Origin of the sequence: Mongoliitalea lutea, from assembly GCF_014652135.1 — a bacterium.
Taxonomy (GTDB): domain Bacteria; phylum Bacteroidota; class Bacteroidia; order Cytophagales; family Cyclobacteriaceae; genus Mongoliitalea; species Mongoliitalea lutea.
Genome location: NZ_BMYF01000003.1, coordinates 1 through 230,686, shown reverse-complemented (window position 1 = coordinate 230,686; position 230,686 = coordinate 1). Strand labels below are relative to the sequence as shown.

Genomic DNA, 230,686 nt, shown 5'->3' with positions numbered 1-230,686 from the left:
ACTTGACCTACAAGATTCAAAGTCCAGGAAAAAATTTGGTATTGAGAAGACCTCCCTTAGGTTTAAAAATAGCTAAGGCCCATGACATGCTACGGGAGTTTACGATCTTGAAAGCACTTGAAAAAGCAGGTTATTCCAAAATCCCCAAGCCACTCGATGCTAGTGAGGATGAACGTATCATAGGAGCACCTTTTTTCATCATGGAAGAAGTAAACGGTCCAATTTTACGAAACCGCTTAGCGTCTGAAATTCAAGATCCCAGTTCCTTTTTTTCCAAGCTTTCCAAAAATGCAATTGACTGCTTAGTAGAATTGCATCAATTGGAATTGAAAAATTCAGGATTGATTCAATTGGGCAAACCGGAGGGCTATGTTTCCAGACAGGTACATGGCTGGGTGGATCGCTATTTTAAATCCGAAACCAATGATTTACCGGAAATGAAGGAAGTTGCAGCATGGTTAGGCAATAATATCCCTACGCGAGAAGAAGTGGCATTCATTCATAATGATTTCAAATACGATAATCTTATCCTCTCCTCCTATGAAAACCCTGCCATCAAAGCAGTGTTGGATTGGGAAATGGCAACTGTGGGCGATCCTTTGATGGACTTGGGAACGAGTTTGGCTTATTGGGCGGAAGATGAGGATGATGCGATTCTCAAGCAATTCAATATCAGTCATGTGGCGGGAAATATGACAAGGCAAGAAGTCGTTTCCTATTACTTTGAAAAGAAAAATCAAGCTCCCATCGACATGGTTTTTTATTATGCCTTTGGCTTGTTCAAAGTCGGGGTAATTGCACAACAGATTTATAAACGCTATACCCTGGGCTTTGCTCAGGATGAGCGATTTGCAGGTTTGATCCATGTAGTCAAAGCTGCTGGGAAAAAAGCATTGAACAGTATTCAAACTCACACCATATGACAATCAAAAATGTATGCATTTTAGGTGCCGGAACATTAGGCACCAGAGTGGCTTTGCAATCAGCACTTTCAGGATATAAGGTTAGCATCTATGATATCAACCCCAAAGCCTCGGAGCAATCCAAAAAAGTGATGGAAAAAATAGTCCATCAACTAGCAAAATCAGCCAATTTAGAGGCTGATGCCGGTTTGAATGCAATTGAGGGAATCATCTTCACCGATATACCTGCCAATGCGGTCATGGATGCAGATATCATCAATGAAAGTGTCTTAGAAGATTATGCTGTCAAAAAAGAAGTTTGGACGCTATTTGGTCAAATCGCACCTGAAAAGACCATTTTTACTACCAATACCTCTTACATGCTTCCATCCATGTTTGCTGACTTCAGCGGCAGACCTGAGAAATTCTGTGCCCTGCATTTCCATGATGTATTTTATTCCAAAGTAGTAGACATCATGCCACATACAGGAACTGACTCTGATTTAATTCCGCTTTTGATGGATTTTGGCAGAAGTTTGGAGCAGGTACCCGTATTTGTGAAAAAAGAAAACCCAGGCTATATCTTCAATAGCATGTTGATGGCCTTTATTGGGGCAGCAGGTAAGTTAATCACCAACCATGTGGGCAGTATTGAAGACATTGACCGTTCGTGGATGGTCAATTTTCACATGCCCATGGGACCATTCGGTATTTTGGACAGCATAGGTTTAGACACTGCTTGGCATGTGACTAGCAGTCAAAAGGATACGGCTTCTCAGAAGTTTGCGGCATTTCTGAAAACCTATGTAGATGCGGGAAAATTAGGAGAAAAAACGGGCGAAGGCTTTTATACCTACCCGAATCCAGCTTACAGATCCAAAGGCTTTATAGAATGATCAAGGCTTAAACCTTCCAACCATGATCCCTGATTGGGATTTGGACCCTTGGAGATATTCGTGAATAGGTTTCTCGGATATCTCCACTTTTTTTGAGGCCGAACTAGCATGTAGCAAGTGCATGCGCCCATTTTTCTCAACAGCGAAGCCCACATGTACCATATCCAAGTTTCCCAAACTCGAGGTAATGGCAATCAAATCTCCATTTTGGAGTTTACTTTCCATCCCTTTGACAGCTGCTTTTGGGATGTAGTGATACTGCCTTCTGGCAATTCCTTGCTCAATAATCCGTATCGCATTTAAATTATAAGGATTGGACAATTGCGGATAATATTGAGGATTTTCGCTCATAAACGTTGGCTTATTTTCATAAGGCACCCCTCCCAAATCCTTGGTAACATCCAGTAAAAAACCTTTTGCCACTGCATCACTGATCCAATCGGAAAAATAATGCAATCGAGAAGGATATCCATCCCGAACCCCATTTCTGTACCGGACAAAGGTCAAGGAATTTTCGAAAGGGCCAATTCCGTGTTTGAGTAAATCCTTACTTCTGTTTAAAGCTATCACCGACTTGACAAAAGTCGTACAATCTAGTCCCATCACATTGATGACCAAAGTCTCATTATCGGTGATTTCCAGTGTTTTTTCAACATAGGGAGTGTTCAAAAATAGCTTTCCGATTTGCACATTTCTTTCGGAAAAGGTGTCTTCCAGCTTTTCATAAGTCAAAATCTCCCGAATTATTCCTTCCAAAGCTTCCCTATTCTCCGGGGTACAGATTGTTTGTGCGAAGGATTTTTGTGTTAAGCAAAGTAAAGAAAGGGCAATTATTTTCAGGTATAGACTATAAACTTTCATAGGAATCAACAACTAAGGAACACCTTTTTGGCATTTGATAAGCAAATTTGCACAGTTTTTTACATTTTTTTAGAAACCTTTATGCTAAAGCCCCGTTTGTATGTATTGAATGCAATGACGGGAGGACTTCCTACTGCTCATAAGGAGAGTAAGGCTTTTCTCTTTAGTTTAGTTGATGATTGTCATTGTTCAAACGGACCCCTTTACTCAAGGGGTTCGCTTTTTTTATACCTTTTTGAAAACCAAGGATGTTCTATTTGGAAGGTAAATATGAATTTTATTGTTTTTATCTGTTGGATAGGTCAATTTTTCAGCGATTCGTTCAAATCCTCCAAATTGTTTGTCGTCCGAATTAAGCACCAATTCGTATGTTCCTTTGCTCGGTACAGGTAACTCAAACCCAAAAATAGATTCAGAGATATTCCAGTTGTGAATAAAAACAAGATTTCCCCGCTCATAAGCAAGAATTTTTTTATCCGCATCTAAGAATAATTGATTTGCAGGTTCGGCAGCGCATATTTGGTACGCATTGACCAAGGCAATCATCGCTTTATCCCAGGCATCCAAATCCCGATAGCGTAAATGTTCAGTATCTACCAGAGACCATTGTCTTCGGGCATATTGATAGCTCCAGTTATTGCCTTCTCGTGGAAAATCCACCCATTCCGGGTGACCAAATTCGTTTCCAATGAAATTCAGATACCCTTCCCCACCTAAGGTGATGGTAATCATTCGGATCATTTTATGCAGGGCAATACCACGGTCTACTACCAAACTTTGCTGTAATTTGGACATGGAAAAGTACATTTCCTTATCCATCAACCAAAAAGCAATGGACTTATCCCCTACCAATGCCTGATCGTGGGATTCGGCGTAAGCAATCGTCTTCTCCCCTTTTGGCCTATTGGTCAACTCATGCCACATTTCAAACATATCCCAATGCTCATCAGGTTTATGCTTCAGAGTTTTGATCCAAAAATCAGGAATTCCCATTCCCAATCTGTAGTCAAAGCCAATACCTCCGTCATCCTGAGGCCTGCACAAACCCGGCATCCCGGAAACCTCCTCTGCGATTGATAAGGCTTGCGCAGAAAAATCATGGATTAATTTGTTGGCCAATTGCAAATAAACTACCGCTTCATCATCCACCCCTTCACCAAAATAAGCCCCGGCATCTCCAAAGCTTACATGCCCATGATGCTCGTAAATCATGGAAGTCACTCCATCCCATCGGAACCCATCAAAGTGAAATTCTTCCAACCAATAGCGAATATTGGAAAGCAAAAATTGCAATACATTGAATTTGCCGTAATTGAAGAGTTTGGAGTCCCATCCTTCGTGATACCCTTTAGAACCTGGATGAAAGTACTGATCAAATGAACCGTCAAACTCATTGAGACCTTCCAATACATTTTTTACAGCATGGGAATGCACAAGATCCATAATGACAGAAATACCCATTTCATGGCACTTGTTAATCAAATACTTCAACTCTTCAGGTGTACCGAAGCGCGAGGTTGGCGCAAAGAAATTGGATACATGGTAACCGAAAGAACCGTAGTATGGATGTTCCATGATGGCCATCATCTGTATGGTATTGTAGCCACCGGCTTTGATTCTTGGCAGAATGGTATCTGCAAACTCCACATAGGTCCCTACTCCTTCTTTCTCTTGGGCCATCCCAATGTGGCACTCATATATGATGGGCTGTTGTAAGTTTTTCTGAGGATCAAATTGATGGTCCGTCCAAGCAAATGATTCCACAGGCATCCAAAGTTGACCCGCAAAATCATGTGATCGTTCATCTTGAATTACCCTACGGATATAAGCAGGAATTCTATCCAATTCATGCCTGGATGAAATCACATGCACTTTTACTTTACCCTGATGCACAAAGGAGGTTTTGTAATCTGCATAAGGTAGAAAAATCTCCCAATCACCTCTATGGTTTTTTTTCATGGGATGGGAATAGCGATTCCAATCATTGAAATCTCCCATAAAAAACAACTGTTTTGCTTCCGGTGCCCACTCTCTATAGATCCATCCATTCCGGATTTTGTCAAAATGAATACCGTAATATTCATGGATTCTTGCAAATTCCAAAATACTCCCAAAATGGCTTTCCAGTTGACTCAGGCTATTTTTAAAACGTATATACCTTGTTTCCAACTCGTTGGCATACGGTTTTAGCCAAGCCTCATCCTGTAAAATTTTTAATGTTTGTTTCTTGCTCACAAAAAGTTACGATTAGTACTCAACCAAGATAAATAAATGCACACAAAAAACCTGCAACTTTAAAAAAATCTTTGAAGTCCAAAACTTTTTTACTGCTACACTACTAGAAATCTAAAGATAATTTAATGGGAAGTATTTAAGCAACAATAAAATACAACATGGTAGATGCTAGTGTATATCCTATAAGTAAGGAAAAAAATATGGGTCCAGATAGGGAGACCTTTTGATAGCCTGGACTTTTTTGGTGTGAGTAATAGTGACTAAGTTTCTTTGAGTATTTCTCGGGGAAGAAAGACAATATTACCGCAGCGTAAATCACCGTCAGTAAAATCAATGAAAATGCTGTTTCCATAACTTGTAATCGACATCGCAAAGATACATAAGGCTCCGATATTACCCTACAATTGTTAAGAAATCTTTACCGAAATTTTACCTGCAATTAACATTGGGTGTGGATGCAAGCTGCTCAGCTTCTCACGCTTTTACTTTTACTGAAGAATCTCTGATAACTAAACGTGTTTTCAGCTCTAATGTGTCTGGAATTTCAAAATTTTTATCTTCTAGCTTCTGAATTAGCATACGTACTGCTACTACCCCCATCTGATATCCATGCTGATCGATAGATGTCAAGCTAGGACTGACGATTTCGGCTAATTTCCAATTACTAAAGCCTACAATTGCTATTTGATCAGGTATGGATATACCCTTGTTTTTCAATGCCTTGATCACTCCTAAGGCGACCAAGTCAGTAATACAAAAAACGGCATCCGGAGGATTAGGTAAGGCCAAAAATTCTTCCATAAATTGCTCTCCCTCCTCTTCTGAAATGGACTCACAATAACGAATGTACTCTTCCTTAAAAGGTATCTGATGATCATTTAAAGCCTTTTTGTATCCCTTCATACGCTCACAGGCATTTAACACGTCCTTTCTACCTGCAATATGCGCAATTCGCTTGCATCCTTGGTCTATTAAATGTTTGGTAGCAGAATACCCCCCCTCAAAATCATCCACGATGACTTTGGGAACGGGCAGTTTTTCGAGGATTTTATCAAACTGAATGACGGGCTTACCTTCATCGATAAATTCTAAAATATGGTCACCATCGTAGGTTTCATTGGAAATTGAAATCAACAAACCATCTACGCTACTTGCCATCATTGTTTTGCAAGCCACGATTTCATCTGCAAGAAAATCATTAGACTGACTTACTAAAATATTATACCCCGATTTTTTGGCTTCATCGATGGAGCCACTAATCACTGTAGAGAAAAAATGGTGGACTAATTCAGGTACAATGAGTCCAATATTTTTGGTGCGGCTTTTTCGAAAATTAACGGCAATGATATTGGGTACATAATTATGTTTGGCGGCATAATCTTTTACCATCTGTATGGTTTCTTGTGCTATATCCGGATGGGCTTTCAATGCCCTTGATGCTGTGGACACAGAAATCCCCAAATCCTTAGCAATATCCTTCAACGTTAATTTTCTTCGCTCACTCATGACGCTACATCTTTAATGCTTGCGTCCAATATACTTGGAATCCATGAAAACGAATACATCAACAAAGAAAAATATGCAGACTAACCTATTGCTCAATTAACATTTCAACTCGGCGGTTCAACTGTCTGCCCTCTTCCGTGCTATTATCTGCTATCGGACGGGTTCCTCCCCATCCAGAAATACGGATTCTTTCAAACTCCACTCCATGCAAGGTCAAATAAGCTCTGATCTTGGAGGCACGTTTGAGAGATAAATCTTTGTTTAACATAGGATCTCCATAATTATCCGTATGTCCCTCAAAACGGATTTTAAGAGCAGGATTTTCTTTCATGAATTCCAACAGATTATCCAATACCTGTATGGATCGCGCATCAGCAAAGTCAGCAGTACCTACATTGAATTGAATATTGTTCAAGACCAAAGAACTCCCAGCCACTGCCTTGCTTAGGTAGAATGTATAATCGCCCAAATCAGCCCAACTAGCAGCTGCTACTTCTCTAGGAATATAACTTGGAGATTGGATCAAAATTCCCTCAAATGCATCTGTAGCCAACAAAGAATCAATTTCATTAACATTTTCCAATGGTAGGCGATCGCCACGCTTACCCAATAAAGTTACCTGATAAGGAATAGCCGTACGCTCTTTTAAATCGAATACCTCTATAGCTTTCCTCTCTTGGGGCTTTTCAATTGGCCCCACAGGTTCATTCATTGATACATTTGCAGGTGCAATTTCTGCTTTGTTCAAGGAAACTAAGGAGTCTTCACGGGTCACAGCAGTTTCTACTACTTCTATTGCCCTAGCCTCTGCAGCCACAGCGGGTGATTGAATTGCTTCTTTTTGAAAAATGGATTCGTCCATTTCTAAGGCAACCAACACAAAATCCCCAAAGCCTTCTGAATTTTGGGTGGTAGAAAAAAGCGCCAGTTGATTGACCGGATCAATCGGCAAATAATATAAGTCAGATCCTTGGGTGCTGGCCTTACTGAGTGCACGAGGAGTAGACCATTCAGTCCAGGTACTGTCCATGCGTTGGGTGACATAAATATCTTTTCCTCTTCCATTGCCGGATTTATTGGAAGAAAAAAACAAATACTCCTGATTTGCTGCTAAATAAGGTCCTTGTTCCTGAGCAAAGGTGTTAATCTCATCACCCAAGTTCATCGGGTTGGTCCATACACCTTCTCGAATTTTACGGATGATGTAAATATCCTCATTGCCATATCCACCTTGCTGTTGGAAAGAAAGGACCATCTTGGTTCCGGTGGCATCGAGCCTCCCACTGAAGTAGTTCCCTTCAGGTCGGAAGTTCTCAATGGATAAACGTCTCACATGATTCCATGAACTGCCAAATCTGGCATATTGATGGATGCCTCTTCCGTAAGTTCCTTCACTGTGATAAACATAGACAGTAATGGCATCTGGAAAGCCTACAATCACATCATTTCCTTCTGTGCTTAAGGCATTGACGCGGGTAGGACGGGTCCATTCTCCCAAAGGATTTTGTGCGGACATCCAAATATCACCATAATCTTTGAAGCCGCCCACGTTATCGGGATGAAAGCCTACTGAGAAGAAAAGTGTGCCATCCGGTGCAAGAACCGGATGCTTTTCATCATAGGGTGAGTTAAGCACCTTTAAGTGCTCCAATTCCTGGGCTATGGCCAGGTTAGAAAATAGGAAAGCAAGGGAAAGGACTCCCCTTGCTTTCGAAATAAGATAAGAATAGCTAATGTTAATCATTTTATTGGTCCAGTACAATCGCAAACACAAGTGGCGCAACGATTGTGGCATCGGATTCAATGATGTATTTTGGTGTTTCAAGACCTAATTTACCCCAAGTGATTTTCTCATTGGGTACAGCTCCGGAATATGAACCATAGGATGTAGTAGAGTCAGAAATCTGACAGAAATACCCCCACAATGGCACATTGTCGCGCTGTAAATCTTGATGCAACATAGGAACTACGCAAATTGGGAAATCTCCTGCAATACCTCCGCCAATTTGGAAGAAACCGACAGTGCTATCATTTGTAGCATTTTCCGTGTACCACTCTGCCAAGAACATCATGTATTCAATACCACTTTTCACTGTGTGAACATTTTTCACATCGCCTGATATCACGTGACCGGCATACATATTACCCAAGGTAGAGTCTTCCCAACCTGGAACGATGATCGGAAGGTTTTTCTTAGCAGCTTCCAACAACCAAGAGTTTTTAGGATCAATCTGGAAAGATTCATCCATTTTTCCTGAAAGAAGAATTTTATAGAAAAACTCATGTGGAAAATAGCGCTCACCTTTTGCATCAGCAGCCATCCACTCTTCCAAGATCACATTTTCAATCCTTCTCATCGCTTCCATTTCTGGAATACAGGTATCAGTCACACGATTCAAATGTCTATCTAACAAATCCTGTTCCTGTTCTGCTGAAAGCTCACGATAATTTGGAATTCTTTCATAATAATTATGCGCAACAAGGTTAAATACATCTTCTTCCAGGTTTGCACCAGTACAAGAAATGATCTGAACCTTATCCTGACGAATCATTTCAGCTAATGAAATCCCCAACTCGGCCGTGGACATGGCTCCTGCAAGCGTCACCATCATTTTTCCTCCATTATCCAAATGGGCTTTGTATCCTTCAGCAGCATCGATTAAGGCTGCTGCATTAAAATGCCTGTAGTTGTGTTTCAGAAACTCCGTTATTTTCATTTCTCAGTTTTTTAATTTGCTTGCAAAAGTACCAAATTATCAGGGACAAAAAAAGCCTCGCTTAAAATGCGAGGCTCTTGAATTCTTTTGATGGAATGTTATTTGGCAGCTGTTTTACTGGCTGCATATTTTTTATTGAGCCCTTCAATCACAACATCTGTGATATCCAAGGCCTTATTAGCATACCACATAGCACCACCACGAGTGTAAGAAAGGATCATTTCAAAGCCATTTTCTTCAGCATACGCACTTAAGTATTCTTGGATTTGATCATATACATCACTGTAAAGCTTGGATTCGTCCGCAGAAAGTTCCTGCATTAGATTATCCCTGAAGGTCATTAAATTACGCTCCTTCTTCATCAAATCTTCTTGTCTAGCTCTTGCCTGATTCTGAGTCATTGATCCGGCAGTTTGCTCGAAATTGGCCACTTCCTGTTCAAAACCTCTCGCTCTAGAACTTAAGTCACTTTCAAATTTTCTTCCTTTTTCTGTGATCTCTTCTGATTTCTCTTTGAAAAACTCATACTTGGCAATCAAACTGTCAGTCAACACATAAGCAACTTTGATGTCAGTCATGGCTGTTTCAGATGGAGTGCCTTCTTCTGAAGCAGGAGTAGAAGATGTTCCTGAACCTTGGTTACAACTTACTAGCGCAACTGCCATAATTGTCAGCAGGCCAAATGCAGATACTAATTTTCTCACGATTTTTTGATTAATTGTCAATAGGACGCAAATATAAACAAAGTAATTGTTTGTCAAAGTTTACAAACTTTCATTCTTGTTAAAATGCGTTAACTCACTTTTTCTTCTTGAACTTCTTCTTCCAATCGATTTGTGTTTTAAATACTATCGCTTGTCCAAATACTGATAGTCCAGCCATAATGATAGACAATGCTAAGGTCCCCAAACCAAACCAATTCCAGAAAGGCTCGCCCGATATTTTCCAACTCAAGGACTCACCCATCAAGCTAAAGCCAAAACCTAAAAGTAAAATACCACCTACGGCATAGCTGAGCCACTTTTTCTTTATTGCTTTCATACCTAGAAATAAATTTCCTGTGCTAACCTATACATATTCGCATGTGCTTCGATAATATGGGAGATTTTTTCTGAGTATCCCCCCCCCATGCAGCACATGACGGGAATTTTATGCTGATATGCAGCCTCCAACACAATTCTGTCGCGGTCCTTGCAACCTTGCATACTCAAACCTAACCTCCCCAATTTATCTGTGGCCAAAACATCCACTCCTGATTGGAAAATTAAGAAATCAGGTTCAAACTTGTCCATTAACGGATAAAAATTTTCCCGTAATAGTTTGAGATAGCTGGCATCATCGATTTTATCCGGCAACCCTATATCCAAATCGGATTGTTCTTTGTGCATAGGGTAATTACCGGCGCCATGCATACTGAATGTGAATATATTGGGATTATTGGCACATATTTCTGCTGTACCATTCCCCTGATGCACATCGAGATCAACCACCAAAACTTTATTGGCCAATTGCTGATCCAATAGGTAGTTTGCAGTAATGGCAATATCATTGAGTAAACAGAACCCCTCTCCTCTATTGGTAAAGGCATGATGGGTTCCACCGGCGATATTCATAGCTACCCCGAATTTCTTGGCGTAAACTGCTGCCTGAACAGAGCCATTCATGATATGGATTTCACGGTCCACTAATTGCCTGCTCAATGGAAAGCCTGTTTTGCGGATTTCTGATTTCGTGAGTTCTAGATTGAATAGCCGATCCACATAGGTTTTATCATGGGTCTTATAAATCCAATCCATGGCCATGTGTTCAGGTATAAAGAAGTTTTCGGAAGAAACGGTACCCTCGTAGAGCAACTGCTCGGGCAAGAGGGTGTATTTTTCCATCGGAAAACGATGTCCATCCGGTAAAGGATGACAATACAAATCTGAATAGGCGATCTTAAGCATACATAAAAAAAGCTTGTTGGTTAACAAGCTTGAAAATTAAAATGTTTGAATGAAGAAGGATTATGGGGTGTCGAAATCCTCTTCCTCTTCTGTTTGGAAAGAATACAAGGTCTCATCTAAGACCAGGGAATCTTCATTGAATTGTTTGACAAATTTATTGACGACTTTTTCATCGATGTATTCTACATTCAAAGCAGCATCTAAACCAATACCATAATCATGACTAGTATCAATATCTACAAACTCCTGTACTTTCACCGTTTCCTCATCTTCTATTTCCATGATGATTTCTGTAATAAACCAGCCAATCTCTTCCTCTTCACTGCTCAACGGTTTCAGATTTCCATTTTCATCCTCTTCGTATTTGATAGCTTTAAAATTAGGGAATTTTTTGGCGGCTTCATGTTCTGCTAACTCATACACTTCTGATGCATGATGCAATCTGAGGGTATACAAGGCCGCATCATAAATTACTTCTTTTCCTTCATGCATTCCTATAAAGTAAAAATTAACAAACTCATCCGTATTCTCTTCAGAATCTGCAAGTTTGAATAATGCATTGTTGTCTTTTAATTCCTGCTTCAATGTAGCAATCACTTTTGGATCAAAACCTTCATTCGGTATTTTCATAACATTTCGTGCTCGGTTGGTGTCTTTATTTGGGTTGGTTAAGGATTTAAAACTATGAAATGCCAAAATAAATTCCGCTTTTCACAATCAATACATTAATATAGCTACAAATTGGAAATAAAAAATGCTTTTACCTAAAAAAAATCTTGAATTTATTGAAAGTTTACTCAAAAGAAAGGAAGGCTTAACCCTTGATTTTAAGTTACATATCAGTAATTCGGAAAAAATAGCCAAAACCTTGGTCGGATTTGCAAATACTCATGGAGGTATGATACTAATAGGAGTCTCTGATTCCGGTAAAATAAAAGGCATTGATGGAGAGGAAGAACAATATATGTTGGAACTAGCAAGCGAAAAATTTTGCTCTCCTCCAATCCCACTCACCTATGAATTATATGAAATCGAAAACTGGGATGGTGAAGTAGAATTGGAGGAAAGCTATGTTTTATTAGTTAAAGTCCCTAAAACGGGAATTCAGCACACACATATAAACAGCGATGGAAAAGCAACTGTTTACAGGCGGGAAGGCGACCAGACAATTCCTATCTAGTAGGACGCTTCTCCCCTAGCGAAACACCCAATAAAGAGTTAATTAAACTCAAAATCAAAGCAAAAGCCAAAGCCCACCAAAACCCATCTACATAAAAGCCTCCAATAATTTCCGATGCTAGCAAAATCAAAATAGCATTGATGGCCAATAAAAATAAACCCAATGTTACAATGGTAATTGGAATGGTCAGCATGATTAAAATTGGTTTGACTGTGATATTTAACAAGGCCAATAAAGCAGTTAAGATAACAGCTGTCAAAAATCCATCTACATGCACCCCTGGCAAAAGAAATGCTGTAATGATTACGGAAACCCCTCCCAAAACAAGTTGAGCTAGGATACCCAAAGCTTCTGATGACTTACTCATATATAAATAGTTTGCAATTTAATACACCAAATTAGGAAACTTGTCACAGAATCGTACCATTTCGGGAAATATATTTATAAAATTAACTGTAAGGCCGTATATTTGTGGTAGATATTCATTTAAAAATTAGTTACAAGTGATTTTAATTGCGTTCTTTCTATTGCATTGGTATTTCTCTTTGTTCTGCCAAAGCTTCTTCTTACATCGTTATGCCGCTCATCAGATGTTTTCAATGAGCAAGTTTTGGGAACGATTCTTCTACATCTTTACATGGATTTGCCAAGGTAGTTCTTATTTGTCTCCTAGAGCCTATGCAGTGCTTCACAGAATGCATCATGCCTACAGTGATACCCCTAAAGATCCTCATAGTCCCCATCATACAGAAAATCTATTTACTATGATGTGGAAGACTAAAAACATCTACAATGATTACTTTACCTTCCGACTAAAACCAGAAGAGCGCTTTTCAAAAGATGTTCCTGATTGGAACAGATTTGATTTATTTGCAGACTCTATGATGGCACGTCTGGGTTGGGGTGTAGTATATGTATTAATATATGTGTTGAGTATTTCTGTTTTTGAATTACCAGGTACGCATGTTTGGATGTATTTATTATTGCCTTTACACTTTTTGATGGGCCCTGTTCACGGTGCTATTGTTAACTGGAGTGGCCATAAATATGGATATGCTAATTTTGATAACAACGATAAATCTAAAAACAGTTTGTTACTAGACGTATTGATGTTAGGTGAGCTTTTCCAAAACAATCACCACAAATTACCGAACAGACCTAATTTTGCAGTGAAATGGTATGAGTTTGATCCCACCTATCCAATGGTGAAATTACTTCATAGTGTGGGTATTATCCGGCTCAAATCTGCTTAAATACTTGAAGCTCTTTTAATAACCTCCTATTGGGGGTTATTTTTTTTGCAAAATAAACTAATAAATATTTTGCGAAACTAAAATAATTTTACTAATTTTATCGGAGCCAATAGAAAGATTTACAACCTACGCTTGCTTTTATGAAACTAAATGGATAAGTTCGGACATTATTAAACTTAAACGCCAATATGAGAGAGTTAACACGCGCTGAAGAGCAAATCATGCAAATCCTGTGGGACCTAGAGAAAGGTTTCGTAAAGGATATCTTAGAAAAAATGTCGGAGCCTAAGCCGGCGTACAACACTGTTTCCACCATCGTAAGGATTTTGGAAAGAAAAGGTTTTGTTAGCCATAAAGCTTACGGTAAGTCACATGAGTACTTCCCTATTGTATCGAAAGATGAATACAGAAGTTTCTCAATCAAAAATTTACTATCAGGTTATTTCGGGGGGTCTTTCTCAAGACTAGCTTCTTTCTTTGCCAAAGACAAAAATTTGGACGTGAAAGACTTAGAGAAAATCTTAAGTGAAGTGAAAGATGAAGTGAAGTAATTCATGGCTATCCTTCTAGACTATATCTGGCAAAGCACGTTCTGCATGCTGTTTTTCTTCGGGGTATATGCTGTATTCCTTAGAAATGAGAAAAGTTTTACGTTTACAAGGATTTACTTATTGGTAACTCCCCTACTCGCATTCACTTTTCCACTGATTCAGATTCCTGTTGAATTTGCCAAGCCAGATATATCGCTAGAACAAACTGCATTCTTCAAGGCCCTTACGATACAAGAGGGCCCTGAAGAAGTTGTTGCAACTTTTGGATTACCCGAGGTAACAGTAAGCAGTACCAAGCTTCCTGTCCTTTGGACATGGTTAGACACCTTGATGATAGTTTACCTAATTGCTATTTCTTTGGGTGTTTTACGGATTTTTTGGAGCTACATACAGCTGAGAATCTTAAAAGAGCGTGGCTGGTACCAAACCCGCTTCAATCTCAAAGACAATTACTTTTTCATACCCACCTTTGGACTCGCTCCTGTCTTTTCCTATTTCAACAAATTATTCTGGGATGATTCCCAACAGCTTTCCAAAGAAGAGGAAGCCCAGATCATTCAACATGAATTGATACATATCAGACAGTATCATTCTTACGACATTCTATATTACCAAGTATTGAGCATTATTTTTTGGTTTAATCCTGTCATTCATTTGATGCGCTCGGCACTGGTAGACGTACATGAATACCTTGCAGATGAAGGGGTATTGAAAGAAACTTCATCGAAAGAAAACTATCCGAAATTAGTCGTGAAAATGGCGTTTAAGGGTATAGATCTTCCTATTGGCAATTATTTCATTAGATCTACCACACTTAAAAGAATTGTCATGATGAAAAAATCAGGAAAGAAAAACTGGCTTAAGACACTTATGGTGTTGCCACTAACTGCCATGCTATTGGGATTAGTGGCGATGAAAACCAAGACCAACTTAAGTTTCCCTACGGAAGTTTGGGTAAGTAAAACAGAGGACATCAGTCAACAATTAACATTGGCTCAAGACTCTATCAATTTCAGTGTAAAGGTGAAAAAAATCACCAATCCCCAGCATTATGAGTTGATCGGACCATTAAGAGGTGATAAGCTAACGGCTCAACTTGGGGAATTACAATATGAGTTTTCCAACATTCAATCCACAGAGGATTATTTGAAAATCAGAGGTTTGATTCAGTCCCTTCGGAACAATTCCCGCATCACCAAAACTTTCAATGGAGTCAGCACTCGCTACCAAGCAGGAGTCAAATCAGCAGAGCCGGTGATTGACTTTAATGAATGGCAAAAAGAGTTCATAGATGCGCTGAATATCCCAGAAAAAGAGCAAAGTTTAGGTCTTTTGGATCGCTTGACCTTGGAATTAATAGTGGATGAGTCAGGAAAAGTTACCGAAGCAATAATTAGAAACAGTATAGGAGCTGGTATAGATCAGCAAGCATTGGACTTATTGAAAGATGAACGCTTCAATCAGTGGAAACCTGGAACTTTAAACGATAAACCTACTGTATCCTTGGCTACTGTAAGCTTCAATTTTCATCCCGAGATTCCAGCTGAAACACGCGCTTCATTGAATTTCTTCAACAATCCTGTTCCACCTAGAAACGTAATTGAAAATGGACCTTTGGACATTTCGAACCCTACTGAAGTATTTGATGTGGTGGAAAACCCTCCGAGTTTTAAAGGAGGTATGGATGCTTGGTTAGCGTATTTGAAAGAAAATCTCCGCTACTCAGAAGCAGCAAAGCGGATGGGTATTGAAGGAAATGTATATATCGCATTTGTAATCGACAGCGAAGGAAAAGTCAGAAACCCTGAATTGCTTCGTGGAGTCATGAGTGAATTGGATAATGAAGCATTGCGCGTAGTTGAAAATTCACCTGATTGGATTCCGGGTACACAAAGAAATCAACAGGTAAATGTGCGTATGAGGGTACCCATTCAATTCAGATTGAATCAGGCATCTAAAGTACAATTGAATGGAGCAGTTAATTCTTCCAGTCAAAATTCTGTTTCCTCTTCTATTGCAGAGATAAGACCAAGTGAAGCCTTCAATACATTCCTGAAAAAGAATTTGAAATATCCTTTGGAGGCTCGAGAGAATGGCATCGCTGGAGTAGTCAATACAGAGTTGGTATTAGATAAAGATGGTTATGTAAAGTCCATTACTATTCGAGAAACCCCAAGTAAGGAATTGTATTCAGAGGTGATGTGGACCTTAGGTCAAAACAGAGAACGTTGGGTGGTAGATGGTAGTCAGGAACAATATACGGTTCAAATGCCTATATCATTCAGCTTGCCTGATATTGATAAAAAGGTAAGTACAGGACATCCCTTTGAGATAAAAATCATGGCTTATGGTGGGAATGAAGCATCTAAGTCAGAACAAGGGATGGCAAGGATTCAACTAAACGGAAATGCGAGTGGTTCACTGAATACGGCTCAAGGGGTTAAATTTCAATCTGCCTCAAGTAATCCACCCGTGTATGTAATAGACGGGACTGTAAAGTCCCAAGATTTTGTCAATAACAAGATTGATCCAAACAAGATTGAATCCATTAGAATCGTGAAAGGTGAAGAAGCAGCAGCCATGAATAACCTCTATGGTTCTGCTAGCAGCAAAGGGATTGTATTTATCGAGACTAAGAAGGATTAACCCCGGAACTTCAAACAAAAAAACTCCCATCTGAATTATCAAATGGGAGTTTTTTTATGTGTTCTTAGTTGTTTGAACTTATTTAAGATTCAATTTTCCTTGAGAAGCTCCAAAGAGGTTGGCCATACGGTATAATACACGTGCGCCCACATTACCGTCCCACTCATCTCCATCAGGGCCTGGAGCAACTTCTACGATGTCAAAACCAATGATTTTTCTACCGGAGCGTACCACCTGTTTCATCAGATACAATACCTGCTCCATCTCAAACCCACCGGCCACAGGAGTTCCTGTATGTGGGCATAGTTTCGGATCTAAGCCGTCTATATCAATGGTTATATAAACGTCTTGAGGCAGCTGATCAAGGATATCATCACAGATGATTTTCCAAGCTTTCCCTTCATACATTTCCTCTTTGATATCTTTATCATAAAATGTATGAATACGATTGTTTTCCTTGGCCATCACAGCTTCTGACTGGCAATAATCACGAATACCTACCTGTACCAAACGGCTGATCTGAGGAAGCTTCAATGCATTGTATGCAATGGATGCATGAGAATATTCAAAATCCTCATAAGCCTTGCGTAAATCCGCATGCGCATCAATTTGAAGAATACCAAAACTATTGTACTCTTCTGAAAGCGCTTTGATCATGCCCAATGGTGTACTGTGATCGCCTCCGACTAAGGCCACCAATTTGCCTTGTGCCCTAAAGTGCTTCACTTGTTCATACACCCACTGATTCATTTCCTCGCAAGCCTGATTGATAAGCGTAGGAATTGCAATAAATCGTTCTTTATCGGCTTCGTTCATCCCACCTTCCAACCAAGAAATATAATTTCTGGCCATTATTCGGTAATTGGATGATTTGGTTGCAATATCTTCAGGAATCGGTAACATATAAATGCCCATTTTCCAAGCATCATGTATATCATCTTGGAATAAATCTACCTGATAGGAGGCGTTTAAGATGGCTTCCGGTCCATCGTCTGTACCGGATGCATAAGATACCGTAACCTCCCAAGGAACGGGGATTAAAATTAAATCTGCGGTAACTTCGTCAAAAGGGAGTCCAAAAATTCCCTCGTGAGCCCCTACTCCATTTGGATCAAAGGACTCGATCAATTGATGTTTTAAAGACATAATGAAATAAATTTGATTATTGGGTTTGTAGATTTCGGAAGTCCGAAATTATCTTAAAATATCCAATATAATAGCAATATCCTGGCTTAAAAAGTTCCATTTATCAATTTCTAAGGATAAAATGACCAAATCTCCAGGACTCATAGATAAAAAGAACTCTCCTGACAAATAACTCACCAAAGCGCTTACACCAGGATTATGGCCTACCAAAAGTAAATGTTCCACATCCTTCTCAACTCTTTGTAGCTCCTCGATCAATTCCATGAGATCGCATTCATACAAATTATCTTTATATGCAACCTTATCCACTGGAATTTCTTTTAAAATGTAGTCGCAAGTTTGTTTGGTTCTTTTAGCAGTGCTACATAAAATTTTGTCAAAATTAAGCTCTCTTTTAGCCAGTCTCTCCGCTAAAAACTGGACTTGATTTTTTCCAAAAGATGTCAGCACACGCTGAAAATCACCTTCATAATTGGAGGGTTCAGATTCGCCATGCCTTAACACATACAAAAATTTCATAACTAAAAAAGATTTTGTCAGGAAGTCAAATATGCAAAAAATACTTGTTAATTCCACTAGATTACTAGCTAAATTTGGAATAGAGTAGAATGCCATCTATTTTTAGGATTTTAAAGTACTTCCAAGGGAGGTAGCAACAACAAATAGAATATGCCAAAAAATTTAGTAATAGTAGAGTCCCCAGCTAAAGCAAAGACAATAGAAGGATATTTGGGTAAGGATTTTAAAGTAGCTTCAAGCTATGGGCACGTACGTGACCTCCCAAAAGGTGATAAGGCAATAGACATTCAAAATAAGTTTAAGCCTACGTATGAAATCACCCCTGATAAACGCGATGTCATCAAGCAGCTTAAAAGTTTGGTTAAGGATTCGGAAACGATCTACCTCGCGAGCGATGATGACCGAGAGGGAGAAGCTATTTCATGGCATCTAAAAGAAGTGTTGAACCTTAAGGAAAATAACACCAAGCGTATTGTTTTTAGAGAAATTACCAAGTCTGCTATTACCAAAGCCATAGAAAACCCTCGGGGTATTGATTATGATTTGGTCAATGCCCAACAGGCCAGAAGGATTTTGGATAGGCTGGTAGGTTTTGAGCTTTCTCCAATTCTATGGAAAAAAATCAAAACAGGTCTATCCGCGGGAAGGGTACAGTCCGTAGCAGTACGCTTGATTGTAGAACGTGAGCGTGAAATTGAAAAGTTTAATTCGAGGTCTTCCTTCAAAATTACTGCACAGTTTGATGTCAGTGGAAAAACCTTACAGGCTGAATTACCTAAGAAATTTGATACTAAAGAGGAAGCTGAAAAATTCCTTAAAGATTGTTTGGGTGCGAGCTTCTCCATCGAAAACCTTGAAACCAAACCTGGAAAGAAATCACCTGCTGCGCCGTTTACTACTTCTACTTTGCAACAAGAAGCAAGTAGGAAGCTTTATTTCTCTGTAGCTCAGACCATGTCTGTTGCACAAAAACTGTACGAATCGGGGAAAATCACCTATATGCGTACGGATAGTGTGAATCTTTCTGATGACGCCCGTGCTGCTGCTAAAAATGAAATCTATAGCGCCTACGGACCGGAATATCATCAGGAAAGAAAATATGCTACAAAATCCGAAGGTGCCCAAGAGGCACACGAGGCTATTCGTCCTACAGATTTTTCCAAGCACGAGACCACTGGTGATCGAAATGAGCAGAGGTTATATGAGTTGATATGGAAAAGAGCCATCGCATCCCAAATGTCCGAGGCTCAATTGGAAAAAACTGTAGCTACCATTGCTATTGATACCAGAGATGAGAAATTGACTGCCAGTGGTGAGGTAATCAAATTTGATGGATTTTTGAAGGTGTATTTGGAAAGTACAGATGATGAGCCAGAAGATGAAGAAAGTACAGAAAAAGGTTTATTGCCACCATTGAACATTGGTCAAGTACTTAACTTAGTAGAATTAAAAGGAAGAGAAACATTTAGCAGACCGGCACCGCGCTACACAGAAGCCTCTTTGGTAAAGAAATTGGAGGAAATGGGAATTGGTCGACCATCTACGTATGCGCCTACGATTTCCACGATTCAAAAGCGTGAATATGTACTGAAAGAATCACGTGAAGGAACCGAGAGACCTTACATTGAGATGAAAGTTGCTGCCGGTAAGTTCACAGAAAACCAGAAAAAGGAAATTACGGGAGCAGATAAAAATAAACTCTTTCCTACCAATATTGCCATGGTAGTGAATGATTTCCTGGTGGAGCATTTCCCAAATGTGATCGATTTTTCTTTTACTGCCAAAGTGGAAAAAGAATTTGATGACATTGCACATGGTGGACAAAACTGGGAAGACATGATCCAAAACTTCTACGGAAAATTCCATACACGTGTAGAAGAAACTGCCAACGTAGCAAGAGCAGATATCAATAGCTCCAGAGAATTAGGCATCGATCCAAAATCAGGTAAACCTATCATTGCACGACTAGGGAAATTTGGCCCCCTCGTTCAGATTGGAGATCAAGAAGACGAAAACAAGCAGTTTGCCAGCATGAAAAAAGGGCAGTTTATCGAAAATATCACCTTGGAAGATGCTTTAGAACTGTTTAAACTACCAAGAGAAGTTGGGGAATTTGAAGGTAAAAACATGGTAGTGGGTGTTGGAAGATTCGGTCCATATGTGCGCCATGACGGGAAATTTGTATCCCTTAAGAAAGAGCAGGACCCGTTGAGCATTACAGAGGCTGAAGCGATAGCATTGATTCAGGAAAAACGGGAAGCTGACGAGAAAAAGCATATAAAAACTTTTGAAGAAAATCCTGAAATCCAAATCCTTAATGGTCGCTGGGGACCCTATATTAAATTCGGTAAAAACAACTTCAAAATCCCTAAAGACAAAGAAGCCGAACAACTAACCTACGCTGAAACCATAGAAATCATCGAAGCCCCACAGGAGAAGAAGAAAGGAAGGTTTACCAAGAAGAAGTAAACGGTATATTGTTTCAAACAAATCTAATACTCCATGATGCTTTTAATTGTATTGTCAGGTTTTTTATTTTCAGCGCTAACACGCCCTATTGGGTCCATTTTCAAACAAGCGTTACCATGGGTTTTTACAGCTTTACCGGTTCTACTCTTTATCTACTTCTGTAGCCAAATTGGAGTGGTAAGTAGTGGGGATTCCTTGACTTGGACCTACAAATGGGTACCAAGTTTGGGTTTAGATTTGGTATTTGAATTGAATGGGCTGTCTTTGCTTTTTGCTTTGTTGATAACTGGTATAGGTAGCTTGGTTTTTTTCTACTCTACTTATTACCTGAAAGGCCACGCGTACATGGACCGATTTTATGGATATTTGTCCATGTTTATGGCTTCCATGCTTGGAGTAGTCCTATCAGATAATTTGCTCGCCTTATTTATTTTTTGGGAATTAACGAGTATAAGTTCATTCTTCCTCATTGGCTTTAACAATGAGGATCCAAAATCCAGAAAATCAGCACTTACCGCACTTTCCATCACAGGTTTGGGAGGCTTGGTTTTATTGGGGGGAATAATCTTATTATCCAGCATTGGGGGCACTTACAGTTTCTCCGAACTCTTAAGCCAGCGAAATTCCATACTTAGCTCATCCTCCTATTGTTGGATATTGGTGTTTGTTTTCATTGGATCTTTTACTAAATCGGCTCAGTTTCCCTTTCATTTCTGGCTTCCAGGTGCTATGAAAGCTCCAACTCCCGTAAGTACATATCTGCATTCAGCTACAATGGTCAAAGCGGGAATTTTCTTATTAGCGAAAATGACTCCTTTATTAGGTGGCACGCCTGCTTGGAATCATACACTGATGATTGTTGGGGGAATCACAATGGTATATGCAGCGATTCACTCCCTTTTTAGAGTGGATTTGAAAGGGATTTTGGCTTACTCCACCATTTCGGCTTTAGGAATCTTGGTCTTTCTAATAGGAGTGGGTACAGAAAAAGCCCTGCTTGCCGTTGGTATCTTTATTTTGACGCATGCCTTATACAAAGCAGCGCTTTTCTTGATCACAGGTATCATCGACTATCAAACAGGCAGTCGGGATGTCAGCCAGCTGAAGGGATTGCAACATGTCATGAAGCCTGTTGCCATAGCAGGATTTATTGCTGCATTATCAAGTGCTGGATTCCCCTTATTTTTGGGCTTTTTGAGCAAGGAAATCATGTATGAGGCTACGTTTAAGTATGCTGAAATAGGTATCCTTTTGACTGCGGCTATCGTATTGACTAAGATATTTTTGTTAGTTGCGGGTTTCTGGGCGGGTATCAGTCCATTTACCGGTGAATTACCCGAAAATTTGAAAGCCACCAAAAAACCTTCTCCTATTTTATGGGTTCCGCCCCTACTCTTGGGTGTTGGTTCAGTTTTATTTGGAGTTTTTCCAGCTCTTATCGAGCAAAGTTTAATTCAACCTGTTTTCGCCAATATTTCTGGTTTGGATACTTCGATTTATTTGGCCTTATGGCATGGATTCAATACTGTTCTTTTATTGAGTATCTTGACATTGATTATCGGAACGGCCATTTACTTCCAATGGAAACCTTCCGAAGGGAAATTTGCACGTACACTCAGATTTGAAAAAATATCCCCTCAAACCTTATTGGAAGGGTTTGCTGTAGGCTTCCATACGTTTGCAGGTGTCTGGACACGAGCAGTTCAAAATGGCTACCTAAGAAACTATGTGCTCAGTATTTTGGCATTCTTGACGGTCATTATGGGATATCGATTCTACGAGGGTGTCAGCATCTATTTAGACTGGAATCAACTATCCGAAATTACGCCTTCCGAAGTGATAGTAGTTACCTTGATGGTGATATCCATTATTTTTGCTATCGTATCCACTTCCCGGACAGCATCTATTGTGGCATTGGGAGTAGTTGGATTTGCCAACTGTTTGTTTTTCCTGTTCTATTCGGCGCCTGATTTGGCCATGACACAGTTTTCCATTGATACGCTGACAGTATTATTATTTATGTTGGTGTTATTCAAGCTTCCTAAAAACAAAATCTTTTCCAGTAAAAGAATACGAATAAGAGATGCTGTACTTTCTGTATTATTTGGTTTGTTAATCGCAATCTTGACTTTAGAAGTCTTTGAAGAGCCCTCCGTAACGGATATCTCTAAATACTATGCAGACAATGCCTATCTCCTAGCTAAGGGCCGAAATGTGGTGAATGTGATCTTAGTGGATTATAGAGGAATGGATACGTTGGTGGAAACCACTGTACTCATCATCGCAGCAATTGGTGTATTCAGCTTAATTAAGTTAAACTTGAACCCTTCTAAAGAGCAATGAAATCACTCATCTTTCGAACGGCATCTATTTATTTACTGCCCTTATTACTGCTTTTTTCCATCTTTATCCTACTTCGGGGACATTATCTTCCCGGAGGTGGCTTTGTCGGTGGATTGATGGCAGGAGTTGCATTTTTGATCCATTCCTTTGCTTTTGGCTTGAAGGAAACGCGGAATATCATCAAAATTAACCCTGGGTTTTTGATGCCTATTGGCTTAACGATATGTGTACTTGCAGCACTTGCTCCTTGGATTGTCAGCTTACCTTTGATGACAGGGCTATGGTTTGAGGAACCGTTTAAGTTTGTGGGCATGGTGGGCTCTGCCTTGTTCTTCGATATTGGGGTATATCTGGTTGTCGTAGGTTCCACCCTTATCATTATGTTTACTATAGCCGATACTGTTTGATATGGAGATACTGTTAGTTTTTATCATTGGATTATTGCACGCAGGCGGTCTGTACATGCTCTTGCGTCGCAGCATGTTTAAAATGATTATTGGCTTGATCTTATTAGGGAATGGTGCCAATTTATTGATCTTCTTAATCGGGCGACTGGTCAAAGGTAAGCCCCCGGTGATTGACGAAGGCTTGAAAGTGTTTGCAGATGCTTATGCCGACCCTTTGCCTCAGGCATTGGTCTTGACAGCGATTGTGATTGGTTTTGGATTGCAGTCCTTTGCCATTATTCTGATCAAGCGTGTATATAATGTGCTGGAAACAGATGATTTGGATGAGTTAAATTCTACTGACGAAGAACTATGAGCAATCCATACATCATCTTACCCATCGTATTTCATATGGCCGCAGCCGTGATCCTGATGTTTTGTTGGTTTCAGCCAAGAGTCCAAAAACTCCTCAGCATACTTTTCTCACTGATTGGACTTGGGATAAGCGTTTGGCTTTTCCGATTGGTTTGGCACGAAGGCTTTCAGGTCACCCAAGCTGGAAACTGGGATGCACCCTTTGGGATCAGTTTTATTGCCGATACGCTAGGAAGCACCCTAGGACTGCTTTCTTCAATATCCTTATTAGCTGTTTCTATCTTTTCTACCGTAAGCATGCGGGAAGAGCGGATCAAATTTGGCTACTTCCCTACCTTACATTTCTTGATTATGGGCTTACAGGGCGCATTCCTGACAGCCGACATATTCAATCTCTATGTGTGGTTTGAAGTGGTCATCATTTCCTCTTTTGTCTTATTGACCCTAGGAGGCAAAAAGACCCAATTGGAAGGTGCCTTGAAATATGTTTCCCTCAACCTGTTGGCTTCTACCTTTTTCCTTATAGGTATTGCTTTGGTATATGGGTTGACAGGTAGTTTGAATTTAGCTGATGTAGCCATCAAAATAGGAGCCGTAGAAAACCGAGGACTGGTCAATATGACGGCTGGATTGTTTTTGGTGGCTTTTGGAATTAAATCGGCCCTATTCCCCATGTATTTCTGGCTTCCTGCCTCCTATCACACGCCTCCTGCGGCCATTTCAGCCATCTTTGCAGGCCTATTGACGAAGGTTGGTGTTTATGCCATGGTCCGTATGTTCACCATGGTTTTTATTGGAGACACTTTTATGAGCATCACCTTATCAGGATTGGCAGCATTGACGATCATTTCAGGAGGATTGGGAGCTATTCGACAACAGCATTTAGGGAAAATCTTTGGCTACTTAATTATCTGTCATATTGGTTTTCTTTTTGCCGGATTAGGGATATTTACGGAATTGGCCTTAGTGGGTACAATCTTCTACCTGATTCATGATATTGTCGTCAAAACCAATCTATTTATAGTGGCAGGCCTGATGAATAAACTCACCGGGAGCCCTTTTATCAAGGAACAGGGCGGTTTGTATGCAAAGTACCCCCTACTCTCATTGCTTTTCGCCATTCCGCTATTTTCATTGGTTGGAATACCCCCGTTATCAGGATTTTGGGCCAAGGTGTATCTGATACAGGCTAGTTTTGAAACAAGAGAATTCCTGCTGGTTGGTTCTATTATCTTTGGAAGCTTTTTGACCTTATGGGTGATTGCCAAGGTATGGTCGGAGAGTTTTTGGAAAGACAAACCAGAAGCATCTTCCTCAGGAAAGCCTTGGAGTACGTTTTCAACAAAGGAAAAATGGGGAATATTGGTACCTATCATGTTCCTTTCCATCGTTTCTCTGTATATTGGTCTTGCAGCGGAAAATATCATTTCCCTGGCAAGCAGAATAGCTGCTGAACTGATGGATCCTTCAGCGTATATCAACAGTATTTTGGGCATGAAATAAGCAAACAATGACAAAATCCCTGTTTTTAAGTAATTTGATGTTGACCCTAATTTGGGTTTTGGCCACAGGTGTGCTAACTGAGGAAAATCTTTTGTTTGGTTTTTTCCTTGGTTTTGGTGTTCTGTGGATTGTCACCACTGGAAAGACTGACCGTAAATACTTCTACATTGTACCGACATTGATTGGTTTTATCGGTACGCTTTTGTGGGAAATCATCAAAGCGAACTTTATGACGGTAAAGGAATCCATCTTCCAAGATCAATTGGAACCTGCTATCATTAAATATCCATTGAAAGCGAAAACAGATGGAGAGATTAGTTTATTAGCAAATATTGTGGCGCTCACACCAGGTACGGTTGTGATCGATATTTCAGATGATAAAAAAGTGATGTTTATCCATGTGATGCATCTGAAAGACAAGGAAAGTTTTATCAAAGAGATTCAAACCAAGTTTGAAAACAAGCTATTAAAAATCATCCGATGAGTCTAAGCGAGTTTTACTATATGATCATTATCCCCATGCTGGGAATTTCGGTAATACTGGTATTTATCCGATTTATCAAAGGTCCTAGTTTGGCAGATCGGGTGATTGCCTTGGATATGCTGATTTTGATTTCAATCGGCATCATTGCCGTGTACAGTGTGGTATTCAATCAAAGTACCTTTTTGGATATTGCCATGCTGTTTTCGCTCATTGCATTTTTGAGTACTGCTGCATACGCTTATTACATCGAACAAAGACAACGGAAATGAAAGAATACATTATCATGATATTGAGCTTTTTGGGCGCCCTGTTTATCCTATCATCCTCTATTGGGATTTTAAGAAAACCTGACGTGTACCTCCGGATCAATATTACCGGCAAAGCATCCACGCTTGGGATAGGTTTATTACTGCTTTCTTCTGGTTTATTTTTCAATGAAGTATCGGTAGGAACACGAATTACAGCAACCATTATTTTTGTCTTTTTGACAATATCGATTGGCGGACATATGCTGGCAAGAGCCGCATATTTTACCAAAACACCCACTTGGGAAAAAACAAAACTCGATGAATTGGCCGGACACTATGATTATGAGACCCATGAATTGAGAAGCGAAATTCCACGCAAAGCACCAGAATTAAACAATGAAACAAAGAATTAAATACATTATCATATCTGTCCTAATTTTCAGTAGCTTATCCTCCTGTGACGAAACACCCCAAGAAGGCACTTTGAAACCTACCTATTCATTTTTAGTTGGCTCGTACACAGATGGTATTGAGCATGGGATAGGGGTTTTATCCTTTAATTTTGAAGAAGGAGTTTTGGGGATGAATCCTTTGAAAGTTGGGGTAGAGAATCCTTCTTTTGTCATCGCCAACCGAGCGCAGGATCTTGTATTTGCAGTAGAAGAAACGAACGAAGGAAAAATTAAATCATATGCTTTTGACAGAGCTACCAATACCCTCACATTGATAGACGAACAGCCAACTTTTGGTGCACATCCCTGTTACATTGCCCTGAGTCCGGATGAACATATAGTAGTTGTAGGGAACTATTCAGGCGGTAATTTTTCAGTATATAAAGTGGATGAAGGCAAATTAACCCATGTGCAAACAGTGCAGCATGAGGGCAGTAGCATCAATTCCGCCAGGCAAAATCAAAGCCATGTGCATAGTGTGGTTTTCCATCCTGAGGGAAAGTATTTATTAGTAGGTGATTTGGGCACTGATAAGGTATTTGTGTATAACTACAGACCGGATTATGCGGTACCTTTCCAACCATTCAGTCAACCTCATTTTGAAGTAGAGGCTGGTGTAGGACCAAGACATCTCATCGTACATCCTAGTGGAAGATTTGTTTACCTCGTCCATGAATTGAGTGCAGAAATAGGTGTGTATAAGTTTCAAAATGGTCGATTGAGTCATATAGATTCTTATCCTCTCACAGCATCTACCTATGTTGGAGCAATTAGTGCCGCAGAAGTTCGTATTTCTCCTGAAAATAACTTCTTGTATGTTTCCAATCGAGGAGATGCCAATGAACTCAGCTCATTCCAAATACAGGAAGATGGAACTTTAGCGCTTGTTGAGCGTATTTCAACCGGAGGAATTACTCCCAGAAATTTTACGCTTACCAAAGATGGGAATTACCTCTTGGTAGCACACCAAGACTCAGGGGATATACAGGTCTTTGAACGCAATAATAAGACTGGAAAATTGACCAAAACTACTATGGAAATTAAAGTAAATAGCCCTGTTTATTTATTTTCACTTGATGGATAATCAGAATATTTTTTTAATTTTTGAAGTGATGAAAATATATTTTAAAATTTTTTCAAAGTGTTTTGTACGATTTCCAAAAAATTATTTTAAAAAAGCTTTGAACCTGAGAAAGTATGCGTACCTTTGAAATATAATTAAATATAATTACAATTTATCATGAACACAGGAAAAGTTAAATTTTTTAACGAGTCTAAAGGATTCGGTTTTATCGTTGACAACGAATCATCTAAAGAGTATTTCGTTCACGTTACAGGTCTGATTGACGAAATCAGAGAAGATGATGATGTTACTTTCGACCTTAAAGAAGGAAGAAAAGGCCTAAATGCAGTGAATGTAAAAGTAGTTTAATCTACCTCTATATACAACATTGACATCTAGTAAAAAGCCCCATATATGGGGCTTTTTTTATGGCATCTCTCCCCAACTCTTATCTTTTTTGTAAGTAATGAAGCCATTTTCAACCACCAATGGAGAATCTATATTATTGGTAAATAATTGACCGGTACCCAATCCTTGATGCATTAAATCTTGATAAGTCGAAGTAAATTGAGCAATAGCATTTAAACCAACATTGCTCTCCAAGGCTGAAGTCATCCACCAGGCAATATCCTTTGCTTCCGCCAACGCTATCCACTCTTGTGTATCCCGCAAACCACCCAACAGGCTTGGTTTCAAAATAATGTATTGTGGCCGAATGCTTTCCAACAATTGTTTTCTGTTTTCAAAACCATAAATACCAATCAATTCCTCATCCAAGGCAATCGGTAAAGGGGTGACTTTGCAGAGTTCTGACATTTCTTTCCATTGATTGACTGCTATAGGTTGCTCAATCGAATGTAAATCAAATTTGGCCAACCGTTCTAATTTATTTAATGCCTCGTATGGATGAAAAGCTCCATTGGCATCAACCCGAAGCGTGATTGATTTTGCTGAAAATCGGGATCGGATATACTCCAGTAGCCTACATTCTTGTTCAAAATCAATTGCACCAATCTTCATTTTGATACATGAAAAGCCTTTAGCCAATTTTTCATTGATCTGATCCAACATAAACTCCTTATCCCCCATCCAAATCAAACCATTGATGGCTATTGCTTGCTCCTTATGAAAGAAGTCCGTATCAAAAATCATGCGCTGACCTCCATTAATCAAGTCTAAAATCGCCGTTTCAAAGGCAAACCGTATACTCGGAAACTCATTGGAAATGACTTCTGCACACCAGTGAAAAATTTGTTTGCTTGTTACTTTCGATCTTAAATCATATTCAAAAACCAGTTTTTTGCAATACTTTTGAAGTTGTTGTTCAAAATCAGGCCTATCATCGATGCTTAATTTGACCAAAGGAGCGACTTCACCCCAGCCGACTGATGAGTTTTCAGAAGTATTTGCTTGAATAAAGTAGGTCGTTTTTTCTTTCAATACTCCTCGGGAAGTACCTGCATCAAAGTTAAACTTTAGCTGATGAGGAACGTATGAAAATCGAATTGCATGAATTGAAGACATTCGTTTTATATTTGCGTTCTAAAATTAACTGAGGACCTATCCCCTATGTTTCAACAAGCTGAATCCATCAAGTTATCCGATTACGAGTACATTTTACCAAATGAGCGCATTGCTAAATTTCCTTTGGAAAAACGGGACCATTCCAAGCTTTTACATTTCAAAGATGGTAAAATAGCACACCAGGTATTTTATGAATTGCCTTCCTTGATACCAGCTGGCAGCATGATGGTATTCAACAACACCAAAGTTATACCTGCCCGAATGATTTTTCAACGGACTTCTGGAGCAAAGGTAGAATTGTTTTTGCTCAAACCACTTGGGCCAAGTACAAATATCAACGAAGTGATGCAAACACGGCATTCTGTTATTTGGGAGTGTATGATTGGTAATTTAAAAAAATGGAAAGATGGAGAAGTGCTTAAAGGTGAAATCCAACTTGGAAATGAAACTTTGGTTATTTCTGCCTTTCTTTTAGACAGGGAATCAAAGACTGTTCAATTTGAATGGGACTCAACGCATGCCTTTGTGGATATTGTAGAAGCTACAGGAGAAGTGCCCTTACCACCATATTTGAATAGAAAAGCTACAGCTGAAGATAAACCACGATATCAAACAGTGTATTCTAAAAAAGAAGGTGCTGTTGCTGCCCCTACCGCTGGCTTACATTTTACGGATGAGGTGTTAGCTACTTTGAAAGCCAATGGAGTAAAAGAAGAGTTTCTAACCTTGCATGTGTCAGCCGGAACATTTCAGCCGATCAAAGTCTCTAATGTGACAGAACATGAAATGCATAGCGAGCAAGTGGTTGTAGATATAGAAACCATCCGAGCCTTGACAAATCACCAAGAAGCCTTGATTGCTGTTGGAACTACCTCTATGCGATCACTGGAATCTCTTTACTGGTACGGGATGATGCTTATTCAGAATCCAACTGCAAGTTTTGCCATACCCAAATTATATCCTTATGAATATACTGGACCAAAAATTGCACGGAATGAAGCATTTGCAGCAATCCAAGCCTACATGGAAAATCAGGATATAGAGGAAATAACAGGAACTACGGAAATATTTATTTTTCCAGGCTATGAGTTTCGGGTATGTGATGGATTGGTGACCAATTTTCATCAGCCATCTTCTACCCTGATACTATTGGTAGCAGCGTTTACGAATCAGCAATGGAGAAAAATTTACGAAGAAGCGCTAGCTAAGGGTTACAGATTCCTTAGCTATGGAGACAGCAGCTTACTTTGGAGACACGATTTAATCTAGGTTAGACGAACCTAATTTTTGAATACAGTTCAATAAACTTTGATAGTATGTTCGACCTACGGGAACTGTATCTTTAGAAACAACCAGTTCTCGTGGGTTGATACAAGTAATCTCATCCAAGCGAACAACATAACTTTTGTGAATTCTTATAAACTCATCTGCTGGCAATACGGCCTCTAATTCCTTTAGGATGTTTCTTAGAGAGTATACTTCCTGACGTGTAACTAAAGTAGTATAGTTACCATCTCCCTTCATCCACAGAATATCCTTGAATTTGACTTTAACCAAATTCCCCTTATGTCTTACAAAGATTGCGTCCTTTACTAGGATATTGCTTTCTTCAGTTTCATAATCATTATAAACTGTTCCGTTCCCATTCAAACTATACTCTTTCATCTCCGTTACGTTAATTATTACAAGTTTTGAACAGACTGTCTAAGAAAAATGTTTGTTTTTATGAATAAAAATGTAAGGCGCTAAAATAAAATAGTATTTTTGATATACACTATTACTAATTCTTATTTAAAAATGAAAAAGTTATACCCAATAGTATTGCTGCTTTTTTTGTTATCTGCATGTGAAAATGAAGACACTAAGGACTTGAATCAAGGAACGCTTATTATCTCAGGAATTTCACTAGAAGAATATCAGTCAAATGCATCTTTGAATTCCAGAATTGAATCTCAAAGTAACTGGCCACATATATATGCATCAGAAGTGGTATTAATGATTAATTCAACAACAACAAATGAAAATTATGAACTACGGTTTAATCCAAATGATCTAAGCACTGGTTCTTCTTTATCTTTACCTTATGGTGATTATTCTTATGAGCTGTCATCTACTGGTGAAGATGTTGAAACATTTCTTCCGATTTCTGCAAAAGGTACATTTAGATTAAATCAACCAAATCTTAATTTATCATTACAAGCCACAACCACTTATGGTTTGATTACGGTAAATAAAAGTAATGTTAAAAACACTCCAATTTTGGTTTTAGGTCAAAGTTACGAGATGACTTTAATTGGAGATTTTTATTATAGCTATGTTCAAGAAGGAAAAGAGCCTGTATTAGAAGTGATTGAAAATATTTTTGGAAATACGATTCGAAGAAATCTCGTTATTTTGGCATATAGACATTACAATTTTATCATAAAGGTATCTGATGGACAAGGAAAAGTTGTTGATATTTTGGTTGAAGATTTTGAATTAATAGAAGAAGAATTATTAGTGAACATAGGTGGCGTGCCTACTTCAATAAACCTTAGCCCCACTACTACACTTCAAGCCCCTTTGTTGGAAAGTTCTGGATTAGCATATTTTGGTGGTGAATTATGGAGTCACAACGATTCAGGTAATACTAATGAAATTTTTCAATTTTCTAGAACAAATGGAGCTATCTTAAAAACAGTTACAATTTCCAACGCAACCAATGTTGATTGGGAAGATTTTGCTGAAAATGAAACCCATTTATTTATAGGTGATTTTGGAAATAATAATGGCAATAGAACAGATTTAACTATTTACAGAGTAAAAAAATCTGATGTTTTAACAAATACTTCTGTAACTGCGGAAAAAATTTCCTTTAAATACGAAGATCAAACAGTTTTTTCAACCGCCCCTAATAACAATAATTTTGACTGTGAAGCATTTTTTTTTGCCAATGATTCTTTATACTTATTTAGCAAAAATTGGACGGATAATCAAACAAGATGGTACAGTCTTCCCTCCAAACCTGGAGATTATGTGGCCAAACTAAAAGGCAGTTTTAATGTGCAGGGATTAATTACTGCCGCAGATATAAATACAAGGACAGGTGATATTATTTTGCTAGGCTATACCAATCAAGGCTTTGCTACACAGTCCTTTGTCTGGTTACTTTCAGGGTATCCTGATTTTGATATATTTGAGGGAAAAAGAAATAGGATTTCTATAGGTTCGCCGTTGGTTCTCAGTCAAACAGAAGGCGTTTATTTGTTTGAAGACAACACAGGGTGGATAAGCTCAGAGAGGATCGTTGGAGGAACCATTGTTTTACCACCGCGCTTGATTCCATTCAATTTTAGAAACTTGTTTTAGAAGTAATTTTTTTAAACTGAATTTCAATTCATTATACATTATAGCCATTATTTTTATAAAAAATATCTCTTGGGAGAGTTTGAGGCTTTGTTTATTCCAACATTTATGAATTATATTTGCACTGTCCTAAAGAAAATAAATATTCTTTAGAGAAAGAGAGTTGGGTGAGTGGCTTAAACCAGCAGTTTGCTAAACTGTCGTACGGGTAATGCCGTACCGGGGGTTCGAATCCCCCACTCTCTGCCAATAAACCTAATTTACTTGACTCAGTAAATTAGGTTTTTTTTATACAAAAATTAATTTTCATTAAAACCTTTGGTTGAAAAATCGACCTAATCTGCTAAATTTTAATTGATTTTTTTCAGAACCACTTTAACAAGTGGATATTAAAAGTGATTTATTTTATTTGGTTTAATAATTTTAAATTGTCTCAAAAAAAAATTATCAAAAAGTAAAATTGAGAATCTTAATTTGATATCTTTAAAACAATACAAATAATTTAGACTTATGAACAAACCGAATGAAAAGAAAGGCTCTGAAACATCTTCAAAAATAGAGCATATGGAAGTAAAAATAGAAGATTCCTTGGAGACTAATTCTAAACCAAATATTTTTAGAAGGATTTCACGTAGTGTAAGTAAACCTAAAAAATAAAATTTGTGGTTTTATACCAACGTAATTATTGTCTAAAAAATACTTCAATAGGCGATAAAGTTTCTTTCGACATCTATTCTTTCAATAAAGTAGTATCTGGTGATCAACACCTATTATTTCTTTATAATTTATTCAAAGAACCTACTAGCTTTGATGAAGCGCACCATCGTTATGGTATACCTTATTCTGTACTTGAAGACCTTAGAGACTGTTTCTTTTTAATCGAATATGTTAAAGTAAAAACACTTTCTGAAGGTATTTTAGAATTTTCAAATAACCCAATTGGAAACAATATTAATTTATTTGATTTAAATAGAATTTCAACTTACTCACCGGATCAATTTGCAATCGTTGGTATTCCTGTTGATATCAATGGCGAATTTGGTGGTGCGCGAAGTGGTCCTTCTTTAATTCGTGATGAACTCAATATCCTAAACGATTCAATTAATCAAACAAATTTTTGTGATTTTGATGTCAGAAAAATCTATGATGGAAATTCTCTCCAAGTTTTTGATTTAGGTGATATTGTTTGGTTGCCAGGTGAAGGTATTTTGGCAGTGAAACATCGAGCGGAAATAGTTTTTGATAAATTATTTTCTAATCAATTCCGTACAATTATGTTTGGAGGAGATCACTCAATGAGTATTTTTCCTATAGAATCACTTGCTAAAAGAGAGCAATTCCACATTATTCAGTTTGATGCACACCACGATTTGGTTGGATATAATAATGAAGCAACGATCGTTTCACATGCTAATTGGCTTTGTAAAGTAATTGATTTAAGTTCCATTAAAACTATTACACAAGTAGGATTGAGAACAATTGACATCAACGACTATACTCAAATAATCGATCACCCTAAATGGTACTTACATTCATCTTTTGACATTTATAATTACCCACAGCTCAATTATTTTGATCACATTCCAAAAGACAGTAAAGTATATGTAACTTTCGATGTAGATTGTTTTGACTATGGTATAATTGAACATGATACCAGCATACCTGAAATCGGAGGCATTTCTTATTACAGCGCACTAAAATTATTGAATACGATTTTTGAAAAATTTGATGTTTTAGGATTAGATATAGTAGAACTTTCACCTAATACAGTTTCAAAGGGAAAAGGGCAAAAAATGGTCTCTAAGCTTGTATTAAACTATCTATTTTCAAAATGTCCTTCTATTAGTTTTTGAGACTTTTTATCTATCACAATTGCTAATAAATAATCCCCAAGGACTTTCGCCCCCAGGGATGGTCGTTAAACAATGATTGTTTCAATTAAATTGTAAATGCTTCGTACGGCCGTTATTATCACTAACTTGAATAATAAGATTTTCTAATTTCAGTTGACGCAAGTGATAAACTTTAGAGAATCCTGCAGCTATATTGACAGTCTCCGAATGTACTTTTCTTCCAGATTCATCCCAAATTTGAATTTGAGTTCCTGGTTCTTCTAAACCAATAACGGTTAGCTTAAATGAATCTTCATTTAATGGTTTGACATAAGCCATTAAAGGCAATTCAATAACAGTCGATTCTGTAATAGTTACAGTGTGAATACTCTGATTACTGGGATCTTCTTTGCTGATGACAGCAACTTGATATTCTCCGCAGGGTAAGGCTGTCATATCAAAGGGCACAAGTATATTTTCTTGAACATGAAAATTACGTTGAAATAGACGTTTACCATTGGCATCCAATATGTGAACTTTTACTTTACCAGCTCCTTCTCTCAAAGTAACCTGTACTTTTTTCTCTTTTGCTTGAACATTAGTCAAGTTAGAGATGCTTTCTTCTGAGTTGTTTGCGAAGCTGCTTGTACCTAGTACTGCGGCTAATGCGAATGTTAAAATCGTTTTCATTTGTGGTTTTGTTTAAGTTGGTATGATTGGATTATGGCCAATTCTGTACCTGAAAAAATTACCGGCATCGAAGGCGGTGCTCACTACTCTAAAAAATTATCACCTAAATATCTCCTGCGATTTACAAATAACCATGACAGTTCCTAAAAACTGTCAGCTATTGGGAAAAATCCTGTGCGACTTGTTCACTTTTGTAACAGATTTTAACATTAATCCCAAAAGTCTAAATTTTCGAAGGTTGCATCTGTCACAAGAATTTATGAAAATTTAATTTCAAAAATTTTTCACTTAGATTTTCCCCACACCAAGTCACAAAAAAACCTGTACGAAAGTGTACAGGTTTTGTCCGAAAAATAACTATGAGAAACTGTTGCATGAACAGTTTGGCACAAGCATTAAAAACTTAATGCCACCCACAAGTCAGTCTCCGAGGGAGCAAATAAAATCGCCTTCCCAAACGAAAGGCGAGTATTATATAGCAATATTTAATGCTTCTCCTATTTCAAATCTACAGTAGCTCCTACTGCTTCAAGTGCTGACTTCAATTGGTTGGCTTCTTCTTTACTAGCTTTTCCTAAAACTACTGCTGGCAATTTTTCTATTAACGTAATAGCTTGCTTTTCTGAGATAGCTAATTAAGTCTGTAATACTTGAATAACCTTCATTTTTTCACCACCAACCGAAAACAAAATCACGTCAAATTCAAGGGTTTCTGCTTCATCACCTCCATCGTCGCCACCGCCCTCAGCCGCTCTTTTCAAATCTACAGTAGCTCCTACTGCTTCAAGTGCTGACTTCAATTGGTTGGCTTCTTCTTTACTAGCTTTTCCTAAAACTACTGTAGGCAATTCTTCAATTAAGGTAGTGGCTTCCTTTTCTGAAATGGCTAATCCAGTTTGTAATACTTGAGTTACCTTCAATTTTTCACCACCTACTGAGGATAAAATCACATCGAATTCTGTGTTGACTGATTTCTGAAAAGAAACTTCCAAGCCATTTTTGGAACTGGAATTAATTTTCATGTCGAAAAATCCGCCGCTAAGATAGTTTCCGTTCCCATCCATGATGGAAAAACCTAATAAAATATCTGTCAAAGACTCAATAGGAAGTGATGGACTTGTGAAATTGCCTACTTTACCTTTTCCAGGATTAGCACTGGCAATTAAAGGGCTTGAACTAGACAGGGCGCCATCTGCGTTTTCCTCAAGTGCAATTATTTCAACTATTTGTGCGTTTGGAAATGCTTCTCTATCAATTAAAAATCTAAAACTTACTTCGCTTCGATTGGGGTTGCCTTTACGAATTACTTGGAGCTTAACACTCTCTTCACTTGTAACACGAAGGTTTTGTTGATCACGGACAAAAACAGCTTCAAAAACTTGTATTTCCCCTTCAAGTCCAACCAAGCCATCATCAAAATTATCGATTTGGCACGCAAAAGATCCCAGGAGTATAAAAAAGATTAAAGTAAATTTTCTCATAACGTTTTTTGTTTTTGAAGAAACAAAATAAAATTTGGTTCCTCATAAACAATTCACGAAATAGGCAAAATACTTCATGAAACCTACTGTTGAGTTCATGAATACCTTTCACAAAAAAAGGATTGTTTAATGTATTACCTTAAGCCTTATGTAATGCCGTGTAGTCTCACAAGTAATTCATCTAGCTTACCAGTAGCTTCTGCTTCAAACTCTTTACCCGCTCTCCAATACTCATATTGCTTATATCTAAATCTTCCGAAGTTGCTTTGAGGAAATCCAAAACTGCTCCCGCATGGTCTGTGGATGTTCCTTCCTTGATGGTTACATAGCGCATAGTGGTCCATAAAACAGTTTTAAGTTCCTTCTTGGTATCGTCTGTCATGTAATACTCTAAGACCACGGTATTGTGATTATACCAAAGCAAGCGGCTCATGATGCGTACCCATTCCCCCACTCTTGCAGGGCGCACGTAAGAAATATTATGATTATACACCACCCAGGCCGCCTTGTATTTGGTAATCAAATCTATCATTTCAAGGCCGTACAACTTCGGAACCTGATCTTCTCTAGCATTAAAGAAATAGTCGAAATACTTGGCATTATTCAAATGCTGCAAGGGATCACAATCCTGAAAGCGGATGACCACCCTGCTTTCTGTTTCTTTCGGATAGTGTTTTTCTGGGTTGTATTCAAACATGGTGTGAATTTTACGTGAAAATGGCTAATTTCATCGCCAAAGATACACTTTATGATGGATATCAACTGCGATTTAGGAGAAGGACTGCCCCATGATGCTGCGCTTATGCCTTTTTTACATTCCTGCAACATTGCTTGCGGAGGCCATGCCGGAGACGAAAAAAGCATTCAAGAAACCATTCTACTCGCAGCTCAACATGGAGTGAAAATTGGAGCCCACCCCTCCTACCCGGACCGGCTCAATTTTGGAAGAAACGTGATAGACATTCCTTTGGAGGAGTTGAAAACAAGCCTACGCGAACAAATAGCATTCGTTGCTACTTGTGCCGAAGCCTGCCAAGTTCCTATGCATCATATCAAAGCCCATGGAGCTTTATACAATGAGTCTGCAAAAAATCATGAATTAGCCAATTTATTGATAGGCTTGGTTCAAGAGCATTATCCTGGCATTACACTTTATGTTCCTCCCCATAGCCTAATAGCCTCCTTAGCCCAAAAAGCGGGCATTCCTATAATGCTTGAAGTCTTTGGTGATCGACATTACGAGTCAGATTACAGTTTGGTGGCACGGACCCATCCACAGGCATTAATTATTGATGCCCAAGAAGCAAAAGACCATATTGAGCGATTGATGCAGGGTAAATTAAAAACTATTCATGGGGAAATCTTAAACTTAAAAGGCGACACACTGTGTATTCATGGAGACAATCCCGCTGCATTATCCATTCTTCAATTGATACAAACATATGCCTCCAATCATTGAGTTTTTATGGATTCACCCCAAACTCCTGGAAATAAGATGGGAGGAACGGATTGACACAGCCATCCTTCATGCACAACTTGCGCTTTATCATTCCCTACAAAAGAAAGCTGGTGTTGAAAGCCTCCGAATAGGGTATCATACACTAAATGTGCTATTTACTCACGAGCAATCAGGTATACAGCGAATAACATGGGAGGAAGAATTGACAAAAGACCCTGTCGAACATGCTATAACTTCAAGCAATCAATGGGAAATACCCGTGTGCTATGAATTAGGTAAGGACTTAGAAATGTTGGCTCGAATGAAGGATTTAACCACCGAACAATTAATTGAACTTCATTCAAGTCGAAGCTATTTACTCCATTTCTATGGATTTCTGCCGGGATTCATGTATTTGGGGGGATTGGATACCACGTTGCATACAAATCGGAAAATAACTCCTGACCCACAGATAGCCGCTGGTTCGGTGGGTATTGGTGGTGCCCAAACAGGCATTTATACGCTCCCATCTCCAGGAGGATGGCACATCATCGGTAAAACTCCGTTGATGCTTTTCAACCCAGAGCAAGAGCCTCCTGTAAGACCGCAAATCGGAGACAGCATTGTTTTCCGCGCTATCTCTTTATCAGCATACCAAGCATTGGAACAAGCCATCAGTCAAGGAAATTATGAATGGAACCATGAATAAATCAGTAGGTTTTCTCGAACTCATCCAAGGTGGTCTGCAATGCAGTATTCAGGATACAGGACGTACGCAGCATGCCCATTGGGGAGTTCCGTATGCTGGAGCTATGGATACTTTTTCATTTAACTTAGCGAATCACTTATTGATTAATCCATCACATGCTGCATGTTTAGAGATAGGTCCAGCGGCTGTAGTATTTCAATTTCATACGCCAACTATCTGTGTGCTTACAGGTGCAAAAGGTCTCTTTCTTGTGGATGGAGTAGAGATTCAAAGAAACAAACCATTCCAAGTTGAAGCAGGTAGCCTCCTGCGCATAGTATCCATTGAACAAGGAAATTGGCTTTATTTGGGTGTGAAAGAAGGTTTTCAAAGCCCTGTAATATTGGGCAGCAGGAGCTGGTCCAAAGGGATTACCGAAGCATGGATACTGAAAAAGGGAATGAAGCTCCCCTATTTTTCCCAAAGCCACCAAGCCAATCAGGCTACCCATTCCCGAATCAAAGAATACCTTTCCGAAACCGCTGAATCAATGATATACGCCTATAAGGGTTCCGATTGGAACTTATTATCAGAAATATTAAAAACAACTATCCAAAACCAAGAATTTGAACTTGGTTTAAGGCAAGATCGGATGGGTTATGAAATCTTGAGCTTACCTTCCAATTCCTTACCTCAGTTATTAACGGCTCCTGTTTTTCCAGGAACTGTTCAGTTGACACCTTCGGGAAAAATGATTGCGTTAATGCGAGAGGCACAAGTGACAGGTGGTTATCCAAGAATCTTACAATTGAATGAACAATCTATTAATCAACTGAGTCAATTAAGAGCTCGAACCATCATTCGATTTCAGCTATTAGATTTTTAACAAAGCTATTATTCCCCTTTCCAAGAAAAAGAAACGCTTTTTTTACAAAGCACTTTATTTGAAATGGGGGATTTCCTATATTGAGCCATTACTTCATTAAAACCAATAACCATGGACGCAACGCTTCAAAAGCAAATTTTAGATCAAGGTATGGACCTTGCAAAAGTGGAAGAACAACTGAAAAACTTTAAAGAAGGCTTCCCTTTTTTACCCATAGTAGATGCTGCAACTGTCGGCAACGGAGTTTTACAAGTTTCTGAAGAAAACTTGGTAGCGCTACAGGAAAGCTACGCTTCCAAGATCAGTTCCCGAGTGATTGTAAAGTTTGTTCCTGCAAGTGGAGCTGCTTCCCGTATGTTCAAGGATCTTTATTCTTTTTTAGATGGAGATGGAGATATCAGCAAAAGTGCTTTTGTCCAGAAATTTATCAATCAAATCGATGGATTTGCTTTTAAATCCGATTTAGATGCAGCGCTGAAAAATCAAGGTTCATCCTTGGCAAGTGCACTCGCTGCCAAAGAATACCAGCGAATCATTGGTGCTTTGCTCAATGAAGATGGATTAGGGTATGGTCAATTACCAAAAGGACTGCTCAAATTCCACCATTATGAAGATAGAGATTGTACCCCTACTTATGAGCATTTTGTAGAGGGAGTGATGTATGCCAAAGGTGCAGGGAATACTGTTCGAATTCATTTTACTGTATCACCCGAGCACGAGGAAAAATTCAAAGCGGAGGTTGCTTCTATCAAATCAGGTTTAGAGGCTCAATATGGAGTTGAATTTCATGTAAGCTATTCTCAACAGAAAAAGTCCACCGACACCATTGCAGTAACTATGGACAATGAACCATTTGTAGAAGAAGATGGCAGCATTCTTTTCAGACCAGCAGGTCATGGTGCCTTATTGGAAAACCTCAATGAAATCGATGCAGATGTGATTTTTATCAAAAACGTAGACAATGTGGTGCCGGACCGATTGAAATCCACTACTGCTGACTATAAAGTAGCGATTGGAGGTATTTTATTAGATGTGCAGGAAGCTGTCTTCAAAGCATTAGAAGGTTTGGATGCGGGCGTTTCCACAGAAGCGGTTACCGAAGCAGAGCGTGTTTTAGAAGAGGTCTTGGGCGGTAAATTGCCTGCGCACTATAGTGAACTATCGGATGAAGGCCAAGCATTGTACTTGCATCAAAAGCTGAATAGACCTATCCGTGTGTGCGGTATGGTGAAAAATACGGGCGAACCAGGCGGAGGTCCATTTTGGGTCCAGGAAGACGATGGATCACTTTCCTTGCAGATTGCTGAGACAGCACAGATTGACTTAGACAATCCTGAACACAAAGCAATCTTCCAATCATCCACCCATTTCAACCCGGTAGATTTGGTCTGTGCTACGAAAAACTACAAAGGAGAAAAATTTGATCTCCTTCAGTTCCGAGATATGCGTACTGGATTTATCACTGAAAAATCCAAAAGTGGCCGTGACCTAAAAGCCTTGGAATTACCAGGCTTATGGAACGGTGCCATGGCAGGTTGGAACACTTTATTCGTAGAAGTTCCGCTAATTACCTTCAATCCAGTAAAGACTGTCAATGATTTATTGAGAGCTGAGCATCAAGGGATAGTGTAGGCTATGTTGAAGTATTTATTGATATTGGATATTTGGGATATTGGTTGATATTGGATATTAGAAGATATTGAAATAAAGTAGAAATATGGTGGAAATAAATTGAAATAATATTCGGGACAAGTAAAAACCTATAAGGATTGCTAAAAAGGATATTGGTTGATATTGGATATTAGTAGATATGGAAATAAAGTAGAAATAAGGTGGAAATAAATTGAAATAACATTCGGACCGCTTACAAAATAGAGAAATAAGGGGCGTCAGCCCTGTAATCTTCGTAGCATAAAGTATTGTTAGTTTAATCTGAGGGGCGTCAGCCCTGAGGTCTTTAGATTACTTGGATTGAAATATTATTGTGAATACGTATTAAACTGTCAGGGTTTTCGAGAAAATGGATTCAAATAAAGTCCTAATAATCAAACTAAAAACTGACAGGTTTACTATGATCTGAAAAACGAACTATTTACATGAAGAAAAAGAAACTGGTGGTTTTAACGGGGGCTGGGATATCGGCAGAGAGCGGTATCAGCACTTTCAGGGATTCGGGTGGCCTGTGGGAAGGCTATGACGTCATGGAAGTCGCCTCCCCTGAAGGATGGCGGAAAAATCAAGCACTTGTTCTTGACTTCTACAATCAGCGAAGAAAACAAGCGGCCAGCTGTGAACCCAATGATGCCCACAAAGAATTAGTCCATTTGGAAGAATTTTTCGATGTTCACATCATCACCCAAAACGTGGACAACCTTCATGAAAAAGCTGGTTCCTCCAAGGTCTTGCACTTACATGGTGAACTATTTAAATCCCAAAGTACTATTGACCCTTCCCTAGTTTACGAAATGGATGGTTGGGAAATCAAAACAGGTGATATCTGTGAAAAAGGCAGTCAACTTCGACCATTCATCGTTTGGTTTGGGGAAATGGTGCCAATGATTGAACCAGCTGCTGAGTTGGTGGAAGAAGCCGATATCTTCGCGGTTATTGGTACCTCCTTGGCTGTATATCCAGCTGCCGGTTTGATAGAATATACAAAAACCAATATCCCCAAATACTTGATTGACCCGAACCTTCCCTCTACAAGAAGCTATCTTCATCTTCGAAAAATCCCTGAAAAAGCCAGTATAGGTACCAAAATCATGTCAGAAGAAATCATCCGATTGTATGCATAAACGAGTTGCCGTAATTGGAGCGGGCCCTTCCGGGATAAGCGCCATCAAAAACCTTAAAGACCAAGGAATTGACATTTTAGCTTTTGACCGAAATTCAGATGTAGGTGGAAATTGGATCTATTCTGAAAATGAAAGCCACTCCTCCGTCTTTGAAACTACCCATATCATCAGTTCTAAAACGTTATCTCAATACGAGGATTTTACCTTTGACGATTTTGACCCGAATACCTCTGATTATCCCTCTCATGATGAATTGAGACGCTATTTTCAGGCTTATGCGAGGCATTTTGATTTGTATCCGCATATTCAATTTGAGACCTTGGTCCTGAATTGTGCTCGCTTGGAAAATGGTCATTGGCTCCTTACTCTTGAAAAAGAAGGCAAAGAGTACCAAGAAGAATTTACCCATTTAGTAGTCTGCAACGGACATCACTGGAATCCACGATGGCCTTCTTATCCGGGAAAGTTTACAGGAGAATTCTTACATTCACACTCCTTCAAAAAAGCTGCTCCTTTTGCTGATAAACGAGTTTTGGTCATTGGTGGAGGTAACTCTGCTTGTGATGTAGCGGTGGAAACCAGTCGTGTCAGTGCATTTACTGCCATCAGCTGGAGAAGAGGCTATAGAATTATACCCAAATTTTTCTTCGGCAAACCATCCGACATTATCGGCCAAAACAGCAATTGGATACCTACTCCTATTCGAACCTTCTTCTTCGATGTCTTATTGAAAACTTTGGTAGGTGATAATAAACTGTATGGCTTACGTCCTGTAGAAACCAAATTTGGTGAGACTCATCCTACTATCAACGATGAACTCTTGTACAAAATACGCCATGGAAAGGTGCATCCCCGTTTAGATATTCAGCGTTTGGATGGGAAAAAGGTAATTTTCGAAGATGGTCGGGAGGAATCATACGATACCATCATTGCCTGCACAGGTTATTACCTTTCACACCCATTTTTTGACCGAAGTTTAATTGACTATAGTTCAGGACCTGTTCCGCTATACCTCAAAATGCTCCATCCAACCATTGATAATCTGTATTTCGTTGGCATGTTTCAACCCTTAGGTTGTATTTGGCCGGGAGCGGAACTTCAAGCAAAAATCATGGCGAGAGAAGTTGCTGGTTTATGGAAAAGACCTTCCAACACCGCTGAATTATGCCAAAAAGAAGTAGAAAACCCGCACTACAAGCAAATAAACACACCTAGGCATACCATCACGGTAGATGCACACAGATTCAAAAAAAAATTGTTAGCACACTTGCCTTCCAATTATGTGCAAAAGAAACCCCTTGAATCAACTGTTCCAAGGGGTAACTAAATCTTGCTAACCTAAGATGCTTATTTACAAAACTTCTCGATTGCAGTCGTTGCTTCAGGGAAGTTAAGCTTAGCTGCCAAGGCAAGGTCATCACAACCAGCTTTTTTCTTGTCTGTGGCTAACTTTAACATACCGCGATAAAAGAATGCCTCAGCAAAATCTTTATCCATTTTGATAGCTGTGGAGTAATCTTTATAAGCCTCATCGGTATTTCCCAATTGATGCAAAGCCCTTCCTTTCATAAAATAGGCCATAGCAGGTGCACCTGGGGTTTCTACTGCATAGTCTGCATACAATAAAGCATTGGTATGGTTTTTTTGCTTTTGGTACAAATTGGACAAACTCAACATCACTTGTGTATTACGCTTATCCAAATTCAATGCATCAAGGAAATCTTTTTCCGCTTGCTCAAAACTCCCTAACTCCTCATAAGCTCTACCACGATTGTAAAGTGCTTTAACATTCTTTGGTTTAGTCTCCAAGAAAGATGAATAAGCCACAATCGCTGCTTCATAATCACCTCTCTTAAACAAAACATCCCCTTTTTCTGATTGACTGTCTGATGAACATGCTGAAAATACCAACAAGATTCCCAGGACCAGCCAATGAGTACTCCAAATTCTTTTCATTTCCTTACTATTAAACGGCTACATTATTTTCTCTCAATGCATCGTTTAAAGAGGTTTTTAAATCAGTTGATGCTTTACGCTGCCCAATAATCAAAGCACATGGAACCTGAAACTCTCCCGCAGGGAATTTTTTGGTCAATGAACCTGGAATGACTACCGATCGCTCGGGAACATATCCCTTGTATTCTACAGGCTCAGCACCTGTTACATCAATTATTTTTGAACTAGCGGTTAAGGTAACACCTGCACCGATCACAGCTTCCTTGCCAATTCTCACCCCTTCAACGATGATGGCTCTTGAACCAATAAAGGCCCCATCTTCCACTATAACGGGAGCCGCTTGCACAGGTTCCAAAACTCCTCCAATTCCAACTCCCCCGCTTAAGTGAACATTTTTACCAATTTGTGCACAAGACCCAACGGTAGCCCAAGTATCAACCATCGTGCCACTGTCCACAAATGCCCCGATATTTACATAAGAAGGCATCATGACCACACCAGAGGCCAAATATGCCCCATATCGTGCCACTGCATGAGGTACTACACGTACACCTTGCTTGGCATAATTGGTTTTAAGTGCCATTTTATCATGAAACTCAAAAGGTCCCACTTCAATGGTATGCATTTTTTGAATAGGGAAATAAAGTATGACAGCTTTCTTCACCCAGTCATTGACCTTCCAGCTTCCATCCTCTAAGGGTTCCGCGCATCTCAACTTCCCGGCATCCAAATCACTAATGACCGTTTTGATGGCGATTTCAACATCTTTTTCTTTTAATAACTCCCTGTTTTCCCAGGCCTTTTCAATTATGTTTTGTAAATCCATATTTTTGTGGGTAACCAAATTTTATTTCCTTGATCCAAATAGCCATCGCTTCAGTACTGAAACCTGTAAAAGATGCTCGTGCATATTACAAGATGGCGCTTTCGCTGCGTGAAAAAAGCAAATACTGTATAAACATCATAGGCTTTTCTTCAAAAAATGAAACTTCACAGGAAAATATAAAGTTCAGCCCCCTCCTAAATTCACCCATAAATTTATGGAAACGATTGCGAGCCAGCTTTAGGCTTTTATCCATCTTGACAAAGCAGCCTGCACAGATACTGACGGTTACCACTTGGGAATTGCTTCCAGCAGCTATCATAGGAAAATTTTGGCTTAACTATAGACTCATCTATGATGTACAGGAAAACTACGCTAAAAACATTCGATGGAACTTACCTGAGGCTTCTAAATTCAAAAAATATATCCAGCAATTACTGATTCGAAGTATCGAAAACTTGTCCAAACCTTGGATTGATCAATACATACTTGCGGAGTATTGTTATCGGGCAGAACTCCCCCATTTCCAACCTGTGACGCTACTCCCCAACACCTTTCCAGGAAAAGAAGTAAACAAAAGTAATATCCGGATTCCAAGAGATAAACCCATTCGATTTCTTATCACAGGCACATTGACTCCCGTATATGGCACGATAGAGGGAATCTATTGGTTCAAATCACTAATTGAATACCATTCAAATGTTGAGCTGATTATTTTTGGCCATTGTCCTTTGAAATCTTTTGAACATCAGTTAATAGAAAAAACCTATAACAAAAAGAAAATACACTTGACCCTCAGTCAAGAACCAATCTCTTACGCAGAGATATTGGAACAATATGAGCAAGCCGATTTAGTTATGCTCCCCTATCATTTGATTCCAAGTATTGCCCCCAAATTTCCAAGTAAGATTTATGAATGTATGGCACTTAAAAAGCCTATGTTATTACCTGAAAACGATGCCTGGAAACAGCTTATTGAACCTCATCAAGCTGGTCTATGCATAGATTTTCAGAAATTTGAAAACATACCTAACACCATTGAAGCCATCTTATCTACTGAATTTTACACGACCCCCCATATTCCGGAAGCACTTTGGAGTAGTTCGGAACCTGAATTTTATCAGATGATTGAGGGATTAGAGCCACTGAAAAAGGGTTAAAAAGCTAATTTTAGCCCAATTCCCGAAGATGTAAATCCTGCCAATAGCCGCACATCTGTTGGTTTATGTCCAGTTGGCATACTTGTATTGAAAATATTAACAGCTAAGTCAGCATTTTTAGAAAAACCTAAATCTAATAATACACTTCCCGCAATCAATCCAGCACCTACGCCCAAATAAGGAGCGCTCTCACTAAATGGCACACCTCCCAACAATCCACCAATTCCCCAACCTATCACAAAATAACCAGGATAAGACAGTATATTAGACCAAGTCCTGTTAGCTCGAGCTCTTTTCATATACTGACTTGCCTCCTCATTGACTCTCATAATTTCCCTTGCTTGCTGAAAGCTGATAAAACTGCCATTCAAAAAGAAATTACCTTGACCAAAACTCATTCTATCAGACGAAAATTGGGCTTTGGTTTCGGCATTAAATGCCAAGAACAACATGATAAGGAAAAGGATTTTTTTCATAGGATTTTTATTTGTCTTGAAAATACAAGGGTATTCCCAAATAGCCTACACTCATCTTATATTTTATTTTACAGGATGATCTTATTAACGCAATAGTATCAATCAAAGTCTAAATCCACAGCCTTTTTTGACTTATCCACCTTGTCCACATGTCTGTGGATTTTTATCCACTTTTTGGCCATTTTGGAAACCGGTTTTCTAAAAGTGGAAACTTCAAAAAAATTGCACCTGGACGTCATATTTGTATAAATTTTACTCTAATAATTGCTGTATATCAATTGATTAAGTTTTATTTTAGGTTATCAAAAACCATATTTTAGACATTCCTAAAAACAAAACCACAGGTTATTTTAACTTATCCACAGCTGTTTTAGACCACTCTTCTATATTTTTTAGATTAATCTAAATCCTTATATTTGAAAAAAAATACGCATGACCCTTACCTATTCTGAAGAGAAATACCTGAAGGCAATCTTTGAAGTATCGGAAGCTGGCAACCGAAGTGTGGCCACTAACGACATTGCCGCTGCTACCAAAACCAAGCCCGCCTCTGTTACTGACATGCTCCGAAAGCTCTCTGACAAACAGATGATCGAGTACAGAAAATATTACGGAGTCAGTCTGACTGAAGAAGGAAAAAAAGCTGCCTTGATGACCATCCGCAAGCAGCGTTTGTGGGAAGTTTTCTTGGTAGAAAAATTACGCTTTTCATGGGATGAAGTATTGGAAGTTGCCAACGAGCTAGAACATATCCAATCCCCTCTCATGGTAAGGCGATTGGATGAATATTTAGGTTTTCCAAAATTTGATCCACACGGTGACCCTATCCCAGATGAATTTGGTGATGTCAAAGTAAGGCCACGCTTAGCAATTGCTGAAATGGATGTAGATAGTACAGGTCAGGTCGTAGCAGTAAAAGATAACAGTCCTGCCTTTTTACGTTACCTGGACAAAATCGGGGTGTATATCGGGGCGCGTATTAAAATCCTCGAAAAAGTGGAGTTTGATGGTTCAGTCGAAATTTTGGTCGACAACAAAAAGACCATTTTCATGTCCAAAGACATGGCGGTTAATATAATGATTATGACCTAAAAGAAACTACATTTAAAAAAAACAGCCACCCCTACTTGGGGCGGCTGTTTGGCTTAGGCTTCGTTTGTATTTTACGCTCGCTTGATTTGTAAATTCAAACTGGAATATTCTTTCTGTTCAATAAATGGCTGGGCTCTCAATCGCTGACCCGTAGCTGCATAAATTGCATTGGCAATAGCTCCACCTGTTGGAGGAAGTGCAGGCTCCCCTAATCCTGTTGGTTCGAATGGTGTTTGAAGGTAATGCACATTTACTTCAGGAACTTCCTTCATTCGAATCAATCGATAACTGTCAAAGTTTCGCTGCTTAGGCATGCCATTTTCAAAGGTTAGATTACCAAACATGGCGTGACCCATCCCATCCACAATTCCACCTCTCACCTGATGGTCAGCACCGGTTGGATGGACGACAACCCCGCAATCCGTCACTGCCGTAATTCGTTTCAATACTGGCTGATCATTTTCCATCTCAATGTCTGCCACCTGCGCAACATAGGAACGATGGGAGAAATAAACGCTAAACCCTTGTTTCACATTCGCATTCTTACCCCAATTAGCTCTTTCAGCTGCACCCTCTACTACACCAATCATCCGATCAACATCGTAACCCAATTGACCGACAGGTTCGTTTTTAGCTTTTTTCAACAACTCCAATCGGAATGCCACGGGATCTTTTTTCGCCGCAAGAGCTACTTCATCTAGGAAGGACTGCTCCGCATAGGCCAAGAAATTGGTGATCGGTGCTCTCCATGCATTGGTCGTTACTGTGGAACGATGATTGACATTTTCTATTAACACATTCGGAACTGCTCCGGAAGGGAAGTTATTTTCACGGGTAGTATTACCGGCATTCATCCCGGCACCACGCAATTTATAACCAATCATATTACCTGCTTCATCCAATGCCGCAGAAAATCTGTAACGCACCGCAGGTCTATAACCACCACCAGTGTTGTCATCTTCCCTACTCCAGGTTACTTTCACAGGCTTGTCCAAAATTTTGGAAAGTTCTGCTGCTTCTACTACAAAATCAGCCATTAATCTACGACCAAATCCTCCTCCAAGTCGGGTAATATCCACCGTTATATTTTCAACAGGAATACCCAACAGTCTAGCTGTTTCCATACGGGCCCTATCAGGCGTCTGCGTTGGTCCAATTAATTCCGCTGAATCCTCCTTCACATGTGCGAAGAAGTTTTGCGGCTCCATCGGAGCATGTGGTAAAAATGGACATTGGTATTCAGCAGTGATTACCTGAGCAGCATTTTTAAAAGCTGCATCCACATCTCCATCCTGACGCATGATCTGGGCAGTTTTCGCATCTAGCATTTCGGCAAACAATCGATCATGATCAAAAGTGCTTTCCACTGCTCCATCAGGTTCGTACTCGATCTTCAGCATGCGTTTAGCTTTCATCAAAGGCCAAGTAGTACTGCCGACAACCGCCACATTATTTTTAAACACCACCACATCCAACACTCCTTTGACAGAGCGTGCAGCAGCATCATCCACTGATTTGATCTTCATTCCAAAAGGAGCCCGTTGGATCATGGCATTGACCATCCCATCTTTGTAGACATCCAAGCCGTACAAGGGCTGTCCGGTAAACATCTCTTTATTTTTGACATTTTTTACCGGCGTGCCTATCAATTTAAAATCTTTTGGATCTTTCAAGGGTACCTCCTCGGGAATTTCCAAGGCAGCCGCATCCATCACCAATTCCCCGTAGCTGATTTTTTTCTTGCTATTTTTGTGGTAAATCATACTTTCCTCTGCATACAATTCCTCTTGAGGAACTTCTAATTTAGCAGCAGCAGCAGATAATAGTAAATATTTTGCTGAAGCACCTGCTTTTCTCAATCGTTCCCAAGAATGAGGCATCGCTCCCGAGCCCCCTGTCAGCTGTCTTTCGAAACGCTGATTATCTAAAGGAGCTTGGAGTACGCGCACCTTTTTCCAATCTGCGTCCAATTCATCCGCCACAATCATTGGGAAAGAGGTGATGATATTTTGTCCCAATTCAGGGTTTGGGGAGTAAATCACAATATCCCCATCAGGAGAAATGGATAAAAAGCTATTAAAGTTATGCGCCTTAGCAAGTACTTCTTCTGTGCTTAATACCTGAACCTTTGGCGTGTCACAGCTGGACCAACCAAATCCTATCAATAATCCCCCTGTTGCAGTAGCAGCAATCTTGAGGAAATCTCTTCTGTTTGTTTTGATTGTAGTAGCCATACTTATTTGGTTTTAGCAGCCATTGCAACTGCTTCTCTGATTTTATGATAAGTACCACATCTGCAAATATTCCGGTTCATCGCATTTTCGATTTCATCGGTTGTTGGCTTTGGGTTTTTCTTCAAAAATGCAGCCGCTGTCATAATTTGACCTGCTTGACAATAGCCACACTGTGCCACATCTACCTCATCCCAAGCTTTTTGTACCGGATGATTTCCATCTTTGGACAAACCTTCAATAGTCGTCACCTCGTCAGACCCAACACTCGATACAGGCATGGTGCAAGAAAACATTGCCTCTCCATTGACATGTACAGTACATGCACCGCATTGAGCGATTCCACAGGAATACTTGGTTCCTACCAAACCTAAATGATCTCTCAGCACCCACAGTAATGGGGTATCTTCATCCACCTCTACTTGATGTGATTGACCGTTAATTTTCAGATTGAAGTTAGCCATAGCTTATTTTGTTGTTTAGTCACGTTTAATGTAACGAAATTTAAAGACTTTCTTCCCTGATTTCATGGTGAATCTTAGAAATTTTGATGAAGATCATTCTTTTTCATATAAAAGGCACTTGAATTAAAGTCAATTTCTCTTGAAAGTGGAAGGTTTTTAATTCAACAGCAAATGGACTATATTTAAAATCGAAATCAAACCATATAACCTGGATGAAAAAAATAAAAGCTGCCATTGTTGGCACAGGATTCATTGGTCCTGCGCATTTAGAAGCCTTGAGAAGATTACCGAATATTGAAGTCAAAGCGCTTTGTGAAGTTACCACAGAATTAGCCAAGGAAAAAGCCGACCTGTTGGGTATTCCGTTTGCCTACACCTTTGAAGAAATGCTTCAAGATGAAGAAATCGATGTAGTGCATATCTGTACGCCAAACTTTCTTCACTTCCCTCAATCCAAAGCAGTTTTGATGGCTGGCAAACACGTGGTATGTGAAAAACCATTGTCGACTAGCATTGCCGAAGCCGAGGAATTGGTAGCATTAGCCAAAGAAAAAGGATTGGTCAACGCGGTGCACTTCAACTTGCGCTACTATCCTATGGTGCGCCAAATGAAAACCATGAGAGAAAATGGAGACTTAGGAGATATTTACTCTATCATGGGATCCTATTTACAGGATTGGCTCTTTTTACAAACAGATTACAATTGGAGATTGGAGCCTGATAAATCAGGAGACTCAAGGGCCATTGCGGATATAGGCTCTCACTTATTGGATTTGACAGAGTATGTTACAGGTTTGAAAATCACTGAAGTAATGGCTGATTTCTCAACTGTTCATAAAACCCGATTAAAGCCTCTGAAGGCCATAGAGACATATTCCGGAAAAATGCTTTCCGCTGAAGATTACGAGGAAGTTCCGATCAATACCGAAGATCATGCCAGCGTCTTGTTGAGATTCAGTAATGGCAATAAGGGTTCTGTAACTGTCTCCCAAGTAAATGCCGGAAGGAAAAACCGTTTGAATATTGAGATTGCAGGTTCCAAATCCAATTTTGAATGGTGTTCAGAAAAACCGAATGAATTATGGATCGGCAAGCGGGAAACAGCCAATCATCATCTAATGAAGGATCCTTCTCTATTTACCAGGGAAGCAGCAGAATTGATTTCATTTCCAGGTGGGCATAATGAAGGTTTTCCTGATACTTCCAAGCAGCTATTCAAAGAGGTATATGCCGCTATTCGTGAAGGAAAGCAGCCGGAAAATCCGAGTTACCCAACTTTTGCTGACGGACATCGAGAGTTGTTGATCTGTGAGCGCATTATTGAAAGTCATCGCAAACAAGCTTGGGTGAAAATAGACTAATAAGCACGTTCACTCACATGTAATAAAACTATTGAGGTAATTATTCCCTTGTAGGAAGATTTGAATTTTGTTCAAGGATCTTTTCAGGGATATTCCTCAATAGTTTTTTTATTTTTGCAAAAATCCTACGTCTTGACAACGCCCCTAGTTTTTCCGGAATTACCAATCCAACAAGTCCTACCTGAAGTTTTGACCAAACTTCAAGCAAGCAATACCTTAATTGTCCATGCACCGCCTGGGGCTGGAAAAAGTACACTTTTACCTTTAGCGATTCTTGAAGCCAATTTGGTCAATGGAGCAAAAATTTTGATGCTGGAACCCCGCAGATTAGCAGCCAAAAGCATTGCAGAGCGCATGGCTTCTCTGCTGGGTGAAAAGGTAGGACAGCAAGTAGGTTACAGAATTCGATTCGATAGCAAAGTTGGTCCAGAAACCAAGTTAGAAGTATTGACAGAGGGCATTTTGACCCGGATGCTTCAGCAGGACAATGCCTTGGATGGCGTTGGAATAGTGATTTTTGATGAGTTTCATGAGCGAAATATTCACGCAGACCTTGCCATGGCCCTTTGTCGGGAAAGTCAGCAAATATTACGGCCTGATCTGAAGATTTTGGTCATGTCGGCTACCTTGAATATGCCTCAACTGGAAAAGCTACTTCAATGCGATACGGTAGTTTCTGAAGGAAAGCATTATCCCGTAGAGGAAATTTATGTGGGCAATACGGATTTATTCACTGTTGTAGAAGGTGTAGTTGATACAGTAGTCAGAGCTTCCAAAGAGCAGCAAGGGGATATTTTAGCTTTTCTTCCGGGAGAAGGAGAAATCAAAAAGGCGATCGAACTACTCAACAAAAGAATTCCAGATTTTGCCATCCATGGATTGTACGGCAAACTTTCACCCACAGCCCAACAACAGGCCATTCGTCCGCATCCCTCGGACAAGCGAAAAGTGGTACTGGCTACTTCTATTGCAGAAACGAGTTTGACCATTGAAGGTATTCGAGTTGTTGTTGATTCAGGTTTTACCAAAAAGTCAGTATTCAATCCACGTTCCGGACTTAGCCGCTTGGAAACGGTTGCTATCAGCAAAGATTCCGCTACCCAACGAAAAGGTCGCGCAGGAAGATTGGGTCCTGGAGTTTGCTACCGCTTATGGTCCAAAGCTGCCCATCAGTTTATGGAGGAATTTAAAAAGCCAGAAATTGAAGAAGCCGATCTATGCAACTTAGTTTTGGAGCTGATTGGATGGGGCGTAGATGACATCTTCTCATTGGCTTGGTTAAGTAAGCCTCCTCAGGGTTCAGTAAATCAAGCAATTGAAACATTGCATCAGATCAATGCACTGGAGCATCATAAGCTTACCGAACATGGTAAACGCTTGCTTAAAATCCCAGCGCATCCACGGATTTCCCACATGATGCTGATGGCAGAAGAATTGGATTTATTACCTTTAGCTTGTGATGTTGCAGCTGTTTTGGAAGAGCGTGATCCACTACCACAAGAAAAAAATGTGGATATCAATTTGCGCATAGAAGCCTTGAGAAGAGCACGGAAAGAGCAACTTCATCAAAAAGGACTGGCCAAGCTAGAAAAGGTAGCGAATCATTATCGGAAAATTTTTGGTATTGAACCAAGCAATGCTCCTGTAGATCCTTACCAAACTGGCTTCCTTTTAGCCAATGCTTTCCCTGAGCGTATCGCTTCTGCAAGACCAGGCAACAATGCCCAATTCCAATTGGCCAATGGCAAACTTGCCCAAATGAGTCATCAGGATGATTTGGCACATGAATCTTGGTTGGCTATTTCCCACATCGATGAGCGAGAGGGATTGGGGAAAATCTTCCTAGCTTCTCCCCTCTTACCAACAGATCTTAAGCCTCTGATCAAAACCCGCAGAGTTGTCAAATTTGATAAAGATAAAAGTTCATTTATTGCTGAAAATCAATTGAGTATCGGAAGTATTATCCTGCGGGCTACTCCAATCTCAGATCTCCAAGAAGAAGAAAATATCAGTGCTTTAAAAAGCTTCATCATTCAACATGGTTCACAACTTTTCTCACTTTCCAAGGAGGTAGAAAATCTTTTGAATAGAGTTCAATCTCTTAGGATCTGGAAAACATCATTGGAGTTGCCAGACTATTCCATTCAAGCATTATTTGAACGTGAGTTAACTTGGCTCGAACCATACCTATACGGAATCAAGCGAATGGAAGATTTCACCAAGCTTGACCTTTATTCAATTTTAAAACATGCTTTAAGTTTTGAACAACAACAAGCTTTGGATTTATTGGCACCCTCTCATTTCCAGGTACCTAGTGGTAGTCAAATTCCTATCCAATATCAAGCAGATGGTATGACACCCATTTTGGAAGTTCGCCTTCAGGAATTGTTTGGTATGCTTGAAACACCCAAAATCTGTGAAAACACCATTCCATTAACCATCCACCTATTATCTCCAGGATTTAAGTTGGTTCAAATCACGAGCGATTTACGCAGCTTTTGGGCAGATGCTTATTTTGAGGTCAAGAAAGAACTGAAACGAAGATACCCCAAACACTCATGGCCTGAGAATCCACTAAATGCTCAAGCTGTCAGAGGTGTCGTTAAAAAAAAGTAGATTAAGCTTGAAATTCCTCGTCTAAATACGCCAGTAAATTCAAGAAACAAGCTAAGGTGAAAGGTGTCACTTGAATTTCATCCAACTTACGCAAATATTCATCTTTGACGATATCGTAGCGTTCAGGATTGTAAATTTTGGCTAAAACGATTCCTCGTGCGGATCTATACGTGAAGTTTTGAGTAACAATTGGGCTATCTAAGTCTTCATTGAAATACTTTTCCAAGGCCTCTCCTTCCATATAACGATCCAACCAGCGGAAGCCTTCTTTCACCAAGAATTTTTCCACGGTCTCAATATGTTTGGGAATTTCTTGTTCATCATGAATGACAAATCTGCGCGGAAAAGATTCATCAATTCCATCCATAGTTTCTACCAGGGTGACACTCTTTTCTCTGTAATCCCCCAACGATGGCAGGAATTTGTGCACAATGTATTCAACCTTTTCTATTCGAATGCCCAAGTTGTATTCCAAATAGGTGACGTTTTTTTGTTGAGTAAGGTGAAAAAACACAATCTGTTTCCCATAGACATTGTCTTTTGCATAATGCAAGATAGATTTGTCTAAGGTGAAACCGAAATCCTCTAAAAAATTTCGATGCAACTGCATTACTTCTACTTTTTCCATATATAGTTATAAACTCCAAATCGGAGCATCTTGTTTTATGAGTTTAACAATTCTTTAATCTCGACCAACATTTGCTCTGCTTCTCCTTTTACTGCATGAAATTCATCGGAATTTTGATCTACATTATTCAAAAAGTGATTCCAATGTTTCTCAGCTTTCTTCAATACCCGAGGGGTTATTTCAAATTCTATGGTATCCAAGTATTCTTTGGCCAATGAGGAAGACTTAAAATTACCGAAGAGAAATACCCTGTATAAATCAACAAAACTATCAGAAAGGTCAAACCCTTCCAGCAGTTGTACAAGATAACCATTTTTTAATTTAAATGAAGGATGATGAATCAACTCAAAAACAAATTTGAGCGCATCTGCATTATTTTCCATCTTCGACAAAGTGCGGGCTGCCAAGAAACTGGTGTCCATATCCTCCCCTTTCATCAAGTCAATCAATTTCTGCATGAGTTCTTCCCCTCCTATTTTAGCTAACTTATCCGAATAGAGGAAAGCTTCAGACTCACTTTTGTCACACATTTTCTCCAATAATTGATCGATTTCCATTTTCATGCACGAGGATTTGTTAATTTCGAACAAAAATAAGACCATTCTTGGGCGGAAGAAAGAACAATGCAGCATTTAAAACTGGAAAATCATGAACTCAATCCATTTTTGGAGAATATCAAGAATCTCAATCTTCCTTTCGAGCACGTTCCCCAGCAACATAAAGTCCTTGTTTACACACCCCAACAAGAAAAAATTGCAGTCTTGCGTTACAGCATCTATCAGGAATTGATCGGTTCAGATTTTTTTCAAAGTAAAGAGTTTTTTAACCATGTTATCTTGGGTGTTCGTGCCGGGTTGGCGGGTTTACTCTGCTATGACAATGGAGCCTTGGTAGATCATAAAGTATTTAGAGCCTATATGGTCCGAAAAAAGCAGGGAAAAAGCCAAATCAATTACCTAAAAACCAAAGGAAAATCTCGAGCAGGTTCACGTGTAAGACTTGGTGAAACTAAGATATTTTTCCAAGAAATTGCTGAACGGTTAACACAGTATAATACACACATGCGGATGGACCATGTGTTTCTTTCCTGTGCCACCACCTTGATTCCTTTTTTATTCAAGGATAATACAGTTCTCCAACAAGCAAAATCCCGCCAAGCCATCAGCAAAATTCCTTTTCATATCTCCCAACCCACACATGAAAATCTGTTGAAGGCCCAGCATCAGTTAACTTTCAATCAAGTTCTAATCAAAGAAAATCAATTTATTGATAGTCAGCAATTAAAAAAAATCATTGCAAAATCAGATGGTTTTTCGGGACTGGACGAGGATTGGTAATAAAATTGGAACAGTTATTGAACGAACTATTTCAAATGAAATCCGATTGAAAAAGATAATGACTTTGCTTCTTCTGATGTTGGGATGGAGCGCTCTTAGTTACGGACAGCGATATGGGTCAGCTGTTGGTCTGCGTCTAGGCAGCAATGATTTTAGCCGAACTGTGGGTATTTCTGCCACTCAACGAGTATTGAGGCACACTACCCTTGAAGGAATTATTCAATCCGATTTTTCAAGAAATACCACTTCTCATCTTTTACTAAGAAATCATAAACCACTTATTTCGAAGCGATTTAACTATTACTATGGCGCGGGTTTTTCCTTTGGTTATGAAGAAAGTTTTGTCAAAAATCGTGTTACCCGTGAAATCACGCATACCTATGCCAACCCTACCACTGGTGTGGATTTGGTTGTCGGAGTCGAAGCTACGGTTTTAGGAACTGTTGTATCATTAGACTATAAGCCAAACTTCAATATGGCAGGAAGAGAAGAGTTTGCCCGTGGGCAAGTGGGTGTTTCTGCACGTTGGGTATTGGTTACGGGAAAAGAGCAGGATAAGAAATGGAGGAAAAAGCAACGAGCCAAAAGAAAAGCAGCCCGGGAACCTATTGGCGATCGTATCAGGGGTGTCTTTCAGCGGAATTGATGATTTATTTTCGAATTTTTTGATTGCGTATCCTTTAAACCACCTTTTTCCCCTTTTGCGTAAATTTTAGCTGCTTGGTTTTTATTTTTTGGTATCTTAAAACAAACAATCAAGCATTATGAAAAAAATTACCTCTTACATTGGGTTATTAGTTTTGCTGCTCCTTTCAGCTAACCTAGTTGCCCAAGAAAAAAGTATTCTCCAACAATTGGAGGAAGTTGCCATCATTGACCAAAAGGTCATGATGCCTATGCGGGACGGTGTTCGTTTGGCCACAGATATTTATCGTCCCAAAACCGATCAACCGGTTCCCATCATCTTTTCCCGTACCCCTTACCAATTCAATTCCTACAGAGATGGAGAATTGGTCACCCGAACCCTTCAAACAGCCTTAGATTATGTGAATCGAGGGTATGCTTATGTTGTACAAAATGAGCGTGGGAGATTCTTTTCAGAAGGTGAGTGGCAGATCTTGGGTGCTCCACTGACGGATGGATATGATGCGTATGAGTGGATGTCTTCCCAATCCTGGAGCAATGGAAAAATCGGTGCAATCGGCTGTTCTTCCACCGCTGAGTGGCAAATGGCTGTAGCGAGTTTGGACCATCCTGCAAATACTGCTTTGGTAGCCCAAGGGTATGGTGCCGGTGTAGGCCGTATTGGCAATTATTATGAGCAAGGAAACTGGTACAGAGGTGGTGCAGGACAGATGTTATTTACTGCATGGCTTTATGGTGTACAACATGATCCCATGGCGCCTAAACTTCCGGCAGGTATTTCCCAAGAGGATTTGCAAAGGATTCAGCGCTTCTATGATATGGGGCCTCGTTATCCGCGGGTAGATTGGAGTCAAGGATTAAGCCATTTGCCGGTACAGGACATTATTAAAAATGTCAATGGACCAAAAGGCATTTACGAAGAAATGATTACCAGAAAACCCAACGACCCCAAATGGTATGAAGGTGGCTTATTCCATGATGATATGGAGTTTGAAAAGCCTGCATTCTGGTTTGTGTCTTGGTATGATGTCGCAACCTCCCCCAACTTGGCCATGTACAACCATATTCAAGCGAATGCCAAAACGGAAGTTGGTAAAAATAATCAGTTCCTAATCATCGGTCCTACCCTACATTGTGCCTTTTTGAGAGCTACTGAAAACACGATCGTCGGCGAGCGGAGCATGGGAGATGCACGATTACCTGATCCGGAAATCACCTATGCTTGGTTTGACTATTGGTTGAAAGGAGAAGACAATGGTATTCTTGAAAAAATGCCGAAAGTCACCTATTTCACGATGGGTAAAAATGTATGGCAGACTTCCGATACCTGGCCTCCAAAAGAAGCGCAGATGACCACCTATTTCTTAGACAGTAAAGGAAAAGCTAATAGCCGCCTAGGTGATGGTGTCCTCACAACCAAAAGACCTGGCCGAGATAATCCGGATACGTTCCAATATGATCCATTAGACCCGGTAACTTCTTATGGTGGAAATGTTTGCTGTACCGGAAATGCCGTACAAGGAGGTTCCTTTGATCAGCAGGAAATGGAATTGAGAGAAGACATTTTGGTCTATACCTCCGAACCATTGGCCGAAGGTGTGGAAGTCAGTGGGTTTATTGAAGCGAGCCTATATCTTTCTTCGGATGTAAAAGATACTGATTTGACCATTAAAATCATTGATGTATATCCTGACGGAAGAGCCTATAACCTGGATGAAACCATTCAGCGAGTAAGATATCGTGAAGGATATGAAAAGGAAGTCTTTATGGAATCTGGAAAAGTATATGAAGTCAACATGACTCCTATGTCCACTTCCAACTATTTCAAAAAAGGTCACCGCATCCGTATCGAGGTTTCCTCTTCCAACTTCCCAAGATTCGATCGTAACATGAATACAGGAGGTAATAATTACGATGAGGCTGAAGGTATAGTGGCAACCAACAAAATTCACCATTCTACTAGATATCCGAGTAGCATAAAACTACCTATCATTAAAAAATAAAAGCGATCCCTTCATAGATTGGCTAATTAACGTATTTAGATGTACATGTCTAGTTAAATAGAAAAATTGGAGGAGGAAAAGGTTAATATAGGATTTAGAATTTCAAATTCTAATTGAATCAAGCATTTCCTCCTCACATTTTTTTTTAATTTCTAGTAGCTTGTTTCCACATGTAGGTGAATTCCCCCAAAATCATAGCTGTAGCACCCCAGACGGTTTCTTGCGCAAGCTCGAAATAAGGTGCTTTGATAAGGCCGGCGGAGCTTCTGACTGTTCCAATCTTTCGATTGCCTTTGTCAAGCAACTGATGAAAAGAGCACTCAATAATCCGTTCTACTTCTAAGGGATCTGGATTAAACTCAGGAAGGCTTTCTGTAATCCCAATGTAGGGATAAACCATAAAATTACTCGGGGGAATATATACTTCGGACAAGCTACCTAACAAATGTACTTTTGAACTGTCAATTCCAATTTCTTCTTCCGTTTCTCTGAGGGCAGTGGTTGCCAAATTGCCGTCTGCCTCTTCAAATTTCCCCCCAGGAAAAGCAATTTGACCAGAGTGAACTCCTTCATAGGAAGGCCTTTTGATAAAAGGAAGATAGGTACCATTTGGATGTGGGTAAAAAAGCATTAACACAGCTCCTTTGCGGTGATCTTCACGAATAGATGCCCGGTATTGCTCCTCATTCATCCTGCTCTGAGGTGCCATGGTCACCTGCCCTTCCCTGCCGGGTAAAGGCATAGCCATCATTCGCTCCAATACTTTTACTAATTCTTTAAATTCCATAATCTCAGATGCATATAGCTATAAGAAGAAACCCGATTAAACTTCCATAGTTCAATCTCTAGAGAATTAAAAATACTACAAATCAATTCCCTGTAACTTCTTTTTCAGATACGCATCTTTGACGTATTGGTTGGTATGAAAGGGATTGGTAAACACTTTATAGCTATTGTTCTCAGGTTCAATCATCCAAATCACCGGACTGACACCCTCCTCATCTTCAAACCATCCAGCTACCATCAAAATATCAGGGCTTATCCAGGCGGCTTCTTCAAAACCACCCGATGGGCCGATAAACAAAAGTCGTTTGCGCATACCATTGGACTTAAAAAAAATCACTTCCGAATCGGGATTTAAACCTGGTTTACCTTCTGTTGGGATAGTTACCTTGTAGCTGTAAATATCCACAATGCCATCACCTTCTGGATGAGGAATCAAATACGGATGAAACGGATTTCCCGGTGTAATAAAATTTTCTTCTGGCCACTCCAAATCTTCAAAGGTTTCCTCCCTATCCAACACAAACTGATTGGTTTTGAAATTGGAAAATTGATTGTTCCAAAACCGCTCCCAAGGAGCCATCAACTGAATGCCTGTATCCAACAACTGCTGCAATTCTTCATCATCAAAAATCTCCCCCTCCACAATTTCTTCGGTTTGACTCGAGTCATTGCTGCATCCCATAAACACGGCCAACAAAAGAAAAATAGGTATAACGCTGAATTTCAAATAAAAACGCATAGGCATTGACTTTCTGAACCACTAATCAAGCTAAAATTTGAGCAAAAAACAAAAAAGGTCGGAACAATGTGCCGACCTTTTTCTATCTCTCAAACCTATTAAACCTATTGTAGATATTCAGTGATTGAATAACATGGTCGAAAGGTATAAAATCTTTTTTTTCTGCGCAAGCAATCGATTGCGAAAATTTTATTCGGCTAAAATTGCGCCTCCTCTGTACTGCCTTTCAAGGCCACAGTAGAAGCTGTTCCAGCTGTAACCACTTCTTGCACAGCATCAAAGTAACCTGTTCCTACAAATGCCTGATGCTTGATGGCTTTGAAACCTGCTGACCGCAAGGCAAACTCTCTTTCTTGCAACTCAGAATATCCTGCCATTCCTCTCTCTTTGTAGGCTTTGGATAGCTCAAACATGGACGTGTTCAAGGCATGGAAACCAGCTAACGTGATGAATTGGAACTTATAACCCATCTCTGCCAAACTCTCTCTAAATGTCAACATTTCAGACTTAGATAAGTGTGCTGCCCAGTTGAAAGAAGGCGAACAGTTATAAGCCAACATTTTTCCTGGATACTTCGCATGAATCGCTTGGGCAAATTCTCTGGCATATCCCAAATCAGGATTGGAAGTTTCCATCCAAATCAGGTCACAGTAAGGTGCATAAGAAAGTCCTCTGTCGATACCTTGCTCGATTCCATGATTCACTTCATAAAAACCTTCCGAAGTACGCTTGCCAGAGATAAACTTATGATCTCGCTCGTCAATATCTGAAGTAATCAAGGTGGCCGCATCTGCATCAGTACGGGCTATCAATACCGTGGGAACACCCATTACATCGGTAGCTAAACGTGCTGCAATCAATTTATTAATTGCTTCCTGTGTTGGCACCAAAACCTTACCACCTAAGTGTCCACATTTTTTGGCAGAAGAAAGTTGATCCTCAAAGTGAACACCAGAAGCACCAGCCTCAATCATCATTTTCATCAATTCAAAGGCATTCAGGTTTCCCCCAAAACCCGCCTCAGCATCTGCAACAATAGGTACCAAGTAATGTAAATCTTCCTTGTCCGTCAAGCTTTGGATCTGATCTGCTCTTAATAAAGCATTGTTGATTCGCTTAACTACTGCCGGTACAGAGTCTGCTGGATATAAACTCTGGTCAGGATACATTTGGCCTGCTAAGTTAGCATCAGCAGCTACCTGCCAACCTGAGAGATAGATGGCTTCTAATCCGGCCTGAACTTCCTGTACAGCCTGATTCCCCGTCAAAGCACCCAGACCTGCAATAAATGGCTGCGTGGTCAACTTATTCCATAACCTTTCAGCACCCATCCGTGCAATGGAATACTCTAACTGATAATTGCCCGCTAGGTTAACCACATCCATTCCTGAATATGTCCGTGTAATACCAGCCCAGCGTGGGTTCTCTGCCCAATCTTTTTCAAGGGCAATTGCGCGTTCGATTTTGTTCGTTTTCATTTGTTTTATGGTTGTATTGTTTGGTTGTTTGTTTAGACTTTTAGATGCGAGGAGCGAGAGATGAGATGCGAGCGATGAGACTCATTCCTCATTCTTCATTCTTCACTGCTCACTGTTCACCCAATACCGGGGGTTGAAACCCACGGCTATTGATTAGCTTAATCTGAAGAAATTCAATTACTCATCATCCTAAATTCCACTTCCGTTCGTGGGTTAAAACCCACAGATAATGTTTCATTTTCATTCTTCATCCTTCATTCCTCACTGTCAACTGCTCACTCCAGCAACTGATACGCCGGTAGTGTTAGGAAGTCGATGAAGGTCTTGCCAAGTACTAGCTTATCCATCAGCATGGCTGCTTTTTGGAGATTCTCGGAACTCGCCCTTGGTTCGCCTAGAAGCTCTTTGATCTTCTCTATCTCATGATGCTTCAATTCTTGGTAAAGCTCATCGGTGATGCGTTGTCCGTTGCTCATTTTTGCACGGTGACGGATCCATTGCCACAATTGGGCTCGGCTGATTTCGGCAGTGGCTGCATCTTCCATCAAGTTGTACAAAGCAGCTGCCCCTACGCCATTCAGCCAACTTTCGATGTAAAGAATTCCTACATTGATATTGGTGCGCACACCTTCTTCAGTGATGCTGCTTTCGGGAATCCGTACATCCAACAAGTCTTTATTTTCCAAGCCAGATTCCATCAGAGGCTTGTTTTTTTGATTGCATTGTCCCGGATCGAAGGCCCGGGTAAACACATCCTTAGCAATATCAACCAAGAACGGATGTGCTACCCAGGTACCGTCGTAACCCAAACCTGCTTCTCTTTCCTTATCTATCTTTACTTTTTCTCTTGCAATGGTATTGATGGACTCATCTTTGGCGGGAATGAATGCAGACATTCCACCGATGGCATGCGCACCTCGCTTATGGCAGATTTCTACCAACCGGGTAGCATAGGCCTTCATAAAAGGGACTCCCATGGTAATCTGACTTCTATCCGGTAGGACAAAATCTTCGTGATTTCTGAATTTTTTGATCACACTGAAAATGTAATCCCATCTTCCTGCATTCAATGCGACAATATGATCTTTCAATTCGAAAAGAATTTGATCCATCTCCAATGCTCCGAAAATTGTTTCAATCAATACCGTGCTTTTGATAGTCTTCTGAGGAATACCCAAATAATCCTGAGCAGCAATAAATACTTCATTCCACAAGCGAGCTTCCAAATGACTTTCCAGCTTAGGAAGGTAGAAGTATGGACCTGAACCACGTTCAAGCAATTCGGCAGCGTTATGGAAAAAGAACAAGCCAAAATCCACCAAGGATGCACTCAATGGCTCACCATTGATCTGCAAATGCTTTTCTTCCAAATGCCAACCTCTTGGCCTTACTTTCAAGACCGCATGTGCTTCATTCAAGCGATAGGTTTTTCCATTATCCGCTGTGAAATCAATTTGATTTCTCACAGCATCATACAGATTCGCCTGTCCCTCGATCATATTGGTCCAAGTGGGTGAGGAGGCATCTTCAAAATCAGCCATAAATACTTTGGAACCTGAGTTCAAAGCATTGATCACCATCTTTCGATCCACTGGCCCAGTAATTTCCACTCTTCGATCTTCGAGATCGGCTGGCACACCGGCTATCTTCCAATCTCCATCTGTAGAAGGAATTTCCTCCAGAATCTGATTCAGCTCTCCCCTGTCCAAACGCTCTTGGATACGCTGTCTTTTGACCAAAATAGAGTAGCGTTTTTCCCGAAACTTCAATTCTAAATAGGCTAAAAACTCCAAGGCTTCCGGCGAAAGGATGTGCTCGCAACTAGCAGGTATTTCTCCCAATACGGCTAGCTTTAAATTGTCGGTTACTGCAATGGTCATGTTGTTCTTGGTTAAAATGTTTCGATGATGTAAACCTACAAAAACGAATTTAAATATAAAAGCGAATTTTCGCTTTTTTTATATTTTATTTTTTTCATTAATTTTCGTCAAAAGAAAAAACACGCTAAATCAGCAAATTTTTCAAGAATTCGAACTATATTCATTCATTGATAGGAAAACCCTCTAACACATCAGCCATTTAAACCCATGAAAGAAGAAAATATACGCATCATATTTGGTCTAAAGCTCAAACAGTTACGCAAGGAAAAGAACATGTCCCTTCAAGATCTATCTGACAAAAGCGGGATTTCTATTTCTTACTTAAATGAGATTGAAAAGTCTAAAAAATACCCTAAAGCAGACAAAGTATTCAAACTAGCAGCTGCCCTACAAGTGGAGTATGATTACCTTGTTTCCCTACAATTGGAAGACAAAATGAAGCCCATTTCGGATCTTTTGCATTCCAATATCTTGTCGGAATTACCCTTGGATATCTTTGGAATTGATCCAAGTTCTTTGATAGAATTACTCTCTGATACCCCCACCAAACTAAATGCTTTTATCATTACAATGATGGACATCAGCAGAGCCTATGATGTAAGTTTAGAAGAGTTTTTCCTCTCCTCCTTACGGGCGTATCAGGAAATGCATGATAATTATTTCCCGGATATTGAACAGCAAGTCAAGGCTTGTAAAAACCAGTTCAATTTACCCCTTCACCCGAATACCCAACAGCTGACGGAGATATTGGAAAAAGAATTCGGCTATGAAGTGGTTTTCTATGATTTTGAAAAAGAAGTGGGTTTGGCTAAAACAAGGAGCTTATTACTTCCTGGCAAAACTCCTAAGTTCCTATTGAATCCCAACCTGACTGAAAACCAGCAGATATTCGCTTTAGGAAGGGAATTAGGATATGCCTATCTCAATCTTAAAAACCGCCCATACTCCTCCTCTTGGATTACAGTCAATTCCTTTGAGGAAGTCTTACAACACTTCCAAGCCAGTTATTTTAGTTGCGCCATTCTCTTGGATGAAAAAGAGTTTACCAAAGACCTGGAAAAATTCTTTAGCCATCCAGAATTGGACCATGAACTGCTCTTGAGTTTGATTGAAAAATACAATGTGACCCCAGAAACACTGGTTTATAGAATCACGAATCTCCTTCCGAAACACTTTGGGTTGAAAGAACTCTTTTTCCTTCGCATCAGCAAAAACCTGCCCATTGGAAATTTCTCCTTGGATAAAGAGTTACACCTATCCGGAATACACCACCCCCATGCTTCCAAACAGAAAGAAGATTATTGCAGAAGATGGGTTTCTGCTACGATATTCGATGATTTTGCGAAAAGCCGCGCGCCAAGAATTGGGAAGGCGCAATATTCCTTCTATCCGGATGGTCAGTCCTATTTCGTATTTGCCTTAGCTTATCAATCAGGACTCAAGCGTCAGGAACAAATAAGCATTTCCTTCGGGCTAAAGGTCAACAGTACGTTTAAGCGGAAGGCCAAGTTCCACAATGATCCCAACATCCAACTCAAACATGTGGGAACTACCTGTCAGACCTGTCCGGTAGAAAATTGTGAAGTGCGTGTATCACCTCCAATCAAATTGCAAAAAATGCAATCCAAATTGGAAAAAGAACGAAAGCTCGCCCGCGTAAAAGAACAATTCCAATGAACAGAGATCAGATCAAACTTGCAGCAGAGCGAATTGCCGAGTGCTACCATACCTACATTACCACCTTTAATGAACTGACGGCACTTGCACCCCAGTTCTTTGTAGATAAGGATTGGTTGAGCATGCAGCAAAACCACAAGCGAAGATTACGACTCTATAAAGACCAAGTGGAAGCGACCAAACTCTTATTGCAAGGTTTTGTCAAGGATGTTGCGCTGGAAAAGGAATTTTGGAGGGAAACAAAATCCTACTATTCTTGGATCATCACTGAACGCAAGGACAAAGAACTAGCTGAAACATTTTTCAATTCGGTTATCCGAAAAATTTACCCCATGCAAGGCATCGAAAAAGACCTCATGTTTGTATTTGAGGGCTATGACACCTGTGATTTTCATTCCAGCGAAAAGCTCTTTTATACCTATCCACCCGAATGGGGACTTCAAAAAATCATCCGAAGCATCATTCAGGATTTTGACTTTGGCGTGCGCTACATGGATAAAGAAGGTGACATTCAATTGTTGGTCCGAGCGGTACGAGAGGTGATTCTCACTCGCTATCAGGCAAGCAAAGATACCATCACCCAGGTTTGGAAAAACGTCTTTTATCGCAATAAAGCAGCTTACTTGATCGGAAGGACCAAAGTTGGCGGCAAGTGGATGCCTTTTATCATCCCATTTTTGAATGGTCCCAAAGGTATCTATGTGGACACCTTGATTTTTGATCCTCTGACCATGTCTTCGCTTTTTGGATTTACACGCTCCTACTTTATGGTAGAGGCCCCCATTCCATCGCAGTTAGTCGCATTCTTAAATTCCGTTATTTCCCAAAAGAAAATTCACGAACTCTACAATTCCATTGGATTCAATAAACACGGAAAAACGGAATTTTACCGAGACTTCCTGATCCATTTGGAGCATAGTAAGGATATGTTGGTGGAAGCAGAGGGCATCAAAGGGATGGTAATGGAAGTATTCACATTACCTTCCTACAACATTGTATTTAAGATGGTCAAAGACTATTTTGAGCCACCCAAAACCATGACCCGGCAGGAAGTGCGTGAAAAATACAAGCTGGTCAGTGTACATGACCGGGTGGGGCGAATGGCCGATACACATGAATTTGAATACTTTCACTTCCCACTCAACCGGGTAGACCCAACCCTGCTCAAAACCCTGCGGGCAACCGTTAACTCTTTGCTCACTATTACAGATACAGAAATCATTATCAAGCATTTGTACACCGAACGAAGAATGATTCCTTTAAATATTTACCTAGAGAACTGTACCTACGAAGAAGCGAAAGTGGCTGTGGAAGAATATGGGTATTCGATCTTGCAATTAGCACAGGCCAATATTTTTCCGGGAGATATGATGACCAAAAACTTTGGGGTGACTCGTCAAAAACGCGTGGTATTTTATGATTATGATGAAATCGAATTCTTGACGGATATGAATTTCCGATGGAAACCAAAGCCTGAAACTTATGAGCAAATCTATGCTTCTGCACCATGGTACGATATAGCTCCAAACGATGTATTTCCCGAGGACTTCAAGCGCTTTATGATCGGTAGAGAAGATGTAAAACAGCATTTTTGGGAATACCATAAAAATATGTTCAATCCAGACTATTGGAAAAGCATTCAGGAAAAAATTAAAAAAGGGGAACTGCTACACGCATTCCCCTATCCAAAAGAAATTCGATTCAGGCCTGATGAAGAAGCTTAGAGCATATTAGATTATACAAACTTATTCCAGCATTTTTCTCGCTTCTTCTTCCGGGAGTTCTTCTACTTCACGGAGTTTGCGTTGGATGACACGGGTGCGGGTGCCGACGAGATTATCGAGATCGGAATGGGCATCGGAAATTTTCTTTTGAGCTTTGGTAATCAACTCACTAAACTTCCCAAATTCAAGTTTCACAGCACCCAAAACCTTCCAAACTTCTGCACTTCGCTGTTGGATGGCGAGGGTACGGAAGCCCATTTGTAAAGAATTCAATAAAGCGGCTAAGGTGGTCGGACCGGTCAGAATGATTTTATATTCCCGCTGCAAGGATTGGGTAAGCGCTGGTTCGCGGATAATTTCGGCATACAAACTCTCCATAGGCAAAAACAGCATAGCAAAGTCCGTGGTATGCGGGGGATGAATGTACTTGGATGAAATATCCTGAGCGGCTTTTCGGATAGCATTGAAAAGTTCAGCGCGGGCGATATCCACGGCATTTTTATCACCGATATCATAGGCATCTAGCAGCCTGTAGTAGGTTTCTTGAGGAAACTTGGCATCGATGGGAAGAAAAACCGAAGAGCTTTCATCAGAGCCGGGCATTTTTACCGCAAACTCAACTCTTTCTGCAGAACCTGGTTTTACGGCTACATTCAAGGCATACTGTTCGGGGGAAAGGATATTTTCCAGGATACTCTGTAACTGGTATTCTCCCATCACACCCCTACTTTTCACATTACTCAACACCCGCTTCAAGTCCCCTACTCCTGTGGCAAGCTGCTGCATTTCTCCCAAGCCCTTTTGCACCACCAGCAATTGCTTGGTTACCAATTCAAATGATTGGCCTAATCTGGTTTCTAAGGTTTTTTGGAGCTTTTCATCCACCGTCTCCCGCATTTTTTCCAACTGCTGCTCGGTACTGCTCAATAGCTTTTCCTGCTTCAGAATAAGTTCCTGGAATTTTTCCCGCTGCAATTCATTGAAATCACGAACATTTTCACGGAAAAGCTTCCCAAATTCCGCAATGGCCTCCTGTTGTTCCTTGCTTTGGGCGCGTAATTGCTCAAAAACCAAGGAAAACTGCTGCAAAACCCCTTGCTGTATCTCCGTTCTATTGCTTTGTACCTGCTGGGTAAGTGATTGATTCAAGTCCCGCATACGTGCTTCCAAGGCCTTTTGATCGGTATTTTTCCGCCATAACAAGAAGAATAAGCCACCATTCATCAAGAGAAGGAGAAGAACTAAAATTAGGGTCAGGTGCTCAAGGGACATAACTGAGATATTTTGGACTGTTAAAGTAGTCCATATCTGCTTGTATACCTAGAAATGCTAAATAATCTATGACAGTCTCTGTCGGGATTTCTTCCATAGGCACATGTCCTGCCTTGGGATAGACCTTGAGCGTTGACTGTGGGAGTTTGGCATGCAGGGCTTCTCCTGCTCTTAGGGGTATCCAAGAATCCAAGGCTCCCCACATAATCAAGACAGGCATGGTGATGTTGTCCCATTCAATTTCATACGGCTTTCTGGTCGTCAGGCGCTGTAAGGTTGCCTCCCGATTTCCTTCCCGAAGCATCATATCGTAATAGCGGTTGACCAGTTCATCCGTGATTTTGCTTTCGTCTCCAAAGACTTGCTTCAAATTCATCCGAAACAAAAACTTTGGGGTAAATCGGGTAATCATCTTCCCGAAAAGAGGATGCTGGACCAAAGAGAATATGGAAAATCGAGAATTCCGCTCGTTTTTAACAGCCGGTGCAGTAGTTTCGGTAGTTACTGGCCTAGGATTGCTTGGAGCACCGGCAGCATCCACCAAGTTTAAGGTCAAGACTCGATCCGGTTGCTCAGAAGCCATTTTGAGGGCAACGGCTCCTCCCATAGAGTTTCCTGCGATGTGAAACTCATCTATGCCCAATTGGTCCGCGATTCCAAAAACCAAGGAAGCATAATCGCTGATACCATAGCGCTGCAATTCATCCGGTCCAGTCAAGCCATGTCCGGGTAAATCCATTGAAATGGTCATGAAATAAGTATTGAGCTCCTGTTCCCAATCAGCCCAAGTATGTAAGGAAGCAAAACTCCCATGGATAAGGAAAATAGGTTCTCCCTCCCCTTTAACCCGTACATGTACATTGATTCCATCTACCTTTAAGAAGTAGGAACTCTCATCGGAATATTTTTCCAACAATTGGGAAAGCGGCTTATCTTTAGAATAAAACACCATCAAAATGGCTACGAAAAGCAACAAAAGCACCACCAGCAAATAAGCTATTCCTTTTAAAATCCGTTTGAAACTCATAGTCTATGTTTTCAGTGAAGTGTTCGAATAACGAATTTGAAGAAAAAACTTTGGTATACAAGTGATTTTATCCATACTTTGCCTATACAATAGCTGTAATCAAGCGATATGATGAACTTAATGCTTTTGTTGTGGTCTATGTGGACCATTCAGGACACCGGCACCCCCACCTTTAATCTGGAACAAGCCAACCGATTGGCCCAGCTTCCTTTGCATTGTCTTCAGACAGAATACCCCAATAAGCTGAATCAAACCTTAGGCGACGCATCTTATCTCAAAGGCCCAAAAGCGCTTCTTCCGGCTTTTTATGGTTGTTTTGACTGGCATTCAAGTGTTCATGGGCATTGGATGTTGATTGCCTTGTTGAAACAATTTCCTGAATTGGATGATGCGGATGTGATCCGTCAGAAACTGGAAGAAAATATCTCAGCGGCTAATATTCTGGAAGAAGTTGCCTATTTCCATATGCCGCAAAACGGAAGTTTTGAGCGGACCTACGGTTGGGCATGGGTGTTGAAATTAGCAGAAGAATTACATACTTGGGATGATCCTTGGGCCAAGCAATTGGAACAAAACCTGCAGCCCCTGACAGATTTGATGGTGGAAAAATATTTGGAGTTTCTACCCAAATTGATCTACCCTATCCGTGTGGGAGAGCATACGAATATTGCCTTTGGGCTGAGTTTTGCGTATGATTATGCCCAAACTGTTCAAAATCAAGCCTTAGCTAGATTAATTGAACAGCGGTCAAAGGATTGGTTTTTTGAGGACATGAATTGTCCCTTAGCTTGGGAACCCAGTGGTTTTGACTTTTTGTCCCCTTGCTTTCAGGAATTGGATATCATGCGAAAGGTTATGCCGCCCTCCGAATTTATTGATTGGGCTTACAGTTTTCTACCGGAAATCTTTACGGCGGATTTTTATTGGGAACCTGGTAAAGTTTCTGACAGAGCGGATGGAAAGTTGGTGCATTTGGATGGAGTGAATTTCAGTCGGGCTTGGGTGATGTATGGTTTGGCCAGAAATTTCCCGGATATCTTTCCTCACTTGATTGACTTGGGCGATGTGCATATGAATTTCTCCTTGCCGTCCATCGTAGATGATAATTACGAGGGTACGCATTGGTTGGGTAGTTTTGCGATCTATGCCTTGATACAACGTCCCCTATGAAGCTTGGTAAGCGCCCCTTAGGTCCCGGCCCCATCATTGCCGCTGCCTTTATCGGTCCTGGCACTGTCACCATCTGTACCTTAGCTGGGGTTGAATTTGGGTATGATTTACTATGGGCGCTAGGTTTGTCCATCATCACTACCTCGGTCTTACAGGAAATGGCCTCTAGAATCGGGTTAATCAGTCAGCAGGGTTTGTTAGAAAACCTCAAACAGCATCTGACCCTACCGATGGCTAAAGTTTTTTCCATAGGTTTGGTTATACTAGCTGTGGTATTGGGAAATGCCGCCTATGAAGCAGGAAATATTACCGGAGGCACCTTGGGACTTTCGTTATTGCTTCCCCTGCCCGTATACACCCTGGGCAAACTTACACTCAATGCTGCCCAACTGTTAATCGGGGTATTGGCATTTGGATTTTTATTATCTGGTAATATGTCCTTGATTACCAAATCTCTAACTGCCTTGGTGGTGGGTATGAGTATAGCTTTTCTAGTAGCTGCTGTGATGGTATTTCCTTCTTGGACTGAGTTTGGGAGAGGTTTTGTGCCCACAGTCAACGGAGGAAATATTTTGGTCATCGTAGCCTTAATCGGCACTACCGTAGTTCCTTACAACTTGTTTTTACATGCCTCCTTGGTGGCCCAAAAATGGCGTAATTCGGAAGATTTGGGGATTCTAAGAAAAGATACACTCATTGCCATCGTCATTGGTGGGACGGTATCCATGGCCATCGTGATTACCGGAGCAAGTCAGCAAGGTGGAGCGGTAAGCTCGGCGGTGGATATGGCCCTGGGTTTGGAGCCTTTATTGGGGAAATATGCGACCTATTTTATTGCATTCGGCCTTTTTGCCGCAGGTCTAACCTCAGCCATGACTGCGCCTATGGCAGCTGCATTAGTGGTTTGTGGAAGTTTTGGTTGGGATAATTCCATCAAAAGTATGCCCATGCGGATCAGTATGGGGTTTATCGTGTTTTTGGGGCTGTTATTTGCTTCATTGGGTATCAAGCCCGTGCAACTGATTACCCTCGCCCAAGTTGCTAATGGCATCCTCCTCCCATTGGTTGCGGCCTACCTCATCTGGATAGTCAATCAATCAGAAATCATGGGAAAGTTTCAAAATACAAAGATTCAAAATGTAATAGCAGTGACAGTTTGGATAATAACCCTGCTACTAAGTGCTGTTAGTGTTTTTAGAGTTTATTCCAGTATCTAAATTGCTTTTTTCATCAATTAAAATTTACTTATTGACAAGTTCTACCACAAGTTTAAAATCCTCAGGATTCTCAAGCTTAAGTTTTTCTTTTTTGATCAGTTCATGCACTTCTTTTTCCTTCGAACCTGCATAAGCTTTTAATCCTCGTTTGGTGGTTTTTATCTCTGAAATGTTCATACCTTGAATATCAAAATAATTGATTTCATGCCTAAATTCATCATATTGAGGACCTGAATAGCTATCACGCTGCGTGGAAGGTCTTATAAAAGTTTTCCGGTGTACTGCAACGATACGCTTGCCATCTCCTTTCCATAAAAGTTCTGAAATCTCTTGTTTAGCACCAATCCGTTCACGAGAAAACAAACGCTTCTGACCTTGACCTGTTTCTACACTTACCCAATTATTTACCGGAAAAGGATCTGAATCTACACCATCAGTCTGAATAAATAAATCTCCTCTATTCAAGTTGATATTAAAGGGGATATTCTCATAAATTTTTCCATTAGTTAGGGTAATTGTACCCAACTGTGCTTTTTCAAAAAGTAGTGGAGTACATTTAACCCCTACAGAAATAGCATTCAACCTGAAGCTTCTAGAGGCATCAAGCGTATATTCCTGAATGGGTGTTTGTGCCTTGGTTACTCTTACAAAACTTATTAAAACCAGACATACAGTTACTAAATTTCTCCAATTCATTTTTTAAAATAGTGTTTAGTTTGATCAATTCAATAATAGCATTAAAATCGGAAAGAATTATCAATTATAAAACCAAGCCGATGAAGTTCTCCCATAAAATATCCAGTCATCATAAAGGATTGCTTACTTTTGCAGGATGAAAGAAAGTATACTCTCCTTGTGCCCCTCCCATTGGACAGACTATGAATTGATCGATACAGGAGGATTTGAAAAACTGGAAAGATTTGGAAAGTTTATCTTAAGTAGACCTGAACCTCAGGCTATTTGGGATAAAAGTATGCCCGAATCCGAATGGCGATCCATAGCACATGCACATTTTGCTAAAGAAAAAAATAATCCCGAAAAAGGCCAATGGCAAGAGTTCAAGCGCATTCCACACAATTGGCAGGTAGCTTATAAAAATCCTCATGGTCTGGATTTAACACTCAATCTAGCCATGACTTCTTTCAAACATATCGGACTTTTTCCCGAACAGGCAGTCAATTGGGATTACATTAGCGAAACACTAAAAACCTTCCCGATTGCTAAGCCAAAGGTCTTGAATCTTTTTGCCTACACTGGAGCGGCTAGTGTTGCTGCTCGTGCTTGTGGTGCCGATGTCACCCATTTGGATTCTGTGAAGCAAGTGGTGACTTGGTCCAAACACAATATGGAAAGTTCCAAACTCGATGGCATCCGCTGGATTGTAGACGATGCCATGAAATTCATCAAACGGGAGCAAAGAAGAGGAAATACGTATCATGGAATCATCTTGGATCCTCCTGCTTACGGTAGAGGGCCCGATGGTGAAAAATGGATTTTGGAAGAACAAATCAATGAAATGCTCAAAGTATGCTCGGAGATTTTAGATCCTGAACATCATTTTCTTATCCTCAACATGTATTCCTTGAGTTTTAGCTCCATGATTGCAGCCAACTTAATCCGTTCCAATTTCCCAAAAGTGGACAATGCTGAACATGGTGAGCTTTATTTGGTTGATAAATTTGAAAAGAAACTACCACTAGGCATCTTTTTTAGATTCAGAAGTTAAGCATGAACAATAGACAGCTATTTCTCAATCATTTGGCACAAACCACTGATTTTCCCTTGATGATAGAAATCGAGCGTGCGGAAGGAATTTACATGTATGGGCCAGATGGCAAACGATATATTGATTTAATATCCGGAATTGGAGTGAGTAACGTAGGCCATAGACATCCGCAGGTTTTGAATGCTATTCAAGAGCAATTGGATAAGTACTTGCACCTGATGGTCTATGGGGAATATGTACAAAGCCCACAAGTGCAATTAGCTCAAGCACTCTGTCAAACACTTCCTGACACCTTGAATAATGTCTATTTGGTCAATTCAGGTTCAGAGGCAGTTGAAGGTGCTCTAAAACTAGCCAAACGCTACACCAATCGACGAGAAATCATCTCCTGTATCAATGCCTATCATGGATCGAGTCATGGTTCCTTATCCGTAGGAGGGAATGAGGTATTTAAGCGTGCCTATCGTCCCCTACTCCCTGGTATCAGTAATATTCTGTATGGAAGCTATTATCAGTTGGATCAGATAACTGAGCAAACGGCAGCTGTAATTATTGAAACGATTCAAGGAGAAGCAGGTATCCGAGTTGCCTGTAAGCAGTATTTTCAAGCCTTAAGAAAGCGCTGCGATGAAACAGGCACCTTACTGATCTTGGATGAAATACAAGCAGGATTTGGTCGTACAGGTAAATTTTGGGCATTTGAACACTTTGAAATTGTGCCAGATATACTTGTTTGTGCCAAAGGTATGGGCGGCGGTATGCCTATTGGAGCTTTTATCGCTAATCAAGTGGTGATGGCTTCCTTTAAAAGCAACCCATTGTTGGGACATATCACTACTTTTGGAGGGCATCCAGTTTCTTCAGCAGCTTCATTGGCCACCCTAAAAGTTATTCAGAAATCCAATTTATTGGAACAGGTAGAAACTAAAGCAAACCTTTTTAAAGAGCTTTTAGTACACCCTAAAATCATAGCTATCCGAAATAAAGGCTTAATGATGGCTATAGAATTTGAGTCCTTCGAGGTATTGAAACCCATCATTGATCGAGCAATCGGGATGGGGGTGATTACTGATTGGTTTCTATTCTGCGATGATAGCATGCGGATAGCCCCACCTTTGGTCATAACCGAAGAAGAAATCCGTGAAGCTTGCGCAATTATCTTGCAGGCAATCGGATAAGCGGCTTTTATATTCAGGAGGAAAGACTTAAATTTCCTTCTTTAAAGCCCAAACTTACCCATGAAAAAATTACTCTACGTATTCTTCAGCCTACTAGTAGTCTTATTAGTAGGCTTTTTGTTACTTAAAAACGCCCATTCTCCACAGTATTCGGGACAAATAACCTTGGATGGCCTGAATGAGGAAGTTACCGTGTATTTTGATTCACATGGTATCCCCCATATTTACGGGCAAAATGCCGAAGACACCTATCAAGCACTCGGGTATCTGCATGCTCAAGATAGAATTTTCCAGATGGATATGATGCGAAGAGTGGGTACAGGTACCTTAGCTGAATTTTTAGGAGAAGATGTCTTAGATATCGATAAATTCTTCAGAACCCTTGGTATCCCACAGCATGCCGTCTGGAGTACAGAAGTATGGAATCAAGAAGGCCCTTCTGAGTGGAAATCAGCCACAGAAGCATATATTAAAGGAGTGAATCAATTTATTCAGGAAGGTAAATTACCCATAGAATATACCTTGCTAGGATCCAAACCTCGTGAGTTCACGATCAATGACATGCATGGAGTGGCAGGCTATATGGCTTTTTCTTTTGCCATGGCTGTCAGGACTGATCCTTTGGTGACCAAAATTGTCAGAAACTTAGGTGCTGATTACACCAAGTCGCTTTCCATTCATACATTACCGGAGCATTATGTTATTCCTAATCACTATCCTGAAAGGGATGTAGAAACAGGAACCATTGTCCGAAGCAAGCAAACCATCGCTTTCTTGGATAAACTACCCGTCCCTATGTTGGAAGGTTCCAATGCATGGGTGATTGCGCCGGAGCGGACAGCATCTGGAGAAGTCTTATTCTGCAACGATACCCATATTGGTTTTGCACAGCCATCTGTATGGTTTGAAGCGCATTTGGAGTATCCTGGCTTTAGCTTTTATGGAAATCATTTAGCAGGCCTTCCATTTGGCTTGGTAGGTCATAGCAGACATCATAGCATAGGCTTGACCATGTTTGAAAATGATGATCAGGATTTCTTTGAGGAGCAATTAAACCCAGAAAATTCCCTTGAAACTAAGTATGGAGATGGTTTTGTGCCCATGACTATTAGAGAAGAACTCATTCCGGTCAAAGGAAAGGACCCCGTAGTGATTACCATTCGTGAGTCTATTCATGGTCCGATTATGAATGAAGTGGTTCCTGAAATCTCCCGCTTGACCGCCAATCCAGTGGCTTCTTGGTGGGTGTATATATTGGAGCCTTCCAAGGCTATGGAAGCATTGTGGAAATTGAATCACGCACAAACCATTGAGGATGTGGAAGCGGCTGCTCCTTTGATTCATGCGCCCGGTCTGAACATCATGTATGGAGATAAGGAAGGAAATATAGCTTGGTGGGCAGTAGCTCGCTTGCCTATACGTCCGGCACATGTGAATTCCAAGGTGTTTTTGGACGGTAGCAATCCGGATGATGAACCTCAGGGTTGGATGCCTTTTTCGGAAAACCCCATGAGCATCAATCCTCCCTCTGGATTTGTGGCTTCAGCTAATAATCAGCCAGATACTTTAAGCAATGGAACATTTTTCCCTGGCTATTACTACCCAGGAGATCGGTGGAACAGAATTGCCAAAACCGTAACCGCACGTAACGATTGGACAGCTGAAAGTATTCAAAAACTGCAATTAGAAGCCATCAATGAAAACCATCCGTTGAATGCGCAGTCTATGATTGCCGCAGTTGGAAAAGAAGCTTTTGGACCTTATACAGATGCGTTGAAAGCACTTGAACGCTGGTCAGGTAATCATGATTTGGATATCATTGCCCCTACCGTCTATTATAAATGGCTGTATCATACACTGCATGGCATGATGGCAGATGAATTGGGAGAAGATGATTTCAGTACTTTCTTGACCACCTTTCTCTATATCCGCAGTGTGCCAACCTTGATTCGCTCAGAAGATTCCAAGTGGTGGGATAATATCGAAACAGATGTGGTAGAAACCAAAAAGGACATCGTTGCAGCTGCTTTGGAAAAAACGCTACAGGAATTAGCTGAACAATTAGGTAAAAAAGATTCGGAGTGGTTGTGGAAAAAAGTGGTACAGGTAGAACATCCCCATCCCCTGGGCTCCAAAAAACCATTGGATAAAATCTTTAACGTTAAAACTGTTCCCGTAACCGCAAATGAAGAGTCTGTGAATAAATTACCATTCAAGTTGAATGGAGATGGTATTTACAAAGTTAATTCTGGCCCTGCAATGCGGATCATTTTGGATTTTGCAGATGTAGATGCAGCTATCTCTGTGCTTCCTACAGGTCAAAGTGGAAATATTTTCAGTAAATACTATAAGGATCAAGCACACATGTTTGCCACTGGTAACTATCGCCCTATGTTGATGAATGCGAAGGAAATTGAAGAAAAAGCTGTTTCTAACTTAGTATTTAAAAGAAGCTAGGGTATTTCTTACCAAGCTTTACAATATTCTAGTGTAAATTTGAACAAATGTCTTTTAATTTTTTTTGATTCTCAGCAAGGGAATTTAAGATATTTCCTTTGGAATTAGGGAGTAGAGTTTAATCTAAACTCTACTTTCTTTTTTTGAAAACTTTGGATATTAATTCATGGTAAATTTCAAAACTGATAAGTATAATTTGTCTTAGGTTTTCCATACATTTAACTGTAAAAATAGGCATTAGAAATAAAATCTAGAGTCTTATTTACCTTGCCTATCACTATTGGACAAAAATCTATGGGTCATAATGGTTATGTTATAATCTCGTCATTTTCTAACAATACTTTCCACCACAATGATGATTGCAGAACTGACAAACATAATCAAGCTGTAAATAGCTATGGGAATGGTCATTTCTGAATTTTTCAATAAGGTCGCTGCTATCATAATCCCTAAGGTACCATTCTGAATACCCGACTCAATGGCAATAGTCATCCGTTGCCGTTTGGGAAGGAAAAAGAGTGTACCAAGGAAAAAACCCAAAACCAAGGTAGCGATGTTAAGGCTGAGAGAGACTGGTCCAGCCACGATAAAGAATTCAACAATAGACGCTCTTTCTTTTAAAATAGCTGCAATCAACACTAAAGAAAAAATTACAGCCGATGCAATTCTTACAGGTTTATCTGCTTTGACGGATAACATAGGGAATCTTCTTTTCAATAGCATACCAATGATCACAGGCACAACCGTTACTCCCATAATTTGAATAATTGTTTGCAAAACAGGAAGCGTAACGCTTCCCTCCTCTCCAAAATAGCTGATAGAAAAATTAACTATCAGAGGAATGGTCACAATCGTAATGAAAGAAGTAACAGCCGTCAAACTGATAGACAAGGCCACGTCCCCTCTGGACAAATGCGTTATTAGATTAGAGGTAGCACCACCCGGACAGGCAGCTAAAATCATAAAACCTACAGCAAAAGCTCCACTTAAACCAAACACTTGAATGAGGGCAAATGCGATTAAAGGCAAGAGAATTAACTGATTGAGCAAACCTAAACCAATAGCTTTAGGATATACCAAAATATTTTTAAAATCCTTGGTAGTCAGTGATAGCCCCATCCCAAGCATGATAAATGCCAAAGCCAAGGGTAAGAATACAGCAGTTAATATACTGTCTTGCATAGGTTGTAGCGTTTTTTTGGGTTTATAAATGATTTCAAATCAAAAATTTCTTCAAAACAATTCTCAAATAAACAAATTCTTCCGAAATTCTAAGAAATTTTAACAAAATACCCAACAAGAACTTAAAAATGAGCGTTTTAAATCTCAAATTGAAAAGGAAATGAAAAGGCTGTTGCTATTTTGTGCTGCTTGTTTGTTTTGGGGTTGTATGGAGCGTGAAGAGCTGGTACCATCCGGTAGTCAACTCCTCAGAAATACCGATTTATCCAATTCATTGGATAATGTGAGTCCATGGAATTCAGTGATGGCTACTCCATTTAATGTTGGAGTATCTGATGAAGTCTTTTTTTCAGGTAACCGATCCTTATTCCTTGAAGGAACCACAGAAGAAGCTACAGGTTCTGTTGCCTGGGTCCAACATTACACAGGCCCCATGCCATTTGCCAATAGAAGACTGAGACTTCGAGTGATGATGAAAGGGGAAAATATTGAGCTGAACGGCATCAACTCTAATGTATGGGTGACCGTAAGAGCTTGGCCCGCAGAAGGTGCTAGCGGTACTTTTGGAAGATCTGTTTCCAGTCAAAGAACCAATTTCATTTCAGGAACCTTTGACTGGACTCCATTTGAACTGACATTACCAAACTTCCCAAATGATTCGAATCGAATCAGTGTTTTCTTGGTCATGGGTCCAAGAACAACTGGAAAAATTTACTTTGATGAAATCACTCTAACAGTAGAATAAAATCACCTAATGCCCTTTTCAGGATACTTTCCTTGGATGGTGCGACCAAATGTCATCATCTCTTCAATCTGTGCATTCATATCTCCATTTGGATAAATAACTGGACCTATACCGGCTACTTTATTTTTGTAATCTAAAAATCCAATGACCACAGGGACATCTGCTCCAAGAGCTACATGGTAAAAACCTGTTTTCCATCTTGGAGCATAACTCCTTGTTCCCTCAGGTGTTACCATAATAACCAACTCATCTGCTTCTTTGAGCATATTGGTCATGGCTTCTGTGTAGGTCTGCTTCCTACCTCCGGGGATTCTTTTACGGTCAATAGCAATACCCCCAAGCCCTTTAATCATCCAACCTAAGGGTCCTACCATCACCTCTTTTTTGATAGTGAACCTCACAGGAATATCCATCAGGTAAAAGGCAGCCCTTGCATACAATAAATCCCAATTACTAGTGTGCGGAATAGCAATTAAAACTGCTTTTTTAAGTCCTTCAGGCCATCCAACTTTAAGTTTCCAGCCTGTAATCCAAAAGACAAATCTGGATAATGATTTCATCATAGCTTATTTCGTTTGAGCTAATGCTAATATACTTTCGTTTTGTTCAATAAAGGTAATCGTCGCATCATATCCTGCTTGAAAAATCTCGGGAGCCTTCTTGTAATCAAATACCCCATACCGGGCCAATCCTTTAGGCTCAATAAAATAATCACATTTATTCTTCCTACTGTAGACATTGTAGTTCATTGACATGATTACTGTTCGTTCAATCAGATTTTTGATATTCTTGATATTATGCTCATCTGGGAGGTGATTACTATTGACACCTATAATTATATCACAGACACCATCCAAGGGTTCTACTGGTAAGTTATTCAAAACTCCTCCATCCACATAGTAATGTTTATTAATCTGAATAGGATCAAACATTCCGGGAATACATGATGAAGCCATAATGGGCGGTATCAATTCACCTTCAGAGAAATAAGCAACCTTAGATCGCTTAATATCAGTTGCAGCAACAGTCAAGGGGATTTTTAATGCCTCAAAAGAATTCTCAGGTAAGTATTTCTGATACAGTTCTTGGGCAGTTTCCATTTTTAACAAACCTGTAAGAGATATTGCAGGCCGAATAAACTTGAAATAATTAGTCTTGATGATGATTTCTAAAATCTCATCCGGAGAATAGCCCGAACAATACAAGGAACCGGCAATTGCTCCGGCAGAACTACCGCTAAACCTATTTGGAAATATATTGTAATAATTGAGCGCCTTCAACACTCCCAAATGGGCAATCCCACGGATTCCCCCACCCGAAAGGACGATTCCAATTTTCTTATTAGATTTCATTTAAGCTAAATGTTTGATCCAAACGAACCCCCTTTTCTGTTCGCTTAACTGTACAGCATTCGTATATTGAATCATGTTCAAAAAAAATAATATATTCATTATCAGCAGCTTCTTCCAAAAATCTCTTTTTTTCTTCTAAAGTAATCAGCGGACGCGTATCGTATCCCATGACATAAGGTAAAGGAATATGACCAACCGATGGTAGCAAATCAGCTGCAAACACAATGGTTTTTCCTTTGTAAGCGATCTTGGGAAGCATTTGCTTATCGGTATGGCCATCAGCTGTAAAAAACGAAAAATTGTCAGTTAGCTGCGGTTTTTCCAAATCAACAAATTGTAATTGCCCACTTTCCTGAATGGGAATAATATTTCCCTTCAAAAAAGAGGCCTTTTCTCGACCATTGGGCACTGTAGCCCATTGCCAATGATCTTCATTGGACCAATACTGAGCATTTGGAAATACCATTTCTACTTGCGCTGGATTCCCATTTTTGTACTGTACCCCTCCCCCACAATGATCAAAATGCAGATGGGTAAGAAAATTATCTGTGATATCAGAAGGTTGATAGCCTGCTTGTTTCAAGGATTTCTCCAAGGAATCATCCCCATGCAAGTAATAATGAGAAAAGAACTTGGCGTCTTGTTTGGTTCCTATCCCATTATCAATCAAAATCAATCGATCACCGTCTTCGATTAGGAGACAGCGCATAGCCCAAGTACAGAGATTGTTTGCATCAGATGGATTGGTTTTGGACCAAAGCACTTTAGGCACTACACCAAACATGGCACCTCCATCCAGTTTAAAAAATCCAGTATTGATTACATGTAATTTCATTGATGTATGGAAAGTAAAAACCCTGTCAATATACGCTTAACAGGGTTTGGGTTGTAATCTATTCTTCAAAAACCCCCATGGAGCAGAATTTATCAATTCGCTGATCAATTCGTTTTTCAGGCTTAATTTTATCTAACTCCTTTAAGGCTTCTAAAATGGTTTGCTTGATAGTGCTCGCCATTTTTTTCATATCCTTGTGTGCTCCTCCCAATGGCTCTTCAATAATTCCATCGATGAGCCCATTTTTCTGCATGTCTATAGCGGTCAATTTCAACGCTTCAGCTGCCTGCTCTTTATAATCCCAAGATCTCCACAAAATAGAAGAACAGGACTCCGGAGAAATCACAGAATACCAAGTATTCTCCAACATATATACTTTATCTCCAATAGCAATACCCAAAGCTCCTCCTGATGCACCTTCACCTATAATGATACAAATTACAGGAACTTTCAGCATAAACATTTCTTTCAAATTGCGGGCAATGGCTTCACCTTGTCCTCTTTCTTCTGCTTCCAATCCAGGGAATGCACCAGGAGTATCAATAAGGGTTACTATAGGTTTACCGAATTTTTCTGCCATTTTCATTAAGCGAAGGGCTTTCCTATAGCCTTCGGGATTGGCCATACCAAAATTACGTTCTTGACGCTGCTTGGTATTTCGACCCTTTTGTTGACCAATAAACATGACTGTTCGGCCATCAATATCGCCTAAGCCTCCTATCATTGCTTTATCATCTTTAACCGTGCGGTCCCCATGCAACTCTATAAAATCATTGGTGATTTCATAAATATAATCCAATGCATAGGGTCTATCAGCATGGCGCGATAGCTGTACTCGCTGCCATCTGGTCAAATTTTGGAAAGTTTCTTTTTTCAATGCATGTATTTTTTCCTCCAAAGACTGTATTTCATTGCTTAAATCAATGTTTTTACCTTTTGCTAAATCCTTCATTTCTTGAAGTTTAAGCTCCAGATCAGCGATGGGTTTTTCGAATTCTAGCAACATATCCTGTTTATTTGAATAGGACAAAGATAAACATATTCTCTTGAACTAAAATTCCGACAGCCATTTCCACTCAAATACTTGTTCCACGAATCATGAAAAAAGTATGCAATCAATTGAATGTCTTTTGTATATTACCAAGCGATTAAATTTGTGATGGATTGTAGAAAGTATTTTGCGGCGGTTGTATGTGTGCTTGTGATTGGATTGAGTGCGCCAAGTGTATCAGTTGCCCAACTATCAACAGTGGGTAGGGAGTTTTGGCTCGGTTTTATGGAAAACAATCGTGTGCAAGGTACCACCCCATTCAATTCTGCTCCTGATGTAGGTATTATTATTATTACAGCAGAAGAAAATACCACAGGAGTCATTCAATACCAAGCTAATACGATAACCTTTTCTTTAAATGCTGGTCAACAATTTATCCACAGAATTGAAGATTTTGATATTATTCACCGAACATCGGGTATAATTGAAAGCAAATGGGTCTACATTACAACTTCTGGTAATGTATCTGTTCATGCATTTAACGAGCGTATTCGATCAGCAGATGGGACAGTCATATTACCACTAACGGCATTGGGAAAAGACTACCTGGTTACTTCTCATTATGAATTCATGAATTTACCTTTAAACTATAACCCAAACATTAATGATGAAAGTATTTTATTGGTTTTAGCTACCGAGAATAATACACGTGTTGAAATCACCCCATCTGTATTCACGTTGAATGGAAATGCACCTAATGTCCCATTCACAATCACGCTTAACAGAGGCCAAACCTATCAATTAAAAGCAATTAATGACTTAACAGGTTCGAGGGTAAGAGTTGTTGGCGATACTGCCAATGATTGTAAAAATATCGCAGTTTTTGGAGGCAATAAATGGACTTCCGTAGGACAATGTGGCGCTGCCAATGACCACCTTTTTCAGCAAATATATCCTACAAATACTTGGGGTACTGACTATATACACATCCCCTTAGGAGGAAGGACATCTGGCGAATTGGTGAAGGTACTCGCATCTGAAGATGGAACAGATGTAAGTGTCAATGGAACTGTCATTTCCACACTAAACATGGGACAATTTCAGACCCTTGAATTTTCTCCTACAGAAGTAGCATCCATTGTTACTTCCAAGCCAAGTGCGGTAACTGTTTTTGCAAAAAGTCAGGAATGTAATGATCCTGCACAATTGAATTTTGGTAACGGAGATCCATTCATGATTACCTATAGCCCAAATAATCAGCGACTAACAAATTTAACTTTTAATGCACTTCAACTTCCTTCCATCGACCAACACTTCATTACGGTCATAGTACCTACTCAAAGTATTGGAGCTACACGTTATGATGGTGGTCCAGTAGTCGCCAATTTATTTCAACCTGTACCGGGAACTGAATTTTCATACATGCGCTTACAAATTTCTCAGGGAGTCCATAGACTTGAAAATCCGGATGGCTTTATTGCCTATGTTTACGGATTTGGATTTATTGAATCCTATGGATACTCTGCCGGAGCGCGTTTGGAAAACTTAAACTTTGAAGTTGAACCACTCTATGATTTTGAGGTTGCAGGTGATCGGGTAGCTTGTTTAAATAATGAAGCATTATGGGAAATTTTCCCTGAAAACGAGTTATTCACATACTTTATATGGGACTTTGGAGATGGAAGTACTCAGAAAGAAGGTAAAACCATTAACCATACATACACAGAGGAAGGGCTTTTTGAAATTACCGTAATTGCCGCTTTAAGCCCTGATAGTTGCGATGAGCAACAGACGATTACCTTCGAGGTCAGAGTGGAATCAACTACAGGTACATTAGAAGGAACACAAAGTGTGTGTCCTGAGGTAGAAGAGCTCACCTATCGTTTCAATGGAACTACTGACCTTTTGAAAACCGAGTTTGTCGTAGAGGGCGGTACAATTACAGATTTAGATGAAAGTGCGGGAACCGTAACCATCCAATGGGGAGAAGCTAATCCGGCTGCAAAAATTATCGCCACTCCTTACAACTTACAAGGCTGTCCGGGAGATGAAGTAGAATTACTTGTAGTAATTAACCAAGTGATCGAATCATCTATACCGCAGGGCGATACCCAAATATGTTTCGATTTAAACCGAACAGACACTTACACCATTCAAAACCCAAGTCCTAATCGGATATTTACCTGGTTTATTACAGGTGGTGAATTTGTGGGTGGAAATGAAGGGAGTTCAGTAGAGGTGTTATGGACTACGGCTGGTGCATTCGGTGAAATTTGGTATACAGAAGTCAGCACTATCGACGAATTATGTGAAGGTGAATCCCCTAAATTGAATGTTTCTATCAATCCGTTATTGGAAGCTCAAGTCCAGACAATAAGAATGGTTAGTTGCTTTGGAGGAACTGATGGATTCATTGAGGTATCCACCTCGGGAGGCACTGCTCCATACACCTTTCAATGGTCTCACGATCCATCACTAAATCAACCTAGGGGAGAGGGGCTGATTGCAGGCTTTTATCAGGTAAGAATTCTTGATAATGTAGGCTGTGATATCGAAATATTGGATATAGAAATCACCGAACCTGACCTATTAGAAATCATAAGTTTAAATACTGAGCCCACCTCCTGTTTTGGTAAAGATGATGGAGTTGCGAATATCAGTATTCAAGGAGGAACCTTGCCCTATTCGATTGATTTTCCAAGTGCGCAATTTCAAGGTTCAGATTTGATCCTGACAGGCTTGGAGGGGCGTAGTTATTCCCTGGAAGTAAGTGATGCCAATGGATGTACTATCCCTGTAATTTTTGAGGTAACATCCCCGCTACCATTAGAGGTAGACGTACGTATTCTAAGGCCTGCATGCCCCGGCGAATCCAATGGACAATTAATTGCAGAGCCGACCGGTGAATTCAGGCCTTTCATTTTTACTTGGGATTTTGATAACTCAGGAGATGTAATTCTTTCAGATATTCCAAGAGGCACCTATACCGTATCCGTTCGCAATCAATCAGGATGTGTAAGTGTAGGTGAAGCGGATATGATTGAGGCAAGTCCACTTGTGCGTATGCCAACAGGTTTTAAATTGGAGGAGGGCGAATTCAAAGCAGTTTCCAATTGTACGCTCAACTTTGACCTAAAAATCATCAACCGATGGGGACAGCTCGTTTATATGGGTAATGAGGGATGGAATGGATTGATTGATGGAGAACCTGCTCCCTTGGGAAGTTATTCTTATGTTTTTGCATATCAGTACTCTTTTGAAGGAAGTATCGTAAAGGAAGAAATCCGGGGAGTAGTCACCTTGATACGTTAGTCAAAACCATAGTTTTAAAGGCTTTAATTATTGTGTGAAATGGGAAAGTTGTAGCTTTGTATCTGTATAAATTATTGAATCCGTGTCTGCCAACATTTTACTTCTTACTCCTCCCTTTACCCAGCTTAATACACCCTATCCTGCCACTGCTTACATCAAAGGTTTCCTTAATACCCTTGACGTTTCTGCATATCAAGCAGATTTGGGTATTGAAGTGATATTAAAAATTTTTTCAAGAAAAGGGCTTGAGGAATTGTTTGCCTCGGTTACGGAGGAAATCATAAAAAAAGCACCAGCCAATGCTCAGCGGATTTATTATCTTCAAGAGGAATATATACTTTGTATAGACCCTGTCATCAAATTCTTACAGTTTGAGAATCCTACACTTTCTTATACCATTTGCGAAGGGGACTTTTTACCCCAGGCTTCCCGATTTGAGCAACTTGATGATTTGGAGTGGGCCTTCGGAACCATGGGCGTTCAGGATAAGGCTAGGCATCTTGCTACCTTGTATTTAGAAGATATTGGTGATTTTATTCAAGAATTAGTAGATCCATTTTTTGGATTTAGCCGCTATGCCGAACGATTGGGAAGATCTGCTGTTGACTTTGACCCTATTGAAGAAGCACTACAGGGTACGCCAACCTACATTGATCACATACTTACAGAAAGCTTACATGAATTGCTTGTAAGTGTACAACCCAAACTTGTGTGTATGTCAGTACCTTTTCCAGGCAATCTTTACGGGGCCTTCAGAATTGGTAAATACATCAAAGAAAACTTCCCAAGTATTCAAGTAGCAATGGGTGGTGGTTATCCCAATACTGAATTAAGAAGTTTGCAGGAACCACGTGTATTTAAGTACATGGACTTTATCACTTTGGATGATGGGGAGCGTCCTTTACAAAACCTGCTGGAATACTTGGATGGCAAGAGAAGCATCGAGCAATTGAAGCGTACTTATGTTTTTATGGATGGAAAGGTGATCTACAAAAACAAAGCACTGGAGCGCGATATACCTTTTAGCAATACAGGAACTCCGGACTATTCAGATTTACCCCTTAAAAAATACCTCAGCGTCATAGAAATCGCCAACCCTATGCACCGCTTGTGGTCGGATGGACGATGGAATAAACTGACGATGGCCCATGGCTGCTATTGGAAGAAATGTACGTTTTGTGATATCACCCTAGATTACATCAAAAATTACGAGCCTATTTCCGCTGCCATCATCTGTGACCGCATGGAAGAGTTGATTGCACAAACAGGAGAAACAGGTTTCCATTTTGTGGATGAAGCAGCACCACCTGCACTCATGCGCGAATTGGCTATTGAAATCCTCAAAAGAAAGCTTAAAGTCTCTTGGTGGACCAATATTCGATTTGAAGAACGATTTACCTATGACTTATGCAGGTTATTAAAAGCATCTGGATGCATTGCCGTTTCCGGAGGTTTAGAAGTAGCATCTGATCGCTTACTGGAACTCATGAAAAAAGGGGTAACTGTATCCCAAGTTGCCCGAGTAGCCAATAACTTTACTGCATCAGGCATTATGGTTCATGCTTACTTGATGTATGGGTTTCCAACACAGACCATTCAAGAAACCATCGATAGCTTGGAAATGGTGCGTCAGTTGTTCCAAGAAGAAGTCTTACAATCTGGCTTTTGGCATTTGTTTGCCATGACATCGCATGCACCAATTGGATTAGAGCCTGAAAAATACAAAATCATCCGAACAGGTCCAGAAAAAGGCCTCTTTGCAGATAATGATTTAAGCCACGAGGACCCTTTTGGTGCTGATCATGAACAATTTAGCCATGGGCTGAAAAAAGCTCTATTCAATTACATGCATGGTATCTGCATGGATTATCCATTACAGGAATGGTTTGATTTTAGAGTTCCCCGCACAACTGTTCCAAACAATTTTATCCATAACGCCATTCATCATGCACTGCCACAAGCGTTGAAACCTAATCACAAAGGAGTATGGCTTGGTGGAAGAGTTAGTCTCAAAAAGACAAGCTTCAATAAAAAGGGGAAAAAGGTAGAGCGTTTTTATTTGGAAGCAGAGCAAAAGTCACAAACGCTCCAAATTAAAATTGGAACGAAAGAATCTAAATGGGTCGCTACTATTCTTAACAACCATCTTGCCCATTCCAATACAGAAGAAATGACATTTCAGGAGTTTTCCCAACAATTCGAAGCGGCTGGATTGGGTCCAATTGAAGTATTTGTACAAAGCCCGGTATTTCAAGACCTGTCGGAAGCTGGTTTACTTTGGGTATAAATGAAAAACCCTGTCCAAAAGACAGGGTTTTCACTCACTTTAACCACTAACAACCATAAAACAAATTCATTATTTCTTCTGCATTTATAGTAAATGGAAGCAAACAATGCATTGTAGTAGTCCGTACGGGAATCGAACCCGTGTTTTATCCGTGAAAGGGATACGTCCTAACCCCTAGACGAACGGACCATTTATTTTTTCAAGGGGCAAAAAAAGACACTGATAAACAGTGCCTTTTGTAGTAGTCCGTACGGGAATCGAACCCGTGTTTTATCCGTGAAAGGGATACGTCCTAACCCCTAGACGAACGGACCATTTTGTTTGAGAAATACCCCCTTTTGAAATGGTGATGCAAATATAGGAAGTCCATTTTATATTCCAATAGGCTGCCAAAAAATATTTGGAAACAAACCTTCAAATTACTGAAAATTAGGACAAAAAATTATTTATAGGGTTTCATTCCCAACTTTATTAACTTCGCCGCCTGTAAGCTTTAGACCCAAATGAAAAAGAAACGAGTTGCAATTAATGGTTGTGGTAGGATCGGTAGGTTGACATTTAAACTCTTATTGGATTGTGATGATTTGGAGCTGGTGGCAGTAAATGATCTGACTAATCCAGAGACCTTAGCACATTTACTTCAATACGATTCCATTCATGGGAGGTACCCTCACCCTGTTCTAGTGGAAGATGGCTTCCTCCATGTCAAAGGCAGGAAAATAAAAATCTTCGCTGAAGCAAACCCTGCTAATATCCCATGGCATGAATTGGCTGTTGATGTAGTCTTAGAATCCACAGGCAGATTTACCCAAAGCACGGATGCTGCCAAACACCTCCAAGCCGGAGCAAAAAAAGTAATCATCACCGCCCCCGCCAAAGGAGATATCCCAACAGTGGTCCTTGGGGTCAATGACCATATCTTGACAGGCAATGAATTAATCATTTCAAATGCCTCCTGTACGACCAATTGCTTAGCTCCAATGGTCAAGGTCTTGGATGAGCATTTTGGCATAGCACATGGCTTTGTATCCACTGTGCACTCATACACCAATGACCAAAACCTGCATGATGCTCCTCACCGGGACTTGAGAAGGGCAAGAGCAGCGGCATATTCCATCATTCCCACCACAACCAATGCAGCTATTGCAACTGAATTGGTATATCCTACTGTAAAAGGGAAAATAGAAGCATCGGCCATGCGTGTTCCTGTTCCGGATGGTTCATTGACAGATATGATTGTGAGCTTGGAAAAAACCACCACTGCCGAGGAAATCAATAAGGTATTTAAAATAGCTTCAGAAACTAATCTGAAGGGAATACTATCCTACTGTAATGACCCTATTGTATCTATAGACATCATTGGAGACCCTCACTCCTGTATATTTGATGCAGGTCTTACTTCCGTCAAAGGGAATCTTTGTAAAATCGTGGGATGGTATGACAATGAAGCCGGGTATTCCAACCGCTTGGTAGATTTGGTTCGAAAAATTTAAGCTTCTACTAATGGTTTAATGTAGGCAATTGCTTGGTCAACTTGCTGTCTAAATAAAATCAAATGATCACGAAATTCGGGGGAAAAGCCATTTTCCTCCAAAATAGCCTTTCCTTCATACACAATTCTTGTAAGCTCATGCATTTCGAATAGGGATAGAGAAGGTTTCACTTTATGCCTGATTTCTTGGATAGCAGCCATATCATGTTCCCGAGCCCCTAAAATGTATCTTTCTTTGAACTCATTCAAAGAGTTATAAAGTGCAGTTACCAACTCATTTTTGAATTCGATATCTCCCTCTGCAAGAACGTCGATTATATTTAAATTAATAGGCATATTCTCAATTATGGTAATTTTTGACTGCTTTGACCAGCGAGATAACCAGTACTCCACGCAGCTTGAAAGTTAAATCCTCCAGTTATCCCATCAATATTCAATACCTCACCAGCAAAAAACAAACCATTTATCAACTTACTTTCCAGGTTCTCTGGATTTACTAAGCTAAGATCAATACCACCTGCTGTCACAAATTCTTCTTTGAAGGTCGTCTTTCCTTGAATAGGTACAACATAGCAAAAAAGATTTTGAACAAGCTTATTGAAGAGTTTTTTTGATAAATTTTCCCAAATCTGCTCCTCAGTAATACCTGATTCTGCTACAAAAAAAGCCCAAAGCCGTTGAGGAACACCAAAAAGAGAATTCGTGCAGATTTTCTTCTTCGGGTGCTTCGCTTTAAAAGCTCCCAAATTTAAGATCAAATCTGACTCTGTCCAATCAAACCCCCAACGAATATGTGCATTGGCAGTGTACTGCATTTCTGCTAGCCATTCAGCTCCAAAAGCAGAAAGCTTGAGCACTGCCGGACCACTGATACCCCAATGCGTAATCAGCACTGGACCACGATATAGGAGTTTGGTACCTTCCAGTTTCACAGAAGCATCCCGCATGGATATCCCCATCAAGGATTTCAGGGGTGATTGAGGGGTATTGAATGTAAATAGTGAGGGTATAGGATCCACGATGGTATGTCCAAGCTTTTGAATGAATTCATAACCAGAAGATTTTGGACTGCCTCCTGCGCATATGATCAGTCGATCAAAAACGAATTTATTCTTGACCGTTTGCACTTCAAAAGTTTCACCGTGTTTTACTATTCCTTGCACATGCTCATTCAACTTCACTGAGATGTTTTTTTGAGTAGCTTCATTGACTAAGGCATCAATGATACTTTGGGAGCTATTGGTCACGGGAAACATTCGGCCATCTTCCTCTGTCTTGAGCGCTACTCCCCTACTTTCAAACCAATCAACCGTATCTGGCATAGCAAAATGACGAAATACTTTTTTCAAAAAATTAGCCCCTCTTGGGTAAGACTTGACCAATTTGGAAATCTCAGGAGCTTGATGGGTGACATTGCACCTGCCTCCTCCTGATATTTTGACTTTTGACAAAACTTTAGAGGTTTTCTCCAGAATTGTCACCTCTGTATGGATAGATGCTGCATGAATTGCAGAAAAATAACCTGCCGCACCTGCACCAATGATTCCAATTCTTAATTTTTGCATACCCTATTTACCTGCTGTTAAGGCCTCTAAAACTCCTACTCTCACAGATTATTTGATAAAATGAATTCAAAATTACAATCAAAACTGTGAATCAACCATCAAATGATGGGAATTTTTGCAGAAAACATGCGGTTTAAAAAACAGATTAGTGCTATGTTTGATTGTTAGTTCATAACACATGAAAGAATACTGGAAGTCAATGAATATACTAAACCCAAAAACACATCTTAAAATAAGTTTTGCATTCATTTTTATAAGCTGTTACCTGTTCGGAAACTTGGAAGCACAGGTACGCCCCAATCTTGGCAACACCTCCCGACTCATGAACAGTGCCTTAACAGAAATGGAAAAGGGTGATTATCAAAAAGCCAATACATTTTTTAGACAGATCATCGAAAGCAATCAGCCTATTCCTCCTGAAATGCCCTATTTCTTTGCGGAGACCTTATTTCAATTGGAACAGTACGATAATAGTCAAAACTTCCTCTCAAGATATCTTCAAATAAATGGATTCAGGGGAGAAAATTACCAAAAAGCTAAAGACCTAGAAGAGCGGTTAAAAGAACCACTAAAAGCCATACAAGCTTGTGATTTGTGCGATAGAAGAGGTTATCGCTATGCTTTGTGTACCACCTGTGAAGGAGAGAAAAAAATCTCTCAACCCTGTAATTACTGTAAAGGACGTGGGGCAGTTGGCTGTAACCGATGTTTTGGAAAAGGTTTGGTAACCCGAAGAAATATATTCAACATCGTAGAATACCATGAATGTGGTCAGTGCAGCGGTCAGGGAAAACATACCTGTCCACAATGTGAAGGAAGTTTAGAAGAAGTCAGTGATTGCCGCAGTTGTAATGGTTTGGGGAGAATGGTAGAAGAAAATATCTGTAACCACCAAGCTGCACCCAAGCATATGTCGCTTGTATTCCAAAAATTGCAATCTTTGCATGCGAATACAAACGAGTAACCCAACCCATGAAGAAACTTTCCTTTCCGCATCCTTTGATAATCATGCTGAGCTTTGTTTTTATTGCTTCAGCACTTACTTACCTTGTGCCTGCTGGTACATTTGAACGGGTGTTGGATGAAAGCACAGGCCGTGAGCTTGTTGTCCCCGGAAGTTACACTGCACAAGGCTCCCAACCTGTCAGCATTGGAAAAACGTTTTTATCCATACCTGAGGGAATCATTGAAGGGGCTGAAGTAGTGGTATTAATCCTCATCATTGGAGGTGCTTTTTACGTAGTGGATCAAACAGGTGCTTTTCAGTCGGGATTGGAAGTTTTAGTGCATCGATTTAAAAATGCTAAATCCTCTCTCCTCATTATCGTTGGAATGCTGTTTGCCACAGCAGGCGCTTTGAACGGTTTGCAAGAGGAAATCATCGCCATGGTTCCTGTATTGATGATTTTGGTCGGGAAAATCGGATATACTCGAATAGCAGGCGTTGCCATAAGTCTGGGATGTGCGCTTATAGGTGGCTCTTTTGGTCCTACCAATCCATTTTCAGTAATTATTGCCCAGAAAGTTGCCAATGTAGATGTGTTTTCAGATGGACTATACCGAATGGTATTTTTTATCATTGCATTGACAATATGGATTGCTTATGTCATTAACTATGGCAAAGACAAACAAGCCATTGAGACCACTCAATCTGGAAATAAGCAGGAGTTGTCATGGAATCATAGCCTTATTCTTGTGCTTGTGGCACTTACGTTTACTGTCATGATTTACGGTTTGACTAACTGGGATTGGGATTACAATGAAATGTCAGCTATCTTTTTTGTATTGGGCATGAGTGCCGGTATTATTGGTAAGCTGGGTGTCAATGGAACAGCCAAAGCCTACTCCGCTGGTTTTGCCGAATTGGTATTTGCTGGGGTGATTGTAGGCTTGGCACGAAGCATCTACCTTGTGCTTCAAGAGGGTCAAATCATCGATACCTTGATTTTGGGGCTTTTCAATCCTTTAGAAAATCTACCAACAGCCTTATCTGCATTTGGAATGCTGATAGCGCAGGCAATCCTCCATATCCCCGTACCAAGCACTTCAGGACAGGCTGTATTGACCGTGCCTTTATTGAGTCCATTGGCCGATTTGATTGGAATGTCCAGACAAGTAGTGGTATTAGCCTATCAATATGGGGCAGGGATGATGGATTTGATCACACCAAGCAATGGCGGATTGATGGCTATTCTTACCGCTGCTGGGATCTCCTACAAAGACTGGATAAAATTTGCATGGAGACCCTTTTTAATTATTTTCGGAATTGCCTCTATATCAGTAGTATTAGCAGTATTTTTATTGTAAATTAGGGGACCACTAACCATCTTTTACAATGAAAAAAGTAGCTATCCTCTCCATTGATGGAGGAGGTATTAGAGGTATTTTACCTGGTACCATCCTCAGCAAAATCGAACAAAAAATTCAAGAACGCACACAAAACTCCCAGGCACGGCTCCTTGACTATATTGATTTTGTAGCTGGTACAAGCACAGGAGGAATCTTAGGGTGCGGTATGCTAATTCCAGACAGGAATAATCCACACCGACCCTTGTACTCCATGTATGAAGTTGTCCAATTGTATTTAGAAAATGGGGAAGAAATATTCAAAAAACCCTTAGGGCACAGGTTAAGGACTTTATTTGGATTCAAAGAGGAAAAATATCCAAATACTCAACTAATTCAAACACTTAAAACATATTTTGGAGATACTTATCTCAGTGAATTATTGAAACCTTGCCTATTTACCGCTTATGATATCGAAGCTAGGAAAGCTAGCTTTTTCAAATATGGAAAAGCCTGTGACCATGAATCCTTTGACTTCTTGGTTCGGGATGTGGCACAAGCGACTGCGGCCGCTCCAACTTATTTTGAAGCTGCCCAGATTTTATCCAGAAAAGGAGTAGCACATGCCTTGATAGATGGTGGAGTATTTGCCAATAACCCTGCGATGTGTGCATATGCAGAAGCCAGAAAATGTGATTTTGGTGATATTCATAGACCAAGCTCCAAAGATATGCTGATGCTTTCTGTAGGCACTGGAAGCGTTAAGGAATCCATACCATTTGAGCGGGCCAAGCGCTTTGGTTTGGTACAATGGATAAGACCATTGATAGATATCATGATGTCCGGCAATTCAGAAACAGTTTCCCACCAATTAGAGTGGTTATTTGATGCAGGAAACAATCCAGAAGGTTATATTCGCATCGAACCAAGCTTACACAAGGCTAAACCGGATATGGATGATGCCTGCAAAGAAAATATGAAAGCTTTGGAAGAAGCCGGAGAGTTTTATGTAACAGAAAATGCTGATTTTATCGATACAATCGTGCGCAAATTAATAGATAACAAAACCCCCTCATGAGAATAAACGACCACAATCCACTACCAACTTACAGTGCTAATCCTGACCGCTATGACCATATGCACTACCGCAGATGCGGGAATAGCGGCATTCAGCTCCCGCTTCTTTCCTTGGGTCTATGGCATAACTTTGGTCATAATGGAAACTTTACTGAAATGCGTCAGATTATTCGGACCGCTTTTGATTCAGGAATTAACCACTTTGACTTAGCCAATAATTATGGTCCACCCTTTGGATCGGCTGAGGAAAACTTTGGACGGATTTTGACAACTGATTTGAAAGCATACAGAGATGAATTGATCGTTTCCTCAAAAGCTGGTTGGGACATGTGGCCGGGACCTTATGGGAATCTAGGGTCCAAAAAATATCTTATCGCGTCTTTGGACCAGAGCCTCAAGCGCATGGAGCTGGACTATGTAGATATATTTTATCATCATCGTCCTGACCCTGATACACCCATGGAAGAAACGATGGAAGCATTGGCACTGATGGTCAAGCAAGGAAAAGCGCTCTATGTGGGTATTTCCCAGTACAGTGCAGAACAGACCGTTCAAGCCTACGAAATCTTACAATCGATGGGAGTTCGACTATTAATCCATCAACCACGATACAGCATGTTTGACCGATGGGTTGAAAATGGGTTATTGGATGTACTCCGTGAAAAAGGAATTGGAGGCATTGCATTTTCTCCCTTGGAGCAAGGTATTCTGACAGATAAATACCTTAATGGCATACCCGATGACAGTAGAATAGCCACTGATGGCAGGTATCTGACCCAAAACAATTTGACACCGGAGATTTTGAATAAAGTTCAAAACCTAAATGTAATCGCTCAGCAACGAGACCAAAAAATGGCCCAGATGGCTTTAGCTTGGATTCTAAGGAAACCAGAAATTACATCTGTTCTCATAGGCGTTAGTAATCCAAAACAGCTCCAAGAAAATATCGCTACCTTAGAAAATCTGCACTTTAGCGAAGAAGAAATTCAGGCAATTGAATCCATCTTAGCATAGTCAAAACAAAAATCAACCAAACATCCCAAGGAATTTGGAAGTGGTCATTGATTCTAGTAGCTTATTGCATCATTAAGGAAGAAATAATCTATGAAACTATCGAGAAGACAATGGCTTAAAAGTGCAGGCATCATTAGTGGAACCACACTCTTGACAGGTGCGCAGGCCAGTAGCTTATTGACAACGGAAGAAGTCAAGAAATTCAATCCTAGAAAATTAAGTCTTCCCATCCGTCTTGGCAGTAATGAGAACCCTTATGGTCCATCCGAAAAGATGAGAAAAGCCATGATAGATGGTTTTGAGTTAGGTTGTCGCTATCCTTGGTCCTACAATACTGCACTACGGGAAAAAATCGCTCAAAAAGAAGGAGTCCCAGCTGACCATATAGTTCTAGTAGCAGGGTCTACCGAAGGATTAAAAATCACTGGAATTACTTACGCTGGACCCGGGGATGAAATTATTTCAGGCTTGCCAACTTTTTTATCCTTGATGAACTATGCTGAAGTCTGGGGTGCCTCCATTAATTGGGTTCCTTTAAATAAAGAGTTCGATTACGATTTGGAGGAAATAGAAAAAAGGATTTCCTCCAAAACAAAGTTAGTCTTTCTTTGCAACCCAAATAATCCTACTGGTAAACTCCTACCCGCTCAGCAAGTATTGGATTTTTGTGAATCTGTCAGCAATAAAACCATGCTCTTCAGCGATGAGGCTTATTGTGATTACATAGAAGACCCCAATTATCCTTCCATGGTAGAATTGGTAAAAAAAGGTAAAAATGTAATTGTATCCAAAACACTTTCCAAAGTTTATGGTCTGGCAGGAATCCGCTTGGGCTATCTGGTAGCAAGACCGGATATTGCAGAAAAGCTTTCAGAGCGCGTAGTTGCCAATACAAATATTATGGCGATTGAGGCAGGAAAGGCAGCCTTAGATGATCAGGAATTTTATCAATTTAGCCTCAAAAAAAACCTTGAATGCCGTAAGCTAATTGAAAACACATTAGATCAACTGGGATTGGAATATTTACCCTCACAAGCAAATTTTGTATTCTTTCATGCGAAAAGGGATGTATCCAAGCTTGCAGATGAATTTATGAAAAAAGGAATTATTATCGGACGCCCATTCCCTCCTCTCAACGATTGGTGCAGGATAAGTACAGGCACTGTAGAAGAGGTTCAACTGTTTAATCAAGCAGCCTTGGAAATCTTGGGGTAAATCTTTGTTTCAGGATTTTCGTAGGATTAGGGAAAATTTGTTGCAACTAATTACTGTCTATGCCTTTTTATGTAAGAAAAGGACTGAATTTTGGTCCTTTACGAGTAAATTTCTCTAAATCAGGAATTGGATTATCTGCGGGTGTTACCGGCGCGAGAATCGGTGTAAACTCACAGGGTCGTGCCTATGTTCATGGGGGAAGACATGGCTTGTATTACCGAAAAAGTTTGGGCAATGTTACTGGCGGTAAAGGCGGGAATTCTTCTTACCGGGCAACTGTTGAGCGGCAATCAGCTATCGAACTATTTCAAGATACAGGATTAACCTTTCCTCTAGTAGGCGTTCAAAAAGATGAGCTTAACCTTCCAGCTTTAAACAGAGAAGTGAGTAAAATTCCTTTAGCTATTGCAGGCTTTATTGTACTGTGGTTTTTATTTAATCCTTCAATTTTGCCTGGCATAGGATTGCTTGTAGCAGCTGCTTTGGTCTATTATTGGTATCAGCAACAGGAACAGCAAAAATTAATCTGCAAAGCATTCGAAGTACTCAAGGATTTACCTGTAAGAGAACAGACAGCTGAACAATGGCAACAACAAACTGAAAGAATTAAAGAAGCGAACCAAGCATCATTGGCTTTACATACCGCTTTTTGCTGGCTGGAAAACCAACTTTCCGAAGGTCAATTAAAGAAAATTCAAAAAGAACGCTCATTTCTGCCTATTCAAGAAAAACAAATAGAAGCCATCACCATATACCTCTACCAAACTATCGTGGATGAATCATTGGCAGACCATCAATTATCTGATACAGAAGAACGCTTACTTTGGGAAATAGAAACTACGTGGAAATTGCCACTCGACAAGATTCAAGAAGAAAAAAATCTAATCGTTCAGTTTAAAGAATTGAGAACTATTCAGGAAGAAGAGTTACGACCAATAACTTTCAGCAGAGAAATGGTCCGTGCTGAGGAAGGCTATTTTGAAGGTCATGGCAAATTTTTAACAAAACGGATTTTGAATTCATGGCAGGAAAATCGTCAGCGTATCAAAGAAGTAGGCTATGTGGTAGACCTTGAGGGAATTTTAAGAATCAGTAACCGACAAATTGAAATCCAAGATAGACACCAAACAAGGAGCTATCCTATTAAACAACTAATGGATATCACACTTTCATTAGAAGATGGAGTGCTCGAACTCACATTTCAAAATCGAAAAAATCCAGTTATTCTAACGAGTGATGAACTAATGAAAATTTCAGGAATACTTGGTAAATTAACGCTCGTCTGACACTTCTGACTCACTTGATTCTCCTGGAAAGAAAGGAAAAACAGATGGGGAGATAAAACTATTAGAGCGCTTAAGGTTATTTTCTTTAAGATAAAATCTTCTGAATTCATCATCCACTACCTTTACCCCTTCTTCTGTATCCTGATTGAAACGAAGCTTCCTCTTAGTTACCAAATTAAACAAAGGCAAACCTAATCTTGACAAGGGGATAATACGTTCTTCAAACTGAGGGTTTTGTTGATTGAGGAGAAGATTAATCCCAAATGGAGTAAAAATCACAAAAAGCAAGCGCACCTGTCCCCTAACGACTAACTGACTTTGAGAGTCATATTGTGTAAATAACAATGGATGCTCAAAGTTAAGTATTTTTATATCAAAAAAAACACTTTTTGAATATAAAAAAACGTATCACAAAAAAAAGAGTCCCGAAGGACTCTTGTTCATTTAATAAAATTATTTTGTTAGTTTCTCAGCTTCCAATTTGGCTTTTTGGGCCAGCTTTTCAACTTCATCGGATGCTTCACTTACTTTTTTGGTCAAACCATCAAAGTACCCATTCAATTTGCCAGTAACTTCGTCAAAATATTCTCCACTTTTCTTGCTGATTTTTTTTCTTGTTACCTCTCCTTTTTCAGGAGCTATTAAAATACCGATTTGAACACCTACAACTGCACCAACTAGTGCACCTAAAATAAATTTGGTAGAACTCATAACAATTATGGTTTTTTGGTTAGAAATGATTTTTGTTAGGACTAATTTCCTACTCTCTTTACATCAAGAGTCATACCATTATACGAAAATCTTACATCAAAGTTTATTTAATCATACTTCTAAGCGTAATTGTTCGGACGGGATTGATAGGATCATTGGTAAAAAGTGTGATATGTTTATGGTCTATACCTTGTCTACCCTTAGGGTCAAATGTAATATTAATTTCAGCTTTTCCGCCGGGAAAAATTTCTTTCTCTTCCAAAATCACATTGACACAATCACAATTGGTACTGACCTTACGGATCAATAGTGGTTCTTGCCCTAAATTGCTCAAAACCAATGAGCGCTGAACTGTACGAGAGGAACTGATCTCTTTAAAATCAATATCGGGCTCTGATATTAAAAGCCTTGGAACTATCTTTTCCATACTTTTGGGAATAGGCTCAAAAAATTCAAAAACTGTTCCCATGAGGTTTAAATCAATGGATGTATTAGACTCTTCAACCAGAATTTTTACATTTTCTGAAAAAAAACCTAAATCACCTAGCTTTTCTGCATTTACAGTAACCGCTAATAAAGCTCTGGCGGAGGGTGCCACCTTGGTTGGCTCCAGATTAAATTGGACATAAGCAGGCCATGGCTGTTCCATTAGATCCTTAAAGGAAACAGAGTCTTTACCAAAGTTGTACACATCGTAAAATTTAACTTTAGGTTCATTAGTGAATAATTGCCCAACGTTAATCGAAGGCAACCTAAATCCTAGACCACCCTTCTTATACGGAAAGTTTCTCCCGGCATCGTCGATAACCGGAAAATTAATCCCCTCCAAAACCAAGGTATCTCCATAAATATCCAAGTTTGTACGTACCAAAATTAACTTCGAAAAGTCTCCCCCTCGATAATCTGATTCATAGCTTACTTTAAGACTGAGTAATCCATCAGTCACTAAGGTATCACGACTGTAATCAACCAGCGTACAGCCACAATCCGTAATAACGTCCGTGATAAACAAGGAATCAGCATGAGGGTTTGTGGCCAAAAACTCCACAGTTGTAACGCCATTTTCAGCCAAAACAGGGCCTAGATAGATTGACTTTTGTTGCCAATTCAATAGTTTTCGTTCAAGTTCCTGAGCATCAGCAAGATTGTAAGAAACTAAGAATATGAGAAAGAAGATGGAGTGTTTTAAAGCATGATTCATATGCGCAAATAACGTTAAAAATCGAGCGAATTGTACCTGCATTTCCTTAATTTGCAGCAAAATTTAATGAAATGGCAAGAGTTTTAACAGGCATACAAAGTTCAGGCAGGCCACACATGGGCAATATTTTGGGGGCAATCGTTCCCGCAATTAAGCTTACCAAGGATACTTCCAATGAGTCTTTTATTTTTATAGCAGACTTTCACTCACTGACATCTATCAAAGATGGCGCATTGAGAAAAGAAAATACCTTGGCAGTAGCTGCTGCATGGCTTGCTTTTGGATTGGATATTGAGAAAACCGTATTCTACAGACAATCCATGATTCCTGAGGTGGCTGAACTCACTTGGTATCTTAGCTGCTTTACACCTTTCCCCATGCTAGCCAATGCACATAGCTTCAAAGATAAATCTGATCGTCTCGCTGATGTGAACGCTGGATTATTTACCTATCCAGTTTTAATGGCTGCTGATATCTTACTGTACAGTGCAAATATTGTCCCAGTAGGCAAAGATCAATTACAGCATTTGGAAATGGCCCGTGATATCGCAAGTTCTTTCAATCACCGTATGGAGGAGGAAATACTGACACTGCCCGAGGCTAGAATTTCCGAGGAAGTAATGATTATCCCAGGGACCGATGGGCAGAAAATGAGTAAGTCTTACAATAATTATATTGACATCTTTCTTACGGAAAAGGAACTGAAAAAAAATATCAACAGTATTGTTACAGACTCTACTCCATTAGAAGAACCAAAAGAACCGGATACCTGTAATGTGTTCAAGCTATACAGTCTGATTGCTGATGCGGACCAAACACAAGCTTTGAGAGAGAAATACTTGGCCGGTAACTTCGGTTATGGTCATGCCAAAAAGGAGTTTTTGGATCTTATCCTCACGAAATACCAAGATGAAAGAAAAGCCTTTGATTACTATATGAGCAATCCTCAAGAATTGGAGGCAAAACTAGCTGCAGGGGAAGAAAAAGCCCGTCAAGAAGCTCAAATCATCCTAACGAAAGTCCGTCAGAAGTTAGGATTTAGATAAAATAAAAACCTTGATTGACACAGCAACTATATTCAATCAAGGCTTTAAAATATTGAAACAACTCACAGATTATCTGCGAGTTGTTTTTTTTAGAATCCTATATATTCATAAGAAGCTTGGATACCCAAAGGAATTCCCAACGCCCAATATAATAAGAGGAATAAAGTCCAAGCAACCAATAATACCAAAGAATACGGAATCATAATGGACACCAATGTTCCTATACCTGTAGACTTCACATACTTTTGACAGAATACTACAATCAACGGAAAGTACGGAAGCAAAGGCGTGATGATATTGGATACTGAATCCCCCACTCTATAAGCAGCTTGTGTCAAATCCGGTGAAATACCCAATTGCATCAACATAGGAACAAAAATCGGACTGATCAATGCCCATTTAGCCGATGCAGAGCCTACCAGCAAATTCACAAAAGCAGTCAGTAACAAGATCCCCACAATCGTCACCTGCCCCGGTAACTGCAAGGATTGTAGAAACTCAGCACCTTTCAATGCCGTCAAAGAACCAATTTTAGACTGAGTAAATGCATCAATAAACAAAGCACAGAAAAAGGCCATAACAATGTAATAAGACATGCTTCCCATGGACTTGCTCATGGACATCACCATATCTTTCATAGAAGCGTAAGTCTTGGATGCAAAACCATACACCATCCCGGGAATCCAAAAAAGCACAAAAATGAGCGGTACGATACTTTTCATCAACGGTGCATCCCCTGCCGTGATCTCACCTACAGGATTTCTCATGGCTGAGGTTTCGGGAATCACCCAAATGACCAATAATACCACCCCAGCAAACAAAGTCCCAAAAGCCTTCCAAAAAGCCTTTTTCTCGGCTGCTGTGATGGCATCCATTTTTGGTACATCTTCCAAGTTTTCATCCACGGGCACATTTTTTTGTAACCTTGGTTCGATAATTTTATCTGTAATAAACCATACCACTGCAATCACTACTATGGAAGATAAAGAAGTGAAATAGTAGTTGTTTAAGGGGTTTAGGACAATATCTGGATCAGTGATCTGGGCAGCGGATTGAGTAAATGATTGAATCAACGGATCAATACTTGATGGAATAAAATTGGCTGAAAAACCACCTGAAACCCCTGCAAAAGCCGCTGCAATGCCTGCCAAAGGATGTCTCCCTGCTGCATAAAAAATCACCCCGCCCAAGGGAATTACCAATACATATCCTGCATCGGCAGCCGTATGACTGACTATACCAACCAAAACCAAGATTGGAGTTAACAACATTTGAGGAGTCACACCCAAGACATATTTCAATCCAGCATTTATAAATCCACTGTGTTCGGCAACCCCTACGCCTAGCATTGCTAACAAAACCACTCCGAGAGGAGCAAAATTGATAAACACTGATGTCATATTGGCAAAGAAAGCTGCCATACGATCCGCTTGAAGCATATTTTGAATCCTCAAAGCTTCCCCTGTACGAGGATCAAATGCATTAAAATCAATAGGAGCTAATAGTGCAGAAATTATCCAAGTGAGAATCATCAAACCCAAAAACAAGATCGCAGGATCGGGTAATTTATTTCCTGCTTTTTCGATGATGTCAAGAAATCGGTCTAAAAAACTCTTCTTTCCAGTTGTAGAATTTGTCATAAGTAATTCGAGTGTTTTGCCAAAAATAAGAAGCTTGTCGCATTATCAAAGAATTATCAAAAGACTATCGGTTGATTTTTGCTTAAACCATAAAAAAAGGAATGCCTAATAGACACTCCTTACATTAAAAATAATAATCTAAGTTGATAATCAATACAACACCCTAAAGCGAATCGTACCAGGAATATTTTTCATCGCCTCAATGACTTCAGGAGAATATACTTTATTGATGTCTGTAATCACATAACCTATAGACTCATTAGTCTTCAGATATTGTCCTACAATGTTGATTTCATGATGTGCCAAACATTGGTTGATTTTTGCCAAGATACCTGGTTCATTTTGGTGAATGTGGATTAATCGGTGGGCATCTTTCAAGAATGGCAATTGGATATTCGGGAAATTGACAGAATTGTAAGTATTACCCGTATTGATATACTCCATGATTTTACCAGGAACAAAACGGGCGATATTTACCTGTGCCTCTAAAGTTGACCCTCCAATATGAGGGGTAAGAATGGCATTCCGCATGCCAATCAACTCGGAAGCAAAAGGCTCATCGTTGTTTTTGGGTTCCTCAGGGAACACATCTACTGCTGTACCTGCGATATGCCCTGACTCCAAAGCATCTTTTAAGGCTTTGATATCGACTACATGGCCCCTACTCAGATTGACAAGATAACTTCCCTTTTTCATCATGCCTATTTTCTCTGCATCAATGATGTTTTTGTTATCCTTACGGCCATCTACATGAAGAGATACCACATCTACCGTTTGAAGCAATTCTTCTAAGGAATCCAACTTAGTGGCATTTCCTAAAGCAAGTTTTTCAATAACGTCATAGTAATACACATCCATACCCATGTTTTCTGCTAACACAGATAGCTGTGCACCAATATTTCCATACCCGATAATCCCTAATTTCTTACCACGGATTTCAAAGCTTCCGGTAGCGGATTTGTCCCAAATCCCCTTGTGCATCCCCAAGCTTTTGTCATGGAAATTACGCATTAAGAAGATGATTTCAGCTATAGCCATTTCTACCACAGAGCGGGTATTGCTAAAGGGTGCGTTAAAGACCGCAATCCCCTTCTTGGTACAGGTATCCAAGTCAATCTGATTGGTTCCAATACAAAAAGCCCCAATAGAAATCAACCTATTCGCATTTTCCAAAACTTTTTTAGTCACATTTGTTTTGGAGCGGATTCCCAAAATGCTGACATCTTTAATTTTTTCAGCCAACTCATCCTCGGACAAAGCAGAAGAAATAACTTCTACATTGTAACCTTCTTCTTGCATCAATCCGACACCTACAGGGTGTACATTCTCTAGTAAAAGCACATTGATGCGGCTTTTTGGGTAGGAAAACTTCTTATTCATTTTGTTGATGTATAAAATTTCATCTAAACTCGGTGCTATATGGTCTGCTTTGGAGGTCACTTTTGGACGGGCTACATTTTCGGTAAAGGCATAAAATTTATTGGCCAATCCCGACTCTTTGATTTCATAGTCTGTGTATCCATCCCCAATTACGTAAATATCTCCATCTAAATGAAGACTTTTAATCACTTCTGGCTTTCCTCCATTTTTTGATAACACACTATCTCTGTCAAAATCAATGATTTTTCCAGTTTCATCATAAATAAACTCATTGGCGAATACATTCTCCTGTGGAATACCGTATTCTCCTACAATAGGGGTGATAAAATCCTTAAAACCATTGGAAATAATAATGATATCTTCTGCATGCTCCTGCAAAAATTCTTTATTGCGATGAAAAGACTTGGAAACTTTTTGCTTCAAGGAAGTAATCAGTTCCTCGATTTGAGATTTATCAGCTTGCAAAATATCCAATCTACGCTCTAAACTTTCCCTAAAATTCAAGGAACCCTCCATACCAAGATCGGTAATATCTTTGATCGCTTTCAGTTTCTGTTCTTTCTCAGGATCTTTGGCCAAAGAAATCTCCCCTAGCACATCCAAAGCTTCAACTTGGGTAAAGGTACTATCGAAGTCAATGATAAATTTCTTATTTCTGGGCATTGGAGTAAGTAAATTTTGTAGAATCAATGTTCAAAATTAGGATTTTATTAAAAAAATCACGGTTTTATTAGAAAAAATACTTTTGGACTTTTATCACAAAGGACAAGAAATCGATTGCAGAGAATTTAAAGCCACTTTTTCTATGCACATCAGAAGTGAATAAAAATCTTATCCAACAAAAATGCCACTGAAATCATAAACTCAGTGGCAATTGAACCTTTATTTTGCTTGAATTAAATATCTTCCATAAAACACAACGCAGCCGCACCAAGCGTACCAGCATTATTTTCTAAAGTAGCTTTGGTCAGGACCAAATCTTGTACATAATAAGGTGTAAGGTATTGACGAACTGTTTTTTCCAAAGATGGCATCATAAATTCCAAACCTGCGGAAATTCCTCCACCGAAATACACATGCGTCACATCTAACAAGCGGATAGCAGATACTATAGCTTCCCCTAAGATTCTCCCAACCTCCTCGAAAACCATTAAGGAAACCTCATTACCACTTTTTGCAGTATCTACTAATAAGTGTGTTCCTAATTCTTTATCAGCAAGTTCTCCCACCAAACGGGGATAGCCTTTTATAAAACGGTCCAAAATCCTAAGAATTCCACCTCTCCCGATCAATTTCTCCAATCCTTCATTTCCTCTGGATAGCATATGACCCATTTCCATGGCATTTCCTCGGCTGCCTTTGAATACTTCTCCATTCAATATAAGGGCACTTCCGATACCTGTCCCCATAGTAATAAACATGAAGTTTTCCGGAGGATTATTTTTACCATAGCGGTACTCACCAATGGCAGCTGCGGCAGCGTCATTTTCTAGAAAAAAAGAGATGTTGGGATATTTCTCCTTCAAGGCTCCTTTCAAGTTAAAACCGTTCAAGGAAGGAATTGCGGGTATTTCTAAGGTTGTGGTCCTGTCCTTGGAAATCAATCCAGGCAGGCCAATACCCACTTTAGATACCTCGGGATACTTGGCTAAGATATCAGCCATGCCATCAACAAATTTGGCATTGAAACCTTTGGGGTCATCTCGGTATGGGGCTGTTTCAACTTTATCAAAAGAAAGAATCTCTCCCGATTTATTGACCAAACCGATTTTTAGATGCGTGCCTCCTACATCTACACCTAAAAAATACTGCTCATTGTTACTCATACTTGTTCATTCAATAGGTTTTAGACTCTAAATTAGCAAAGACTTTTGCTTACTTCCTAAAATCTTTCTCAAAGTCTTGAAAGATTTCAAAAACAACCGGGCATACTAATGTGTTACGCAACGTCAAATTCAGGATGCCATGCATATTTTTTCGATTAGTATGCGGATATTCTCTGCACGCCTTTGGACGCTCCTCATACACCAAGCAAGTATTGTCCGAATTTAGAAAAGGACAAGGTGCACTTTTCAACACAAAATCTCCATCCGCATCTCTAAATAGGTACTCATCTGTAAACTCTGAAGGTTTCATGCGAAACACTTTCGCCAATCGTTCAATGTCCGTTTGAAGGAAAATTGGACTGGTAGTTTTACAGCAGTTGGCACATGTAAGGCAATCCATGTATTGGAATTTTTCCTCATGTGCTTTAGCAAAATGCTGATCCAACTCTTTACTCTTCACCCGTTTCAATTTGGGAAGCATTTTTTTATGCTGCGCAAATGATGATTTACTCAACTTCCCGAAATCCTCTAAAAACTCCCCCATGGAAAACAACTAAAACACCCCTGTAAATGATAATATTTAGATATTTATTTGGACTTACGCATTTTTTATAGTAAGTTCAACTTCAATTTTGGCTATCGGCAGAAATTTATAGAGGCTTATTCGATAATTTCAATTCCATTATCCAAAATATTGATTCTTTGAGCTTTATATAATTGACCTATCGACTGTTTAAAGTGCTTTTTACTCATTCCCAATAACTCTTTGATAGACTCAGGGGATGATTTATCATGAAGGGGCAAAAACTTCCGGACTTTTAAGGTTTCCAGAATTTTTTCAGCCCCTTCCTCGTATTTTGCCCTACCGATAGGTAGTAACTGTAAGTCAATTTTACCATCCTCTCTCCTCTTTTTGACAAACGCTTTTTTACGATCTCCGATCTGTACTTCTTCAAAAACCTCATTTTTATAAATCAATCCTTCAAAATCTCCATCGATCAAAGCTTTGTATCCTAAGTCTGTTTCTTCAAAAATCAAGATATTTACCTCCTGACCTGTTTCGAATCCTTGGGTGTCCCGAAGTAAAAAGTCCTCATATTTTGATACACCAATCAAACGCTCAGTTTTGTTATCCCTACAGAGCATCACCAAATATTTTTCACCAACTTCCATAGATTTGCCCATTTCCGCTTTAGGTACAAACAAATCCTTTGGAAGCCCCCAATCTAGAAATGCTCCAAACTTCGTCACTTCCTTTACCTCCAACACTTCAAATTCATCCAACAACATCTTCGGGCGGTTAGTGACCGCCACTGGTCTATCTTCACTATCCGTGTAAACAAAAACCTCTAATTCTTCTCCTACTTTCTCTTCTCCGGACAAATATGATTTTGGAAGCAACACTTCTCCTCCATCTTGAAGAGCCAAATAAGCTCCGTGTGGTGAAAATCGATTAATAAGTAATGAACTAACTTTTCCTAATTCGCGCATAATGGTAACAAGAATCCCTCACCGGGAGTTGATTGAAAAAGATAGGACAAGCCTACCTCGTAACTTTTTGTGTAAATATCTGTCAAAGGTACACAAAATCTAATTTGATAAATTGCAAATCCTTTTCAATCGACCTAGATTTGAACACTCATTCAAAAGCCTAGTTATTGGTACATGGCTTAGTTTTGAACTTACTATATAAGAATTAAACCCAAAAATTCATGAAAAACATCGCAGTTATAGGTTCTGGAACCATGGGAAACGGTATCGCCCATGTATTTGCTCAGTATGGATATGAAGTTGCTTTGATTGATATCAATCAGCAGTCCTTGGAAAAAGCATTGGCGACCATTGGCAAAAACATGGATAGACAAGTGTCCAAAGGAACCTTATCCGAGGATGATAAAAATGCAGCTATTAGCAGAATCAAGTCCTTTACTAACCTTGCAGAAGGTGTAGCAAATGCCGATTTGGTTGTGGAAGCTGCCACAGAAAACATCAGCATCAAATTGGAGCTTTTCCGTCAATTGGACGAATTATGTAAGCCTGAGACAATTCTATCCACCAATACTTCTTCGATTTCCATTACCAAAATCGGAGCAGTCACCAAGCGTCCGGACAAAGTAATCGGTATGCACTTTATGAATCCAGTACCTGTGATGAAATTAGTAGAAGTCATCCGTGGTTATGCAACCTCTGATGAAGTGACCAGCTTGACTATGGAACTTTCTAGAAAATTGGAAAAAGTACCAGTCGAAGTGAATGACTATCCAGGATTTGTGGCTAACCGTATCTTGATGCCAATGATCAATGAAGCTATTTATACATTGTATGAAGGCGTGGCAGGCATTGAAGAAATTGACACGGTGATGAAGCTTGGCATGGCTCATCCAATGGGGCCATTACAATTAGCAGACTTTATCGGATTAGATGTATGTCTTTCCATTCTAAGAGTCTTGCACGATGGCTTTGGCAATCCTAAATACGCACCATGTCCACTACTGGTAAACATGGTAGAGGCAGGTTACAAAGGCGCAAAAACAGGCGAAGGCTTCTACAAATACACTCCAGGAAGCAAAGAACTTGTTGTTTCTCCTAGATTTAAGTAATACAAACCACCATTTTCAGGCTATCCAAACAGTAGGAGCATTACTTTTTGGGTAGCCTTCTTTATCCAATCTATTATGCACATAGCAGTATCCGGCAACATCGGAAGCGGTAAAACTACCCTATCAATCAAATTGGCCAAACATTATGGTTGGCATGCGGAATTAGAGGCCGTGGAAAACAATCCATATTTGGCAGATTTTTATGAAGATATGAAGCGATGGTCTTTCCATTTGCAAGTTTTTTTTCTGAATAGCCGGTTCAACCAAATCCAACGCATCCGTGAGAGCGGAATGTCCGTGATTCAAGACCGTACGATTTATGAAGATGCCTACATTTTTGCAGCTAATCTTGCCAAATCAAACTTGATTTCAGAAAGGGATTATGACAATTACCTTGCATTATTCCATTCTATGATCAACTATGTCAAAGCGCCTGATTTGTTGATTTACCTGAAAGCGGATATCCCAAAACTTGTTGGACAAATTGAAAAACGTGGACGCCACTATGAAAACGCTATTAGAATTGATTATTTGAAAAATCTAAACTCCCACTATGAAGATTGGATCGGAGATTACGATAAAGGGAAGCTACTGATTGTAGACGTCAATGACATGGATTTTGTAGCTCATCCGGAGGATTTCGCCACAATTGTACAGAAAGTGGACCGTGAGATTTACGGACTCTTTTCCTGATGTTTGGATTTAAATTAATACCAATTCTAAATTTCAAGACATAGGAACTAAAGCACAGTAAATTAGTTATGTTTGTATAAATGACTATTACTATGAAAGGAAAAGAAATCGTAACGCTACAGCGTTCACTTTTGCACGATACAGAGGATTTACTGAACAAGCAAATTGAGATGGAAGGGAGATCTTCCGCTTATTATTTATCCATGGCTTCTTGGTGCCACATGATGGGGTATGAAAATGCTGCGAAGTATTTGTACACCCATGCCGATGAGGAGAGAATGCACATGATGAAAATATTCCATTACATCAATGAAGCAGGTGGGCATGCCTTGCAGCCGGAAATCACAGGTATCAGAAATAACTTCAATTCTTTGAGAGAAATCTTTGAATTGATATTGGAACACGAAATTAAAGTCACAAAGTCAATCAATTCGATCGTAGATCATGCATTTTCTGCAAAAGACTTCGCAACATTCAGTTTTATGCAGTGGTATGTAACCGAGCAAAGGGAGGAAGAAACGATGGCAAGAAGAGCTGTTGAGCTCTTCGACATCATCGGTGAAGAAGGTATTGGTCTTTGGACCATCGATCAAGAAATTGGTAAGTTACACCAAGCAGCACATGGGTCTCAAAATTGAGACCCATTATTTTTTTATAGTTTCCTCACCCAAATATTCCGAAAGCTCACCAAATCTCCGTGGTCTTGTAGTTTTATCGGTAAGGCCTCAGGATGCGCTTTGTAATTTGGAATGCCAATATATTCGGTTGGCCCCTTAAGTTCCACATTATTTTGTACCAACACCCCATTATGAATTACCGTCACACGTGCAGGAGATACGAGCATACCATCTGTATTGAAACGTGGAGCGGTAAAGAAAATATCGTAGGTATTCCATTCTTGAGGAGTTCTCATCGCATTGACCAAAGGTGGGTATTGCTTATACACACTGGCTGCCTGACCATTGGAATACGTTTGGCTTTCGTAAGAGTCTAAAATCTGAATCTCATAGGTTGACATCAAGAAAACTCCCGAATTGCCTCTCCCCTGTCCTTCTCCTTTGATCACATCCGGAGCCGACCATTCTAAGTGTAGCTGCACATCTCCAAAAGATTCCTTAGTCTGAATATCACCCGTTCTAGGAACTACTGTGAAGGTTCCGTTTTCAACTTTCCAAGCTGCGGGTGCCCCATCTCTGACAGATTCAAATCTATCCAAAGAAGTACCATCAAAAAGGATAGTAGCATCAGATGGAGGTAAATGATTCTCTTTGCCAGGGGTAACTTTTCTAGGAACTGGCTCCCAAAATTCTGTTGCTTCTGGCGGTAACTTGATGGCTTGTTGCTGTGCAACTACCTGTTGAATACATGCGAATGAAAGCAGAAGGCTTCCAAAAAGGAATAGGTTTTTCATAGGATTACTTTATTTGATTTTCAAAATAATGCATATCCTACACATTCAAAAGCCATTGGTGGATTTTTGGTTGAAAGTGGAAGGAAAAGCGATTACTTTCCACAAAATTACTGTATATGAAAAAGCTTTTACTGTTGATCTTAGGGCTAAATATTGGTTTAAATACCTTGTATGCTCAAAATTCCTATTTCTTCCCAAATGAATCCTTCAACCCCAGCATAACTTCTCCAAAAGACTTTTTGGGTTATGAAATCGGTGAATGGCATACACGGTATGATCGTTTGGTCAGTTATTTTGAGCATTTGGCACAATCCTCACCCATGGCAACCATTCAGACGGTTGGCTACACCAATCAACTTCGCCCATTGGTTGTATTAACCATCAGTAATCCGGCCAATATTCAAAATCTGGAAAACATCCGAAAAGAACATATCAAGCTTATTGATCCCTCCATACCGTTGCCAGATGTGAACTCCATGCCTGCGATTATCAATCTAGCGTATTCGGTGCATGGAAACGAGCCATCAGGTGGGGAAGCCGCAATCCTGACTGCTTATTGGCTCTTGGCCTCTAATAATCCTCTAGCAGAGGAAATCAGAAATAATTCGGTGGTTATGATAGACCCTGCTATCAATCCCGATGGACGGGACAGACACAGCAATTGGGCCAATATGCACAAGGGCACTCCTCCTGTTGCGAATTCCTTGGATAGAGAACATAATGAAATTTGGCCATCTGGTCGAGTGAATCATTACTGGTTTGATTTAAATAGAGATTGGTTGCCTTTGGCTCAAGTAGAGTTGCAGCACAAACTCAAATGGTATCATCAGTGGTATCCCAATGTGGTGGGAGATTTTCATGAAATGGGTACCAACAGTACCTATTTTTTCGAACCAACCAAACCTTTTAGCAGTGAAAACCCGGTTGTTCCCCGCAAAAACTATGAAGATATCAACAGCAAATTTGCTGGATATTTTGCCAAATCCTTGGATGAAATAGGTTCTTTATATTGGACCAAAGAGGTATTTGACAACAGTTATCCAGGCTATGGTAGCACCTACCCCGATATCCAAGGTGGGCTAGGAATTGTATTTGAACAAGGAAGTTCCCGAGGCCATGTCCAGGAATCCCAACGGGGGGACATCACCTTCGCATTTACGATTAGAAATCAGTTGAAAATATCTCTTGCCACGATGGAAGCAGGTGTAAAAGAGCGTGTATATATGCACCGATATTTACGAGAGTTTTTTGAGACTGCTGTAACTGAAGGAGGAAAAGACAAATTCAAAGCTTATGTTTTTGGAGATCTTTATGATGATTCCCGAAATGAATTATTCCTCAAATTATTAATGGACCATCAAATTAAGGTCTATGAAAACACCCGAGATGTCACAGTGAACGGTAAGACTTTTACTAAAGAAAAATCATGGGTGGTACCAACCAACCAAGCACAATACCGCATGGTCAGAACCATGTTTGAGAAGGTTACAAGCTTTCCCGACTCTGTATTTTATGACGCTTCGGCTTGGACTATGGCTTTAGCCTATGGCATCCCTTACGAGGGGCAAGTTACTGCGACCACAGGACAGCAACTAACTTCAATTCCTGAGAGAAAAATAGACTTTCCCATCAATGATTCATATGTGGCGTATCTGGTTGATTGGTCCGATTATTTTGCTCCCAAATTTCTCCATCAATTGCAGGGCAAAGGCGTACATGTGGAAGTAGCAGCTTTACCCTTCACTGCAGCTACCCAAGCAGGTAACCGACTATTCCCTGCTGGAAGTTTAATGATACCGACTGCTTTCCAAAGTATGAGTCCAGAACAACTTCGGGAAACGCTAGTAAATGCTGCAAATCAAAGTGGACAAAAAGTATTTGCCACCAAGACAGGATTGAGTCAATCGGGGATCGATTTGGGAAGCAATAATGTATCAGCCGTACGAGTACCAAAAGTCTTGATGTTAGTTGGACAAGGAACTTCCCAATATGAAGCTGGGGAAATATGGCATTTGCTCGACACCAAAGTAGGTATGCCAATCACCAAGATGGACGTCAGTTTGTTTTCACGGGTCAATCTTTATGATTTTAATACGCTCATTCTACCTTCCGGAAGTTACACTATGTTAAACACTGCCCAATTAAATCATTTGAAAGATTGGTTAACTAGAGGTGGCACTATCCTTTCACTTCGTCAAAGCAGTTTGTGGTTACAAAGCAGTGATATTACGAAAGAAGAGTTTGTCCAAGGTGAAAGTAAGCAAGCAGAATTTATACCATTCGCATCCAGAAGAGATGCTGCCGGCGCTCAAAATATTGGAGGAAATATTTATATGGCAAACTTAGACCTCACGCATCCATTAGCCTTTGGCTACAGGTCTGAACAGCTTCCTGTGTATAGAAATTCTACGATATTTATGAAGCCTTCCAAAAACCCTAGTAATACACCTGTTAGGTATACCAATAATCCATTATTGGGTGGCTATGTCTCTGCGCAAAACTTAGAGAAAGTGAAGCAAAGTGGATCAGTAATCGTGAGCAACGTGGGTCAAGGTAGGGTCATTCATTTTATTGATAACCCAAATTTCAGAGGGACTTGGTTTGGGACAAACAAGTTGTTTCTGAATGCCATTTTCTTTGGAGACAAATTCTAATAAATAAGCTGTCCAATTCCTTTTTGGACAGCTTATTTTAACCTGCTAATTCTAAGTGCTGCATAAGCGAATCTTTGACGGTATCAATCACTAAGTGATAAAAAACCTCAGGATTATTATCCACCTGGACAGCTTCCAAAGCACGATAATAACTCATTCTGGCATTCAAATCTCCTTTCAAATTTGCGATAGTATAACCATGCTTTAAGAGAATCAAATTCATAACCAGGCGGCTTGTACGGCCATTGCCATCGATAAAAGGATGAATAGTAACTAATCGCTCATGCATCTCTGCCGCCAACAATACAGGATGTAACTGTTTCTTTTGAAGGTGATAGTGTCTGAAATAATCCTCCATCAATTTATCCAATAAATAAGGCTGTGGTGGAACATGAGTGCTTCCTGAAATCCGTACAGGTACTTTTCGATAAATACCCGCATGAGACTTATCAATACCTTTTAAGATTAAGTAATGGATCTGGGCCAATACTCTAGGACTAAAATCCATTTCATCATAAACCAGACTTTCGATATACCCTATTGCGTCTAAGTGATTGATTGCTTCAAGATGCTCTCGCATAGATTTCCCTCCAACTGTAACTCCCTCATTAATGACCAAATGTGTCTCTTGCAGCGTCAGGGTATTTCCTTCTATCCTATTGCTTTCGAAAGTATAGGCTGTGTGAAAATATTCTTTCATCTTCGCCAATTGTGTCTGATTCAAAGGTCGATTGGATGTCCATCTATTTTTAAGCTCGTCTAGATCCTGAAGCTTATCCTGAATTTCTTGACTCAAAGAATCCAACACCAATACTTGGTTTGATTTTAAATATTCTACACGTGATTCTGCCAAAGTCAATACTTCCAAGGCATTATCTTCATCTTCAACTAACTTATAGATTTTCTCTGTCAGCCATTTTTTTTTCATCTCTTCTAATGGAATTTGTAATGCAGCTGACAGCATTGGTAAGTTTTCTTTTGATGGGAACCTAACCCCTTTTTCAAATTTAGAAATCAAAGCCGCATCAATGCCAGACTTTGCGGCAACTTCTCTTACAACCATACCCAAAGATTGTCTTCTAAAAGCTATAAAGGTGCTAAAATTCTCCATTTGTTGACAAATTTATTGTTGACAAAAATAGTCATTATTTTTTGTTTTTTTTATCCTTTTTTCCAATTAATTTTCACACATGAACAAAAGAGACTTCCTTAAATCCTTAGCAATTACCAGTGCCGCTGGAATTACTTCAATTGAAACCCTAGCCAATAGATTGGGGCAATTCCATGATTTTCCAGCTGATAAACTAGCTACCAATGAAGATTATTGGTCAATCATCCGCTCTGGCTATAAGTTGAAGGGAGACTATATCAATTTGGAAAACGGTTATTACTGCTTTCTACCGGAGCAAACGCTCAATAGGTACCTCGAAAAAATAAAGGAAATCAACTACCAAGGCTCATGGTATTTTAGAACTGTTCAGTGGGAAAATAAGGACAAAACGGCAGCCCGATTAGCTCAAGTATTTGGAGGAAGTCCTGATGAATTGGCGATTACAAGAAACACTACCGAATCACTTGACATCATCATTTCCGGCTATCCATGGCAAAAAGGTGATGAAGCTATTTATGCCCATCAGGATTATGGAAGCATTAAAAACATGTTTGAACTGGCAGCTAGAAGGCATGGAATTATCAATAAAATCATCGATATTCCGCTTCATCCTGAGAATGATGAAGAAATCGTCAAAGCATATGAAGTAGCTATCACTCCTCAAACCAAGTTAATCATGCTCAGCCACATGATTAACATCACAGGCCAGATTTTACCTGTTAAGAAAATCGCTCAAATGGCTCACTCTTACGGAGTGGAAGTGATGGTGGATGGAGCGCATTGCATTGCTCACTTTGACTTCAAAATTGACGAACTTGACTGTGATTATTATGCCTGTAGCCTTCATAAATGGCTATCTGTTCCATTAGGAGCTGGGCTTTTGTATGCTAAGAAAGAGCACATAAGTAAAATTTGGCCTCTATTAGCACCCTATGAATTAGACCATTCCAACATCAAAAACCTTAACCATACGGGAACACATCCAGTAGCTACTGACTTGGCGATTAATGATGCTTTGGATTATTTTGAAGCTATCGGGGCCAAAAGGAAAGAAGAACGCTTACGTTATTTACAGCGCTATTGGTCTGATCAAGTTCGCGGACTTCCAAGAATTCTGCTCAATACTCCCATTGATCCAGACCGCTCTTGTGGAATTGCCAATGTTGGTATAGAAGGCATTGAACCAAACCAAATGGCAAAATCCTTATTAGAAGAGTATAAGATTTATACCGTAGGAATAAATTATGCAGGGGTGTATGGTTGCAGGATCACACCGAATATTTACACCAGTACAGCTGAGCTCGATTCTTTTGTAAAGGCATTAAAGGAAATGAGTCAAAATTAAATTTTTGGAAATTTTTACATAGTTATCTTGCATATTATTTGGATAGTTTCAACATTTGTGTGCGTTTATCACATGAAGAACCTAACCAACATAGCAGTTACCCTCTCAAAAGCAGAAAATTCTGTTGCTGTTATGACTTTTTTTACTCCTTTGAGGAGATTTAGGTCTTTGTTCAGGGCAAGGTCCCTCTAAAACTTTATGGTATCCCATGTGGAATACCGCCAATAGCTCCAACGTTACATTAGTATAAACTATCACCAAGCCAACAAATTTGGCATAATCATCCATTGCAATTCATGGAAGAAATAAACTTCATTATCAGACCAGCTACGGAAAAAGACTGCATTCATGCGCTCACCATTACGCAAGAAATGGAAGAGTCTGCGAAAGCCCGTGGTACTGGTATTGCTAAACGTTCCCCAGAATACATTGAAACCAAAATGAAAGAGGGGAAAGCTGTAATAGCTTTGACAAAATCTGGAAAATGGGCTGGATTTTGTTATATTGAGGCTTGGGGGCATGGAAAGTTTGTCGCCAACTCTGGCCTTATCGTTGCACCTGAGTTTCGGAAATACGGACTGGCGAGAGAAATCAAAGGAGAAATATTCAAATTAAGCCGTACCAAATATCCTGATTCCAAAATCTTTGGTCTAACTACAGGTCCAGCTGTTATGAAAATCAATTCAGACCTTGGATACATTCCTGTTTCCTACGGAGATTTAACTGATGATGAAGATTTTTGGAAAGGTTGCAATAGCTGCGTAAACGTTGAGATCTTAAAAAGTAAAAGCAAGCAAAACTGTTTATGTACAGCTATGCTTTATGATCCTGCCAGAAAATCTAAAACCCAGGATATCGCTCTCCGAAAAGACTTCAAGAAAAACCTCAAGTTATTTGAACGTTGGACGAGAATAAAAAAGCGCATCCTATTGAATTTGAAACTCACTAAAAACAAAACATTGAACTTATTCTAATCATCCTGAGAAGGATCAATTATTGAATTATGAAAAAAACAGTTTTAGCGTATAGCGGAGGTTTGGACACTACCTTTTGTGCCATTTACCTTTCCCAAGAACTTGGCTATGAAGTACATGCCGTATTGATCAATACTGGAGGATTCTCTTCCGAAGAACTACAGGAAATCCAAGAAAGGTCTACAAAGTTAGGTGTTGCTTCTTTTACCGTATTAGATGTAACCAAAACCTATTACGATGAAGTGCTCAAATACCTGGTCTTTGGAAATGTATTGAAAAACCAAACCTATCCTCTATCAGTCAGTGCAGAACGAATTCTGCAAGCTAAAACGCTAGCAGATTATGCTAAAAGTATAGGAGCTACTTCCATTGCCCATGGCAGTACAGGTGCAGGAAATGATCAAGTAAGATTTGATATGATTTTTCAGACCATCATTCCTGATATTGAAATCATCACTCCTATCCGTGACCTTAAGCTGAGCCGTGAGCAAGAGATTGATTACTTACAAAAGCATGGAGTTCACATGAATTTCACCAAAGCTGCTTATTCTGTTAATAAGGGTATTTGGGGAACATCTGTAGGTGGGAAAGAAACCTTAACTTCCAATTTAACATTGCCGGAAGAAGCTTGGCCTACACAAGTAAGCAAAACAGGTGAGGAAACCGTAACCTTACAGTTTGAAAGTGGTGAGCTAAAAGGTATCAATGGGAAAAAATTTGAGCATACGGTTGAAGCGATACAAGCACTCCAAGCCATTGCAGCACCTTATGGAATAGGAAGAGATATACATGTCGGAGACACCATTATCGGTATCAAAGGCCGTGTAGGATTTGAAGCTGCGGCACCTTTGATTATCATCAAATCCCATCAATTACTTGAAAAGCACACCTTGACCAAATGGCAAACCTTCTGGAAAAACCAATTAGCTGAGTTTTATGGAAATCATCTGCATGAAGGTCACTACCTAGATCCCGTAATGCGTAATTTAGAAAGCTTTTTGGAAAGCACACAACTCTATGTAACAGGAGAAGTTAATGTTCAGCTAAGTCCATATAGATTTCAACTAGTGGGGATCACCTCTGCCCATGATTTGATGGCTTCCAAATTTGGTAGCTACGGAGAAATGAATAAGGGATACACTGCCGAAGATGTCAAGGGATTCACCCGAATCTTAGGAAACCAAACATCCATCTTCCATCAAGTAAACAATCATGACAAAAATTAAAACTGCCATCATTGGTGGTGCTGGCTATACCGGTGGAGAATTACTGCGCCTGCTAATCCATCACCCCCACGTGGAAATTGCATACGTCCATAGTAACAGCCAAAAAGACAAGCCTATTACACATTCGCATCCTGACCTTATTGGTGAAACGGAATTAGTTTTCACCGATATTGTTCAGACCGAAGGAATTCAAGCTGTCTTTTTGGCCTTACCTCATGGTGAAACCAAATCATTTTTAGATAAAAATCCTTTTGCTGAGGATACCCTCATCATTGATTTGAGTGCGGATTTTCGTGACAAGAGTCATGGATTCGTTTATGGCTTACCTGAAATAAACTTGGAGGCTATTCAAAACGCAAACAAAATAGCAAACCCAGGCTGTTTTGCTACAGGTATTCAACTGGCATTGGCACCCTCCATAGCGAAAGGCTGGGTGAAGGACGCTATCCATGTTTCAGGAATAACAGGAAGTACAGGAGCAGGTAAAAAACTTGCTGACACCAGTCATTTCTCCTACAGAACTGGAAATTTCTCAGTGTATAAGCTCTTCACGCATCAGCATCTAAAAGAAATCAAGCAAACTTTCAAGCAATTAGACCCATCCTTCAATCAGGAAGTCCTATTTGTTCCATACAGAGGAAACTTTACAAGAGGCATTTGGATAACTGCTTATTTTCCTTTTGAAGGAAGTGAAGAAGAAGCTGTAAAAGCATATCAGGAGTTCTATAAGGACGCGGCATTTACCTTTATTTCTTCTCAAGATATCGATCTCAAGCAAGCTGTGAATACTAATAAATGTATTCTTCATATTCAAAAAGAAGCTGGAATGTTGATCATTTATTCGGCTATTGACAATTTATTAAAAGGTGCCTCTGGGCAGGCAATTCAAAATTTGAATATTGCCATTGGACTTCCTCAACATACTGGGCTTCAGCTGAAAAGCATCGCCTTTTAAATCATTGATTATGAAAACATTCGATGTGTACCCTTTAATCAATGTAACACCTGTCAAAGCGATTGGTGCAAGCATTTGGGATACAGAGGGAACTGAATATTTGGACTTATATGGAGGTCATGCCGTGATTTCTATAGGACACAGCCATCCTCACTTCAACCAACGAATAAAAGAGCAGCTCGATCAAATCGCCTTTTATTCCAACTCCATTCATATTCCTATACAAAAGCAATTAGCTCAAAAGCTAGGAGAAGTTTCAGGTTGTGAAGAATACGAGCTATTCTTATGCAATTCGGGGGCGGAAGCAAATGAAAATGCATTGAAATTGGCATCTTTCAGTTCAGGAAAACCTGGATTTATTTCCTTTTCAGGTGCATTTCATGGAAGAACCTCGGGTGCAGTAGTTTTGACAGATAATCCAAAAATCATCGCTCCTTCCAACCAACGGAACGATGTGCACATCTTACCATGGGGTGATTTAGGTGCAGTTGAGGCCCAATTAGCCAAAGGCAATATTGCGGGAATTATCATTGAAGGGATACAAGGTGTTGGAGGTATTCATGTTCCGGAAGCCTCTACCCTGCAGCAATTGGCGCACTTAGCAAAAAAGTATGAAGCGAAACTTATTTTAGATGAAGTCCAATCAGGCTATGGAAGAACCGGTAGATTTTTTGCTTTTCAATGGGCAGAAGGACTTGAACCGGATTTAATTACAGTAGCCAAAGGAATGGGAAATGGATTTCCTATCGGTGGTGTGTTGATTCATCCCTCAATAAAAGCTTCTTTTGGCCTCTTGGGGACTACTTTTGGAGGTAATCATTTGGCTTGCGCAGCTGGATTAGCTGTATTAGAAGTAATCGAGAGCGAAAACTTAATAGCCTACGCAGAGGAGTTAGGGAATAAACTTATCCCAATCTTGGAAGCTATACCTGGTGTAACTGAAGTTCGTGGTAAAGGACTGATGATCGGAATAGACCTTGATAGAGAAGCAGGACCTGTAAGGACGTCCTTCGTACATAATTACCACATGTTTACAGGAAGTGCCGCAGGAAAAAATACCATTCGCCTATTGCCTCCGCTAAACATTGACGAAGAGTCATTATTAAAATTCGCTAAAAACCTATCGATAATTTTGAATTCATAATTCAATGCGGTAGATTCATATAAATATTTCAACAAAAATGAAACATTTTACACAATTCGAATCCTTATCCCTTTCCAAAACCCTAATTCAATCAGCCTTGGCATACAAAGCCAATCCATTGATTGATGTGCAAAAAGGTTTTAAGAAAAGGATTGGATGTATTTTTTTAAACCCGTCTCTTCGAACCAGAGCAAGCACTCAAATTGCAGCTTTGAACTTGGGAATGGAGCCTATTGTCGTGAATATGGATAAAGAAGGTTGGGCTTTGGAGATGCGTGAAGGGGCTATCATGAATAAAGGAACGGTGGAACATATTAAAGATGCAGCAGCTGTGTTAGGCTCCTACTTTGATATCTTAGCGATCCGTGCATTCCCTTCATTAACGAATAAAACAGAAGATATTGAGGACTTTGTTTTCAATCAATTTATAAAATATTCGGGTAAACCAGTAATCAGTTTGGAGTCTGCTATTAGACATCCTTTACAGAGTTTGGCTGATATGATTACTATCCAAGAACACTGGAAAGAAGCACGTAAACCGAAAGTTGTGCTCACTTGGGCACCTCACATCAAGGCTATTCCACATGCAGTTGCCAATTCCTTTGCAGAATGGGCAATCGGCAATGACCATGATGTTACCATTACGCATCCTGTAGGATATGAATTAGACCCTATCTTTACCAAAGGAGCCCACATTACACACAATCAAGCCGAAGCTTTGGCAGATGCTGATTTTGTTTATGTAAAAAACTGGTCTGCTTTCAATGACTATGGAAAGATTCATAGCACGGATAGTTCATGGATGCTAACCGAAAAGCATTTTGAAGCTGCTCCACAAGCAAAGGTGATGCATTGTCTTCCTGTCCGTAGGAATGTAGAACTTTCAGATGAAATATTAGATGGTTCTAGAAGCATAGTCCAAGAGCAAGCTACCAACCGAATTTATGCTGCACAAGCAGTAATCAGCCATTTATTAGGCTAACATACACTACCACTTTAACTACTCAACCTATTAACCATGCAAATCAACATCATCAAAATCGGAGGAAATGTCATCGACTATCCTCAAAAACTTGAGGAGTTTCTATTCCTCTTCTCTAGATTTCCGGGCAAGAAAATACTAGTTCACGGAGGGGGAATAATGGCTACCAAATTTGGAGAATCCATGGGAGTCATGCCTAAAATGGTAGATGGTAGGAGAATTACCGATGCAGATACCTTGGACATCGTAACCATGGTCTATGCAGGATTGATCAACAAGCAAATTGTAGCAAAGCTTCAAGGCTTGAACCAAAATGCCCTCGGTCTGACAGGAGCAGACGGGAACAGTATTTTATCCGAAAAAAGACCTATCAAAACCATCGACTATGGCTATGTAGGAGATATTCTGAAAATAAACACTGGACTGATTGAAAACTTACTCGAAGACAATATCATACCTGTATTTTCAGCCATTACGCACGATAAAAAAGGTCAATTATTAAATACTAATGCAGACAGTATTGCCTCTGAGTTGGCTACTTCCCTATCTAATAATCACAAGGTAAATCTTTACTTCTGTTTCAATAAACCGGGAGTATTGATCGATGAGCATAATGAAAACTCAATCATACCATTGATCAATGAAGAGATTTACGGAGAGTTGAAAAAAGAGCGTGTCATTCACTCCGGAATGATTCCAAAGTTAGATAACGCATTTGCAGCCCTCCATAAAGGAGTTAACCATGTTTGGATTGGCAAAGCTGAAAATTTACTTTTAGCAGCCAAAGGAAAACTTTCCGGCACCATTATCGAAAATCATAAGTACGACCTTTATTAAGCAGCATCGATGATACCAATCAAGGATTTATCATCCTTACATACACAGCAAGTTGAATTACTGCAATCATTAATCGCTATTCCCTCTTTCAGCAGAGAAGAGTCTGAAACAGCTGATATTCTTCAATCCTTTTTCAAGGCAAAAGAAATTCCTTCCGAGCGCTCAGGTAATAATATCTGGGTGAAAAACCTCTTCTTTGATGCGAAAAAGCCTTCCATTCTGCTGAATTCACACCATGATACAGTAAAACCGAATGCAGGCTATACCCGTGACCCATTTAATCCATCTATTGAGGATGGAAAACTTTTTGGCCTTGGAAGCAATGATGCAGGGGGACCTTTGGTAGCCTTGATAGCTGCTTTTTTATGGTTTTACGGAAAGGAAAATTTACCCTTCAATCTTATACTTGCAGCTACTGCAGAAGAAGAAATCTCCGGTAAAAACGGTATTGAATCTATCTTGCCATTACTTCCAGTTTTTGAATTAGCCATTGTTGGAGAACCGACGTTAATGCAGGCTGCTGTGGCTGAAAAAGGATTGATGGTCATTGATTGCGTGGTTAAAGGTAAAGCAGGCCATGCAGCTAGAGAAGAAGGTGAAAATGCATTATACAAGGCTTTGGATGATTTACAAACTATCAAAGATTTTGAGTTCAAAAAAGTATCAACCTTTCTCGGTAAATCCAAAGTATCGGCCACAGTCATCCAAGCTGGCTCCCAACATAATGTAGTCCCGGACGAATGTTCATTTACGTTAGACGTGCGGGTAACGGATGCCTACACCTTGGAGGAAATCTTGGGAGAAGTATCACAAGCGATAAAAGCCGAAATGAGTCCACGATCCAAGCGTTTAAACTCCTCCAAATTACCCGAAAATCATCATGCTTATCAGACGCTGAAAGCCTTAGGTACCCCAACCTATGGAAGTCCTACCTTATCCGATCAAGCATTGATCCCCTATCCTTCCTTCAAAATGGGGCCTGGAGACTCTGCGCGCTCTCATACCGCAGATGAATTTATTTATGTGCAGGAAATCCATGAAGGAATCCAAGGCTATATTCAATTCTTAACACATTACATACAAACATACCCATGAAACTTTGGCAAAAAGATAAAGGAGCGACCCAAGAAGTGGAAAAATTCACCATTGGTCGAGATCCTGAGTTTGATCATTTATTAGCTCCATTTGATGTATTGGGTTCGATGGCGCATGCTACCATGCTGGAAAAAATCGGTCTACTAACAGCTGATGAGTTAAAAACATTGTTAGGCGGACTTCGAGAAATCTACTTTGAAATAGAAAAAGGAGATTTCAGCATTGCTCCAGGTGTGGAAGATGTACATTCTCAAGTAGAGTTTTTATTAACTGAGCGTTTGGGAGAAGTTGGAAAAAAATTGCACTCGGGAAGATCAAGAAATGATCAGGTTCTGGTTGATTTGAAGCTGTATTACCGCTCAGCCATCCGGGATATTGTTGAGACCACGCAGGATTTGTTTGATTTACTGATTGAGTTAGCTGATAAGCATCAAAAAGACTACATGCCCGGCTATACGCATACGCAATTAGCCATGCCATCTTCTTTTGGTTTATGGTTTGGTTCCTTTGCAGAAGGGTTGACAGAAGATTTGGAGCTTTTATCCAGTGCATTTCATCTGGCGGACAAAAATCCCCTGGGTTCGGCCGCAGGCTATGGGTCATCCTTTCCTTTAGATCGAACTTTGACAACTGAACTGCTCGGTTTTTCTGATCTGCATTACAATTCCATCAATGCCCAAAATTCCCGAGGAAAAACAGAGAAGACGATTGCATTTGCATTAGCCGGATTGGCTTCGACTTTAAATCGTTTGGCTTCGGATGTTTGCTTATTTATGAATCAGCATTTTGCATTTATCAGCTTCCCTGATGAATTGACCACAGGTAGCAGCATCATGCCTCATAAAAAGAATCCGGATGTTTTTGAATTGATTCGTGCAAAAACCAATCATATCCAATCCATGCCATATCTGGTGTCCATGCAGCTGACCAATATGACTACAGGGTATCACAGGGATCTACAAATTTTGAAAGAAGTAACCTTTCCTTCTTTCTCTACCCTACTTGACTGTTTGGACATGAGTATTCTAATGTTGAAGAATATTAACATCCGTTCTAATATCCTATCTGATGAATTTTATAAGCATGTATTCAGTGTGGAAGTGGTCAATGAGCGGGTATTGGCAGGAACACCATTTCGGGACGCCTATAAACAGGTTGGTTTGGAAATAGAGAAAAATGAATTCTCTCCTCAGCAGGACCAATTAAATCATTCTCATGAAGGGAGTATTGGAAACTTATGTCTTGCTGAAATTCAGAAAAAAAATCAACAATCCTTGGAGAAGTTTAAGTTTACAAAAATTGACGAGGCATTGATCGCTTTGATATCAGGTTAAAAACCAAGCACTATTTGGAGGTCTAATTGCTCTTCTACTTTAATTAGGCCTCCCATTTTTTTGGGTGCTTCCAAAGCCAATTCTGTAAAAGATAAGGAAAGTTTTCCTTCCAGACCATCTTTAGTATTATCCAGTTTAAAGTTGTCAAATACGAGTGTTTTGCCAACAATGTTTACAGTAAGTTTACAGGTATAGTGTTGTTGGTTTTTTCGCAGATTAGCCACTTTTACCTGGCATTTGGGAAATTCCTCAGCTTTAATTGTTTTACGAAAATCACGATTCAATAAGAAATTCCCGCAAGCGAATTCGCTTACGGGAATATTGAAATTAAGGACTGAATTATTTGTTTGGGAATTCAAAGCAAGAGTGTCTCTCATTCCATTTCTGTTAAAGCTACAGTTGAAGCTACCAATTGAAGTCTGGCCGGAAACGGTGATCGTCTTTTGGGTGATTACCAGTTCTTTTTCTTGGGGGGTTACGGATAGGAAGCCAATCAGAATTAGAAGAAAGACACTCATGGAATTTAATTATTAGAAGCCAATGACACCTTCAATCATTAGACCATTAAACTTACCGCCATTGAATCTGTCAGTAGCAGCGAAATTGTTATAGTTTTGACTGACGTACTCTAATTTAGCTAAAACATTTTTGGTTACAAACCAACCGCCACCAACTTGTACTCTATCAAGGTTAACTTCCAAACCAGAACCAGCTAGAGGACCAGATACCTTATTGTATCTACCTGCCACATAGAACTTATCGGCAGTGCCAAATCTATAGACTAAGTCAGCACCTGTTTGATTCCAAGTTCTATTGTCTGCTTCATTTCTAGCACTACCTGTAGAGCGCTCGAAGTTACCGAAGAACTCCAATCCTTGGAATTTGATGAATGGGTTGAATACCAAAGCAGTGATATTGTCAGTTTGTCCTGGGTTGAACCGTCCTGATGTAAAGTTAGCTGCTGTAGTTGCTAAGGTATTTTCCATTACCATATAGTATCTTGACCCAGCTCTGTCACCACCCCAAAGTGTATTTCTGTTAGAACCAGATGTTGTGTACACAGACCCTGTCATACGCACTCTCAAGTCATCATTTAATTGTTTGTCATAACCCAATTTACCGATGAAATTTGGTTTTCTAAAGTCAGGATTGGTAACACCGCCTTGAATTTCACCTCCTGTTACAGCTACCATAGCCAAGAAGCCCTTGCTTTGGAAGAATACCTCACCACCAACCTCTGTGGTAAATGCATCCATGATATAGTTACCTACAAATGGATTCCACATTGCGTTACCGTTATCAGACCTTCTGAAGTGAGCATCGCCATAGTTGATTTCCATGTGACCTACTCTTACGGTCAAATACTTATCAAACCAGTCTGTTTCTCCAAGACCCAAGAATCCTAATTTATCTACTTGAATGTAACCACCTTTTACCCAAGCTTCTGGATGGTGTCTGGATGACAAATATGTGATCAAATTTAATCTTAGACCATCTGCTAATGCCACATCAATATTAAGATTAGCTGTAGCTAGATTGGTCCCAGCTCCGATATCAACTAATTGATTGAGATTAACTCCATTAGCATTCAAAACTGGAGTTGCCGTATTGGAGTGGCTCAGGTTTTGCCATTGCTGTGCAAAATGACCACCGATTCGAACACGCATGCCGTCGTAAGCTACCGTGTCTTCTTTACCTGTTTCAAATACGTTGATACCACGTTGATCATAAGGTCTCCAGAATTGCTGGTCACGCTGTAAACCTTGAGCGAAAGAGGACATAGTGATTCCTACAAACGCAATTGCTGCGATAAAATACTTTTTCATAGAAATGGGCTTTTATTTTGTTGGTTGAAATATTGTTTTGAAAGAAATAGTTACTTCGTCTCGTGTTTTGACGGTTCCCATCAAGGCCGTTGGAGGGTCGATGGAAAAATTGGTTAGTTTGGTATCATAGCTACCTTCAAATACCAAGTTGCTTCCGTTTTGGGTTAATTTCACTGGAAAGCTTGCCGGCTTGGTAACTCCTGCGATTGTGAAATCTCCTTTAGCAGTAAAGTTTGGTGCTAAACCGCTAAGCTCTTTCAGCGTAAAACTGATTTGCTTGTGTTGACCTGTTTTCAATGCTTTATATGCATTGTTATCTAAACCTCTTGTTCCACTTTTAAGGGATTCTGCTTCAGCGTTCACTCGTAGAGATTGAGCACCATTAACGGTATTGCCTGCCATTGTAAATACTGCCGTACCTTTGGCATCTTTGGAGATCATTTCCCAGTCATGTAGAGAGGACCCACCGGTAATTTTCAACTCAGTCCCTGAAGCGATTGTATAGTTGGCTTGTGCAATTGCCGAAATGTTGATAACCAACAAAAGCGCAAGCGTAGCGATTATTCGGGTGCTTAACTTTACTTGTTTCATAGACTCTGTGTGTTTTGGTTGATTTGATGATGTAAAATTGCGCACAGAGGTCTAATTAAAACATGATGAAAATCATGTTAACGCATGATTGATAACACAAGTCAAAATGCAACTTTTGGGGAGAACTAAAGAAATGTGACTTAAAAATTAAAAACAAAAAAAGCCCAAACCGAACTTGATTTGGGCCTTAAATTTTCTTGTTGATCAATTAAAGTATTGAATCAAAATAAGCTATGGTCTTTTTCAAACCATCTTCCAATTTGACCTTTGGTTCCCAATCAAGTTCTTTTTTGGCTAAGTCAATAACAGGCTGACGCTGCATTGGGTCATCTTGCGGTAACGGAAGAAATATCATCTTACTTTTACTATTGGTGATTTCAATGACACGTTGTGCTAATTCAAGCATGGTGAATTCTCCAGGATTACCAATATTTACAGGCCCTGTAAATCCATCCCTACTATTCATCAGCTTGTACATACCATCGATATTATCATCCACATAACAGAAACTTCTGGTTTGTGTACCATCTCCATACATGGTGATATCCTGACCTTTTAAGGCCTGGACGATAAAGTTACTTACCACTCTGCCATCATTGGGATTCATTCTTGGTCCATAAGTATTAAAAATTCTCATGACCTTGATTTTCACCTTATGTTGTCTATGATAATCAAAAAATAATGTTTCAGCACAACGTTTTCCTTCATCGTAACATGCACGGATACCAATTGGGTTTACACTTCCTTTGTAGGATTCCGGCTGTGGATGGATTTCAGGATCGCCGTAAACTTCTGACGTACTGGCTTGCAAAATTTTAATTTTTAGTCGCTTGGCCAAACCTAACATATTGATAGCTCCAAGAACAGAAGTTTTGGTAGTCTGTACAGGGTCAAATTGGTAATGAATTGGACTTGCTGGACAAGCTAAATTATAGATTTCATCTACTTCAACAAATGTTGGGTGAGTAACATCGTGCCTGAGCAGTTCGAAGTTTTTATTATCTAAAAGATGATGGATATTTTTTCTACTACCTGTAAAAAAATTATCCATACAAAGTACTTCATTGCCTTCTTCGATTAATTTGTCGCAGAGGTGACTTCCTAAAAATCCCCCGCCTCCGGTTACTAAGATTCTTTTCATAGTGTTTTTGATTGCCTTAGCTAAATAAACTGTTTTTGAACAAAGAAAAAACTAAATTTCAAAATTTGATTTCGCAGTTTCTAAGATAAAAACTTAAATGCTTATCTTCAAGCCATAAACGACAATCTATCTCTAATGAAACAAAAAATTTTAATCACTGGCGGAGCAGGATATATTGGTTCCCATACCGCAGTTGCTTTGGTAGAAGCAGGTTTTGAGCCTGTTATTTTAGACAATTTTTGCACTTCAGAAAAATCAGCGATTGATGGTTTATCGGCAATTATAGGATTTAGACCAATAGTAATTGAAGGAGACTGTAATGAACCTTCTGTTTTGGAAAATGTATTTAATACTTATGAAATTAAAGGCATCATTCATTTTGCTGCTTTCAAAGCAGTTGGTGAAAGCACGCAGTTGCCATTAAAATATTACCACAATAATATTGGTTCATTGGTTTTACTCTTGCAGACAATGCAAAAGTTTAATATTAAAAACCTTGTGTTTTCTTCTTCATGTACTGTTTACGGTGAACCAAAAGTTTTACCTGCAACAGAAGATACTCCTAGACAAGATGCAGAAAGCCCATATGGGAACACCAAAAAAATATGTGAGGACATTTTGTTCGATGTAACAAAATCCAATGCTGGAAACAAAATTATTTCTTTAAGATACTTCAATCCTATTGGTGCGCATCCGTCATCCGAAATCGGAGAATTGCCAATTGGTGTTCCCGCCAATCTTGTTCCATTCATCACGCAAACGGCTATTGGAAAGCGTGAAAAATTGACTGTTTTTGGAGATGATTATGATACTCCTGATGGCACTTGCGTAAGAGATTATATTCATGTGATGGATCTTGCAGATGCACACGTGAGAGCACTCATGTACTTAGCGAAACAAGAAGATAATTTCTATGATATTTTAAATGTAGGAACAGGTAATGGAAATACCGTATTGGAAGTTGTGAAGACCTTTGAAAAAGTTGCTGGCAATGATTTGAATTATCAAATAGGTCCAAGAAGACCTGGTGATGTAGTAAAAACATGGGCTAGTACGGAAAAAATCACACGCCTTCTGGGTTGGAAACCACAATATTCATTAGAGGATTCATTGAGAGATGCCTGGAACTGGGAGTTAAAACTAGCAAAAAGGTAAAATTATTTAGCTGGAATTGAGGATTGTACTCTTCCAGCTTTCTTTTTTTTACTCAATATCTTTGCAAAGATACACCAATTATATACCTTTGCACCACTTCAAACGAGAAGGAAAAAAGGAATGGTAGTTCAGCTGGTTAGAATACCTGTCCCGATACTCGGGAAGGTCGCTACGGTTGAGTTATTAAAATAAAAGGAGTGGTAGTTCAGCTGGTTAGAATGCCTGCCTGTCACGCAGGAGGTCGCGGGTTCGAGTCCCGTCCATTCCGCAAATTTGTTTATCATCAAATTAAAAAAAGATAATTAGGAGTGGTAGTTCAGCTGGTTAGAATGCCTGCCTGTCACGCAGGAGGTCGCGGGTTCGAGTCCCGTCCATTCCGCAAAGTCTCAGTAAAATCTGAGACTTTTTTTGTTTATGGCCTTTTTTGTATACATTATTCAATCCGTAAAGGATAACAGCTTTTACATTGGCGTTTCATCCAATCCGGAAGAACGGTTGCTTAAACATAATCGACCGCACAAAGGATATACCGCTAGAAAACAGCCTTGGATTTTGGTGTATACTGAGGCCTTTGCTACAAAAACGAAGGCCCTCAAAAGAGAAAACTTTATAAAAGCTCAGAAAAAGTCATTTCACGTTCGTAGACAGTTTTTGGATTTACCCCAAGCTCAACCTTTTCAAACATTTCAACTTACTTTTCCTTATTTATAATAGGATTACGCCTTATGCCTCCCTATCAAAACCTCCATCACCTCATCCAACTCATACCCTTTTGCCTCTAATAACACAAGGTAATGGAACAATAAATCAGCTGCTTCACCCATAAAAAGCTCTTTATTATCGTCTTTGGATTCAATCACTAATTCTACTGCCTCCTCTCCCACTTTTTGGGCTATCTTGTTAATTCCTTTGGCAAAAAGAGAAGCTGTATAGGATTTATCAGCTGATTCCTGTTTACGGGCTTTGATGATTTTTCTTAGCACATCGATAAAAAAAGTCTTGCTGGTATTGACTTCTGAAAAACAGGTATCTTCACCAGTGTGGCATACAGGCCCTTCAGGCCTAGCCTTTATCAGGATGGTGTCATTATCACAATCAACAGTCAAAGAAACCACATGGAGAAAATTTCCTGAACTCTCGCCTTTGGTCCAGAGTCTGTTTTTTGTCCTTGAAAAAAAAGTAACTTTTTTGGTCCGCATGGTGATATCCAATGCCTCTTGATTCATGTACCCCAACATCAATACTACATTGGAGTTGGCATCCTGAATGATTGCTGGAACAAGATTATTTACTTTTTGAAAGTCTATTGTTAATTCACTCATGGTTATGCAAATTTTATTCAAAAGTGGCTAATGCTAATCAGTAAACCACTACAAAACATTTTTAATTCAGATTCGACTGGGAATTCCTTGATGATGCAAATAGCTTTTCAAACTCGGAATTGGTATTTCTTTGAAATGGAAAATACTTGCTGCCAAAGCTGCATCTGCTTTACCAACTGTAAATACATCCTTAAAATGCTCCATATTTCCAGCCCCACCGGAAGCAATAACCGGAATAGAAAGCATTGCAGAGATTTCAGCAGTTATCTCATTGGCAAAACCTGCCTTGGTACCATCATGGTCCATAGAGGTCAGTAAGATCTCTCCTGCACCTCGCTCACAAACCTCTTTGGCCCATGCCTGGGTCTGAAGGATAGTAGGTTTTCTACCCCCATGGGTATGCACAAAATCCAATCCATCTACATTACGGGTATCGATAGCAACTACCACGCACTGACTTCCAAACTCCTGAGCCATTTGATTGATGATTTCCGGGTTTTTGACAGCGGCAGAATTGATGGAAATCTTATCTGCACCAGCATTTAGAAGTACTTTGACATCTTCCACAGTTGAAATTCCTCCTCCCACAGTAAATGGTATATTGATGGCCTTGGCAACTTTGGTGACCAAATCTGCCAGTGTCTTTCTTTTATCCACCGTTGCCGTGATATCCAAAAAAACCAATTCATCCGCCCCCTCATCAGAGTAAATTTTAGCCAATTCCACAGGATCACCCGCATCTCGCAATTGCACAAAATTGACACCTTTGACAGTTCTACCGTCTTTAATATCTAAACAAGGAATAATTCTCTTCGTAAGCATAATCGCTATTTCTTCTGTAAATTACTTAGTGCCAAAACTTGCCAATTCTTCCAAGCTGATTCTTCCCTCATAGTAAGCTTTCCCCACAATGGCACCATAGACTCCAGTTTTCTCCAGAGCTTCTAAATCCTTCATAGAAGATACTCCCCCGCTCGCAATTAAACGAAGCCCGGGAATCTCCTGCATTATCTCTTCATAAAGTTCAGTGGATGGTCCCTGAAGCAATCCATCTTTAGCTACATCTGTGCAAATCACGTAGCTGATACCCTTGACAACATAGCTTTTAATAAAATCAATGAGATCAACTGAAGTGGTTTCCTCCCAACCGGAAATGGCTATTTTCCTGTGTTTAGCGTCAGCACCTAGAATAATTTTATCCCCTCCGAATTTCTCTATCCAATTTTCAAACATTGAGGGATTTTTTACGGCAATACTTCCACCGGTCAATTGATGCGCTCCCAATTCAAAAGCAAATGCAGCATCTTCATCTGACTGAACACCTCCTCCAAAATCCACTTGTAGGGACGTTCCTTGACTGACACTTTTCAGAACTTCAGAATTGATGATTTTTTTGGCTTTTGCACCATCTAAATCAACTAAGTGCAAGCGTTGGATGCCGGCATCCTCGAATCGCTTGGCCATTTCCAATGGACTATCGTGGTACTCCTTTTTTTGATTATAATCACCTTGGGTTAGGCGAACACATTTTCCTCCAATAATATCAATGGCAGGTATGATGTACATGAATTTGCTTTTAGGGTTATAGGTTTAGAAAATTTTGTAGAATACGTTCTCCGACCAAGCCACTCTTCTCAGGGTGGGCCTGCATGGTGTAGAAATTGTCTTTATGCATCAAAGCTGCAAAATCCAACACATAGTTGGTTGAGGCTATGGTGTGTTCGCTCAGCTCGCAATAATAGCTATGCACATAATACACAAAGGAGTCCTCATTCAAACCCTCAAATAAGGGCGATCTTAAATCCGAAATACTGTTCCATCCTACGTGAGGAACTTTAAATTCATTGATACTCTCCGGCTGGAAACGCTTAACTTTTACGGGAAACACCCCCAAACAAGTCGTATCATTTTCCTCTGAATGTTCACACAACAACTGCTGTCCAAGACAAACACCGAAGAAAGGTTGCTTTAGCTCAGGAATCAGCAAGTCTAATTTTTTTTCTTTCAAATACCGCATAGCAGTACTCGCCTCTCCTTGGCCAGGAAAAATTACTTTATCGGCAGTTGAAATTCGTTCAAAATCATCCGTCAGGATGGCATTAGCACCCAAACGCTCCAAAGCGTACAATACCGACTGAACATTACCGGCATTGTATTTAATTACTGCGACTTCCATTCTATTGGACTAACATGTTTCTTTTTACCAATTAAAAAACCTTTGGCAGAAATACCTGCTGCCAAAGGCTAATTTGTTGAATCTTGATTCTCCATTCCTAATTCAACATTCTTAATTTCTAATCTCTCGCTTCTCGTATCTCGCTTCTACTTCGCTTCTTCCGCTACCATTTCCTCCAACACCGCTTCAATCTCTGGAAGCGATTCGTATAGTTGTTCGTAGCTTTCGATGATGAAATATTTATCCTGGAATTTATCTTTCCAATACGGCGTATTCATAATCCTTTTCACATCATATTCATAATGAGCTGGCTCGTTGGATAAGCTGTATTTAGTTTCTCCTGCAGAACTCAGGATACCTGCGCCATAAATTCTCAGGTTGTCATTTTCACGGATAAGACCAAATTCAATGGTGAACCAGTATATCCTAGAAAGCAATTCAATCGCCCACTTATTATCGATATATTTTAAAGCAATACCACTCAAATCTTCCAGAAAATCCACATAATGCTGATTGGTCAATAATGGCATGTGAGCAAAGGCATCATGGAACATATCCGGTTCTTCCAAATAATCCAATTGCTCCATTTTTCTTAGCCAGGTAGAAGAACAGAACCGCCTGTTATTCATCAAACCAAAGAACAAATCATCATCAATGAGTCCTGGAACTACCTGAATAGACCAACCGGTGGAATTAGCAAGTCTCCTATTGACATCTTCAAAGTCAGCGATCTTATCCGATGTAAACCCTATTTCTTTGATTCCTTTAAGATAAGCTTCAGAAGCAGCCTCCGGGAGGTTTACTATCTGTCTATCAAAAAGGATTTTCCAAACTTTAAAATCTTCATCCGTGTAGGCAGCGTAATCTTGCCTCATCTCCTGTAATCGAGGGTCAGAAAAGACCCAATCTTTGGGTTTATTAGTCATGATATATTTGGGTTTTCTATGCAAGCCATTGTCTAAGCTAACGTAAATTTAGGACATCGGTTTGATGTTTCAAAAAGGCACAAATTTTTGGAAAAATTCAATGCCTTTTTGAATAGTGGATGTTTGAATGTTCAATTGGAGCCTAAATCCAATTTAAACCAAGTCAAAGGTCTTACGCATGGCAAAGGTTTTTCGTATCCAATCTGCCAATAGAGCTGACTGGGTAAAATCTAATGTTTGCTGACCATCAGAATAAGCCTTTTCAGGTATCTCATGGGTTTCATAAATGATTCCATCCGCTCCTGCCATAACCCCTGCCAAAGCCATTTGAGGCACATAAGCACGAATGCCAATCCCATGAGATGGGTCAACAATAACCGGTAAATGGGATTTTGCTTTTAAAATCGGAACTGCATTCAAATCCAAGGTATTTCTGCTCGCTCGCTCATACGTTCGGATTCCTCGCTCACACAAAATGAGTTTTTCATTTCCTCCAGAAAACACATATTCTGCTGACTGTAATAGCTCTTCAATGGTACCTGAAATACCTCTTTTGATCATCACCGCTTTATCCACTTTCCCAAGTTCATCCAGCAAATTGAAGTTCTGAGTATTTCTAGCTCCAACTTGATAAATATCTGTATAAGGGTACATTTCCTCTATTTGAGAAACCTGCATGACCTCGGTAACGATTTTGATACCTGCTTCTGATGCTAAATCATACCATAATTTCAAACCATCGATCCCTAAACCTCGAAAAGCATATGGACTTGAACGAGGTTTAAAAACCCCTCCTCTCATCATTTTAATGTCATTTTCTTTCAAATGCTTGATGACTTTACGGATCTGATCTTCGGATTCAATAGAGCAAGGTCCAGCGATGATGGCCATGTCCCCATCCTTGATAAACACCCCATTACCCAAATCGATAGAGGTAGGTTTCGCTTTCCACTTTTTAGAAACTAATTTGTACTCATCAGATACAATGTGGATATCCTTGATACCTTCTTTTTTACCGATTTTACGGATATCAAATTCCTTTTTTCCAATCCCAATGATATAATCACCCAATTGGGTTTTTACTTCGGTGGTTTTATAACCTATGTTAATAACTTCTGCTAGTAAAGATTCCCGTTGCTTATCGGAGATATCCTCCTGTAATTGAATAATCATGGTATTATGAAATTATGGATTGTATGTACGTATGAATGTCTTTGGATAGGTCTTTGCTATCTTTCAAGACTTTGATAAAGGCACTTCCGATAATTGCGCCATTACTGTAAGTTGATGCTGTGATAAAGGTTTTCTTATCTGAAATACCAAAACCTATCAATCGGGCATTGCGAAGATTCATAGCTTCTACCCTTTTGAAGTAAGCAATTTGTTCTTCAGAGATTTCGGATTTTGCTCCTGTGATGCTATGACTTGAAACCATGTAGATAAAGCCGTTGGAATGCTCATCAATCTCGCGAATGCGATTCTCACTGGTTTGAGGAGAAATCAAAAAGGTATTAGAAAGTCCATAGTTTTCGAATAGTCCTTTGTATTCATCCAAATATTGCTGCATGGGTAGGTCAGGGACAATCAGACCATCTACTCCGATCTCCTGACATTTTTTACAAAAAGCTTCAATCCCATATTGGATGATAGGATTTAAATATCCCATCAAAACCACGGGAATGCTGATGCTTTGACGCATTTCTTGAAGTTGCTCAAACAACTTTTTCATATTCATTCCATTATCCAAAGCTACCATATTGGAGTCCTGAATAGTTGGACCATCAGCAATAGGATCGGAATATGGCATGCCTATTTCAATGATATCTGCCCCCGCCGATTCCAAAGCCTGCATTACTGGTAAGGTATCCACCAACTGAGGAAAACCCGCCGTAAAATAGATGGATAGGACACGCTCCTGCTTTTGTTCAAACAATCTATGTAATCGATTCATTATGAATATTTTAATAGCATTTCATTAAATTAATTTTTCATGGGTTTAATCCCACATTTATGAATTTGGATTGACCTATATTTCCCTAGGTTCAAAACAGGGCAATTGATGGAGGTAACTAGCTGAATCTTAAATTCTCTCTTTGGAAACAAATTTTTCAATACAATTTTTTCTCCGTTATCCACGTATTCTGCGAGCCTTGGCTTTTCTTGATTCTTGATTCTTGTTTCTAAAATCTCGCTTCTCGTTTCTCGCTTCTCACCTCTCAACTCTCATTCCAAATCTCAATACCCTCCCCACTTGATATACGTATCCAAATCCTTGTCTCCTCTTCCGGAAAGATTGATTACAATGATATCATCTGGTCTGAATTCGATCATATTAAGTGCATGAATAGCATGAGCCGTTTCGATCGCTGGAATAATGCCTTCTGTTCGGCTAAGTTCTACTCCTGCTTTCATTGCATCTTCATCCTCAACCGCAACAAATTCTCCTCTACCAATATCAAATAAATGCGCATGCACTGGTCCTATCCCAGGATAATCCAAACCAGCAGAAATTGAATGAGGTTCAACTACTTGCCCATCCTCTGTTTGCATCAATAAGGTCTTGCTTCCATGAAGAATTCCCGGAGTACCTAATGCGGTTGTAGCAGCTGATTTTCCAGATGAAATCCCTAATCCAGCGGCCTCTACAGCTACCAATCGCACTTGAGGGACATTATAATAATGATAAAACGCACCTGCTGCATTACTACCTCCACCAACACAAGCGATCACGATATCCGGATTTTCAGTACCTTCTTTTTCGAGTAACTGGGCTTTGATTTCTTTTGAAATTACAGACTGGAATCGGGCTACCATCTCTGGATATGGATGTGGACCTACTACCGAGCCAATGATGTAATGGGTATCTACCGGATTGTTGATCCATTGTCTCATAGCTTCATTGGTGGCATCTTTAAGCGTTTGGCTTCCTGAAGTTGCAGGAACTACCTTGGCTCCCAAAATACGCATACGCTCCACATTCGGACGCTGACGCTGGATATCCAATGCTCCCATATAGATCGTACACTCCATGCCCATCAAAGCACAAACTGTGGCAGTTGCAACACCGTGTTGGCCTGCGCCTGTTTCGGCAATGATTCTCTTTTTACCCAGTTTTTTGGCCAAAATTATCTGACCGATGGTATTATTTACCTTATGAGCTCCGGTATGGCAAAGGTCTTCTCGCTTGAGGTAAATTTTGGCACCATATTTTTCCGATAATCGGGAAGCAAGGTATAAGGGTGTTGGCCTTCCCACAAAGTCTTGTAACAACGCGTTAAACTCCTCTTGAAATTCTGGAATTGCGACAATTTGCTCGTAATTATCGCGCAATTCCTCAATATTTGGATGCAACATCTCCGGGATATACGCTCCTCCAAACTTTCCGTAAAACCCTTTTTCATCTACTCGTATCATATGCTTCCCTCGTTAATTTCTGTATTCAATAAACTGTTTTTAAATGCGACTAATTGCTCAATATCTTTTAATCCTGGACTGATTTCAAATTTTGAATTTAGGTCAACTCCCACTAATTGCGGAATTTTTGATTTCAGCTGTGTTATTTCTGCTGCATGTGTCAAGGATAAACCTCCACTGAGAAAGAATGGCTTATCAAAAGGATAGTTTGCTAACAACTGCCAATTAAATAATTTTCCACTTCCCCCATGTGCTTCTGTAAAGGTGTCGAATAAAAAGGCATCTATTAGCTCCTCATATGGTCTTAGCGATTCCCAATTCAACTCCTCTTTCACAGACCAAACCTTCCAAACAAAGACATTCGTGTGCTTTTTTAACTCTAAAATGTAATCTTTAGACTCCTTTCCATGCAATTGAACTCCGTTTAACCCATAAGTTTTCACTCGGTCCAAAACTTTCTCCAATTCTTCGTCTACAAAAACTCCGACTTTTCGGAGTTGAATCGAATGATAGACTCCGGGATCCTTGTCTCCCACATATCTTGGCGATGGAGGATAGAAAATCAAGCCCATGTAATCTGGCTGAACTCGCGCTTGCAAGTTCTGTATATTCTCTAAATCCCTCATCCCACAGACTTTAATCAACATCTTAGCTAACTTGTGGAGTTCTAATCAATCTTCTATAAGCATTCATGAAATTCAATGCCGCTTGTTCTGGTCTACTGGATTTCATAAAGTTTTCACCAATCAAGAATCCATCAAAACCTGCTTGCTTCAATTCCACCAAGGTTTCTGGAGCTGAAATCCCACTTTCGGAGATTTTTACAAATTCCTGAGGTATGCGGTCTACCAAACTATAAGAAGTGTTTAGGCTCACCTCAAAGGTCTTCAAGCTGCGATTGTTGACTCCTACTAAATCTAAGTGTGAATTCAAGCTGCGATCCAACTCTTCTCCATCATGTACTTCCATCAATACCTCCAATCCCAAACTCTTGGCAAAAGAAGCTAAAGAAGCCAATTTTTCTGGAGTCAAAGCTGCTGCAATCAATAAGATACAATCCGCTCCAATGGATTTCGCTTCTACGATTTGATACTCGTCGATTATAAAGTCTTTTCTCAACAAAGGACAGAAGTTATACTTTCTGGCGGTGGATAAATCCTCATTTTTTCCACCGAAAAACGCTGTATCTGTCAAAATGGACAAAGCAGAAGCGCCTGCTTGCATGTAACCAATCGTGGTAGCTTCTACACTAGCCGAACCATTAATCACACCCTTGGAAGGAGATTTTCTTTTAAACTCTGCAATAATTCCTGTTTTGTCAGCTCGGGTGATGTACTTTTTCATGGAAACAACCTCTGAATCGAAAAAGATACTTTTTTCCAATAACTTGACAGGCACTAAACTTTTGTTTTCTGCTACTTCTGCTGCCTTGTGGGCAATAATTTTATCTAAAATATTCATACTTGATTAATTGCTAAGTGAAATACTAGTTTTCGGAGAAAGTAAGGTTTGAAACACTTTCAAGGCTTTTCCTCCCATTAAAGAATCTGTTGCTTTTTCAACCGCAGACGGAAAATCAAGACTCGAATGGGCAGTGACAAGCGCAGCTGCTGCATTAGCGATGACAACTGAATTTTGCTCCACAGTCCCTTTTCCTTTCAGTACATTTTCAAATATCTGAGCTGATTCAGCAATGGTTTCCCCTCCTGCAATTCGGGATGCCTCGATTTTGGGAAGTCCGATCTGCTCGGGAGTAAATAGTTTTTCGCCTTCATTGGATATCATCTTAAAATCTCCTGTCAATGAAATCTCATCGTATCCATCCAAGGCATGTAGAATACTGAATCTGCCTTCATTTTCTTGATAAAGATACCCATATAAACGGGCTAACTCCAAACTAAAAACTCCAACCAATTGCTTTTTTGGAAAGGATGGATTAACCATGGGTCCCAACATATTGAAGAAGGTTTTCACGCCCAATTCTTTTCTGATAGGAGCCACATGTTTCATCGCAGGGTGGAATAAGGGCGCATGCAAGAAGCAAATTCCCGCCTCATCCAAACTTTTGCGGATTTTGTCCATATCATTGGTAAAGTCATACCCAAAAGATGCCAACAAATTGGAAGAACCACAGATCGATGAAACACCTGTATTGCCGTGTTTGGCAACATGTTGACCTGCACCTGCGACGATAAAAGACGCAAGGGTTGATATATTGAAGGTATCTTTTCCATCTCCACCCGTTCCGCAAAGGTCGATTGCATCGTATTCAGGAATATCCACAGGTACGCACAACTCCAACATTGCCTCTCTAAAACCCGACAGTTCCTCGACAGTAATACTCCGCATCAAGTATACCGTCATAAATGCTGCAATCTGACTATTGTTATAATTTCCTGACGCTATATTTTTCAATACCTCCCTCGCCTGGGCTTTGGATAAGGTCTTGTGTTCAATCAATTGGTTTAATATCTCCTTCATTTGTTTTGTTTTAGATTTTAGAGCTGAGATTTTGGAGGTGAGATTTTGGAGGTGAGATTTTAGAACTTAGATCTTAGATTTTAGATTTTAGATTTTAGATTTGGGTTCATTCATTTTTTCAATGGATTAAAACCAAGGGCAATTGATGAATTTAACTAGCTGAATATTAATTTCTTTCCTTGGATTCAAAATTATTCAATGCGAATTTTTCTGCGTTTCCGTATATGCTGTGAGCTCATTACTAATTCTTCATTCCTAATTCCACATTCCCCGCTGTTCACTATTCACTGCTCAATGTACACTCCTAACTGTTCACTGCACACTGTTTACTGATAGCCAATTCCTCATCATCTCCACCCCATATTCCGTGAGGATGGATTCTGGATGAAACTGGACTCCCCGAACGAGATAACATTCGTGACGGACGGCCATGATTTGTCCATCGGGTGTTCTGGCAGTGATTTGGAGGCAAGCTGGCAATGTTTCCTCATCTATGACCCAAGAATGGTACCGGCCAACATTGAACTTGGTAGGTAAACCTTGGAAGAGTAAGTCTTCTTGTACCGTGACTTCGGATGCCAAGCCATGCACCACCTCAGATAAATTGGTCAAGCCACTTCCAAATGCCTCCCCTATTGCCTGATGTCCCAAACACACTCCTAAGATATCCTTTGTGGAACTGTATTGTTTCAATAATTCCGGCATTATCCCTGCTTCTGAAGGAATTCCAGGACCGGGAGAAAGGAGGATTTTATCGAAATCATTGACAGCATCCAACCCAATTTTATCATTTCTAACGATATGCATTTGCGATCCATATCCTAATTGGCGGATGATATATACCAGATTGTAGGTAAAGGAATCGTAATTATCTACTACTAAAATTTTCATACCCTTCATTCAACATTAAATGGTTTCAGCTGCTTTCAAGGCTACTCGGAGCGCTTCCAATTTATTGGCGACTTCCTGAAGCTCGGATTGGATAGAGGATTTTGCCACTACTCCAGCACCTGCCTGATAACGTAATTCATTATTTTCGGACACAAACGAACGGATCAAAATTGCATGATTGAAGTCTCCATTGAAGCCTAAGAAGCCTATCGCTCCGCCGTAAAATGTTCTCCGTACATTTTCCAAGGAATCAATGATTTCCATGGCCTTGTATTTAGGGGCACCAGAAAGTGTTCCTGCTGGAAAGGTATCAGCTACTAGTTGCAATGGATTAGAATTTTCAGGAAGTGTCCCTGTAACTTTGGAAACCAAATGGATTACATGAGAATAGTATTGAATCTCTTTAAATACTTCTACTTCCACTTTTTCCGAACTTCTACTCAAATCATTTCGAGCCAAATCCACCAACATCACATGCTCTGAGTTTTCTTTCGGATCATCGTATAGCTTTCTGGCCAAACTCGCATCAGCCAAATCATTTCCTGTTCGTTTGAATGTCCCTGCGATAGGATAAATTGTTGCTTTATTGTTTTTGACTACAATCTGGGCCTCGGGAGAACTTCCAAATACTTTGAAAGATCCATAATCAAAATAGAATAAATAAGGGGATGGATTAACTGAACGCAGGGCTCGATACACATTGAACTCATCACCTTTGAATTTGGACGAAAATCTGCGAGACAATACAATCTGAAACACATCTCCACGGAAGCAATGCTCCTGGCCTTTTTTCAAAATATCCAAAAACTCCTCATCCGTGTAATTGGAAACTTCCTCTCCTACTGTTTTGAAACTGTATGCTGGAATATTTTTGGAGTTCAAAATGGTTTCGAGCAATGGCATCACCGGCTCTTTGGGAGAGTCTTCAATCTGATGTTCGAAGAGGTACATTTCATTTTTGAAATGATCCACTACAATGACATTTTGGTACACTGCATACTGCATCATGGGAACCTCCGCAGACTCCCTGGATGTCAATTGAATATCTTCAAAATAACTGACTGTATCGTACTGAATATATCCAAAAAGTCCATTAGAGATGAATTTATGCTTCCCATTATCATCTTTGAATTTTGCAGAGAAGCTTCTCAAGGCATCTACCAACGCCTGTTCTTTGCCTACTTTATATTCTAAAAAACTCCCATCAGGCAAAGTCTCTTTCACTTTTCCTTCATTGAAAACAAAAGTAGCCAATGGATTAAAACAGACATACGAATAACTGTTATCCTGTCCATGATAATCGGAACTCTCCAATAGGATCGGATTTGAAAAACGATCCCGGATTTGAAGGTAGATACTCACAGGGGTGATCGTATCTGCCAATAATTTTTTAAAACTCGTTTGTAAATTAAATCTTTTCATAAGGTTGATTTAAACGAAAAAAGGCTTGCGGGAAAAACCAGCAAGCCTCTAAAATATAGTTTTGACATTACATATTAGGCAATAGCTTTAAGGTTCTTCCCTTGGAAAGAATTCAAATGCCACCACCAATAGTTCATGTGTAAATTCATCGTTGTATTAACTATGCAACAAAGTTAGAAATGCATTTACAAAGTCAAAATTTCAAAGCTAAATTTTTACGATTTTTTGATAAAAATGGTCGTTTTCTTCAATCAGTGGACAAAAACAGCCATAGAAAATTCTTCCTAGATTCAGATTTGGGAAGCCTGATGAAATTTTTCTACCTTTCGGTCATGAAAAAAGGCAAAAGCTCCCCTCAATATTTTAAGCGCGTATTTGACGATTACCAAGTATTGGTCAAAGTAGATTCCGATACCTTCACAGGAATAGAATTGATTATCCATCCAGACGGTAAGGTTGAGAAAACAGAACTGGAATTTGATGAAGAGATCTTTGAGGACTTAGAAGTAGATGAATTCAAATTATCTAATCCTTTGGAATTTGAATTGTACCTCACCAAAGCTTAGAATGGATAGCCTATGGCGAAGTTGAGAATTAAATTATCTCTTCGCCAATCGCGCTCTCTTAAACGAACATCCGTCAACCATCGCTCTTCCGGTTGCAACCAAGGCCTTCTCAAAGGCGCTGCAAGATCAAAACGCAGTACAAATATTTGAATATCAAATCGCAAACCAAAGCCTGCCCCTACCCCAAGTTGCTCCGCCCATTTAGAAGAAAACTTACCTCCAGGCAGTGCCTCATTTTCGTTGAACAACCAAACGTTACCTGCATCCACAAATAAAGCTCCTTTCAGATATTTGTTAAATGGAAAACGGTATTCCAAATTGGACTCTATAATAATATCCCCTGCCTGATCGAAGAAACCGCCTGTACCAATACTCTGAGGAACAAAGCTACCTGGGCCTAAGGAGCGAATTCTAAATGCCCTGACACTTCGAGGCCCACCACTGAAATATTGCTTTACGAAAGGTAAAGAAACAGAATTCCCTAAAGGTGCACCCACTCCTCCGAAGAAGCGCGCAACCAACAGATTTTCAGTGGTAAACCGATGATACAAACGAAGGTCGATATCCCCTTTGATGTATTGGGCATACTCCAAGCCTAAGAAACTCTCTGGATTTCTTGAATTTACAATGGAGTTCCATGCTCCTAGAGTATTCCCAGCGATATCTATCGTACTGGCAAAGAACAATGGGGTCTTTCGATGTTCATCCACTAATTGATTGTAGTTAAAGGCATAATTCAATCCTAGAATAAACTGCTGCTCAAAACTTCGTCTTAGAAATGGATTCGAATTTAAAATTTCCTCAAAAGCTGGGGTAGTCCGCGCAAGATTTACCACACTTAAGGCTAGCGGATTAAACTCATGGTAGGCATACCGGTTGACATTCCAAAAGTAACCGAAAGAAGCATTGTAGGACTGAATCAGATACAAATCCGTTCTGTTTTGATACTCAAAGCCTAAGCCCATCCGTGTTTTAGGTATAGCAATTTGGAATCGATTCATCACAGGTACCGGGAAGAGTACCCTTGGAAAAATCAAATTTGCCTGCAATCCCAACTCAATGGATTGTAGTGCTTCCCGTTGCCCGGTAGCTACTTGCTGCTCATACCCTACATTCCCACGAAGGGTAAAGATTTCTCCGGCTTGGAATATATTTCGATTGGTATAATTCAGGACAAGACCCGGTCCAACAAAAGTATTGGACTTGGTGACCCCTTGGAGTTCTGCACGAACACTTCGTTTATTCAAGGGAGATAAAAATACGCGTGCATTTAAAGGGAACGTTCCATCTTCCATTAGAACTGTATCCGCTTGTTGAAATTCAATATTCACGTAGCGAAAATTCCCGATAGCTGACAATCGATTACTTGTCAAACGGGAGGTAGCCGGATTGAACCGGGTATTGTTCTTAAAGAGAATATAAGGTTCTAAGTATTCTGGTTTGAAGACCAACTCATCTTGGATGATATCAACCCCTCTGACATGAACGGTATCACCAGTTCTATCACTTCCGCCAATCGAGAAATTAGGAAAAACTGCTATGTTTTGGATGGTGTAGGGGTGCAGGGATCGTTGAGGAACATTGCTTTTCAAGCGCAGGACCAAGTCAAATTGTTTGTCTGTGTATTGATTGGTATCTGCTTCAAAAATCAATAAATCCGCATTAAAATTGAAATACCCTTTCCTTTTGAGCATCGCATCAATTCTCGTACGCTCATCTTTAAATTTTTCTAAATCAAACCTACTCCCCACTGGCAGTAAGGTGTTTTCCAAGTCTTCTTTAATGGTCTTCATGAGAACTGTTGTGTCCTCTTGCAAGGTATAGGATGCTAGGCGATAAGCTTCTCCAAAGGTTAGCGTATAAGCCACTTGGGCATATTTTCTGCCACGGGTGATTTCCGAACTCGCTTTACCTAAAAAATAACCCTTATTCTCCAGTCTGTTTAATAAAATACCTTCTGTTCGTTGAGGTTGGACTTTGGAAATATATACCGGTTCTTCCCCAAACTTTCTTGCTAAGTAACGATTGATGAATCCGGGCTTTTCTTTTTGTCCTTTATAATAGGCCCACAAACCAAATCGTTGCCCTAGAATAGAGGAGTTAGGATTTGGTCGCACCAAGGATTCTAATTCTGAACGGAGTTGTTGCCGTTCCCTTCGTTCAATGGGAGTTTCTAAGGTCAATTCGTAACCTGTATACAAATGCTCTCCTTCTGGAATAAACTTTTTCACACTACAAGCACTTGCCGATAGCAATAAGAAGCAGATCATATGTAAGTAAATTCTTCTCATTCGTATTCTTCCTCTTTTAATTGGGCTTCTTGTACAGGCTTAGTTTCATCAGATGTGTTCTCTGCTTCTTTGGAACGACGTTTCCATAATTCAGCAAATGCATTGAACTCCTTATTGAAAATTAGGGCTATACCCGTAACAATCAACTGACCATCAATGACTGATTCAAACTGATTTCTGCGGAATGCTTTAGCCCTCCATTGGGCACGTTGATCCAAAAGGTACTCAATGCTTACGTCTCCGAACAACGCGTCACCTTGATTAACCTGTCCTCGATCTCCCCCTTCTACATCTACTTGTCCACCAATGGAAATCACCAATCGATCATCCATGAGGGTTTGCTTGGCTGCCACACTCAATTGTGTTCGGTCTTGGGGACCTCCATTTTGGTAATCGGTAAAAGAATCCAAATCAAAATCCAAAGAGAAACCAGACTCCCCAAATAATCTGTCCGAAAGGGCATTCAACTGGGTACTCAAGACCTGACTGACGCTGGAACGGGCCAAATTTACAGAACCACCGGTACTCCCATCATTACCCATACTTGGGAAAAACTGGTTTAGTACCAACAAGGCAAACACTTGTTTGGTTAGTTCATCCTCTTTTTCATTCAATTGTGTTACGGCTGCATATACATTCCCTCCAAATACTCCTCGCTCATTCTCCGGCATATCCAACTCAAAAGAAATCTCTGGGCTCATCAATTCACCTTTGATATTCAAATAGACCATAAATGGTAAAACCTGCCTAAATTGTCCTCGGGTGCTGGCATCACTTCCACTCAATTGTGCCTGCATCAGCTCTGCGGCAGAAGTACGCACATTATAAATAGCAGTCAAATCCAAATTAGCATCCAATGGATCTCCTGTCCATGTCACTGAACTCCCCTCTCCCAATAAGAATCTTCTATTGACCAAGCCAAACAAATTCAACTCATAGTGTCCTTGTTTGACTTCATATTTTCCAGAGAGGGAAATATTCCCATTTTGATCCATCAACATATTCAAGTCTGCCTCTCCTTGCAACTTGAGGTTATCACCCGTACGCTCGTCCACAATCAGGTTGAATACAAAATTTGGATCAATCTTGATATTGGCTCGTACATCAAACCCTTGGGCTCCCTGTGTATATAATTCCAATTCTCGCTGGTAAAACATTTCATAGGGATCTTTGCGATTGACCATGAGCACTACCCCATCCCGCTCCTGCATATCCAGCTGATCTTCCGGCACGATAAACGTTATTTCAGATCCTCTGTTCATAGCAAATATGACATCAATTTTTGGCAAACTGAGCGGACCAGTCACCTTCATATCCAAATCAATATTGGCTCTTCCAAAAAATAAATCATTATCAGCTCTCGTAGAATTCAATAATTGGAATCCTTTGGTTTTCAAAGTCAAATCAAAACCTATATCGGAATAATCCTCCGTCAAAATTCTTCCATTGACCAAAAAGTTGCTTCCCAATGCATCCTTCATGGTGAAGTCTTTGAACTCCAAGTAATCTCTGTTTATGTCTACCCTTTCATCAGGAAATGCAAATTGAGCATTGATTGCACTTACTTTGAAACCTGCCTGATCCAACTTCAAAAATCCTTTGTAATCCAGGTCATCGGTTGATCCAAATGCTTTCAATTGTCCTGATAATTTACCAGTTGCGTTAGTAATCTCGCCCTCTGACAATATTTCTATCAGTTTTAAATCTATGGATTGGATGGCTACGTCTAGATCCAGCAACGATGCTACTTTATCTGAGCGCAATTGGCCTTCAATATCCGCATCTATCAAGCCATCCTTCAAATGCAATCCAAAGACATATTCTTTTAGATTTTGGGAATCAGCATCCAAGCTTAGGGTACCCAAGGGTATATCGAGAGCCACCAAATCTTTGATTGAAAAATCTGCCAGGAAACCAATATCCGCCAAAGGCCTTTCTATGATGATGCTTCCATTGGCTCTTCCTTTAAGAAAGGGTTCATCAGGATTCAAAAAAGAGGTTATCGTATTGACATCAAAATTATCAACCAACAAAGCGAAATGATCCTCATCAATGCCTTCCATTTGATTAGTCAATGAAAAGCGCTGATTCGTTCTGGTCAAATCAAAACTTTCGAATGCCAAATACCCTTCAGCATATCGGACAGCGTTTGCCTCGGGAATCTCCCAAGCCCGTTTATTGAGCGTGAAATTCTCAGGAATGATTTTGTATACCAAGGTATCTCCTTCCCAGAAAATGTGGGATTTTACAAAAATGATAAAATCATCCCCTTGCTTGGATTGGAATTGGGTAAAAATTTCCCGCTCTTTCAATCTACCGGAAAACTTGGTCTCCTCCATAGCAACGGGACCTGTATCCAAGGATTCAAAACTCAGAGCAACTTTCAACTCTTCCTTGTTTCCTGTTAAAGTCAACAGTAAACTATCCACTCCCAAGCCTCCGTATTGCATGAAGGGAACTTTCATTTGACCATTTAATCGAGATGCCTGCGCATCAAAATCAAAGTCAACACTGATGGAATCAATCCGCTCTACATTCGCTATCAACAACTGATCGATAAATGGGGTTGATTGAAAGGTAAAATTTCCTCTCGCTTTGACATCTTCCAATTGCTCTCTAGGCAACTTCTCAACAGCCAATTGATCTTCAATATATGCAGTTAAAGCTTCCCCTATGACATCAAACCCTCGATTTCCCTTGACTTCTCCATTTAAAAAATCACTTATGAGCTTCAATGAACTCTTGGTTTCTTTGTTTTCAACAGTCAGCTGCATATCGCCCATAGGAATGCTCCGCTGCCCTTGGATACGCATAAACGCATCCGAAATCATCAACTCACCCACAAAATCAGAACCATCAAAAGCAAATTCACCCGTAGATTTAAAGGTGGTGTTTACAGCTTGCTTGGTTAAGCCAAGGTGTTGTGCATTGAGGTTCTTCAAATCCAACAAAAGTTGCATTTCTGGTCGAAGGGTGTCTATGGTTGCCTTTACCTGAAGGTCCATTTTCAAAAACTCTAAAGGATGACTGACGGTCAACTCTGCATCCTTTTGTTCCAAAGAAGCCTGAATTTCCAATGCAGAAAAATCAATCCCATCCCAGATAAGTTGATCAAAGCCCAAGTTTAATTGAGCGATGGATTTATACACATCCTTTATTTCTCCATCTAAGGCCAATTGTAAAGAAATGGGCTCCAATTCGGGCAAATCAAGCATGGAACCAACCTGCAATTCCTTCAATTGGAGCTCTGTACTTACTATCCAAGCATCTTGGTCTTTCAAAAGCAAATTGGCGAAGGCATCTCCTAAGGAGCTCTTAAAATCTATAGTTCCTTCAAAATCTTTCATGCTGCCTTTCCCCTGTATGGCTAAAGCATAATTTTCCGGAACGTAGGCTTCTATATCTTCTGTCAAAAATCCTGCAATGGACGCTTTGGTTCCTGTCAGCTTTGCTTCATTGATCGCTAATGATAGCTTTTCTGTATCCAAATAGTTGAAAAACTCCCCTGCTTTCATCGCAAACCTCAAGTCCCGATTGTAAGAAGCATTCAAGCTATTCACTTTTACCTGGTGCTCATTGCCGGCAACTGTTCCATTGATGGCAAGTGCTTTTCCTCTGATCTCTTGGTACCAATCCTCCTTCGATAAACTTGGTTCAAAAAGGCTTAATTCCCGGAAATTAGTACCGAACTCCAGAAGATTGATCGTGTAATTCATTGCCAAGGGATTGGCCATCCAATCATTGATGGAGGCAAACGTTAAGTTGATGGCTGAACTGAGCTTACTTTCACCTGTTTGGAAGGTAACCTTAGGAATGTCGAGCTTTTGATCTGTCAGCAAAAAGTCCATTCCAAACTCCTTCAACTGAAATCCTGATGCTTCTTGGAAACGCAGTTCATCCAATTTCAAGGCTATTTTTCCAGGCTCTAAACTTAGTGCATGGGTTTCCAAGTTAAAATCCCTGACAGCTAATGCATCTGGATTGAAATAGCCTACCCTTGGAAGATTGTCATCTAGTGTATAGTTAAGGTCAACGTTGGATAACCCTAAATAATGCAAATGCACTGTCCAATCGGGCCATTCAAAACCGGAAGGGGATTCGGGTTCAGTTGTATTCGAAATATCCTTTTCAACTGTTTTGAGAGCCAAATCTATGGATGAGTTTTCCAAAGAAATTGATTTAAGCAAGACCTTTTGACTTTCCAAGTCAGCTTCGGGTAGTTGTAGCTTAAAGTCTCCTATGTGGACATCCGCTAAGATTCCATCTAGAATAGATTCATAATACAGGGCTATGTTATGCAACTGTCCATTTTGCAAAGTAATTAAGGGCAATGGAGTTCCTGTGTCTTCCTCTTGATCGGTGGAAGGCTCAAAAGGTTTGGATTGTACGTACCGAATACTAGCTTCCGTAAGGAGCAAGGCTTTCAAATCAAAGTTCATTTGATTCAAATCCACCGTTTGGGCATCCAATCGGAATGTATCCCATCGAAGTGAGGCATCTATCCCCAACCATTGGTCATCATAGATTAGATCAACCTTTTTGATCGAAACAACCGGTAGTTTGATTTTGGGAAAGTCGGATTCGGATTCATCTGCTGTAGCGTAATTTTCTTCTTCTTGACTTGGTTCACCAACGAATGGCGCTAACAAAAAATCAAAGTTAAATGCCTCGCTTTCATCCGACCTACTAACTCTTGCTACCAATCGCTCCCATTCCAATTTGGTCACCGTAATATCTCCTGATTGGATCAAAGGTCGGATGGCAACTCCTGTTTCCAAAGACCCTGAGTATACTAAAGTATCTCCCTTGGCGTCACTAACATACAAGTCTTCCAAGTACAAATCACCGGAAAAGGTAATAAATAGTCGTCCTATGCTGATTTCAGCACCTGTTTTTTTGGAAAGATAGTCAACCGCTTTGGTTACAATAATATTTTGTCCCCAAGGTGAACGGATAAATAGAATAGTTAACCCAATAAAAAGTATCAAGAAGGCGAGAACTCCTCCTAAGATTTTCAAAAGTCTGTAGAAAAATCGCTTGATAGTGATAGTATTTGGTTGAACTCTTAAACTCAAAGATATTACATTATGGGGTAATTCGCCTTTAAAATGACATCATTTAGGTTGAATTTGTTCAAAAAATCATGCCAAAAATCACAAAACAAACCAATGAAAACTTATTAGCTGAAAGATTTCATGGCCTTTTCTTATTCTCGCTATCTCGGTTATCAAATTGTTACTTTTTTAGGAAAATTATAGGGCATGAAAGAAAATATACTAACTTGAAAATCTATTGGTTGAGTTATGGAAATTTACTTTACGATTGGATTTTTGTTGAGCATTTATTTTCTGACAAGTCTTGCGCTTTCCCAAGGTTTTTTCCCTTACAGTAAGACCTTTATTCAGGACAAAAAAGGTGAAATCAAACCCATCTTTTATTATGGAAGAATCATGCTTATCAGCCTGCTGATCTCTATATCTTTAACTGCCTTGATGTTTTACTTTTTTATTTCCCCTGCTAATTTCCTTCCTTAAGTCTACTCTACATACAAAACCAATCCTTTCAAGTATTCTGTTTCTGTATGAAACAAATTGATAGGATGATCTGCCGGCTGAGATAGGTAATGTAAAATCCGCACATTTCGCTTGGCTTCAAAGGCCGCAGCAGTGACTGTATCAGCAAACAATTTCTTATCCACTACTTGGGAACAGGAAAAGGTAAATAATATCCCCCCTTTTTGAATACGCTTCAGTGCTTCTGCATTCAATCGCTTATAAGCCTGCACCGCATTATGCCTAGCTTTCATGTTTTTTGCAAAAGCAGGGGGGTCCAGTACGATGATGTCGTAATCCAAGTCAATTTCTCGGATATACTTGACCACATCTGCCACAATGGATGCATGCTTTCCGTTAAAACCGGTATTTAAAGCCACGTTTTTATCCGTCAACTCAATGGCTTTAGCTGAAATATCCACCGAGTGAACTTCCGTAGCGCCTGCTTTTAAGGCAGCCACAGAAAAACCACCCGAATAACAGAAGGTATTGAGTACTTTTTTGCCTTTGGCATAAAGGCCAAGCAAATTTCTATTTTCACGTTGATCTACAAAGAATCCTGTCTTCTGCCCTTTCTCCCAATCAATTTCATAGGCACACCCATATTCTAGTACTTGTGTAGTTTTGGGTTCACCCAAGACAATTCGGTTCTCTACACCAATATTCTTTGGTAAAGTCTCCGCACTTTTATCATACACACAATCCAAAGTATCCCCATAGACTGTTTTCAAGGCATTCGCAATTTCTTTCACATGCTTGTACATGCCTATCTGATGGCACTGAATCACTGCAGTGCCATTATAAAAATCGATGATTAATCCCGGAAAACCATCCCCTTCTCCATGCACCAATCGATACACATTCGTTTCCTTTGCATTAACCAATCCTATACTTTTTCTTACCTGATAGGCATCGCTCAGTCGTTTTTGCCAGAAGTAAGCATTAATCAATTCTTCTTGGAAACTGATGATTCGCACCATGATGGAGCCATATTGAAAATGCCCAATCCCTAAGAATTCTCCTTTAAAGCTATGAATCTGAACCAATTCACCGTTTTTAAGAGCTTCATCTTTTTCCAAAATAGCACCCGAAAACACCCAATGATGTCTTCTTAAAAGAGAAATCTCTTTGCCTTTGCCTAATTTAATGATGGGATATGGTAGCATTGTTTGATGATTTACGAGGGAAAATATAGGAGCCCACAACCATGCTTAAAGCACTAACCAAAAGTGCAGGAAGATGCTGGTAGACGGGTAGTTCTTCGAGTAAAGAGAAACCAAGGAAGGCAATCATTCCAAGGACTATGGACATCAAGGCCCCCATTTCCGAAGCTTTTTTCCAATATAGGCCTGCTGTCAATGGCACAAACAAGGATACCATCATCAAAATAGATGCTCCGGCGACCAATTCATAAATATTGGTTTTCCAATTGGCCATCAAGACTGCAATGATTGCCACCAAAATAATATTCAGGCGCAAGATCCAAAGGAAATGCACATCCTTTAAGCGTTTGCCAAAATAAGGACGGATTAAATTTTCTGAGATAATGGCCGAAGGTGCCAGTAACCCCGAACTTGTGGTACTCATGATGGCCGAAATCAAGGCCCCGAAAAAGAGGACTTGTACATGCAGACCTGAATGCCGCAACACCATTTCAGGAAGTAGCAACTGCTTGTTTTCCAGGTAAATTTCAGGGTAAAGAAACTTGGCACCTAAAGCAATAAACAAAGGCAACAATCCAATAGTCACATAAAAACCTCCAGCCAAATATGTGGATTGAATAGCAATTTTCTCACTTTTGGAAGCCATCACCCGTTGATAGATATCCTGTGAGGGAATACTTCCAATGCCCAAAATCATCCATGCACCCAAATAATTGAGCCAAGAAATACTATCCATATCCGGGAAAAACTGAAAGCTTCCTTCCGGGGCAGATTCCAAAATTGGCATCACTCCTCCTGCTTTCTCCGCTACTAATACCGCAACCCAAATCAGCCCAACCACAATCAGGGTAGTTTGGATAAAATCGGTAATGGAAATCGCCCACATCCCACCAAGAAAGGTATAAAACACCACAATCCCCGCAGAAATTAAAATCCCTTGTGAAATAGTCAGATCTGAAACTGAGGTAAAAATCAAAGCTAAGGCCACCAACTGTGCTGCCACGTATCCAAAATAGGCAGGTATCATAAAAAGGGAAGCAAAGAACTCTACCCGTTTTCCAAATAGCTTTTTATATACGTCACCAATGGTCAGCACATTCATCCGGTACATGGGTCTTAGATAAAATGCACCAAACAAAATCAAACACAATGCTCCACCAAACGGATCTTCAATAACTCCCTGTAGGCCATGTTCCAGATATTCCGATGAAGCTCCAAAAATAGTCTCCGAACCAAACCAAGTTGCAAACAATGCGGACGCTGACAAAAACAAGGGCAACTGCCTACCAGCCAACACAAAGTCATTGGAGTTTTTCACCAATTTCGACGACCAAGCCCCTATCAGGACGGTAATCAACAGGTATATGACGATGGAGGTTAGTAGCAATTGTAGTGATTGGTGATTAGTAAATAGTAATTAGTGAACTGCTGGCTGAGCGGGGTCGAAGCCGGTGAGCAGTGAACAGTTGGCAGTGAGCAGTGCATAGTTAACAATGAGTAATGATCAGTGCTTAGTGTTCTGATGGCTGAGCGGAGTCGAAGCCAGTAAGCATTGAACAGTGAGCAGAGCGTAGTTGGCAATGAGCAATTGGCAGTGCATAGTGAACAGTTTTAAATGAGGAATTAGGAATTAACGATAAGTTAGAGAGTATCAACAATTCAATTAATTAGGAATACGATTATTCTATATTTCTACTTGAATCCATACTTTGTACTTGTTACCTTGTACTTGGTACATTGTAAAGGTACTAGTTAAACCTGGCAGATTCCGAATTGCCCAACTATCTTTAAATCAGCAGCAAATCAACTCAAATCTCCCAGGTTTTTTACGATTTTGACCATCGTTTCTGTTCTAACATGGCCTTCATCGATTAACGCATTCTGAATTCTTCGCTCTGTATCCCCCTCTCCTCTATCACGATTAATAAAGTCTTATATCTTCTGTCTCGCTTCTCGTCTCTCGCATCTCGCATCTCGCCTCTCGCTTCTCATCTCTCGCTTCTCACTTCTCCCCTCACCCATACATCTTCGCTCTCAAAGCCTTAATTTCCTCTGATGCCAAATAATCATCATAAGGCATGCGGCGATCAATCGTGCCTTTTGGCGTGAATTCGATAATACGATTAGCGGTAGTAGATACGAATGCGTGGTCATAAGAACTTAATAACACAGTTCCATTAAATTCAACTACTGCATTGTTGAATGCTGTGATGGATTCCAAATCTAAGTGGTTGGTTGGTTCATCCATGACCAATAAGTTCGGGTTTTGAAGCATCATACGCGATACCATGCAGCGAACTTTTTCACCTCCGGAAAGAACAGATGATTTTTTCAAAGTTTCCTCACCTGTAAACAGCATTCTTCCCAAGAAAGTACGCACATAGGCTTCTTCCTGATTCGTGGAGAATTGTCTCAACCAATCGATCAAATTCAATTCCGTTTGGAAGAATTTAGAGTTGTCATTGGGTAAATAGGCTTTGTTGATCGTTACGCCCCACTTGAAGGAACCTTTTTGAACAGGAATTTCTTCCATGATGGTTTGGAAGAATTTATTGACAGCTTGTTTGGTTTTGGAGATAAAGGCAATTTTATCACCTTTGTCTACCATCAAATTGACATCGGTAAAGTAAATCGCATTATCATCCTTCAGCTCTAGTCCTTCGGTCATGAAGATTTGATCACCTGCTTCTCTTTCAGGTTTGAAGATGATTCCAGGATATTTACGAGTAGAAGGCTGAATTTCATCCACATTCAATTTCTCCAACATTTTTTTACGGGCAGTTGCCTGCTTAGACTTCGCCACGTTGGCGGAGAATCGTGCGATAAATTCCTGTAATTCCTTACGTTTTTCTTCTACTTTCTTATTTTGATCAGACTTTTGCTTGGCAGCTAATTGGGAGGATTCGTACCAGAAGGTGTAGTTACCTGAATAAATCTTGATCTTGCCAAAGTCAATATCCACAATATGTGTAGAAACGGAGTCCAAGAAATGTCTATCGTGGGAAACTACAATAACTAAGTTTTTGAAGTTGACTAAGAAGTCTTCCAACCAATTGATCGTTTCTGCATCCAAATCGTTGGTAGGCTCATCGAGAATTAGGATATCAGGATTACCGAAAAGCGCTTGGGCCAATAATACCCTCACTTTCTGATTACCTGCCAATTCTTTCATCGGAAGGTAATGTAAGTCTTCCGTAATGCCCAAACCGGACAATAAAGCTGCCGCATCAGACTCTGCATTCCAACCATCCATCTCAGCAAACTCAGCTTCCAATTCAGATGCTCTGATACCGTCTGCTTCGGTAAAATCTTCCTTCATATAGATTGCATCCTTTTCGGACATGATGGCAAAGAGTTTTTGATGCCCCATCAATACAGCCTTCAACACCTCAACTTCATCGTAAGCAAAGTGATTTTGCTTTAACACAGCCATCCTTTGGCCAGGAGTGATGTTGATAGCACCAGAAGTACTGTCTTGTTCACCAGAAAGTATTTTCAAAAAAGTGGATTTCCCTGCCCCGTTGGCACCGATTACACCATAGCAGTTACCGGGTGTGAATTTGAGGTTAACGTCTTCAAAAAGGGTACGTTTACCAAACTTGAGGGAAAGATTATCTACCGAAATCATGCGCTTCTTTTTTTATGAGGCTGCAAAGATAACCTTTATACCGTAAGCCTGCAAAAAGCTGGTGAACGAATTTGCTAGCAGGGTTTCTTTGGTGAAAATAAAAAAGCCAAGTATCACATAAAGGCTATTAGTCTTGTAGTGAACTTGGCTTTATTTTAATTTCTTGTGACTAGGCGAAACTGATCCATCACCCGGTAGGTTGCTTTTGTCAAATCAGATTGCCCATCAGGAGAGTACACATCAAAATCTCCAGCGGTATATCCCTGCCAAATAGTATTTCCTCTCTTATTATCGATTACATAAATTACTAAAAGTCCATTTTTCTCTACAAACTTTACACGGTTATAGGTTTCATCACGCTCCCGTTGTTGTCTTTCTTCCTCTTCAGTTAAATCAAAATCTGGCATCCTTCTATTCAACCAATAATCGAAATTTGGCTGATCATATCCTCTGTATTTAACAGAATCACTAAAAATTTTATAATTGATCAATAAATCGGGGCGATCCTGATCCATTCTAAAGCCTTGGGAACCTAATCTGGAAGAAATTGTCCGTTCGATCGCTTGATAGTACGTAACACTATCATCTGGAATTGCATTGACAACGAAATTGAAGGTTTTATACTTCTTGAAATTTCCCGAATAATTAAAATCATATTCGGCCACGAAGTCTTTTTGTGAAGCACAACCCAAAATGAGCAGCGCAAGAACAAGGATAAAATAGGTTTGTCGCATGATTAAATGGTTTTCAATTGGAGGTTTAACTTACATAATTCTATTTTGTTTAGAATGACCTATTGTGGCTCAACAATTTACATACTTTTTCCTACATAAATCAAGTGCCTTTTTTCCTTAGCACCTTAAAAAGGTATATCGCCGAAAATTTGGTAGTGATTGCTCATGATGGATTTGTTTGTAACCGGACACGTAAACGGTTGTTTACACACTTACTTTAACACTCATGAATTTAATGGGATCCTAAAAAAGAGCAGTTAATTTAAGTAGGTGATCTTGTAGATCGTGGAAATTTTTCTCCTGATACCATCCGTTTGGCTTTTGAATTAAAAAACACGTTTAAACAAACAGTGCATTTTATCCGAGTAATCATGAGCAACTTTTACTAGAATATATCCATGAACCGAAACTGGATAATTGGCTGTATAATGGAGGAAAAGAAACATTAGCCCAATTTGAAAAATCTAAACTAGACATTGAATTCTACGCTAATTGGATCAATACCCTTCCTACAATTCCCGAAGATTATCAAAAGCCTTAAACTGGATGGAGTTCTAGCGTTTTTGACACTCCATTAGGAATATCTTCTTCATAATGAGACACATAAATTAATCCAATAGAAGCAATTTCTAGTATAGCCTCCGAAAATAGCTTGAATCGTAGGCGTTGTCCTGTATCCAATCCCTGTGCTCCTTCATCTATAATCAGCAACTGTGGAGATTTTATCAACGCTCTTGCGAGTAAAAGCATTCGTTGTTCCGCTAAAGGCAATTGATGAAAGAGCAATTGTGCTTTGGTAGGCAACTGTAACAACTCCAACCATTGGATTGCTTTGGATTCTTGTTCCGGCGTTGGTTTTTTGAACAATCCCATGGTGTCGAAAAAGCCCGATAGCAGGACTTTCCATACGGTTTGATTTCTAGGAAAAAAGCGGCTGAGTTCAGGAGCTACAAATCCCGTGGGCTTTTTGACATCCCAAATACTTTCTCCCGTTCCCCGTTTTCGGTCAAACAATACAATATCATTTGCATAAGCCTGTGGATGTTCCCCGATCAATAAACTGATCAAGGTTGATTTCCCCGCTCCATTAGGCCCTTTCAGCAACCAACGTTCCCCAGGTTTCACTTCCCAAGACAGCTCCTTCAAAATCCATTTTTCCCCGTAGCGGACAGATACTTTTTCCAAACGGACCAAGGAATGTACTTTAGTCGAAACAGTTGATGCAAGTAGATTCCGGAGCTTTTCCTTATCTACGGATGGATGAGAATCTTCCCGTGGCGAGGAAATTTGAAGAATGGATTCCCTTTCCACTACTTCCAATCGCTTGTTTTGAAGCACAGCAATATGTGTCAACGATTTCGGGATTTCAGCAGGAATCGTACTTATCAAAATATGTACACCTACCGCTTGGATGTTTTTCAAAATTTGGTCAAAAGAAGCCCTCGTTTGCACATCCAACCCTGTCATGGGATGATCCATCAACAACAATTTGGGCTGCTGCATCAAAGCTGCGGCAATCGCCAAGCGTCTCGACTCTCCATTGGATAATTTAATCAGAGATTCTTGCTGCAAATGCTCCAAATGCAAGAGTTGGATGACAGCAGGCAGTGTCCAAACGCCTGTGCGCTTTGGACTATTTTTGAGATAGACTTCCACGGAAACAGTATCCTCTGCATCCATGGAATTGAAGCGCTGCTGATAGTAAAAGTTCTGGAGATTGGATTTATTGCGAAAAGGATAGTCCTGCCCCACATAAGCAATCAAATCCCGAAAAGAATTCACCACTCCCAAACGGCTTTTCTCGTCAATATAGGCTTGAGCAAACGGTCTTGTAACCTTTCCCGACACCACCGAACGGTTGCCTAAGAGTAATTGCAAAAAATCAGTCAGCTGCTGCCCTTCTTCCCCAATGATTGCCCAATGTTCGCCTTCATTCCAAGTAAAATCCAGGTTTTCGAATAAGACCCGTTGTCCCTGCTGAACGCTTACTTGATGCAATTGAAGTAACATTAGACCTTATTTTTACTGTCCATGATGATGGTGACCGGTCCTTCGTTGACCAAGGAAACTTTCATATCAGCACCAAATTCTCCTGTTTGAATGCCTTTTCTCAAGTCAGTTTCCAATACCTGGATAAATTGCTCATAAATAGGAATGGCTATATCCGGTTTGGCCGCTTTGATATATGAGGGGCGGTTGCCTTTTTTAGTACTGGCATGTAAGGTAAACTGGGAAATCAATAGAATATCCCCTCCACAGTCCAAGATACTTTTATTCATCACACCTTGCTCATCGGGAAAAATGCGTAGGTTGACAATTTTCTTGCTCAGCCATTCCATATCTTCCTGACCATCGGCTTCTTCTATTCCTACTAAAACCATCAACCCTTCACCAATAGCCCCCTTGATCTCTCCATTGATCTTGACTGATGATTCGGATACACGTTGGATAACTGCTATCATATCAATAATCGAGCATTTCGCTGTTGGAGATGACCTGTACTTTGACTGATTTCGCTTGGTTTGCATGATCAATCATGGCCTTGGCCACCTGACGGTCATAAATCGGGCAGTACTTTTTGTACATCTTAAACCAGACCATGGGCTTGGTGATGATTTTGGCAAACTCCTCTCCTAGTCTGAATTCCGAACGATCTCCTAACAGCAAGGAAGGCTGCATCAATCCGAGGTATTCGAATGGAATCACCTTCAGGTCTTCCTCCACCTCACCTTTGACCTTGTTGTAAAATACCTTGGATATAGGATCTGCACCGATGGCCGATACATACATCAGGCGGCTTACCCCTTGTTGATACAACCAAACAGCGGATTGCACCACAAAATCATGGTCTATTTGATAAAATTTCTCCTTCGAGCCTGCTTGTTTGATGGTGGTTCCTAAGGAACAAAAGGCATGCATGGTCACTGATTTTTGGGAAATCTTTTCCCAAAGTGGAAAAATTTGCCCGCCGAGATCTTCCTCCCGAAGCATACGGTCTAGGTTCCAAGACTGTATTTGGGTAAAGTCACCAGTGATCTGAATAAGTTTCTCGTGTTTGAGGGCTAGTTTTCTTCTGCCCACTGAAATGACGTATTCGTAGCGCTTGTCCTGGAGCAATTGATGCATCAGCTGCTTTCCAATCAAGCCAGAAGTTCCAATAATAAATGCGAGTTGATTCATGAATAGTTGATTCTTTCCAAGTCCTTTATTTGGACAATGTTTGATTTTTTTCCCAAGCCAAAAACTCTTCTACCTCCTGTTTGATGGCATTATAGACCGCTATCAACACCGATAAATCATCCGCATAGCCGATGACAGGCATGATATCGGGAATAATATCCAATGGGGACACAAAATACACCAAGCCTAGGACGATAAGCATCAGGGATTTGGAGGAAACTTTAAAATCCCCTCGTTTGTGGGCCTGTATCATGCGTTTAAAAACCATGATAGGCTCCAAGGCTTCCTGCACTTTGGGATGATGGCTGACCTGCTCCAGCTTAAACACCACCTGCTGCTGCAATTTCTTCAGTTCACCTTCTTCGCCCAAGATACGCTCAGCCTGCTTTTGGTACATCAGCTTAGCTTTGGAGAAGAAGTCGGTGGTATGTTCGCGGAAAGAGCTCATGTTAGAAGAAGATACGGATTTCGTTTTTGACATTTTGCAGAGCTACCTGAATGGCATCCGAACGCTGATCCAGAGAAAGCTGGAAAATGCGCTTAGCTAAATCTATACCCCTTGCGTCCTCAGGCATATCCTGTAAAGCGGTATTGCATAAGGTAACGACTGATTCTGTTGCTCTACGGACGGATTCCCAAGTTTCTTCGGAGAAATACACCTGCTGAGCCAGGTTATGGTTGAATTCCTCCCGTACTTCCGTCAGTAGCTGTCTATGCAAATCTGCTGCCGAAAATGTAGGATTGTTCACTCTTCTGATCAGATTATTCGGTGTGATACGCTCTAAGAGCAAACACAGACGCTCTCCTGCCTGCAAGCGGATGGGAAGGATGGTTTGGGTATTTTGTGTTTTGAGGTCTACCAAAAGCTTTTCCCGCTCTTTGTTGAGGAAAGACATGACTGTCAGATACATTCCGTAAATCACGAGTCCTGCGGGTAAGACAATTTTCAACAAATCTGCAATGTACTCCATGGGTGTAAGTTATTAAGCTTCGAATATCCGAAATTATTGAGCAGGATAAAACCTTGTTTTTGGTAATTTTGCAAGAAATAGATGAACTTGCTAACGCAAAAAGCGCTTATACGGACATGATTGTACCCATAAAAATATCAGAAAAAGCCCAGGAAGAGATTAAAAACATCATGCAGCATAAAAATATCCCTGAAAACTATGCCCTTCGCGTAGGTGTCAAAGGTGGTGGCTGCGGCGGTATGGCCTACCAACTCGGTTTCGACAAAGCTAAAGAGGGCGATCAGCAATTCGATGTGGATGGGATACCTGTGTTGGTTGAAAAGAAGCACTACATGTTTCTGATGGGCATGTTGGTGGATTTTTATGAGGGGAATGATGCGAGGGGATTTACGTTTTTGAAGGATGAAGGATGAAGGTAGAACGATGAAGGGTGAGGGATGAGGGTCCACGAATTTCACTAATTTTTACGAAGATTTTAGTAAGACATACTTTTTGAAAATTGGATCACAAGCTGGCTTTTGGAAGCTTTTATATTTTTTTTTCGCATAGCTCAGCTATTTGTACTAATATTCCCTTTTTTAGTGAGTCGTTTCTTAAGAGAAAAGCATAAAATGTTTTCGGCCTTTTCAATAACATATTTAGATTTTTGACTTGAACGGGAAAAACTTTGCTGTGAAAATGGTTTTATTTATAAAAAAATAGCCTGTTACAAATATTTAATCTTGCTTAAATAAAACTAAAACGATCAATTTGAAGTGAAATCTCCTTGAATTAGGTTGTTTTTTAAATGATTTCAATAATTTTGTTAAAAAAAGCTTAAAGTATGAAAAAGCAATTCACGCATGTTTTCTTCATTATTATATTTACATTAACTATCGCTTGTTCCTCCGAAAAAAATGAGGGGGATAATTCAGAGATTTATACAGAGGCAAATGTCTATCATCAAAGCAGCCTAGATGCTAGAGAAGAAATCATGGAAATCGAAAAGTTGTTGAAAGAGCGGGAGATTGATTTTTCTGAATTAAAAGAGGAATTGAAAATTTGGGACAAAGAAATTATCGAGGTGCCTGGATTTGAACATTCCCATGATGATGAGTTTCAACGAAAATACCATGTGCATAACCGTATGAAGCCATTTTCAGCAGAAGAACACCTAGAATATCAAAAAGTAATGAATGCAGAAATCAAGACTTTACTTGACAGTTTCAAATTGCTTACGGTAGAGAAAATTATGGACGAGGATGAAGGGTAATTAAACAACCTTTATTCCTTGTTTTCTAGAATTGATTGCTACTTTAGCATGAATAAGGCGTTCTTGAGAAGTTGGTTTATTCATAAATTTTCATAAAAAACGCATTTTATATTGCAAAATCTTCCAAGAATCCTTTTTCATGAAAGAAGTCAATCTAAGCCACCCATATCAGGGGCACATAAGCTGATATTATTTCTGTCAAATGCTGCGCGGCTGTTATCATTCCCTCCTACATTCCCTACAGTAAGATAAATATTGTATTCAGGGCCAGAATCGGCTAGGTGAATTTTAATATGTCCATCGAAATTTTTAAAATCTTCAAACGTCAATACACGTCCATCAGATAGCACATCCATCTTTGTTACACTTTTTAATGTACGGATATCAACAGGATTAAATAAAAATGCGATTGGTGAATCCGCTTGGTCATAGCTCCCAAAATGCAAATGTACCGGAAAGAAGTACGGAGTTGAATCTTTAGGTCCATCTAAGGTTATTTCCATTTCCAACTCTCCGGTATTTAACTCCCTAAGGGTAGCCATGCCGGTGTATGCAAAGTCGGAACTTTGAAATAGTTGGTAAGTCACTTCATTTCGGGTGTATCTTCTATCATCCTCTTTGTTGCATGCAAAGAAAATTAAACTAATAAAAAGAATGCTGAGTAACTTTTTCATTCGTGTGTGGTTTTATCAATAATACGCCGGAAAAGGCTATTTTGTTGAACAATTACAAGTTAATTAAATCTCTTGGAACGAAATGTGACTTGATTCACATTTCTGAGCAATAACCCAACTATGAAAGATTTTGTTGCGCTTTTCAATCGCTTGGACCAAAGTAACAAAACGAGTGATAAATTACAGGCGTTAAAGACATATTTTTTATCAGCAAATGATCAGGATAAACTTTGGACGCTAGCCTTATTTACTCATAGACGCCCCAAAAGACAGGTGAATACTCGCTTGCTAAGAGAATGGTGCTGCGAATTAGCTAACATACCGGCGTGGTTATTTGAAGAGTCGTATCAAACGGTGGGAGATTTAGCTGAAACGATTGCTCTTCTCTTACCCCCACCAACCGAATCATTGAATCAAACCTTGAGTGAATGGATAGTTTTTCTAATGAATTTAGAAGGGTTGGAGGAAGATGAAAAAAAGAAACAAATCCTTACAGCATGGCCATGTTTGGATAAGGAAGAGCGATTTATCTTCACAAAATTGATCACAGGTGGCTTTCGGGTTGGAGTTAGTCAGCAATTAGTCATTCAGGCTTTAGCGGATGTTCTGAACTTAGAGAAAACTGATGTCACCCACCGATTAATGGGCGATTGGAACCCCCTAAATGATAGCTTTGAAAGCCTTCTTCTAACATCCAATCTATCAGATGATTTATCAAGACCTTATCCTTTTTATTTAGCCCATCCAGTGGAATCTTCTTTCATGGAAACAGAGAATCCACAAGATTGGCAGGTAGAATGGAAATGGGATGGAATCCGCGGACAATTAATCAAGCGTAAAGGAGAGATTTTCATTTGGTCACGTGGGGAGGAATTAGTGACTGAAAAATTTCCCGAATTGGTGGATGCAGCTGCTTTACTTCCAGATAATACGGTGTTGGATGGAGAAATTCTGTGTTTTCAAGGTGACCTTCCCCTACCCTTTGCGCTTTTACAAACTCGGATTGGGAGAAAATCTTTGAGTAAAAAAATCCTTCAGGAAGCTCCAGTTTCATTTTTCACCTACGATCTTTTAGAACTGGAAGGAAAAGATTTCCGCTCACAGCCATTGAAAATTCGTAGAGCTCATTTAGAAGAAATGTTGATGGGTTTTGAAACGCCTCGCATACAGTTATCAGCGACTGTTGAAGCTGATAGTTGGGAGAGTTTGAAAGAACTACGGAAAAGCTCGCGAAAGCGAATGGCAGAGGGTTTTATGTTGAAACACAAGAACTCTCCTTACGAGGTTGGAAGGAAGCGAGGTAATTGGTGGAAATGGAAAATTGATCCACTGACGATTGATGGAGTACTGATTTATGCCCAAAAAGGACATGGACGAAGAGCTGACTTGTTTACAGATTTCACCTTGGCTGTCTGGCAAGAGGATAAATTGGTCCCTTTTACGAAAGCTTATTCGGGTTTAACGGATGCAGAACTGAAAGAAGCGGATCAGTATATTAAGAAAAATACCCTAGAAAAATTTGGCCCTGTGCGAACTGTAAAACCAGGGTTAGTTTTTGAAATAGCCTTCGAAGGAATTCAAGAAAGCCCTCGACATAAGTCAGGCATTGCACTCCGATTCCCTCGTATCAATCGCTGGAGAAAGGATAAAGGAATTGAAGAGGCGAATACCTTGACTGATTTAAAAGAATTACTTTCGCTTTATGGAGGATAAGGAATTAGAAGTTGGCTACACTTATTTTAAGCAAAAAGGGTGGAAACCATTTGATTTTCAAATAGAAGCTTGGAAAGACTTCTTAGCAGGAAAATCAGGAATCCTCAATGCTCCTACTGGAAGTGGAAAGACATTTGCCTTATGGTTCCCACCTATCTTGGATTATATCCGGAAGCATCCCCATAACTGGCAGAAACCTAAAAAGATGGGCATCCAAGTCATTTGGATTACCCCTTTACGTGCCTTGGCCCAAGACATTCATCAAGCCATGCAAGGAGTTTGTGATACTATTGGATTACCCTGGAAAGTTGCCGTCCGTAATGGAGATACCGATGCCAAAACCCGTGCGCAACAAAAACGAAAGCCTCCCCAGTGTTTGGTCACAACCCCAGAAACTCTTCAACTTTTACTCAGTCAAAAAGATAGTGCAGCAACCTTTCAAGAGGTCAAATGCATCATTGTAGATGAATGGCACGAATTAATGGGAAATAAACGTGGTGTTCAGGTCCAACTAGGATTAGCTTACATACAGAGCATATTGCAAAAGGATATTCAATTATGGGGTATATCAGCGACTATTGGGAATCTAGAAGAAGCCAATAGAATATTACTTGGAATAGACGCTCCTATTCATATAGTCAAAGCAGACATCCAAAAAGAAATTGCCGTGCACACGGTGTATCCGGATGAACTAGAAAAATATCCTTGGTCAGGGCATTTGGGTTTGAAGTTGTTGGATAAAATTATTCCCATAGTAGAAAAACATAACAGCCTGTTATTATTTACCAATACCCGCGCGCAAACCGAAATTTGGTATCAGAAAATTATGGAGGCACGTCCTGATTGGGCGGGATGGGTGGCCATGCATCATGGTTCCTTGGATATGGCCGTTCGCACATGGGTAGAAGAAGCTTTGCATCAAAATAAACTCAAATTGGTAGTCTGCACTTCAAGCTTAGATTTGGGAGTGGATTTTAGGCCGGTAGATGCCGTGATTCAAATCGGAAGCCCCAAGGGTGTTGCCCGTTTTATGCAAAGGGCTGGAAGAGCAGGTCATCAGCCCGGATTGCCTTCCGAGATCTACTTTGTTCCGACCAATGCTCTTGAACTCATAGAAGCTTCTGCGCTTCGTTATGCCATGGAAACCGGTGACATGGAAAGTATCCACTGCCCTACAGGTACTTACGATGTATTGATTCAATTTTTGATCACCTTGGCAGTTGGGGAGGGTTTTTATCCTCAGCCCACTTACGCGTTGGTGAAAAACACCTATACCTTTCAAGAATTAGAGCCGGAAGAGTTTGAATGGGTTCTGCATTTTATCACCCAAGGAGGAGAATCCTTAAGAGGCTATGATGAGTTCTCCAAAGTGGAAATCGAAGCAGATGGGCGCTATAAAGTTCACGACAAACGAACGGCCATGCGCCACCGATTGTCCATGGGAACTATCGTGAGTGACCCTATGTATAAAGTTCGGTTTAAGAATGGGACCTTTTTGGGAATGGTTGAAGAATACTTTATCTCCCGATTAAAACCTGGAGATCGCTTTTTCTTTGCAGGTAGGACCTTAGAGTTTATAGCCATCAGGGACCTGAGTGCTATTGTGAAGCAATCCAATAAAAAGACGAGCAATATCCCTTCGTATATGGGGGGTAGAATTTCGCTGACCTCTAAGCTTTCGACTATCATGCGGACCATTTTGGAGAATGCCGCACAAGGATCATTTTACTCCCAAGAAGTGGCCTACCTTGCTCCCTTGCTAGACTTGCAGCAGCGGCTTTCATTGATTCCTGACTCCCAGACATTCTTGATTGAAAAGTGCATTTCAAAGGATGGCCACCATGTATTTTTCTATCCTTTTGAAGGGAGAATGGTGCATGAGGTATTGGGTGCACTTGTAGCCTACAGGATAAGTTTGAACTACCCGATTACCTTCAGTATTGGGATGAATGATTATGGTTTTGAATTGCTTTCCGATGAAGCTATTCCGATCGATGATATTTTGGAGGAGGATTTATTTACGGAGCAAAACCTTATGGAGGATATACAGGCATGTATTAATGAGAGTGATATGGCCAAACGGAAATTTAGGGATGTAGCCACGATTTCGGGCATTATCTTCCAAGGGTATCCAGGCAAACCCACCAAGTTGAAACATTTGCAGTCCAATAGCAGCATTATTTACGGGGTGTTTGAAGATTACGATCCTGATAATCTTTTGCTTAAACAGTCCCGTCGTGAAGCTTTAGAGATGCAAATGGATAAGGATAGCGTATTGAATGCTGTTCAAAAAATTAATCAACAGCAGATAGTCCTTAAATATCTAGGGCAATTTACACCGTTTTCATTCCCGATTTTGGTAGATCGCCTTCGAGCATCACTTTCTTCCGAATCCTTGGAAGACCGAATCGCCAAAATGCGTGCGACGATGATTGATTGAGAATTAGCTCTCGCAGAAGGCGGGGAATACGCAGAAAATATTTAACACAGATAAACAAATGTTTTGCACTGATTTACACAGTTATTTTGCTGTCGCAAAGCTGGAAAAGTTGAGCTCTACTATTTGGATTAGATTTACTGATTTTTTCAACTATAAATAGACGAAAAAAACCATGTTGGCTTGTTTGCTTAAAAAAACATAACTCCGACAGGAGTTAAATCCCGAAGGGTATTAGCCCCGAGTCGCCACTCGGGGTAAAAAAGGATTATAACCCCCCTAGCCCAACTCCGATAGGAGTTGAATTAAACTGGGTACTTCCATTATTCATGTATCAATTTTTAACATAAAAACCCCGTCTAAAGACGCAATAGCTGCCAAATTTTCCCCAAAAATCCTTTTCTTTGCTAGCTGAAAAGAAAAACCCATGAAAGTCATCGCTATCGGAAGAAACTACGCCGAACATATAGAGGAACTCAACAACGAAAGACCAACTGCACCTGTTGTTTTTCTTAAACCTGACGCCGCTGTCCTTAAAAATAATGCTCCTTTTTACCATCCTGATTTTTCACAAAACATCCATCATGAAGTAGAATTGGTATTGAAAGTATGTAAAGAAGGAAAGTATATACAGCCCCAATTTGCCCATAGATATTTTGATGAGATTGGTATTGGTATAGATTTCACTGCCAGAGACTTACAGGATACATGTAAAACCAAAGGATTACCATGGGAAATAGCTAAAGCATTTAATGGATCTGCTCCGGTAGGTTCGTTTCTGCCGGTGTCAGCATTTAAATCCATGAACGACATCAATTTTCATTTGCTCATCAACGGGGAGCTGAAACAAAAAGGCAATACCTCTATGATGCTGTTTGATTTCAATGCGATTATAGCTTATGTCTCGCAATTTTTCACCCTGAAAAAAGGAGATTTGATTTTTACAGGTACTCCGGCCGGTGTAAGTAAAGTTAGCATTGGAGATCGTTTAGAAGCATTTATAGAAGACCAAAAACTACTGGACTTTGAGGTTAAATAGTTTCTTTTTCCTGCTTTGCTTTTGGCTTGGCATATCCCAACTTACCATTGCCCAAGACTATTTATTTCCTGTTAAACCAGGTCAACGGGCGGCGCTGTCCGGAAACTTTTCTGAAATAAGACCAAGCCACTTCCATTCAGGCATTGATGTTAAAATCGGTGGTGTCGATGGAGAACCCATCTTGGCAATTGCGGATGGATACATCTATCGAATGAAAATTTCCACTTATGGTTATGGAAATGTTTTGTATTTAAGACATACCGATGGCCAATCATCCGTCTATGCACATTTGAGAAACTTCTCTCCTAAGATCATGGAATTCATGCGAAAAGAGATGTATTTCGCTAAAAAAAATGAACTGGAAATATTCCCCGATCCTGATTTTCTTCCTATCAAAAGAGGAGAAATTATTGGAAATGGTGGAAATACAGGGAGTTCGGGAGGCCCGCACCTTCATTTCGAAATCCGAGATACCTTAGATCGTGCCATTGATCCATTTATTTATCGCTTTAGGGAAGTAGTGGACAACACTCCTCCAGTCATTTACAAGATGGCTATCCGTCCAATCGGTATGGATAGTAGAGTGAATGGTTTGTATCAACGAATAGAAGTAACTCCTGTACTGGAAGGTGGTACGTATGTGGTCAAAGAGCCTGTAAAAGTTAGTGGCAAAGTCGGTATTGAAATTCATTCTATTGACAGAATGGATGGTTCCACCAATATTTTTGGAAATCCCATTTATGAGTTGATGGAAGATGGCAGACCAATTTTCAAAGCCAACCTGCAACACGTGGATTTCAACAAGGGGAGATTCTTCTTTTCTCACATGACCAACAACCGGTTTAAGCGCCTGTACAAGGTTCCCAATAACATTTTGGAAATTTATGAGCCTGATTCAACATGGTCAGGAGCCATCACTGTTAAACCTGAACAACGAAAAAACATTTCGGTAAAAGCCCAAGATTTTTTCGGAAATTCCAGAACGGTGAAAATGACATTACTTGGTGAAGAAGCTCCGTTTTTTTTGGGTAATAGAAACATCAGTAACACGAAGGGGACATCCATTAAATTTGATGGGCCCTTAATGATTATCGAAACAGGAACTTCAGATATTGGAACTTTAGCGAAAGTTTGGGTAAAAAGTCATGAAATGGAAATGGCCCCTATGTATGTCAGTAATTCCCATAGAATCTACAAATGGGATATGCGCTATGGGATTCCTGAGCAAATTGACTTATGTACTGAGATGGTTTTTCCGTCTGTTATTGCACCTATTCCATTTGGAGAAGAGCGATTGATTGCCAATCAACAAGTCGAAATCACTGTCCCAGAAGAAGCTACTTTGGATGATTTGTATTTGAGGATAGAAAATCAAAGCAATCGTCTCAAAATCAATGATACGGATGAATATTTACGCTCACCTATTGAAATCCTTTGGAAAGAACCCCTAGGAAGTCCTGATAGAGATCGCACCCATGTATATGCACTTAATAGGAATGGAAGTAAATCTTTTGTGGGCGGTTCTTGGGAATTAGGAAATATCCGTTTCAAAACCAGAAACTTTGGTACTTTTGTACTCGATACCGATAGCAACCCTCCTAGCATTACTCCAATCCGTGTCACTGCTGATGAACTGAGGTTTACTATACGGGACGATAAATCTGGAATTAAGGATTTTGAGGCTTTGGTTAATGGAGAATGGGTATTGATGCGGTATGAACATAAGCAAAATGTAATCTGGTCTGAGAAGTTGACCAAACAACCTTTTAAAGGAGAGGTTGTATTGAAAGTAAGGGATATGGCAGGAAATGAGGCCACCTTCAAAAGTTCAATCAATTAAAACTTAAAACCAAAAAACATGGCGTTAGAAATTGGTAATCCAGCTCCGGCATTTGAAGCAAAAGATCAACAAGGCAACATCTTGAAATTGTCTGATTTCAAAGGGAAAAAAGTTGTCCTCTATTTTTATCCAAAAGACAATACTCCTGGCTGTACCGCACAGGCATGTAATCTAAGAGATAATTACGATGATTTGCTAGCGGCTGGTTATGTTGTATTGGGTGTGAGTTCAGACTCTGAAAAATCTCACCAAAAATTCATCGAAAAGCAAAACCTTCCTTTCCCCCTATTAGCTGATGAGGACTTGAAAGTTCATGAGGCCTACGGTACCTGGGTGGAAAAATCCATGTATGGCAGAAAGTATATGGGAACAGCCCGTACTACATTTATCATAAATGAGGAAGGGATATTGGAAGAAATCATTGAAAAAGTAAACACAAAAGAACATACCAAACAAATCCTCAAATAATTCCAAACCAATGGAAAATAAATCAATCGAACAACTCAACGACATCTGTTCACAGGTTAGAAGAGATTGCTTGCGCATGGTTCATGGCGTGCAATCCGGTCACCCTGGAGCAGCATTGGGCCTCACGGAGTATTTCGTGGCGCTTTTCTTCAAAGAAATGACTCATAACAATCAGTTCCAGATGGACGGCAAAGGCGAAGACCTCTTCTTCCTTTCCAATGGACACGTTTCCGCCTTATGGTATGCTGTATTGGCTAGGTCAGGTTACTTTGGTGTTGAAGAGTTGGGAACTTTCCGAAAAATCAATACCCGCCTGCAAGGACACCCTGCTACCGAAGAAGGTTTGCCAGGTATCCGCATTGCCTCTGGTTCATTAGGTCAAGGACTTTCTGTAGCACTTGGTGCTGCACAAGTCAAAAAGCTTAACGGTGATGACAAATTAGTCTATGCTGTCATGGGAGATGGTGAGCAGCAAGAAGGTCAAGTATGGGAAGCTGCTATGTATGCGGCCCATTACAAAATTGACAATGTGATTGCTGCAATCGACTACAATGGCCAACAGATTGATGGTCCGACCGAGAAAGTGATGGACTTGAAAAACCTAAAAGCCAAATGGGAAGCATTCGGTTGGGAAGTGATTGATATCAAAAAAGGAAATGATATGGAAGCTGTGTTAGCTGGTCTTGCACAAGCGAAAGGCCTAACCGGAAAAGGTAAACCAGTTCTAATTCTGTTGTATACAGAAATGGGCTACGGTGTGGACTTTATGGTAGGTACCCATAAGTGGCATGGCATTGCTCCAAGTGATGCTGAATTAGCAAATGCATTGGGACAATTGAAAGAAACCTTAGGAGACTACTAACATGGAAAAGACATTAGATCTAAAATTTACATACACAGAGAAAAAAGATACGCGTTCAGGTTTTGGTGATGGCTTATTGGAAGCTGGAAGACAGAACCCAAATGTGGTAGGTCTTTGCGCCGATTTGATTGGTTCTTTAAAAATGGGTGCCTTTCAGAAAGAATTTCCTGAGCGTTTTTTCCAAGTAGGTATCGCCGAGGCGAATATGATTGGTTTGGCAGCGGGGATGACTATCGGTGGAAAAATCCCTTTCACAGGTACATTCGCTAACTTTTCCACCGGTCGTGTGTATGACCAAATCAGACAGTCAGTTGCTTATTCTGGCAAAAATGTAAAAATCTGTGCTTCTCATGCTGGTTTAACCCTAGGAGAAGATGGTGCTACGCATCAGATCTTGGAAGATGTGGGGATGATGAAAATGCTCCCTCACATGACTGTCATCAATCCTTGCGATTATAATCAAACGAAGGCAGCAACCTTGGCTTTAGTCAATCATGAAGGTCCTGCATACCTGAGATTTGGTAGACCTAGCTGGCCAATATTCACTCCTAAAGATCAAGAGTTTGTAATTGGTAAAGCCTGGAAAATGATTGAAGGTACGGATGTGACCATCTTTGCAACTGGGCATTTGGTATGGGAAGCTGTAGTAGCTGAAGCGATGTTGAGAGAAGAAGGAATTTCTGCTGAGGTGATCAATATCCATACCATCAAACCTTTGGATGAAGAAGCTATTTTGGCATCAGTTGCTAAAACCGGCTGTGCTGTTTCTGCGGAAGAACATCAAATCAATGGTGGATTGGGTGATAGCATCGCTCAGACCTTGATTCGAAATAATCCTGCTCCATTGGAATATGTGGGTGTAATGGATTCATTTGGTGAATCAGGAACCCCAACCCAATTGCTTGAGAAATATGGCCTAAATGCTGAAAATATTGTGAAGGCTGCAAAGAAAGCGATTGCTAGAAAGATGAGCTATTGAATAACAGAAAAAATGATAAAACCCGGCAGAGCCGGGTTTTATGTATATGTTACTCTTCAAATCCTAGACCTGCTGCATTGAGCATTTTGGCGTAGGCAATTTTTCTACGAGCGGCCAGGTTGTTGAGTGTTACTCTAGCACTGATTAAGCTAACTTCCCGAGCGTTCACAAGGAAGAGTGAGGACTCTCCTACTTCAAATCGCATCATTTCTCCGTCCAATAACTTCTGAAGACCATCCACATTATTAGTGAAAACCACCAATTGCTGACCTACCGTCTCAAAATTAAAAATCTCTGCGTCTAGTTTGTTTCTCAATTGTAAAAACTTGAGATCTCGCTCATAATTCTTGAAACTCAGTTTTGCTCTTGTGACGCCAAGACCACCTCTTTCTTTTCTAAGGAACAAAGGAGTAGCAATCGTAAATCCATACTTATAATTATTTTCCAAAAATGGAACAACTTCCGCTTGGCTGAATGTTTCCGTTAGAAAATTATAATTAAATTTTGCTACGGGTAAGAGTAAGTTAGCTTTAAACCTGCGTTCTACTTCCAATGTTTCAATATCGAAATCTGTCAGGCGTAGTTCTGGATGCATACTGACATACCCTCTCAAGGATTCTGGTAGGTAATCAACGATAAAAGGATCTAAGACATTTTCTGGAAACACATCTTCTACTAAATCCACAGGCTCCTCGTTTTCATCCCACAAAAATGTGTTCAACATTTGAGTGGATTTAAAGAAATTGATCTGAGCTGATTGAAGGCTGAAAAGACGATCCTGCACTTGGGTGTAAGCTTCCACAGTATCAATGGCAGGAAAGTCTCCTTGAACAAAGCTTTCTCTCACCATTTCAAATCTCTGAACGGCTAATTCGTAACCTTCTTCAAATACTTTGACGTTTTGATAGTCTGACGCCCATTTCCAGTAATGATCCGTTGCATCTAGATACAGATCATTCAAAAACAGCTGACGCTCTACAACGGTAGCTTCTCTAAAGATTTGCGCTTGTCTTAAAGCTGCTCTTCGTTGGTCAATGATCAAACCCTGCCCCAAATTGAACGATGCTCCAGCAGCAAATAAGCCACCAGCAGGAACAGTCCGTTCGCTATTTAGAAAGACACCAGAGTTTTGTTCTAACAAGCCTTTCAACTCCACACCGCCCATGGTTGGAATGGATATTCCGGTCTCTTGAATATCAAAATAATCAGAGTTATTGAATCGCTTGCGATCCCTCTGGGTGTAAATTTTAGGATCAAAACCTCCCCTTGCAGCACGCAGCTCCTGCTTACCAAATTCCAAGTTAACATCCGCTTGCTTGGCAACAGGATGATAGGATCGTACCCAGTCCATATAGGTTTCGAAATCCAAAATCTCTTGCGCAGAAATAGTATATGAAATGAAGCTAAAGCAGCATACTAGAATTGCTCTCATCATTATTTCTTTTTGTTATCCGCTTTTTCGCGGGCTGTATAATAGTCAGCAGGGAATCCATTCAGTTGTCGCCAAATCTCATACCACAATGGCACATCGTTTAGCAGGGCAATACCATCTGCACCTGAACCAATTCTCAAGGCTTCAGGCCATTTCTCATCCTCTGGATCTTCTACTACTAAGATTCGGTATTTTCCGTTAGGACTTGCAAAATTATCAATCGCATGAATCACACCACCAAAAGTACCATTGGTGATCTGAGGCCAACCGGAGAATACAATTGCAGGCCAACCGTCAAATATAAATCTCACCTTAGATCCCACTCTCATCAAGGGATAATCCACTGGAGCCACAAACATTTCTACTGCCAACTGTGCATTTGCAGGCATAATACTGATGATTTCAGAGCCTTCTTTGATAGTCTCTCCAATACCTACCTGTACCGCCTGGGTAATATAGCCATCCTGAGGCGCCAGAATATATCGGAATCCAGTACGCATTTCATAATTAGAATATTGATTTTCAAGTTTGGTAACTGTAGCTTCTGTATCAAATTGGGCTGACATGGACTCAAACATATCTGCACGGGCCTTGGCCATGCGGTCCCTGAAGTCATTATCTATGGCATTCAATTCAATTTGGGCAGCAATTCGCGCATTGATGCTTTGCAATAATGAGTTTTCAGCAGCAATCATACCTGCTTGTACCTCTTGGAATCTCAGTTCACGTTGTTCAAAATCTGTCAACGAACGAAGACCTTCCTGAAAAAGTTTCTCTGCACGCTTTAGCTGCTCTTCTCCAATTTTGAAATTAACCTTTGCTTGCTCAAATCGGATACTGTCTGAAATCACTTGAAGCTCAGCCATTCGCAGTCTATTGGTAGCTTGTTCGACTCTCAAAATATTATTTTGACGCATGGCCTCTATTTGAATTTCTATCGCCTTTACTTTTTCGGAATAAGAAAAAGCGGACATAGTCTTTGCATCAACCTGCATTTGGGTTCGCTCCAAAAGCTGTGGATCAAAGTAGTCATCTTTGATTTCTGAAACCAATAGTACAGTATCACCTTTATGAACAAAATCACCTTCTGCTACATACCACTTCTCAATCCTACCAGCAATAATGGTATGTACAGTTTGCGGGCGTTGGTCCGGACGTAAGGCAGTCACAAAACCCTGTGATCGGATATTCTGTGTCCAAGGCAAGAATAAAAAGAGAAACGCACCAAGCAACATCCATAAAAGTATCTTTCTCCTCTTTTTACTATCGTCTCCCGGATACGTCATTTTAAGGCTTAAGAACTCTTTAAAAGAGACTTTTTCACTGATCTTGTTTTTACTAATCTGCATCATAGCCCTTTGAATTAAATTGTTCTAGTTGATAAAAATCCATCTGTACTTCCATCATAAGTTAATTTACCGTTTTTCAGCTCAAGTACACGAGGGAATTTTTCTATAATCTCTTTTTCCTTAGTCACCAACATCACGGTCCAGTTACCTGCCAAGATGTAGTCCACCATCTTCATTTTATCATCATACTCCATGGAACCAAACATATCTTCTAACAATAATGCTTTTGGCTTGCATACCAAACATCTAGCTAAGATGATTTTACTGATAACCTCTTTGCTTAGGCCTTTACCCTCAGGCATCAGCATGGTATCCCAGTCCTCTGTTAACTTGTAAATGAAGTCTTTGAGTCCAACAAGTTCCAATATCTCACGAACATGAGAATCTTCTGCATCTTTACGAAGAGTGATGTTTTCATATATAGTCCCATGAAAAATGGACTGATGAGACAAACTGTCCCCAATAAATCCCCTCAGCTTATCCAAGTTCATAGTATCAATCGGAAGACCGTTGACAATGATTCTACCTCTATATTCGCTGTATAAACCTGACATCAGATACATCAAGGTACTCTTGCCGCCTCCACTATTTCCTGTCAATACCACTTTCTCTCCTGCATTCAAATCAAAAGTCACATTGTCCAACACTTCATAATTGGTGTTTTTGATCGCATAATGAAGATTTTTCACTTGGAATTGTAAGCTCTCATTATTGGTAGTCAAAGACTTCTCTGTACCTTCTTCACGCTCCATTTTCAAGTCCATAATCTGACCGATTTTTTCAGTAGCTGTCATCGTATCGTATACAGCATCCAAGGAAAGAATTACCTTTTCCACAGAAGTCACCATTAAAATGATAATTACTTCTACTGCCACAAACTGACCAATACTGATCTGATTGTCAATCAACAAGATACTACCCACAATCAAAAGGGTAGTTACAATCAAGGCTTTAAAAGCAATCATAATCTTATATTGGAACACCAGAACAGCAAAGTGCTTGTCTCTATATTCCACATAAGATTTCAATAATTTATCCATGTTAAAAAATGGAAGCTTGGAATTACCTGCCAACTTGAAAGTAGCCATTGTTCTTCCGATTTCCTCCAACCAGTATGCAGTCTTATATTTCATGGTTGAGACCTTCAGATTGGTCTCCATACCTTTGGGACTTGTATAATAAAATATCAAAATCACCAATGCGATAAGCGCTAAACTAAAAAGGAGGAAAAATATATTATAAAGGGCCAAAAGTATCATACCGAAGGTAATCTGTACGATAGCAAATGAAAAGTCTATCAATATCTTGGACATCCCTTTTTGAAGATTGACAGCATCAAAGAAGCGGTTGACCAATTCTGGGGTATAATTTTTCTCCAATTCATCCAACTTCAAGCGAGGAAGTCTATAAGCAAAACTAAAACCTACTTTGGCAAAAATCCGCTGCTCTAATTTCTCTGTAAGATATAATTGGGAAATCTGAAGAAATCCACTGAAGGATATGGCTATGGTTACGACCAATACCATGATTAACCAGGCAGTACTTACCCTACCCCCTAATACAAAGTTGATAATGGCCTGTATACCTAATGGATATACCAACGACAAGGTACCATTCAACAATGAATAGAAATAAATTGCATAGACCTCCCGTTTTTCCTCATTAATAAGTTTGAAGAACCTGTCTAAAGGAGTCAAACCGCTATCAGTTTTCATGTGCGATTGTTTTAAATACTAATTGATTGAAGAAATTGACTTTTTTTTCTGTTCCAGCCTTCTGTTCAGTTAAACCTGGAAGGTGATTTTCGTAATAGGTCTGCATCAAACTTGCTTCCATAATAGTGGTTACTAGTGTTTTGGGATACTTATAATCTGGATTGTATGCTACTATCAATTCAGCGATTCGCTCGCCTAACTTGTAATACTGATGAAAAAATCCTTGTTTTTGCTCTTTGTCAACCTCTTTAGTCATAATTGCTTTAGTGGATTCATCTGTCAGCAATCTTCTCAATTTAATAGGGTCTAGAAAATCATTCTTACTAAAAATCGGCCCCTCCACCAACAATTGGATGGCAAGTTCTAATTTCTGTTGAGGATCTGAAAGATTTGCCGTGCAATAAACCAAATTCTGTTCTATGAATCCCCAATACCAACCGAATAAATATAATAAAAGTTTGTGTTTGTTTTCAAAATAACGATAAATAGCAGCCTCAGTACAACCGACAGCTATTGATAATTTTTTAAAAGTAAAATTTTCGAATCCAAGCTCGAGCATCATGTCAATACTCTTCTGCACGATATCCTTCCCTAAATCCGAACTAAACGGATCTTTGAGATAGATCTTCTCATTGACATCAACTCTTACTCTTTGTAAAATTCTATCCATATTGGTGTGTCAGAACGTTTGGCATAACGTAGGCTACTTACAAAAGGTTCTAAAATCTTAACTTTTTGTTAGTAATACTTACAGGAAAATTAAAAAAACACCCCAGCGACTAAACTGGGGCATTTTTTAAATCTATTTTTTCATATAACGCTCACGGATATTTTTAAACTCTGAGCCTTCTTTCCACTGAGGCCATTTATCGGATTGCGCCAATGTTAATCCTACTTTGTACAAAACCATCAAATCTTCTACTGCACTATCCATATCCCACAACTCTGCGTCGTATTCGTCGGAAGGGGTATGGTAATTTTTTGAAAGTATCTCAGCATTCTTTTTCTGTTCAGGGTTTCGATAATCAGAACCAGTTCCTACATACAAGGCGGGGATACCAACTTTTGCGAAATTGAAATGGTCCGAACGGTAATACAAACCTGCTGTTGGCGCAGGGTCTCCGGAAGAGTATCGCTCTTTTTCTGCTAGGATTTTATCCAATATATCATCCAATTCTGACTGTCCTTTTCCTATGACAGCAATGTCCTTCATGGAACCAAAGATATTGAGACCATCAATATTGATATTCGCAACTGTTTGGGAAGCTGGATAAACAGGATTTTGAGCATAGTAGGCCGAGCCCCACAATCCCTGCTCTTCAGCAGTTACAGCTAAAAACACTACTGTCCTTTCAGGCTTCTCTCCTTCGATAAAGCCTTTAGCTAAAGCCCACATAGCAGCAATACCAGTTGCATTATCTAAGGCCCCATTATAAATGCTATCTCCGTCCGCAGTAGGGGTGCCAATACCAATGTGATCCCAATGTGCTGAATAGATGATATATTCATTCGGCCGTGTCGTACCTGTAACTTTTGCTATGAAGTTTTTTGAAACATCAAATTTGCCTTCTGCACTGATGGAGGAACTTGCTTTCAGCCCCATGGATTTCCCTTTGAATCCTGGCAATTTGGCCTGTTCAACTAATTCTACACTCGATAGACCAGCTAAATCAAACAACTTATTGGCAGTTTCTGTACTTACCCAACCTTCAAAGGCCGCTTGATAAACATCCTTTCCTCGGTTATCCAAATATAATTTAGTACCATTCCAGTTATTCTGAACTACTCCAAAACCATAGCTAGCAGCCTCTGTTTCGTGGATGATTAGAGCACCCAAAGCACCTTGCTTGGCAGCTTCCTCTAATTTATAGGTCCATCTACCATAATAAGTCATGGTATTCCCATTGAATAAATCGGTATTTTCTTGCCCATATCCCGGATCATTGACCAACATCACAACGATCTTATCCTTGACATCTAGGTCAGCATAATCATTCCATCCATACTCCGGAGCAACTATCCCATACCCAACAAAGACCATCTCTGCATCCTTGAAGGCTTGTTCTCCATCCAATCGCTGTGTCCAGATTACGTAATCTTCAAATCCTTTCAGTTCCAATTTTCCTTTGGGACCCACCACTTGCATCGTTGGCGCTGCTGTGGATGTAATGGAAACCATCGGTACATCCTGAAAGTAGCTATCCCCGTTACCGGGTTCGGCACCAATCTCAGAGAAAATTTTCTCCATGTATGCCAAAGTTTTAGTTTCTCCTTCAGTAAAAGGCATCCTCCCCAAATAGGAATCATCAGAGAGTTCGATGATATGGGATTCAAGATCTGCTGGAGTGATTTGGAACCCTTGTTCCGATGAGCTTGTGCAAGCAAAAACTCCGATTGCCGCTAGGGGCGCAATGAATTTTGTAAGTGTTTCCATAGTCATTCGAATACGGCGAAAATAATACTTTTATTTTTAATCTTACCTTCACATTCAAAACAACAACTTGGCTTATATTGCCATTGAAAATATTAAATCGACCAAAGAATATTCAATTTAGTTAAACAAGCCCATGAAAACCATTTTAAAAGTTGTCCTTGGAATAGCTATTGCCTTTGCCATAGTCTACATGCTTGGACCAAAAGCTAAAATCCAAGCCTTGGACGGTGAATATCCTGAAGTACCTACTGATGGAATAGCTTTAGCGTCTTTTGTGCAAAGTATTGAAGATACAGTCAGCTTTTTGAAGCCTGGAAATCAAGCGAAAATTATCTGGGCTGACAGCATGCAAAAAAATAAAACCCCCTACTCCATTGTTTACATCCATGGGTTTGGTGCTAGTCAAATGGAGGGTGACCCTGTCCATAGAAAAGTAGCGGAGCATTTTGGAGCCAATCTTTATTTGGCCCGACTGCCGGAACACGGAATTGCAAGACCAAACTCTATGGAGTATCTGTCTGCGCAGCTTTTGACAGATGCAGTAAGAGAAGCTTACATGATAGGAAAAAGTTTGGGTAATGAAGTTATCGTTATCGGAACCAGTATGGGTGGTGCGCTTTCTTTGGTCCTCGCCTCTGAAAGACCTGACATGAAAGCATTGGTGCTTTACTCTCCTGCTATCCAAGAATATGGAGAGCGTCTCCAACAATTTTTCAATCCTTGGGCAAAGTTCATCGCCAGTAATTTTTTAATCAAAGGGGGTGTCAGCAAAAGTAACCGAGAAGGAGATAAAGCCAAGTATTGGTCGGAATATTATCATGTAAATGGTTACGAAGCCTTAGCTGTATTGCTCAGAAGCAAAATGGTACAGCCAACCTTTGAAAAAGTAAACATGCCTGTATTCTTAGGCTATTACTACGAAAGTGACTCTGCTCAGGATTTTGTGGTGTCTGTTCCAAAAATGCAGGAAATGTTCCAACAGCTGGGAACTACTACCCCCAATAAGCGTGAAATGGCTTTCCCTAAAACAGGAGACCACGTAATTGCATCGGCTATAACTTCTCAAGATTGGGAAACAGTCCTGCAAGAAACCATTGATTTTTTGGAGTCAGTGGTAGGGATCGAAGCAATAGCTCCTCAAGAATTAAAAGAAGTGGAATAATTACTCCAAAAAATAATGAGCCCGATTGAAATAAGTTTGCTGCTTTATTTCAGTCGGGCTTTTTTTATTGATCCAATAAGCGTCTGTGATAATTGATTTGTCCCAAATGATAATTCAAATGACTGACCAAATGGAACATGTAATACTCATAGGTCATCGGTTCTTTCAGGGCACCTCCTGGATAGGTTCTTGAAAACCAATCTTCAGGAAATTGTAAAATAGAGTCTGTAATCATGTGGTTGGTTTCATCCAACATCAACAACAAATCCTCTCTTGGTACAAAAGTCGTTGAGAACTCTTTATCTCGATCCCTTACATACCCTGTATCCCCCATATTTTTACCAATATAATGGTTAAGATTACCTATCAGATGTAAAGTCAGGTTGCCAGCAGAATTATTGACATCTGGTACAACTCTCCAAATATTACCTTCCTTTTTATAGCATGTCAATTCGTGTTTGACTTTTTGCAAATCTCTGTCAAAAAAGTACAGCAATGAACTTTTCATAGTTTTTCAGTTTAATCTCCAAAAGAAACTCCAAGGCCTTTTGCGGCTTGAATTAAGTAATTGCTTTCACCAACTTTATTGTAATCTCTTGTCGCCTCTTCCAAAGGAACAGAAACAAAATCATTGTTTTTGAAAGCCACCATTTGCCCAAAATCTCCATTCAGGACCATTTCAAATGCCTTTACACCGAAAACAGAAGCTAAAACTCTATCAAATGCAACCGGTGTACCTCCTCGTTGGGTATGTCCTAAGACTGTTTCTCGAATATCGGCAGTCACACCCGCATCTTTTAATTGCTGTGACAATTGGTAAGCAACTCCGCCCAAGCGCACATGACGGCTTCCTTCATCTCCTGCTCTTGCAACGATGCTGCCCTCTTGTGCTTTTGCTCCTTCCGCTATAACTACGTTCACAAAACCTCTTCCATTATCATACCGCGCATTGATACGTTTGACTAGTTTTTTTACATCGTAAGGAATCTCAGGAATCAAACAAATCTCTGCACCACCTGCAATGGCTGTGTGCAAGGCAATCCAACCGGCATCTCTGCCCATCACCTCCATAATCATGACCCTAGAGTGACTTTCTGCTGTCGTTACCAATCGGTCAAAGCTTTCTGTAGCAATTTGCACCGCTGTCTGAAAGCCAAAGGTCATGTCCGTAGCTGAAAGATCATTATCAATAGTTTTTGGAACACCAATAACTGGCAAACCATGGTCAAAAAGTGCTTTGGATATTTTTTGGGAACCATCCCCTCCAATGTTAATCAATGCATCAAAACCTAGTGCTTTGATCCGCTCGGCAAGTTCTTTGGTTTTATCTACGATAACGATATTTCCATGCTCATCTTTGACAGGATAATGCAAGGGATCTGCACGGTTAGTGGTCTTTAAAATCGTCCCACCTTTGACATGGATTCCTGCCGTCTTCGATTTGGTCAATTTCAATAATTCAGTTGGCTCACTCCAAACACCTACAAATCCTTCCTTACTGCCATATACTTCCCAATCATTTTCTTTTTTGGCGCGCTTGGCAATTCCTCGTATCACAGCATTTAAACCAGGGCAGTCTCCCCCACCTGTAACTACTAAAAGCTTCTTCATTTTGCTAAAATTTTATATTGCAACTTACAAAAATGATGGAAGAAAGGTCTTAAAAAATTAAGATTTTTTATTTTGTTGCTTGACTTTCCACCAAGCGATCATAGAACCAAAAGATAAGCCAAGACCTGTACCAACCGCCAACCACAAAGCCAATTCACCTTGATAAAGACCAATAATCAATCCATTGAACATCCCAGCCAACAGGCCAGCTACGACATAGGATAGAATGCTTTGTTTGTTTTTAGTTTGCATGTTCATCATTCGTAACACAAAGTTATGTTTTATCTTTCAAGCAATTCAAAGAAAACTTCACTCTTGTGTAAAATAGTTATATATTGAGTGCAAACACGAGTTTACCCATGGATAAAGATATCAAAATTGCCGTATTAATTGATGCCGATAATGTTTCCTCACAGCCTATTAAGGAGATGATGGAAGAAATTGCCAAGTACGGCAACCCTACCATCAAGCGCATTTACGGTGATTGGACCAAGCCTCATTTAGGTAAATGGAAAAATATTTTGCTAGAAAATGCCATCACTCCAATCCAACAATACGGTTATACTACTGGAAAGAATGCCACAGACTCCGCTATGATTATTGATGCCATGGACATTTTGTATTCTGAGAAAGTCAATGGCTTCTGCCTCGTTTCCAGTGACAGCGATTTTACCCGATTGGCAACACGTCTACGAGAAGCAGGCATGTTGGTGATAGGTATGGGTGAGAAAAAAACTCCTGACCCTTTCATAGTCGCTTGCGATAAATTCATCTATGTGGAAATCCTTCAAAAAGAAGATCAGGAAAGTTCCCCTGAAAAATCCAAGGAAAGTAAAAAAGCAAATGTAGACAAAGTAGGACCGAAATTGATTCGCTTGATATACAATACTATTTCAGATTTAGCAGATGATGATGGATGGGCATTTATGGGAGATGTTGGCAATCTGCTACAGAAAAAGCAGCCCAATTTCGATGCCCGTAATTTTGGTTTCCAAAAACTTACCCCGCTCATTCACTCCCTTCCCCAATTCGAAATCGAGCAACGGGAAGGCAGTAAAGGAAGGAATAAGCTGATTTTTGTGAGGAATAGAGAGTAAAAGCAGTGAGCAGTGGGCAGTGAACAGTGGGCAGTGACAACAGTGAACAGTGGGCAGTGACACAATTAAGAATGTGGAATGAAGAATTTAGAATGAAGGGATTCTACAGATCTTCTAGGGTGGGAAGTGAACAATTAGGGAATCAAGAGACAATTTGGTCTAACTTTCGTCAGTGGGTTTTAACCTACGAATGAATTGAATGTTATTAGTTGAGATTCAAATACTCTTCAAGGAAATACGCCTATCAATAGCCGTGGATTTTAATCCCCGGCATTGGAAGTGAACAGTTAGCTGTGGGCAGTGACACAATTAAGAATGAAGAATTTAGAATGAAGGGATTCTACAGATCTTCTAGGGTGGGAAGTGAACAATTAGGGAATCAAGAGGCAATTTGGTCTAACTTTCGTCAGTGGGTTTTAACCTACGAATGAATTGAATGTTATTAGTTGAGATTCAAATACTCTTCAAGGAAATACGCCTATCAATAGCCGTGGATTTTAATCCCCAGCATTGGAAGTGAATAGTTAGCAGTGAACAGTGGTGAGATAATGTGGAAAGAGAGGTACCCCGACATCTTTTTTCATATATCCTAGCGTTTGCATTTTTCCATTTTTTAATTTAAATAGGTAGGTAATTCATCACTAAACAGATTTGGCCTTGATTTTTCGTATGATAAGTTATAATATTCTTCTGAGAGCAAAATTTTTCTTTTTCCTCTTTCTTCAGTTTTTGGGATTTGGAGTCGGGCTTACCTTGACGCAGGCGCAGGATTTATTACAGAGCAGGCAGAGCAGTTATTACACCTATATTTTTCAATTATCCAACCAAGAAGCTGAAATACTCTATCAAAACAAGCCAACTAGTATCGCCAAATCCTACTTTCACACTTTAGTTGATTCCTTTCCAACGGACAGTGATTACACCAATAAACTTCCACTTGGTCATTACTTAGAAACATTTAGCATTCAAAATCAGCAGGTAACCACACTCTTTTCTATTCAAAATCTTCAACTTCACATCCTGAATAATGAGCAAGATTTACTAATTCAATTAGTTGATACTGCCGGAAATATAATGAATGATGCAAAAGTCAGCATTGGGTCCAAAAAAATTCCTTTTGACCCAGCTACTCAAACATATAGCAAAAGAAAGTCAAATACGGATGGATTGCTTGTGGTTAATTACCAAGAAATGGTATCATTTTTTGAGCTTACTAAATCAAGAAATAACTCTTGGGTAAAAAGGAATGGACAAAAATTACTTTACAAAAGTCCTTTCCAATACATTTGGAAGCCTGTATATTTCATTGCAAAAGTTCCTGTGGATAGTTATCAATCCATCAAATATGGATATCCGAGGGGTAGTATCTATCAAACTTCTCGTTTTTTTGAAAAAGCTTATCACCGCACGGCCTGCTTATTTGATGATAGCCATTGCAATTGGTGGGGTGACAACAGAAAATACCCAAAAGGATTCCTAGTTTTCAACAAACCGAAATACCAACCGCAAGACAGTGTTTTTTTCAAGGCATTTATTAGCAATCATCAAGGTAATCCCAAACAAAATCAAGCCAAAGCCTATCTAATGGGAGGATCCGAGCCTATTTTTCTGGGAGAATTACAAGCCTACAGGAAAGGGGCATTTGAATACCAATTTCTTCTTCAAGATTCCTTGGATTTAAGGCTTGATAAAAGTTACAGGATAGAACTAAGAGATGCTAAAGATAGATCATTGATCGACAACCGATTTTATTACGAAGCATATGAGTTGAATAAAATCGCATTGCAGCTTCAAACCACAAAGCATCATCATCAACAGGATGAAAACCTTTCCATTAACATCTCTGCCAAAGATGATAACGGTCTTTTGATCAAAGATGGCCGGATTCAGGCCGTAATATCCCCAAATCAGCCAATATCCTATCATCAATCTGTACTTTTTATACCGGACACCCTAGCTGTCATCGAACAAAAGCTACTTCCAGATAGACCCACGCAGCTGACCATTGACCCCAAAAACTTTCCGGCCGCTGACTTTACTTACACCATAGATGTCAAGCTACTAACAGCCGATAACGAAGCTCGGCAAGACCAAGTACAAGTGACCTATAAACATTTCGGAGATCCATTTGAAATGGAAATGGGTATGGATACCATTATATTTAAAGCGAATGGATCTTTTGTAAACCCTATCAAGTCGGCCACTATAGTTGGATTGGATAAGTTTGGGAATGAGGTAGCCATTGTTGAAGGAGAGCTGCCCCTAAAAACCCCAATCCACACTCATTTTTCTCATTATCGGATATCTTCTGATCAATACTCGCAGACATTTTCATTGAGTGAAGAAATACCTCTTGTTCAAGTCTATACGGAACGAACGCCTCATCAACTTCAACTATTAGTTAGGAATCCCCGACAACTACCGGTTAATTACCATCTGTTTAAGAAGAATAAACTCATTGAATCTGGCTATGATACAGACCTGGCGATCTCAAGAAAAACCAGCAGCCGTCAAAACCATTATATCAACATAAATTATCTCTGGGCAGGGGAAATGGTCAAAGCAACCTATGGAGTCCCTCTTCGAAAAAAAAAGTTGACTATTCAATTGGAAGAACCTAACATCATTACTCCAGGTCAAGAAAGCACCATCAATCTCCAAGTGACTGATTACAAAAATAATCCGGTACCTGATGTAGATGTCACTGCTTTTGCTTTGACCAAAAAATTCAACTATTCCCCACCTTCTGTTCCCAGTTTTGAAAAATCAAGGTCTGGAAAAACTTTTATCAATAGTTTTAATAGTCAACCTAAAAAACTTCAGCAGGTTACTCAACAATTAGACTTAAGAACCTGGCAAGTATTGGCCCATATTGACTCGATTGAATATTACAAATTTCTATTCCCTCAAGAAAAGCGCTATGAACATCATGCTATGGACCCCGATAGTATCACCCAATTTGCTCCCTTCCTATTTATTAATGGTCAACCTCAGTCCGCTGCAATCATTTATATAGACAATGTGCCGGTTTATTTTGACTGGAATTCAATTCAAAGTCCCTACTCCTTCCCTGTAAATCCTGGAAAACACCAAGTGAAAATTCGTACATCTGATTATTTAGTAACGCTGAATGACTTGGAATTTAAAAAAGGATTTAAAACGATTTTTTCTATAGATCTGGAAACATATAAGGGTCCTTTGGAAAAAATTACCATGGAAAAACATCTAACTGAGCAAGAAAAAAGGTCCCTCTATCCATATATTTTTCCTCTCAAAAATATTCCCACTGAACGATTCGCCTACCTGAAAAAAGGCAACCAAATCCATTTCCTTGGAATACCTGGAACACAATATGGCAAAAGAATTCTTTCTGGCCCAATAGCTGGAACATACACGTACCAGCTGCTGGGTGGATACAACCATACGCTCTTGCATGAACCAGCAATGGAATATGAGTTTCAGGCCTCCGTTGTCAAAATGAGAGAAATCAAAACGGCAGAATTTCCCAGGCATTTAAATGCTTCCCAACACATCTTTCCCCTACAGGACTTCGCATGGTCCGAAAACCGGCTCGAACAACTTTGGGAAAGGTATTTACAAGAAAAACGAAGACAAAATATCCAATACCGATACCCTTACAATAACCGTGATCATAAAGGGAGATTGATAGTTGCAGGAATCAGCGAAAACTCAGATGAAGCAACTCCACCGATAACAACTGTTCTTCGCCACAAAGAAGACGCTAGTAAAGTCTGGGTATTTCCCGGTAGCAGTACCGTATTTTCTAATCTTGCACCAGGTTTTTATGAAATGACGCAATTCTACCAAGGTATGAAGTATCTGTACCGTGATTCGATAGAAGTTAAAAACAATGGCTTGAACTACCTTCGATTACGATTTTTTTCCCTGGAAGAAAAGGATGAGTTTAGCAGTAACGTCGCACAGACCTTGGTGCAATATGTGTTCAATAAAAACTTAAGTATCTCCGAAGAGCAAAAATTGGTATCGGAACTTAATCGTAGCTATTTCTCAAAATATCCCTATTCAGGACCTGGAAAAATGGTGTCAGGTTATGTTTTTGATCATTCAGACTTACAACCTTTGCCCGGTGCACTTATACAGATCAAAGGGACAAACTATGGCACTGCTACTGATATCAATGGATATTTTTCGTTAACAGTTCCTTATACTTCCCATGAGTTGATAATTACATTTATAGGATTTTCACCGGAAGAGGTTTCTGTCTTCAAAGAAAGAAACCTGAATATCTACCTAAAAGAAGATACGCAAGCCTTAGAAGAAATTATCATCACAGGCTATGGTGGCCAAGAAAGAAGGCAAGAAGCGATGAGTAACGCCATAAGTTATGAAGAAGCTCTTGTGGTTCCAATAGATATTTCTAGCAGTCTCTATGGAAGTGTACAAGGAATTGCGGTATCTCCTAAACAAGTTATAATTAGAGGGACAGCGAGTAAAGGACAAGGAGTACCACCACTGATTATACTCAATGGAAGTGTTTTTCTGGGAGATTTTTCCTCGATCAGCCCTGATGAAATCTCAAGTATGGAGTGGCTCGAATCAAAAGAAGCCATTGCACGATTTGGACAAGCAGGAAGCAACGGGGCTATAATCCTGATGACATCTGAAGCAGTATCTGTAGGTATTAAAAATGATCCCTCCTACCTGAGTGAAGAATTATGGGGAGAGTCGTTGAAAAAGAAGGTATCTATTCGTCAAAACTTCTCGGATGCTGCATTTTGGCAACCCAAGCTACGAACAGACAAAGACGGAAAAGCCAGCTTTAAAATCCAGTTCCCTGACGATATAACCGCTTGGCAGTCGTTCTATCTAGCCATGGGAAATCAAAAGCGGACAGGGCAAACACAAGGTAGCATCAAGGCAATGTTGCCATTAGCCGCCCAGTTAAGCGTACCAAGGTTTTTAATACAAGGAGATAGCTCATGGGTCATCGGAAAAACGATTAATTATCTCCCAAGTCCGAGTGAAGTTACCCGTAGTTTCAGTGTTGATGGCCTTCAGCAAGAGCTTCCAGCCATTTCAGTAGCGCAGATTCAATTAGATAGCCTATTGATTATAGCAGAGAATTCTTTGAGTATTGAGTATAGTCTCCAAAGAGCTGAAACAAGCTATGAAGATGGTGAATTACGGGAAATACCGGTTTTCCCAAAAGGATTGGAAACAGCAAAAGGACATTTCGCTATACTAGAAAATGATACGGTTGTCAGTATACAAAAAGACCCTAATCTACCTTTTGGAACTTTGTACCTCCATTCTGATTTACAATCCATCTTAGCAGAGGAAATATCTTTCGTCCATACCTACAAATATGACTGTAACGAACAATTGGCCTCCAAATTAAAAGCACTCTTGGCTGCAAAATCCCTGGCCAAACTTAAAGATGAATCCTTTCAACAGGATACGGAAATAGAACGGATCATCAAACAATTGGAAAAAACTCAAGGGAAAAATGGCTTTTGGGGATGGTGGGAGCATTCCACAAGTAACCTTTGGATCACTCAACATGTGCTCGAAGCTTTATTTCAGGCCAAAGAAGAAGGATATTCCCTTAAAATCAACCAAAAAGATCTTGAAGCCAGCTTGATATGGCAATTAGAATATGCCGAAGAGTGGACTGAAAAGCTCCAAATCGGAAACGCTTTACTAGTGATGGGTGCCACATTTGATACCCTGGATTGGGTAAATAAGCTAGAAACCTCCTCACAATCAACGCTCATGGAACGAATCAGACTGATGGAGCTGAAAAGCAGATTGGATATCCCCTTTGACGTTGCGGAATTACTCCAGTATGAAAGAAAGTCTATCCTAGGTAACTCCTATTTTGGAGCTGGAGAATATGGATTTAATATCGTTCACAATGATATTCAGCACACGATTTTAGCCTACAAAATCATCCAACGGCTACGTCCGGATGAAAAAAGATTGTTAGCGAGCACTCGAAACTATCTCTTGGAAAAAAGAGGAAGTTTTGGCTGGGCCAATACTTTTGAAAGTGCTCAAATCATCGAAAATCTCATGCAAGAACTGCCAACACTCACAGGAGAATCAGGTTCTTCGATACAATTGGTCAGCGATACCAAAAATGAACTTTTAGAGTTATCTAAGAACACAACGATAACAGATGAAGGAGAAATCAAGCTAATAAAGACAGGCCCAACTCCTGTATATTACTCCTACTATGAAAGGTATTGGGAGTCCAATCCCATAAAATCAGCAGGAGTTTTCGAAATAGCAACTACTGATGCAAATGGCAATCAAGCATACTGGAAAGCGGGTGAAGAAATAGAAATACAAGTTGAAGTAAAGGTGAAAGAAGATGCGTCCTTTGTCATGATCAACGTACCCATTCCAGGCTCTTGCTCTTATGCAGAAAAAAAATCAAATCATTGGGTTGAAAGTCACCGCGAATACTTCCCTGAGCAAACAGCTATCTTTTGTGAAAAGCTACCCAAAGGAAACTACACCTTCTCCATTTCATTGATCCCAAGATTTGAAGGCACCTACACCCTCAATCCCGCCACAATAGAACTCATGTACTTCCCAAGCATTCAGTCAAATGAGGAAATAAAAAAAGTAAAGGTTGGCGCTTATGAGTAGTGAAAGGTGCGTGGTAAACAGTGGGCAGTGAACAGCTAAGTGAGTAGTGAAGAGTAAGCTGTGACAAGCTGGGAACAGTGAACAAATTAGGAATGAAGAATGGCTCTATTTTCCTGTGAACCTAAGGAAGTGATTTCAGCTGTTAATTGTTAAATGTTAACATGTGGATTAGGAGTTCAAGTACTGCTTTCCATTTAGAAATTCTGTTTAGTTGGTTTTAACCGACGACTGTCATCGAAATTTGTAGACAAAACTTCGCCGAATTTCCAAAGCATACACCCATCAATTGCCGTGGCTTTTAAGCCCCGGCAATTGGGGAATAGTGAATAATAAAAAATCAGAAATTTATATATTCCCCTTTCAAACCAGTGATTCATAAAAACCTTAATTCCCTTAATCCCTTAATGGTTTTTCTCCATTATTACTTGAAAAGACATGACATTGGAGTCTTGACTCTATCTCTTACTTCTTTTCGACACTCGCAATGCGAATTTTCTGCGTTTTCCGTGTATTCTGCGAGCTTTCTCGTCTCTTATCCCTCCCTTCTTTCCTCAAAAATTAAACTTCCCTCGCTTCATAACATCAAAACTCAGAGACACATAAAATACATTGGCCTGAAAGTTTTCATACGGTCGGCTGATAGCACCCGTAACAGGATCTGTGGTCGAAAAACTACGATTGAAGAATTCCGTAGGATAGTATTTGATTTTTAAATTGGTTCCCCCAGGCAAATTAATCCCTGCAAAAAATGAGCTTTGCCACAAGTTAACCCGATCACTAAACCAAACGTTGAATCTGTCAACTCTGCGTTCATCTACGAAGGTACGCTCTCTGTAGTTAAAGGCCATTTCCAATTCATATCCAGCAAAAATAAATTGGCCATCCAGATTACCCAATTTGACTCCAATAGGGATCCCAAGATTATAAGTTCTGACTTTTTTACGGGTAGAAGGAGACTCGTCAAAGATAAATCCCACATTTCGGAAATTCATCCCTGTAAACCATCCAAAACTCTCTGACTGATCAAAGTGTAAGAAATTTTGAAAATTAAAAACAGGTGCCCAACGAAGAACATTATTGGCATCCGCTACAGTTGCACCGGAGAAAATCCACTCTCCACCCGATGTCCAATAAGGCTCTCCTGATTTTTGAACTTGCTTTTGAGCGAAAGAAAGTGACGCAACCAAACACAAAACAATTACTAATAAAACTTTTCTCATGTATAAATCAAATAATTAATATGATTCTCTAAGGTATCACTAAAACTAGAATTTATCAATTGCATGAAAGAAAATATCCTAATCTGGAGATTCTCATGAAAAAAACTCATTTGTAAAATCTCTCATAATTTCAATAGAAACAAACAAATATGATTTTTCTTCAAGTCCGATTTTTTGATTTCAAAACTTTATCTAGGCGCTTTTTCTACCAGAACCTAAAACGTTTTTCATTGATTCTATTTCTAAAAATCCAGTTATCAAAAATATCATTGGACAGGTATAATTCTACCCCAAAGTTGATCGTAAGATAACCGTCATAGCGCTCGTTGAGACCAGAACCTCTTCGGATGCGACCACGGTTTTCGAGAATTTTCTGAACATCAGGCTCACCAGTTACATCGTTAATAAAATCAGGGTTTCTTACAGCCAACCGAAGACGATCAGGATTTCCCGTACCGTCAAATCGATAATCCCGGATCAAGTCCATGTAAAACTCACTGATATTAAATGCTGACACATCATCCAGGTAATCAGTTAAAGTCCAGCGATAGTTGAGCTCAATAAAAAAATCGGACCAAACATTGGCCTTATATTTCATTCCAATGCCAGTAGGAAATATGATGATATGTTTGTTGTAAGGATTATTTTCTATTTGTAAAGGTCTCAAATCTACCCAACGTCCATTCAACTCTGCTTGGGGGTCATTGGTGGACACCCCTACCCCTGCAAATGCATAAAAGTTGACGAAATTCCGCGTAATATTATATACCTTCACTGGTTTCAAGTGAAATTCACCGATCAAAGCTGTTTCCCAATTTCGGGCTCTAAAATGCAGGTTTCGGGGAGATCGAAAACTCCTAGGATCTGCGGGGGGGTCCTGACCGGACATACGCACATGGGAAGCTTCCCAACGTAATTTGGTATAAGTACCTACAACTTTTCTGACAGCAATATTAGCATTCCATTCCGGTTGAATTCCTTCATTGTATCTCCAAAGGGAGTATAACTCACCAAAATACTGAGTCAACCCACCAGAAGCGGATACAGACCATGGAGCCTCAAATCGATACCTGTAAAAGCTTTGGGAAAAAGCAAGTTCACCCGCACACATAAACACAACAAGTAAAATAAGCTTTTTCATCAGGTAATTAATGACACGTAGGTCTACTTTTCGGGAATAAAGAAATGCAAAAATCTTTAATATTTCAATTTTTCAGCACCACTTACAATATGAATGTCTCGCTGAGGAAAAGGAATTTCGATATTTTCTTCTTTGAAGCGTTTGAAAATCTCAAAATACAACTCAGATTTCAACACCTTGGGCTTATTAATGTAATCGATCGTCCAAACTCTGAGTGTGAAATTTAGACTGCTATCATCAAATTCATCGAACAAAACATCAGGTCTGGGGTCCTGAAGAACCGATGAATGGGCCATAGCCACTGCCATCAGTACATCCTTCACTTTTTCGGGGTCCTCTTTGTAAGACACACCCACAGGAAAATTAAATCGTACCTTGCGCTCATTATGTGACCAATTGATTACCTGAGAATCAATAAACTGAGAATTTGGAATAATGACGGAAATATTGTCATTGGTGACCACTGTGGTCGATCGGGCAGAGATACTGACCACATCTCCGGAAATTTCCCCCACTTCAATTCTATCACCTAATTTGATCGGCTGCTCAAAGAGAATGATTAATCCACTGATAAAATTGTTGGTGATATTTTGGAGACCAAAACCAATACCTACACCCAATGCACCTGCCAGTATGCCAAAAGCACTTAAATCGATGCCATTGGTCTGTAAGATTGAAAATAGACCTGCAATAATTAAAATGTATTTGACAATTTTTCCTACCGATTGACGGGTACCCATTTCCAAGGAATACCGCCTCAAGACCCGATTGACCAAAACTCTGCGAATCCATTCGGCTGCTATAAACAACACGAAAATAGAAATGGAAATAGTCAACAACAGTCCTACTGTCAAAGCGCTTTCCCCAATAGAAAAAAGCCTAAAACTTAACATCTCGTTAAAAAAATCGATAATCTCTACTATTTTTTCTTTTTTAAACTCCCACATAATTTGATAAAACGTTCCTTAACTTAAGTCAAGGTAAGAAAAAAATGTTTAAGCATTGATCAAATTGGATTGACTTAAGTAATCTTCATCTTCGGCAAAGATAAACAATAAGGCCCCTTCTTTGACGACATCAATTAGATACTTACTTTCTTCGGTAGGTAAAGCAGGACAACCCAAACTTCTTCCTAGGCGGCCTGTTTGCTTGATAAAATCTTCTCGTGCATAGTCTGCTCCATGAATAACCACCGCCCGCTCTCTTGCCTGATCATTGAATCCTTTTTCCAAGCCATCTAACCGAAGAGAATAGCCATGTTTACCTTGATAGGTTTCGGCTGTACGATAGAAACCCAAACTGCTCATATAGGAGGAATGACGATTGGAAAAGCTCTGAGCCATCAGTTCTCCAGAATTTCTCCCATGTGCCACGTACCCATTGTGAATCAGTGTTCCATTGCTAATATCTACTATCCATAACCGCTTTTGAGAAGATGGCAGCGAAAAATCAATCACCGCCAATGGCTTACCTTCTTCTATGGCTTCAGAATCGACTAAGAGTAAGTAGCCTTTGACTCCTAACTCCAAGACATCTTTAGAAGGGAGTTCAAATGGCTGTTCTGTGGCTTGAAGTTGTCCCCAAAGTTCATCGACAATGGAAAGGGGCCTTGATTCGTCTTTTGCTGTTGCAGCATTGTAAATAGGTTGGGTAAAGGAACTTCCAAAAAGAAGTATCCAACTAAGAGCGATAATACGCATGTACTGGGGTAGTTTTACTTTTGGATGAAGGAATCGACGGTTTAATAACCATGGACCGAAGTCCCTAAGTTCCAAATACTTCATAAAAAATCAAACTCTTTTCCCCCCTTTAGTTTTTAAACTGATCAAAGGCCTATTTCTATGGGCAACTACCAACCCTCAAATACTCATATGAGTAGCTTTTATTAGCCAAATTGGAGAATCCAAGTTTATTGCGGTTTTTTCGACATTCATCCTGATTTAATCTCGGTATACAGGGAACTGATAAAGGCATTTTGCATGTTTGACTGACTGATTGATAGATTTATTGTAGTTAAACTCAATTTAAAGCAATTGATTTTCAGTTCATTAAATAATTTGTTTAAACATTTGTAATGAATATTAAACAAAAATTTCAAAAGCACTGTTCTTAAACTGATGAAAATAGCCGTTTACAGAAAAGAGCATTTCAATGCTGCCCATAGATTACACAACCCTAATTGGACCGATGAGCAAAATGAAGCTTATTTCGGAAAGTGTAATAATAAGTATTATCATGGTCACAATTATGAGTTAATAGTCAAATTGCTTGGTCCTATCGATCCTGATTCTGGCTATGTATTTGATATGAAAGTATTGAGTGACCTGATCAAAGAACATGTACTCAATAAATTTGACCATAAAAACTTAAATCTTGACACCGATGAATTTAAAAATCTTAATCCCTCTGCGGAAAATATTGCAGTGGTTATTTGGAATATTCTGAGGGAAAAAATTGATCACAAATATGAACTAACCATTCGACTATATGAAACAGAAAGAAACTTTGTTGAATACGATGGGAATATCTAATTCCGAACACTTAATTGACGAACTAGGTGACGAGCACATTGGAACTTCCACAGAAACGCCATTAAGAGCAGATGCTTTTGAAATGGATGATGAGCTTAAAATGGAGCTTATCGAAAAACACTTCCGTGAAATCATGCACGTGCTTGGCTTAGACCTGACAGATGACAGTCTGAAGGGTACCCCAAGAAGAGTAGCTAAAATGTACATACAGGAGATTTTTAGTGGGTTAGACCCTAAAAACAAGCCGGATGTGAAGCTATTCGACAACAAATACAAATACAATGAAATGCTCGTGGAGAAGGATATCACCTTCTTTTCCAACTGCGAGCACCACTTTGTCCCAATCTACGGAAAGGCACATGTGGCATATATTTCGAATGGACAAGTAATTGGGCTTTCCAAAATCAACAGAATAGTCCAGTATTACGCCAAGAGACCTCAAGTACAGGAGCGTTTGACCATGCAAATTGGAAATGAATTGAAAGAGTTGCTCGGCACAGATGATATTGCCGTGATCATCGATGCACACCACATGTGCGTTAGCTCACGAGGTATACAGGATGTCAACAGTTCCACGGTCACCTCTTTTTACTCAGGTAAATTTGAGCAAGATGAAAAGGCCCGTGTAGAATTTATAAAATACGTAAGTCTGTAAGAGACGAAGGATTACTAAACCAACTGAACCGGGGCAAAAGTCCCGGTTTTTTTTTAAACAATTCACCCAAGATTTGATTGTATTATGTATGGAAAATTTGGCAAACAAACATATTGTAATCATCGGAGGAAATTCCGGTATAGGTCTTCAAGTAAAAGAAATTTGTGAAGCACAGGGGGCTACAGTGTATGCTTTCAGCCGCTCTGGTGAAGCTGGCAGCACATTGGATATCACCAGTGATTTTACAACCATCGATGGCTTACCCGAGCAAATCGATGGACTGGTCTATTGTCCGGGAACGATCAATTTGAAGCCTTTTCATCGTTTTAGTATTGCCGATTTTCAACATGATTATGAGGTCAATGTGCTGGGTGCCGTCAAAGTATTGCAAGCGTGTATGAAAGCATTAAAAAAATCTTCCTCTGCATCCGTGGTTCTTTACAGTACGGTTGCTGTAAAAACAGGTCTTGGATTTCACGCATCCATCTCTTCCGCCAAAGGTGCGGTAGAAGGTCTTGCAAAATCCTTGGCCTCTGAATGGGCAGCAAATAAAATTCGTGTAAATGTGGTGGCCCCTTCTCTGACAGATACCCCGTTGGCAAATGCCTTATTGGGTACAGACGATAAAAAAGAGGCTTCTAATAAAAGACATCCTTTAGGTCGCTATGGACAAGCTAGCGATATTGCAGCGGCTACTGTATTTTTGCTTTCGGATGGCGCAAGCTGGATAACAGGGCAAGTTTTGAATATTGACGGCGGCATGAGTTCACTTAAATAAAAGTGATTTTAAACAATCGGGATAGAAATGTGTAGTAGAATTGGGAACTTTCCCAACAGAGTAAAAGTATAAGATTATGAAGACTCCACCGGAATCATATTTGATTTTCAAGGAAGAACTGGAAAAGGCCAGGCTCGAAAAAGAGCGACTGGAAGCAGAGTATAAGGCAAAGTTGTCTGACATGAATGAAGAATTGTCCAGACTGAAAGAGCAGATTCAGTCCCAGCAAGAATTGATCAAGACAACTTTGGAATATGCTATTAGGCTTGAAGAAAATTTAGGTTCCTTCAAAGATGAGGTTACCAACAATAAATCATTAAAAAACCGTACATTTCACTAAACCAAGAACAACCGACTCATGAATATTGCTGCTAATACCAAGGATTATCAGGGTTTTGCCATTGCATTCGAGGAAAGGTACTCCAAGGTCTATAACAATCCTGAAAAAGGAATTATCATCTGCGAGTTATTGACAGATTATATCCCTATCGAAGACTTCAAAGAAACATTTTATAAAATTTCCGCCATTGTTGAAAGTGGTTCTTACAAGAAGTTTATTTTTGACAAACGTGCCCTACGGGCATTCCATCAACCGAGTATGGAGTGGTATTTTCTTAACTGGAAAAACAAAATGCTCGAATTAGGATTGGATACCCATAGAAAAATCTTACCAGAAGAAAAGTGGTTTGAGAAAATGGTGCAAATCGCCAAAGAGCAAATCATGAAAAATAATCCAGACAATATCATCCATCTTTTGGATATCAAATATTGCCTGAGTGTAGAAGAAGCTATCGAAATATGATCGTACATTTTTCAAAAAAGGAAATCTTGCAAAAAGAGTCCTCTTACAGAAGGGATTTAATCAATTCACTTGCGGGATATAAAAGTCTCAATCTTATCGGTACAAAAAATGAACATGGGGTGACGAATGTCTCCCCTTTTTCTCAAATATTTCATATCGGGGCCACTCCCCCATTAGTTGGCATTCTATTCAGACCTCATACGGTGGAGCGGCACACCTTTGAAAATATCCTAAATACAGGTTTTTTCACACTCAATCATGTGACACCAGCTTTCTACAAAGAAGCACATCAAACAGCTGCCCGATACGAAGGTTCAGAGTTTGAAGGAACAGGTTTGGAGGAAGAATACCTAGGTGATTTTCATGCTCCTTTTGTCAAACTTAGCCCTTTGAAAGTAGCCTGTAGGTTGGCTGAAAGAATCACACTTCAAATCAATGGGACAGAGCTTATCATAGCCGAAATCCAAGATATTTACGTAGATGACAAAGGCTTAAGAAAGGATGGTTCCTTAGATTTAAATGCCTTGGAAACGGTTACCAACACAGGTTTGGATGAATACCACATTGGCCAAAGACTTGCCCGACTTAGCTATCCAAAACCAGGAAAGCATTTGGAAGAATTGCTATGAGTTTGTTGGAATTGACTCCCAAAGGTCTATACTGCCCTGCGGCAGCTATTTTTATAGATCCATGGCGTCCAGTAGACCATGCTGTCATCACCCATGCACATTCGGACCATTCTAGATGGGGAATGAAGCATTACTTGGCCCATCATGATTCTGCGGAAGTCATGAAACTCCGCTTAGGAGGGGAAATTTCGTTACAAACCATCTCTTACAGAAAGCCCCTATTCATCAATGGGGTAGAAATTTCTCTTATCCCGGCTGGGCATATACCTGGTTCGGCTCAGGTAAAAATCTCTCATAAAGGCCAAACAGTCGTCGTTTCGGGAGACTACAAAACAGAAGACGATGGCCTTTCCACTCCCTTTGAGCCTGTCAAATGCCATGAATTTGTTTCAGAGTGCACCTTTGGAATGCCTATATATGATTGGGAACCTCAGGCTGTGACATTTGAAAAAATCAATCAATGGTGGGCTCAAAACTCAGCACAGGACAGAAATTCCGTACTTTTTGCTTATTCCCTAGGCAAAGCCCAACGGATTATTCAAAATGTCAATCAGGATATAGGAGAAATCTTTGTGCATGGAGCTATTTGGAACACCAATGAAGCCTTGGAGCGAAACGGTGTGGCCTTACGGAAAGTGGAAAAAGTCAGCGCTGACATTCCCAAAAGCCGATTTAAAGGCTCCTTGATCATTGCCCCACCGAGTGCCATGGGAACTCCTTGGATGAAAAAATTCAGTCCCTACCGTACAGGAATTTGTTCGGGTTGGATGAGTATTCGGGGAACCCGTAGAAGAAGAGCTGCCGATGCAGGTTTTGTGCTTTCGGATCATGCGGATTGGAAGGGCTTGATTGCAGCAATTCAAGCAACAGAAGCAGAAACCGTCTACCTCACCCATGGCTCCAAAGCTGTTTTTGCCAGGTACTTACAGGAAGAAAAGGGAATACATGCGGTGGAATTGGAAACCTTGTTTGAAGGAGAAAACAGCAATTTCACCGAAGAATAAACGAAATAATATTTTGAAAATTTTTAGGATTCTTTTTCCATATCCTAATTGCCTGCGTACCTTTGCGCATGGCAGAACAAATCCTCATTCTTGACTTCGGTTCCCAATACACACAATTAATTGCCCGCAGGGTAAGGGAACTCAATGTTTACTGTGAAATTCACCCTTACAACAAAATCCCAGAAATCACCGATCAGATCAAAGGCATCATCCTTTCGGGAAGCCCTTGTTCCGTGCGTGACGAAGGTTCACCCGACCTTGATCTCGATAGTCTTCGTGGCAAGTTACCATTGCTAGGTGTTTGTTATGGTTCTCAATTGTTAGCCCACAAATACGGCGGCGAAGTACTTCCGTCTGAGATCCGCGAATACGGACGCGCAAACTTGGACCATGTAGATCTTCATTATGATTTATTAAAAGAGATGACCCATGGTTCGCAGGTTTGGATGTCCCATGGAGATACCATCAAGGAATTACCAGTTGGTTTTGACGTCATTGCGAGTACAGCCTCTGTTCGTGTAGCGGCTTTCAAAGTTCAAGGGGAAGAAACCTACGGCATTCAATTCCATCCAGAAGTCACTCATTCATTGGAAGGAAAAAATCTGTTAAGAAACTTTGTAGTTGGCATTTGTGGCTGTGCTCAGGATTGGACATCAGATACTTTTATTGATAGCACTGTTGCTGAATTGAAGGCCAAAATCGGCGATGATAAGGTGGTCATGGGGCTTTCGGGAGGTGTTGACTCCTCTGTAGCTGCTACCTTGATTCACAGAGCTATTGGGGATAACCTTACCTGTGTCTTTGTGGATAATGGTTTGCTCCGTAAAAATGAATACGAGGAAGTATTGGATTCTTACAAAACCCTTGGTTTGAATGTAATCGGAGTAGATGCCAAGCAGCGTTTTTATGATGCTTTGGCCGGATTGACCGAGCCTGAATCAAAAAGAAAAGCAATCGGTCGGGTATTCATTGAGGTATTTGACGATGAAGCGCACAAAATCGAAGGCGTTAAATGGTTGGGACAAGGAACAATCTATCCAGATGTGATCGAGTCTGTATCTGTCAAAGGACCATCTGCAACCATTAAGTCTCACCACAATGTGGGAGGTTTACCAGATTTCATGAAATTATCCGTGGTCGAACCTTTAAATACATTGTTCAAAGACGAGGTGCGAGAAGTGGGGAGAGCTTTGGAGATTCCAGAAACTATCATTGGCAGACACCCTTTCCCAGGTCCGGGGCTTGCAATCCGTATTTTGGGAGATATCACTGCTGAAAAAGTAAAGACCCTTCAGGAGGTTGACTATATTTTTATCCAAGGACTCAAAAATCATGGACTCTACGATCAAGTGTGGCAGGCAGGTGCAATCTTGCTTCCGATACAATCCGTAGGTGTGATGGGCGATGAGCGAACCTATGAAAAAGTAGTTGCGCTAAGGGCTGTGGGCTCTGTGGATGGTATGACTGCTGATTGGATTCACCTGCCATATGAATTCTTGGGAAAAATGTCCAATGAAATCATCAACCGTGTAAAAGGGGTCAATCGTGTGGTTTATGACATTTCATCCAAGCCACCTGCAACGATAGAATGGGAGTAAATTCCTGTTAATAAAACTTAAGCCACTCATAACGGGTGGCTTTTTTCTTTTCTTTTGGCTTAAAATAGGCTAAATTCGAGGCCGAATTAGATTTCAGGACAGATCTTTTCCTTACCCAAAATTTAGATGAGAGCACTTATCCCTTTTTTATGTATGTTGATGCTAAACAGTCAGTTGTTTGGTCAAAATCAACTAGCCAATTACAATCGTGCAAAAACACTGATTGGCTATGGAAATTACGTGGAGGCAATGGAGGTTTTACGTCCCTATCTAGATGAACAAACCTATGGAAACCTGTCCAATTATGCGGCCCACCATTTTGCATTTGCAGCCTACCAAAGAGGGCAGTTCAGTTTGGCGGAAGAAGTACTTTCTGCTAAAATCAACAAAGGCACAGCATCTCAAAAAGATGAAGCACGTTACTTATTGGCCTTAGCATACTTCAAACAAGGACAAAAGGCAGCTGCGCTCCGTAATATAGAAGCAATCAAAGACACTGATTTATACAAGCAAGCAGAAAATGCTACTTTTGAATTTTTACAAGATACCGATCTATCCTTTTTCAAAGAAAACACTACCTTAGGTGCAAAGAACCAAGGATTTAACCTGGCCTTTGTACAGCAGTTGGAAAAAAAACAGCGACTGACTTCTGATGAAAGAGCATTGCTTACCCAGCTTAAAGGGCAATTGCAACAAGAATCATCTGGTAATCTGATCAATAAAAATACTGATTACCTTGATGTCGCCGTCATCCTACCCTTCAATCAAAGTGGTGGCAGTGGCGTTCGAGAATTAGCTTCCTCCAATTTTATTTTGGAACTCTATCAAGGACTAAACTTTGCTGCGGAAGAACTCAAAAAGCATAACGTACGACTGCGCGTCCAGTCCTATGATACTGAACGAAATATAGATAAGCTACAACAGATATTGCAAGATCAATTTGTCATCAGTGCAGATATCATCGTTGGCCCGATTTACCCAGAGGAAGTGGAGCTTGTTGCCAATTTTTCTGAACGCTACAAAATCCCCTTTATCAATCCTCTTTCAAATCTAGATGATCGTATACGGAACCTGAATTATGCTTATTTGTTTAGACCTTCTGTGGAAGAGTTGTCAAAAGGAATCATGGAGTTTGCCAAAAGAAATCTTGATGGCCGTAAAATCGCCTTAGCTTATTCCGGTGCTTCAAGGGATGAGTTATTGGCCAAAGAATTGGAAAATCAAGTACATAACCAAGGCTTTAACCTTATCCGCTCCCAAAAAATAAGTAGCAGAGAGGTGGTCTCATTTTTCGATGTGCTCCAAATCAGAAATGATTCTACTTCTAGGGCTGACTTGGTAATTATCCTTAGTGATGATCCAAACACAGCAAATGCAGCCGTAGGTTTTATGGAATCAAAAAACATCAAGACACCCATCCTAGTTATGGATTCCTGGCTGTATTTCAACTTTGCCAATTACGAAACGCTTGAAGGTCAAAACTTTCATTTCATAGGGAATAATCCCCTTCGGTTAAACTCCCCCGCTTACGATCGATTCAAAGAGGATTATCTTAGCAAACATTTGGTATATCCATCGTTAAATGTCAGTTTGGGCTATGAATTGATGTATTTTATCCAAACTACTTTTGACCAATCCAATAAGCGGGATTGGAGAGATGGACTTGACAGGTCTGGCTTTAGAGAAGGTCGCATCAGTCAGGGCTTTAATTTCACCAAATCACAAAGCAATACATTTGTACCGGTCTATAGGCTAGAAAATGGAACCTTAGAACTTAAATAATCAGATATACATGCAGATTTCAACAAGTAAAAGCCTCTTTGATCGGGCTAAAAACTTTATACCTGGAGGTGTAAACTCTCCTGTTAGAGCCTTTCGTGCAGTTGGTGGAGATCCTATTTTTATCAAACGTGCATCCGGGGCGTACATCTATGATGAAGATGATAATTCCTACATAGAAATGATCAACAGCTGGGGGCCAATGATCCTAGGCCATAATCATCCCATGATCAAGGAAGCAGTTGTGAAAGCCATGGAAAATGGTACTTCCTTCGGTGCACCTACAGCGCGGGAAATCGAAATTGCAGAATTGATTATCTCCATGGTCCCTTCTGTGGAGCGCGTGAGAATGGTGAATTCTGGAACTGAAGCCACCATGTCTGCTATCCGTGTGGCAAGAGGCTACACAGGAAGAGATAAGTTTATCAAAATGGAAGGCCACTACCATGGTCATGGGGATTCTTTCCTGATTTCAGCGGGTAGTGGAGCCATCACCATGGGTAATCCTGACTCACCAGGTGTTACAAAGGGAACGGCAAAAGACACGCTTTTAGCTCCTTACAATGACCTAGAAGCCATCGAAACACTCGTAGCTGCAAACAAAGGTCAAATTGCAGCCATTATTTTGGAACCCGTTCCTGGAAATATGGGGCTTGCCATTCCTAAAGAAGGGTATTTACAAGGTTTGAGAAGTATTTGCGATAGAGAAGGAATCGTTTTGATTTTTGATGAGGTCATGACAGGTTTCCGATTAGCCAAAGGCGGTGCTCAGGAGTTGTTTGGAGTGACTCCAGATATGACTACCTTGGGAAAAATCATCGGTGGCGGTATGCCTGTGGGTGCTTATGGGGGCAAAAAAGAAATCATGGACTGTGTTTCCCCGGCAGGTCCAGTGTACCAAGCAGGAACGCTATCAGGAAATCCAATTGCCATGGCAGCTGGATTAGCTATGTTGAATCACCTGAATGAGCATGCAGAAGTCTATACCCAATTAAATGAAATCGGAAGCAAGCTAACCTCAGGTATTCAAGATTCATTGAATAAATTGGGCTTGAACTACACAATCAATCACTTAGGGAGTATGTATAGCTTGTTCTTTACAGCTAAAGAAGTCTTTGATTTTGAAAGCGCCAAGCATTCGGACACCGCGCTTTTTGGAAAATACTTCCAAGGCATGTTGAAAAGAGGAGTGTATTTAGCCCCTTCCCAGTTTGAATCCTTGTTTCTATCAACAGCTTTAACAGATTACTTGATCCAAACCATCGTGTCAGCCCACCACGATACGATGAAAGAATTGGTAGGTTAACATCAGCTTGCAAACTCACAGCATTAAGAGCTACATGCGTGCACTCACAGTGTTGCTGTAGCTCTTTCATTTTTTATATCCGCTTAGAATAACAATAGCGTCACATAAATCTCTAAGATAAAGCCCAATAAAAGAAAAAACACATAAATCAGTCCTAGAAAAAGAAACTTCAATAAGGTTTTAAACCAAGGTTGGGCATATACCTTTTTCAACGAAAAATATGCATACAAGGTAACTATGATAAAAGACCATCCAAAGACTTGCATGGCATAGTAATCATCGATAAAGGTCCAACAAATAGCCAATCCATAGATAAAATAGGCAAATGCATGTAAATGAAGTCCATGAATCAAATGCTCCACATAATAATAATCCCTTCGGATATAGAGCAACTGCAAGATCAAAGCAAAAAAAGGCAGTATAAAAAACATCATAATCGGAAGGTTCCTTGCCACACCATTGATAAACACATTGGAGTTGGCTATAAAGCCTCGGATTTTGCTTATACTAAAATCTAAATCGAAATAAAACCGTGATTTAGCATAGGCCTGTTGAAACTCCTCATCCGAGACGGATGGGTCAATGGCTAAAAATTTTAATTCTTTCCAGTCTGTACGTTCAGCACTCAAAGAATCCGATACCTCAGGCCAAATTTTTTGAATGGCGTCCAAGGCGCCCTTATTTACCAAACTATCAAAGGCTACTTGTTCATCATCTGCTAATTCTTTTCTGATTTCAGCCAATCTTCCATCCATTCCAATATTAAAACTCCCCGCTGTACCCATCAAGGTTTTATCCAACATATTCTGTGGAATAACCAACGCAAATACAAAAAAGTAAAATAAAGACATAAGCAAATAGAGCTTAATGGGCTGAATAAATGACTTCCTTCGTCCTTCATTAAAAGCCAAAGTCAAGGCACCTGGTTTAGTAATAAACACAGGAATAGTCCGTATAAAAATGGTGTCCAGATTCAGGAAATTTGAGAAAAAATCTCCTAAAAATACATGCAAAGGCATCTTTGTATCCTTGTTTTCCTGACCACAAGTAGGGCAAAAACGCTCTTGTTTATGGAACTCCTCCCCACAATTGAGGCAGAAATCCAATTTTCTATGGTTGCTTGGCATGCTTGAGTTAAGTGCTTTAGGTGACGTTAATTTAAGATTTTTATGATGTATTCAAGCCTTTTACCAAGAAAAGGTGGACTTCCCTCCTGATAATCCGTAAATTTGGAATAAAAAATATGAAAGTTTACGGCATTAAAAACTGCAATACCATGAAGAAAACCTTCGGTTTCCTAGAAGCAGAAGGTATCAAGTATGAATTTATCGACTACAAAAAACAAGCTCCTACTCAGGAATTGATAGAAGGTTTTGCAGACCTTACCTCATTCGAAAACCTCATCAACAAAAAAGGCACCACCTACCGTAAACTCAGCGATTCCGACAAAGAACTTTTAAACACCAAAGCATCTGCTCTCCAAGTTCTCACCCAAAACTCCAGCATGATCAAACGCCCAATCATTGATAATGGCAAAGGAAAGTTGGTCTTAGGATTCGAGCCAGAGGAGATTCAGAGCTTAAAGTGATTGGATGTACCAAGTACAAGGTACCAAGTACCAAGATTGTTAGATTGATTTAAGATTTTAGATCTTAGATATAAGATTTGCTTAAATATCAAACCTTTGCGCTCATGGCGTCAATCGTGGCGTTCGTGGCGTGAAAAAAAGATGAAGTTTTAAACTACATGACACCAAGGGGATTGCAAATCCCCATTTATCTGCTCCGCGAAATTTGCAATTTCGTGGAGCACCAGAAAAAATGCGTATGCGGTAATATCTACCACATACGCTTCTTTTTTTGTTTCAATTTATTTCTACTTTATTTCAACCTTATTTCCATTTATTTCCACATTATTTCCGTGAATTCTGCGCCTTCTGCGAGCGCTCTAGAAAGTAAACGTAGGCAGATGTTTCAGTATATCATCCGTCATCTCTTGCAAGCCATATTGAGGCTTCCATCCCCAATCTTGCCTTGCTCTGGTATCATCCACACTGTCAGGCCATCCATCAGCAATGTTTTGTCTAAAATCTGGCTCATAAGAAATCGTGAAATCAGGGTAATGTAATCGAATACTTTCAAAAATCTCCTTCGGAGAAAAGCTGATAGCACCAACATTATAACTAGATCTAATTAAAACCTGCTCCTTTGGCGCATGCATTAGATCCAAAGTAGCTTTAATAGCATCTGGCATATACATCATCGGCAAATAGGTGTCTTCTTTCAAAAAAGACACAAAATGCTCTCCTGCGATGGCTTTATGATAGATATCTACTGCATAATCTGTAGTACCTCCACCTGGTAAAGACTTATAGCCAATCAATCCAGGATACCTCAAGCTTCTCACATCCACCCCAAACTTCTGGAAATAATATTCACACCAACGCTCACCTGCTTGTTTGGAAATGCCGTAAACAGTATTTGGTTCTTTGACACAATATTGAGGTGTATTAACTTTTGGAGTATTAGGACCAAAAACTGCAATGGAAGATGGCCAGTAAATCTTATCCAATTTCAGTTCCTTTGCCAGCTCCAGCACAAAAATCAAACTATCCATATTCAAATTCCAAGCAAAAAGTGGATTTTGCTCTCCCGTAGCTGAAAGCACTGCGGCCAAATGATAGATTTGCTTAACTTGTTGATCAACGACCAGTTTTTTAAGCGCGTCTTTGTCCATCACGTCCAGAACCCTGGATTGGCAATAGTCAAACTTAGTCAAGGCTTGTGGATTAATATCAGTGGCAATCACGTTGTCCCCACCATACAGCTCTGTGAGAGCCCATGTCAATTCCGAACCGAGCTGTCCAGCAGCACCGATGATTAAGATTCTTTCCATGCTTTACGATCTCCGGGCAAACAAAGCCCTTAATTTTTGATTATATTTGGGATTCAATATTCGAAACAAAAATAATGATTTCGGCGCATGAATTTCACTATTTCCGAAAATAGGAGTTAAAAACCTTTACTTACAAAATTTTATGTACGATACCCTTAAACCTAAATTAGAACAAGAGTTAAAAGAAATCGAAGCAGCAGGCCTGTATAAAAGAGAGCGCATCATCACCTCTCCTCAATCCGCTGAGATCACCATCGAAGGTGGCAAAAAAGTATTGAACTTCTGTGCCAACAACTATCTTGGTCTATCCTCTCATCCTCAAGTGATTGAAGCGGCTAAAAAGGCCATCGACACCCATGGATTTGGCATGTCGTCCGTACGCTTTATTTGCGGAACTCAGGATATCCATAAGCAATTAGAAGATAAGATTTCTGAGTTTCTAGGTACTGAAGATACCATCCTTTACGCAGCTGCTTTTGATGCGAACGGGGGTGTTTTTGAACCACTTTTTGGCCCAGAAGATGCGATTATTTCTGATGCCTTAAACCATGCTTCTATCATCGATGGTGTACGTCTGTGCAAAGCCATGCGCTTCCGCTACCTACACAACGATATGGAAGACCTGGAAAAGCAACTGCAAGATGCAGATGCTAAAGGCGCCCAACAAAAGATCATCGTTACCGATGGGGTTTTTTCTATGGATGGAACCATCGCTCAATTGGATAAAATCGTAGCCCTAGCTGAAAAATACAATGCCCTAGTTATGAGTGACGAGTGTCATTCTACAGGATTTATGGGTAAAACTGGCCGTGGTGTACACGAGCACTGTGGAGTTATGGGAAAAATTGACATCATCACCGGAACACTAGGAAAAGCCTTGGGTGGTGCTTCAGGTGGTTTTACCTCTGGTAGAAAAGAGATAATAGACCTGTTGCGTCAACGCTCCAGACCCTATTTGTTTTCCAACACCTTAGCACCTTCTATTACAGGAGCTTCCATTGCAGTTTTTGATTTGCTTTCAGAGACTACTGAGCTTAGAGACAAACTAGAGTCCAATACGCAATATTTTCGTAAGCAAATGACAGCTGCAGGCTTTGATATTAAGCCAGGCGAACATGCCATTGTGCCGATAATGCTGTATGATGCAGTACTTTCTCAGCAGATGGCAGAAAAACTATTGGAAAAAGGAATCTATGTGATTGGCTTCTATTACCCTGTAGTTCCAAAAGGTCAGGCGCGAATTCGTGTTCAAATTTCTGCCGGTCATGAAAAAGAACATTTGGATCAAGCGATTGCCGCATTTATTGAAGTTGGAAAAGAGTTAGGTGTGATTAAGTAAATCAAAAAGGATAACCTCTATAATAAAAAATGAATGAGCCCAATAAGATTTTATTGGGCTTTTTTTAAAAGGTAAAGTAGTTGTGAAATTGTTTAATTACACGTATATTTGAAAAAACACGTGTAAAAATGAAAACAAAGCTAACATTAACCATAAAGAAAAGTGTAATTGACTCTGCTAAAAAGAAAGCAAAGGCCAGAGGAATATCCCTTTCAAAAATGATTGAGGAAATTTTTGAAGGTTCGACAGAAACGTCCATCCAAACAGAAGAACAACGTTCTGCTGAAAGATTATTGGCTAGATTAGAGAATGCACCTACTCTCGAAACAAAACCAGACAAAGAGTTAATTGAGGAATTTATCCGAAATAAATATGCCTGAAATTTATCTTGATACAGATGTTGCTTTTGACATTATATCCAAAAGAATGCCTTACTATGAAACATCTATTAAGCTTATTGACCTTTTTCTTCAAAACAAAATAGTCCTGTTAATCGGAGAAAGCAGTTTAGGAAACTTGTTTTACTTAAGTTTCGAAATCTACAAACTAAATGATGCTAAAAATTTATTAAATGATTTCTCGTCTTCATGTAAAATTATTTCCGGGGGGAAAACATCATTAAAGGACGCCTTAAACTCTGAATTCAAGGATAAAGAAGATGCACTACAATATTATACAGCTTTAAATTACGGAGCTGACTTCTTTATTACCAGAAATATACATGACTATAAGTTTGCAGTAAAGTCTTTACCAGTATATAGTCCTATAGATTTTTTAAAACTCTTTTAAACCACCCCCCTCAACTGATTATCAATCACAAACTGAATCAACTCCTCTACTGTTATTCCTGCTCGTTGAGAGGCATCGGTAATATCTTCTCTGCTGACCTGAGCGGCAAAACTTTTATCTTTCAATCGCTTTTTGAAACCTTTGATTTCAATCCCCTCATACCCTTGTGGACGCATCAAGGAGTAAGCATGTACAAAACCTGATAACTCATCGAAGGCATATAGCATTTTGTCCATTTCTGAATCTGGGTCAACTCCGAAATACCGAGGACCATGAGAGGCAATTGCCTTGATCATGCGTGGATCCTGATTTCTTGCTTCCAGCTCTTCGATGATTTTTCTGCAATGATCATCCGGCCACTGATCCCAGTCCGCATCATGCAACAGCCCAGACAAATGCCAAAGCCGTTGGGTATATGCATCGTAACCTTTCACCTCTGCGTAAGATTTCATTAAATGCCCTACCTGCTGCATGTGGAAAACCAGCTTTTCGTTTTTCACCCAAGTATTGAGTAATAGTTCAGCCTCAGCAAGTGTCATCAAATTTCCTTCGTCGTTAGGATTACCAAAAGTTGTTCGATTAAGTGGGTGAGATAATGTCATCGGTTTATAAGCTTTTTAAGGGCACTTCAAATGAACGATCGCTCCATGCAAAACGAAGTTTTCCTTCATTTCCTTTGGTAGAGATCACTTTAAATGTCAATTTTTCGACAGACTCTTTCAATACCACAGGTGTAATTTCCCAACGGGCCACATCCTCTTTTTCATCGTAATCATCGGCCAAATGTTGATTGAAGTTCTTATTGAGAATCAAGGTCCATTTGTCCGCACGGGGAATAGTAAAAAGAGCATATTTGCCGGCGGGAATACGCTTCCCTCCTATTTCCAAATCCTGATTGAAGGAAATATTCGTAGCCATATGGGCTCCTGTAACCCACACATCCCCATAGCCTACCAATCCTCCAAAAATCTCTCTTCCTCGTACACTCGGAGCGGCATAATCCACATGCACATGATTCTTTCCAATATTGGCCATGGCCGCTGTTCGTGGACTCTTAGAAGCAGATGGTCCTGCATGAGCACTATGATCGTGCGCACTGTGGTTATGAGCTCCATGAGCAGAATGATCATGGGCGTTTGCAGATGTAGGGGCAGCTTTCCCCTCCGATGTACCACCTGTTGCAGCTACCCGCTTACCTGGCTGATACGTTTCTTTAACCTCCCCGCAAGTCAACATCATATCACCAAAATACGGATTACGGATTTCTTTTTCTCCACTCAACCAATAAGCGCCTTGGTCCTTGAAGGCCATCGGGCAGTATTGACGGTAAATAGTATTATCCACTACCCCAAAATACTCCACCGCATCAATCAAGTTATCCGATAAAATTTCGAATTGCTTTCGTTGCTCTTCCACATTGCTTGTGGCAGCAATTTTATCTAAACTGCTACGGATAGGACTTACCAATTTATTCCAGATTTCTCCTGCTTTGCCCTCCAATAAGGAGGCATCCACTTTTGTCAAATTGGCTTTGGCAGGATTAATTGCCTGCTGAGTGGCTTGAGCGTTACTGGCTACCAAACCATCTTTGATCGGTAAGTAGCTCTGGATAAGCGCAGTCAACTGCTTCTTAAACGCTTCCGAAACTTCCAGCGTCTTCACCTGCGGACGTAACATCATACTGTAATTGCCACTGAGTTGAGCGGCTGCATCGATGGCAAAAACCCCATTACTCACCACTTGCTCCCCTTCTTCTACTCCTGAAAACACCAAATAATCATCTCCTACTCGTGGCCCCAATTCAATCTCTCTCATCTCAAATGCCGGAGCTTCACGGTTCCCTACTTGTACATAGACAACTGAACGTGGACCTGTCCAAAGAATGGCTGATTTCGGAATCATCAAACCTGTCTGTGCTGCCTGAGCAGCTGCAATGGTAGCCGAAACAAACATCTCTGGCTTCAACTCAAAGTTTCTATTGGCCGCTTCTGCTCTGATTCCCACCGTACGGGTATCTGGATTCAAGACCGGATCAATATAGGTCACTTTCCCCGAGAAGGATTTTCCAGGGTAAGCAGCAACTTGGAAACTCAACTCATCTCCTTTTCTGATCGCTCCCAAATCGGACTCATAAGCATCCAAAATCACCCATACCGAACTCAAATCCACAATTTCAAACATCACCGATCCTCTGTTCACAAAATCTCCAACAGAAACATTCCTTGCCATCACGACTCCAGACACATCTGCGTAAACATCAAACTGTGTTTGAATCTGACCCGAACTTTCAATTCTACTGATTTGCTCATCGGATATTTTCCAAAGCCTCAATTTTTCTTTGGCAGCTTGGTACAAGGCTGGTTGACGCTCCTTAATTTTGGCTGTTTCCAGCAATTCTTTTTGAGCATTCACTAACTCTGGAGAGTAAAGCGTTGCCAGCTTCTCCCCTCTTCTCACTTCTTGCCCCGTAAAATTGACAAACAATTGGTCTACCCTACCCCCAAAATTGGCAGTCAGGCTTTTGACACGCTGTTCGTTGGTTTGGATTTTACCGGTCAAGTTCACTTTGCCAGTCCCTGATCCGGCCTTCACTCGGGTGAGTTGTACATTGGAAAGTGCAACCGCTTCAGGTGTCATTTCCAGCACAAAAGGACTATTATTTCCCGATCCACTCGCAAGCGGAGTTAAGGCCATTCCACAAAGCGGACACATTCCAGGTTCATCCTGCCTAATCTGTGGGTGCATGGAACAGGTATAGATGGTCCCATCTTCCGCTACATGGAAGTGTTCGTGATCAGGATGGTCGTCATTCCCACGGATCAACCAACCCGCTAGACCACCGAAAAACAAGCAGCCTAGGATGATGATGAATATATTTTTGTTGTTTTTCATAGTATTTTTAGAGACAAGAGATAAGACTTAGACTTTTGTTGAAAGACGATTCGGTATTGGGGTTCACGCAAAGGTCGCTACGGGTTTCGCAACGAGCGCTACGGTAATCTTGGCGGTCGTTGCGTATTTCCTTTGCTGTCGTTGCGAGAAAATAACATTAGATATTGGGATATTGGATATTGGGATATTTCCTTGATAATATCTATCAGTATCTAATATCAATAAATATCAAATCAAATCCCCACCAACGTTTCTACCCGTGCAAACTGAATTTCTCGATCAATTTTCGTATTCAGAAGATTCAACCGAAAGTCTAGTAACTCCCGCTGAATAGATAAGATTTCTTCGAAGGAACTACCTTCGGTAGCATATGCTGTGACAGATAGTTCCAGCGTTTGCTCCGTCAGTTCGATTTGTTCTTCCAAGAGACGGACTTTGCGGTCAGCATCTTTGATGGAGGCAAGGATTGTTTCAAACTCGGTTTCCAGGTTGCGTTGTAAATCCTCCTTTTGACGCTCATTGGCTTCCCAGTATAGTTTGGATTCAGCCTGCATGGCTTTATACTTCTTACGGTAAATAGGTAAGGATACTGTAGCCATTCCCATGACCATATTGTTTCCCATACCGGCAGGCATATAAAACATATCGTCTTGGTGTCCAACCATTCCTGATTCTGGTCTAAAGGAGAAAACCATGTAATTCAACCCAAGTCCTACCATAGGTCTACCTTCCAGTTTGGCCATTTCCGCTTGTTTTTGATAGGCCAAACCTTCCTTTTCCAGCATCAATAACATTGGATTGGAAAGCAATAGTTGCTCTAGCATTTCTACTTCCCATCCATAGGCTTTTTGGCTCTCCAATTGGCTATCAAGTGCTATCCATTCATTTTTATCTCTTCCAAGCAATTGATTGAAGCGAACTTGCAAAGGTCTTTTATCCACTTCCAATTGCTGTAAATCTGACTCCAAAGCTTTGATCTGCACCTGCAAGCGAAGTACATCCGTGAGTTTACCCGAACCTCCAGCAGAGCCCATACTCGACATAGCCGATGATGAACTGGAGGACTGTCCCATAGCAGGGGCACCGGAAGCAGTACTTCCTCCCATACCCATGCCATCATCACTTGCATTTTGAGCCCCTCTAGTTGGGCGTCTTACAGCAGTTGACACAGAAGACACGGCATCAGCGGTATTTCCTCCCTGATAACGAATAATGGCCAATTCCTCCAAAGACTTCAAAATCTCCAGATTAGCCTTGGTAATGGCAATCGTATTTTCTAATTGCTGCAATTGGAAGTAGGTTTCCTTCACCTGATAGAGCAAGACATTTCGCTGCTGTCTAAACTCCTCATACCTCGCCTCCGCCATCAGCGTTGCCTCATCCTTTTGCGTTTTAAGCATTCCAAACCATGGAAACATCTGCATCACCGACAGCTCCCCACGCTGATTCCCCATCAACAACTCCATCGGTCTCGTAAACACCCCAATGTTTAACTGAGGGTTCTCCAAACTCACCTGATTCGTCTTCTCCAAAGAAGCTTGGTATTGACGGAAAGAAGCTTGTAGAGATGGATTATTTTCGGAGGCTAGGTCTAGGTAGTCATTTAAGGTTTGAGCGTGTAAAGGAAATAAGGTGAAATAAGGTGGAAATAAGGTGGAAATAATACATAGACAGATGGTTTTCTTAAGGGAGGATAGATTGGGTTTTAAGTGAAATAAATAGAAATAAGGTTGAAATAAAGGTGAAATAGGTCGCAGGATCAACCTTCTTATTCCAATAGTAAAGTTCACAAGTAGATGCTGACCTTTTAGAAAGAATTTGATATTTGAGTTCCTCCCAAGGCTATTTTTTAGATCATACAAGTATTGAAATTTATTACTTTTCATTTTTACCTCCCTTCTTGGCTTCATAGGTTTTGGAGATGGTGTTGTTTAATTTAACTTGAAGAGGATAATGTATGGAGCAGATTTCTTCCCATTCTTCGAGGGTTACTAAACCTCTTTCATGGCCTAAATCCAACCAGTGCTCTTTTCCTTCAGCTAATGAAGCTCTTGAATAGAAGTAGAACTGAACCTTTTCCAAATAATGAAATCTACCGTACCCTTCTGCTATATTAGCTCCAACAGAGTCGATTGACTCCAACATCTGATTTCCCCAAGATTTCTTTTCATGAAAATTCAATCGAGAATAAATCGTCCATGCAATTGCCGAAAGCTTCCTGGATAATTGATAAATTTCCAAGTCTTTCAAGGGTATATATTTCTTCTTATCCTCCATAATTTCTTGTATTTTTTATTTCAATTTTATTTCGCTCTATCCTATTTCGCAGAATCTGTCTAACATAAGTAGAGGCCTATTTCAACCTTATTTCGCGCCAGCTTATTTCAACTTTATTTCCCTATACTTCCCATACAACACTGGCACAATAAACAAGGATATCAAGGCTACTGTCATCCCTCCGAAGGCTGGAATGGCCATGGGGATCATGATGTCGGAGCCGCGACCGGAACTGGTGAGAACGGGTAATAAGGCTAGTAAGGTGGTTGCGGTAGTCATCAGGCATGGTCTTACGCGCTTAAGGCCAGCTGCTAAAACAGCTTTTCGGACATCTTCGACACTCTCAGGTTTTATATTATCAAAACTTTGCTTGAGATAGGTTCCCATCACGACACCATCATCGGTAGCAATCCCAAAGAGGGCAATAAACCCTACCCAAACAGCCACTGAAAGATTGAACGTGCGCATTTGGAAGAGTTCACGCATGTTAGTTCCCAAGAAACTAAAGTCAAAGAACCAATCCTGCCCATACAGCCAAAGCATCATAAAACCTCCAGAAAATGCCATGGCAATTGCAGAGAAAATCATCAACACCATAGCGGTAGATCGGAATTGGAGGTAAAGAATCAGGAAGATGACTGCCAAACATAAAGGAATTACGATTGCCAAACGCTTTTCTGCACGAATCTGATTTTCATAACTTCCTGAGAAAGTGTAAGAAACTCCTGCCGGAACTTCTAATTCACCTGAATTGATTTTTTGCTGGATGTAGTCTCTGGCATTATCTACTACAGATCCTTCTGCAAAGCCATCTCGCTTATCGAACAGCACATAACCTACCAAGAAGGTATTCTCTCCCCTGATCATCATTGGACCTGGACGATAATTAATTTCCGCTAACTGACCTAAAGGAATTTGGGCACCCGTAGGTGTGCTTACTAAAATCCGTCTCAAAGCCTCGGGATCGTCTCTATACTCTCGGGCATAGCGGGCACGGATAGCATAGCGCTCCCGGCCTTCCACCGTTGTACTCAGGGTCATCCCTCCGATTGCTACTTCGATAAATTCCTGTACGTCGGCCACATTGAGTCCGAATCTTCCCAACTGCGTTCGGTCCAAATCAATCTCCAAATAAGGCTTACCTAAAGAACGATCTGCAAATACTGCCTCCGCTTTGACGGAAGGCACCTCTTTAAGGACAGATTCCAATTTCAAACTAAAATCCTCTATGGTTTCCAGATTAGGTCCATATACCTTCATCCCCATAGGAGCACGCATTCCCGTCTGCAACATGACTAAGCGGGTTTCTATGGGCTGGAGTTTGGGAGCAGAAGTCACTCCTGGTAAGTTGGATGTTCGAACCTGAATTTCATCCCAAATATCATCCGGCGTGCGGATTTCATCCCTCCACTGACGGAAGTACTGTCCTCTTTTTTCGTCAGATACAAGATACTTAGTGATATTTCTAGCAACAGATCTTCGTTGGGATTCCTCCATGTAGGTTTTTTCATCATCCCAAATGGCTCCATCCTGACGGTCATACCACCAATCTTTACCATTGACCTGAATCATATAATTTCCTTCCTGATCAACTTTGAAGCGGAGTTTGCGGGCATTTTCATCTTGCAGATATTCCGTTTTGTAGTTGATGATATTCTCGTACATGGACATTGGAGCAGGATCCAAAGGACTTTCAGCCCTCCCTGCTTTCCCCACCACCATCTCTACTTCCGGTATCGCCTGAACCAACATATCCAACTGCTTGACAATTTGCATATTTGCCTCCACACCTGAATGCGGCATGGACGTTGGCATCAAGAGAAAGGACCCCTCATTCAATGCAGGCATAAACTCCTTACCCATACCAGGAAAAGCATGTGTCAAACCTGACCAAACGGAATTCGTTCGGATATTGACTCCTACACGATCAAAGCCGGTGGCCACAAATCCAAAGATTTTTCCAAAACCCAACCAAATATTCAGTGCAAGCAGAATTATGGTTACTGGAATTACTAAAAAGACTCTAGCATGGGCCAAACACCAATTCAGAAGCTGCGCATAGTATCGGATAAATAGGGCAAAGACACCCAAAACCAAGCCAACCACTAAGCCAATAAAGAGGAAGTTGACAAAAACAGATTGAGTCAAGCCTAATGGTCTCCATTCGATGGCTAATAGTACCGAGACCGCAACTACCGCAATCAACATGGACAACTGATTTTTATATTTCCCTTCAGCAGTTTCTCTAGGGAGGAAATGATGGACTAGATGGTTGATGGCGAATGCCAACATAACCCATCCAGCCCATGGATAATAGAATAACAGGACCACACCGGCCACTGCCATCAAGCTGTTCAGAAGGGTTTTATAATTTTTAGATTTCACCTTTGCTCCAAATACCCAATGGGCAAAAGCAGGCATAAACACCAAGGTGAAAATCAATGCAGCAATCAAGGCAAAGGTTTTCGTGTAAGCCAAAGGACCAAAGAGTTTTCCTTCCGCAGCCTGAAGTGTAAATACAGGCAGGAAGCTCACAATGGTCGTCATGACAGCTGTTAAAATAGCCGAACTCACCTCTGTTGTCGCTTCGTAAATGAGTTGAAGTTTGGTCTTTTTACCATCCGAATCTTCCAAATGGCGAAGAATATTTTCATTCAAAATAATCCCCAAATCCACCATGGTTCCGATGGCGATGGCAATACCAGATAATGCGACGATATTGGCATCCACTCCCACATACTTCATCATAATGAAGCACATCAATACGGCCAATGGCAAAAGTGCTGAAATCAACAAAGAAGCCCGCAGATTATACACCATAACCATTATGACAATGATGGTGATCAAAATCTGCAAACTAATAGCTTCATTTAAGGTTTGTAAGGTTTCCTTAATCAATCCCGAACGGTCATAAAATGGAACGATGGTCACTTTGGAAATCGTGCCATCCTCCAAGGTCTTGCTAGGGAGTCCTGGGGATATTTCTTCTAGTTTTTGCTTGATAGCATCGATCACCACTAGCGGATTATCACCATAACGGGCCACCACTACTCCCCCAACAGCCTCAGCACCTCCCTTGTCCAGAATGGCTCTTTCGGCCCGACTTGCAGGCCCTATAGTTACCTTGGCTATGTCTTTGACACGTAAGGGAACATTATTGCTCATCTTGACTACTGCCATCTCTATATCCTCTAGTGACTTGACATAGCCTAGGCCACGAACGATAAACTCCACCTGATTGATCTCCATGGTATTAGCGCCAATATCTAGGTTTGATTGCTTGACAGCATTCATCACCTGCATCATGGAAACATTATGCGCTTTCATGGCCACAGGATCAAGATCTACTTGATATTCCTTGACATGGCCACCTATACTGGCTACCTCTGATACCCCCTCAGCCCCAGCCAAACCATAGCGGACGTAGTAATCTTGAATACTCCGGAGCTCGTGGAGATCCCAACCTCCAGCAGGATTACCTTCCTCATCCCTCCCTTCCAGTGTATAAAAATAAACTTGACCCAAACCTGTTGCATCTGGCCCTAATTTCGGTTGCACTCCCTCAGGTAAAAGCCCTGCTGGAAGGGAATTTAGCTTTTCCAAAATTCGCGAACGGCTCCAATAAAACTCAATATCGTCTTCAAAAATGATGTAGATGGAAGAAAAGCCAAACATTGAGGTACTTCGAATGGACTTTACCCCCGGCATGCCTAGAAGTGAGGTTGTCAAAGGATACGTAATCTGATCCTCCACATCCTGAGGTGAGCGCCCCATCCAATCAGTGAAGACGATTTGTTGATTTTCACCAATATCAGGAATAGCATCTACTGGAACGGGGTCATTAGGCAAAAAACCTGTATTCCAGTTGAAGGGGGCTGTCACTATCCCCCAACCGATGACGAGTAATAGGAAGATAACTGTAATCAGCTTATTTTCAAGAAAGAATTTAATAATGGTATTGAGCATAGCTATTGTGAACTACATGCTTGATATCTGAAAACAGATATTGTTGGAAATTAAATATTGAAGGATTTTGAGACTGACGCGAGTAGTGGGCCAGACCTGGGGTGTTTTAAAAACCCACCAAGTCTATTAAGAGGCTAGCAAAGGCAAACTAAATTCAAAGACCCAACTGACTCTAAACCATATCATTTGGTAATTGAAAATGCTCCAATTCGATAATTAATTGATTTTTGGTATAAATCATTCAAAGTGGTAAAAACACTTTGTGACTTTGAGTCTTTGTGGCCTGACAGCGTCTTTTGAAAAAAATTAAATCAGGAATACCTGACAAAAAATATAAATCGGGGTAGATTGAAGGATGGGTGGCGATGAATCCGAAAAAGCCGTTTTCTCATCGTCAATACGTGTATAGATTGCCTGTAGCGGCAGAAAGTTTTGAATATCAATTAAAAATACCTCTGCCTCAAAACTTACTAATTCCGATAATTGCTGTTCAGAATTAGGTAACTCCAAATTCGAAACATCCTCACAACAGCCCGGCATGGGTGTGTTGGATTCACAACAGGTTTTATATTCTGCAAATACATTTATCCGCTGAAAATCATCTCCACAAAAATGCATAGAATAGCTCAAGCCTGCGTTGAAAAACACATAAAATACTAAGAGCGATATCTTGATAAATGACTTCACGAGTGATATTTACGCATGAAAGGTAAGAAGGTTATCTGAATTTTTTGATAATTATCACTAGAATAATTTTAAAATCTACTCATTACCAAGACATTACCAATCAAAGCATTCCAAACTGATTGACCATTTGAGCGGGAACTTCCTGTGCTATATCCCAAATTTCGACAATTCTACCACCCTCAAATCTCAAAAAATGGACAAGTACAAAGACCGCGGCATTTGGATTCTCCTGAGCGGTGGAGTGAACAGCCACTAGGTCTCCATCCTCCACAGTTCTTAGAATTTCAAAAACTTTTCTTGGATTCTCCTGTGCGTCAGCTTCCATAGCATGCATCAAGGCTTCTCCGTCCCCTTTGAAATAGGGGTTATGATGCCTAAAGTTTTTGGAGACATATTGTTCAAAAGCCTGTTTTACCTCACCTTTTGCCACCAAACGTAAAAAGTCTGTGGAAATTAACGCTTTATTAACTTGCATAGGATTCATTTAAGTCTCTATAATACTACTAAATTTCTGTAAAGATCTAAAAGCTTATGATTTTCATCCTCCAAACATCTGGCATGAAAAAAGACTGCCCTCTCGAGCAGCCTTCTTAATCCTTTTTTCAAATTAAAATTATCCTAAAAATCTCACATGAGTTTACCAAGATAGTTTCTGTACGGTTTCAGTGTAAACTCCTTCGTTTCCTTTACGGATATACGCTGAAGCTGACCCTGGATCAATGCCATAAGTAATCTTACAATCTGATGCACTTGGATCTTTTACGAAACCTAAGATACCACCATTACCGCTATATTTATCATTTTCTCTTGCGTTCGCTCCTCTTGCGTAGATGGCAAGTATGGTTGATTTCGGAAGCTTAACAGCTGCATAATCCTCACCATTTGCTCTAATTTTGTATGCATACAATTCCATACCAGTATTGGCATCTTTGACACTCTTCACCTCTACTTTCACACTTCCTCCATGTGGGCTAGCATTACCTCTCCAAACACCGTTGAAGCTGGCAGAGAAGGTGGCATCTTTATAGTTAACGGGAACCTCATAGTTGGCACTTACACCATTATGAAATTTTGAGCCAACTTTAAGTTTGATCATATCATCCTTGATGAAGTTTTTGCTGTCAACAGTATAGCCTTTTCCAAGCACTGACGGTACCAAACCTTGGGCAGTTATATCCAAATCGCTCAGATACTCTACATCTATTGTATTGCCATCTTTAAGTTTGGCTTTTACCTTGAAATCAAAAATGGAACCTTGTGTATTTTTATTGGATGAATATGCTTCAATAGTCAATCCAACCACTTCCTTATTTTTCAAACCAAACTTTTCATAGCGCTCTGCTTCTGCTGCTTCGGTGGCTGCCTGTACTCCAGAAGACATTTGCTTAAAATAATTGGTTGCCGTCACGTTCACTTTTTTGATAGCATCCTTATATTCTAGGCCTTTCTCGGTAAAAAAATGCTCATTGGATTTATCCACCAAGATGAAACATTCTGCGACTTCAAACTTATCTGGATTTCTGGAAAAGTTATCGAAGTATATCGCAAAGTTATCAAAGAACATAACCTTGGAAGTATTGGCTTGTACCAAATAAGATCCATCCGAATATTGATCAGACATAAAGGCATAGGCATAAAAATAAGAGGAACTTGGGTGGTTAGGAGTATAGTCTCTCGTTTTACCCCTTTCTACCTTATCTGGAAGAGTGAATTTGGTTAGTTCACCGGAAGGTACATTCGCTAATAGGTCCGCGAAAATCGAGTATTTGTCAGGTCCAGAACCAAATGCCTGATAATCATCAAAGCCCTTCTTTTTCCAAGTGCTTGACAACCAAACTAGATTTTTATTGTTTTCAAAAAAACGCTGAGCTACTACTGGTTGCGGATCAGTGGGGAAAGCAAAAAACGTTGCTTCATCAAGCCCTTTGGAGGAACCTGAATTATTTATCACCTTGTCTTTGGCTTCATTTAGCTTATCTTTAAGCTTTTGGGCAAATGCAATGTTACATAATGTAATCATTGCTAAAATTAATGCTGTCTTTTTCATTGGTAGAATTGAATTTTCGCCAAGATTACTCAAAAAAGCTGAAAGCTATTGAGGCTATTTAATGAAAAGCTCATTTCACCAAGCGAAATCAAGCTTACATATAACTAACTCATCCATACGAGTTAGTCTGTATGTATCACTTCTACAAATGTGACTTCCATTAGACACGAAAGTGCTTTCACTAAATTGTTGTAAAAGATCAAAATGATCCTTCTATTTTTAAATTTGCAAATTCCTAGTATTATCCAAAGTGGCAAAAACTATCTTCTTTTCCGCCCTGCTCCTGATCTACTTTTCAAAAGCATTTGGAAGTACGCCATTACTGTTCAATAGCAACAAAAAGTTAGGCTTTCCTAGCAATTGCATCTACGACATATTTGTGGATAATCAAGGAATCCGTTGGTACGCTACTGACATTGGATTATACGCTTATAATGGCTTTGTATTTGAAAAAATGCCTTTGGAAGGGGCTAAGGCAAACTCTGTCACCAATGTGCTTCAAGGAAAAAATGGGGAGATTTGGTGTAGAAATTTCTCCTCACAGCTATTTAAGCGAGCTGGAAACAGGATGATCCACTTCAAAGCCTTAGATAAGATCATCGATGGAGGTAGCATCATTGATATGTTTGTTGACGAGGATGAGTTGATCATCGTGACCGAACATAAAATCATTTGGGTAAAGGACGCTATGCCTATGAAAGTCCATTCTCTCGTAATGCCAAGTGGACAACACATACACTATGCCTCCACACATCAAGGAGAAATTTACCTCAGCCTCAAATCCAAAAAAGTAGTTAAAGTATCGAATAAAAAGCAATTGAAATACCTCGAGGCAGCAGCTGTTAAAGACCTCGCACCTGGACGCCTGATTTCTAACCAAGATGACTTATATTTAGTCACTCAAGAGAATGGCAAGGTTAAAATTTTTAATTACGATGAGCGAGTAGGTTTCAGATTTTTCTCACAGTTAGACAGTCAAGACCGCTTATTGAATGCCGTTGCACAAGATGATAAAATAGCCATTTTGACCAGTAGCAAAGTGATTTTATTGGATAAAGAAAAACGCATGCAAGTATTACAGACTGGTGCAAGGATGTCTGATTTCATCACAGATAAGGCTGGCACACTACTTTTTTCTTCCCTAGATAATGGTCTATATGAAGCATCAGTTTTTGGAGGAGAGGTTGCTCATAGTTTGGAAGGATATCACTTCGATGTACTCCACACCTCTAATGGATATTTATATGCTTCTGACAATTCAGATGCTCTATGGAGATTTGACAAAACCCTTAACAATAAAGATTTACTCGTCACTAAAAGTAATTCCGAAATTCAATTTATAGCTTTTGATGCTCAGCAAAAAGAACTATTTTTCTCAAGTGGCATAGTGGGTAATCCCATAAGCTTTTATTTTGGTAAGTCTGTAGCCTTCACCCCCTCCCACGTAATGGCGGGCTATCACAACGGCCTTTACAGGGTCCCTCGAGAATGGATTCTCCAAGACAAATTGAAAAATGTAAAGAATACCGTAGACTTTTTTCAACCACTAGAAGCGTTCAAAATCCGTAAAGAACGGGTACGCCAACTACTCATGAATGGCGACGAGCTATTGGTCGCTTTTGCAGATAGCTTGATCTCGTATACCGTTACCAATCAGTCGCTAGTGCCACGCAAATCATGGCCGATTTTTGGGACTGATATACTCAATGATCCAAATGGAGCTATTTGGGTATCTACCACCAACGATGGATTATGGATTATGGAGCAAGATGAATTAGCACTTCATGCCAAACAAGAACACGAGGTAATTGGAACTTTAAATATTCGCTTAGTAGCAGGAAATGGCTGGATGGCATTATTGACGGATAAGGGAATAAATATTTTTGAGCGGAGATCGGATAAAATACATTTAAAAAATTTCATTGACCTATCAAAATTGGTCGCTTATGATTTGGCCTTATACAACGATCAATTTATCCTATCTACTGATCTGGGACTGATTACCATCCCTACAGATCCTAACCCCAAAGGTACCTATCACCGAATGAAATTAAACCAGGTATTGATTGATGGAGAAGTAGTACCAGTTAAAAACCAACTCAAAATCCCTCATACATTTAAATCACTAACCTTTGATTGGTCAAACATTTCTTTTGATCCTAGAGTGGAATTTTACTACCAGCTTTCACCTATTCAAGAGCAAATCACAGCCCACAAAGGAGAGTCTACTTCTATATCTTTTTATGCCCTGCAACATGGGAATTATACGTTTAGGCTATTCTCGAAGGTACAAGGTGATGAAAGCGTTTTTGAAGAATTCACATTTGTAGTACTCAAGCCATGGTATTTGAGGATCTGGTTTTGGTTCCTAATTCTTGGATTAGCTGCGGTAATAGTCATGTTGATCATTAAAATCATCAAACAACGCATGCGGAACAAGCAGCTCTATGATCAAAAGCTGATCATTTCAGAACTTAGAGCCATACGATCTCAGATGAATCCGCATTTTTTGTATAATGCGCTCAATTCACTTCAGGGAATGATATATGCTGGGAAAATCAATGAATCAGCATTGTATGTAAGCAAATTCTCTGATTTTTTACGACAAGTATTGACTAATTCGGAAAAGCAGATTCTCCCCTTAACTACCGAAATTCAAAGTATCCGAACATACTTAGAAATAGAGCTGGAGCGATTTTATGATGATTTCAATTATGAAATCATCGTAGACCAATACCTCAACATGACTGATGAAATCCCCACCATGATCATTCAACCATTTGTAGAAAACGCCATCAAACATGGGCTGATGAACCGCTCCGAAAAAGGAAGAGAACTGATCCTAAAATTTGACCGAATGAATAAGGGCCTACGGATAGAAATTGTGGATAATGGCGTAGGTATTCAAGTGTCCCAGCAAATCAATGAAAAACGAAAAGATAAACCCAGCTCCTTTGCCACCAAAGCAATCGATGACCGCATCCACTTGATGAATCAGCAAGGAAACTTTGAAATCAGGTATACAACAGCCGATGCATTCCCAGATAGCAACTATGTGGGCACACGAGTAATAATCACCATACAATCCAATAAATCATGAAACCAATTCGTGCAATACTAGTCGACGATGAAGCGCATGCCCGTAATGCCCTCCGAGGCTTATTAAATCAAAATTTCAGTCATGTGGAGATTGTAGGTGAAGCAGAAAACATTCCGCAAGCCATCAAGCTCATCGCTCAAACACAGCCACAGGTTGTATTTTTGGATATTGAAATGCCGGGCTATTCGGGTATTGAACTATTAGACTTTTTTCATGAAGATGCTCGCAACTTCCATATAATCTTTGTGACCGCCTATAATGAGTTTGCATTAAAAGCATTTGAGCTCTCTGCGGTAGATTATTTATTGAAGCCCACAAGGCCAGAATTTGTTGAACGTGCCCTGAGGAAAATTGATATGATGTCTTCTGACCTTAGAGATGCTTCGCTAGATACATTGCATAGTAACTTTAAAAACAAAGAACTGAATCGTATTGCTTTCCAAGTATCTGATGGAGTCATGTCTGCTGCCGTAGATGACGTGATATTCCTCAAAGCTGATAGCTCCTATACCCATATATTTTTCAGAGATAACTCTAAAATCATGGTCAGCAAGACACTTATGGAATATAACTCCCTAGAAGAAACAGGAATATTTTATAGACTTAACCGATCCCATATTATCAATTTGAGATGCATAGATAAGATCTCGCGCAAAGAGGGGGGCTTTGTCAAAATGAGCAATGGCCATGAGATCTCAGCCACAGTTGAACAGCGCCAAAAACTTCTAAAATTCTTCGAAGGTAATGTGTACTAAATGGTCGACTCCAGATTGACTACAAATTGATTTTACGGTAGATTTCGAAAAAGACTTGGATTCCAGTCTCAAGGATTTCATCAGGAAAATCATAGTCCGAGTGATGAAGTTGGGCTTGATTTGTCCCAGCACCTAAGCCAAAGAAACAGCCCTTATATTTTTCTGTAAAATAGGAAAAGTCCTCGGACCATTTAAAAGGCTTGTCTCTGATGCTGATGCTCAGCTGATGGGCTTTAGCGCTTGCTTCTACCATACTAAGAGCCTCGTTGTTATTTTCTACCGCAGGAAAAACCTCATTGTAGGAAATTTCCACCCCCAACTTTTCTTCTCGGGATATGGCATGGATGATTTCCTCGGTTTGGGCTGTGAGCTTTTTCATATCTTCATTTTCATAAGCTCTCAAAGTAGCCCTTACTTCTGCATATCCTGGAGAGGTACCAAAAGCTATCTCTCCCATCTTAACGTGAATGATCGTCAACAACACTAAATCGGTAAACTGATCTTGATTTTGGATCAATTCATTAAGCGCTGTGATAATTTTTGCAATAGCAATGGAAGGGCTTATGCCATTTTCGGGCTCTGCCGCATGCGAAGTCTTCCCGTGTAGCTTGACCGTCATCCCTTTAGACGCTGCCGCAAATGTTCCTTTCTTGAGGATAATCTCATGCTTGGGAGCTCCAGGAATATTGTGCAAGCCAAAAATAAAATCTGGCTGTATGGATTGGAAAACAGGGTCATTTACAACGTCTCTTGCCCCCTGCTCCACTTCTTCAGCAGGTTGAAATAACATCACCACTTTGCCCTTTTGAGGAGGATTTTGGGCTATTTGCGCAGCCAATCCAGCTACTATAGCCATGTGTCCATCATGTCCACAAGCATGGGCCACTTTATCCTTTGTAGAGCGGTAAGGGACCTCGGAAGTTTCTTGAATGGGTAAGGCATCAAGCTCTGCTCTAAACATGAGCGTCTTACCTGCAACACCACTATCAAACACAAAAGCTTTACCAGTCTTGCTTAAATCCAACTCCTCTGTAGGAGACAAGGGTTTGAAAAACTGTGCAATCCGTTTCGCTGTATCATATTCATGATTTGAAATTTCAGGGTTTTGATGAATGGTTTGTCTAAGCTTAATGATTTGATCGATGTGCATCTCGTGTGGATTATCTTTTACTTTCCTAAAGGTTAAAAAAAAGCAGGAACCGTACCAAAAAAAGCCATCACATTTGCTTATAAAATCACTCCAAAGGGTTTTTCATTCAAATCAGCGAGCCATTCCTCCCCATATTTATTTGTTAAGTAATTCACGATCAACTGATTATTTTCAGAAGCCCTTTTGAAGGAAAGTGGATCAATTACACAATTCTCCTTAATTAAACCTACGCCATATTTCTCCTTAAAATTCAGGTAATTCTCTGGAATAGAGGAGTCAAGCCCATGCATAATAAAATTTAAGCTACCTTCTGCGATCTTTTGTTCGATTTGCTCATCTGACAACTCGATCTCTAGATTTATGGGAAAAGAAAAAATCCCATTAGTTCTAAAACCCGACTTTTCTACCAGCCTTACTGTGATGACATTATTCCTTTTGTTGATGCGCGTTGGATAAAATGTGTAGGCTGTAAAATCATCCGATTCAAACCTAAAATGATACTTTCCGCTTTCAGGAAGTTTGATTTCAAAGCTTTCCAAAGTGAAAATCTCTGTTTTTTGATTGAGTTCTACTACCTCAAACTCTCCTTTGACAAGCTCCTGAGATGTTAAGTTCTCAAACACCACAGTGGCTGTGATTTCGGAGGCGATAGTTTCCAATGACCAAGTGAAAGCCACCAAGAGCGTTAAAAATATTTTTTTCATAGCTGGTATACGTTGAAAGATTATATCGTATTCTTACGATTTTCGTTTTCAACAGGTTACATGTAGTCAAATTTAACTTACGAAAGTATCCACCCTAAAAAAAACTCATCAACGCTTATTGCTACGAAATTGAAGATGTTCCATGGGTTTACCCACAAGCATTTTTTCACCTATGAGTTCAAACCCCAATTTCAAATAGAGTTGTTTGGCCTTAGGATTATTTTTATCCACCAGTAGGCCGAGGGTTTGACCGCTTTTGGTCACATATTCATGGATTAGAAACTGAAAAACTTGGGTACCAATACCCTTTCCTTGTTGATTAGGATTAACCCCAACACAATCTATGTAAAATTCCCCTGCCTGAGTTTCATCTTCAGGATTGAAATCCCTGTTAAACTGCTTTTGAATAAGTCGTCCTACCGGTTTTCTCAGTTCGCGTAAGCGTGCCCCATCGTATACCAGTGCTGCTGCGATTAGTTCATTGTTTGCTTCTGCCACCCAGCAATTTTCATAAGAATATTGATTTCCTTTTTCTTGTATCAAACAATTCAAGAAATTGACCGCTTTTTCGTAAGAATTCTCTCCAATAAAGGTATATAGGATGTCTTCCATTGCCAACAAGATGTAATCAGCAATAATTTTAGCGTCTTCAACTGTAGCTTTTCTTATAATCATAGCAAATGAATACAAACAACTCAAAATTGGATTCTCAAATATACTACTTTAGAATCAGGCTGATAGAACACATACAAGCGACCGTAATCTCCAAATGTTAAATAGTTCCCAAATGGCAAATCCTCAATTCCATTTTTGTCTTCAACACCAATAGCACTATCAGAATTTATGGTACAAACATACTGCATTAGTGCTCCAGTTTTTGGACAAACTGGAATATCTGGCGCTTGGTACCACAAGGGAACTCCGCACAGCATATGCTGGTCTCCAAGACTATTTAACTTGTCCACAGCCTTGAATCTTTGTTCCTGAAATGTCACTTGATCAGTTACCGCTATCGAGCCATCATACCAAGCACTTTCAAACGTCTGAGGGTTAATGATCACAGGAGTCAGAGGCTTAGAATAGTCAAGAAAAATCCCCGAATTACATTCATACAAAGGGTAAGCAATGTCAAGTCTTGGTAGATTTATCCAGGCAAAATGCTCATCACTGGTATCAAGGGTACCTATAAAAACAAATGGCGTTTTTAGCTTTTCATGGGTAGGTAAGATAAAATCAGATGGGCACCCCCCTCCAATGCGGTGCTTTCCAGCAGAGTCTTTTAGCAAGAAAAACAATGCTCTGTCGGGCCAATGCTCAATAGGTAGATCTACAGCTACGATTTCTTCCGATTGCCTACCTTCTGAATGCTGTATGACTTTAACAATCCTATGCTTTCGAATGATCAACTCGGTAGCGGTTTGAAGGCTACTGAAATAATGAAAGCCATCCTTATTAACACCCTGCGTCAGTAAAATTTTTTTAAGTTCCTCTGTATTATCAAAATCAATTTCCCAGCCGGCTAAAAATCTTGATTCACTGTTCCAAAATATCATATCGTACTAGTTTTATAAAAGCTTCTCAACTCCTATCCATGCTCGACATTGGTACAATTGCAGCTAGGAAGGGGTTATCATTCGTTTATCAATAACTTAATCTTTTCCCACATGTCGTCATGGAAAGTAATAGGCACAAGTGAGTCATCGGGTGCTTCTCCCATCCTGATGACTACTAAGTTTTTACTTGGAATTATTTCTACAAATTGACCATTTTTGCCAATACCTGCAAAAAGATCACTCGGCGCATTTTTTGACAACGGCAGGTTGTATGAAAGCGGTAAGCCTGGGAAAATTATGGATGCTTTACCGTTTAGCCACCACAAATACCCATAGGATGGATTGAGACGCTGAGATGAAGTAACCATTTCCTTATAATACTCTTCGTCTCTCAACACCTCCGTAGTATGCCATTTTCCTTTATTGAGCATTAAGAGTCCAAATCTTGCCATATCTCTGCCTGTACTCCAAAAAACATTCGTATTCCCTTGAGAAACCCATTGTCCATTCATCCCAATAAGGGAGCTGATTTTTCGATTGGTATATTCATTGTAATCCATGCCTGTTGCACGTTCTATTACCTCTTTGAGAAGTGTGTAGGGAGCATTATGATAAAACCACTGCTGTCCAGCATCGGTCCGGTAGCGTAAACAAGAGGGAGTCGTACAATTAAGATCAGGGATAATGTACTCCAATCCAGTAGTCATTGTAAGTTGGTTTTTGACTGTAATCATTGCTTCTTTGCCTAATGGTAAACTTGTCCAACCTTTCCCTAAATAGTCAGAAGTCGGTTTACTTATGGACAACAATCCTTCTTGCTGAGCAATGCCCACTAAGGTTGCGGTAAGCGTCTTACCAGCTGATGCCCAGTACCATCGCGTATTTCGGCCAAAAGAAGAGGTACCCAGAATATTTTCCCCAAAATACTCCTCGATCACAATTTTCCCATCTTTTAAAACTATAAACGCTCTTGTATTTTTTTCTTCAAGAAAAGTTAATAACTTGGATAACTCTGAGGTATTCCACCCTAATTTATCCATAGAGATGCTCTCCCACTCCTCAGAATTTATGGGAGGGAAGTACAACGCTGAATCCGCCGTAGGTGGGATACGATCATCTTCTTGAACACACCCAAACGAATAGTAAGCTAAAACTATTACGAGTATATAGCTCATAATGGAAGACACTTGAAATGCAAGCTTGGGTGTAAACGCTTCCTGATAAGGTGACATATATGATGATGAAACTATTAATTATTTTGTAAGAATTCCTTATAGGTTTTTCCCCAGTAGTTGTCATTCAACTCTTTTAACCAAAGTGTGTGGCTGTATCCATGAGCATTATCCCAATGATAGGGCTCATACCAAACCTGAATCCACACCTCCGTCTGATCTTTAATATGTTTAACTATCTGCTTCATTTTTAATTTACTGGCATCCTAAAAAGGCTGATAACTATCGGGATCAACAGAGGCTAAATCCGAAATTCGGTCACAGAGCCTGTCGAAGTGTGGTCACTGAACCTGTCGAAGTGCCGCTGCGCTCCACTTCGATTTAGCCCTTATATGTTACCCTTTGTTATTTCTTCACGAGCTTATAATTATTCACAAGAACTGAAGCTGAAATATGTAGAACCCTCTCTATTTCCCTAATCATATCAACAGTTAGTTTTTTCTTTCTATTTAGGATTTCAGATACTCGACTTTTCCCGCCAATCAAACCAACTAAATCCTTTTGACGTAAATTCATCTCTTCCATTCGGATTTTTATAGCCTCAATTGGGTCAGGTGAATCAATAGGGTAATGCTCATTTTCATAGTTCTCAATCATTAAAGAGAGAATCTCAGCTTCATCACCTTCTTTTGTGTCAACTGGGGCATCAAAGATTACCTCTAGGCGTTCAAGTGCGTTTCGGTAATCAATTTCGTTTTTAATAGGTTTTAAATTCATACTCTGTAGCTTTTTAAATCATGTTAGCATCAATTTTATCATATTCAAGGTGCGTCCCAATAAACCGAATAAAGGCCCATTGTTTTTCGTAGTTAAATTTAACCACAAGTCGATAGGAGTTTCCTTTTATATTGAATACTACTCGACCATTTTTGAGAATACTTGCCGAAATATATGTTTGCTTAACATCGTTTGGAGAAAACCATTTCGAACTTTTAGCTGTATCATACCAAGTTTTTAAGTATTGTTCTGAGTCAGCGTGTTTCTCCCAAAATTCCCGTAATGTACTTTTCGCAATTATTCTTTTCATTAATCAAGTTATTTTACAAAAATATGAAAAGTTCTCAAATATTGAACTTTATAGCAGTTGTTTTTAAAATAAAGGGTAACGTCAGACCCCCGCACGGCGGGACAAGTTGTGAAAAAAGTCGTTCATTTTTCTTTGTTCATAGGTTTTTTCATTCCCTCTTAAATTAGTGAATTTAGTTGTAATTGCGTGTCCTCCGGAGGAGGATTTTGATGACCACTAACAAATTTATATGAACCATATCCAAGGAATAGACCGGTTTCAAGTGACCTTCTCCCAAGTGGAGAGGCGAGATACTAGAAGCGAGACGCTAGACTCAGGCCGAGTTAAGTAGCGAGAACCAAGACTCAAGAAGCAAGACTCAAGACTCGGGGCGGGTTCGACAACTATGACAACCCCGACAACTCGACAACCCAATCTACAATCTACCCTCTAAAATCTAAAATAATAGCTAAACCTCCGCTCAACCCCGCGTAATCCCGAAATTCGGTCACTGAGCCTGTCGAAGTGTGGTCACTGAGCCTGTCGAAGTGCCGCTGCGCTCCACTTCGGTTTAGCCCTTATATGTTGGCGGTAGTACTTCAGCTTTTCGTCAGTTGTTTTATTGATATAATATGTGTCAAAATTACAATCGGAACTATAAAAGAAGGAAGTAATATATAAGGAAACGAGAGTACTGCAATATTGGGCTGCTGAAATGACAGTTGTTGAATAGGTAAAGGGGCTGATAAGATAGCTATTACTACAATATTCATTAAAAACAAAAGTCCGATTATATTCCAAACCATAAGTGTTTTTTTGCCAAGATTAACTTTGAATAATTGACTTAGAATGAAAAATATAAGTGCCGATATACCAATAATGATATCAAAATTTAAGCCGTTAAATGTCATAATTTCAGGCACTTGCTTTTGTAAAAACAAGAAATACAACGTTATTTCTACTGGAACACGCAATGCTTGAACTAGCATTGCATAACGATATTCTAAGTCAACAGTTTTAAGTTTTGTGTATAGAAAAGCTATGAATGTAATATTGCCAATCAACACAATCAAAAATCTTGGAGGAATAGTATTTGTATTTTGAAAAAATCCTGTTAGTGAAAGCGAACTAATTAAAATGAGCCATATAATAGAAATTAATAAAACTCTTTTATTCCTACCTGTCCCTAAAAAGAAAAACAAGAGAAATAAAAGAGTCGTTAATATAAAACCGATGTTAATACCCATTTATCCCGCTTGGTTATAAGCCAATTTTATCCAATCAATAACTTCTTTGTCAATTTCTTTGATGTCGGATAAGTTGATTTTATGAGAACACATTGCCATAGGTTTTTCAGCTTCTAATTTACCTTTGGCTTCTACACCTTTGAGATTAAAACCTATCTCAAATCTTGTTTTTGAGGCAGGATTAAGTGTTACAAATTGCTTTTTTCGCCTTAAACTTACATAAGCTTTTTTAGGTGAGATTTCAAAATCACCATCAAACTGATTTATTTCTGAAATTAATTTGTCATAAAAAGCTTTTAAATGCTCTTTGCCTTTGTATTGGTTAGTGATTAGTTCGTCTGTATCTGAAGCTGATGCAGCATCTGAACCCAATACTTTTGAAGCAATCGTTGTTGCATAGCCGTGTGTAACACCTTGTGATTCTTTTAGGTACTTTACAATTTCACCGTACTTTGCAAAATTTTGTTCAGAAATTATTGCTTTCCACTCTTCTAAGGAATGACCTGTTTTTGCTTTCAGGTTTTCCATCATTGTTAATTCAGCTTTGTCCATAATTTCTAATTTTTAGATTCAACTGCTTTTTTAAGTAAGTCTAAACCTTGTTGATTGGTTTTTTCCATTTCTGCTTTTGCACCAAATAGCCACATAAATAATGCGTCAACTAAACTAGATTCCAATTTAAAATCTTGTTTAACTTCTATGCCGTTTCCTGTTTCGGTGAAGTAATAGTCAAAGGTTGGTTTAGCAACAAAGGGCTTTTGAATATCACACTTCATACCCACAAAATTGAGTTCGTCAATCTTTACTATTTCTTGATAACCCAAATCTTTTCCTTTGTTGCCGTCCCAATGGTATTGTGCACCAACTGACCCGTCTGCTCCTTTAACTTCATACTTTTGTGTTGGGTCTTGTGCCAAAAATGGCGACCATTTTGGGAAGTTGCTCAAATATTTTACCATGTCAAAAACTTCTTGTTTTGTTCCTTTGATGGTAACTGTTTTGACGATTTGAATTGATTTCAAACCACTGGCTTTATACAAACCAAATCCAATGAACGCTGCAAGAGCGATTCCAATTATTCCGAATCACTAGTGTCCGACTAAAGTCGGCCATTAGTGAAAATTGTTTGAAAGGAATAAATATAGCTACTCTTTCTGTTATGAATGAAAAGTAAGCCCCTATGTTGG

207 protein-coding genes and 5 tRNA genes (1 of these 212 cut by a window edge) are annotated in these 230,686 nt (G+C 39.9%); 99 read left to right on the top strand and 113 right to left on the bottom strand.

Annotation, left to right across the window (positions count from 1 at the left end):
• Both IE080_RS03895 and IE080_RS03890 read left to right on the top strand, forming a co-directional pair.
• On the top strand, window positions 1-923 hold the 3' portion of the coding sequence (locus IE080_RS03895; RefSeq protein ID WP_189579130.1) for a phosphotransferase family protein. It extends 109 nt beyond the left edge of the window; 923 of the gene's 1,032 nt are visible here — the last part of the coding sequence; its start codon lies off the left edge, out of view; the stop codon is at window positions 921-923.
• Window positions 920-1,798, top strand: coding sequence for a 3-hydroxyacyl-CoA dehydrogenase (locus IE080_RS03890; RefSeq protein ID WP_189579129.1), 879 nt, complete (start codon window positions 920-922; stop codon window positions 1,796-1,798). Before IE080_RS03895 ends, IE080_RS03890 begins: the two co-directional genes overlap by 4 nt.
• On the opposite strand, the gene IE080_RS03885 is transcribed toward IE080_RS03890, so the two are convergent.
• From IE080_RS03885 to IE080_RS03845, 9 genes are all read right to left on the bottom strand, one after another.
• Window positions 1,799-2,659, bottom strand: coding sequence for an N-acetylmuramoyl-L-alanine amidase-like domain-containing protein (locus IE080_RS03885; protein WP_189579128.1), 861 nt, complete (start codon window positions 2,657-2,659; stop codon window positions 1,799-1,801).
• A 225-nt stretch (window positions 2,660-2,884) separates the two neighbouring features.
• Entirely contained in the window at window positions 2,885-4,894 is a 2,010-nt protein-coding gene (locus IE080_RS03880; RefSeq protein WP_189579127.1) for an alpha amylase C-terminal domain-containing protein, read from the bottom strand.
• Between the two features lie 474 nt (window positions 4,895-5,368).
• Window positions 5,369-6,400: a LacI family DNA-binding transcriptional regulator gene (locus IE080_RS03875; protein ID WP_189579126.1), complete on the bottom strand. Its 1,032-nt coding sequence runs from the start codon at window positions 6,398-6,400 to the stop codon at window positions 5,369-5,371.
• Window positions 6,401-6,485: 85 nt separating this feature from the next.
• Complete coding sequence (locus IE080_RS03870; RefSeq protein ID WP_189579125.1) at window positions 6,486-8,144, bottom strand: OmpA family protein; 1,659 nt, start codon at window positions 8,142-8,144, stop codon at window positions 6,486-6,488.
• A 1-nt stretch (window position 8,145) separates the two neighbouring features.
• On the bottom strand, window positions 8,146-9,117 hold the full coding sequence (locus IE080_RS03865) for a deoxyhypusine synthase family protein (RefSeq protein WP_189579124.1): 972 nt from the start codon (window positions 9,115-9,117) through the stop codon (window positions 8,146-8,148).
• 98 nt (window positions 9,118-9,215) lie between these two features.
• Window positions 9,216-9,821: an OmpH/Skp family outer membrane protein gene (locus tag IE080_RS03860; RefSeq protein ID WP_229800485.1), complete on the bottom strand. Its 606-nt coding sequence runs from the start codon at window positions 9,819-9,821 to the stop codon at window positions 9,216-9,218.
• Window positions 9,822-9,915: 94 nt separating this feature from the next.
• Complete coding sequence (locus IE080_RS03855; protein WP_189579123.1) at window positions 9,916-10,158, bottom strand: hypothetical protein; 243 nt, start codon at window positions 10,156-10,158, stop codon at window positions 9,916-9,918.
• A gap of 2 nt (window positions 10,159-10,160) precedes the next feature.
• A complete protein-coding gene (locus tag IE080_RS03850) occupies window positions 10,161-11,063 on the bottom strand; it encodes a histone deacetylase family protein (protein WP_189579122.1) in 903 nt (300 codons plus the stop codon).
• Between the two features lie 60 nt (window positions 11,064-11,123).
• Complete coding sequence (locus IE080_RS03845) at window positions 11,124-11,693, bottom strand: hypothetical protein (RefSeq protein WP_189579121.1); 570 nt, start codon at window positions 11,691-11,693, stop codon at window positions 11,124-11,126.
• A 124-nt stretch (window positions 11,694-11,817) separates the two neighbouring features.
• On the opposite strand from IE080_RS03845, the gene IE080_RS03840 reads away from it, so the two are divergent.
• Window positions 11,818-12,243 carry an AlbA family DNA-binding domain-containing protein gene (locus IE080_RS03840; RefSeq protein WP_189579120.1) on the top strand — a complete coding sequence of 142 codons (426 nt, stop codon included), beginning with the start codon at window positions 11,818-11,820 and terminating at the stop codon, window positions 12,241-12,243.
• On the opposite strand, the gene IE080_RS03835 is transcribed toward IE080_RS03840, so the two are convergent.
• On the bottom strand, window positions 12,236-12,610 hold the full coding sequence (locus IE080_RS03835; protein ID WP_189579119.1) for a phage holin family protein: 375 nt from the start codon (window positions 12,608-12,610) through the stop codon (window positions 12,236-12,238). The two genes, IE080_RS03840 and IE080_RS03835, sit on opposite strands and share 8 nt — an antisense overlap.
• A gap of 136 nt (window positions 12,611-12,746) precedes the next feature.
• Here IE080_RS03835 and IE080_RS03830 point away from each other — a divergent pair, with 136 nt between their 5' ends.
• From IE080_RS03830 to IE080_RS03820, 3 genes are all read left to right on the top strand, one after another.
• The gene (locus IE080_RS03830) at window positions 12,747-13,496 is read left to right on the top strand and encodes an acyl-CoA desaturase (RefSeq protein WP_189579118.1); all 750 of its coding nucleotides are present in this window, start codon (window positions 12,747-12,749) and stop codon (window positions 13,494-13,496) included.
• A 188-nt stretch (window positions 13,497-13,684) separates the two neighbouring features.
• The gene (locus IE080_RS03825) at window positions 13,685-14,047 is read left to right on the top strand and encodes a BlaI/MecI/CopY family transcriptional regulator (protein ID WP_189579117.1); all 363 of its coding nucleotides are present in this window, start codon (window positions 13,685-13,687) and stop codon (window positions 14,045-14,047) included.
• Between the two features lie 3 nt (window positions 14,048-14,050).
• Window positions 14,051-16,693, top strand: coding sequence for a TonB family protein (locus IE080_RS03820; RefSeq protein ID WP_189579116.1), 2,643 nt, complete (start codon window positions 14,051-14,053; stop codon window positions 16,691-16,693).
• Window positions 16,694-16,771: 78 nt separating this feature from the next.
• Here IE080_RS03820 and IE080_RS03815 read toward each other — a convergent pair whose 3' ends face one another.
• A complete protein-coding gene (locus IE080_RS03815) occupies window positions 16,772-17,839 on the bottom strand; it encodes an agmatinase family protein (RefSeq protein ID WP_189579115.1) in 1,068 nt (355 codons plus the stop codon).
• A 48-nt stretch (window positions 17,840-17,887) separates the two neighbouring features.
• Window positions 17,888-18,358: a SixA phosphatase family protein gene (locus IE080_RS03810; RefSeq protein ID WP_189579114.1), complete on the bottom strand. Its 471-nt coding sequence runs from the start codon at window positions 18,356-18,358 to the stop codon at window positions 17,888-17,890.
• Between the two features lie 150 nt (window positions 18,359-18,508).
• On the opposite strand from IE080_RS03810, the gene topA reads away from it, so the two are divergent.
• The 10 genes from topA (at window position 18,509) to IE080_RS03760 (ending at window position 28,050) form a co-directional block, all read left to right on the top strand.
• Window positions 18,509-20,827: a type I DNA topoisomerase gene (topA, locus tag IE080_RS03805; protein ID WP_189579113.1), complete on the top strand. Its 2,319-nt coding sequence runs from the start codon at window positions 18,509-18,511 to the stop codon at window positions 20,825-20,827.
• 33 nt (window positions 20,828-20,860) lie between these two features.
• Complete coding sequence (locus IE080_RS03800) at window positions 20,861-23,170, top strand: putative monovalent cation/H+ antiporter subunit A (RefSeq protein ID WP_308428139.1); 2,310 nt, start codon at window positions 20,861-20,863, stop codon at window positions 23,168-23,170.
• Window positions 23,167-23,577, top strand: a complete 411-nt coding sequence (locus IE080_RS03795; protein WP_189579112.1) for a Na+/H+ antiporter subunit B — start codon at window positions 23,167-23,169, stop codon at window positions 23,575-23,577. Before IE080_RS03800 ends, IE080_RS03795 begins: the two co-directional genes overlap by 4 nt.
• A 1-nt stretch (window position 23,578) precedes the next feature.
• Window positions 23,579-23,932, top strand: coding sequence for a Na+/H+ antiporter subunit C (locus IE080_RS03790; RefSeq protein ID WP_189579111.1), 354 nt, complete (start codon window positions 23,579-23,581; stop codon window positions 23,930-23,932).
• Window positions 23,929-25,434, top strand: a complete 1,506-nt coding sequence (locus IE080_RS03785) for a proton-conducting transporter transmembrane domain-containing protein (RefSeq protein ID WP_189579110.1) — start codon at window positions 23,929-23,931, stop codon at window positions 25,432-25,434. Before IE080_RS03790 ends, IE080_RS03785 begins: the two co-directional genes overlap by 4 nt.
• 7 nt (window positions 25,435-25,441) lie before the next feature.
• Window positions 25,442-25,918, top strand: a complete 477-nt coding sequence (locus tag IE080_RS03780; protein WP_189579109.1) for a Na+/H+ antiporter subunit E — start codon at window positions 25,442-25,444, stop codon at window positions 25,916-25,918.
• The gene (locus IE080_RS03775; RefSeq protein ID WP_189579108.1) at window positions 25,915-26,187 is read left to right on the top strand and encodes a cation:proton antiporter; all 273 of its coding nucleotides are present in this window, start codon (window positions 25,915-25,917) and stop codon (window positions 26,185-26,187) included. The genes IE080_RS03780 and IE080_RS03775 overlap by 4 nt, the downstream gene beginning before the upstream one ends.
• Window positions 26,184-26,579, top strand: coding sequence for a monovalent cation/H(+) antiporter subunit G (gene mnhG, locus IE080_RS03770; RefSeq protein ID WP_189579107.1), 396 nt, complete (start codon window positions 26,184-26,186; stop codon window positions 26,577-26,579). Before IE080_RS03775 ends, mnhG begins: the two co-directional genes overlap by 4 nt.
• A complete protein-coding gene (locus IE080_RS03765) occupies window positions 26,563-27,702 on the top strand; it encodes a lactonase family protein (RefSeq protein ID WP_189579106.1) in 1,140 nt (379 codons plus the stop codon). Before mnhG ends, IE080_RS03765 begins: the two co-directional genes overlap by 17 nt.
• 156 nt (window positions 27,703-27,858) lie before the next feature.
• On the top strand, window positions 27,859-28,050 hold the full coding sequence (locus tag IE080_RS03760; protein ID WP_189579105.1) for a cold-shock protein: 192 nt from the start codon (window positions 27,859-27,861) through the stop codon (window positions 28,048-28,050).
• 57 nt (window positions 28,051-28,107) lie between these two features.
• Here IE080_RS03760 and IE080_RS03755 read toward each other — a convergent pair whose 3' ends face one another.
• Window positions 28,108-29,205, bottom strand: a complete 1,098-nt coding sequence (locus tag IE080_RS03755) for an o-succinylbenzoate synthase (protein WP_189579104.1) — start codon at window positions 29,203-29,205, stop codon at window positions 28,108-28,110.
• 45 nt (window positions 29,206-29,250) lie between these two features.
• Between IE080_RS03755 and IE080_RS03750 the strand changes: the two genes are divergently transcribed.
• The gene (locus tag IE080_RS03750) at window positions 29,251-30,474 is read left to right on the top strand and encodes an S-adenosylmethionine:tRNA ribosyltransferase-isomerase (protein ID WP_189579103.1); all 1,224 of its coding nucleotides are present in this window, start codon (window positions 29,251-29,253) and stop codon (window positions 30,472-30,474) included.
• Here IE080_RS03750 and IE080_RS03745 read toward each other — a convergent pair.
• Window positions 30,466-30,870, bottom strand: coding sequence for a LytR/AlgR family response regulator transcription factor (locus IE080_RS03745; protein WP_189579102.1), 405 nt, complete (start codon window positions 30,868-30,870; stop codon window positions 30,466-30,468). The two genes, IE080_RS03750 and IE080_RS03745, sit on opposite strands and share 9 nt — an antisense overlap.
• A 132-nt stretch (window positions 30,871-31,002) precedes the next feature.
• On the opposite strand from IE080_RS03745, the gene IE080_RS03740 reads away from it, so the two are divergent.
• From IE080_RS03740 to IE080_RS03725, 4 genes are all read left to right on the top strand, one after another.
• Window positions 31,003-32,553 carry a hypothetical protein gene (locus IE080_RS03740; RefSeq protein WP_189579101.1) on the top strand — a complete coding sequence of 517 codons (1,551 nt, stop codon included), beginning with the start codon at window positions 31,003-31,005 and terminating at the stop codon, window positions 32,551-32,553.
• A gap of 154 nt (window positions 32,554-32,707) precedes the next feature.
• Window positions 32,708-32,799, top strand: a tRNA-Ser gene (locus IE080_RS03735).
• Between the two features lie 261 nt (window positions 32,800-33,060).
• Complete coding sequence (locus tag IE080_RS03730; RefSeq protein ID WP_189579100.1) at window positions 33,061-33,207, top strand: hypothetical protein; 147 nt, start codon at window positions 33,061-33,063, stop codon at window positions 33,205-33,207.
• Window positions 33,208-33,212: 5 nt separating this feature from the next.
• A complete protein-coding gene (locus IE080_RS03725; RefSeq protein ID WP_189579099.1) occupies window positions 33,213-34,403 on the top strand; it encodes an arginase family protein in 1,191 nt (396 codons plus the stop codon).
• A gap of 81 nt (window positions 34,404-34,484) precedes the next feature.
• Here the strand turns inward: IE080_RS03725 and IE080_RS03720 are convergent, their stop codons facing one another.
• From IE080_RS03720 to IE080_RS03705, 4 genes are all read right to left on the bottom strand, one after another.
• Entirely contained in the window at window positions 34,485-35,072 is a 588-nt protein-coding gene (locus IE080_RS03720; protein WP_189579098.1) for a DUF3244 domain-containing protein, read from the bottom strand.
• 497 nt (window positions 35,073-35,569) lie between these two features.
• Entirely contained in the window at window positions 35,570-35,683 is a 114-nt protein-coding gene (locus IE080_RS03715) for a ribosomal protein L7/L12 (protein WP_262893049.1), read from the bottom strand.
• A gap of 24 nt (window positions 35,684-35,707) precedes the next feature.
• The gene (locus tag IE080_RS03710; protein WP_189579096.1) at window positions 35,708-36,553 is read right to left on the bottom strand and encodes a ribosomal protein bL12; all 846 of its coding nucleotides are present in this window, start codon (window positions 36,551-36,553) and stop codon (window positions 35,708-35,710) included.
• 181 nt (window positions 36,554-36,734) lie between these two features.
• Window positions 36,735-37,250, bottom strand: a complete 516-nt coding sequence (locus tag IE080_RS03705) for an acyl-CoA thioesterase (protein ID WP_189579095.1) — start codon at window positions 37,248-37,250, stop codon at window positions 36,735-36,737.
• A 51-nt stretch (window positions 37,251-37,301) separates the two neighbouring features.
• On the opposite strand from IE080_RS03705, the gene pxpA reads away from it, so the two are divergent.
• The 6 genes from pxpA to IE080_RS03675 all read left to right on the top strand — a co-directional run bounded on the left by pxpA (window position 37,302) and on the right by IE080_RS03675 (window position 43,687).
• The gene (gene pxpA / locus IE080_RS03700) at window positions 37,302-38,012 is read left to right on the top strand and encodes a 5-oxoprolinase subunit PxpA (protein WP_229800484.1); all 711 of its coding nucleotides are present in this window, start codon (window positions 37,302-37,304) and stop codon (window positions 38,010-38,012) included.
• Window positions 37,996-38,700 (top strand): 5-oxoprolinase subunit PxpB, encoded by a 705-nt coding sequence (pxpB, locus tag IE080_RS03695; RefSeq protein ID WP_189579094.1) that lies wholly within the window; start codon window positions 37,996-37,998, stop codon window positions 38,698-38,700. The genes pxpA and pxpB overlap by 17 nt, the downstream gene beginning before the upstream one ends.
• Window positions 38,693-39,565, top strand: a complete 873-nt coding sequence (locus IE080_RS03690; protein ID WP_189579093.1) for a 5-oxoprolinase subunit C family protein — start codon at window positions 38,693-38,695, stop codon at window positions 39,563-39,565. Before pxpB ends, IE080_RS03690 begins: the two co-directional genes overlap by 8 nt.
• A gap of 111 nt (window positions 39,566-39,676) precedes the next feature.
• On the top strand, window positions 39,677-41,197 hold the full coding sequence (locus IE080_RS03685; RefSeq protein ID WP_189579092.1) for a DUF4301 family protein: 1,521 nt from the start codon (window positions 39,677-39,679) through the stop codon (window positions 41,195-41,197).
• Window positions 41,198-41,661: 464 nt separating this feature from the next.
• Entirely contained in the window at window positions 41,662-42,360 is a 699-nt protein-coding gene (locus IE080_RS03680) for an SIR2 family NAD-dependent protein deacylase (protein WP_189579091.1), read from the top strand.
• Window positions 42,353-43,687 (top strand): flavin-containing monooxygenase, encoded by a 1,335-nt coding sequence (locus tag IE080_RS03675; protein ID WP_189579090.1) that lies wholly within the window; start codon window positions 42,353-42,355, stop codon window positions 43,685-43,687. Before IE080_RS03680 ends, IE080_RS03675 begins: the two co-directional genes overlap by 8 nt.
• 20 nt (window positions 43,688-43,707) lie before the next feature.
• On the opposite strand, the gene IE080_RS03670 is transcribed toward IE080_RS03675, so the two are convergent.
• Together IE080_RS03670 and IE080_RS03665 are read right to left on the bottom strand one after the other, a co-directional pair.
• Window positions 43,708-44,316 carry a tetratricopeptide repeat protein gene (locus tag IE080_RS03670; protein WP_189579089.1) on the bottom strand — a complete coding sequence of 203 codons (609 nt, stop codon included), beginning with the start codon at window positions 44,314-44,316 and terminating at the stop codon, window positions 43,708-43,710.
• 10 nt (window positions 44,317-44,326) lie between these two features.
• The gene (locus tag IE080_RS03665; protein ID WP_189579088.1) at window positions 44,327-45,142 is read right to left on the bottom strand and encodes a 2,3,4,5-tetrahydropyridine-2,6-dicarboxylate N-succinyltransferase; all 816 of its coding nucleotides are present in this window, start codon (window positions 45,140-45,142) and stop codon (window positions 44,327-44,329) included.
• Window positions 45,143-45,396: 254 nt separating this feature from the next.
• On the opposite strand from IE080_RS03665, the gene IE080_RS03660 reads away from it, so the two are divergent.
• Window positions 45,397-46,299: a glycosyltransferase gene (locus tag IE080_RS03660; RefSeq protein WP_189579087.1), complete on the top strand. Its 903-nt coding sequence runs from the start codon at window positions 45,397-45,399 to the stop codon at window positions 46,297-46,299.
• Here the strand turns inward: IE080_RS03660 and IE080_RS03655 are convergent.
• Window positions 46,296-46,775, bottom strand: a complete 480-nt coding sequence (locus IE080_RS03655; RefSeq protein ID WP_189579086.1) for a hypothetical protein — start codon at window positions 46,773-46,775, stop codon at window positions 46,296-46,298. The genes IE080_RS03660 and IE080_RS03655 overlap by 4 nt on opposite strands.
• A 432-nt stretch (window positions 46,776-47,207) precedes the next feature.
• Here IE080_RS03655 and IE080_RS03650 point away from each other — a divergent pair, with 432 nt between their 5' ends.
• The gene (locus IE080_RS03650) at window positions 47,208-47,867 is read left to right on the top strand and encodes a metal-dependent transcriptional regulator (RefSeq protein ID WP_189579085.1); all 660 of its coding nucleotides are present in this window, start codon (window positions 47,208-47,210) and stop codon (window positions 47,865-47,867) included.
• A 71-nt stretch (window positions 47,868-47,938) separates the two neighbouring features.
• Here the strand turns inward: IE080_RS03650 and IE080_RS03645 are convergent, their stop codons facing one another.
• Both IE080_RS03645 and IE080_RS03640 read right to left on the bottom strand, forming a co-directional pair.
• Window positions 47,939-50,101: a xanthine dehydrogenase family protein molybdopterin-binding subunit gene (locus IE080_RS03645; protein WP_189579084.1), complete on the bottom strand. Its 2,163-nt coding sequence runs from the start codon at window positions 50,099-50,101 to the stop codon at window positions 47,939-47,941.
• Window positions 50,102-50,103: 2 nt separating this feature from the next.
• Entirely contained in the window at window positions 50,104-50,562 is a 459-nt protein-coding gene (locus IE080_RS03640; protein ID WP_189579083.1) for a (2Fe-2S)-binding protein, read from the bottom strand.
• A gap of 212 nt (window positions 50,563-50,774) precedes the next feature.
• Between IE080_RS03640 and IE080_RS03635 the strand changes: the two genes are divergently transcribed.
• Both IE080_RS03635 and hrpB read left to right on the top strand, forming a co-directional pair.
• Window positions 50,775-51,923 carry a Gfo/Idh/MocA family protein gene (locus IE080_RS03635; RefSeq protein ID WP_189579082.1) on the top strand — a complete coding sequence of 383 codons (1,149 nt, stop codon included), beginning with the start codon at window positions 50,775-50,777 and terminating at the stop codon, window positions 51,921-51,923.
• Between the two features lie 132 nt (window positions 51,924-52,055).
• Window positions 52,056-54,539 (top strand): ATP-dependent helicase HrpB, encoded by a 2,484-nt coding sequence (gene hrpB, locus IE080_RS03630; RefSeq protein ID WP_189579081.1) that lies wholly within the window; start codon window positions 52,056-52,058, stop codon window positions 54,537-54,539.
• A gap of 1 nt (window position 54,540) precedes the next feature.
• On the opposite strand, the gene IE080_RS03625 is transcribed toward hrpB, so the two are convergent.
• Window positions 54,541-55,167 carry a hypothetical protein gene (locus tag IE080_RS03625; protein ID WP_189579080.1) on the bottom strand — a complete coding sequence of 209 codons (627 nt, stop codon included), beginning with the start codon at window positions 55,165-55,167 and terminating at the stop codon, window positions 54,541-54,543.
• 35 nt (window positions 55,168-55,202) lie between these two features.
• On the bottom strand, window positions 55,203-55,730 hold the full coding sequence (locus IE080_RS03620) for a HEAT repeat domain-containing protein (protein WP_189579079.1): 528 nt from the start codon (window positions 55,728-55,730) through the stop codon (window positions 55,203-55,205).
• A 60-nt stretch (window positions 55,731-55,790) separates the two neighbouring features.
• Here IE080_RS03620 and IE080_RS03615 point away from each other — a divergent pair, with 60 nt between their 5' ends.
• From IE080_RS03615 to IE080_RS03605, 3 genes are all read left to right on the top strand, one after another.
• Window positions 55,791-56,504, top strand: coding sequence for a VLRF1 family release factor (locus tag IE080_RS03615; protein ID WP_189579078.1), 714 nt, complete (start codon window positions 55,791-55,793; stop codon window positions 56,502-56,504).
• A 46-nt stretch (window positions 56,505-56,550) separates the two neighbouring features.
• Entirely contained in the window at window positions 56,551-57,150 is a 600-nt protein-coding gene (locus tag IE080_RS03610; protein WP_229800483.1) for a hypothetical protein, read from the top strand.
• A gap of 118 nt (window positions 57,151-57,268) precedes the next feature.
• Window positions 57,269-59,152 (top strand): CocE/NonD family hydrolase, encoded by a 1,884-nt coding sequence (locus IE080_RS03605; protein WP_189579076.1) that lies wholly within the window; start codon window positions 57,269-57,271, stop codon window positions 59,150-59,152.
• A 145-nt stretch (window positions 59,153-59,297) separates the two neighbouring features.
• Here the strand turns inward: IE080_RS03605 and IE080_RS03600 are convergent, their stop codons facing one another.
• The 4 genes from IE080_RS03600 to aceB form a co-directional block, all read right to left on the bottom strand.
• Complete coding sequence (locus IE080_RS03600) at window positions 59,298-59,939, bottom strand: NUDIX hydrolase (protein ID WP_189579075.1); 642 nt, start codon at window positions 59,937-59,939, stop codon at window positions 59,298-59,300.
• 75 nt (window positions 59,940-60,014) lie between these two features.
• Complete coding sequence (locus IE080_RS03595; protein WP_229800482.1) at window positions 60,015-60,677, bottom strand: bifunctional isocitrate dehydrogenase kinase/phosphatase; 663 nt, start codon at window positions 60,675-60,677, stop codon at window positions 60,015-60,017.
• 197 nt (window positions 60,678-60,874) lie between these two features.
• On the bottom strand, window positions 60,875-62,155 hold the full coding sequence (gene aceA / locus IE080_RS03590; RefSeq protein WP_189579074.1) for an isocitrate lyase: 1,281 nt from the start codon (window positions 62,153-62,155) through the stop codon (window positions 60,875-60,877).
• 275 nt (window positions 62,156-62,430) lie between these two features.
• Window positions 62,431-64,035 carry a malate synthase A gene (aceB, locus tag IE080_RS03585; protein WP_189579073.1) on the bottom strand — a complete coding sequence of 535 codons (1,605 nt, stop codon included), beginning with the start codon at window positions 64,033-64,035 and terminating at the stop codon, window positions 62,431-62,433.
• A 207-nt stretch (window positions 64,036-64,242) separates the two neighbouring features.
• Here aceB and IE080_RS03580 point away from each other — a divergent pair, with 207 nt between their 5' ends.
• Window positions 64,243-65,712 carry a helix-turn-helix domain-containing protein gene (locus IE080_RS03580; RefSeq protein WP_189579072.1) on the top strand — a complete coding sequence of 490 codons (1,470 nt, stop codon included), beginning with the start codon at window positions 64,243-64,245 and terminating at the stop codon, window positions 65,710-65,712.
• Window positions 65,709-67,436 carry a bifunctional isocitrate dehydrogenase kinase/phosphatase gene (aceK, locus tag IE080_RS03575; RefSeq protein WP_189579071.1) on the top strand — a complete coding sequence of 576 codons (1,728 nt, stop codon included), beginning with the start codon at window positions 65,709-65,711 and terminating at the stop codon, window positions 67,434-67,436. Before IE080_RS03580 ends, aceK begins: the two co-directional genes overlap by 4 nt.
• Before the next feature lie 21 nt (window positions 67,437-67,457).
• Here aceK and IE080_RS03570 read toward each other — a convergent pair whose 3' ends face one another.
• Complete coding sequence (locus IE080_RS03570) at window positions 67,458-68,708, bottom strand: DNA recombination protein RmuC (protein ID WP_189579070.1); 1,251 nt, start codon at window positions 68,706-68,708, stop codon at window positions 67,458-67,460.
• Window positions 68,698-69,735 (bottom strand): alpha/beta fold hydrolase, encoded by a 1,038-nt coding sequence (locus IE080_RS03565; RefSeq protein ID WP_189579069.1) that lies wholly within the window; start codon window positions 69,733-69,735, stop codon window positions 68,698-68,700. The genes IE080_RS03570 and IE080_RS03565 overlap by 11 nt, the downstream gene beginning before the upstream one ends.
• A gap of 108 nt (window positions 69,736-69,843) precedes the next feature.
• Here IE080_RS03565 and IE080_RS03560 point away from each other — a divergent pair, with 108 nt between their 5' ends.
• Entirely contained in the window at window positions 69,844-70,905 is a 1,062-nt protein-coding gene (locus tag IE080_RS03560) for a DUF2891 domain-containing protein (RefSeq protein ID WP_189579068.1), read from the top strand.
• Complete coding sequence (locus tag IE080_RS03555) at window positions 70,902-72,122, top strand: NRAMP family divalent metal transporter (RefSeq protein WP_189579067.1); 1,221 nt, start codon at window positions 70,902-70,904, stop codon at window positions 72,120-72,122. Before IE080_RS03560 ends, IE080_RS03555 begins: the two co-directional genes overlap by 4 nt.
• Window positions 72,123-72,146: 24 nt before the next feature.
• On the opposite strand, the gene IE080_RS03550 is transcribed toward IE080_RS03555, so the two are convergent.
• Window positions 72,147-72,818 carry a hypothetical protein gene (locus IE080_RS03550; protein WP_189579066.1) on the bottom strand — a complete coding sequence of 224 codons (672 nt, stop codon included), beginning with the start codon at window positions 72,816-72,818 and terminating at the stop codon, window positions 72,147-72,149.
• Window positions 72,819-72,954: 136 nt separating this feature from the next.
• Between IE080_RS03550 and IE080_RS03545 the strand changes: the two genes are divergently transcribed.
• The 3 genes from IE080_RS03545 to IE080_RS03535 are packed head-to-tail and all read left to right on the top strand — an operon-like array spanning window position 72,955 to window position 77,483.
• Entirely contained in the window at window positions 72,955-73,848 is an 894-nt protein-coding gene (locus IE080_RS03545; RefSeq protein WP_189579065.1) for a class I SAM-dependent methyltransferase, read from the top strand.
• A gap of 2 nt (window positions 73,849-73,850) precedes the next feature.
• Window positions 73,851-75,026, top strand: coding sequence for an aspartate aminotransferase family protein (locus IE080_RS03540; protein WP_189579064.1), 1,176 nt, complete (start codon window positions 73,851-73,853; stop codon window positions 75,024-75,026).
• Window positions 75,027-75,086: 60 nt separating this feature from the next.
• Window positions 75,087-77,483, top strand: coding sequence for a penicillin acylase family protein (locus IE080_RS03535; RefSeq protein ID WP_189579063.1), 2,397 nt, complete (start codon window positions 75,087-75,089; stop codon window positions 77,481-77,483).
• 324 nt (window positions 77,484-77,807) lie between these two features.
• Here the strand turns inward: IE080_RS03535 and IE080_RS03530 are convergent, their stop codons facing one another.
• Window positions 77,808-78,665, bottom strand: a complete 858-nt coding sequence (locus IE080_RS03530) for a bile acid:sodium symporter family protein (RefSeq protein WP_189579062.1) — start codon at window positions 78,663-78,665, stop codon at window positions 77,808-77,810.
• 160 nt (window positions 78,666-78,825) lie between these two features.
• Here IE080_RS03530 and IE080_RS03525 point away from each other — a divergent pair, with 160 nt between their 5' ends.
• The gene (locus tag IE080_RS03525; protein ID WP_189579061.1) at window positions 78,826-79,410 is read left to right on the top strand and encodes a hypothetical protein; all 585 of its coding nucleotides are present in this window, start codon (window positions 78,826-78,828) and stop codon (window positions 79,408-79,410) included.
• A 2-nt stretch (window positions 79,411-79,412) separates the two neighbouring features.
• Here the strand turns inward: IE080_RS03525 and IE080_RS03520 are convergent, their stop codons facing one another.
• From IE080_RS03520 to IE080_RS03505, 4 genes are read right to left on the bottom strand one after another with little or no spacing between them, the layout of a single operon-like run.
• The gene (locus IE080_RS03520) at window positions 79,413-79,973 is read right to left on the bottom strand and encodes a 1-acyl-sn-glycerol-3-phosphate acyltransferase (protein WP_189579060.1); all 561 of its coding nucleotides are present in this window, start codon (window positions 79,971-79,973) and stop codon (window positions 79,413-79,415) included.
• A 3-nt stretch (window positions 79,974-79,976) separates the two neighbouring features.
• Window positions 79,977-80,762, bottom strand: coding sequence for a patatin-like phospholipase family protein (locus IE080_RS03515; protein ID WP_189579059.1), 786 nt, complete (start codon window positions 80,760-80,762; stop codon window positions 79,977-79,979).
• On the bottom strand, window positions 80,752-81,597 hold the full coding sequence (locus IE080_RS03510; protein ID WP_189579058.1) for an MBL fold metallo-hydrolase: 846 nt from the start codon (window positions 81,595-81,597) through the stop codon (window positions 80,752-80,754). The genes IE080_RS03515 and IE080_RS03510 overlap by 11 nt, the downstream gene beginning before the upstream one ends.
• Window positions 81,598-81,655: 58 nt before the next feature.
• On the bottom strand, window positions 81,656-82,603 hold the full coding sequence (locus IE080_RS03505) for an acetyl-CoA carboxylase carboxyltransferase subunit alpha (protein ID WP_189579057.1): 948 nt from the start codon (window positions 82,601-82,603) through the stop codon (window positions 81,656-81,658).
• A 153-nt stretch (window positions 82,604-82,756) separates the two neighbouring features.
• On the opposite strand from IE080_RS03505, the gene IE080_RS03500 reads away from it, so the two are divergent.
• Both IE080_RS03500 and IE080_RS03495 read left to right on the top strand, forming a co-directional pair.
• A complete protein-coding gene (locus IE080_RS03500; RefSeq protein ID WP_189579168.1) occupies window positions 82,757-85,900 on the top strand; it encodes a PKD domain-containing protein in 3,144 nt (1,047 codons plus the stop codon).
• An 82-nt stretch (window positions 85,901-85,982) separates the two neighbouring features.
• Window positions 85,983-88,187 carry a B12-binding domain-containing radical SAM protein gene (locus IE080_RS03495; RefSeq protein ID WP_189579056.1) on the top strand — a complete coding sequence of 735 codons (2,205 nt, stop codon included), beginning with the start codon at window positions 85,983-85,985 and terminating at the stop codon, window positions 88,185-88,187.
• Window positions 88,188-88,304: 117 nt separating this feature from the next.
• Here the strand turns inward: IE080_RS03495 and IE080_RS03490 are convergent.
• Window positions 88,305-88,376: transfer RNA gene (locus IE080_RS03490), tRNA-Glu, on the bottom strand.
• 53 nt (window positions 88,377-88,429) lie between these two features.
• Window positions 88,430-88,501, bottom strand: a tRNA-Glu gene (locus tag IE080_RS03485).
• 189 nt (window positions 88,502-88,690) lie between these two features.
• On the opposite strand from IE080_RS03485, the gene gap reads away from it, so the two are divergent.
• A complete protein-coding gene (gene gap / locus IE080_RS03480; RefSeq protein ID WP_189579055.1) occupies window positions 88,691-89,680 on the top strand; it encodes a type I glyceraldehyde-3-phosphate dehydrogenase in 990 nt (329 codons plus the stop codon).
• Here the strand turns inward: gap and IE080_RS03475 are convergent.
• Together IE080_RS03475 and IE080_RS03470 are read right to left on the bottom strand one after the other, a co-directional pair.
• Entirely contained in the window at window positions 89,677-90,015 is a 339-nt protein-coding gene (locus IE080_RS03475) for a hypothetical protein (protein ID WP_189579054.1), read from the bottom strand. The genes gap and IE080_RS03475 overlap by 4 nt on opposite strands.
• Window positions 90,016-90,023: 8 nt before the next feature.
• Window positions 90,024-91,244 (bottom strand): BaiN/RdsA family NAD(P)/FAD-dependent oxidoreductase, encoded by a 1,221-nt coding sequence (locus tag IE080_RS03470; protein WP_189579053.1) that lies wholly within the window; start codon window positions 91,242-91,244, stop codon window positions 90,024-90,026.
• A gap of 277 nt (window positions 91,245-91,521) precedes the next feature.
• On the opposite strand from IE080_RS03470, the gene IE080_RS03465 reads away from it, so the two are divergent.
• The 6 genes from IE080_RS03465 (at window position 91,522) to IE080_RS03440 (ending at window position 98,122) form a co-directional block, all read left to right on the top strand.
• Entirely contained in the window at window positions 91,522-92,208 is a 687-nt protein-coding gene (locus IE080_RS03465; protein WP_229800480.1) for a molecular chaperone DnaJ, read from the top strand.
• A gap of 8 nt (window positions 92,209-92,216) precedes the next feature.
• Complete coding sequence (locus IE080_RS03460) at window positions 92,217-93,551, top strand: YfcC family protein (protein WP_189579052.1); 1,335 nt, start codon at window positions 92,217-92,219, stop codon at window positions 93,549-93,551.
• Between the two features lie 28 nt (window positions 93,552-93,579).
• A complete protein-coding gene (locus IE080_RS03455; protein ID WP_189579051.1) occupies window positions 93,580-94,608 on the top strand; it encodes a patatin-like phospholipase family protein in 1,029 nt (342 codons plus the stop codon).
• Window positions 94,605-95,621, top strand: a complete 1,017-nt coding sequence (mgrA, locus tag IE080_RS03450; protein ID WP_189579050.1) for an L-glyceraldehyde 3-phosphate reductase — start codon at window positions 94,605-94,607, stop codon at window positions 95,619-95,621. The genes IE080_RS03455 and mgrA overlap by 4 nt, the downstream gene beginning before the upstream one ends.
• A gap of 90 nt (window positions 95,622-95,711) precedes the next feature.
• Entirely contained in the window at window positions 95,712-96,836 is a 1,125-nt protein-coding gene (locus tag IE080_RS03445) for a pyridoxal phosphate-dependent aminotransferase (RefSeq protein WP_189579049.1), read from the top strand.
• Window positions 96,837-96,895: 59 nt separating this feature from the next.
• On the top strand, window positions 96,896-98,122 hold the full coding sequence (locus IE080_RS03440) for a DUF4236 domain-containing protein (RefSeq protein WP_189579048.1): 1,227 nt from the start codon (window positions 96,896-96,898) through the stop codon (window positions 98,120-98,122).
• On the opposite strand, the gene IE080_RS03435 is transcribed toward IE080_RS03440, so the two are convergent.
• The 3 genes from IE080_RS03435 to IE080_RS03425 form a co-directional block, all read right to left on the bottom strand.
• The gene (locus IE080_RS03435) at window positions 98,108-98,467 is read right to left on the bottom strand and encodes a hypothetical protein (protein ID WP_189579047.1); all 360 of its coding nucleotides are present in this window, start codon (window positions 98,465-98,467) and stop codon (window positions 98,108-98,110) included. The two genes, IE080_RS03440 and IE080_RS03435, sit on opposite strands and share 15 nt — an antisense overlap.
• A gap of 108 nt (window positions 98,468-98,575) precedes the next feature.
• Window positions 98,576-98,833 carry a YtxH domain-containing protein gene (locus tag IE080_RS03430; RefSeq protein WP_189579046.1) on the bottom strand — a complete coding sequence of 86 codons (258 nt, stop codon included), beginning with the start codon at window positions 98,831-98,833 and terminating at the stop codon, window positions 98,576-98,578.
• A 103-nt stretch (window positions 98,834-98,936) separates the two neighbouring features.
• The gene (locus IE080_RS03425; RefSeq protein WP_189579045.1) at window positions 98,937-100,076 is read right to left on the bottom strand and encodes a DUF1573 domain-containing protein; all 1,140 of its coding nucleotides are present in this window, start codon (window positions 100,074-100,076) and stop codon (window positions 98,937-98,939) included.
• 29 nt (window positions 100,077-100,105) lie between these two features.
• Here IE080_RS03425 and trpS point away from each other — a divergent pair, with 29 nt between their 5' ends.
• The gene (gene trpS / locus IE080_RS03420; protein ID WP_189579044.1) at window positions 100,106-101,080 is read left to right on the top strand and encodes a tryptophan--tRNA ligase; all 975 of its coding nucleotides are present in this window, start codon (window positions 100,106-100,108) and stop codon (window positions 101,078-101,080) included.
• Between the two features lie 89 nt (window positions 101,081-101,169).
• Here the strand turns inward: trpS and IE080_RS03415 are convergent, their stop codons facing one another.
• From IE080_RS03415 to IE080_RS03395, 5 genes are all read right to left on the bottom strand, one after another.
• On the bottom strand, window positions 101,170-102,720 hold the full coding sequence (locus tag IE080_RS03415) for an AbgT family transporter (protein WP_189579043.1): 1,551 nt from the start codon (window positions 102,718-102,720) through the stop codon (window positions 101,170-101,172).
• A 150-nt stretch (window positions 102,721-102,870) separates the two neighbouring features.
• Complete coding sequence (gene serA, locus IE080_RS03410; RefSeq protein ID WP_189579042.1) at window positions 102,871-104,763, bottom strand: phosphoglycerate dehydrogenase; 1,893 nt, start codon at window positions 104,761-104,763, stop codon at window positions 102,871-102,873.
• 233 nt (window positions 104,764-104,996) lie between these two features.
• Window positions 104,997-105,926 carry an ROK family protein gene (locus IE080_RS03405; RefSeq protein ID WP_189579041.1) on the bottom strand — a complete coding sequence of 310 codons (930 nt, stop codon included), beginning with the start codon at window positions 105,924-105,926 and terminating at the stop codon, window positions 104,997-104,999.
• 49 nt (window positions 105,927-105,975) lie between these two features.
• Window positions 105,976-106,470 carry a YkgJ family cysteine cluster protein gene (locus IE080_RS03400; RefSeq protein ID WP_189579040.1) on the bottom strand — a complete coding sequence of 165 codons (495 nt, stop codon included), beginning with the start codon at window positions 106,468-106,470 and terminating at the stop codon, window positions 105,976-105,978.
• Between the two features lie 116 nt (window positions 106,471-106,586).
• Window positions 106,587-107,417, bottom strand: coding sequence for a CvfB family protein (locus IE080_RS03395; protein ID WP_189579039.1), 831 nt, complete (start codon window positions 107,415-107,417; stop codon window positions 106,587-106,589).
• Between the two features lie 221 nt (window positions 107,418-107,638).
• Here IE080_RS03395 and IE080_RS03390 point away from each other — a divergent pair, with 221 nt between their 5' ends.
• The 3 genes from IE080_RS03390 (at window position 107,639) to IE080_RS03380 (ending at window position 109,857) form a co-directional block, all read left to right on the top strand.
• The gene (locus IE080_RS03390) at window positions 107,639-108,526 is read left to right on the top strand and encodes a 3-hydroxybutyryl-CoA dehydrogenase (protein ID WP_189579038.1); all 888 of its coding nucleotides are present in this window, start codon (window positions 107,639-107,641) and stop codon (window positions 108,524-108,526) included.
• A 75-nt stretch (window positions 108,527-108,601) separates the two neighbouring features.
• On the top strand, window positions 108,602-109,219 hold the full coding sequence (locus IE080_RS03385; protein ID WP_189579037.1) for a deoxynucleoside kinase: 618 nt from the start codon (window positions 108,602-108,604) through the stop codon (window positions 109,217-109,219).
• Between the two features lie 92 nt (window positions 109,220-109,311).
• Window positions 109,312-109,857, top strand: coding sequence for a ferritin (locus IE080_RS03380; protein WP_189579036.1), 546 nt, complete (start codon window positions 109,312-109,314; stop codon window positions 109,855-109,857).
• 14 nt (window positions 109,858-109,871) lie between these two features.
• Here the strand turns inward: IE080_RS03380 and IE080_RS03375 are convergent, their stop codons facing one another.
• Window positions 109,872-110,630: a 3-keto-disaccharide hydrolase gene (locus IE080_RS03375; protein WP_189579035.1), complete on the bottom strand. Its 759-nt coding sequence runs from the start codon at window positions 110,628-110,630 to the stop codon at window positions 109,872-109,874.
• Between the two features lie 116 nt (window positions 110,631-110,746).
• Here IE080_RS03375 and IE080_RS03370 point away from each other — a divergent pair, with 116 nt between their 5' ends.
• Entirely contained in the window at window positions 110,747-113,284 is a 2,538-nt protein-coding gene (locus IE080_RS03370; protein ID WP_189579034.1) for a M14 family zinc carboxypeptidase, read from the top strand.
• A gap of 37 nt (window positions 113,285-113,321) precedes the next feature.
• On the opposite strand, the gene IE080_RS03365 is transcribed toward IE080_RS03370, so the two are convergent.
• A complete protein-coding gene (locus IE080_RS03365) occupies window positions 113,322-114,395 on the bottom strand; it encodes a Fic family protein (RefSeq protein ID WP_189579033.1) in 1,074 nt (357 codons plus the stop codon).
• A 79-nt stretch (window positions 114,396-114,474) separates the two neighbouring features.
• Here IE080_RS03365 and IE080_RS03360 point away from each other — a divergent pair, with 79 nt between their 5' ends.
• From IE080_RS03360 to argH, 9 genes are all read left to right on the top strand, one after another.
• On the top strand, window positions 114,475-115,740 hold the full coding sequence (locus IE080_RS03360) for an aminotransferase class V-fold PLP-dependent enzyme (protein ID WP_189579032.1): 1,266 nt from the start codon (window positions 114,475-114,477) through the stop codon (window positions 115,738-115,740).
• Between the two features lie 296 nt (window positions 115,741-116,036).
• Window positions 116,037-116,714, top strand: coding sequence for a GNAT family N-acetyltransferase (locus IE080_RS03355; protein WP_189579031.1), 678 nt, complete (start codon window positions 116,037-116,039; stop codon window positions 116,712-116,714).
• 29 nt (window positions 116,715-116,743) lie between these two features.
• Complete coding sequence (locus IE080_RS03350; RefSeq protein ID WP_189579030.1) at window positions 116,744-117,940, top strand: argininosuccinate synthase; 1,197 nt, start codon at window positions 116,744-116,746, stop codon at window positions 117,938-117,940.
• Window positions 117,927-118,895 (top strand): N-acetyl-gamma-glutamyl-phosphate reductase, encoded by a 969-nt coding sequence (gene argC, locus IE080_RS03345; protein ID WP_189579029.1) that lies wholly within the window; start codon window positions 117,927-117,929, stop codon window positions 118,893-118,895. Before IE080_RS03350 ends, argC begins: the two co-directional genes overlap by 14 nt.
• Window positions 118,896-118,905: 10 nt before the next feature.
• On the top strand, window positions 118,906-120,039 hold the full coding sequence (locus IE080_RS03340; RefSeq protein WP_189579028.1) for an aspartate aminotransferase family protein: 1,134 nt from the start codon (window positions 118,906-118,908) through the stop codon (window positions 120,037-120,039).
• Between the two features lie 37 nt (window positions 120,040-120,076).
• Window positions 120,077-121,021, top strand: a complete 945-nt coding sequence (locus tag IE080_RS03335) for a Rossmann-fold NAD(P)-binding domain-containing protein (protein WP_189579027.1) — start codon at window positions 120,077-120,079, stop codon at window positions 121,019-121,021.
• A gap of 36 nt (window positions 121,022-121,057) precedes the next feature.
• Complete coding sequence (gene argB, locus IE080_RS03330) at window positions 121,058-121,858, top strand: acetylglutamate kinase (RefSeq protein ID WP_189579026.1); 801 nt, start codon at window positions 121,058-121,060, stop codon at window positions 121,856-121,858.
• 9 nt (window positions 121,859-121,867) lie between these two features.
• Entirely contained in the window at window positions 121,868-122,953 is a 1,086-nt protein-coding gene (locus tag IE080_RS03325) for a M20 family metallo-hydrolase (RefSeq protein ID WP_189579025.1), read from the top strand.
• On the top strand, window positions 122,950-124,287 hold the full coding sequence (gene argH / locus IE080_RS03320; RefSeq protein WP_189579024.1) for an argininosuccinate lyase: 1,338 nt from the start codon (window positions 122,950-122,952) through the stop codon (window positions 124,285-124,287). Before IE080_RS03325 ends, argH begins: the two co-directional genes overlap by 4 nt.
• Here the strand turns inward: argH and IE080_RS03315 are convergent.
• From IE080_RS03315 to IE080_RS03300, 4 genes are all read right to left on the bottom strand, one after another.
• Window positions 124,284-124,805: a hypothetical protein gene (locus IE080_RS03315; RefSeq protein ID WP_189579023.1), complete on the bottom strand. Its 522-nt coding sequence runs from the start codon at window positions 124,803-124,805 to the stop codon at window positions 124,284-124,286. The two genes, argH and IE080_RS03315, sit on opposite strands and share 4 nt — an antisense overlap.
• 12 nt (window positions 124,806-124,817) lie before the next feature.
• Window positions 124,818-126,113: a hypothetical protein gene (locus IE080_RS03310; RefSeq protein WP_189579022.1), complete on the bottom strand. Its 1,296-nt coding sequence runs from the start codon at window positions 126,111-126,113 to the stop codon at window positions 124,818-124,820.
• Window positions 126,114-126,125: 12 nt separating this feature from the next.
• Window positions 126,126-126,704: a YceI family protein gene (locus IE080_RS03305; protein ID WP_189579021.1), complete on the bottom strand. Its 579-nt coding sequence runs from the start codon at window positions 126,702-126,704 to the stop codon at window positions 126,126-126,128.
• Window positions 126,705-126,912: 208 nt separating this feature from the next.
• Window positions 126,913-127,845, bottom strand: coding sequence for a UDP-glucuronic acid decarboxylase family protein (locus IE080_RS03300; RefSeq protein WP_189579020.1), 933 nt, complete (start codon window positions 127,843-127,845; stop codon window positions 126,913-126,915).
• Between the two features lie 135 nt (window positions 127,846-127,980).
• Here IE080_RS03300 and galE point away from each other — a divergent pair, with 135 nt between their 5' ends.
• From galE to IE080_RS03280, 4 genes are all read left to right on the top strand, one after another.
• Window positions 127,981-129,000, top strand: coding sequence for a UDP-glucose 4-epimerase GalE (gene galE / locus IE080_RS03295; RefSeq protein WP_189579019.1), 1,020 nt, complete (start codon window positions 127,981-127,983; stop codon window positions 128,998-129,000).
• A 194-nt stretch (window positions 129,001-129,194) separates the two neighbouring features.
• Window positions 129,195-129,268, top strand: a tRNA-Asp gene (locus IE080_RS03290).
• 37 nt (window positions 129,269-129,305) lie between these two features.
• Window positions 129,306-129,379 (top strand) — tRNA-Asp (locus IE080_RS03285).
• A 35-nt stretch (window positions 129,380-129,414) separates the two neighbouring features.
• On the top strand, window positions 129,415-129,711 hold the full coding sequence (locus tag IE080_RS03280; protein ID WP_189579018.1) for a GIY-YIG nuclease family protein: 297 nt from the start codon (window positions 129,415-129,417) through the stop codon (window positions 129,709-129,711).
• 5 nt (window positions 129,712-129,716) lie between these two features.
• On the opposite strand, the gene hisIE is transcribed toward IE080_RS03280, so the two are convergent.
• From hisIE to IE080_RS03215, 13 genes are all read right to left on the bottom strand, one after another.
• Window positions 129,717-130,322: a bifunctional phosphoribosyl-AMP cyclohydrolase/phosphoribosyl-ATP diphosphatase HisIE gene (hisIE, locus tag IE080_RS03275; protein WP_189579017.1), complete on the bottom strand. Its 606-nt coding sequence runs from the start codon at window positions 130,320-130,322 to the stop codon at window positions 129,717-129,719.
• 66 nt (window positions 130,323-130,388) lie between these two features.
• Window positions 130,389-131,144 (bottom strand): imidazole glycerol phosphate synthase subunit HisF, encoded by a 756-nt coding sequence (gene hisF, locus IE080_RS03270; protein WP_189579016.1) that lies wholly within the window; start codon window positions 131,142-131,144, stop codon window positions 130,389-130,391.
• Window positions 131,145-131,165: 21 nt separating this feature from the next.
• Window positions 131,166-131,888 (bottom strand): 1-(5-phosphoribosyl)-5-[(5-phosphoribosylamino)methylideneamino]imidazole-4-carboxamide isomerase, encoded by a 723-nt coding sequence (gene hisA, locus IE080_RS03265; protein ID WP_189579015.1) that lies wholly within the window; start codon window positions 131,886-131,888, stop codon window positions 131,166-131,168.
• Window positions 131,889-131,904: 16 nt separating this feature from the next.
• Complete coding sequence (gene hisH, locus IE080_RS03260; RefSeq protein WP_189579014.1) at window positions 131,905-132,498, bottom strand: imidazole glycerol phosphate synthase subunit HisH; 594 nt, start codon at window positions 132,496-132,498, stop codon at window positions 131,905-131,907.
• A 146-nt stretch (window positions 132,499-132,644) separates the two neighbouring features.
• Entirely contained in the window at window positions 132,645-133,424 is a 780-nt protein-coding gene (locus IE080_RS03255) for a phenylalanine 4-monooxygenase (protein ID WP_189579013.1), read from the bottom strand.
• A gap of 153 nt (window positions 133,425-133,577) precedes the next feature.
• The gene (aroF, locus tag IE080_RS03250; RefSeq protein WP_189579012.1) at window positions 133,578-134,597 is read right to left on the bottom strand and encodes a 3-deoxy-7-phosphoheptulonate synthase; all 1,020 of its coding nucleotides are present in this window, start codon (window positions 134,595-134,597) and stop codon (window positions 133,578-133,580) included.
• A gap of 4 nt (window positions 134,598-134,601) precedes the next feature.
• Entirely contained in the window at window positions 134,602-135,375 is a 774-nt protein-coding gene (gene trpA, locus IE080_RS03245) for a tryptophan synthase subunit alpha (protein WP_189579011.1), read from the bottom strand.
• 284 nt (window positions 135,376-135,659) lie between these two features.
• A complete protein-coding gene (trpB, locus tag IE080_RS03240; protein WP_189579010.1) occupies window positions 135,660-136,838 on the bottom strand; it encodes a tryptophan synthase subunit beta in 1,179 nt (392 codons plus the stop codon).
• Window positions 136,835-137,485 (bottom strand): phosphoribosylanthranilate isomerase, encoded by a 651-nt coding sequence (locus IE080_RS03235; RefSeq protein WP_189579009.1) that lies wholly within the window; start codon window positions 137,483-137,485, stop codon window positions 136,835-136,837. Before IE080_RS03235 ends, trpB begins: the two co-directional genes overlap by 4 nt.
• Before the next feature lies 1 nt (window position 137,486).
• Window positions 137,487-138,299, bottom strand: a complete 813-nt coding sequence (gene trpC / locus IE080_RS03230; protein ID WP_189579008.1) for an indole-3-glycerol phosphate synthase TrpC — start codon at window positions 138,297-138,299, stop codon at window positions 137,487-137,489.
• A 6-nt stretch (window positions 138,300-138,305) separates the two neighbouring features.
• Window positions 138,306-139,319 carry an anthranilate phosphoribosyltransferase gene (trpD, locus tag IE080_RS03225; protein WP_189579007.1) on the bottom strand — a complete coding sequence of 338 codons (1,014 nt, stop codon included), beginning with the start codon at window positions 139,317-139,319 and terminating at the stop codon, window positions 138,306-138,308.
• 312 nt (window positions 139,320-139,631) lie between these two features.
• Window positions 139,632-140,210, bottom strand: a complete 579-nt coding sequence (locus IE080_RS03220) for an anthranilate synthase component II (RefSeq protein ID WP_189579006.1) — start codon at window positions 140,208-140,210, stop codon at window positions 139,632-139,634.
• Between the two features lie 15 nt (window positions 140,211-140,225).
• Complete coding sequence (locus IE080_RS03215) at window positions 140,226-141,632, bottom strand: anthranilate synthase component I family protein (RefSeq protein WP_189579005.1); 1,407 nt, start codon at window positions 141,630-141,632, stop codon at window positions 140,226-140,228.
• A gap of 332 nt (window positions 141,633-141,964) precedes the next feature.
• Here IE080_RS03215 and IE080_RS03210 point away from each other — a divergent pair, with 332 nt between their 5' ends.
• The gene (locus IE080_RS03210; protein ID WP_189579166.1) at window positions 141,965-142,198 is read left to right on the top strand and encodes a hypothetical protein; all 234 of its coding nucleotides are present in this window, start codon (window positions 141,965-141,967) and stop codon (window positions 142,196-142,198) included.
• Here the strand turns inward: IE080_RS03210 and tamL are convergent.
• The gene (tamL, locus tag IE080_RS03205) at window positions 142,195-144,489 is read right to left on the bottom strand and encodes a translocation and assembly module lipoprotein TamL (RefSeq protein ID WP_189579004.1); all 2,295 of its coding nucleotides are present in this window, start codon (window positions 144,487-144,489) and stop codon (window positions 142,195-142,197) included. The genes IE080_RS03210 and tamL overlap by 4 nt on opposite strands.
• On the bottom strand, window positions 144,486-149,564 hold the full coding sequence (locus tag IE080_RS03200) for a translocation/assembly module TamB domain-containing protein (RefSeq protein WP_189579003.1): 5,079 nt from the start codon (window positions 149,562-149,564) through the stop codon (window positions 144,486-144,488). Before IE080_RS03200 ends, tamL begins: the two co-directional genes overlap by 4 nt.
• A 228-nt stretch (window positions 149,565-149,792) precedes the next feature.
• Between IE080_RS03200 and IE080_RS03195 the strand changes: the two genes are divergently transcribed.
• On the top strand, window positions 149,793-150,023 hold the full coding sequence (locus IE080_RS03195) for a hypothetical protein (protein ID WP_189579002.1): 231 nt from the start codon (window positions 149,793-149,795) through the stop codon (window positions 150,021-150,023).
• A 2-nt stretch (window positions 150,024-150,025) separates the two neighbouring features.
• Here the strand turns inward: IE080_RS03195 and IE080_RS03190 are convergent, their stop codons facing one another.
• The 9 genes from IE080_RS03190 to IE080_RS03150 all read right to left on the bottom strand — a co-directional run bounded on the left by IE080_RS03190 (window position 150,026) and on the right by IE080_RS03150 (window position 159,717).
• On the bottom strand, window positions 150,026-151,207 hold the full coding sequence (locus tag IE080_RS03190) for a class I SAM-dependent rRNA methyltransferase (RefSeq protein ID WP_189579001.1): 1,182 nt from the start codon (window positions 151,205-151,207) through the stop codon (window positions 150,026-150,028).
• Window positions 151,185-152,591 (bottom strand): high affinity choline transporter 1, encoded by a 1,407-nt coding sequence (locus IE080_RS03185; protein ID WP_189579000.1) that lies wholly within the window; start codon window positions 152,589-152,591, stop codon window positions 151,185-151,187. The genes IE080_RS03190 and IE080_RS03185 overlap by 23 nt, the downstream gene beginning before the upstream one ends.
• A 627-nt stretch (window positions 152,592-153,218) precedes the next feature.
• Window positions 153,219-154,832, bottom strand: a complete 1,614-nt coding sequence (locus IE080_RS03180; protein ID WP_189578999.1) for an ABC-F family ATP-binding cassette domain-containing protein — start codon at window positions 154,830-154,832, stop codon at window positions 153,219-153,221.
• 155 nt (window positions 154,833-154,987) lie between these two features.
• Window positions 154,988-155,566, bottom strand: coding sequence for a DUF4136 domain-containing protein (locus IE080_RS03175; RefSeq protein ID WP_189578998.1), 579 nt, complete (start codon window positions 155,564-155,566; stop codon window positions 154,988-154,990).
• Window positions 155,567-156,103: 537 nt separating this feature from the next.
• On the bottom strand, window positions 156,104-157,576 hold the full coding sequence (locus tag IE080_RS03170; RefSeq protein ID WP_189578997.1) for an ATP-binding cassette domain-containing protein: 1,473 nt from the start codon (window positions 157,574-157,576) through the stop codon (window positions 156,104-156,106).
• A complete protein-coding gene (gene dtd, locus IE080_RS03165) occupies window positions 157,576-158,028 on the bottom strand; it encodes a D-aminoacyl-tRNA deacylase (protein ID WP_189578996.1) in 453 nt (150 codons plus the stop codon). Before dtd ends, IE080_RS03170 begins: the two co-directional genes overlap by 1 nt.
• Window position 158,029: 1 nt before the next feature.
• Window positions 158,030-158,746 carry a Rossmann-fold NAD(P)-binding domain-containing protein gene (locus tag IE080_RS03160; protein ID WP_189578995.1) on the bottom strand — a complete coding sequence of 239 codons (717 nt, stop codon included), beginning with the start codon at window positions 158,744-158,746 and terminating at the stop codon, window positions 158,030-158,032.
• Window positions 158,747-158,771: 25 nt separating this feature from the next.
• Entirely contained in the window at window positions 158,772-159,227 is a 456-nt protein-coding gene (locus tag IE080_RS03155; protein WP_229800479.1) for a YkvA family protein, read from the bottom strand.
• A complete protein-coding gene (locus tag IE080_RS03150; protein ID WP_189578994.1) occupies window positions 159,196-159,717 on the bottom strand; it encodes a DUF7935 family protein in 522 nt (173 codons plus the stop codon). The genes IE080_RS03155 and IE080_RS03150 overlap by 32 nt, the downstream gene beginning before the upstream one ends.
• Window positions 159,718-159,833: 116 nt before the next feature.
• Here IE080_RS03150 and IE080_RS03145 point away from each other — a divergent pair, with 116 nt between their 5' ends.
• Entirely contained in the window at window positions 159,834-160,130 is a 297-nt protein-coding gene (locus tag IE080_RS03145; protein WP_189579164.1) for a HesB/IscA family protein, read from the top strand.
• Window positions 160,131-160,540: 410 nt separating this feature from the next.
• The gene (locus IE080_RS03140) at window positions 160,541-160,969 is read left to right on the top strand and encodes a hypothetical protein (RefSeq protein WP_189578993.1); all 429 of its coding nucleotides are present in this window, start codon (window positions 160,541-160,543) and stop codon (window positions 160,967-160,969) included.
• Between the two features lie 149 nt (window positions 160,970-161,118).
• On the opposite strand, the gene IE080_RS03135 is transcribed toward IE080_RS03140, so the two are convergent.
• Window positions 161,119-161,643, bottom strand: a complete 525-nt coding sequence (locus IE080_RS03135; protein ID WP_189578992.1) for a hypothetical protein — start codon at window positions 161,641-161,643, stop codon at window positions 161,119-161,121.
• Between the two features lie 120 nt (window positions 161,644-161,763).
• On the opposite strand from IE080_RS03135, the gene IE080_RS03130 reads away from it, so the two are divergent.
• From IE080_RS03130 to IE080_RS03100, 7 genes are all read left to right on the top strand, one after another.
• A complete protein-coding gene (locus tag IE080_RS03130; protein ID WP_189578991.1) occupies window positions 161,764-163,356 on the top strand; it encodes an ATP-dependent DNA ligase in 1,593 nt (530 codons plus the stop codon).
• A complete protein-coding gene (locus IE080_RS03125) occupies window positions 163,346-165,796 on the top strand; it encodes a ligase-associated DNA damage response DEXH box helicase (protein ID WP_189578990.1) in 2,451 nt (816 codons plus the stop codon). Before IE080_RS03130 ends, IE080_RS03125 begins: the two co-directional genes overlap by 11 nt.
• A 424-nt stretch (window positions 165,797-166,220) precedes the next feature.
• Window positions 166,221-166,832: a fumarylacetoacetate hydrolase family protein gene (locus IE080_RS03120; RefSeq protein WP_189578989.1), complete on the top strand. Its 612-nt coding sequence runs from the start codon at window positions 166,221-166,223 to the stop codon at window positions 166,830-166,832.
• Window positions 166,819-168,672: a M23 family metallopeptidase gene (locus tag IE080_RS03115; protein WP_229800478.1), complete on the top strand. Its 1,854-nt coding sequence runs from the start codon at window positions 166,819-166,821 to the stop codon at window positions 168,670-168,672. The genes IE080_RS03120 and IE080_RS03115 overlap by 14 nt, the downstream gene beginning before the upstream one ends.
• A gap of 18 nt (window positions 168,673-168,690) precedes the next feature.
• Window positions 168,691-169,140 carry a thioredoxin-dependent thiol peroxidase gene (bcp, locus tag IE080_RS03110; protein WP_189578988.1) on the top strand — a complete coding sequence of 150 codons (450 nt, stop codon included), beginning with the start codon at window positions 168,691-168,693 and terminating at the stop codon, window positions 169,138-169,140.
• Between the two features lie 10 nt (window positions 169,141-169,150).
• Complete coding sequence (locus tag IE080_RS03105; RefSeq protein ID WP_189578987.1) at window positions 169,151-170,002, top strand: transketolase; 852 nt, start codon at window positions 169,151-169,153, stop codon at window positions 170,000-170,002.
• A gap of 1 nt (window position 170,003) precedes the next feature.
• Window positions 170,004-170,981 (top strand): transketolase family protein, encoded by a 978-nt coding sequence (locus tag IE080_RS03100; RefSeq protein WP_189578986.1) that lies wholly within the window; start codon window positions 170,004-170,006, stop codon window positions 170,979-170,981.
• A 49-nt stretch (window positions 170,982-171,030) separates the two neighbouring features.
• Here IE080_RS03100 and IE080_RS03095 read toward each other — a convergent pair whose 3' ends face one another.
• The 5 genes from IE080_RS03095 to IE080_RS03075 all read right to left on the bottom strand — a co-directional run bounded on the left by IE080_RS03095 (window position 171,031) and on the right by IE080_RS03075 (window position 177,911).
• A complete protein-coding gene (locus tag IE080_RS03095; protein ID WP_189578985.1) occupies window positions 171,031-172,413 on the bottom strand; it encodes a TolC family protein in 1,383 nt (460 codons plus the stop codon).
• 2 nt (window positions 172,414-172,415) lie between these two features.
• Entirely contained in the window at window positions 172,416-173,765 is a 1,350-nt protein-coding gene (locus IE080_RS03090; protein WP_189578984.1) for an HlyD family secretion protein, read from the bottom strand.
• Between the two features lie 11 nt (window positions 173,766-173,776).
• Window positions 173,777-175,477 carry a peptidase domain-containing ABC transporter gene (locus IE080_RS03085; protein WP_189578983.1) on the bottom strand — a complete coding sequence of 567 codons (1,701 nt, stop codon included), beginning with the start codon at window positions 175,475-175,477 and terminating at the stop codon, window positions 173,777-173,779.
• Entirely contained in the window at window positions 175,467-176,147 is a 681-nt protein-coding gene (locus IE080_RS03080) for a TetR/AcrR family transcriptional regulator (RefSeq protein WP_189578982.1), read from the bottom strand. The genes IE080_RS03085 and IE080_RS03080 overlap by 11 nt, the downstream gene beginning before the upstream one ends.
• Window positions 176,148-176,279: 132 nt before the next feature.
• Window positions 176,280-177,911 (bottom strand): M28 family metallopeptidase, encoded by a 1,632-nt coding sequence (locus IE080_RS03075; protein WP_229800477.1) that lies wholly within the window; start codon window positions 177,909-177,911, stop codon window positions 176,280-176,282.
• A gap of 133 nt (window positions 177,912-178,044) precedes the next feature.
• Here IE080_RS03075 and IE080_RS03070 point away from each other — a divergent pair, with 133 nt between their 5' ends.
• Complete coding sequence (locus tag IE080_RS03070; RefSeq protein ID WP_189578980.1) at window positions 178,045-179,073, top strand: alpha/beta hydrolase; 1,029 nt, start codon at window positions 178,045-178,047, stop codon at window positions 179,071-179,073.
• Window positions 179,074-179,137: 64 nt separating this feature from the next.
• Here IE080_RS03070 and IE080_RS03065 read toward each other — a convergent pair whose 3' ends face one another.
• Genes IE080_RS03065 through IE080_RS03055 form a run of 3 tightly spaced genes read right to left on the bottom strand, consistent with a single transcriptional unit; the run spans window position 179,138 to window position 180,936 of the window.
• Window positions 179,138-179,581 carry a DinB family protein gene (locus IE080_RS03065; RefSeq protein ID WP_189578979.1) on the bottom strand — a complete coding sequence of 148 codons (444 nt, stop codon included), beginning with the start codon at window positions 179,579-179,581 and terminating at the stop codon, window positions 179,138-179,140.
• Between the two features lie 11 nt (window positions 179,582-179,592).
• Window positions 179,593-180,684: a 6-phosphofructokinase gene (locus IE080_RS03060; protein ID WP_189578978.1), complete on the bottom strand. Its 1,092-nt coding sequence runs from the start codon at window positions 180,682-180,684 to the stop codon at window positions 179,593-179,595.
• Between the two features lie 57 nt (window positions 180,685-180,741).
• The gene (locus IE080_RS03055) at window positions 180,742-180,936 is read right to left on the bottom strand and encodes a hypothetical protein (RefSeq protein WP_229800476.1); all 195 of its coding nucleotides are present in this window, start codon (window positions 180,934-180,936) and stop codon (window positions 180,742-180,744) included.
• A gap of 107 nt (window positions 180,937-181,043) precedes the next feature.
• On the opposite strand from IE080_RS03055, the gene IE080_RS03050 reads away from it, so the two are divergent.
• Together IE080_RS03050 and IE080_RS03045 are read left to right on the top strand one after the other, a co-directional pair.
• On the top strand, window positions 181,044-181,781 hold the full coding sequence (locus IE080_RS03050) for an NYN domain-containing protein (protein WP_189578976.1): 738 nt from the start codon (window positions 181,044-181,046) through the stop codon (window positions 181,779-181,781).
• 669 nt (window positions 181,782-182,450) lie between these two features.
• On the top strand, window positions 182,451-188,417 hold the full coding sequence (locus IE080_RS03045) for a carboxypeptidase-like regulatory domain-containing protein (protein ID WP_189578975.1): 5,967 nt from the start codon (window positions 182,451-182,453) through the stop codon (window positions 188,415-188,417).
• 551 nt (window positions 188,418-188,968) lie between these two features.
• On the opposite strand, the gene IE080_RS03040 is transcribed toward IE080_RS03045, so the two are convergent.
• The 4 genes from IE080_RS03040 to IE080_RS03025 form a co-directional block, all read right to left on the bottom strand.
• Window positions 188,969-189,637 carry a hypothetical protein gene (locus IE080_RS03040; protein ID WP_189578974.1) on the bottom strand — a complete coding sequence of 223 codons (669 nt, stop codon included), beginning with the start codon at window positions 189,635-189,637 and terminating at the stop codon, window positions 188,969-188,971.
• 205 nt (window positions 189,638-189,842) lie between these two features.
• Window positions 189,843-190,778 (bottom strand): SAM domain-containing protein, encoded by a 936-nt coding sequence (locus tag IE080_RS03035; RefSeq protein ID WP_189578973.1) that lies wholly within the window; start codon window positions 190,776-190,778, stop codon window positions 189,843-189,845.
• Window positions 190,779-190,834: 56 nt separating this feature from the next.
• A complete protein-coding gene (locus tag IE080_RS03030) occupies window positions 190,835-191,725 on the bottom strand; it encodes a mechanosensitive ion channel family protein (RefSeq protein ID WP_189578972.1) in 891 nt (296 codons plus the stop codon).
• Window positions 191,726-191,773: 48 nt separating this feature from the next.
• The gene (locus IE080_RS03025; RefSeq protein ID WP_189578971.1) at window positions 191,774-192,478 is read right to left on the bottom strand and encodes a murein L,D-transpeptidase catalytic domain family protein; all 705 of its coding nucleotides are present in this window, start codon (window positions 192,476-192,478) and stop codon (window positions 191,774-191,776) included.
• Between the two features lie 417 nt (window positions 192,479-192,895).
• Between IE080_RS03025 and IE080_RS03020 the strand changes: the two genes are divergently transcribed.
• From IE080_RS03020 to hemL, 10 genes are all read left to right on the top strand, one after another.
• Window positions 192,896-193,309, top strand: coding sequence for a 6-pyruvoyl trahydropterin synthase family protein (locus IE080_RS03020; protein WP_189578970.1), 414 nt, complete (start codon window positions 192,896-192,898; stop codon window positions 193,307-193,309).
• Window positions 193,266-193,964 (top strand): GTP cyclohydrolase I FolE, encoded by a 699-nt coding sequence (gene folE, locus IE080_RS03015; protein ID WP_189578969.1) that lies wholly within the window; start codon window positions 193,266-193,268, stop codon window positions 193,962-193,964. The genes IE080_RS03020 and folE overlap by 44 nt, the downstream gene beginning before the upstream one ends.
• 97 nt (window positions 193,965-194,061) lie before the next feature.
• Complete coding sequence (locus IE080_RS03010; protein WP_189579162.1) at window positions 194,062-194,742, top strand: SDR family NAD(P)-dependent oxidoreductase; 681 nt, start codon at window positions 194,062-194,064, stop codon at window positions 194,740-194,742.
• 76 nt (window positions 194,743-194,818) lie between these two features.
• Window positions 194,819-195,082 carry a hypothetical protein gene (locus IE080_RS03005; protein WP_189578968.1) on the top strand — a complete coding sequence of 88 codons (264 nt, stop codon included), beginning with the start codon at window positions 194,819-194,821 and terminating at the stop codon, window positions 195,080-195,082.
• Window positions 195,083-195,100: 18 nt separating this feature from the next.
• Window positions 195,101-195,544: a hypothetical protein gene (locus IE080_RS03000; protein ID WP_189578967.1), complete on the top strand. Its 444-nt coding sequence runs from the start codon at window positions 195,101-195,103 to the stop codon at window positions 195,542-195,544.
• A 26-nt stretch (window positions 195,545-195,570) separates the two neighbouring features.
• The gene (locus tag IE080_RS02995) at window positions 195,571-196,173 is read left to right on the top strand and encodes a flavin reductase family protein (RefSeq protein ID WP_308428136.1); all 603 of its coding nucleotides are present in this window, start codon (window positions 195,571-195,573) and stop codon (window positions 196,171-196,173) included.
• Entirely contained in the window at window positions 196,170-197,177 is a 1,008-nt protein-coding gene (locus tag IE080_RS02990; protein ID WP_189578965.1) for a ligase-associated DNA damage response exonuclease, read from the top strand. The genes IE080_RS02995 and IE080_RS02990 overlap by 4 nt, the downstream gene beginning before the upstream one ends.
• Before the next feature lie 68 nt (window positions 197,178-197,245).
• Window positions 197,246-198,775 (top strand): glutamine-hydrolyzing GMP synthase, encoded by a 1,530-nt coding sequence (gene guaA, locus IE080_RS02985; RefSeq protein ID WP_189578964.1) that lies wholly within the window; start codon window positions 197,246-197,248, stop codon window positions 198,773-198,775.
• Window positions 198,776-198,901: 126 nt separating this feature from the next.
• Window positions 198,902-200,557, top strand: a complete 1,656-nt coding sequence (locus IE080_RS02980; protein ID WP_189578963.1) for an ABC transporter substrate-binding protein — start codon at window positions 198,902-198,904, stop codon at window positions 200,555-200,557.
• Window positions 200,558-200,567: 10 nt separating this feature from the next.
• On the top strand, window positions 200,568-201,860 hold the full coding sequence (gene hemL / locus IE080_RS02975) for a glutamate-1-semialdehyde 2,1-aminomutase (RefSeq protein ID WP_189578962.1): 1,293 nt from the start codon (window positions 200,568-200,570) through the stop codon (window positions 201,858-201,860).
• 83 nt (window positions 201,861-201,943) lie between these two features.
• Here hemL and IE080_RS02970 read toward each other — a convergent pair whose 3' ends face one another.
• Window positions 201,944-202,987, bottom strand: coding sequence for a DUF3667 domain-containing protein (locus IE080_RS02970; protein WP_189578961.1), 1,044 nt, complete (start codon window positions 202,985-202,987; stop codon window positions 201,944-201,946).
• Window positions 202,988-203,103: 116 nt separating this feature from the next.
• Between IE080_RS02970 and IE080_RS02965 the strand changes: the two genes are divergently transcribed.
• A complete protein-coding gene (locus IE080_RS02965) occupies window positions 203,104-203,448 on the top strand; it encodes a Spx/MgsR family RNA polymerase-binding regulatory protein (RefSeq protein WP_189578960.1) in 345 nt (114 codons plus the stop codon).
• 359 nt (window positions 203,449-203,807) lie between these two features.
• Here IE080_RS02965 and IE080_RS02960 read toward each other — a convergent pair whose 3' ends face one another.
• Complete coding sequence (locus tag IE080_RS02960) at window positions 203,808-204,755, bottom strand: NAD-dependent epimerase/dehydratase family protein (protein WP_189578959.1); 948 nt, start codon at window positions 204,753-204,755, stop codon at window positions 203,808-203,810.
• Window positions 204,756-204,897: 142 nt separating this feature from the next.
• Between IE080_RS02960 and kbl the strand changes: the two genes are divergently transcribed.
• The 3 genes from kbl to IE080_RS02945 all read left to right on the top strand — a co-directional run bounded on the left by kbl (window position 204,898) and on the right by IE080_RS02945 (window position 206,883).
• Window positions 204,898-206,094 (top strand): glycine C-acetyltransferase, encoded by a 1,197-nt coding sequence (kbl, locus tag IE080_RS02955; protein ID WP_189578958.1) that lies wholly within the window; start codon window positions 204,898-204,900, stop codon window positions 206,092-206,094.
• Window positions 206,095-206,222: 128 nt separating this feature from the next.
• On the top strand, window positions 206,223-206,474 hold the full coding sequence (locus IE080_RS02950; RefSeq protein WP_189578957.1) for a DUF6364 family protein: 252 nt from the start codon (window positions 206,223-206,225) through the stop codon (window positions 206,472-206,474).
• Window positions 206,467-206,883 (top strand): type II toxin-antitoxin system VapC family toxin, encoded by a 417-nt coding sequence (locus IE080_RS02945; protein WP_189578956.1) that lies wholly within the window; start codon window positions 206,467-206,469, stop codon window positions 206,881-206,883. The genes IE080_RS02950 and IE080_RS02945 overlap by 8 nt, the downstream gene beginning before the upstream one ends.
• Here IE080_RS02945 and IE080_RS02940 read toward each other — a convergent pair.
• The 8 genes from IE080_RS02940 to IE080_RS02905 form a co-directional block, all read right to left on the bottom strand.
• Window positions 206,880-207,485, bottom strand: a complete 606-nt coding sequence (locus tag IE080_RS02940) for a hydrolase (protein ID WP_189578955.1) — start codon at window positions 207,483-207,485, stop codon at window positions 206,880-206,882. The genes IE080_RS02945 and IE080_RS02940 overlap by 4 nt on opposite strands.
• Before the next feature lie 4 nt (window positions 207,486-207,489).
• Entirely contained in the window at window positions 207,490-209,775 is a 2,286-nt protein-coding gene (locus IE080_RS02935) for an efflux RND transporter periplasmic adaptor subunit (protein ID WP_189578954.1), read from the bottom strand.
• Window positions 209,776-210,008: 233 nt separating this feature from the next.
• A complete protein-coding gene (locus IE080_RS02930; RefSeq protein WP_229800474.1) occupies window positions 210,009-211,685 on the bottom strand; it encodes a TolC family protein in 1,677 nt (558 codons plus the stop codon).
• Complete coding sequence (locus IE080_RS02925) at window positions 211,651-212,052, bottom strand: four helix bundle protein (protein ID WP_189578953.1); 402 nt, start codon at window positions 212,050-212,052, stop codon at window positions 211,651-211,653. Before IE080_RS02925 ends, IE080_RS02930 begins: the two co-directional genes overlap by 35 nt.
• A 102-nt stretch (window positions 212,053-212,154) precedes the next feature.
• Complete coding sequence (locus IE080_RS02920; RefSeq protein WP_189578952.1) at window positions 212,155-216,018, bottom strand: efflux RND transporter permease subunit; 3,864 nt, start codon at window positions 216,016-216,018, stop codon at window positions 212,155-212,157.
• Between the two features lie 306 nt (window positions 216,019-216,324).
• Window positions 216,325-216,705, bottom strand: a complete 381-nt coding sequence (locus IE080_RS02915; RefSeq protein ID WP_189578951.1) for an HYC_CC_PP family protein — start codon at window positions 216,703-216,705, stop codon at window positions 216,325-216,327.
• 100 nt (window positions 216,706-216,805) lie between these two features.
• Window positions 216,806-217,180, bottom strand: coding sequence for a nuclear transport factor 2 family protein (locus IE080_RS02910; RefSeq protein ID WP_229800473.1), 375 nt, complete (start codon window positions 217,178-217,180; stop codon window positions 216,806-216,808).
• A 162-nt stretch (window positions 217,181-217,342) separates the two neighbouring features.
• Window positions 217,343-218,752 carry a hypothetical protein gene (locus IE080_RS02905; protein WP_189578949.1) on the bottom strand — a complete coding sequence of 470 codons (1,410 nt, stop codon included), beginning with the start codon at window positions 218,750-218,752 and terminating at the stop codon, window positions 217,343-217,345.
• 250 nt (window positions 218,753-219,002) lie between these two features.
• Here IE080_RS02905 and IE080_RS02900 point away from each other — a divergent pair, with 250 nt between their 5' ends.
• Complete coding sequence (locus IE080_RS02900) at window positions 219,003-221,852, top strand: sensor histidine kinase (protein WP_189578948.1); 2,850 nt, start codon at window positions 219,003-219,005, stop codon at window positions 221,850-221,852.
• Window positions 221,849-222,607, top strand: coding sequence for a LytR/AlgR family response regulator transcription factor (locus IE080_RS02895; protein WP_189578947.1), 759 nt, complete (start codon window positions 221,849-221,851; stop codon window positions 222,605-222,607). Before IE080_RS02900 ends, IE080_RS02895 begins: the two co-directional genes overlap by 4 nt.
• Window positions 222,608-222,626: 19 nt before the next feature.
• Here the strand turns inward: IE080_RS02895 and IE080_RS02890 are convergent, their stop codons facing one another.
• From IE080_RS02890 to IE080_RS02840, 11 genes are all read right to left on the bottom strand, one after another.
• Entirely contained in the window at window positions 222,627-223,757 is a 1,131-nt protein-coding gene (locus IE080_RS02890) for an amidohydrolase (protein WP_189578946.1), read from the bottom strand.
• Between the two features lie 77 nt (window positions 223,758-223,834).
• Entirely contained in the window at window positions 223,835-224,461 is a 627-nt protein-coding gene (locus tag IE080_RS02885; RefSeq protein ID WP_189578945.1) for an FEKKY domain-containing protein, read from the bottom strand.
• Window positions 224,462-224,569: 108 nt separating this feature from the next.
• Window positions 224,570-225,136, bottom strand: coding sequence for a GNAT family N-acetyltransferase (locus IE080_RS02880; protein ID WP_189578944.1), 567 nt, complete (start codon window positions 225,134-225,136; stop codon window positions 224,570-224,572).
• 20 nt (window positions 225,137-225,156) lie between these two features.
• Window positions 225,157-226,014: a hypothetical protein gene (locus tag IE080_RS02875; RefSeq protein ID WP_189578943.1), complete on the bottom strand. Its 858-nt coding sequence runs from the start codon at window positions 226,012-226,014 to the stop codon at window positions 225,157-225,159.
• A 77-nt stretch (window positions 226,015-226,091) separates the two neighbouring features.
• On the bottom strand, window positions 226,092-227,189 hold the full coding sequence (locus IE080_RS02870; protein ID WP_229800472.1) for a serine hydrolase domain-containing protein: 1,098 nt from the start codon (window positions 227,187-227,189) through the stop codon (window positions 226,092-226,094).
• 74 nt (window positions 227,190-227,263) lie between these two features.
• Entirely contained in the window at window positions 227,264-227,434 is a 171-nt protein-coding gene (locus IE080_RS02865) for a hypothetical protein (RefSeq protein WP_189578941.1), read from the bottom strand.
• 157 nt (window positions 227,435-227,591) lie between these two features.
• Window positions 227,592-227,963: a helix-turn-helix domain-containing protein gene (locus IE080_RS02860; protein ID WP_189578940.1), complete on the bottom strand. Its 372-nt coding sequence runs from the start codon at window positions 227,961-227,963 to the stop codon at window positions 227,592-227,594.
• Window positions 227,964-227,976: 13 nt separating this feature from the next.
• Window positions 227,977-228,273: a type II toxin-antitoxin system HigB family toxin gene (locus IE080_RS02855; RefSeq protein WP_189578939.1), complete on the bottom strand. Its 297-nt coding sequence runs from the start codon at window positions 228,271-228,273 to the stop codon at window positions 227,977-227,979.
• Window positions 228,274-228,851: 578 nt separating this feature from the next.
• Complete coding sequence (locus IE080_RS02850) at window positions 228,852-229,499, bottom strand: DUF8737 domain-containing protein (protein ID WP_189578938.1); 648 nt, start codon at window positions 229,497-229,499, stop codon at window positions 228,852-228,854.
• The gene (locus IE080_RS02845; RefSeq protein WP_189578937.1) at window positions 229,500-230,051 is read right to left on the bottom strand and encodes a DUF5655 domain-containing protein; all 552 of its coding nucleotides are present in this window, start codon (window positions 230,049-230,051) and stop codon (window positions 229,500-229,502) included.
• 5 nt (window positions 230,052-230,056) lie between these two features.
• On the bottom strand, window positions 230,057-230,521 hold the full coding sequence (locus IE080_RS02840) for an SRPBCC family protein (RefSeq protein ID WP_229800471.1): 465 nt from the start codon (window positions 230,519-230,521) through the stop codon (window positions 230,057-230,059).
• Window positions 230,522-230,686: the final 165 nt, after the last annotated feature.

Coding starts and splice junctions, on each gene's coding strand:
- IE080_RS03535 (WP_189579063.1), top strand. CDS start 75,087: ATGAAAAAATTACTCTACGTATTCTTCAGCCTACTAGTAGTCTTATTA.
- IE080_RS03180 (WP_189578999.1), bottom strand. CDS start 154,832: ATGATTTCGGTAGATAATCTTTCCCTCAAGTTTGGTAAACGTACCCTT.
- mgrA (WP_189579050.1), top strand. CDS start 94,605: ATGAGAATAAACGACCACAATCCACTACCAACTTACAGTGCTAATCCT.
- hisF (WP_189579016.1), bottom strand. CDS start 131,144: ATGCTTACGAAGAGAATTATTCCTTGTTTAGATATTAAAGACGGTAGA.
- IE080_RS03540 (WP_189579064.1), top strand. CDS start 73,851: ATGAACAATAGACAGCTATTTCTCAATCATTTGGCACAAACCACTGAT.
- IE080_RS03120 (WP_189578989.1), top strand. CDS start 166,221: ATGAAAGTCATCGCTATCGGAAGAAACTACGCCGAACATATAGAGGAA.
- IE080_RS03390 (WP_189579038.1), top strand. CDS start 107,639: ATGAAAAACATCGCAGTTATAGGTTCTGGAACCATGGGAAACGGTATC.
- serA (WP_189579042.1), bottom strand. CDS start 104,763: ATGCCCAGAAATAAGAAATTTATCATTGACTTCGATAGTACCTTTACC.
- IE080_RS03665 (WP_189579088.1), bottom strand. CDS start 45,142: ATGGATTTACAAAACATAATTGAAAAGGCCTGGGAAAACAGGGAGTTA.
- IE080_RS02850 (WP_189578938.1), bottom strand. CDS start 229,499: ATGGGTATTAACATCGGTTTTATATTAACGACTCTTTTATTTCTCTTG.
- IE080_RS03600 (WP_189579075.1), bottom strand. CDS start 59,939: ATGGAATTTAAAGAATTAGTAAAAGTATTGGAGCGAATGATGGCTATG.
- IE080_RS03325 (WP_189579025.1), top strand. CDS start 121,868: ATGATACCAATCAAGGATTTATCATCCTTACATACACAGCAAGTTGAA.
- guaA (WP_189578964.1), top strand. CDS start 197,246: ATGGCAGAACAAATCCTCATTCTTGACTTCGGTTCCCAATACACACAA.
- aceK (WP_189579071.1), top strand. CDS start 65,709: ATGAACAGAGATCAGATCAAACTTGCAGCAGAGCGAATTGCCGAGTGC.
- IE080_RS02965 (WP_189578960.1), top strand. CDS start 203,104: ATGAAAGTTTACGGCATTAAAAACTGCAATACCATGAAGAAAACCTTC.
- IE080_RS03125 (WP_189578990.1), top strand. CDS start 163,346: ATGGAGGATAAGGAATTAGAAGTTGGCTACACTTATTTTAAGCAAAAA.
- aroF (WP_189579012.1), bottom strand. CDS start 134,597: ATGATTATTCAATTACAGGAGGATATCTCCGATAAGCAACGGGAATCT.
- pxpB (WP_189579094.1), top strand. CDS start 37,996: ATGCCTCCAATCATTGAGTTTTTATGGATTCACCCCAAACTCCTGGAA.
- IE080_RS03815 (WP_189579115.1), bottom strand. CDS start 17,839: ATGTCTTTAAAACATCAATTGATCGAGTCCTTTGATCCAAATGGAGTA.
- IE080_RS03280 (WP_189579018.1), top strand. CDS start 129,415: ATGGCCTTTTTTGTATACATTATTCAATCCGTAAAGGATAACAGCTTT.
- IE080_RS03605 (WP_189579076.1), top strand. CDS start 57,269: ATGAAAAAAATTACCTCTTACATTGGGTTATTAGTTTTGCTGCTCCTT.
- IE080_RS03385 (WP_189579037.1), top strand. CDS start 108,602: ATGCACATAGCAGTATCCGGCAACATCGGAAGCGGTAAAACTACCCTA.
- IE080_RS03890 (WP_189579129.1), top strand. CDS start 920: ATGACAATCAAAAATGTATGCATTTTAGGTGCCGGAACATTAGGCACC.
- IE080_RS03470 (WP_189579053.1), bottom strand. CDS start 91,244: ATGCAAAAATTAAGAATTGGAATCATTGGTGCAGGTGCGGCAGGTTAT.
- IE080_RS03340 (WP_189579028.1), top strand. CDS start 118,906: ATGAAAACATTCGATGTGTACCCTTTAATCAATGTAACACCTGTCAAA.
- IE080_RS03595 (WP_229800482.1), bottom strand. CDS start 60,677: ATGCGTTTTTATTTGAAATTCAGCGTTATACCTATTTTTCTTTTGTTG.
- pxpA (WP_229800484.1), top strand. CDS start 37,302: ATGATGGATATCAACTGCGATTTAGGAGAAGGACTGCCCCATGATGCT.
- IE080_RS03090 (WP_189578984.1), bottom strand. CDS start 173,765: ATGATGCAGATTAGTAAAAACAAGATCAGTGAAAAAGTCTCTTTTAAA.
- IE080_RS03500 (WP_189579168.1), top strand. CDS start 82,757: ATGGATTGTAGAAAGTATTTTGCGGCGGTTGTATGTGTGCTTGTGATT.
- IE080_RS03035 (WP_189578973.1), bottom strand. CDS start 190,778: ATGAAAAAGCTTATTTTACTTGTTGTGTTTATGTGTGCGGGTGAACTT.
- IE080_RS03195 (WP_189579002.1), top strand. CDS start 149,793: ATGGAAATTTACTTTACGATTGGATTTTTGTTGAGCATTTATTTTCTG.
- IE080_RS03760 (WP_189579105.1), top strand. CDS start 27,859: ATGAACACAGGAAAAGTTAAATTTTTTAACGAGTCTAAAGGATTCGGT.
- dtd (WP_189578996.1), bottom strand. CDS start 158,028: ATGATAGCAGTTATCCAACGTGTATCCGAATCATCAGTCAAGATCAAT.
- IE080_RS03560 (WP_189579068.1), top strand. CDS start 69,844: ATGATGAACTTAATGCTTTTGTTGTGGTCTATGTGGACCATTCAGGAC.
- IE080_RS03525 (WP_189579061.1), top strand. CDS start 78,826: ATGAAAAGGCTGTTGCTATTTTGTGCTGCTTGTTTGTTTTGGGGTTGT.
- IE080_RS02950 (WP_189578957.1), top strand. CDS start 206,223: ATGAAAACAAAGCTAACATTAACCATAAAGAAAAGTGTAATTGACTCT.
- IE080_RS03785 (WP_189579110.1), top strand. CDS start 23,929: ATGAGCAATCCATACATCATCTTACCCATCGTATTTCATATGGCCGCA.
- IE080_RS03545 (WP_189579065.1), top strand. CDS start 72,955: ATGAAAGAAAGTATACTCTCCTTGTGCCCCTCCCATTGGACAGACTAT.
- IE080_RS03335 (WP_189579027.1), top strand. CDS start 120,077: ATGAAACATTTTACACAATTCGAATCCTTATCCCTTTCCAAAACCCTA.
- IE080_RS03000 (WP_189578967.1), top strand. CDS start 195,101: ATGAATATTGCTGCTAATACCAAGGATTATCAGGGTTTTGCCATTGCA.
- IE080_RS03190 (WP_189579001.1), bottom strand. CDS start 151,207: ATGCTACCATATCCCATCATTAAATTAGGCAAAGGCAAAGAGATTTCT.
- tamL (WP_189579004.1), bottom strand. CDS start 144,489: ATGAGAAGAATTTACTTACATATGATCTGCTTCTTATTGCTATCGGCA.
- aceB (WP_189579073.1), bottom strand. CDS start 64,035: ATGACCATTGCAGTAACCGACAATTTAAAGCTAGCCGTATTGGGAGAA.
- IE080_RS03355 (WP_189579031.1), top strand. CDS start 116,037: ATGGAAGAAATAAACTTCATTATCAGACCAGCTACGGAAAAAGACTGC.
- IE080_RS03310 (WP_189579022.1), bottom strand. CDS start 126,113: ATGAAAAAGTATTTTATCGCAGCAATTGCGTTTGTAGGAATCACTATG.
- IE080_RS03675 (WP_189579090.1), top strand. CDS start 42,353: ATGCATAAACGAGTTGCCGTAATTGGAGCGGGCCCTTCCGGGATAAGC.
- IE080_RS03845 (WP_189579121.1), bottom strand. CDS start 11,693: ATGAAAATACCGAATGAAGGTTTTGATCCAAAAGTGATTGCTACATTG.
- IE080_RS02960 (WP_189578959.1), bottom strand. CDS start 204,755: ATGGAAAGAATCTTAATCATCGGTGCTGCTGGACAGCTCGGTTCGGAA.
- IE080_RS03050 (WP_189578976.1), top strand. CDS start 181,044: ATGGATAAAGATATCAAAATTGCCGTATTAATTGATGCCGATAATGTT.
- IE080_RS03370 (WP_189579034.1), top strand. CDS start 110,747: ATGAAAAAGCTTTTACTGTTGATCTTAGGGCTAAATATTGGTTTAAAT.
- IE080_RS03745 (WP_189579102.1), bottom strand. CDS start 30,870: ATGAAAGAGTATAGTTTGAATGGGAACGGAACAGTTTATAATGATTAT.
- IE080_RS03020 (WP_189578970.1), top strand. CDS start 192,896: ATGAAAATAGCCGTTTACAGAAAAGAGCATTTCAATGCTGCCCATAGA.
- IE080_RS03570 (WP_189579070.1), bottom strand. CDS start 68,708: ATGTCCCTTGAGCACCTGACCCTAATTTTAGTTCTTCTCCTTCTCTTG.
- IE080_RS02945 (WP_189578956.1), top strand. CDS start 206,467: ATGCCTGAAATTTATCTTGATACAGATGTTGCTTTTGACATTATATCC.
- trpD (WP_189579007.1), bottom strand. CDS start 139,319: ATGAAGGAGATATTAAACCAATTGATTGAACACAAGACCTTATCCAAA.
- aceA (WP_189579074.1), bottom strand. CDS start 62,155: ATGAAAACGAACAAAATCGAACGCGCAATTGCCCTTGAAAAAGATTGG.
- IE080_RS03765 (WP_189579106.1), top strand. CDS start 26,563: ATGAAACAAAGAATTAAATACATTATCATATCTGTCCTAATTTTCAGT.
- IE080_RS02885 (WP_189578945.1), bottom strand. CDS start 224,461: ATGAAAAAAATATTTTTAACGCTCTTGGTGGCTTTCACTTGGTCATTG.
- IE080_RS03140 (WP_189578993.1), top strand. CDS start 160,541: ATGAAAAAGCAATTCACGCATGTTTTCTTCATTATTATATTTACATTA.
- IE080_RS03555 (WP_189579067.1), top strand. CDS start 70,902: ATGAAGCTTGGTAAGCGCCCCTTAGGTCCCGGCCCCATCATTGCCGCT.
- IE080_RS03530 (WP_189579062.1), bottom strand. CDS start 78,665: ATGCAAGACAGTATATTAACTGCTGTATTCTTACCCTTGGCTTTGGCA.
- IE080_RS03690 (WP_189579093.1), top strand. CDS start 38,693: ATGAATAAATCAGTAGGTTTTCTCGAACTCATCCAAGGTGGTCTGCAA.
- IE080_RS03645 (WP_189579084.1), bottom strand. CDS start 50,101: ATGGCTACTACAATCAAAACAAACAGAAGAGATTTCCTCAAGATTGCT.
- IE080_RS02895 (WP_189578947.1), top strand. CDS start 221,849: ATGAAACCAATTCGTGCAATACTAGTCGACGATGAAGCGCATGCCCGT.
- argC (WP_189579029.1), top strand. CDS start 117,927: ATGACAAAAATTAAAACTGCCATCATTGGTGGTGCTGGCTATACCGGT.
- IE080_RS03580 (WP_189579072.1), top strand. CDS start 64,243: ATGAAAGAAGAAAATATACGCATCATATTTGGTCTAAAGCTCAAACAG.
- IE080_RS03130 (WP_189578991.1), top strand. CDS start 161,764: ATGAAAGATTTTGTTGCGCTTTTCAATCGCTTGGACCAAAGTAACAAA.
- IE080_RS03650 (WP_189579085.1), top strand. CDS start 47,208: ATGACCCTTACCTATTCTGAAGAGAAATACCTGAAGGCAATCTTTGAA.
- IE080_RS02875 (WP_189578943.1), bottom strand. CDS start 226,014: ATGATATTTTGGAACAGTGAATCAAGATTTTTAGCCGGCTGGGAAATT.
- argB (WP_189579026.1), top strand. CDS start 121,058: ATGCAAATCAACATCATCAAAATCGGAGGAAATGTCATCGACTATCCT.
- IE080_RS03070 (WP_189578980.1), top strand. CDS start 178,045: ATGAAAACCATTTTAAAAGTTGTCCTTGGAATAGCTATTGCCTTTGCC.
- IE080_RS03780 (WP_189579109.1), top strand. CDS start 25,442: ATGACAAAATCCCTGTTTTTAAGTAATTTGATGTTGACCCTAATTTGG.
- gap (WP_189579055.1), top strand. CDS start 88,691: ATGAAAAAGAAACGAGTTGCAATTAATGGTTGTGGTAGGATCGGTAGG.
- IE080_RS03755 (WP_189579104.1), bottom strand. CDS start 29,205: ATGTCTTCAATTCATGCAATTCGATTTTCATACGTTCCTCATCAGCTA.
- IE080_RS03550 (WP_189579066.1), bottom strand. CDS start 72,818: ATGAATTGGAGAAATTTAGTAACTGTATGTCTGGTTTTAATAAGTTTT.
- IE080_RS03155 (WP_229800479.1), bottom strand. CDS start 159,227: ATGTCAAAAACGAAATCCGTATCTTCTTCTAACATGAGCTCTTTCCGC.
- IE080_RS03885 (WP_189579128.1), bottom strand. CDS start 2,659: ATGAAAGTTTATAGTCTATACCTGAAAATAATTGCCCTTTCTTTACTT.
- IE080_RS03350 (WP_189579030.1), top strand. CDS start 116,744: ATGAAAAAAACAGTTTTAGCGTATAGCGGAGGTTTGGACACTACCTTT.
- IE080_RS03395 (WP_189579039.1), bottom strand. CDS start 107,417: ATGCGCGAATTAGGAAAAGTTAGTTCATTACTTATTAATCGATTTTCA.
- IE080_RS03810 (WP_189579114.1), bottom strand. CDS start 18,358: ATGAAATTTTTGTATGTGTTAAGGCATGGCGAATCTGAACCCTCCAAT.
- IE080_RS03025 (WP_189578971.1), bottom strand. CDS start 192,478: ATGCGTATTATCGCTCTTAGTTGGATACTTCTTTTTGGAAGTTCCTTT.
- trpC (WP_189579008.1), bottom strand. CDS start 138,299: ATGAATATTTTAGATAAAATTATTGCCCACAAGGCAGCAGAAGTAGCA.
- folE (WP_189578969.1), top strand. CDS start 193,266: ATGAAACAGAAAGAAACTTTGTTGAATACGATGGGAATATCTAATTCC.
- IE080_RS02845 (WP_189578937.1), bottom strand. CDS start 230,051: ATGGACAAAGCTGAATTAACAATGATGGAAAACCTGAAAGCAAAAACA.
- IE080_RS02910 (WP_229800473.1), bottom strand. CDS start 217,180: ATGCAAGTTAATAAAGCGTTAATTTCCACAGACTTTTTACGTTTGGTG.
- IE080_RS03640 (WP_189579083.1), bottom strand. CDS start 50,562: ATGGCTAACTTCAATCTGAAAATTAACGGTCAATCACATCAAGTAGAG.
- IE080_RS03800 (WP_308428139.1), top strand. CDS start 20,861: ATGATGCTTTTAATTGTATTGTCAGGTTTTTTATTTTCAGCGCTAACA.
- IE080_RS02935 (WP_189578954.1), bottom strand. CDS start 209,775: ATGAAAAACAACAAAAATATATTCATCATCATCCTAGGCTGCTTGTTT.
- IE080_RS02970 (WP_189578961.1), bottom strand. CDS start 202,987: ATGCCAAGCAACCATAGAAAATTGGATTTCTGCCTCAATTGTGGGGAG.
- topA (WP_189579113.1), top strand. CDS start 18,509: ATGCCAAAAAATTTAGTAATAGTAGAGTCCCCAGCTAAAGCAAAGACA.
- IE080_RS03795 (WP_189579112.1), top strand. CDS start 23,167: ATGAAATCACTCATCTTTCGAACGGCATCTATTTATTTACTGCCCTTA.
- IE080_RS03175 (WP_189578998.1), bottom strand. CDS start 155,566: ATGCGACAAACCTATTTTATCCTTGTTCTTGCGCTGCTCATTTTGGGT.
- IE080_RS03210 (WP_189579166.1), top strand. CDS start 141,965: ATGAAAAAAGGCAAAAGCTCCCCTCAATATTTTAAGCGCGTATTTGAC.
- IE080_RS03440 (WP_189579048.1), top strand. CDS start 96,896: ATGCCTTTTTATGTAAGAAAAGGACTGAATTTTGGTCCTTTACGAGTA.
- IE080_RS03685 (WP_189579092.1), top strand. CDS start 39,677: ATGGACGCAACGCTTCAAAAGCAAATTTTAGATCAAGGTATGGACCTT.
- IE080_RS03865 (WP_189579124.1), bottom strand. CDS start 9,117: ATGAAAATAACGGAGTTTCTGAAACACAACTACAGGCATTTTAATGCA.
- IE080_RS02925 (WP_189578953.1), bottom strand. CDS start 212,052: ATGGAGGATAAGAAGAAATATATACCCTTGAAAGACTTGGAAATTTAT.
- trpB (WP_189579010.1), bottom strand. CDS start 136,838: ATGATACGAGTAGATGAAAAAGGGTTTTACGGAAAGTTTGGAGGAGCG.
- IE080_RS03460 (WP_189579052.1), top strand. CDS start 92,217: ATGAAGAAACTTTCCTTTCCGCATCCTTTGATAATCATGCTGAGCTTT.
- hisIE (WP_189579017.1), bottom strand. CDS start 130,322: ATGAGTGAATTAACAATAGACTTTCAAAAAGTAAATAATCTTGTTCCA.
- galE (WP_189579019.1), top strand. CDS start 127,981: ATGAAACAAAAAATTTTAATCACTGGCGGAGCAGGATATATTGGTTCC.
- IE080_RS03840 (WP_189579120.1), top strand. CDS start 11,818: ATGCTTTTACCTAAAAAAAATCTTGAATTTATTGAAAGTTTACTCAAA.
- IE080_RS03030 (WP_189578972.1), bottom strand. CDS start 191,725: ATGTGGGAGTTTAAAAAAGAAAAAATAGTAGAGATTATCGATTTTTTT.
- IE080_RS03510 (WP_189579058.1), bottom strand. CDS start 81,597: ATGAAATTACATGTAATCAATACTGGATTTTTTAAACTGGATGGAGGT.
- IE080_RS03315 (WP_189579023.1), bottom strand. CDS start 124,805: ATGAGTGTCTTTCTTCTAATTCTGATTGGCTTCCTATCCGTAACCCCC.
- IE080_RS03635 (WP_189579082.1), top strand. CDS start 50,775: ATGAAAAAAATAAAAGCTGCCATTGTTGGCACAGGATTCATTGGTCCT.
- trpS (WP_189579044.1), top strand. CDS start 100,106: ATGGCAAGAGTTTTAACAGGCATACAAAGTTCAGGCAGGCCACACATG.
- bcp (WP_189578988.1), top strand. CDS start 168,691: ATGGCGTTAGAAATTGGTAATCCAGCTCCGGCATTTGAAGCAAAAGAT.
- IE080_RS02940 (WP_189578955.1), bottom strand. CDS start 207,485: ATGACATTATCTCACCCACTTAATCGAACAACTTTTGGTAATCCTAAC.
- IE080_RS03750 (WP_189579103.1), top strand. CDS start 29,251: ATGTTTCAACAAGCTGAATCCATCAAGTTATCCGATTACGAGTACATT.
- IE080_RS03615 (WP_189579078.1), top strand. CDS start 55,791: ATGCAGCATTTAAAACTGGAAAATCATGAACTCAATCCATTTTTGGAG.
- IE080_RS03875 (WP_189579126.1), bottom strand. CDS start 6,400: ATGAGTGAGCGAAGAAAATTAACGTTGAAGGATATTGCTAAGGATTTG.
- IE080_RS03505 (WP_189579057.1), bottom strand. CDS start 82,603: ATGTTGCTAGAATTCGAAAAACCCATCGCTGATCTGGAGCTTAAACTT.
- IE080_RS03300 (WP_189579020.1), bottom strand. CDS start 127,845: ATGAAAAGAATCTTAGTAACCGGAGGCGGGGGATTTTTAGGAAGTCAC.
- IE080_RS03870 (WP_189579125.1), bottom strand. CDS start 8,144: ATGATTAACATTAGCTATTCTTATCTTATTTCGAAAGCAAGGGGAGTC.
- IE080_RS03075 (WP_229800477.1), bottom strand. CDS start 177,911: ATGGAAACACTTACAAAATTCATTGCGCCCCTAGCGGCAATCGGAGTT.
- IE080_RS03670 (WP_189579089.1), bottom strand. CDS start 44,316: ATGAAAAGAATTTGGAGTACTCATTGGCTGGTCCTGGGAATCTTGTTG.
- IE080_RS03095 (WP_189578985.1), bottom strand. CDS start 172,413: ATGAGAGCAATTCTAGTATGCTGCTTTAGCTTCATTTCATATACTATT.
- IE080_RS03065 (WP_189578979.1), bottom strand. CDS start 179,581: ATGAAAAGTTCATTGCTGTACTTTTTTGACAGAGATTTGCAAAAAGTC.
- IE080_RS03835 (WP_189579119.1), bottom strand. CDS start 12,610: ATGAGTAAGTCATCAGAAGCTTTGGGTATCCTAGCTCAACTTGTTTTG.
- argH (WP_189579024.1), top strand. CDS start 122,950: ATGAAACTTTGGCAAAAAGATAAAGGAGCGACCCAAGAAGTGGAAAAA.
- IE080_RS03655 (WP_189579086.1), bottom strand. CDS start 46,775: ATGAAAAAAATCCTTTTCCTTATCATGTTGTTCTTGGCATTTAATGCC.
- IE080_RS03085 (WP_189578983.1), bottom strand. CDS start 175,477: ATGAAAACTGATAGCGGTTTGACTCCTTTAGACAGGTTCTTCAAACTT.
- IE080_RS03215 (WP_189579005.1), bottom strand. CDS start 141,632: ATGAAAAGATTTAATTTACAAACGAGTTTTAAAAAATTATTGGCAGAT.
- IE080_RS03305 (WP_189579021.1), bottom strand. CDS start 126,704: ATGAAACAAGTAAAGTTAAGCACCCGAATAATCGCTACGCTTGCGCTT.
- IE080_RS03775 (WP_189579108.1), top strand. CDS start 25,915: ATGAGTCTAAGCGAGTTTTACTATATGATCATTATCCCCATGCTGGGA.
- IE080_RS03045 (WP_189578975.1), top strand. CDS start 182,451: ATGATAAGTTATAATATTCTTCTGAGAGCAAAATTTTTCTTTTTCCTC.
- IE080_RS03150 (WP_189578994.1), bottom strand. CDS start 159,717: ATGGAGTACATTGCAGATTTGTTGAAAATTGTCTTACCCGCAGGACTC.
- IE080_RS03220 (WP_189579006.1), bottom strand. CDS start 140,210: ATGAAAATTTTAGTAGTAGATAATTACGATTCCTTTACCTACAATCTG.
- IE080_RS03425 (WP_189579045.1), bottom strand. CDS start 100,076: ATGCAGGTACAATTCGCTCGATTTTTAACGTTATTTGCGCATATGAAT.
- IE080_RS03565 (WP_189579069.1), bottom strand. CDS start 69,735: ATGAGTTTCAAACGGATTTTAAAAGGAATAGCTTATTTGCTGGTGGTG.
- IE080_RS03055 (WP_229800476.1), bottom strand. CDS start 180,936: ATGCAAACTAAAAACAAACAAAGCATTCTATCCTATGTCGTAGCTGGC.
- IE080_RS03825 (WP_189579117.1), top strand. CDS start 13,685: ATGAGAGAGTTAACACGCGCTGAAGAGCAAATCATGCAAATCCTGTGG.
- IE080_RS03705 (WP_189579095.1), bottom strand. CDS start 37,250: ATGTTTGAATACAACCCAGAAAAACACTATCCGAAAGAAACAGAAAGC.
- IE080_RS03060 (WP_189578978.1), bottom strand. CDS start 180,684: ATGAAGAAGCTTTTAGTAGTTACAGGTGGGGGAGACTGCCCTGGTTTA.
- IE080_RS02980 (WP_189578963.1), top strand. CDS start 198,902: ATGAGAGCACTTATCCCTTTTTTATGTATGTTGATGCTAAACAGTCAG.
- IE080_RS03170 (WP_189578997.1), bottom strand. CDS start 157,576: ATGTTACTTCAATTGCATCAAGTAAGCGTTCAGCAGGGACAACGGGTC.
- IE080_RS03145 (WP_189579164.1), top strand. CDS start 159,834: ATGATTGTACCCATAAAAATATCAGAAAAAGCCCAGGAAGAGATTAAA.
- IE080_RS02890 (WP_189578946.1), bottom strand. CDS start 223,757: ATGCACATCGATCAAATCATTAAGCTTAGACAAACCATTCATCAAAAC.
- IE080_RS03710 (WP_189579096.1), bottom strand. CDS start 36,553: ATGAGAAAATTTACTTTAATCTTTTTTATACTCCTGGGATCTTTTGCG.
- IE080_RS03620 (WP_189579079.1), bottom strand. CDS start 55,730: ATGAAAATGGAAATCGATCAATTATTGGAGAAAATGTGTGACAAAAGT.
- IE080_RS03740 (WP_189579101.1), top strand. CDS start 31,003: ATGAAAAAGTTATACCCAATAGTATTGCTGCTTTTTTTGTTATCTGCA.
- IE080_RS03375 (WP_189579035.1), bottom strand. CDS start 110,630: ATGAAAAACCTATTCCTTTTTGGAAGCCTTCTGCTTTCATTCGCATGT.
- IE080_RS03405 (WP_189579041.1), bottom strand. CDS start 105,926: ATGAGTAACAATGAGCAGTATTTTTTAGGTGTAGATGTAGGAGGCACG.
- IE080_RS03400 (WP_189579040.1), bottom strand. CDS start 106,470: ATGGGGGAGTTTTTAGAGGATTTCGGGAAGTTGAGTAAATCATCATTT.
- IE080_RS02860 (WP_189578940.1), bottom strand. CDS start 227,963: ATGAATTTAAAACCTATTAAAAACGAAATTGATTACCGAAACGCACTT.
- IE080_RS03135 (WP_189578992.1), bottom strand. CDS start 161,643: ATGAAAAAGTTACTCAGCATTCTTTTTATTAGTTTAATTTTCTTTGCA.
- IE080_RS03790 (WP_189579111.1), top strand. CDS start 23,579: ATGGAGATACTGTTAGTTTTTATCATTGGATTATTGCACGCAGGCGGT.
- IE080_RS03475 (WP_189579054.1), bottom strand. CDS start 90,015: ATGCCTATTAATTTAAATATAATCGACGTTCTTGCAGAGGGAGATATC.
- mnhG (WP_189579107.1), top strand. CDS start 26,184: ATGAAAGAATACATTATCATGATATTGAGCTTTTTGGGCGCCCTGTTT.
- IE080_RS03040 (WP_189578974.1), bottom strand. CDS start 189,637: ATGAGAAAAGTTTTATTAGTAATTGTTTTGTGTTTGGTTGCGTCACTT.
- IE080_RS03515 (WP_189579059.1), bottom strand. CDS start 80,762: ATGAAATCTAATAAGAAAATTGGAATCGTCCTTTCGGGTGGGGGAATC.
- IE080_RS03360 (WP_189579032.1), top strand. CDS start 114,475: ATGAACAAAAGAGACTTCCTTAAATCCTTAGCAATTACCAGTGCCGCT.
- IE080_RS02880 (WP_189578944.1), bottom strand. CDS start 225,136: ATGATTATAAGAAAAGCTACAGTTGAAGACGCTAAAATTATTGCTGAT.
- IE080_RS03365 (WP_189579033.1), bottom strand. CDS start 114,395: ATGGAGAATTTTAGCACCTTTATAGCTTTTAGAAGACAATCTTTGGGT.
- IE080_RS03720 (WP_189579098.1), bottom strand. CDS start 35,072: ATGAAAACGATTTTAACATTCGCATTAGCCGCAGTACTAGGTACAAGC.
- IE080_RS03430 (WP_189579046.1), bottom strand. CDS start 98,833: ATGAGTTCTACCAAATTTATTTTAGGTGCACTAGTTGGTGCAGTTGTA.
- IE080_RS03080 (WP_189578982.1), bottom strand. CDS start 176,147: ATGGATAGAATTTTACAAAGAGTAAGAGTTGATGTCAATGAGAAGATC.
- IE080_RS03005 (WP_189578968.1), top strand. CDS start 194,819: ATGAAGACTCCACCGGAATCATATTTGATTTTCAAGGAAGAACTGGAA.
- IE080_RS02855 (WP_189578939.1), bottom strand. CDS start 228,273: ATGAAAAGAATAATTGCGAAAAGTACATTACGGGAATTTTGGGAGAAA.
- IE080_RS03520 (WP_189579060.1), bottom strand. CDS start 79,973: ATGATGAAATCATTATCCAGATTTGTCTTTTGGATTACAGGCTGGAAA.
- IE080_RS02920 (WP_189578952.1), bottom strand. CDS start 216,018: ATGCTCAATACCATTATTAAATTCTTTCTTGAAAATAAGCTGATTACA.
- IE080_RS03855 (WP_189579123.1), bottom strand. CDS start 10,158: ATGAAAGCAATAAAGAAAAAGTGGCTCAGCTATGCCGTAGGTGGTATT.
- IE080_RS03820 (WP_189579116.1), top strand. CDS start 14,051: ATGGCTATCCTTCTAGACTATATCTGGCAAAGCACGTTCTGCATGCTG.
- IE080_RS03680 (WP_189579091.1), top strand. CDS start 41,662: ATGAAGAAAAAGAAACTGGTGGTTTTAACGGGGGCTGGGATATCGGCA.
- IE080_RS03730 (WP_189579100.1), top strand. CDS start 33,061: ATGAACAAACCGAATGAAAAGAAAGGCTCTGAAACATCTTCAAAAATA.
- IE080_RS02930 (WP_229800474.1), bottom strand. CDS start 211,685: ATGAAGCCAAGAAGGGAGGTAAAAATGAAAAGTAATAAATTTCAATAC.
- IE080_RS02865 (WP_189578941.1), bottom strand. CDS start 227,434: ATGAAGCAGATAGTTAAACATATTAAAGATCAGACGGAGGTGTGGATT.
- IE080_RS02990 (WP_189578965.1), top strand. CDS start 196,170: ATGAGTTTGTTGGAATTGACTCCCAAAGGTCTATACTGCCCTGCGGCA.
- IE080_RS03235 (WP_189579009.1), bottom strand. CDS start 137,485: ATGTTGATTAAAGTCTGTGGGATGAGGGATTTAGAGAATATACAGAAC.
- IE080_RS03255 (WP_189579013.1), bottom strand. CDS start 133,424: ATGACTAATAAACCCAAAGATTGGGTCTTTTCTGACCCTCGATTACAG.
- IE080_RS03380 (WP_189579036.1), top strand. CDS start 109,312: ATGAAAGGAAAAGAAATCGTAACGCTACAGCGTTCACTTTTGCACGAT.
- IE080_RS02870 (WP_229800472.1), bottom strand. CDS start 227,189: ATGAGCTATATACTCGTAATAGTTTTAGCTTACTATTCGTTTGGGTGT.
- trpA (WP_189579011.1), bottom strand. CDS start 135,375: ATGAATCGATTACATAGATTGTTTGAACAAAAGCAGGAGCGTGTCCTA.
- IE080_RS03445 (WP_189579049.1), top strand. CDS start 95,712: ATGAAACTATCGAGAAGACAATGGCTTAAAAGTGCAGGCATCATTAGT.
- IE080_RS03850 (WP_189579122.1), bottom strand. CDS start 11,063: ATGCTTAAGATCGCCTATTCAGATTTGTATTGTCATCCTTTACCGGAT.
- hisH (WP_189579014.1), bottom strand. CDS start 132,498: ATGGAAGTCGCAGTAATTAAATACAATGCCGGTAATGTTCAGTCGGTA.
- hisA (WP_189579015.1), bottom strand. CDS start 131,888: ATGTACATCATACCTGCCATTGATATTATTGGAGGAAAATGTGTTCGC.
- IE080_RS03625 (WP_189579080.1), bottom strand. CDS start 55,167: ATGGAAAAAGTAGAAGTAATGCAGTTGCATCGAAATTTTTTAGAGGAT.
- IE080_RS03100 (WP_189578986.1), top strand. CDS start 170,004: ATGGAAAAGACATTAGATCTAAAATTTACATACACAGAGAAAAAAGAT.
- IE080_RS02905 (WP_189578949.1), bottom strand. CDS start 218,752: ATGAAAAAGACAGCATTAATTTTAGCAATGATTACATTATGTAACATT.
- IE080_RS03455 (WP_189579051.1), top strand. CDS start 93,580: ATGAAAAAAGTAGCTATCCTCTCCATTGATGGAGGAGGTATTAGAGGT.
- IE080_RS03160 (WP_189578995.1), bottom strand. CDS start 158,746: ATGAATCAACTCGCATTTATTATTGGAACTTCTGGCTTGATTGGAAAG.
- IE080_RS03105 (WP_189578987.1), top strand. CDS start 169,151: ATGGAAAATAAATCAATCGAACAACTCAACGACATCTGTTCACAGGTT.
- kbl (WP_189578958.1), top strand. CDS start 204,898: ATGTACGATACCCTTAAACCTAAATTAGAACAAGAGTTAAAAGAAATC.
- hemL (WP_189578962.1), top strand. CDS start 200,568: ATGCAGATTTCAACAAGTAAAAGCCTCTTTGATCGGGCTAAAAACTTT.
- IE080_RS03415 (WP_189579043.1), bottom strand. CDS start 102,720: ATGACAAATTCTACAACTGGAAAGAAGAGTTTTTTAGACCGATTTCTT.